This is a genomic window from Planctopirus sp. SH287 (genome assembly GCF_056500625.1).
The window spans coordinates 3,326,888-3,557,573 of sequence record NZ_CM151403.1 but is presented as its reverse complement, the minus strand read 5'-3'; the positions used below and the strand labels follow the sequence as shown (position 1 = coordinate 3,557,573).

Below are 230,686 nucleotides of genomic sequence, written 5' to 3'. Positions count from 1 at the left end.
AACGGCCGACGTGATCTGAGCGTTGGCTTCCCGCGTCAGAGCCTCGGTCAAAAAGAGACCTGAGTCGTGGTATTTTTCGAGATCAGGAACGGCATTGGGGTGAGGCTGGTTCTTTTTCTTCTTGAGCGTGTTGCCGTAATGATCTTGGGAAAGATAGCTGGCGGGATGCCCCATGCCTCCCCCGGCGATATTGATGTCGAAGCCGATGTGCTGCGGAAAACCCGCTTCTCCGGGGGCAAAGTGAGCTTTTCCCACATGAATCGTACGATACCCCTGCTGCTGAAGAAGATGGGGAAGAGTGACGTCGCCATGCTTCAACCCATGCCAGTTCCAGTCACGTGGGCCGTGTGGTGTCGCGTTGTTCTGGCCGGCATGAATCCAGTTGGTCGTATGATGGCGGGCAGCATTCTGGCCCGTCATCAATGAGATCCGCGAAGGCGAGCAGACACTCATCGCGCAGAACTGATTGAAGCGGATCCCCGTGGCGGCCAATCGCTCCATGTTCGGAGTGCGGTAGTAATCGTTTAACGGATGCCGCTGAGGCAGGCCTGTTTTGCCGGTCAGAAAAGGAACGGACGTGTCCATCACCCCCATGTCATCCACCAGAAAGACAACCACATTCGGCCGCGAAGGAGACTCGCCAGCACTGTTTTCCCCAGCGCTGATAAAAGTGACCTGATTGCCACAAGAGGCCAACACCAGCGCCAAAAACAGGAAATTTCGCACGGCAAAACCTCAGCAATACGACAGAGCTATGACAGAAAGCGGAACCAGTGAAATCATCTTCGCCATAAATAACGAAGCAGTTCCCCGTTCTACTTTTTAGCAATTTCTTTGAAGGGAGATCATACTCAAAAACGGTTGGCTCTAAAAAAAATCGCCCCTCAATGGCGATCAAGATTAGTAAACGGCAGGAATCAACTCGGGAATCAGAGCGGCGTTTGCATGAAGAAGTTCAGGCAATCGATGCGAAAACGAAGGTAGCCGATAGGGATCGTCAAAAGACAATAGAACGCCACGACAATGGGTGAACTCCCCGCGGCGAACAGACGCGGCGTGTCGAGATGGTTGTCACCCGTGTACCAGGCAACTGCCAGATAAAGACCATTACTCAGAATGCAGAAGTGAGCCACCATCCAGGCCAGCCGATGACGCAAAATAGAGGCGATCATGACAGGAATGGCAATCCCCAGGAGCGGCCCGCCCCATAACGTGACGAGTGGGTACGGATTCGGATCGAAGTGGCTTTGCGGCAGATGCCAGGGGAGCAGATCGGCAGAATGAAGATGCCCGCCACTCAGCCAACCTGCCAGCAGATGTCCTAACTCATGCGTAAAGGTCATCACCACCCAGCAAACGACAAGCACCAGCACAAATGAAAGTATCCGCAGAAGCATGGCCAAGTTTCGTTCCTCACAGGGACTCAGCGAGGCGTCAACTCCGGGAACAGTGATAGCAAAACATCAGTGACAGGACTTGGCCTGCTTAATGTGACGTAACTGTTGCTTCGACGGAAGAATGACCAGTATTCACCCCTTGAGTTTTTCCTTCGTCTTCCTCGGCTCCGAGTCTTGCAGCAAGTTGCCTGAGCGCCCCCATGGCAAATACCTGAGGATAAAGCTTCTCGAAATACCAGAGTTTCGCGAAATAGAAACCAATCGGCGATGGCTCGCGCCAGGTACCCGCTTCGACTCGCGCGATCAACCAGGCAGCCCCTCGCTCCAGAACGATGCGTGTGGCGGCAAAACGCGATAAGGCAATCAAAGCCAACGACGTTTCCTCCACACTGGTCGGCTCAATCTTCTGACGATCGAGATGAGGAACCCCCGGATCAGTATCTATCGCGGCCGTTCCCGCTCCCCATCCACCATCAGGGTGCTGATGACGAACCAGCCAATCGCACCCGCGAAGTGCCTGAGGTGATGTTTCCAGATCCGCATCGGCATAAGCCATAAGGACACGTGCGGTTCCGTAAAGCGGATTTTCATCGTCCGGATTGTGCTGGTTCCCAAACCATAAGGGGAGCCAGGAACCGTCCTCCCGCTGCATCACTCTCAGAAAATCGAACCCGCGCTGAATGGCATTTCTGAGTTGCCGCCGGGTGAACGATGTGTTTTCACCGAGCAGGCAGCGGTCATCAGCCAGAGGAGAGACGCAGGTGTCATATTTCACCAGTGCCCGAATACAGTGAGCCGTAATGTCGCAGGAACTGCGATCAAACGGGAGTGCTCCCCAACCCCGGCAAAAAGTTGGCCAGCCCCCATCACGGTTCTGTAAATCGATGAGCCATTGAGCTGCTTGATCCAGCGCCCCTTTCACTTCTGGCGTGAAAGGAGATTTTTTATCTGGCACATCGGATGATGGGAACTTTGATGCTTCCTGATGATCCTGTCTCAACTCATCCCGTTCCTGATCTTCCTCCAGTTCCATGAGTGCCAGCATTGCACCAGGGGTGTCGTCGGCATCGGGAACACCTCCTATCAGGTTCGTCCAGGCCCAGCCACCGGGAGCCGCATTCGTGTAAGGATGAATGACACGATACTGCTGTTTCAGTAGCCACTCTCGAAGTTGATGACGTTCATCAGTGGTGAATGCTTCTCGCCCCAGATGATTGACCGCGAGAGTCGTCACCCAGGTGGCGAGGTTCGTATCGATTGGCCAACTGCCATCGGGGCGCACCGAGTCACGAATGAACTGAAGCCCCGCCCGCGTTACGGGGTGTTCAATCCGGCCAACGCTGGCCAGGCACATGGTCACAAAACTTGTGAGCGGGGTCGCTTCAAGGAATCCGCCGCTTTCGGGCTGAATACTGCGGAGCTTTTCCAGTGTTCCGGGAATGGCCGCCCGCCGCACCCACCACCAGGGATTCCAGGTGCGTTGCCGCAAATGCAGTGTCTGACCAATGGCAATCAAAGCGGGCAAAGCATAGCTGACGACAGGAAGCTGAATAACCTGAAAAAAACGATGCGGCAACAAGGCCAGTTCATAAGGAAGCGCGGGGATCTCTGACCACGAGACCAATCCCGCCAGTGCGGCATGTGTCAGGATCGGGACAGAGAACGTATGGTCTTTTCCATATCGCTCATGAATGGCCGCAATGCCACCCGCTTCGTGAACATAACGGTGACTTCTCAGCAAGGCCGTTTTGACACACTCGTCTTGCGCATGAGGCATTGGCAATTGCGTGTAAGTATGCAAGGTGGCGAACGACAGCATGGTCGTACTGATATTCGAAAAGCTTTTGAGCGTATCCCCCCAGCCACCGTCTGGATTTTGGTGATCGATCAGCCACTGGACTCCACGTTCCACAAGTGAGAGGTCATCTGAGGCGGGAAAACTTCCCTTCTTTTTCCGGCAAGCGGAAACATACTGGAGCAAGGCCATGACCGCTGTGGCCGTGGAAAGAGCCGAGGTTGAGAGTTCTCCCTCCCAGTGTCCTCTGGCCTTTGTGGCTAAAGGAATCAATGATTCCGGTGAAGGCAAACTTCGCTCATGCCCCGCTTCAGCCCCACGATCTGAGACAGCGGAGCAATAATCGGGAATGATGAATGCACGCTCCCCCAGCAGCGCCTCACGCACAGCTTGCAAAGCGTGACTAATTCGGGAGATGACCTCGCTCATGGGCGATATTGTGCGATCTTGGCAGGCATTTCGACAGACTCGAAATTCAGGAACACGAAAATTCTGCAAGAAGTCGTCAGAGAAAACTGAGATTTCTTACGTATCGTAACAAGGCGGGACGCTCCCTTTGTCTCCGTCAGGTCTTCGATCGAAGAGTTTGATTGAAAACAAAATGCCAGTGGAATTTGCCAACAATTCATTAGTTAGTAGTTGCTTTGTGGAGCTATTCCTAAGAAACTCATCAACAAACGTAAATCTGATCATTGCTGAATTCTAACCAACTGACGATTTGCCCAGAATGCTTAAGAGAAATCTTACCATACGAGCGTCGTGTCGTTTCTGTTGAGCTTGGAATTCCAATGAAAAGTAATTGCAAAATCATGACTGATTGTGACAGATTTTGGATCAGTATTGTCGTGACACGCATGTTAGCTGATTGACTCTGGTATCTTTGTCGAAAACAGCGTGTTGAAACTCACCTGTGTTCGCTCCTTTGAAATTTGTAGGACAACAGACGCATGAAGTTGGATCACCTCTCTCCCTGGGGCTGCTGGCTCACCCGGTTGACTGCCACCACATTGGGAATTGGAGCCATCTGGGGCTTCGGAGTTTTACCATTTGCAGATTCCACCAGCTTCGGTGTCAGCACAGGGGCCAAAGCCCTGGCTCAAGGCCCCAGCAAGGAACTGGCACAAAAGCTCCTGGCGGTTCCTGCTCGCCCCAAACGCCCTGATCTTCCTCCCAGCCAGCTCCCGCTCGACTTCATTGAAGGCGAACGCGTGGCATTCGTGGGGAACAGTTTCGCTGAGCGAATGAACCTCTTCGGCCACTTTGAAACAATGCTGCACACCCACTTCCCTCAAAAGAAGTTGGTGGTACGCAATTTCGGTCGCCCCGCAGAAGAGGTTGCCATTCACCAGCGATCCAGCGATTACACCAATCTGGATGATCCTCAACTGGCGTTTGGAGCGGACACTTATCTCTGTTTCTTCGGATTTAACGAAGCATTTGTCGGGCTGGAAAACGTCGAGAAGTTCAAAGCCGACTACAAGAAATTCCTGAACGAGACCGCCAAACGATACCCTCGTGACGATATGAAGGCTGCTCCGCGATTCATTCTGGTCACACCAATCGCTTTTGAATCTTCCGGCAGTGCGCTGCAACCCAAGGGAGAGACGGAAAACGCCAACCTTGCCGCTTACGCGCAAGCCGTTAAAGAAGTCGCTGCCGAGCAGAAACTGGCCTGTCTGGATGTTTTTGCTCCGTCCAAGGCGCTCTTTGAAGCTCAGCCCGGTTTGCAACAGACCATCAACGGCTGTCATTTGAATGAGGAAGGCGACCTCGCGGTTGCCAGGCTCCTCTTCAGTGCGGCTTTTGGTGATACCGCATTAAATAAACTGAGTTCGATCAATCAGGAACTGCGAAAAGCCATTAACGATAAATCCTGGATTCACCTTCAGGACTACCGCATGTTGAATGGGTGGTATGTCTATGGGGGACGCCGCACCTTCGACACTGAGACGTTTCCTCGCGAATACGTGAAGATCCGCAATATGGCGGCTGTTCGCGATCAGTATGTCTGGGATCTTGCTGCGGGGAAAACCGTTCCCGAGCCGAACGACGCCGCCACGGGAGAACTGATCGTTCCTCCCACCCGCTTCGGAGAACCACGTCAGGTTTACTCTGAAGCAACTGAACTGCGTTATCTCACTCCCGAGCAATTGATCGAACAGACAAAAGTTCCCGAAGGCTTTGAGATCAAAGCGTTTGCCGATGAAACCATGTTCCCTGAGCTGGCCAAACCGGTTCAACTCAACTTCGACAACAAAGGTCGCCTGTGGGTGTCGTGCATGCCCACATATCCTCAGTGGCAGCCCGGTGACAAGAAGCCGGATGATCGGCTGATTATCCTTGAAGACTCCAACAAAGATGGCAAAGCCGACAAGTGCACGGTCTTTTACGACAAGCTGCAATGTCCCACCGGCTTTGAATTCTGGAACGGTGGCGTGCTGGTTGTCGATCAGCCGCGATTGCTTTGGTTGAAGGATACCGACGGAGATGACAAGGCCGATGTTGTCGTTCATCTCATCGATGGTTGGGCCACTGACGATACTCACCACACCTGCGGTGCGTTTGAATGGTCGAATAGCGGCCAATTGCACATGCTCGAAGGGATCGCCACCAGTACCACTCTGGAAACACCGTGGGGGCCACACCGCAGTCAAGGAGCAGGGGGCGCCTATGTACTCGATCCCCGCACTTTGAAAATTCGGCAGTTTGCTCTGCCCGGCCAATACAACATGTGGTGCTATGTCTTCGATGAATGGGGACAAGGCATCGCCGGCGACGGAACCACAGCGAATCATGCCTGGGACACACCGCTCTCCGGCGCCCAGTTCCGCGGGCGCACAGGACTCAAGTTTGTCTTCAATCAGGAAGGGATGCGTCCGGCCCTGGGTTGTGAATGGCTCGTCAGTCGCCAATTCCCTGACAATGTGCAAAAGCAGTTTACCTATGCCTGCGTGATCAACATGAACGGCCTCCCCCGCTTTACAGTCGGCGATGATGGCGGTGGTTTTGCCGGCAAGCGGATGAAACTGGCCGATGGCAAGCCTGATGATCTCATCCGGTCAACCGACAAGCACTTCCGCCCTGCCGATCCTCAAATTGGGCCAGATGGAGCATTGTGGTTTGGTGATTGGGCGAACGCTCTGATTGGCCACATGCAATACTCTCAGCGCGATCCCAGCCGTGATCATACTCGCGGCCGCATCTACCGCCTGGTGGCTAAAGATCGTCCCCTGTTGGAACCCATCACCCAGCATGGCAAGTCCATTCAGGAATTGCTTGACCAGACCAAGGTCTACGAATGGCGCACGCGTTACCGTGCCCGTAATGAACTAAACAGCCGTGCGACAGAAGATGTTGTTCCCGGTGTCAAAGCCTGGTTAGCCACACTTGACCCGAAATCCGCCGACTTCCCACGCTTGCAGTGCGAAGCGATGTGGGTGCTGGCTGGGCATCATCAGTTGGATCAGGCTCTGGTCAATTCGGTGCTGGCTTCTTCCAGCCCGGAAGCCCGATCTGCTGCTGTTCACATTGTGGCTGACCATCGTGAAGAATTGCCCGATGCGATGGGGCTGCTGGTCAAGGCCTCTCAGGACGAACACCCGCGTGTCCGAACGGAAGCTGCACGTGGCCTGAGCTTCTTTAATGATCCTGCCGCTTCGGCCGCTGTGCTGGCCATGACCGAAAAGCCTGCCGATTACTGGGCGGATTACACCATTCGTCATGCCTTGGCAGCCCATGAACCGCTGTGGCGAGGGGATTATCTCACCGGCAAGATTCCAGCTCCCGAGCGATCCAAAGGGATCGTGACCGAGATTCTCTCGGCTTCAAAATCCGGTGCCGCAGCTTTGCCTTTCATTCAGACTTTATTGAGTGCAGAACTCAAACCTGAAGAAGAACGAAACAAAGCCATGACCGGGCTGGCCGGTCTGTCAGGCGATGTGGGGCGCGGGCGGGAAGTCTTTGTCCGCAACTGCACCGCTTGTCATAAAGTCGGGAACGGTGAAGGTCGCGAATATGGCCCGAATTTGGCCGGGGTTGCCAAGCGGATGAAAGCCACGAAAATTGTGGAATCCATCATCGATCCCAACGCAGAAGTCGATCCGAAATATCGTGCGACGATGCTGATTACCTCCGATGGTGTTGCCGTCTCGGGCCTGCTGGTGAAAGAGGATGACACCACAATCGAAATCTTCGATGGCAAGATCGTTCGCAAGATTGCCAAGGCAGATGTCGAAGAACGTGCTCAACAGAAGATGAGCAGCATGCCTGAAGGGACAGCATCTTCGATCGCACCTTCAGAACTGGTGGATCTGCTCAGCTATCTGAAAGCTCAGGCGCAGGATGTTAAACCCACAACCGGCGGCTAATCGACAACCCTTCTAACGTCATGGACGCTGCGCCGTGTTCATGATTGTGACCTCAGCCAGGAGCAATTGCCCTGGCTGAGGTTTTTTATGGGCAGCCTGCAAACCATCAGTACGTGACACGCCACTTTGGGCCGAAAATTCCCGTTGTTTAGAGAATGACCGAAGAGGCGGGCGGCTTGGACGGATCGTGGTGCGTGCCCTGATCGGGATGAGCCAGAATCTCGTGCTTCGGATAACCGCTTTGTGTAATCAGGCGGGCAGAGCGGCTGAATGTCAGATAATTCCAGGCCCATTGAATCATCACCAGCAGACGGCTTTCAAAGCTGACAATCTGCATCAGATGAATGAATAGCCACATTAGCCAGGCAATGATCCCTGTAAATTTCCAGCCACTGATTTCCGCGATGGCGGCTTTGCGACCAATAGTCGCCATGCTGCCCAGATCTTTATATTGAAACGCCGGGACAGTCATGTTTTGAAAGCGGGACTGGATCGCTTTGGCCACATACTTCCCTTGTTGCATCGCTGCGGGAGCCACTCCAGGAACAGGCTGACCATTGGCTTGTTTTAGGTGAGCCATATCGCCGATCACAAAGACGTTGGAATAGCCGGCCAGTGTCAGATCACCCTGGATTTCAATTCTCCCCTGACGATCTAAAGAAGCCCCAGTGGCTTCAGAAAGAAGTTTTGCAAGAGGAGACGCACTGACACCAGCCGCCCAGAGGACATTGGCAGCCCGCAGATGTTCCACACCGGCGGCCGTGAGAATTTTTGCCCCTGTTGCATCAACCTCTTGAATCTTGGTGTTCGTTCGCACTTCCACGCCCATTTCGGTCAGTTTGCGCTGGGCAGAAAGGGCCATATCTTCGGAATAGGCCATGAGAATTCGTGGGGCGGCATCAATGAGAATAATCTTCGTTTCAGCCGGGTTAATGATCCGGAAATCGTGCCGCAATGTATGGCGAGCAATTTCCGCCAGAGTTCCCGCCAGTTCCACACCCGTTGGCCCGCCGCCAACGATGACAAACGTCAGCAGCGATTCACGCTCATGGGCCGTGGGAAGTTTGTCAGCTTCTTCAAAGGCCGTCAGGATACGACGGCGGATCTCGATGGCGTCTTCAATCGACTTCAGCCCAGGGGCATCCAAAGCCCACTGATCATTGCCGAAATATCCCGTCCGTGCGCCAGCCGCAACGATCAATGAATCGAACGTTAACTCCCCTTCTTTCAACATCACCTTACGCATCGGCAAATCGAAACCAATCGCTTCATCCATCCGGACATGGACATTTCGTTGCCGGGAAAAAATCGCGCGTAACGGGGCAGCAATGTTCCCCGGGGAAAGTCCCCCCGTGGCCACCTGATAGAGCAGTGGTTGAAACAGATGGAAATTACGGCGGTCAACAAGCGTGATATCCACGGGAGCTTTGCGCAAGGCCTTGGCCGCACAGAGGCCGCCGAAACCACCGCCAATAATCACAACCCGATGTCTGCCGGAAAGACTCATAAAGGAGCTTTCATAAAGAATGAAAGGTTGTTGAACATTGAAAATTAAGCCGTTACCACCAGCATCTGTAGAATCAGGTCGTCAGCCTGCTACATTGTCAAAGTTGAAAAGCAGGGTTAAACAGGTCGTCAAGTCCGACAATGGAGGACGTGGCTAAGCATAGAACCTCAAGGTAAAGCCGTGACACGGCACTGGTGGAGCTTCAATTCTGATTTGACAGGTTAAGCAGTGGGTGATGAGCAGGCCAGCAAGCCTGCGGACGAGTTCAACAACCTGCCAGGACAGAGTGGTCGTACCACTATCGACCCTCTTGAGAAAAGAACCGAATTTCTCAGTTTGTGGCAACCAGGAATCGCGCAGAGAGCAAATCGTTTTTACGAATGAGTTGCAAGTCATTACAGTTTAACGCCTTGTAAACACTTTTCGACTTCCTTGCGACGGGATTTTCAGCAAGTTACACTCTTCCTACTCAAATTCAGTAAAAGTGTCGCATCGTCGTGATTTCCTCCATGGGGCATATTACAGACGCGACTAAGTTGGTTGATATCTGAGCGATACGGTTCTCACCCCGAATGCCTGTGATCTGCATCTTTGTGAAAGCGGACACAGGTAGCTTTTGAAGAGTTCAAGGTTGGTTCGATGAAAAAAGACATTCACCCCGAGTATCGCGAAGTTGTCTTCCAGGATATGTCCACGGGCGAAAAATTCCTCACCCGCTCGACGATCAGGACAGAAAAGACGGTCGAGCACGAAGGGAAGACCTTCCCTCTCGTCACCGTTGATATCAGTTCCGCTTCACACCCGTTCTTCACCGGGAAGCAGAAGTTCATTGATATCGCTGGTCGTGTCGAGAAGTTCCAGAAGAAGTACAACTGGGACAAGCGCGAAAAGAAGTAGCACGTCAGGCTTCATCGAGGTCGATACCAGACTCGGTCAAAAATGAGACGTTCCGCCTCGCATGTCGACAGAGGCGAAGAATGATCATCTTTGACCGTTAGCAGTATCAGACCTCATTGGATTTGCAGTTGGTTCAAGCTGCTGACCATTGTGCCTGCTCATCGCTGCCGAACCTTGGTGCCGTCGGGTCGGCTGATCCGGCGGCACTGTTGTTTTTCAGAGGTGTGTTTTCAGAGGTTCTTTCCGAGATCGATCTTCAGCGATGCTCGATGCCTCAGTCACACGGCACCGTCTTCTGTTTTATGCTCGGATGTTGTCATGACCGAACGTTTTTTTCCTACGCTTCAGGCCAAACTGGTTCGTTTTGAAGAGCTTGAAGCCCAGCTTCAGGATCCAGAGGTTCTGGCTGATATCAGCAAAATGCTCGAAATCCAGCGAGAACATGGCGGCTTGTCAAAAATCGCCTCGACCGTTCGCGAATTTAATACGCTTCAGGATGATCTGGCCGCTGCCGAAGCAATGCTTTCCGAGGCAGATGATAACGAAACCCGCGAGATCGCTCAGACAGAGATTGATGAACTCAAGCCCCGCTATGAACCTCTGAAAACTGAGTTGGAAGACATGGTCACAGCGGGGGATTCACTCACCCGCGGCAGCTTGATCATGGAAATTCGCGCGGGAACTGGTGGTGATGAAGCCGCCTTGTTTGCCCGCGATCTGTATGAAATGTACACGCGATATGTCGATATCCAGGGCTGGAAATACGAAGTCATGGAACTGGCTGGCTCTGAACTGGGCGGGCTGAAGGAAGTCGTCATCACGATTACTGGCCCTGGTGCTTATCACCGCTTACAGTTTGAAAGTGGTGGCCATCGTGTGCAGCGCGTTCCAGAAACGGAAACTCAGGGGCGCGTGCACACCAGCGCAGCCACTGTGGCGGTGATGGCCGAAGCCAGCGAAATTGACGTGGAGATCCGCGACGAAGATCTTCGTATCGACACGATGCGGGCAGGCGGCCCCGGCGGGCAGAAAGTCAATAAAACGGAGTCAGCCGTACGAATCACTCATATCCCTTCAGGACTGGTGGTTCGTATCCAGGATGAAAAGAGCCAGCACAAGAACAAGGCCAAGGCTCTGCGTGTGCTGCGCTCCCGCTTAATGGAACTGCGGGAGTCACAGGCTCATGCCGTCCGTGCCGAACAGCGGCGAACCCTCGTGGGTTCAGGTGATCGGAGCGAACGGATCCGGACATACAACTTTCCCCAGAATCGCCTCACCGATCATCGCATTGGTCTGACGGTCTATAAGCTTGATCAGATCATGCAGGGAAATCTGGACGAATTAATCCAGCCGATTCTGGCCTTTGATCGTGAAGAACGGCTTAAGGGCAATATCACCGCAGGTGCATAGTGCCGTTTTCGGGCCAGTGTGCGCGGCGTATGTCCTTCTTTGTCCTGAACATTCTGGGTTGTTACGCACTCATCAAGTTTCCCTTTTTTGCTGCGCAGCAAAAAACGTTGAGAATGTCGGGATCGCAACAAAGAGGTGTCCGCAGGTTCACATCTCCGCCTTTTTGCCTCACCCGGCAAGGCTCATAACGGTTGTAGGAACTTGTCACCGGCGGTTTTTGCCGGGAGATTGCTATTGCTTCCGCTCTGTTCGTCTTGACGCTTCAGGCCTCCTCTGAGAGATTGCGTGAACATGCGGGTTGATGTCTCGGTTGAATCACCACGAAGGTGTCCCAATCAGACAAACTTCCAAAGATAATGAAGAGTGCGCTTTGTGGTGTACTTTTCATTGTTTTTCGGGCGTAAACCGCATTGAACAGGTTCAATACCCGGCAAGCAAAGGAGTGCCCGCGCCGTGAAAATCGCGTCCCGTCCGTTTTATCGACTCGTCTGTGCGACTCTATCTGTCGCTTTGACCGCAACCCTGTTCGTCTCGGGGAACACTGCTCAGGCACAGGCTCCGGCCGAAGCCGCTCTGCCCCACAAGGTGGCGCTGATCGATATGGCAGTGATCTTCAAGCAATACAAGAAGTTTGAAGTGCTTCGGGAAGACCTGAAGGCTGAAATCGAACAAAGCGAAGCCAAGGCCAAAGAAATGGCCGGCAACCTCCAGGGGCTTCAGCAGAAGATGAAGTCTTTCAAGGAAGGCAGCCCAGAGTTCACCGCTGCTGAAAAACAGCTGGCCACCGCTTCCGCAGAGTTTGAAGCCTACCGCCGCTCGGCACAGCGTGAGTTCCTCAAAAAGGAAAGCGAAATCTACCACACCGTCTATCTCGAAGTGACTGACGCTGTGGCCAAGTACGCCGACTATTTCAAGTACACCCTTGTCTTGCGATTTAGCAGCGAAGAACTCGACCGTGACAACCCTCAGGGCTTGATCCAGGGGATGAATCGCCAGGTCGTGTACTTCAAGGCCGAAAACGACATTACTCAGCCTGTCCTTAAGTACCTGAATGGCAAGTTCGGCGGCGCAGGTAACGCCACCCCCGCTCCTGCCAACGAGGCTTCACGTCGTACAGGTGCTCCTCGCTAATTGGAACAAAGGCTCACACGATGACCGGTCTCCAGGGCTTCATCGTGTGAACCCCGTTCTATGGCCAGATCCCTGTTTCATGACAGGACTCATCTCCTGTGAATCGACTTGTTTGAGATTTTGTTGCTGACCGACGTTCGTCTCCAGATACGGAGCAGACCATGCGCGTGCCCAGACGCCAGCGAACACTGGAACGGGCCGTTGAAATGAGCGGGATCGGCTTCTTTACGAATGCCGATGTCGACATCTCGTTTCATCCGCAGGCCGAGGGAATGGGGATTCACTTTCAGAGAACTGATCTGAAGTCGACTTCTCCAATCCCTGCACGAATCGAGCAGGTCATCAAGAAAGAGCGTCGTACGGCAATCTCCAACGGAGAGGCCACCGTCGAACTCATTGAACACGTCATGGCGGCATTGGCAGGACTTCAGATTGACAATTGCCTGGTGCGTTTGAACGCTCCCGAACCACCAGGCTGTGATGGTTCAAGCCTGGATTTTGTCCAATGCCTGCTGGACGGCGGAATTGTTGAACAAAATGCCTATCGTGATCTGGTTGTGGTCAATCAACCGCAAGCGATCTCAACAGGCAGTGATGATGTGGCTCTCTCGGCAAATCCGATCAGTCGACACGGCCTCGTAATCACTTACGAACTGGATTACGGCCCTCGTTCACCAGTCAAGCCACAGTCATTCTCGCTCGAGGTGACTCCTGAAACCTTTATCACATTAGTGGCCTTCGCAAGAACGTTTGTTCTGGAGGAAGAAGTTCAGTTTTTGAAATCACAAGGTTACGGCAAGCGCGTCACTGAAAAAGATCTGCTGATCTTCGGAGCCGATGGCCCGATCGGAAATTCGCTCCGCTCTCGCGATGAATGTGTTCGTCACAAGATTCTCGATTGTATCGGCGATTTTGCCTTAATCGGCTGTGATCTTCATGGTCATTTCCGGGCCTTTCGCACAGGACATCACCACAACCATCAGATTATTGAACGTATCCAGCGGACGCATGAAGTGATCCGTGCTCCTGAATTCACTTCACACCAGCCTCATTTTCCACGAACCGGGATGGCGCTGGATTTGGCGAGATCTCATTGATTGATTAAGGAATTCTGTCGACGAGTTAAGGAGAAACGCAACGTTTCCAAATCGCTGCCCACGGTAAATGCCGATGAATAAGGCAGACTGTTTCCTGCAAAAAAGTATTAATCCCTTCGCCCCACCACAAGAATAGACGCTGCGGCTCTTCGTGAAGAAATTGCGGAATTCATTTTCCGTCAACACCACTTCTCCATCCGCCCCGCGTCATGCGTTAGACAAGGATGTCGCCGCATGGCCTCAAGAATTTCACCACTGGCACAAATCGACCCTCACGCAAAAATTGGCGAGAACGTCGAAATTGGCCCGTTCTGCGTTATTGGCCCCCATGTCACATTGGGGTCGGGATGTCGTCTCGACAGCCATGTCACCATCACTGGCCACACCATTGTCGGCCAGCGTAACCGCATGTCGCCGTTTGTTGCCCTGGGAGGCGAACCGCAGGATCTGGGTTACTCCGGTGTTCCCACATTTCTCGACATCGGTGATGACAACACCTTCCGTGAAGGGGTCACTGTTCATCGCGGAGCCGAGAAAGAAGACTACATCACACGGATTGGCAACAACAATTACCTGATGGCGAACAGCCATGTGGGTCACAATTGCCATGTGCAAAACAACATCATGCTGGCCAATGGGTCACTCCTGGCCGGGCATGTCCATGTGCATGACAACGCGTTCATTTCGGGTAACTCGGTGGTTCACCAGTTTGCTTCGATTGGCACGCATGCGTTTCTTTCCGGTGGCTGCCGTGCTCCGACAGATATTCCCCCTTATATGATCTCGGCTGGCAGTGATGCCCCCAAGATTGTTTCGGTCAATCTGATCGGTCTGAAGCGACGCGGCTTGCCGGACTCGACCATTAATATCATTCGTCAGGCCCATCGCCTGTTGTTTCGCGATCACAAGCCATTGGATGAAGCCCGGCATTTGCTGCTGGCTGCTTGCGATGATGTGATCCCCTGGGAACTCACCAATCTGCTCGATTTTCTTGAGCAGCAACGGCAAGGTAAACAAGGTCGCGCTCGTGAAGCCGTCCGTGCTCGCCCTGCCAATCCTCACCCTATCCGGAGAGCGGCATGAGCCGTGTCAGAATGGCCGTCATTGGTGTTGGCGCATTAGGCCGGCATCATGCAAGAATCCTGAGCGAACTTCCTGAAGTCCAATTGGTGGCGGTTGTTGACAGCCATGCCGAGCGGGGACAGGAAGTCGCGGAGAAATGTCGCACCCGCTGGGTCTCGAACTATCGACATCTGCTCGATCGTGTCGATGCGGTGTCGATTGTCGTACCCACCTTTGCCCACCTCAGCGTCGCAGGAGATTTTCTGCGAGCAGGTGTTCCCGTGCTTGTGGAAAAGCCATTGGCCGGCCAGCTGGGCGATGCCCAGCAGATTGCCCAATTGGCCCGGCAGATGGGCACGTTGCTGCAAGTGGGACATGTCGAGCGGTTCAACCCCGCGATGATCGCTGCCAAGCCCTACATTGAATCCCCCAGATACATTCGCGCAGAACGCGTGAGTCCTTACGCTTTCCGGTCAACAGACATTGGTGTCGTGCATGACCTGATGATCCACGATATCGATCTGGTTCATTGGCTGGCCAACTCCAGTGATGTCGTTCGCGTGGAAGCCTTCGGCGTTTCTGTGATGGGTGAGCATGAAGACATCGCTCAGGCCCGTTTGCATTTTTCCAATGGATGTATCGCCGACATCACGGCTAACCGCGTTCACCCCGTCGCTTCCCGCAAGATTGAAGCGTTTGGGATGAATGGCAGCGTCACTGTGGATATGCACACCCGGACTGTCAGCCGCATTTCCCCCTCTTTGGAACTGCTTCAGGGAGAGTCTCCACTGGCCCGATCACGGCAGCCAGGAGCGAATATCGAACAGCTTAAGAAAGAAGTCTTCACCAGATACCTTCATCCCGAAAATCTGGTCGTTGGCGAAGGGGATGCCTTAACGGCGGAACTCAAGCAGTTCGTCCGATGTGTTCAAACAGGTCGCCAACCGCTCGTGGGTGGTGATGAAGGTGTGGCTGCCATGAAAACCGCCGATATGGTTCTTCAAAGTTTGCGTTCTCATCAATGGAATGGCGAAGCTCATGGCCCCGTCGGCCCGCTTCCCTGGCAACCCGCCCCGCGACTGCGCGTTGCTGCCTGATTTATTAATGTAAAAAGATCTCCCGTAAGAAGAACTTGCGGGTCTCTTCAGAGACCAATTAACTCCCCCGGACTCATTGCAATTTGCATGAGGTCGGGGGAGTTTTACGTTATCTTCAGTCAATCAAACACAAGCTATCAGGGAGCAGCGGCATGTTGGGAATTGCTGTGGCTTTAATTCTTGTGTTGCCTGTGGTCTGGTTCTTTTCAGAATTCCAGAACAATCGAGTTCTCAGGCTTAGTTTGGGATGTCTCGCCTTAACGAGCAGTTGGGGAGTGGCGTTCGTTGTCGGGTCACTTCAAATGCTGAGCGCGGATATGTGGTATGGCAACGCAAGTAAACAGTTAATTGATGCCACAATTATCGAATTGAAGGCCGAGCGTTCCGATCATGTCATCCAAACACTGAGAACGCTGCGAGACAATTTCACCCCCAGCTATGAAAACCACGGTCACTACAACGAACTGGTCGATAAAGCGGTCAAAGAATTGCATTCGCAGTCCGAGGAGAAGCATTGATCTCGCTGTAATTTCGCGAAACACGAATCAGACTCAGTGTGGAACCCTTATGACACATGCACGAATATCTTAGACGAAAAAAAAGGCTTGATACTCAACCCCAAAGTCTGGCTTTCGTCGAATGCTATCTGGGCATTTTCTAAAAAAACAAAGCCCCTCGCGCTGTTGGCAACGCAGGGGCTTCAGATCAGGAAAAGGGATTAAAAAAGAAAGCGGCCCGATCAAGCTGTTTCTCTCCCCCACCTGAACAGCAGGAAAAAGAGACAGCCTAAGGCAGCGGTTCATGTCTCTCACTCACAAGCTGAGTCTCTTTCTGCGAGAGAAAATCGTCGAAACGACCTCTCTCTCACAGACTTATACTCCCGCATGTTGAAGCGAGCGAGGGCCATGATGAGTTGCTCGCGAGTGGTGCTTCCGACGAAGTTTCGCCAAGGCTTGCTCCATGCGGTCAACCGCTCTTGCGAGAACCCGCTGCGCATCGGAACCGGTTTCCTCTATCAACACACGCGTGCGTTTGGAATTGCCGACTCGAAGACGGCATTTTTTGTCGGCTCCCCCTTTGGGGCCATTCACATCCTCAAGAGTGATTTCGACATCTGCCGGCGTCAGTTGAAAACGATCCAAAGCAAAGGCCAGCTTACGGTCGAGAAACTCTCGTTGATTTGTGTTCAAAACCAATCCACGCGTGATGAGATTCGTATGCATCAGACGCCTTTCTGTGACAAATCACGGATGGTTTCACCGAAGCGGAGAAATCATCACAGCGAACTGGAGGCGAACCGACCTCAACAGTGACCTGGCAAGGTTCGCACCCCAGCCGCCAACAGAAACGGAAGACATCATTTGTTTTCCCTAACGGCTAAAACGAAACGCCGTCCGGAAACATGGACATAACAACCATGCCATGCCCAAAGATGTCTGCAAAAGCAAGCACAACACAGGAGGGTGTCTTCGCGCAATCAGGTCGACATCTCTCCGGGAATCCGGTAGCTCTTGCCCCGGAGTTCTCAGTGAGAAGTGCCCGTGACCTGCCTGAGTGTGTGGCGAAAGGCAAGGTCTGGCGTTTCCTGACGTGTTGTGCCTGCTATTAAGAACAACGAGAGGTCTCTTCGACTGGATGAAGAAAGTTCGAGCTTTTCATCAGAAATTATTGATATCGTCCGAACTCCCCAACTGGCCACGATTTGTGTATTCATTACCAGAAGGAATCTGCCTCGAATGACTCGCTTTTCATGACAGGACACGACTTTTTATGAACGTCCTCATCACCGGCGGCTGCGGCTTCATCGGCTCGGCCCTTGTCCGGCACCTCCTGCGACACACCGACTGGACGGTCATCAATGTCGACTGTCTCACCTATGCAGGACACGTCGAATCTCTGGAAGACGTTCTGAACCATCCACGGCATCATTTGATTCAGAAACATATTGCCGACGGTGCCGAGATGAAGGCGGTCTTCTCGAACTTTCGTCCGGATCGCGTCATGCACCTGGCAGCCGAAAGCCATGTCGACCGCTCACTGACAGGCCCAGCCGAGTTCATTCAAACCAATATTGTAGGGACATACACCTTACTGGAAGCCGCACGCGGCCACTGGGGCACAATGACCCCTTCTGAAAAAGCAGCATTTCGGTTTCTGCATGTCTCCACCGATGAAGTGTTCGGTGCGCTGGGACGCGAGGGACATTTCACCGAACAGACCCGATATGACCCGCACTCTCCCTATTCGGCCAGTAAAGCTTCTGCCGATCATCTGGCCAGGGCCTGGTTTCATTCTTATGGTCTGCCGGTGCTGGTGACCAATTGCAGTAACAACTATGGCCCCTTTCAGTTCCCGGAAAAACTGATTCCTGTCGTCATCCGCAATGCACTGGCCGAGCAACCCATTCCGGTTTATGCCCAAGGGGAAAATATCCGTGACTGGCTCCATGTGGATGACCATGTCACGGCTTTGCTCAGCGTGCTCACTGAGGGACTGATCGGCGAGACCTATGCGATTGGCGGGCGGGCAGAAGTTCGCAATATTGATCTGGTTCATCTGATCTGCGAAACGTTGGATGAACTCCGTCCGCGCGCCTCAGGCCAGCCTCATCACGAGTTAATCACCTTTGTCACCGACCGACCGGGCCATGACTTCCGCTATGCCATCGACTGCCGCAAGATCGAGCAGGAACTCGATTGGAAACCTTCGATGACATTCCGCGACGGAATACGAGCCACGGTCGAATGGTATCTGTCCCATCAGTCCTGGGTGCAAACGGTTCTAGGAAAAGCAATCACTCAAAAATGACTTCAACTTCGGCCATTTCATAAGGACTCAGAGCGACTCGTGCTTCGTTGCCATTCACGGCCAGCCATGCGGAGAGTTCCCCACCCAGCGTGAATTTGCGAGCCGCAAGCAAAGGGGCATACCAGACAAGAGGGAACGTTTTCGGCTGTCCTTCGGTTTCCATCAGTCGAATGCGACAACTTTTCTTCAAAACAGCAGGAGCCGTGGTCTCGTTAGCTTCTGGGGGCTGGGCGATTTGATTTGCCGCCTGATCTGTCTCTTCCGTGGGGAGAGGCCAGGTCACGCTGCCGGCCTGCCAACGAGTGATGACAACCTGCCTGGCGGGGCATTGGACAAAAAACGCTGATGGCCCGGTGAGAGGAGCGCTGACTTCAGGAAGTCGGATCAGTGGCGACGTCACCTCCTGAGCCAATCTGGCCGGGTGATTGTCATCAATGGCGATCGTCCATGAAAACTGGCGGGATGTCTCGCCCCCCACGACCATCAGGCCATCAAACATGCGCGGCCCCGTTTTACGGAAAAACGGACGTCCATGCGGCACCACCGTGGTTCTTAAAGTCCCGTCACAGATCTCCACAAATTCGGGCGACTCAAAGCGTTCACGCCCTGCGGAATGGACACTTCCTAGCAGAGACTGCGAAATCGACGCCATTTCATTGCCATGAGCAAAACGGGCCGCCAGATAATTATTCCAGGGATCGCCGTCAAATGGTGATAATTCCATCAGGCGCAGATCCACATCGACCCGCAATGACCCCGCTCGGAGCGTGACATCCAGCGTGTAATAGCAAATCCGCTCTCCCTTGGCCTGATCGATGACATCTCCCAATGATCGCACCGTCACAAACTGATCGCCCTGAGCCAGGATCGACAGTTCCCCGACCCGCATTTCCGAGTAAGCGGTCTTTATCACTTCGTCGTCGGGGTCTGGCCCGAGCCGAATGCTTCGTTCCCGTGAGAATCGCCGGGCAATTTGCAGGCTTAATCGATTCTCTCGCTGCTCATGGCGTCGAATTCGAGCAATACCGCCGGTCTCGGGATGAAACACGACCTCGAGAAGATCGTTTTCAAGTACACCTTCAGAAAACCTGACAGCCGGCTTGGAACTCCGTGAACCGCGAGATGTGGCTGAACGTTTGCCCGCATGATCAGGAAGCCAGAGATAACCACAAGGCGGCACCTGCTGGCCAATGTCGGCATTGAGATCATGTGGAACGTCACGGAAGAATGGCAACGGGTTAAACAGCAGTGTTCCGAGGGCCTGAGATGAGGTTACCACCTGAGAGGGTGGCGTTATTGAGGGGGCCGAAACGGCAGCCACACCCAGACATGCTGCCAGTTCCTGGCTGGCACGTGTCAGAGATTCACGATCTGACCAACTGGCAGCATTTGTGGCCGCTTCTGTGGACGAAGTGACTGAAATATCCCCGCGAAATTGAGAAAGGATGGACTCTTCCCAAAGGGAGGAGTCATTAACAGTCTCGACTTGAACACTCTGTTCATTCCGAGAGGCGGGGCGGAGCAGTTCGACGAAGCTCTGGCACCATCGCCATCCCTCAAATGATCGCTGAAGTTGCCATCCCCGAGCATATCTGGAAATCGGGTCACGCTCCCGGGCTGCGACCGACTGCACCAGCTTCGGGGAAAAATACTCGGCCGCCGCATGACGACGTATATGATCCGGATGGACGATCCCTTCCAGAAAGGAGCGGCACGTCACGAATTTCCCCAGCACTGGGGCGAAAGTCGAAGCCCGTTTCAGGTCATGGAACCATGGGGTCTGCACTTCTGGCCAACGGGCAAAAGCGATGGCGGGTTGGCCATCAGAATCAAGCGACTCCCCTAAACGCCCTGCCAATCGCAAGAACGCGCCGGCTGACTGAGCGGGAAGCGGGATGCGCGAGAAGGCAGTGACAGCCGAACCGCCACAACCTTCCCAGCGAAAGTTGCTGAATTCTTCATCGGGATAAGTGCCGTCATCAAGCAGGACATGCAAGGCCCCGACAACCGACGTCTGGCTCAGAAGTTCCGGCAGTTGAGGCACTAAACCAAAAGCCCGGCGAGCGAACACCTTTGGCGCAATCCCCCATTTCTTTCGAGCCAATTGCTGTCCAGCCAACCAGTTCGTCACCCACACTTCTAGCGGTAGCAGACTGCTGCAAAGTTCTTCCGCATCTCCTCCCAGAACATCCACCAGCCCTGCCTGGAGGTAATCGCGGAGTGTCGATCCTGTGGTTGAATCGCAGGGCACTTCCTCAGAAGCTTCGCCCTCGATGTCTTCCGAGGGAACGATGCCCACACCGCGAGATATTGAAGCCAGTGGATCATCGACCAGCGAGAGCAGCGGGGACGATTTGAGTGACCCCGGCAGAAAATTCACTGCTGGGCGCGATCCTAACGGTTCAGCCACGGGCCAATTCAAAGCACTGACCGATTGGGCCAATTGTTCTGAAGTCAGGTCGCGCGAGACCAGGCAAAGATCCAGGAGTGAAATGTCTGTGGGATAGAACCGTTCACGGGTTTCCAGCAGATTTTCAAAGCAACTGGCGATCAGATCCCGGCATTTGGAAAAATCGGCCTGCACGATGGCGCGAGCAGCCTGAACGCTCCGCTGTTGCAGCAGGATTTCATCCAGGCTGCTGAAATGTCGCATTTGCCGGGAAAGCAATTCCAACTGCAAGACCGTGGTGCCCAGCGCCAGGAAATCTGCCACAGCCTCACCAGCAGTAGAAGCAAAGTAGGCGGCTCCCTCGAAGAGGCTGGCCTCTATTCGGGCGCTCAACGGCAACTGGCTCGCATCACCGGACGTCTCTGGTTCACCGGGCTGCTCTGGTTCAACAGGCTGAGATGGTTCAACCAAAGCAATGGTTGTCTTGGGAATGACGGATTCCGGGTTGGGTGTCGTCGAAGAGATTCCTTCCAGCAACTGCTGAAGTCGCTCCAGATTCTCTTCTCGTTTTGCGACTGTCCGTAGCAGTAAGGCTCCCGCCGTGTCGAGGCGTTCCTGCCAGTCGTATGGAAACCAGTCTTCCGACGGTTGGGGAAGAATCAGCAATTGGCCCGCCAGAGGTTCGGGAGGTGAATCCGCGCGATACCACTGGGGAATCCGCCCCGTCATGGCAACTAAAGCCGGGTGCCAGGCAATCGCAAAAGCTTCCAGCAAGCTTCCAGCGGCATCTTCTCCCAAGTCTTGAGGAAAGTCTTCAAGACTGTGCGACGGGATAAGAACATAGACTTCGGTGCAGTGTTTCATGGTGCAAATGTTAGCCGGTGTCACATGCGATGTCGCCGTTGAGCAGCGGAAGGAAGAGTGGTCACAGAACAAGTTCTTAGGAACGCACGCCTGATTCTGGCCTGCTCACCGAACAATCGTTGAAACGGTCAAATCAGAACCGAAGCGCCCTGACATTAAGAACACCCGGTGGATTATGTGGGATTTTGCGAGATCGCCGGCATTTTCGGAACTTCACCTCTCCCTGGAAAGATCTAACTGATCAGGAGACGCCAATTAATTGTGGCTGCTTATTGTGGCTGTCTTCGATGCCGTAACACGGGAAATGACTCAGGTAAAACCTCAGCCGCTGGATTTTCCGACGACACGCGAATCCTCATAACCCTTTTTGCAGCAATTGGTTATTGACTTCACCCCTGGGGCGTAATTATTCTGGAAAGAGAGCAGTTTCGCATTTTTCTCTCAGAATTTCGTAGGGAAGTTGTGGAGATCATTTCTGGATAAGTGACGAGAGAAATGCGTGGATTCGAGAGTTTTTGCCAAACAGGCAGGTCTCTGAGAAAATCATGGTTTTTCCTTTCAGCACGACCAGGATGTCATTAGTTCAAGTCCATTCTGGATAATCTTTGATATTCTCCGTAAGTTTGAACCTATCTTTGCTTTCAGTTCTCAATAATTTCGTAGTTCAAGACTCATTAAACCGAGAAGTGTCCAGGCCCGACGAATGCCGGGAGGCGTTTTTTCGAAGGAGTGAGTTTTTCCTTTCGATTCATCGACTGATCTCGGGTTTCTGGTGAAATGCCATCAGATGGCCCGTTTAAAACGTAATGCACATCACGGAATGCGTACCAACGACCCCTCACCTCACATGACGCACCAAACAAGTTCGGACAGTACGCTCCTCTCCGACCTCGACCACGGGGCGACGGCAGAGATGACAAGACTGAAGGAGACTGCACCATGGCTGAATTGAAATCTGCCTGGGGTATTGAAATTGGGCAAGCAGGATTGAAGGCCATCAAGCTGAGATACGCTGAGGCTTCCCATCAAGTCTTTGCCATGGCGTTCGATTATGTGCCACATGCCAAGCTGCTCAGCCAGCCTGACGCCGATCCCGATGAACTGATTTCGGAAGCGTTAAAGACTTTTCTGGGACGCAACCAGACTCAGAATGACCTGTTGGCGATTTCTCTTCCTGGCTCCAAGTCACTGCTGAAATTTATTCAGCTTCCACCCGTCGAAGAATCTAAAGTTGCGGAAATCGTAAAATACGAAGCCCGCCAGCAGATTCCCTTCGCTCTGGAAGATGTGATCTGGGATTACCAGCCCATGGGGTCTTCGGCAGCAGAGGGTGGCTTCCTGCTGGATGCGGAAGTTGGCCTGTTCGCCATGAAGCGGGACGATATCCAGCATCACATGTGGCCGTTCAATCAGCGAAAGCTGGAATTGGAACTGGTGCAGATTGCTCCTTTGGCGGTTTATAACTTCCTTTGGTACGACCGCCTGGGATTGCGGAAAGATCCCGCAGAAGACGCCCCTGAAGCCAACGACGAAGAATACGTCGTCGCGCTTGACATGGGGTGCGACCAGACAACCCTGATTGTCACTAACGGCAAGAAAATCTGGACACGAAACGTACCCATCGGCGGGAACCATTTTACTCGCGCGCTCACCCGAGAAATGAAGCTCACCTTTGCCAAGGCCGAGCACCTCAAATGCAACGCCACCAAGTCACCCGACCCCCGGGCTGTCTTCCAGGCCATGCGGCCTGTCTTCAATGATTACGTCAACGAAATTCAGCGGTCGATCGGCTTCTTCTCCAGTGTGAATCGCTCTGCGAAAATTACCAAACTGGTGGGGCTTGGTAACGGCTTCAAGTTGGCAGGGCTGGCAAAATTCCTGCAGCAGAACCTGAACTATGAAGTCGAAAAGATCGACACCTTCCCGAGCGCTGTCGGCGACAGTGTCCTGACCGCTCCTCTGTTTCAGGATAACATCCTGACCTTTACCGGCCCTTACGGCCTGGCGCTGCAACTGTTGGGTCAGACGCAGATCCATACCTCGCTATTACCGCCAGAAATTGTGGTTGCCCGCAAGATTCGACGGAAAAAACCGTGGGCTGTCGCCACCGCAGCGACCCTGCTCTTCGGACTGGCCACTTCGGTCGCAGGTTATGGCAATGTGCTACAATCGGTCAGTACCTCCCGGTTCGGTGGCGCTGAAAAAGAAGCGAAAGACATCGCGGACTACGCCAGTTCCCTCACAGGAAAGTACACCGCCGAAGAAGGTCGTAACGCCGAAGTGAAAGGACGTGGCGAGAAACTGGTGACGGCTCTCAGTTCCCGTGCTTACTGGCTGGAAGTCTATAAAGCCATTGATGAATGCCTGCCACGTGCTGTCACTGCGGCAGAACTTGATGAGACCCGCATCGAGTTGATGAACCGGATTTCCCTGCGGTCAGTGACGGCCAAGAAATTTGACGATCTGGCAACGTGGTACAATGATCCCAGCCAGCTCGCCAAAGTCTCTCCCCAGTATTTTTCCGCCTACGATAAGACGGAAGAACGCAAGACAGGCCCCACCGGGCCGGGCTATGTTTTCACCCTTCACGGTGTTCACTTTCACCATGCCCCGGAAGATCCCGTGCGTGGACAGGGAACAGGTTATGTCGTGAGCACTTTGCTCAAAGACCTTCAAAGCTTTGTCGTGAAGCGAACCGATCCGGTGACTGGCCAGCAGATGGAAACTCCTGTAGGCCAACTGGGGATTTCCTATGCCACGGTGAAAGCCGACCCGTTTGTTCTGATTGATTACTATCCGCTCGGGCGGCCCGATATGGCCAGTGCCAGCGGTGCGGCTAATGCAGGCCGTCCCAACCGGTTTGGCATGAATTCCGGTAACCCGGGATTTGCTCCGGGTGCCGAGTCGGGGGCATATACTCCTCCCGGCGGCATGGGGCCGACAACATCCGTGGTGGGGCCAGGCGGTGCCCGCGTGATCGATACACAGCTTCCGCCGGAAGCCGTCAATGCTCCCCGCAAGATTCATATGACCAACTTTGTGGTGCAGTTCGTCTGGAAACCGACCCCGGAGAAAGAGCGTCCGGCAACTGACCCTTCAGTCAAACCTGTCGAGCCAACGGATGGTGCTGCTCCCACAGAAACAGGTGGAGAAACCGCTGCGGGTGTTTAATCGTTGCTGATGGCTTTGAATTGATTCAGAGAATTGATCGATTATTTTGACTTATCAACCCGGCCTCAAAGCGGGTGAATTGAATATCGCAGGAATGACCATGGACAAACTGGAACCCCTCATTCGTAATCGCTTCTGGATCCTTGGCGGACTGGCGCTCATCCTGGCATTAGTCGGATGGTGGATGGCGTCGGCCTCTCTGGCCAAGACGATCTCTGATCGTAACACCGCGATTGAAACTGCGGAAAAAGGGATCCCCTCAGGGGGCGTTCCCAGTGATGACTACTCGAAAAAACTGGGAGCAATCAATACGCAGCAGGATCGTCAGGTCGAACTGGCGCGAACCTTCCTTTGGGATCAGCAACGCTCCCGGATGTCCTGGCCCCGAAACATTCAACCTTATGCAGAGGAAGCCGGCTATCGCGGAGAATTCGCACCGCTGGCACGAGACATCTATCGCACCAGTTCCCCTTCCGATATTGCGAATGTCTGGCAGAAGGTTCGTCCTTTCAATGCTCAGACCGGCGAAGGTGTGGTGGTCTTTCCGTTAACCGCCATGCCTGTGAAGTATTGGCGAGATCTTCCTCCCACTTCTCAGGAAATGTGGGACGCTCAGGAAGACCTTTGGCTTTTGGATTCGTTGCTCTCCACGATTACGCATTTGAATGGTGGCACAGAAACAACAAACCGTCTGGATGCCAGCATTCACCAGATCGTGAAGTTGCAGCTACTGGGAGGAAAACGGGGTGAACCTGTCGATGCCCCGGCTCAGGGAGTCGACGGTGGTGGCGGTGATGGTTATATGCCTCCCGGTGAGAGCGGCGGTTTTGCCTCTGCTCGTGGTGGTGCCCGTATCGCTCCTCCTGCCACTGCGGAATTCCCTGTGAAAGAAGAGTTTGGTTCAGCCGGCGCAGAGACGGGGATGCCATCTGACAGCGGATTCGGAGACATGCCCGCCGACGGTGCTCCGGCGCAAGCCACCATCCGCCGTTATATCGATGATGAAGAAGGGGCTCCTTTCAAAACCCGTGGGTTTTATATGGTTCTGCTGATGGATCACCGCCGTGTGCCTGATCTTGTGGCTGAGTTGACCAGTAATGATCGATCCGTCTGGCCTGTGGAAGTGGTGCGGGTTCAGATGCTGAGAAAGAACGAAAGTGCCGGGGTCGCTGCGGCCAGTGGCGGTGCTGGCTTCGGTGGTGGAATGAATTTCGGTGCGGAATCCGGCGGAGGTGGGTTCAACCCAAGCTTTGGCGGCAGCCCGACCGATGGTGGCGGATTTGGCGGATTGGGGAACACCACCCCTCCCGATTTCATTACCCAGTCCGGAATCAACCCTCAGGATGCCAACAATCCGATGCTGGTCAGTCGGGTGCAGGCAGCCAATGTCGCCTTACAAAACGCTTTGTCTGATCCCAACATCGCCGAAGTAGCGATCGCAGGCATCTTCACTCTTTACACGCCACCAGTTCAGCCAGCGTCACCAGATGCAGCCACTGACCCCGCGGCCACAGCCCCCGCTGATCCTGCGGCGACAGAACCAGCAGCTGATACCGCTGCCACGACGGAAGGCACACCAACCCCTGCACCCGCAGCCGATGGTGCGATGCCAGAAGCTCCCGCAGCGACCACGCCTGCTGCAACAGAACCAGCCACAGCAACACCTGAGACCGTCACACCCGCTACGGTTCCACCAGGAACAGCCCCACCAGGAACAGCAGTGCCACAGGGAACGCCAGGCACAACTCAGGAAGTGCCAGCCGCTGCACCAGGGGCGCCTTGATCTGACGCTTTGATTGATGGATTGACATGCGTTGCGGGTCATTCGCGACGGCTAACCGATAATGATCGCCGCAATTTCTGAACAATTTCCGACAGCCTGACATCGAAGGAGTACGCCATGGCGCGGCTCAAAGGTTTTAACTTCAAGTCCCTGCTCGTTGATCACGGCGAAAAAATTGCGCTGGGGACGATCGGCTTTCTCGTGCTGGGTGTTTGGGCAGCGGGGACAAGCTGGATGCCCACGCCGCGATCTCCCGACGAAATGATCCGTAAGGCGAAATCGGCTCGCAAGACCATTGACGAAGGCGTCTGGCCTGCTGAAAAAGCCACAGAATACGGCGTGGTCGCCTATCTGGAGCGGTCATCGCGGTTGCTCAAGCCGATGCCAGCCATTGCAGCTTATGAATTTTCCACGCCTCTTTATTATCCGCTCTATCGTAAGCAGGAGCAGATTAAAGACCCTGACTGGCTCCCCGTGACAGATCTTATTGCTGATGCGGGGACTGCGATCATCGCCATCAGCAAGGGACTGGATTTGACATTGGCAACCACAGAGACCGGAGATCTCACCAAGTCAATCGAAGAAGTCGACACGGAGTTCGCGCTCAGAAATGGCGCAGGGGGCGCAGCAGGAACTCCGGGTGAAGGTGCACCGGGGGCCGAGGGCTATGTCCCGCCAAACCCCTATCAGGATATGCCCATTTCTTCGGATCCTTACGGGACTGAAGGGGGCGGCGGAACGGTTTCGAGCATCGAAGCCCGTGGTGTTCGTTACGTCTCTGTTCGCGGTATTGTGCCGCTTCAGCAGCAAGTCGCCAAAATTCAAAAAGCTTTGAATCTTCAAAGCCTGACTGAAGCGGAGCAGTATCTGGAAATTCTTGATTTCAAGCTCGAACGCCAGGAAGCGATTGCTGGCGAGAACCCTTGGGCTGGAAAATGGGAGTCTGTGGACATCAAGGCCGATGCCCAGGTACTCAGCGAGTCGCCATCGTTTGATATCGATCCCTTCGATGCACGCATCGTTGATGCGGCCATTACCGCTCCATTGCCTTTGCGGCTGATGGGATATTGGGGGGATCATGCCACCCACCCCAAAATCCGCAACTTTACTTTAAGTGCAGACGAGCAGAGAAAACAGGAACGCTTTCTCGACAAAATGCTGGAAGTCGCTGCCAAGGAGCGGGATCTTCTGACTCAGAACCAGCGTCCTTCCCGTCGTGGATTTGCTGTGGTACAGCGAGACTTTCGTGCCCTGCAAACGTCCATGTTGAGTTCAGGCAGTTCGGATCAGATCCTCAGCCAGATGTCGACAGCGATGGCCGTTCCCGGAGCCAATGCGCTGTCCCAACAGCAGCTTCGCAAGATGCTGGATACTGCCGGTGGCCGGCTGTTGTTGTTCCGTTACATCGACTTTCAAGTCAAGCCGGGACGTGCTTATCGTTACCGTGTCAAGTTGATGTTTACCAACCCGAATTACAACCTTCCCATCGAACAGATTGTTGATCCTTCGGTGGCAGCTGGAGCTGAACGCGAGTCTTCCTGGAGCACGATTTCCAATCCGGCAATCGTCCCCGCAGACGTGAAATATTTCCTGACCGGCAGTGAACGTGATCCCGTTCGTGATTTGACACGATCCATCCGCAAGGCCGTGGCGAATATTTCGGTTTATCAGTGGGATGCCAAACTGGGTTCTCTTTTGAACACAACGCTGGATCTCAACTCGATTGGTCAGGTCATCAAGGACAACAAAAAGCTCAAACGGGCCGACCTTGGTGCAGGAACCTATGACGAAACTGAAATCCTCATTGGAACGACGGACATTCTGCTGGATGTTTCCTCTGATCTGGAAGTGAATGTGACGACTCAATCCAAAACTCCCGTTCATATGGCAGAACTCGGACTGACCCCCGTGAGTGGCAAAGTGAATTTTGGGCTGGTGCCTGAAGCGATCATTGTGAATGAGGCAGGCCAGATGGAGTTTATTGACACTCAAACGAACCCCAAAGATCGTGCTGAGTTAAAGCGACGTCATGAGGGAGAAACCAAAGTCTACGAGACATTCACCCCTCCTCCGACACAATCCACGCTGGATGGGCTGATTTCAGGAGGGGAAGAGGGCGGTTATTATCCTCCTGGCATGGATGACCCTTCAACACGCAAGGTCAGTGCCCGAAAAAGAGCCCGTGGAAAAGCTGGTGTTCCGCAGCCAGGAATGTCTGCTCCCTGATCCAGATGTTCTGAACGGGCAAATGACTGCTCATTAAAGGCGGAATTGCCGGTTGGCAAACTCAGCACAATTCTTCCGATCCGATGGCCAGACGCTTGTGCAGGCCATCGGATCTTTGTGTTTGGTGAAGACTTCCCGGAGTTTTGCGGCTCACAGGCTTGGAGAGTGGTTCGCTGCTCCGTTATGCTCTCCACATCCTGATGAAATCTCACCGCCAAACAGGGCGGCTGAATTGAAGGTGGCTCTGTCTCGACGATAGACAGCCTGCCGGAACATTTCAGATTGCCCTGCAGTGTCGGTTCGAGAAAATTCATCCTGTCGCAAAACTTGCCCCAGTCTGGAAAGATCTTGATATGTATGACGTCACGCTGATTCCCGGAGATGGTGTTGGGCCAGAAATCGCCGAAGCCACCCGCCGTTGTGTGGAAGCGACCGGAGTAAAGATCAACTGGGACGTCCAGGAATGTGGCATCGAAGTCATTGAAAAAGTGGGCAAAGTTCCTGAATCGGTTTTGGCATCCATCCGCAAGAACAAGGTGGCTCTCAAGGCTCCGATCACGACACCGATTGGCAAAGGCTTCCGTAGCGTTAACGTCTTCTTGCGCCAGGAACTGGGACTGTTCGCCTGCCTCCGCCCTTGCAAGAGCTATAAGGGTGTCCGCAGCTATTTCTCGAACACACCGGTTGATCTCGTCGTGGTGCGGGAAAACACCGAAGACCTTTACGCAGGCGTGGAATTCCAGGCGGGCCTGCCGGCAACGGCTGAGTTAATCGAAAAGATCAACGCCCTTGCCACGGGCAAGAAGATCTCCACCGGCCTCAAGACCACTGGCGTTTCCATCAAGCCCATGAGCTATGAAGGGACGCGAAACATTGCCAACTTTGCCTTTGATTTTGCGGTGAAGAATGGCCGTAAGTCGGTCACGAGCGTCTGCAAGGCCAACATCATGAAGTTCACTGATGGCCTGTGGTATGACGAAACCCGCGCTGTCGCTTCAGCTTATGGTGCCAGGTACGAGCAGCCAGAACTGAAGGTTGCTGCCGATCCTGAACTGGCTGGTAAGGCCGGTGATGGTTCCCAGGTTGCCTATATGGAACGTCTGATTGACAACATGTGCATGCAGCTTGTCCAGAAGCCGGAACTCTACGATGTGATCCTGCTTCCGAATCTGTACGGCGATATTCTCAGTGATCTGTGTGCTGGTCTTGTCGGTGGCCTGGGTGTGGCTCCCGGTGCAAACTACGGCCCAGACGCCGCTATTTTTGAAGCCACCCACGGAAGTGCGCCCAAGTATAAGGGCCAGAACAAAGTGAACCCGACAGCACTGATCCTTTCAGCCAAGTTGATGCTGGAACACCTGGGCGAAGATAAGGCCGCTGCCCGGCTGGATCAGGCGGTTTCCGAAATTATTGCTGAAGGGAAGGACGTCACCTACGACCTGAAGACCGACCGCAATGATCCGTCGGCCGTCGGAACTCGGGAAATGGCTGACGCGATCTGCAAACGCGTCCAGTCACTCTAATCAGCTTTGATAAAACGCTGATCATCACGCTCGCAGGGTGGGTTCTGCCTGCCCTGCGACTTGGCTCGCTCAGTGCCCGTTGTGAGAACATGGCGCAGAGCTTAGGGTCAATCCCTCACCCGTCAAGGTTGAACAAGTTCATGGATATTTCGGCTCCTTCCAGTCAGTCGTGGGTCGTCCGCTATGGCGTCACACGCTTGCTGGGCGAGTTTTCGATTCGTGCTTCACACATTCCCGTGTCTCGTGGGACACAGGTCATTGTTCGTTCTGATCGTGGGATGGAATGGGGAGAAGTCCTTTGTGCAGCGACTATCAGCACACGAGAGTGGTTGGGGATCGATAAAGAAACAGGCAAAATCCAACGCTTGCCAACATTGGAAGACGAGCGGCAGAAAGACCGTGTTGCCGAACTGGAAGTTGAAGAGTTCGCCAGTTGCAAGCAGTTGATCAGTGAGATGTCGCTCCAGATGCAGCTTGTCGATTCCGAGCGGATTTTTGGCGGTGAACGAATCGTTTATTACTATGTTGCCGAGCAACGAATCGACTTTCGCGAACTGGTCAAGGTTCTGGCGAAACGACACCAATCCCGCATTGAAATGAGACAAATCGGAATCCGTGATGAGGCCCGCCTGCTGGCCGACTACGGAGATTGCGGGAAACCCGTTTGCTGCAATACTCATCTGAAGGAGATGCCGCCCGTCTCGATGAAGATGGCCAAATTGCAGAAGGCAACGCTTGATCCTTCAAAAATTTCCGGTCGGTGCGGTCGCCTCAAATGCTGCCTCAGATACGAGTACGACACTTACGAAGAGCATCGGAAAGAACTTCCCGCACCAGGAGCTGTTGTCGTCACAAAATTGGGACAGGGGAGAGTTGTTGCTCAGGAACTGCTCGCGAAAAAACTGATGGTGGCCTATGAAGGTCAGCGAACAGTTCTGACCGACCTGAAAGACATTATCACCGTGGTCGGCAAGAAAGGCTTGCCTGCTGCTGTTGAGCGAGAGATGGAGAACGAGGAGAGCGAAAACGAACACGCCCATGAGGCCGCTTCAAAACCGCCCCGCTCACCACGCCCGCCTCGAACAAACTCATAAACAACTCGTCAGGCTTCATGCCTTTGCCCACTCAATCGCATCGGCTCCAGCCGGCAAACGGATTGGACAGTTTGGATAAGTGACAGCCTGCCACACCGCCTCCGCAACATCTTGTGAACGTGTGATCGGGCCTCCATCGCTAAACATCGCAAAGAGGTTCTTTGTGAGTTCGGCATAGGCCGGGTGATCAAGACCCTGCATCCGGTTGCGGCCATTTTCAGCAAAAGAGGTTTCGGGAGCACGCCCGGGCAATACCAGGCGTACCCGGACACCAAACGAGTCCAGTTCCACCGCCAGACTTTCGGTGAACGCATTGACTGCCGCTTTGCTTGCCGCATAAGCCCCCGTCAGAGGGATTGATTTCAACGTAATGCTCGATGAGACATTCACAATCACTCCGGCTCTCCGTTCACGGAATTGTGGGATCACCGCCTGAGTCAAAGCCATCGTGCCAAAGGTATTCGTCTCGAAGACATCGCGCACCGTTGCCATTGAACCGACTTCAAAGGGAAAAGCTGTGCCAATCCCCGCATTATTGACCAAAGCATCAATCGGGCCAGCGGCTGCGACCGCTCGAAGAATGCTGTCTGGATCAGTGACATCCAAAGCCAGCACGCGCAAATGATCCGATGGTGGCAGAACATCCTCACGCGGCGTCCGCATCGTGGCGATGACTTTCCACTCGCGTTCAAGAAAATACCGGGCGATTTCAAGACCGAATCCCGACGAACAGCCAGTAATCAGAATCACGGGTTTGTCTTGCATTGTGTTTTCCCTGTCTTGCATGCTGGGGATAATGTTGTCTGATAAAGTGAGCACCGGAATCGGAACGCTGCTCCATTTTATTCGGAACATTGTTCCGATTGTCAAGAGGTGTCATTTTGAAAAAGCCAAAAAAAAGCGTGGAAAGTGGCCAGCAGTCCCATGAGCCGGCCAGTCGCCGCGTACGCGCGGATGCCCAACGCAACTTAAATGCTTTGCTGGAAGCCGCTAAGGCCGTGTTCCTGACTTCAGGCGTCGATGCTCCCGTGAGGGAAATTGCCGAGAAGGCTGGTGTCGGACTCGGCACCGTTTATCGCCACTTTCCGCAAAGGTCAGATCTGATCGTGGCTGTGATCCGATACGAAGTTGATGCTTGTGCAGATGCCGCATCGGCCCTGGCAGAGAAGCATCAACCGTTCGAGTCCCTCTCGCGATGGATGCAGCGTTTTATGGATCTTGTGGCGGCCAAACGTGGGCTGGCGACCGCGCTACACTCCGGTGATCCTGCCTATGACGCGTTGCCGGCTTATTTTCAGGATCGCCTGTGCCCCGCTCTTCAAACTCTCCTTGATGCTGCCACAGAGTCGGGCGAGATACGATCGAACGTCGATCCCTATGACCTGCTGCTGGCGGTTGCCAGTTTGTGTTGCATGTCATCTTCTCCCGCACTTGAAGCTGGCCCTGATCATGCACGACGCATGGTCACATTGCTCATCAATGGGCTTCGCTACAAGGCTGACGAAGCAAGCCGTGAGATGATCTGAGACCACGCTCAAAATTCCTGCGATGAGCCATTCCGGTCAAAATGAGAATTTTAACCAGGGCCATCTGGCAGTAATGCCTTAGCTCCCGTGGCCTTTGCGATCTTTCGTTTGAATTTGAAAAGGATCGTTCGCGTTGTGTCGGTCGATTCAAACAGATCCGGACGAGGGGCGCCAGGGTCGAGGTGGCCGCAGATCACAAGTTGGCCCTTGTCGTCGAACTGATAGATCACGCCAGTGGTCTGGCCGCGCTGTGGGCCTTCTTCCGCCGTCAGTTCGATCTGTCGCGGTTCGCGATCGGTCAAAAGCTGATAGCGAAACTTAACCGGCGCAGGCTCTGGTGAAGGCAACTCACCTTCTTTGAGTTTACGAGCCGGCGAGGGGGGATAAAGCTTCAATTCTTCTTTTTCAAAAATCACCTTCAGCCCCGCAATGTTCTCCATCGGCACAGGCAGCCCGACAAAGATGAACTCCACCGGCACCCACTCGCCCAGAACCCGCTCCCCGTCGGGTTGAGTGGCGGCTGGAACCTCGGAGTCAGCCGCACTGGCCAGATTCATTGCAAACATCAGTACCGGCATCAGAAACGTGAGCGACAGCAGGCCTCGAAAACTCATCGGGTTCATCGTTTACCTCTCCATTCAGCGATATGGAAAATTCGCGAACAGCACAACCGCTGGAATCATTTTCTGATGAGGATCTGTCAATCAACCAACGAATCCAATCATCGAATTGTACCGTGTTCGGAGTAGTCTACTGAAACACTTCCGTTACACCTCTTGGAAAATCTCATCCTCTGAGTGATCGACCATGCGAGCTGCGCCTGTCGTAATTCCGCGAATGTTAAGTTGTGGTGAATTTGCGGGAATTACCTCGCTAACGAAGTCATCAAGTTCACGATATTCCAGCGTCAGATCAGCAGGTCATGATCTGACCGCCTCACGAAAGTCAGGTTCTCGATCTGACAGTTACTGTAACGTATTTGATATCAACAAGATGCGGCAGCTGGTTGCTTTTTCAGAGATATTTCATTCATAAGGTGCGTCAATGAAGTTTGTGCGTTCTTATCGCTCAGGAGAGCCTTGTGGCTTGCCACTTCAGGCTTTCAGGTCTGGCAATTTTTCCACCCGAAAGGGATTTACGCTGATTGAGTTACTGGTGGTGATTGCCATTATTGCCCTGTTGATCGCGCTGCTTCTGCCGGCCGTACAACAAGCGAGAGAAGCAGCGCGTCGGACACAGTGTCGGAACAATCTCAAGCAATTGGGATTGGCGATGCACAATTATCATGATGTCGCCGGGACGTTGCCCATTGGTGTGATGCGGGCGGGTGCGAATCTCACGATCACGGTGAGCGGGTACACCTGGTTCCGCCGCATTCTGCCATATATCGACCAGGCAGCGATCTATAATGCCTACGATCAGAATACGAATTACTATAGTGCCAATCCGAATCGTGCGCTGAGTCAAACTGTCATTCCCATGCTCCTGTGTCCTTCAGATACGATCGCTCGCTTTTTTAACGATATTCCACAGTACAATTATCTCGTCAATGTCGGTAATACGAACATTGGTAAAGGGAATGTCAACGGAGCCGTTTATTCTGCGGGGCCGTTTGACTTTACAGATACGAGAGAAGGTAAGGCGATTTCGTTTTCAAAGATCACGGATGGGCTATCGAACACTCTGATGATGGGCGAGATTCGAGTAGGAACAGCCTCGCCGGATTATCGGGGACTGGTGCAATACGGCATGAATGCCTCATTAACCGGAAACCTGCCGCCTAACACACCGATCTCTGATCTTGTTCCCTCGGGGCAATGTGTGAGCACTATCGATCACCCTTGTGGTTTAGGCTCGAATACCGGCTACACGTATCAACTGTCGATGCGCAGTCGTCACACGGGAGGTGCTCATGCCCTCTTTTGTGATGGTTCCGTCAAGTTCATCAGCAACAATATTGACACCGCCGCGGTCCGCTCTTTAAGCACAATTGCTGGCGGCGAAATCGTTGGCGACCAGTTTTAAGGTGATTGTCAAATTCCGTCCGACGATGTCATACCTTTTAATACCTCAGTTTCGACCTCTCTGCGATATGGTGTGAAGCTGCCGTCTGTCTTGATGAGGCCAAACGTGCGGCCTCGTATCAACTGGGAGAGTTCAATTGTCACTATCGATGCGATGGATGGTCTGCTTTGGCCTCAGCCTGCTATCGCTGGCAGGCTGTGGAGCAGGCGCATCCAGTCAGCAAGAGCGTTTTGAAGTCAACGGTATCGTACGATTGAACGGGGAGTCGCTCGAAACCGGAAATATCATTTTCTATCCCGAAGCTAACGCCACAATTGTTTCTGGAACCACGATTCAGGATGGCAAGTTCCTGCTCCCCGTTTCTCAAGGGTTGCCGGCGGGAAAATATCAAGTGGCCATCACATCACTGGTTGTGGAGGGGCCTGTGTCGACCGATCCCGATGAACTGATCGAAAACCCTCCAGATACGATCTCTTTGATTCCCAATAAATATAATGTAGAGACAGAGTTGATCTCCGAAGTCACACAAGGGGTTGATAACTTCTTTATCTACGACCTGTGGACTAAATGATTTAAATGAAGCGATGGTCGAGAGAAAACGAAAACGGGCAGGTGCCTGCTTGTGCTGCACCTGCCCGAAGTGAGAGTTGATAGAGAACTGCGAAACTCTGGATGAGTATTTACTGGGTGAGTATTTAGCTGTGATTCTCGTTGGAGAGATGAGCCGAATGCTCGTGATGAGGCTGTGGTTGGGTGCCATGTTCTGATTTCTTGTGATGGGCGAACTGTGGCCCCCAGAAACGATCGGTCAGACCACGCAGCACCACATAAAACGCGGGGGTGAGGAATAGGCCGAAGATGGTGACCCCCAGCATCCCTGCGAACACGGCAGTCCCCAGTACCTGTCGCAATTCAGCCCCCGCACCATGAGCGCGTGCCAAAGGCAGCACACCCAGGATGAATGCGAAGGAGGTCATCATGATCGGACGCAACCGAAGTCGGCAGGCTTCAACCGCGGCTTCAAACCGATCTCGTCCTTCTTCTTCCAGCTGCTTGGCGAACTCAACAATGAGCACCGCGTTCTTCGCCGCCAGACCGATCAGCACCACAAAGCCGATCTGTGTGATAATGTTATTATCCATTCCACGCAGCCAGACACCTCCGAGAGCAAAAGGAAGGCAGACGGGGGCGATTAGAATAATGGCTAAAGGGAGCGACCAGCTTTCATACTCAGCCGAGTGAACAAGGAACACGAAAAGAACGCACAATGGGAAGATGTAGAGAGCCGTATTCCCGGCGATTTTTTCCTGATAGGCAAGTTCAGTCCACTCGATGGACATCCCTTGAGGCAGCACTTCTTTAGCGAGTCGCTCGATGGCCGCAATCGATTCTCCCGAGCTATGGCCCGGCTTAGTATCTCCTTGAACTTCTGCGGCGGGAAACATGTTGTACCGCACGACCCGATCCGGCCCGCTTTTCCAGTCGACACGCATGACGGAACCCAGAGGAACCATCGCGCCGTTGGCATTGCGGGTTTTTAATCGCAGGATGTCGTCGGCATTAAGTCGAAAACTTCCATCAGCCTGCGCCCGAACCTGAAATGTTCGGCCAAAGAGGTTGAAATCGTTGACATAGGCAGACCCCAGGTTGACCTGTAAAGCCTCAAAGACGTTGGCAATGGGAACGTTCAGCATACTGGCTTTGACGCGGTCAATATCGGCGTAAAGCTGTGGCGTTCCGGCACGGAAGGTGGTGAAGACAGAGGCCAGCGAAGGTTCTTTTCTGGTGGCTGCAATCAGATCATCCGTCGCTTCCTGCAAGGCCTTCGGGCCGTAACCGCCACGATCCTGAATAAGGAACTTGAAACCACCAGACGTTCCTAAACCCTGCACCGGCGGAGGGGGGATGACGAAGATGGTCGCATCGGGAATTTTGGAGAGTTCCGCCTGGACTTCAGCAAGCAACTGCATGGCGCTGGGGTCGTCGTGATGACGTTCTTCAAACGGACGGGGAATCAGGAAGATCGCGCCGGCATTGGGACTGTTCGCGCGGGTGGCTCCCGAGAACCCCACAAAGCTGACCGCATGCTCAATGGCGTGGTGTTCGAGTGCGATTTCTGTTGCCCGTTTGACTACGGCGTCGGTACGTTCCAGTGAAGCTCCATCGGGAAGCTGCACAACGGTGATCAGGTAACCGCGATCCTGAGCAGGAATAAAGCCCGTGGGAACTTCCCGAAAGCCGTAAATAGTGACCGCTACCAGCGCGACGTAAACCGCGAGTGGGAAGAACGCATAGCGAACCATCACCGCCACTGATTTTCCATAAATAGCGGTCATGGCATCAAAGACCATGTTAAAGAGCCGGAAAAACCACCCCAGGAAAAAGTCCCAGATACGGGTGAACCAGTCTTTCTTGGCATCGTGGGGCCGAAGAAGAATGGCACAGAGGGCAGGGCTTAATGTCAATGAGTTGAAAGCCGAAAGGAGCGTTGAAACAGCAATGGTCAGGGCAAACTGTTTATAGAACTGACCAGTGATTCCTGAGATAAAAGCCGTGGGAATAAACACTGCCGATAGACCGACAGCAATCGCGATGACCGCTGCTGTCACTTCGTCCATCGCTTTATAAGAGGCTTCGCGAGGCGATAGGCCCATCGCCATGTGTCGCTCGACGTTCTCGACCACCACGATGGCATCATCCACCACGATACCAATTGCCAGCACCAGACCAAACAGCGAGAGCATGTTCAGTGAGAACCCAAAGGCGGACATGGCCGCAAATGTTCCCACCAGTGACACGGGGATAGCTGCTAAGGGAATGAGCGTTGCACGCCAGTTTTGGAGAAACACCAGAATCACAATCACCACCAGGATGACGGCTTCATACAGTGTGTGCAGCACGGCTTCGATTGACTCTTCCACAAAGACCGTCGGGTTGTAAACAATCCGGTATTCAACCCCTTTGGGGAAGCTTTCCGAAAGTTTTTTGATGGTTGCCTGCACGGCCTGCGCCGTCGCAAGGGCGTTAGCACCTGGACGCAGAGCAATCACTGTCGCCACAGCGGGCTTGTTATCGAGATAACTATTGACGGCATAATCGCGAGCACCCAGTTCGATTCGGGCAATATCTTTCACACGAACCACCCGGCCATCTTCCCCGGTGCGGATGATGATATTTTCAAACTGAACGGGATCGGCCAATCGTCCCAATGTATTCACCGGCAACTGAAAATCCGCACCGCCAGGAGTCGGCGGTTGCCCGATCACGCCGGACGCCACCTGAATGTTCTGGCCTTGCATGGCACGGATCACGTCGCCAGAGGTCAGCGCCAGATGCGATAGTTTTTCGGGATCGAGCCAGACGCGCATACTGTATTCGCGCAACCCGAAGAGATTCACGTCCCCCACACCATCGACGCGAGCAATGGCGTCCCGGATCTGTATGAGCGCGTAATTTCCGACATAGAGTTGGTCGAACGAGTCATCGGGAGAGGTGATGTGAATCACCATGAGAATATCGGGAGATGTCTTCACCGTGGTGACGCCCAGGCGGCGAACGTCTTCAGGAAGACGGGGTTGTGCGACAGCCACCCGGTTCTGCACCAGCACCTGGGCCTTGTCGAGGTCAGTCCCCAGCTTGAAAGTGATGGTCAGGGACATGGCCCCGTCAGTTGTGCACTGAGAAGACATGTAGAGCATGTCTTCGACGCCGTTGACTTCCTGTTCGATGGGAGTCGCCACGGTTTCAGCAATCACCTCTGGAGAGGCACCAGGGTAAGAGGCTCGCACCACAATCGTGGGTGGCACAACATCAGGATATTGCGCTGCAGGAAGATTGAGGTAAGAAATCCCACCGAGAATCATGATCACCACAGAAACGACTGTGGCGAAAATTGGTCGATCAATGAAGAAGTGGGCAAGTCTCATTCAACCACCTCGTCACTGCTGGAGGAAATCAAACGCAATGGCGAAGCTTTCCCGCTGATCGCCTGCTGGGGACGCTCACCGGGAAGCCGCAAGGGATTCCAGGACGTCAGCGGCTTCTTGCTGGGAGCCTTGAGCCATTTTTCCTCAGGAACGGGATCAAAAGTGTCGGGAAGACCATCATCGGTCGCGATAATCGTGTCGACTTCAGTCGTGACGGTTACTCCCGGTCGCACGCGTTGCAGGCCTTTGAGGATGATCATCTCGCTTCCATCCAGCCCCGTGCGGATGACACGCAATCGATCCACAATCGGCCCCAACGTGACGGACTGGCGAACGACTTCGTTTTTCTCATTCACTTTGAGAACAAATTTTTCGGCCTGATCTGTTCCAATCGCCTGGTCGGGGATTAAAACCGCCTGATATTTAGCACTTCCGGGAATGCGGACACGGGCAAACAGGCCGGGAGTCAGTGTTAAATCTTCATTCGCCAAAATCGCCCGAGTCCTGATCGTGCCCGTTTCTTGATCGAGGCGGTTATCAATAAAGTCGGTCTGCCCCTCATGAGGGAACACTCCATGTTCGTCAGCCAGGGCGACAAACACAGGGTTCCGGACATCAACGGAGGCGTGTGGCGTCCCCTTTTTGGCTAATTGGCGGTAACGCAGAAAAGCGGCTTCATCCGCATCAAAGACCACGTGAATCGGATTGAGAGAGACAATCGTGGTCAGCAAGGTGGATTGGGATGATCCCCCGCTGATCAGATTCCCCTCAGTGACATCGCGATTGCTGATGCGTCCTGTGATGGGGGCTGTGACCTGAGTGTAGAAGAGGTTCAACCGTGCGATTTCTCGCAGGGATTTTGCCGTTTCCACGTTAGCCAATGCAGTAATCTTGTTGGCTTCTGCAGAGGCCACGCGAGCTTCAGCGGCTTCGACATTGGCTTCAGCCTGGGCAAGTTCGGCCTCTCGGGTATCAAGGTCTTCCTGTTGTGCCGCTTGCCGCGCCACCAATGAACGCCAGCGTTCTACCGTTCGCTTGGCAAGATCCAGTCTTACCCGAGCAGAGGTGGCTTCAGCCTTTGATTGGGAGAAAGCCGCTTCCGTCTGGGCAATCGCGGCTTCAGCAGCAGCGACATCGGCGTCAGACTTGTTGACTTCTGCAATAAATGGCCGCTGATCGATGGTGGCCAGAAGATCGCCCTGCTTGACAAGCTGTCCCTCTTCAAAATGGGTTTCAGAGAGATAGCCACTGACGCGAGCGCGAACTTCGACAAATTCCACAGCTTCAAACCGGCCCACATATTCGTCCCATTCCACCACAGGCTCAATAAGTGGTTTGGCAACAGTCACGTGTGGCGTGGGAGGCGGGGCGGCCGCCACTGGCTTTTTGCACCCGGAAAGCGAGGGAAGCATTCCCAAGGCTATCAGATTGAAAAGTGTGCCATAAGTTAGCCATCGCCAACGAGTTCGGAGTGGAGGCACCAACATCCTGTTGGATTGGAAAATAAGACTCATCGTACAGCCCTGTTGAACTGAAAATTTCATTTTTAGAAAGCTGATCTCGCAGGCATTGCCATCGTCATGGGAGATTTGCATGCTCGTTAGCCGTGCAAACTGTTTTATAGGATTACGACGAGAATTGCTGGATTTCGTGGGAATACCTTAAGGGAGACGCTGCTCTCAGCATTACAGCGATGAAAGACATCTCTTTCAGGGATTGGTTCTCATTGGCAATAAAAATGATGGAACATCAATCGAAGTTGTAGGTTATGCGAGCTGGCCCAAGACCGCAGGGAACAATGGTCAGAGAAAACTCAGGGTGAGTAAGTGATTTTAGGAACACTTCTTGTTTGTCGTTGCAATACAGAGAAAAATAAGGTTCAGAAAAAATTGATTAACCCTGTTAACATGCGAAAACACTTGAAATGACTGTCGTAGTCTCGTGGAAACTCGTGTCGAATATCGGTGCAGAAAAGAAATTCATGGTCAGGTCAAGGAGAAAATCGGCAAGTTTGTTGCAGGTCAAGGCATTGACGTGATACCCTCACCTGTTGCTGCGCAATCTGCGCAGAATCTGATTCGCACAAGGAGTGTTGGGTGAGCACCGGCGAAACATCGTACGATCGCGTCAATGAGTTCTCTTCGATCAAGATCAATCTGGCCAGTCCTCACGACATCAGGAGCTGGTCTTTCGGTGAAGTAAAGAAGCCGGAAACGATCAATTACAGAACGTACCGACCCGAGCGGGACGGCTTGTTCTGTGAGCGCATCTTTGGGCCTGAAAAGGACTGGGAGTGTGCTTGCGGTAAGTACCGCGGGATGAAGTACAAGGGGATGATCTGTGATCGTTGTGGCGTAAAAGTCACGCACAGTCGCGTGCGTCGCAAGCGCATGGGTCACATTGAGTTGGCCGCTCCCGTTGTGCATATCTGGTTCTTCAAGAGTATGCCCAGCCGTCTGGGGGCGTTGCTCAATGTGAAGACCACGTCGCTGGAGAAGGTCGTTTACTTCCAGGACTATCTGGTAATCGATCCTGGCGATACGACCCTTAAGATGGGTCAGTTGCTGACAGAAGAAGAATATCGTCAGGCCAAGACCAAGTTTGGTGAAGGCAGCTTCGACGCCGATATGGGTGCCGATGCTGTCAAGAAGATGCTTCTTAATCTCAATCTGGTTGAGATTTCCCAGCAGCTTCGTATCGAGCTGAAGAAGACGAACAGTCAGCAGAAGAAAAAAGAGCTGATCAAGCGTCTGAAGATTGTGGAAGCCCTGCGCGACAGCGATAACCGTCCCGAGTGGATGGTGCTTGACTGCGTGCCGGTGATTCCTCCCGATCTGCGTCCGCTCGTTTTGCTGGATTCAGGCAACTTTGCCACCAGCGATTTGAACGACTTGTACCGGCGGATTATCAACCGTAACAACCGCCTTAAGAAGCTCGTTGATCTCAACGCTCCCGAGGTGATCGTTCGCAATGAAAAGCGAATGTTGCAACAGTCGGTTGACGCCCTTTTTGATAACAACCGCTGTAAGCGTCCTGTGCTCGGTTCATCCAACCGTCCGCTAAAGTCGCTGACCGATATGATCAAGGGCAAGCAAGGTCGTTTCCGCGAAAACCTTCTGGGGAAACGCGTTGACTACTCTGCTCGTTCGGTGATTGTTGTTGGCCCGACGCTGAAGCTGCACCAGTGCGGTCTTCCCAAGAAGATTGCCCTGGAGCTTTACCAGCCATTCATTATCCGCCGTCTCAAGGAACTCGGCCACGCCGATACCATCAAGTCGGCCAAGCGAATGCTGGAACGTCGCGATGAAGAAGTGTGGGATATTCTTGAAGAAGTCATCACGAATCATCCTGTGCTGCTGAATCGTGCTCCGACGCTGCACCGTATTGGTATCCAGGCGTTTGAACCACAACTGGTGGAAGGGAATGCGATTCGTATTCACCCGCTGGTCTGTCGTGGTTTTAATGCTGACTTCGACGGCGACCAGATGGCCGTTCACTTGCCGCTTTCCATCGAAGCTCAAGTGGAAGCTCACACGCTGATGATGTCGACGCACAACATCTTCAGTCCCTCCAACGGTGCCCCCATTATCAGTCCTTCGCAGGACATCGTGATGGGTTGCTACTACCTGACGATGAAGAAGCCGGGCCTGATTGGCGATGGCATGACTTTCTCGTCAACACAGGAAGTCTTCACCGCTTTTCAGCACGGAAAGGTGCGTCTGCACTCAACCGTCCGTGTTCGCCTGCCCAAAGACAAGCGGGTTAAGGGCGAAGGCGTTGAGACCTTCAAAAAGGGTGGTCTGGTTGAAACCAGCGTGGGGCGCGTCGTGTTCAACGACATGATCTCCAGCAAGATGGCTTTCTATAACTACACCATGAAAGGCCGTGACCTGGCTGGTGTGATTTCCGATTCCTATCTGGAAATGGGCCGCCGCGAAACGATCGCGCTGCTCGACCGGATGAAGGAAATGGGCTTCCGCGAATCGACCCGCTCGGGTCTGTCTTTTGCCGCTAGCGATCTGAAGACGCCCCCTAACAAGGATAAGGTGATTTCGGATGCTGAAGCCGCCGTTCTCAAGTTCCAGAAGAACTATGAGAAGGGGATTATTACTGCTAAAGAGCGATACGAGCAGACTCTTGACCGTTGGACTCAGGCACGCGAACTGATCACCGTGGCGATGATGGAAGAGTTCAAGAGCGACGTTCGCGATGAAGGTCGCTACGTCAATCCGATCTTCCTGATGGCCGATTCCGGTGCTCGCGGTGGTGTCGAACAGATTCGTCAGTTGGCTGGTATGCGTGGTTTGATGGCTAAGCCTAGCGGCGAAATCATCGAAACCCCGATCAAGGCGAACTTCCGTGAAGGCTTGACGGTACTCGAGTATTTCAGCTCGACACACGGTGCGCGTAAAGGTTTGGCCGATACGGCACTCAAGACCGCTGATTCGGGGTATTTGACTCGTAAGCTGGCAGACATTTGTCAGAACCTGGTCATTACCTTGAATGACTGCAAAACCACCAAGGGGATTACCCGTGGTGTGATTTATCGCGGTGAAAAGGTCGAAGTCGGTTTGGCCGATGCGATCCGTGGCCGCGTCAGTCGCACAAATATTGTGAATCCCGTGACCGACGAAGTGATCGTGCGTGAAGACGAACTCATCACGATTGAAATCGCTCGCAAGATCGAAGGGATGGGCCTGGAGAAGATCCAGGTTCGCAGCCCGATGACCTGCGAGGCCGGCCTGGGCATTTGCCAATTGTGCTACGGTATGGATCTCTCGACCGGAGCGTTGGTGGAAGAGGGTCTGGCGGTCGGTACGATTGCCGCTCAGTCGATCGGTGAACCGGGTACTCAGTTGACGATGCGTACCTTCCACGTGGGGGGGACAGCCTCTCGCGATGTGGAAGAAAGCGAAATCAAATCCCGCAAGGGCGGTCGAGTTCGCTTTGCCCGCGTTCGTAGCGTGGTCAATGCTGATGGCAAGGCGGTCGTGCTCGGTCGAAATGGTGAAGTCACCGTGGTTGACAGCAAGGATCGTGAGCTTGAGAAGTACACGATTCCTAACGGGGCGATTCTGCAGGTTGCTGAAAACGATTTGATCGAATCTGGCCAGATCCTGTGCACATGGGATCCGCACTCAGTGCCAATTCTCTGTGAAGTGGGTGGTAAGGTTCGCTTTGAAGATCTGATCGAAGGCCAGACCGTTCGCTCCGAAACTGACAAAATGGGGAACGTCCGTAAGACGATTATCGAGCACAAGGGGGATCGACATCCTCAGATCGTGCTCGAAGATCAAGCGGGCAAAATCCTGGACTTCTACTACCTGCCAGAGCGGGCCACGATCGAAGTGCTGGAAGCCCAGCAGGTCGCTGCCGGTTCGATTCTTGCCAAGAACCCTCGCGAGTCGATGGGTACGCAGGACATCACGGGTGGTCTGCCTCGCGTGACGGAATTGTTTGAAGCACGAAAGCCCAAAGATCCTGCGATTATTTCTGAAATCGATGGTGAAGTGGAACTCGTCGCCGAGAAGAAACGCGGCAAGCGGATCATCAAGGTCAAGGGTGTTGACGGAACTGAACGCGAGCACATTATTCCTCACGGCAAGCAGTTGCTCGTCCACTCGGGTGAGCAGGTGAAGGCCGGGGATGCTCTGGTTCGTGGCCCGCTGGTGCCTCACGATATTCTGGCGGTCAGTGGTGAAGAGGCAGTGCATGCTTACCTCCTCCACGAAATCCAGAACGTCTATCGTTCACAGCGCGTGGGGATTGATGACAAGCACATCGAGCTGGTTGTGGCTCAGATGTTGCGTAAGGTTCGGGTTGACGACGTGGGTGACACCACCCTGCTGCCTGGCGTGTTGATTGACCGGTTTGAATTCCGCAAGATCAACCAGAAGGTTCAGCAGTGCGGTCGCGTGACCGATCCCGGCGATACGGAATTCCACGAAGGCGATATCGTTCCATTGGAAACGATCGCTCAGGTGAATGAGGAAATCGAAGCCACTGGTGGTCAGCCCATCAAGACAACGAAGCCTCGTTCGGCATCGGCCAGCACTCAGTTGCTGGGGATCACCAAAGCCGCCGTGCAGAGCGAAAGCTTCCTGTCGGCAGCCAGTTTCCAGGAAACTACCAAGGTGCTGACAGAAGCGGCAATCGCCGGCAAGTCAGATCACCTTGTGGGATTGAAGGAAAACGTGATCCTTGGTCACCTGATTCCTGCTGGAACCGGGTTCAAACTGCACCAGAAATCGGAAGTGCGTATTCGTCCGGAAGCTCTTGCCGAGCTGACAGCCGAACGCGATCGAATTCTGGCGGCCCGAGCCAATCTTCTGAACGAACCAGAGATTTCCCCGAACAGCGGTTTGGGTCGTCTCGAGTAAGTTTGATCTCCCCAGATGATTTTCGCTTTCAACAACCGGGGAGAGAAATTTCTCTCTCCGGTTGTTGGCGAAATCCGAGTTGAAAGTGAACACATTTTTCAGCTCATGCGTCTGAAAGGCAGGCATTGAGAAGAGGCGTTAATCCCGCTTCCAACAGACGTCGTGCTGATTTTGCTAAATTCATTAATGATGATCAGTTTGCGGTTTCACCTGTGTGGAGCCACATTTCAGGCTTGGTTCAAGGCTTCCAATTGCTTGCGACACGAAGTTAACAGTCGCGATGCCTGTTTGGTTGAAGTCCTGAAGAGTGGTTGCTAAACTCTTTGGTTCGCAAGTTCAAATTGTACTGTATCTGGGCGAATGAGCATCTGGATGTCGTTGTAAGCCAAGTGTTTACAGCGGCTTGCTCAATAGCTCTTGGTTTTCGCAGCTTCGCTGCGATTCGACGGATAGACCGAATCTATGCCCACGATTAATCAGCTGGTTCGTAAGCCACGTGTCAAGCAGCCAAACCGGACGAAGTCTCCGGTGCTTGAAGCTTGCCCTCAAAAGCGAGGCGTGTGCTTGATGGTAAGGACGATGACTCCCAAGAAGCCAAACTCGGCTCTGCGGAAGATCGCTCGTGTTCGCCTGTCGAACGGTAAGGAAATCACTGCGTATATTCCCGGTGAAGGCCACAACCTTCAGGAACACTCGATTGTTCTTGTTCGCGGCGGTCGTGTTCGCGACTTGCCCGGTGTGCGTTACAAAATTATTCGCGGGGTTCTCGATACCCTGGGCGTTAACAACCGTAAGCAGGCACGTAGCCGTTACGGCACCAAGCGTCCTAAATAAGCACTTTACTGAAGAAGATCACTTCGCCATCACCACGATCCCGAGGTTTGGTGTTTGTTGGTTTCTTCGGTGGCTGCTTTACTGTTGATGTGAGTGAGCTCCGTATCGATATCGTTTTTTGTTCGAGAGAGTTATGTCAAGCAGCAAGTTCACCGCCAGTGTTGATCAATTAAAGCCCGATACCCGGTACGGCTCAAAGCTCGCCTCGAAGTTCATCAACTGCCTGATGCACGACGGTAAGAAGAGTGTTGCCGAAGGCGTGTTCTACGCTGCTCTCGACATCATTGCCGAGAAGATTCCCGATCGCAGCCCGATCGAAATTTTTACGCTGGCTGTTGATAACTGCCGACCAAACGTGGAAGTTCGCTCACGCCGCGTGGGTGGAGCCAATTATCAGGTGCCAACTCAAGTGCGGCCCAAGCGACAGCAGACTCTGGCGATTCGCTGGATTCTTGCCGCTTGCCGTGGCAAAAAGGGGCGACCTATGCACCGTAAGTTGGCCGAAGAATTCATGGCCGCTTTCCGCCGTGAAGGTGCTGCAGTCACTTACCGTGAAAACGTCCACCGTATGGCTGACGCTAACAAGGCATTCGCTCACTTTGCGAACTAATGCTTGTCGATTATCGAGGGATTGAGTTCCGCTACATTCGGGGTTCTCTTCTTCTTGTGATTCGCTAAGCCTGTTCGATATTTGCATTGCACAATAATCTAGAATGCGACGCGATCCCAAGGGTTGTGTCGCATTTTTTATTTGATATTGGCCGGATAAAGACAGGCTACGACGAGTCGATTTTCTGGCAGCGTTGGTTCTGTTGATCTGGTAGCTGTCGTGTAAATCGCTATTTGACAAGATCGCCTGCATGATGGCGGTTTTAGGCTGTGGCTGTTTCTTGAATGACCGGACTTTCTGGCTTGGCTCTCGTAGAAATATTAATGCTCTGCTGTGAAGAGAGGTGAGATAATGATTCGAGACATCACCAAGATCCGTAACATTGGAATTATTGCGCACATTGACGCCGGTAAGACGACGACGACAGAGCGAATCCTCTATTACGCTGGCGAAATCCATCGGCCGGGAAGCGTCGATGAAGGCACCACGGTGACTGACTTCGATCCAGAAGAAGCACAGCGCGGAATTACCATCTATTCAGCTGCCATCAGCTGCCACTGGCGCGATTGTTCAATCAACATCATTGACACGCCTGGTCACGTTGATTTCACCGCTGAAGTGCAACGCAGTCTCCGTGTGCTGGATGGCGGAGTTGTCGTATTCAGCGCAGTGGAGGGGGTCGAGGCCCAGAGTGAAACTGTCTGGAGGCAGGCCGATAGTTTTCACGTTCCCCGAATTTGTTTCATCAACAAGATGGATCGTATTGGTGCTGGTTTTGACCGAGTCGTGGGGCAGATCACGGAAAGGCTTCATGGGTCTCCTCTGGTGTTGTCGATTCCAATCGGCTCCGGGCCAGTCACTAATGAGGACGGTTTTGTCGGGATTATCGATCTTTTACGGATGGAGGCGGTCTACTTTAATAAGGAGTCGCAGGGGCGTGAAATTCGCCGCGAACCGATCCCGGAATCAATGGCCGATGCTGCGGGATTGCAGCGGATGCAACTGCTTGAAACGGTGGCCATGCTGGATGACGAAGTCTTCGGCATCTACGACGAAACCGACGATATTCCTCTGGAGCACCTTCTGCGGTTAATTCGCCAGGGAACAGTGGCCGGGCAGTTCCAACCGCTACTGTGCGGGTCATCGCTCGATTACATTGGTGTTCAACCTATCCTGGATGCTGTGGTTGACTATCTTCCCAGCCCGGCGGATGTCCCCCCCGTCCAGGGACTTCATCCTAAAAAAGAAACAACCGAGGTTCGCAAAGCTGAAGAAAGCGAGCCATTCGCCGGTCTGGTTTTCAAAGTGCAGGTGGATGAACATTCCGAGCTTTATTTTGTGCGAGTTTATTCTGGTGTTCTGAAAAGTCGTTCACGGATGCTCAACCCTCGGACTGGCGACAAAGAACTGATCAGTCAACTCTGGAAAATGCAGGCTGACTCGCGGGTGAAGCTTGAAGAGGCCGGTGCCGGCGATATTGTCGGGGTGGTTGGTCCAAAGAGTTCAGTGACTGGCGATACGCTTTGCGAAGCCAATCAGCCCATTCTGCTGGAGTCAATCAGTTTTCCGGAAACAGTCATCTCGATGGCCATTGAGCCTGAGACCAGTGCTGACCGAAAGAAGCTGGAGGACACTCTGAAGCTTCTGGCCAAGCAGGATCCCACATTCCGTGCCAAAATCAGCGAGGAGACTGGCCAGACCATTGTGAGTGGAATGGGAGAACTGCACCTTGAAATCATCAGCAAACGCATGGAGCGTGACTTTCATCTGAAAATGCGGGTTCACAAGCCGCGGGTCACCTACCGGGAGACGATAAAGAAGGCGATCGAAATCGAAGAGGTTTTTGATCGGCAGGCCGGTGCCACGTCCCTTTATGCTGCTATTAAATTGCGAGCAGAACCATTTGAGGGGGCGCAGCCGGTTGTTGTTGAAAACAAGATGAAGCCAGGGGCCTTCCCGCAGGAAATGACGCAGATTCTCATTCAGGCAATGAACGACGAATCGAAAAGTGGCGGCACCGTGGGGTATCCATTAATGAACTTAAAACTGACAATTTTAGGGGCCAGTTACCGTGAAGGAGAAACGACAGAAGTCGCAATCCGTGCCGCGGCAGCAGCTGCTGTTCGTCGGGTGCTCAGTGAGGCCGGAGTCTTGCTGCTCGAACCCGTCATGAAGTTGGAAGTCGTAACCCCGCCAGACTTTGTAGGCAATGTGACTGCCGATTTAAACTCCAGGCGTGCCTCAATCATGAATCAAGGGTTACAGGGAAATCTGGTCGTGATTGATGCCGAGGCACCATTGTCTCAAATGTTCGGCTACTCCACTCAGGTGCGCAGCTTGTCGCAAGGTCGCGCATCGTACTCCATGGAGCCTTTGCGATTTGCCCCGGCACCAGATTCCGTGCTCAAAACCATGCTAGGCGAGTAGTTAAAACGTCAGTGATAACGCATGCCGCACAGGGGGGCATGTGACGCTTATGTCTCACGTTGATCAAAAAAACGATCAATCGAGGTAAGGTGTTCCCGAAAGTTTCTTATGAGACAAAATCCCTGGAGTAACAGAAGTGCCTGAATTCGTGCGAAATTACTAATGCGGTACTTGTCAATGCCGGTTGATTGACATTCGGTTGGCCCCTTCTTAGAATCTTCGCTCCGCCCGAAAGTCGGAGTATTTGCCGCTGACAGGGCCGTGCATAAGTTGTTGACTGAAGGGAAGTTCGAGTGGCTGGTCAAAAGCAGGAAAAAATTCGCATTCGGATGGAAGCCTACGATCATTCCGTGCTTGATCAGTCGGCGACTGATATTGTCGATACAGCCAAGCGAACCGGTGCGATTGTGCATGGGCCAATTCCGTTGCCCACGCGAATCGAGCGATATACAGTCTTGCGTTCACCTCACATTGATCGCAAGTCACGAGAGCAATTCGAGATTCGCACTCACAAGCGATTGATCGATATTATTCAGCCAACCGGGAAAACGATTGATGCCTTGAATAAGCTCTCGTTGCCTGCTGGTGTGGATGTTAAAATCAAGGCGACCGCGGGCTAGGCTGTTGTCAGCTCTCGGTTTAGTGTTTTCTTTCTGCGAGATTATGTTGCCTGGTTGGCAGTGTTGTCTTGTTAGTGTGGTTTAAAGTTTGCGGATGATGCCCGGCTTTGTCGGTGTGCAGTCCGTCTTTCAGGTCAGGGCTTCTTATAATGCCTAGTGGTTTGCTTGGTCGCAAAGTTGGCATGACTCAGGTTTTCACTCCTCAGGGAGAGGCGATTCCTGTGACTGTCATTGAGTGTGGCCCTTGCGTCGTGATGCAGGTTCGCACCCCGGAGCGTGACGGGTACTCCGCTGTTCAGTTGGGCTTCTCGGATAAGCCGCGTCGGTTGGCATCGCGATCTGAGCGTGGTCATGTCGCTGCTCTTGATAGCAAGCGGCAAAAAGCTCTTGCTGCCGCAGGTGTCGCGGTGGTTGAGAAGGCGAATTGCGAACCCAAGAAGTATGTTCGCGAGTTTCGAGTAACTCCTGAAGAGGCCGGCAATTATTCGGTTGGGCAAGTGTTGACTGTCAATCAGGTGTTTGGTGAAACTAAGCACGTTGATGTCATCGGTACCTCCAAAGGTCGTGGTTTTGCCGGTGTTATGAAGCGTCATAACTTTCACGGAACCTGCGCAAGCCATGGTGTGAAAAAGGTTCACCGCTCCGGCGGTTCAACAGGACAAAGCACTGATCCTGGTAAGGTGTTTAAAGGCACTAAGATGCCTGGTCACTACGGTAACGCTCAAGTGACGGTTCGTCGCTTGGAAGTCGTTCGTGCTGATGACGATAATGCCGTGTTGCTGGTTCGTGGTGCAGTTCCTGGTTATAGTGGCGGTTTCCTGCGGATTCGCCAAACCAACTGCAAGTAAATCCTCCAGCTAATGTGCGGCTTTCTTCTGTATAGCAGACGAAATTGATTTTTTTCGCTATCGTTTTTTACCAGAGCGGCAGATAGATGATCACTCTTCCAATTCATACACAATCTGGCGAAGCGACCGGTCGTAATTACGAGTTCGATCCCGCTGAGTTGGCCTCTGATATCAATAAGCAGCTCCTGCACGACGCTGTTGTGATGTATCAGGCGAATCTTCGCCAGGGGACTTTTAAGTCCAAGAGCCGCGCTGAGATTGCAGGCAGCAAGCAAAAACTGTTTAAGCAAAAAGGGACTGGTCGCGCCCGTCAGGGTAATAAGCGACAGCCTGTACGTCGTGGTGGCGGTCATGCTTTTGCTAAGCGTCCTACAGATTTCAGCTATCGATTGCCCCGCAAGGCTCTCCAGTTGGCAACGCGAATGGCTTTGCTGAGCAAGTTTCAGGATGGCGAAGTGACCGTTCTTGAGTCATTGAAGCTTGATGCCCCTAAGACGAGCGTTGTTTCTTCGCTGCTCAAGAAGCTGGGTTTGGATACCAAGAGTTGTCTCTTTAGTATTGCAGACCATGATGTTAATGTCTGGAAGTCGGCACGCAATATACCAAAGGTTGGCGTTTCGCCTGCCGCGGGATTGAATGCTTACCAGTTGCTTCTTCGTAAGCAACTGGTCGTAACAACAGAGGCCTTAGATCTTCTGCGTAAACCATCTCAAGCTGAGTAGTGTTTTAGCCTTAGTAGTTTCGCATATTTAGCTTTGTATCGTGTTGACTCTCCCGTTTTTGGGAGCGAGGTGCTTAGATGGCAATTGTTCCTAAATCTGGCGTGGTTCTTGAGTCTTACCAGGTTATCCTGAAGCCGTTAATTACGGAAAAAGGGACTTACCTTTCGACCAAGCGAAATGCTTACACGTTCCAGGTTAACCCATTAGCTAATAAGCATGACATTAAAGTCGCTGTAGAAACTCTTTTCTCTGTTAAAGTAGAAAAGGTTCGTACGCAGAATCGGCTTGGTAAGCCTCGCCGTCATCGCATGAAGCTTGGTTATACCTCATCTTGGAAAAAAGCCATTGTTACTCTCAATCCCGATGATCGCATTGCGTTCTTCTAGGATTATTGACTGGCATTTATTTCTTAGTTTTAGATTTGTGATAGTTAAGTCCAGGTTATGGGCTGATTGGGATTGAATTATGGGTGTCCGCTTTTATAAGCCAACAAGTGCCGGCCGGCGAGGCGGGATGGTCAGCGATTTTGCTGAGATCACCGATCGGAAGAAGAAGCCGGAAAAGTCTTTGGTCATCCCTTACAAGAAGACTGGCGGACGAAACTTTCAGGGGAAGATCACCAGTCGTCATATTGGTGGCGGCCATAAGCGGATGTACCGCCTGATCGATTTTAAGAGAAATAAGGACGGTGTGGTTGGTTTGATCACTCATATCGAGTACGATCCCAATCGAACCTGCCGCATTGCTTTGGTGCAATATGAAGATGGCGAGAAACGATACATTCTCGCTCCTGAAGGTCTTGCCGCCGGCGCAAAAATCATGAGTGCCAAGGAAGGCTTAGAGCCTCTCGTTGGTAACTGTATGCCATTGGAAAAGATTCCAACGGGTACATCAGTGCATAACATTGAGCTTCAGCCAGGCCGCGGTGGTCAGCTCTGCCGAAGTGCAGGTGTTTCCGCAGTTGTTAACGCTCGCGAGGCGGGTTGGGCTCAAATTACCCTGCCTTCGGGTGAGGTTCGTCGCGTACCTGCAAGTTGTCGGGCAACTATTGGCGTGCTCGGTAATGGTGAGCATATCAAGATTGTGATTGGTAAAGCCGGTCGCGTCCGTTGGATGGGTAAACGACCCTACGTTCGTGGTAGCGCGATGAATCCTGTCGCTCACCCGATGGGTGGTGGTGAAGGCCGTCGCTCTGGTGGTCGTCATCCAGTTAGTCCTACAGGGAAGCTGGCTAAGGGCGGTCGTACTCGTAACCCGAAGAAGCCAAGTCGCAATGCTATTGTTCGTCGACGTAAGTCGGTTCGCTATGGCCAGTTGAAGCTTTGATCTTGAAGTTTTTGCGTCAAAAAATCTTGTGTTTTGCTTCTTTCGTATTTGTTTTTGTTTGTGTGGATAAGGTGTAGCGATGAGCCGGTCATCTAAAAAAGGCCCTTATGTTGACGAAAAGCTTCTCATTAAGATTGAGAAGCTAGAAGTCGCGGGTAAAAAAGAGCCTATTAAGACCTGGGCACGACGTTCCACGATTAGCCCTGAGTTTGTTGGTCATACGTTTCTTGTCCATAATGGCAAGCAGCACCTCTCTGTCTATGTGACAGAAGAGATGGTTGGTCATAAGCTCGGTGAGTTTTCCTTGACCCGCATTTTCCGGGGTCACGGCGGCAAGGGCGGCAAGTAGTAATTATTCATGGCATGCCTTTCGGATTATGCCATGTTTTCTTGAGTTTGCAGTGTTTCGTCGACTGATTAGGTTGATCATGCGATATCAGGCCATCCATAAATTTGCGCGTATTGCCCCTACCAAGGTGCGTCATCTTGCGGACTTGATCCGTGGGCAAGCCGCTGGCCAGGGTTTAACAACTCTCCGTTACTTGCCTCATCGTGGGGCTCGTATGCTGGAGAAGGTGTTGCTCAGTGCTATCGCGAATGCTGAAGACAGGAATGAGCGTTCTCCCGAACTTCTCAAGATTGTTGAATGCAAAGTTGACGGCGGCCCGATGTTCAAGCGGATACAGCCACACGCACGAGGCATGGGTTTTGTTATTCGTAAGCGATTTTCACATATCACGATTGCTATTGGCTCGATTGAAAGTTTTTCTTCCATCGAGTAAAGTTCCCGACCCACTGGGTTTAACTCCTGTGGCGTCCATCAGAGCCGTTCACCATCCGGTAATTTGTGTTTCTGTTTTACGTTCAGTGGCGTAAGCATCAAGTTCTTTACGCCAGAAGGATAGACCAGCAATGGGTCAAAAGGTTCGGCCAACAGGTTTCCGAGTCGGTATCGTTGAAGACTGGCGTAGCCGCTGGTATGCAACGAAGAAGGAATTCGGTGATCTGCTGATTGAAGATCAAAAGATCCGTCGCTTTGTTAAAAAGAAATACGAGTTCGCTGGCATTCCCAGAATTGAGATTGAGCGTACTCGCGATCAGGTGATTGTTCATCTGCATACGGCTCGCCCCGGTATTATCATCGGAAAAAAAGGCCAGGAGGTTGATCGGCTCAAGGCTGAGCTTGAAGACCTGACTGGTCGCCGTATGGAGCTTAAAATTGTAGAGATTCATCAGCCTCATCGCAGTGCGGTGCTGGTTGCTGAGGATATTGCCCAGCAGTTGGTTAAGCGTGGCAGTTTTCGTCGCGTAATGAAGCGTTCGCTTGACCAGGTGATGGAAGCAGGTGTCGAAGGGATTAAGATTGAAATGAATGGCCGATTGGGCGGGGCAGAAATGTCTCGAACCGAGAAAGCCATCCGCGGATCAATTCCTCTTTCGACATTGCAAAAGCATATCGATTATGGTCTTGCTGTTGCTAAGACGACGATGGGTATTATCGGCGTTAAGGTTTGGATCGACTTGGGCGAATACAGTAACGAGGAAGCTAGCTATGGCGCTGATGCCCAAGCGGGTCAAGCACCGCAAAGAGCAAAGAGGTCGCGTAAAAGGTAATGCAACACGCGGTCAGGTCGTTTCTTTCGGTGATTGGGGTCTTCAGGTTCTTGAACCTGGCCACATCCGGGGTACAACGATTGAGGCATGCCGTATTGCTGCTACGCAGTATGTTCGTGGAGAAGGTAAGCTCTACATTCGCATTTTTCCTAACAAGCCAGTGACTGCACGCCCGCTTGAAACTCGTATGGGTACAGGTAAGGGTGAACCAGATCATTGGGTTGCGGTTGTCAGGCCTGGAAAAATCTTATTTGAGCTTGCCGGAGTATCAGAAGAAGCGGCTCGCGAGTGTTTCGCACGTGTTGCCTATAAGCTTCCTTTGAGGGTTCGTCTTGTTGGCCGGACAATTAAGGTCTAGGTCTGTCTGTTTTTAGTATCTGATAGGGCTGGTGCTTTCATGGCCAAGGCGCGTGAGCTTCGTGAAATGACTTCTGAGCAACTGGAGTTCCAGTTGGTAGAAGCTCAAAAATCTTTATTTGATCTACGATGTAAAGCTGCGTCTGAAAAGCTGGAAACCCCAAGCTTATCACGTCAATCTCGTCGTGAGATTGCTCGGATTAAGACGGTTATTCGTCTTCGTGAGCTTACTAACTAATTCTGGTTTTTTGATTTTGGCTGGCAGCGGGGCAAGTAATGCGTAAGCGAGTTGTTGGTGTAGTCACGGGTGATAAAGCGAGTAAAACTCGCCGGGTTGAAGTGGAACGCATTTATCGTCACCCTAAGTACGGCAAAACTGTTCGTCGACGTACTGTTTGTCACGTTCATGATGAAAACAATGTCAGTCATGTTGGCGATACAGTAGAGATTATTGAAAGTCGCCCTTTGTCAGCCTTGAAGCGATGGGCTCTTGTGAGTGTTGTCAAGAGTGGTGCTATTTCTAGCACTGATGCTCCGGCTGTTTAGTTTTACGCACATAGTTTACTGTATTGTCTTGAGAGTGCTTTGTCATGATTCAGATGCAGACAATGCTTGATGTCGCTGATAACACCGGAGCTAAGACAGCTCGCTGTATCAAGGTGCTGGGGAGTTCTAAAAAACGTACTGCCACACTTGGTGACGTTATTGTTCTTGCTGTTCAAAAAGCTCTCCCTGGTTCATCGGTGAAATCCGGATCGGTCGTCAAGGGAGTTGTTGTTCGCGTCCGGCAACCATCTCGACGAGTTGACGGCAGCTACGTTCGTTTTGACTCGAACGCTGTTGTTATTGTTGATAACGATGGTAACCCTAAGGGGTCTCGCATCTTTGGTGCTGTTGCTCGTGAACTCCGTGAGCGCCGTTATATGAAAATTATCAGTCTTGCGTCGGAGGTTGTTTAGCATGCGTATTCGCAAGGGTGATTCAGTAGTAGTTCTTACCGGTGATGATGCATCAGCAACTCCACGCAAAGTGCTTTCTGTAGTTGCTTCTGGTGATAAACTGGTCGTTGAAGGTGTTAACCGCGTTTTCAAGCATGTCCGTCGCGGCCATCCTAAAAGTCCTCAAGGCGGTCGTCTATCACGTGAGATGCCAATTGCATCTTCTAACGTTGCCTTCTTCTGTAGTGCATGTACGAAGCCTACTCGTGTTGGTATGCGTGTGCTTGAGGATGGTCGAAAAGAGCGTTTTTGCAAGAAGTGTGATGCCAGTATTGGTGTGATCAGCCCAGCCCCTAAGCGAGCTGTTCAGCAAGGCTAATTTAACTCTCTGTTTTCAGTTTGCTTCAGAAGTAGGCGGTTCCCATGTCAAGGTTAATGGAGCGTTATCAGACTGAGATTCTTCCCAGCTTAAAAACTGAGTTGGGTCGAGATAACGTTCTTTCGTTGCCTAAGCTCACTAAAATTGTTGTTAGCATGGGTCTCGGTAAAGCCATTGGGGAGCGAAAGCGACTTGATGAAGCGGCTTCACATCTGGCTCAGATTACCGGTCAAAAGCCGCTGATCACGAAGTCTCGTAAGGCTGTTTCTGGCTTTCGTCTTCGTGAGAACATGGAGATTGGCTGTATGGTCACTCTTCGTGGTAAGCGAATGTATGAGTTTCTCGATCGTCTGATTACTCTTGCTTTACCGCGAGTTCGAGATTTTCGCGGTGTGAACCCGGGTGGTTTTGATGGTCGCGGTAATTACAGCATGGGTTTAACTGAGCAATTGGTTTTTCCCGAAGTTAACCCAGACAAAGTTAATTTTGTCCAGGGTATGAATATCACGATGGTGACGACCGCTCGCAATAACGATGAGGGGCGTTTACTTTTGCGCAGGCTTGGAATTCCTTTCCGGAAAGACTAGTCTGGATTGTGTACAATGGTTTGCTTTTGGTCTTCTAATTAAGATTTAAGTTATGGCCACAACGGCTCACGTGCAAAAAGCCAAGCGAACTCCCAAGTTCTCTACCCGTAGCGAAAATCGCTGTCAGTTATGCGGTCGGCCTCGCGCTGTTTACCGTAAGTTTAAGATTTGTCGTATTTGCTTTCGTAACCTGGCTTTAGATGGCCTGATTCCTGGTTGCAAAAAAGCTAGCTGGTAAGTTTCTGTGATCTGTGCAGTAAGGTTTTGTTCGCTATGATGACCGACCCGGTTGCCGATATGCTGACTCGGATTCGTAACGCAGTTTCATGCGAACGTCCTTTCGTAGACATCCCTTTTTCACGTGAAAAGCTGGCAATTGCTGGCGTTCTACAACGTGAAGGTTACATCTGGGAATCGGAAGTTATCGAGGCATCCCCTCGCAATGTTCTTCGTATTAGTCTCAAGTATGGGCCTAGCGGTGAACGTGTGATTCAGCAGATCAAGCGAATCAGTAAGCCAGGTCGGCGGGTCTACTCTGGTGTCCAGCAGTTGCCAAATGTGTTACAGGGTTTGGGTATTGCAATTGTTTCAACTAGCAAAGGTGTTCTCAGTAATCGGGAAGCCCGTGCTCAGAGTCTTGGCGGTGAAGTACTTTGCACTGTTTGGTAGTTGATTGTATGTCTTCCATGCATTCAGTTACACGAAGACTTTCGGTCATATCTCTCTAAGTTTTGATTGCTGCCAGGGTTTGTTATTATGTCGCGAATTGGAAAAAAGCCTATTATCATTCCTGCCGGCGTATCCGTTCAGGCAGTGGATGGTAAGGTCACCGTCAAGGGGAAAGGTGGCGAATTGTCACTTGTTCTTCACCCTCGCGTCAGTGCCAAGCTTGAAAATGGTCAATTATTGGTTGACCGTCCAGATGATCAACGGGAAAGTCGTGCGTTGCATGGTTTAACTCGTGCGCTTTTGAACAACCTTGTTGTTGGCGTTGACAAGCCTTGGGAAAAGAAGCTTGAGATCCAGGGAGTTGGTTATCAAGCAGCGTTGAGCGGGAAAGTGTTAACGTTGCAGGTTGGCTTTGCCAACCAAATTAAGTTGACAGTTCCTGCTGGTGTGATTTGCGAACTTCCTGATTCAACACATATCATTATTCGCGGCGCTGATCGTCAAGCTGTTGGCCAATTTGCAGCTGACATTCGTAGTGTTCGTCCGCCTGAGCCTTACAAAGGCAAGGGGATTCGCTACAGTGATGAACGTGTCCGACGTAAGAGCGGCAAGGCTATGAGCTAAGGCATTTATGCTTTAGATTTGTTTTCAATATTCCGTCGTTTGTTTTTGTTCTGGTTAAGTCGGGTGTATTGTCATGAAGCTGATTAAGCGAACGGCTAAGCAAAAAGAGCGACGCGAGTATCATGTACGTAATCGGGTTCGATCAGCTGGTCGGCTCCGTTTGTCTGTCTTTCGTAGTAACAAGCATATTTACGCGCAAATCATTGACGATGTTGCAGGCGCCACATTAGTTTCTGCATCTACAGTCGATAAGTCTGTATCTGCTGGTTCGTCTGGTAGTGATTGCGAAGCAGCCGCTGCTGTTGGTAAGGTTCTTGGGCAGCGGGCTGTCGAAAAAGGCATTTGCCAGGTTGCTTTTGATCGTGGTTCATATCGTTTTCACGGACGATTGGCTGCTCTCGCTGAAGCTGCACGTGAAGCAGGTCTCTCTTTCTAAATTTATCGGCTGTGAGAAGCGACTGTCGCTGTGTCATTGCTGTTTTTGATGTTCGGTATGTCATGGACATTGCGGTAGCCGGAGAATTCGAGTGAGCTCAGAAACACAGAATCAATCACCTGAGCGAGTTGTTCAAATTCGCCGTTGCGCTTGCGTGGTCAAAGGCGGCCGCCGATTCAGTTTTACAGCCTTGGTTGTTGTGGGCGATGGAAACGGTCGTATTGGGTATGGCTACGGTAAGGCGGTCGAAGTCCCTTTGGCTGTCGAAAAGGCCGTTAAGCAAGCTAATAAGAAAATGGTGCGGATTCCCTTGGTTAATGGGACAATCCCACACACCGTTATCGGGACTTATGGCACCAGCCAAGTGATGTTTATGCCTGCCAATCCTGGTACTGGTATCATTGCCGGCTCCAGCTTGAGAGCCATTGCTGAGTCGCTCGGTATGCGTGACATTCTTACAAAGGTTCGTGGGTCAAGTAATCCACTGAATGCTGTTAAGGCAGCGTTTGCGGCGTTGGAACAGCTTCGTACTCGGGAAGACGTGGCGCGGCTGCGGGGAGTCAAGATCTAATCATGATGCTTCATGATGTCCATATTGGTATCGTTAGTAATAAGACGCGGAAACGCGTTGGTCGCGGGCCTGGCTCAGGTCACGGCAAGACCTCTGGTCGCGGCCATAAAGGCGCAGGCAGTCGAAGTGGTACAAAGCGTCGTCTGGGTTTCGAAGGTGGTCAAAAGCCTTTGATGCGACGAATTGCTAAGCGCGGATTTAATAATAATTTCTTCGCCTTGTCTATCGCTGAAGTTAACTTGAGTGCTGTCGAATCAGCCTTTAATTCAGGTGATGAGATCACTGTTGAAAGTTTGTCTGCCAAGGGGTTGGCCAAGGGTCGCTTTGATCAGGTCAAGATCCTTGCAGATGGTGAACTTACAAAAGCTTTCGCAATTACTGCACATCGCTTTTCCGCTGCTGCTGAGCAAAAAATTCTCGCTGCCGGTGGTAGTGTTAACAGGATTGTCTAAAGTAGGTGTTTTGACACACGTCGCAATTCAGGCCTTTGACGCGTCCAGGGTGACCTTTTAATTGCGGTACAATGATGATGCTCTTCAAGACGCGTGATCTGGTGACAGAGCACGCGTCGCAGTTTTGTATGGGATGTCGAAGATGTTTCGTCAACTCTCGATGATTTTTCGGATTCCGGAACTGCGTCAGAAGATTCTGCTGACTCTTGTGTTGTTAGCCGTTTACCGAATGGGCGGCTTTATCCCCCTCCCATTTATTGACCAGGGGAAACTCCAAGAGACAATTCAGGCTCAAGGTAGTGACGGGATGGGTCGTGTGATGAGCATGATCTCGCTCTTCTCCGGTACCCAGATCGGCATGAGTACGATCTTCGGTTTGGGGATCATGCCCTACATTTCGGCCTCGATTATTTTTCAGTTGCTGGGCACTGTTTACCCTCCTTTAGAGAAGTTACAAAAAGAGGGTGAGGCTGGTCGCAAGAAGATCAACGAGTACACAAGAATCGCGACTGTCTTTATTGCACTCGGACAAAGCTTTTTCTGGATACGCCAGTTAGCTGTGTCCAACGGTTTGCTTGGCAATGAAGGAAGTTTGCTTCTTGGTGCGTATAGTGGCATTTATTTTCAGTTGATCTGCACTCTCACGATGACCTCTGGCACGATGTTGCTGATGTGGATTGGTGAGCAAATTGATGAATATGGTATTGGGAACGGGATCAGCTTAATTATTATGGCTGGTATTCTTGCCCGTATGCCGACCGCAGCTCAGTCTCTCGTCGGCCCCGCTTTTGAAAATGGGGTCAAGCTCGGCAGCCAGACAGGCATTGAGAAGTTTTTGCTTCTTGCGGTTTTGTTTGTTGGTGTCATTGTTTGCGTGGTAGCGATCACACAGGCACAGCGTAAAATTCCTGTGCAATCCGCCAAGCACGTCCGTGGTCGTTCTGTTGCCGGCGGGCAACGCTCCTATCTGCCGCTTCGACTGAACCAGTCAGGTGTGATGCCCATCATTTTCGCTTCCAGTCTGCTTCTGTTCCCTATGTTTTTTTTCCAGATTCTTACTCAGTTTTTTCCCACCATCGGTTTTTTCCGCATGGCGGAGGGGACTCTCCAGAACAATGGCGGGTTTGTTTATAACCTGCTGTATATCGCTCTGATCTATTTCTTCTGCTATTTCTGGACGGCCATTACCTTTAACCCGAAGGATATGGCAAATAATCTTAAGGATTATGGGAGCTTTATCCCTGGATATCGTCCCGGTGGTCGAACAGCGGCTTATCTCGAAGCGGTGATGGTTCGGGTCACGTTTGTTGGGGCTGCTTTTCTGAGTCTGATTTCAATCATTCCCACGGTGATTTCGAATGCACTAGGAATCGATCCCCTTGTTGCCAGCTTCTACGGCGGCACTGGTCTTTTGATTTGCGTGTCTGTTGCTTTGGATCTGGTGCAGAAGATCGATAGCCACTTGGTGATGAGAAATTACCGCGGCCTATTGGAATCTGATAACGCCGCGTAATTGTGATTCGCATTTGTTAAGCTGTTAATCACATCGCTGTGCCAATTATTCGACTTGACAAAACACGGTGTTGGATTGCGAGAGCAGTCTGTCGCGATTAGACTGTTGAGCTTCCTTGGAAGCTGCGAGCAAAATAGGGTGTATCATGAAGGTTCGGACAAGCGTTAAGCGCATCTGTGAGCACTGCAAAATGGTTCAGCGTAAGGGTCGCGTTTACGTGATCTGCTCGACGAACCCTCGTCATAAGCAGCGCCAGGGTTAGAGTTTGCCTGTCGGTCTGTTTCATTTTGAAATCGATTTCAGCAGTTTTCTAGAGAGTATTTCGCTATGCCTCGTATTCAAGGTGTGGATATCCCCAACGATAAGCCCACTTACATCTCGTTACAGTACTTGTACGGGGTGGGTGATTTTCGGGCATTCGAGATTTGTTTCAAGCTTGAGATTGACCCTCACCGCAAGGCGCGTGAGTTGAGCGATGATGATCTCGCTCGTATTTCTGCGATGCTGGATAAAGATTATCTGGTCGAAGGTTCTCTTCGCCGCAGTATTCAGCAGAACATCTCGCGGTTGCGTGATATTCAGTCTTACCGCGGCTTGCGTCATCGTCGTGGTTTGCCATGCCGTGGACAGCGCACACGCACTAATGCACGTACTCGTAAGGGTATCAAGAAGACTGTGGCTGGTAAGAAGGGTGTTAAGGACATGAAGCACTAAGATTTGTGCTTTGTAGCTTTTTCTGTCTGATTTGGCTGGTTTGAGCAAAGTGTTCGCCAGGGCATTGTTTTGATTATGTCAGTTGGCGGATCGTTTCGCCGAAGGATTTGAGCGTGGCAAAGACCAAGCGTCGTAAAGTTCGTCGCAATGTGAATCGTGGCATTGCTCACATTCGCGCAACTTTTAACAACACGACAGTGACCATTACCGATGCCAATGGTGATGTTCTTTGCTGGGCGACCGCAGGAACCGTTGGCTTTAAGGGGAGTCGTAAGAGTACTCCGTTTGCTGCTCAACGAGCTGCGGAAACCTGTGCCGAACGGGCAGCCAAGTTTGGCGTTCGTGAAATGGAAATTCGGGTGAAGGGGCCTGGTTCTGGTCGTGAAAGCGCCATCACTGGTCTTCAGGGGGCGGGGATTTCTATCCGTTCTATCGAAGATGTCACACCTTTGCCTCACAATGGTTGTCGTCCACCTAAGAAGCGTCGCGTTTGATTGATGATTTGATCTTCAAATTCGGCGAATCGGTATCTTACGGCAACGTGGTTTCTCTTAATTTGTCACATGCTTTACCTGTGGCAGTGTTCTGTGAGTTGGCTTGGAGAGTGACAGATGCGGATTCGCTGGCGTGGACTGGAATTGCCGAGCCGGGTGGTGCCTGAGCGTGAGACGCTGAGTTCAACTTATGGCAAGTTTACGGTTGAGCCTTTTGAGCGTGGTTTCGGCCCGACCATTGGTAATAGTCTCCGTCGTATTCTGCTTTCAAGCCTTGAAGGTAGCTCTGTTACCTCTGTCAAGATTCAAGGCGTTCAGCATGAGTTCACGACAATCCCCGGGATTGTTGAGGACGTGACTGAGATCGTTCTTAATCTGAAGGCGATTGTGGTTAAGAACCATAGTCCTTCGACGAAGACCCTTCGTATTGAGAAAACAACACGCGGGGTGGTAACCGCTGGCGATATTATTGTTGATGATCAAGTTGAGATTATCAATAAAGATCTCGTTATTGCCACCATGACCGATGATGTGCCGCTTTATCTTGAGATGACAGTCGAGAATGGCCGTGGTTATATTCCCGCCGCCGACCATCACGGACCTGAGCAGGAAGTTGGCGTAATTCCTTTGGATGCCATTTTTTCACCTGTGGTTCGTGTCCGTTATCTGATTGAAGAAACTCGCGTCGGTCAACGAACGAATTACGATCGTTTGATCCTGGAGATCTGGACTAACGGGACAGTGACTCCTGAGTCAGCACTCGTGGAGTCTGCCAAGATTCTGCGAAAGCACCTTAATCCGTTCATTACGTATCGTGAGCCTGGCCCTGAAATGTTCCCTGAGGGCGGGTTGCGTAATATGCTTGAAGCTACGGGGTATGCTCCCGTTGATCTTGAGCTTGAAGAGAAGCTGGGACAAAGCCTTGCTGAGCTTAACCTCTCTGTTCGTGCTACCAATTGTCTTGAGTCTGAAGGGATCAACTTTGTCCGTGATCTCGTGACCAAGTCAGAAGATCAGTTGTTGCAGGTTCGTAATTTTGGTGAGACAACTCTCACTGAAGTTCGCGAACGACTGGGGACAATTGGCCTTCGTTTGGGCATGAAACTTCCCGGCTCAGCTCGAGTTTAATGCTATGTGATTAAAAGCCTATGGTGTTGCTCATCATCATTTTGAAGCAGCACCTTAGGCTTTTTTGTTTTTGACATATCCAACATGCCGGGCTCTGCCCGTGAGAGACATCAGGAAGAATTATGCGTCATAAAATTGCTGGCCGCCAACTTGGCCGAAATGCGTCCCATCGTCATGCCATGTTTCGCAACATGAGTGTGAGCCTGATTTTGACTGTCCGTTCCGAAGGGAAGGATGGCGAAGCAAAGGTTCCTGGTCGTATTATTACGACTCTGGAGAAAGCGAAAGAGCTTCGTCCACAAGTTGAAAAGCTGATTACACTGGCTAAGCGTGCTGCCATCGCTGAAGCTGCAGCCGCTGAATTTGCCACAACTGCTGAGCGTAACACTGATGCCTGGCGCGAATGGCGTCAGTCTGAGCAGTGGCAACGATGGGTGAATGCGATTGCTCCCGCTGTGGCTTTGCGTCGCCGAGCTTTTTCCGCTCTTCGTGATAAGCTAGCTCTGGAAATTCTGTTTGATGATTTGGCTCCCCGATTTGCTGATCGTCAGGGTGGCTATCTGCGAATTGTCCGCCTGGCTGAGTTCCGCTTGGGTGATGCTGGTCGCCAGGCTTTGGTTGAGTTTGTCGGCGAGAATGATCGCCTGAAGCGCCAACGTCGTGCTGCACCTATTGTGAAGAGTGAACCTGAAGCTTCCTCTGAAGTTCAAGCCCCCGCAGAAACGGCCCCTGTTGCTCCAGTAGAAACTCCTGCTGCTGAGTAGTCTGGCTGACAAGTGATTTTTGAGAGACCTTGGTGCGTTTTTACGTGCCGAGGTCTTTTGCTTTTAACGGTTAGAGTGATTGGCCGAATCATTCTGCCGTTGAATCCTGTGTTTGCCGATGAAATTGAAGTGGATTGTTTCCGTTTTTCTTTGGGGTGTTTTTGATTGGATTCCGTCATTAGCTGCTTGTTGTGAGAAGCGTCATTCTGGCTTTGCTCAAGCTGCGCGGGGGGATGCTTCGGATTGATGACTCCCATGCCCATTGCTCACGGCGGCCCTGAGTGAGTATGCCGGACTTGCGTTTGGCATTGATCCTGAAAAGACCGCAGAGCATGCTTGCTCAGAGCCACAAGCATGGCACGTATTAGGGTTTTGATTCCGTCTGATTTGACGGCGGGTACAAGTAGGGATTTTCCTGCAGTGGTTCCGAGTGATTCCTCGAACATGTCGTAAAATCATGCCTGACCCGCTATTACGCACAATGATGCTGCTTGATCTCGCTGCCAGCAGCCAGTCGGTTGAGATTCTGGCTTCAGGGCTGGAAAGTCGTGTGTCGCGTATCGAGGATCTCTGCGTTCAGTCTTTGTTGCTTCGCGGGAATTTGCAGGCCCATATGGCGGTCATTGCTTCGGCCGCGCGTCCCTCACATGTTCTCGCAGAGAAAATTCGGGCAAATGCCGAAATTCTTTCTGCTGCTTTTCGGCAAATGCTGTTCCACGGATCTCCTGATCATTGTTTACTGGCATTGGATGCGATTCGTTTCTGTGAGACGTTTGAGCCTGGCCCCACAGTGGTGGAGCTGGTGGCTTCTATCACTGGGGGATCGATCGAGGAAAAAGCCGCTGCGACGTTGCGAGAAATGTCGTGGCAATTGCATGAATTGACCGAGCACGGAAGCGAAAAGCGACTGCATCCCACGTTAGCTGCACTGGCGGGACATTATCGACCAAAAATTGTGGGGGCAATTTCTGCTGCCTTAGAGTTTGAAGTCGACCATATTCGCCCTGAGAAAGAAGCCGTCCGCGAACTGCTGGTGGAGTGCATGCTGATTGTCTCCAGGGACGATTCTCCCGAAGTTCGCCGTGTTCTCTGGTCGTCAAATCCTGGTATTCGTGATGTCGTACGTCGGTTGATGCTGAATGGGACACATCCGGGAATCTTCCAGGCGGTGATCGGATCTTTAGGGCACAGTTATCCTCATCCACGCGCTTTGGATGCAGTTCAGGAACGTAGCGATCCTGAGTTTGTTGTTGCTTTGTTGAAGGCGGTCGGGAAGACCACTTCTTCAAAAATGCTCCAGAACCTGCGTCAAATTGGCCATATTTCCTGGCTGATGTGTGACCCGTTAGACCTGTCCTGGATACCGGCAGAGCATCAAACCAGTGTGATACAACTGATGAGCCATACCAGACTGTTGCGCGAACACCGCCGGCGGGTCGAGGACTGGCTCTTGCATTACGGCACATTGGAGGGGCGTGATGTTGCTGCCGCCAGTGCATCCCGGCATGATGGCGCGCGGGTTAAAGAAGTTGTCCGCAATAGTCTGGATTCTGCTGATAGCGCCGTGGCTGCCTGGGCGTGCAGTCAGTTAAAGATCCATCAATTCCCCGATTCAGCCAAACTGCTTATTGGCAAGTTACGAAGCGCCAACAAGGACGTGCGACAGGCTGCCAAGGTGGAACTGAAGGAGTGGTTTAACGTCGAACGCATGTTGGAATTGTATGAGAGTATGACGCCGGAAATTGGTCAGCATGCGGGGCGGTTATTGCTTGAAGTGGATAATGAAGCCCATCGCTCTTTTGAAAGGGAACTGCACCATCCGATCCGGCATCGTCGTCTTCGGGCTTTAGCGACAATCGACCGACTGGCACTTGAACAGGAATTGCAGCCGGCGTTGATGGCAATGCTGAGTGACAACGACCCGTTAGTTCGGCGGACGTTTGTCGATATGATTGCCAAGATCCCTCACCTTGATTCGATCATGGCACTGCAATATCTGGCACAGGATGAAAGCGTTCGCGTCCGTGAGGCTGCGTCGGCAGCGTATCGCCGTTTACGTGAAACGATGCCTGCATTAAAGAACGACGTTACCGGGGACAGCATGTTGGCGGATGCCGCTGCTTTACTGGGATGGTTTCCTCATTCGATTTCTAATGACAACATTCCGTCGGTCGAAGGTGCTTCGCATAAGAAAGTACCGCCTCAAAGGTCAGGAGTTGATTCTCAGGAGCATCAACCATGATGCTGGCCATTATTAATACTTATTGGTTCTGGGGAGCAGTCGGCGGTGTCCTACTGATGTGGCTGATGCTGTATCTGGTGGATCGTTTTCAACTGGGGGAGCGTGCGGTACGGCAGTCACCACAGGATCTTTTTGTCGAGCTTTGCCGGATGCACGAACTGACGGCCTCGGAAATGATCGACTTGCGGAAGTATGCTGACCTGACGGTGGCGGCTTCCCCCGCAGCAATTTTTCTGCGTCCTGACTTGTTGCTCGATGCTTGCCGTCAGTTGCGTGTCGATGACCAGAGAGCAAGCCGATGGGTTACTCGACTTTTTGGGGAATCGATCGCGGCTGATCTTTGCGACGAACAATTCTCCAGACCTTCAGAAGAAACCATGCCGTTAAAAATATGATTGATAAGGCAAGAATTCCCGCTATGACCGGGGCGAAGATCGCCAGCAAGGAAAGAACTGATGAAATGGCATCTTCGAGGGTCGAGATGAACGGGTTGCCCGTTCCAGCGGTCGAGGTGGTAACGACAGGGCGAAAGAGTGTGCGAGAAAGCTGCACGCCACCACCCACAAGACAACCAGCAGCGAGCAATATCACAGGGTGAACCTGCCCCAAGGCACCTGTCTGGCTGGCAAACAGGATCGCTCCAGCGATCGGCGCAATGATCATGCCCAGCGAATGGAGGCCATGATCAATCGCGGGAATCTTATCGCCAATCGCATCAATCAAACCCACAACAGCGATGGCGAGCAGGACATATTCATTTCCCAGCCAGTCATAAGGTGAAGCCAGATGTACCCAGCCCATTCGCTGAGAAACACCCAGTGTCAGTAAGGCAATATAAGAGTTGAGACCGCTGGCTGCAGAAAGACCCAACGCACTGGCAAGGCTGGCAAGATCCATGGTTTTCACCTGATGCTACGGCGAATTTCACTCGGGCCGTGTTACGGCTTTGTCTTGGGGTTGATGTCGCCGCAACGTCCTCCGTTGTCGGACTTGGCTAACTGTTTACCTCCCCCTTTCAGACGTGGAGAGAATTCACCAGGAGCCATACAAGATCCAATGGAGGCTGGCCGCATGTGATTGACTCGTCAGCCAGCGGCACTCTCTCTTTCAACGGCCGACGGATTGAACTGCACATCGACAAGAGTCGTGGTGGGATTGCCAGTTTGGGGATTCTGGCCTTTGCGAAACTGAATGCGCCAGATCATCTCGCCGTCAATGTTATCTGCTCCACTTTCATCTGATGGGAAGAACGTTTCCACCGAGTCGCCCGGTGCCAGTGCGACGTCTAATGGTTGATCGGCAATGGTCTCATGCGACAGATAATCAACGTCAAGCATCGAGATCACTCCCGTCTCTTTGGCAGGTGTGTCTTTTTGCTTAAGCCACTGATTTGAGCGGCTGTTGAATCCCCCAGTGCGTGCAAAGAGTAAGTCGCGATCCAGAGGGATAATCGTTTGATTGTCGCTGACATTGCGAAAGCGGACATGCAGCTTCAAAAGTGGTTCGCTGGTTCGTTGTCGTGCAGAAGCCTTGTCCTGCGAGTCTTTTGCCGGTTCGTTAATCGTGACGGTTCCCTGTGTGATTCGCAGCGGGGTGACTTCGATATTTCCGAAGCGTCGCGATTGTCCGAGTTTTAACAAGTGTCCTGGAGCCACACGATTGTCGGGATTGACCAGCGTCAACTTGATTCCACTGGTCGGAGGCTTAATGTCCGGGAGGCTTTCCAATTGGTGATAAGGCAGTCGCATGTATTGAAAAATGACCAGGATCAGGGCCAGTGTGACGGCACTGGAATAGCTGAGCAATAACAGGAACAGCCGAAGAGAAACAACGGGGCCTGGCGGGGGTGAAGCCGAATTGCCCTGGTCTTCCACGCTGATGAAACTTGGGGAGTGGCCATCAACTATGGGGGCCGGCTGGGACGTAAATCCGCCAAAGTTTCCTGGATTGACAGGAAGCTGGCCGGCAGTAAGTGCGGCGCTTTCGGATGCTGATCCTCCAAGGCCGTTCAGCCAGGGAAGAGTCACGTCGTTGGGAGTAACTCCCAATAGAGAAGGCTGGGTGGGTGCGGTTCCCTCCATGCCAAGCTGGTTGGGAGACTCTTTACTGGCGAACTCCCCCGTCAACGACGTGCCAGCGATCTGGTCGCTCGCGCTGGAGTCCAGTTTGATAAATGGCGGGTTGCTACCAGGTGTGTCTGGGTGAGGCGATGATAACGTGTCGTCAATGGCTTGATGGTTGACATCAGAAACCTGCTCAGGTTGTGTTTCTGAAACTGCGGGGGGGCTGATGATCGTCGTTTGTCGAATGAGTTCAGCGAGTTGCGGAGATGAATTGGAGAAGTGTTCGTGAGTGGTGGCCTCCATCGTCGAGACGTCACACGGCAATGCGGAGTCTGCTTTCGCCGACGACGAATGAGATTCGTCAGCAGTGGAGAGTGTGATGCTAGCGGCAGGGATGTTTCCCTCAGAAGTGGTGCTCACTGAAATGGCATTCAGAGGATCTTCACTCGACATCATTGATGACTGAGAGCTAACAGTCGGCAAGACCGTTTCAGTGCGGATGGCTTCAATATCAAGTGATTTGGCATCATGTGATTCAGAATGCAGTGATTCAGAAAGCGGTGATTCCGTTTGCTGAAAAACCGTTGGCAACGGGTGGTCTGCCGGTCTCTCGTCGGGCACGGGGGTTTGTGTGGCCGCTGAGGGAGTTTGAAGCGAAAACCCGGTCAATGAATGCTGTTCGTTCGTGGTGGGGCTGGCTGTTGAAAACGCGGGATTGAGGAAGTCGAAGTTAGGCCCAGGGGAAGCGGTGGGGGCTTTCGCAAAATCAAATGAAGGAAGATCCTGTGACTGGCTCGAGGGCTTGAGAGGTGAATGAGGCAAACATTGAGCCGAGCCATGTGGGGCCTCTGCCGAAGAGGCTGAACTGGCAGTCAACCTGGTGACGTCCAATGTGCCTGCTTCTGAGGAGGCGGCAGCCGGTTGTGCTGGATCATCGTCCTGGATTTCAAGATGAGCACCACATTCCGGGCACTCGACGACGACGCCAGATTCTTCCGCGAGAAAGGGCTGCTGGCAGGCTTCACAAACGATCTCGAATGGCATCCCACGCACCTATAACAGCTGGCCCACGGCCAAGTTCCTGACGGCAATGAAGTCGTATTCCCATGCTAACAAGAGAACACCTGATTTCCGCGGGAAAGTGCGGGGCGATTTTGCTGGATTATGACAGATTTCGCTCTGTAGTACGCATTTCAGTTTGAAATAGCGCTCTGTGTGCCATGCTCTCGGCTCTGTGAGCATGCCGGATGTTCGTTTGATGCCGATTTTTCATCAATTCACAGAGCATGCTTGCTCTCAAAGCCGCAAGCATGGCACGAAGGCATCTCTCAATGCGCAGTCGATCGCGCGAAGAGCATCGACCAATCAACTTCTGCCGAAAGGGATTGGTCAGGTGAAAGCGTGGTTAAAACGGGAACCCCCGAAAACTGCTGAATCAATCGTGCGTTATCAGCAGCATCGGACAAATTGAATTCTGATGCCGAAGTGAAAATGACGCCAGCGATTGGCAGTCCTCGTTGACGGATGGCGTTGATCGTGAGCAGCGTATGGTTGATCGTGCCCAGTGTCGGCCGGGCTATGATCAGCACGGGGTAGCCAAGATCGACAGCCAGATCGAGAACCAGATCGGTGTCAGAAAGAGGAGCGAAGAGACCGCCAGCCCCTTCAATCAACAGCAACTCAGTTTGTTCGGCCCACCAGGAAGCCCCGTCCAGCAGTAAAGTCGGTGAGACCGCTCGGCCTTCCTGAGCAGCAGCCAGCGGTGGAGCTAATGGCGCGAGGAACGTTTGAGGGGCGATGCGGGATCTGGGATAAAGGCCGCCAGAAGCCTTCCAGAGTTCTTCGACATCGTGCCATCTCGGTTCACGTTTTGGCTCACGTTGATCGCAATCTTCTCTCGGGGGAATCACACCCGAGCACGCTGGCTTATAAACCCCCGGCGTGTGTCCCCTGGCCCGCAATTGTTCCAGAATCTGGCAGGAGACATAGGTCTTGCCAACATCAGTATCTGTCCCGGTGACGAACAGGCCGCGGGGGTGATGAGCGGCTTTTTCAGGTGCGAGTATGCTTGCGGCTGTCATGAGGCGTGATCAACAAGAATGAAAGTGACGTCAGGAACATCAGTGTTTGATCGTATCAAAACAGAGAAAGCCAAATTGAAAAAAGAGATCAGCCCCTGCTGGATAGCCATGGGCTGATCTGACTTTGCGAGTCGGGAAAGAGACTCTTTTAGAGTCTGTCCGGAAACCCTCAAATCCTTTTCCCCGAGGGAGAAAGATTGGAGGGGATTGGTCTTGGCTTTGGAGGCTCGGCTGGTTCATCAGCCCTCACCCCGGCCCTCTCCCCTGTCGTTTATACACAACTTTTTCGCCACCTGAACCGCACCATGAAATTGGCATGGGTGGCCCATAGCACCTTGCGGCCGTTACCTCAATATCTGGCATGCAGCCGAGGGAATTCAAGGGATTGATGCTGTTCAAAAGTCATAGAGCAGGCTCCCGCCCCATACCGTTCGACTCCCCTCGATCTCTTCCGAATTCCTTCGCGCTCTTCTTTTCTTCGCGGTAAAAATTCTTTGACTCACCGCAAAGGCGCGAAGAACGCAAAGGAGTCATTCCGATGAGCAGGTTTATCCCAGGCCGGAACTCCCGTGGGTTGATCTGGTCATCACCCCTTGATGGTGTCAATGCCGTGCCGCTTGCTCAAAGGAATAAGAAATTTATGTATAAAAGACAGCCCTCTCCCGCAGGCGGGAGAGGGAGTGTTTTCGGACAGGCGCTTAGACGGTGACGTTGATTTCATAGCCCTTGCGCTGTTCACGGGAGAGCCATTGATTCAAAGCCGCATCGTTGGTGATGGTTTCACTCTGGGAGTCCCAATCGATCTTCTTGCCAGTGCGAATTGCGATGTTCGCCAGATGGCAAACGGTCATCGCCCGGTGATGTGAATAAACATCCGAGATCGGGTCAGTGCGATCCTTAATGCACTCAAAGAAGTTGCCCATATGACTGCCGGGCTTCTTCCCTTTATAGAGCTTTGTCAGAATCTCGTCGGTCAACGGATTCGTCGCGAGATCCTCGACGGGTTTCCCCTTCATGGCGCCACGGCTCACATGGAAGCGGCCTTCCGTACCTTCAAAGAGAATCCCGTTGCCGTCTTTCGACTTGCTGACGATGTGCATTTCGATATCGCCGGGGCACATGACTTTGACGTCAAAGTCGCTGGCCACGTTATAGCGGTCATCCTGCTGTGGCCAACCCTCCTTGAATTCGACCGGATGCTTGGCATATACACCTTCAACCGATGTTGGCCCGCTGGAATCCATTTCAATCGCCCAGCTGGCGATGTCCACATGGTGGGCGCCCCAGTCGGTCATCTTGCCGCCGGAGTATTCGTACCACCAGCGGAATTCATAGTGGCAGCGGCTGTTGCCCCACCTGCTGTTTTCTTTTTCTTTGAAGCGGAAATCGGTCAGCGGTGCCTGTCCAAGCCACATGTCCCAGTTCAATCCCTGGGGAACAGCCACAACAGGGACTTCTCCACTGGTCGGTGCTCCACCGATATCGCAGGTGATTTTCTGAACTTTTCCAATCCGGCCATCGCGGATCATGGCCACCGCTTTGAGGAAATTCAGCCCCATTTCACTGCGCTGTTGTGTGCCAACCTGGAAGACACGCTTGGTCTCCTTGAGCACTTTGACGATCTGCTTCCCTTCATGGATGGTCAGGGTCAGTGGTTTTTCGCAGTAGACATCTTTGCCGGCTTGCATCGCCTCAATCGCGATCTTCGAGTGCCAGTGATCCGGGGTCACAATGGTCACCACGTCGATATCTTTACGATCGAGCAGCTTGCGATAATCTTCAAAAACGGCGATCTCGCGATCAACCTTTCGTTTTTCGTGAATTTGCCTGATCTTGTCGCGGCCCTGTTCTGCGTGGGTTTTATCGACATCGCAAACAGCCACACCATCGGAATGATTGAGAGCACCTCCGATGATCTGATGCCAGCGGTCGCCAGTCCCAATGCAGCCCAAAACGGGACGTTCATTCGGGCTTTGCTGGGCACGGACGGAATTGGTCATGGCCCAGTAAGGCATCGTCGCGCCAGCGAGTGCCGCTGTTGTTTTCAGAAAATCACGGCGGTTATTATCAGTAGCAAATACATCACCTTGCGTCATTAAAGCTCGCTCCAGTCAGTCGAAGAATCACAGGAAGATCAGGTGGCGAACGGAAATTTCTCCGTGCCAGCGAGTCTACTGATCAAACCTTGTTGATGTAAGAGGGTGATATGTAAAGCTTCCAGAAAACGTACAAAGTTCATGACAGACGAGCGTTATTGCATCAAATCGTCCCTCTTAAAAACACAAAACGGGGCAGTCATCATGGATGACTGCCCCGCTACGTTGCCGATCAAAGGTGGAGGCTATTGGCTCTGGAGGATCAAACCTTTCAGAAGCCAGTCAGGCTATTCGGAAGCCAGATCAAAATCTCGGACATTATATTCGGTCGTATTTTCACGACGTTCGTGGTCGTAAGCCTTTCTCCAGTCGACGGCGTAAACGTCGTCTTCCAGTTCACCAGAGTCTTCCTGTCGTCTCTGGCAATCCACACAAACGGTGGTAAACGGGACAGCCTGCAATCGCGCCAGAGCAATGGCTTTTTCACACTTCTGGCAGATGCCGTACTGGCCCTGGTCAATCAGGACAAGCGCCTTGTTAATCTGTGCCAATTCTCGAGTTTCGAGAGCAGCCAGCTGAGTGTGAAGCTCTGATTGCTCAACCTGAGCGGCAGTTTCTCCCAGATCGTTGATACCATCATCGGGCGCAAAGGCCAGACCCATTTCCTCGGCAATCTTCGAGCGAAGGTCTTCGCGTTGTAACATCAGGTGCTTCTTGATTTTTGCCACTGCATCATTGCGAGCCATGGAGCACCTCCTGCGGTTTTTTCATTATGGATAACCCTGAGCTTAGAAATCACCCAGTCGTCAGAACCTCTCAAGCGAGCTTGCTTATTGAGGAATTGATATCAGGGCATTTTCTATGCCAGCGAACAGTATTTCCGGGGCCAACCGTGATCGTCTGCCAAATTGCTGATAGGGCGAATGATCGTCTGTTGCCAGGAACGACTGAAATTACCAGCCCAGAGCTGGTCTCTTTCAGCGATGGCATCGTACTGACACGAGATTTTACGTGTTCATGGGAATCAGCGTGGGAAAAAAGTCTCTCACGATGCATCGATTGTTGAAGATTCAACAAGCTCAGTTGATACGACCCTCTGTCCTGACGGTCTTTGACCGCGAGCGTAGTGCCGTGTCACGGCTTTGTCTTCGGGTTGATGTCGCCGCAACGTCCTCCGTTGTCGGACTTAACAACAGAAGAGACCCGAATTTTAGGCTTTGACAATGCAGTAGGCTTACTGCTCCGTTCAAACCGAGCGATTTCCCTGCCAAATCAAATTTGAAGCTTTGATAGAGGCATAAACGGCTCTCTCGGTGTCGTCAAAGTGACGCTGTTCTCACGAACTGACGACTCTTTGATATCCCGTAGAGCGAGTCACCATACATTCTTCGCAAAAAAGGCAATTGTTTGGTGCGTTTGTTCAGTTTCAGGGAGGCTGTTCTGGATTCTGAACCGGATCGATGCGGTGGGTCACTTCACGATAGATTTTGATCCAATTCTGAACCATCGTTTCGACACTCCACGATTCAGCGATCTGTTGACGCGCAGCCTGACCAAGTTGTTGCCGGGTTGAGGGATCGTCGATCAGGATCCGAAGTGCCTGCATGATGCCGATCGCATCACCGACAGGAAATAAAAGCCCTGTTTTCTCGTGGGTGATCAGTTCTTCATTGGCCGAAATTTGTGTTGCCACGCAGGGAATCCCCATCGACATTGCCTCCAACAGGCTGTTCGACATTCCCTCGAAATGGCTGGCGAGACAGAAAGCGTCGAACTGCCGATAGAGGGACTCGGGTTGAGAAACATGCCCTGCAAAACGGATATGTTCTTCACCGTGAATTGAGTGGACAAGACGTTCAAGCCGTGCGCGTTCCGGGCCATCGCCGGCAATGATCAGTCGGCACTGAGGACGGATTTGCCGTAGCGTCTCCATCGCCCAGATGATGTCTTGAACAGCTTTCTGCGGCGCAATGCGGCCAACATAGCCGACCACAAAAGCGTTTTCAGGGAAGCCCCATTCTTTCCTCCACCGGGCTTTTTCGTCTGGTGTCGCCGTCGTAGAGGCAGGAGGCTCAACACCATTCGGAATGCAGGCCAGCTTGTCGTCAGGCACTCCCAATTCGCGGTAAAATTTGACCACACTCTGTGAGTTACCAACCAGTTTATCGGTTCGCGAAATCAATCGTTGATCAAACCACTTTTGCCAGCCAGCCTTCCAGGAGTCGACGCATCGCTCTGAGACAATTACTTTCGATTGTGGGACAATGCCAGCCGCATAACGCCCATAGGTATTCGCAGCAAACAGCCAGGTGTGCACAATCTCGGGCTGGAATCTTGCGAGCGATTGCTTCAGTTGCTGATAGGCCCAGGGGTCAAATTTGAAGCGTTTTCCCAGAATCGTGACAGGAATACCTGCATCGCGGAGAGTCGCTTCATAGGGGCCGCCACGAGTCAGAGCGATCACTTCGCAGGTGAATTCATCACGGGGAAGGTGAGTGGCGAGAAGCGATAATTGCTTTTCGGCTCCCGACTGATCGAGCGTAGGAATAACGAGGGCAATCCGTTGGGGCACAGGCGTTTTCCTGAATTGTCGGGCGGTCTCTGTTGTTGCCTGGCGGCCATCTCATCAAGAACAGCCGTTTCCATGAAGATGGCTGCTGTGATCCAAAGTTGCAATCCGCTCGACATACGGCCCGCCCCCGAGATGCGAACATCATGATTGGGATTGCAGGAAACTCCCTCCTGTGGCAACGTCCGGAAAAATCATTCAGGGCACCCGGAGTTTCGTCGATTTTCCGGGAAGGGGAGTATCGATGCCATTTTGTTCAAAGAGGGTATTATGCTTGGGCAGTCGTTAAATACTCAGGGAGAACAACAAAACACGGCATGGCTTCCAGAGCCAAAAACACTGGCCATGTCGGATGGATATCAGGTTCACTACCGATTGTGGGAACCCGCCCAAAAGACCGGGCGAACATTGATTCTGCTCCACGGGATTCAAAGTCATTCGGCCTGGTATTTTCGCTCTTGCTCCTATTGGGCCCAGCGAGGCTGGACGGTGTTGGCCCCTGATCGAAGAGGTTCTGGAGAAAACTCCGCCAGCCGGGGAGACGTAACACATCCCGATCGCTGGCTCTTTGATGTCGCGGCATTCGTGCAGCAAGGTCGCCAATTAGCATGGCAGAGCGGTGTGAGCGGGCAAAAAAACTCAGCAATCTCGGCATCATCTCTGTCTCCTCAGCCGCAGGTTGTGTTGGCAGGTCTGAGTTGGGGAGGGCGGTTGGCCGCCGCCTATTTGGATCGTTGGCCTCAATCCGTTCAGGCAGCCATGCTGCTCTACCCCGGCATCTGTCCGCGAATTCAGCCAAATTTGATCCAGAAGGGCTTGTTACAACTGGCGCATCGGCTGGGAAAAGCGAATCGACTGGTGAAAATTCGCGGTCTGGAACCTCAGAATTTTACACATGATGAAGCCAGCCAAAAAATGATTGCCAATGATCAGAAGGCACTTAAAGAAGTGACCGTCCGATTTCTTCTCGGGCATGGAGATCTGGGCACGATGGCTCGTCGTGGTGTGACTGAGACGCATATGCCATTGTTTATTGCGCTGGCCGGGCAGGATCGCATTGTTGATAACAATGCCACACTGGCTCTACTAAAAGAGAGTCATGCCACGCAGGGAAATTCGCTGGAACTGCACACTTATGAAAATGCAGCCCACACGTTGGAGTTCGACCAGTGCCGGGAACTCTTTCTGACACAAAGCGGAGACTGGCTGGACAGAACCTGCCCAGCCAGCCAATAGCCTGAAATTGGCTAATTCATGTATTAGAAAAGGCTCGCCAACAAGGCGAGCCGGGGAGAGTCTCTGTGTATCTTTTGCCTGTCGACTACGAGCTCATGACTCGCTGCATTTTTGCACGGCGATCAGCGCGACGACGAGTGCGGCGCTTGGTTTCGCTCGGCTTTTCGTAGTATTCGCGGCGGCGCATTTCCTTCTTAATGCCTGCATGCTCAACCAGTTTACGGAATCGCTTGACGGCATCATTGATCGATTCATTTTCGCGCAACCGCAACTTTACCACGAAACAGCTCCTTCGGCCTTTGAACTCATCGGATTTGCTCATATTCAGAGGAAAATGACTGACGGCATGCCCGGTAATGGGCACGTCCCCTGTTGTGGATCGCTGACTGTAATCGATTGATCCGGATTCGCCAACTGACTGAGGCAGGGAAAACCGTGCAGAGATCCGAAAAGCATCCGAAAATCGGAAATTGGCCCCGATTCACCGTCGGTATCTCCTCGTTTTTATTGACCAGCGAGAGATTCATCAGGGCGGAACTATAAAGGATCGGATCGATAATGTTTCTTAACTGATTGATGCAAAGCCATTTAGAGCAATGCCTCACCTTGGGCTCTCCTTTTTAGGGAAATTACCAGCGACAGATTCAGAACCTGCTGCACAGATTTGTGTCCCTATCTCTCCTGTTGTCTCTGCCGTTAGAACCGGACATTCCTCAAACGTTCCTTCTAATCGTTATCACATGGTCGCATTCGGGAGACTTGCGATCGCATCTTCTGGCGATATACTCGCCAAGCCTTGTGCTTGATGTTCCTCACGTCGAGCCTGTCCTGATGGCAAATCGCTGGAAGGCAGATCTGTTGGAGAGCCGGTTTTCGTCGTCACAAGATGGAAACGACTGGCTCTGTATTAATCGAATGCCGTTTGATGCCCAGGTGGCGGAACTGGCAGACGCGCTAGGTTGAGGGCCTAGTGGGGTAACACCCGTGCAGGTTCGATTCCTGTCCTGGGCATTCGATGAAAAGAACCCGGCTTTCCCAATGGAGAGAGCCGGGTTCTTTGCTTTTTATTAAGGTTCTTCCAGCCGGGGCCTTTTAGTGGAATGTTTGGCAAAAAACATTGCCCTCTGAAAGCTGCCCTCGCTCATCTTTGAACGATTCTCAGGAATCTTGTGCTGCTCAGTTTCGGTTCACGAGTCAGTTCTTCAGAATCAAGGAACCACTGGCTACGGGTCACATCGCAATGCCAGAAGCCTGCCAGGCCGAATGTGCTTGTTGAAAGTCAAACGTAAAAGAATGACCTTCTGACGGCGTAAGACCCAAACGTGGATGAACTACTGACCTCCATACGCCGCCACAAACCCCGTAAGGGGAGGAGCACCGACAATGTCCGAGACTCGCATCGAAACTGACTCGATGGGCGAAGTTCATGTCCCTGCAAAAGCGTACTACAGCGCTCAGACACAGCGGGCTGTCGAAAACTTTCCGGTCTCGGGGCAAACGCTGCATCCCGAACTGATTCGAGCCATGGGTTGGGTCAAGTATGCCTGTGGTGTGGCGAATCGCGATCTCGGAAAACTGACCAATACCGGCAAGAACAAACTGACCGATGCTCAGGTGCAGTTCATGCTTGACGCTTCAAAGGAAGTGGCTGCGGGCAAATGGGACGATGAGTTCCCCATTGATGTCTTTCAGACCGGCTCGGGAACTTCGAGCAATATGAACGTCAATGAAGTGATCTCCAACCGTGCGGTGGAACTCGCTGGCGGTAACCGTTTTGAAGCAAAAAAGCCCATCCATCCCAACGATCATGTCAATATGGGGCAGTCGACGAACTGCACTTTCCCCACTGCGATCCATGTGGCGGTGGCTCATTCGATCCAGGCACAATTGATCCCCGCGCTGGAAGGACTGGCTAAGACCTTGGCCAAAAAGGCTGCTGACTGGGATAAGGTATTGAAGATTGGCCGGACACATCTGGCTGATGCCACCCCCATCCGGCTGGGACAGGAATTCAGCGGGTTTGCCCGGCAGTTGGAACTCTCTGTACAGCGTGCCCGCCAGGCATTGACCGCTGTCCTCGAATTGCCAGTGGGTGGAACAGCTGTCGGGACAGGGATCAACACCCATCCCGAATTCAGTGCCCGAGTGAGCGCAGTGCTGGCCAAAGAACTCAACATTCCGTTCATTGAAGCGGTCAATCACTTTGAAGCCAGTGCCCAGCGAGACGGCTTGGTGGAATGTCATGGTCATCTGCGAGCCATTGCAGTGACGTTGTTTAACGTGGCCAATAACATTCGTTGGCTGGGGTCGGGGCCTCGCTGTGGCTTCTATGAAGTGATTCTGGCAGATCTTCAACCGGGCAGTTCTATCATGCCGGGCAAGGTGAATCCCGTCATGTGTGAAAGCCTCATGCAAGTCGCTGCCATGGTGATTGGAAACGATCAAACTGTTGCGTTTAGTGGAGCGACCGGCGGCAATTTCCAATTGAATATCATGATGCCCGTCATGGGGCAGACCACCGTCAACAGCGTGGTGGTCATGGCTGGCGGCGTGAAGGCCTTCGACGACCTGTGCGCCAAACTCATGGAAGCGAATACAGAAGCCTGTGAAGCCTCGATTGAAAAGAGCCTGGCGATGGTCACCAGCCTCAATCCTTATATTGGCTATGAAAAAGCCGCTCAATTGGCGAAAGAAGCCTTCAAGACCGGCAAGACCATTCGTCAGCTTTGCCTTGAGCAAAAGGTGCTGTCGGAAGAGCAGCTGACCGAAGCCCTCGACCCATTCAGCATGACCGAACCCCACGCCTAACCCCCTTGCGGGGTTTGGGCCTATCGGCCGAGACGTGGGCTAAAGGCCCGCAGGCTCGTTGGCCTGCTGATCGGTTGTTGATCCACGTTTGGGGCTTACGCCCCCCAATGGATGGTTGATTTTCAACACATTCGCCCTCCCACGATAGCGTGAAACAAGGCATTAGCCCCCTCGCCTATTCCGATGGGAGAGGGCCGGGGAGAGGGCTGTTTTTAATAGATATTCACTACATAAAAAACGCCTACTATCGCCAAGAATTTACTACGTAGGGTGCATGAAGCGCAGCGCAATGCACCAACTCCGAACGACTCGTTACAAGTAGATATAAACCGTTATTAAACGGTAGGGTGGGTTAAGGCTTTGCGCAACCCACAAACCCCGCAAGTATTTAAGCACCAACTCGACATATATCCTGCAACCCACCTCAACAATCACTAAACACCATCCTTCTGGCGGCGTAAGACCCATTCGTGGATCAACGACTGGCCCCCATACGCCGCCCCAAACCCCGCAAGGGGGCCGATCAGGGCCAATCCACGAAACATCACTCAACGAAGTCACCCTCGTTGACAACATCCCGTCGGCCTGTCTGATACAGTGTTATCTGAATCAAACGTGATTGTGTTGGCATTCCCCCGTCACAAGAAGTGGCGAATGAATAAGTGCCAATAAAAAACATTCAGTCGGGCATCAGAGGTGTTCTGCGTGAGCAGTTCGCATCTGTTGTTTGACTGTTTTTCAGTCTCGAATTCGAGGGAAGCGTCCACAATCGGCGCTTCCGCCAATGGGAATGACTCCCCATTGGCAAAGGGTGGCCCTGACCGAGCCGATAGAAAGCCTTCTGTCCGGAATCACAGGCGAAAAAGACCTCAACCTGCGAGGTGCACCCAAAACGAAGCCTCTCTACCCTAACGCCCTTTGTTGCGCGAAAAGCATCCTTCTTTCCCTTCTCATTCCGGCGTCCTGGCGGCGTAAGACCCATTCATCAACAAACAACTGGCCATATACGCCGCCACAAACCCCGCAAGGGGCTGGCGGAGTAAGACCCATTCGTGAACAAACAACTGACTGCATACGCCGCCCTAAACCCCGCAAGGGGGGGCGTAATACCAAACGTGGATCAACGACCGACCAGCAGGCCAACGAGCCTGCGGGCCTTTAGCTCACGTCCCGGCCGATAGGCCCAAACCCCGCGAGGGGGCCACAAACCCCGTAAGGGGACGCAAGGGGATTCTGGTGGGAGAGGCGAGGGCGTGCCGCTGCTCAAGAAGTATTGGATTGTTATGTATTATGTAGGGAGTATGAAGCGCCAGCGCAATGCACCATTTGTACATAAATTTTCAATAAGACAACAACCACCGATAACTACGGCATTGTCAAAGTATAAAATCCGGGTCTCTTCTGTTGTTAAGTCCGACAACGGAGGACGTTGCGCCGACATCAACCCGAAGACAAAGCCGTGACACGGCACGACCCGCTATCAACCACCCAGACACGCTGCCTCTATTAAGGGTATCAACGGGTAACGTTCGCCTCTGACTTGCGTGGTTTAAGCAGCGTCGGTGAGTTCCACCGGCTTGGCTGTTTTCATACCAATCTGATTTAGCCGTGCAAGTTTCTTCTCTTGGAGTCCACGTTCCAGATCTTTGATCTGCTGCTGTAATGTTGCCAATTTCTGAGCCACTTCGATCGCTTCTTCCCGAAGTTGTGCCAAGCGCCCCTCAGAGACGGGAGACATGATCTTTTGAGTCGCTTTCATCAGTAAGAGCACGCGGAACATCCGCATCGCGACTCCCCGCAGCCGGTAGGCTCTTCCCAACTTGGAAAGCTGTTGCAATCGCAGGATGCCACCGAGTTGTGCTGCTTGAGCGAACATCGCCAGCGGCATCAGAATGATCGCCAGATCCAGCCAGTTCGTACGAATATATTTCGTCTGCCGGTCGGTCAGACTGATCATTGTGAAAAACTCGACAGTAAAGGCCAGCCAGACAAATGCTGTGCCACAACGGACAGCAGCATCCAGTCTGGCATCTGCCGAGAGCTTTTCGTGATAGATAAACTCGATCGCAATCAGCGGCAATACCGTCATGGCCACACCGAAAAGTGGAGCGGCCAAACGATTTTGCATCATCGTGAATGAAGCCGGGCCGACGGGTGTCCAACCTAAGTACGGGAACCAGACGTTCCGTCGATCCTGGCTGCGGCACGTCAGACGCAAGGGGGGCAGCAGGCAGTACAGGAGAAATCGTGGCCACTTGGGATCACGGGCCACCCAACGGGCAAACAGCTCTGCCCAATACAGAGGGTAGATGGCGAGTGAGACTGCTGCACATGTTGCAAAGAGAGGCAAAAACTCGGGCCGGTCATGCAGATGCAGCACCCCGCTTAAGAAGACCAGCGAGGTCAGTGAAGCATAGAACATGAGCGGCGCCCACTGCCGGTCAACTTCAGAGGGTTGAGCGAGATGCTGCTGTCCACAATCCGCTTCGACATCGGCAACAGTCAACATGGTGGCGACCTATCAGCGAAAATGTTCCCGCCGCACTTCGGGGGGGGGCAAAGGGGTGTATCGATCGAAACACCCATTTTTCAACACGATGCCTCGAATTTATGCCATCCCTCAAATGGAGTGAATGCGACTTATTTCAAGCCGTTTATGCCGATCGACCAGACACTGCCGTACGAGGGTTCTTCCTGAAGAAGCAAGTTCCCGATGAGGCGGAAATCACTCAGGCCATAGGCGTTATGGAATGATTGGGGGAATTGACGGTGAATTTCAGTCAATGGAATTCGGATTTTTGTAAATCCAGAGAAAGGGATGTCCTCCTTCGTCCTGGAGTAATTCCCGTGAGAGGCCCGCTTGAGAGACCGCGCTGCGCACCGCCACGCTCCAGCTGGTTTTCTTGTGTGAAGATTTCACCTTGGGCGTCACAATATCAATTCCGGCCCGGTCAATCGCAGCAAAATCAAAGTAAATGGGCACCTTTCCCTCAGTCTGGGCCTTGACCAGCACTTCCCCCAAAGGCAGGCCGTCAATCGTCATGGCTTGAATCGTAAACAGCCCTGGTGCCAGCTTTTGTGAGGCAACTTTTGTGGGCCATCCCACAGGCCAGAAATCAACCGTTTCGGCGACTGGTGCCGAGAGTTTTTCTGGTAGCGGATCAATGACCAGTTCGACATCACCGGCTGGCGTTCGCCTGGGCCGGTAGCCCAGACCCAAGTCCCGCAGTGCCAAGGCGAATGCAGTACCGATCGTGAAACGTTCCACCGCCTGCCTTACCAGACGCCGGGACTCATCCCGTTGAGAAATCGCCAGGGCGGTCTGTTCGGAAGCTCTCAGGGGGAAACGTCCTCTCGCAGGGAACGCAGCCATCACTTCAGCCAATGACTTCCCTTTCAGTTCCACTTCCAGCGGCTGACTCAGTGCGTCGAATAGAGGGTTAAACTGCACTTCGCTCAATCCCCAGAGGGGTTGCCCTTGAGGTGCTCCCTGGGCACCATAAACCCGCAATTCATCAATCCACTCCTTCAGAGCCGCCACGTCCCGTTGAGAAAACGTTTTGCGATCTGTTTTTATGGAACCATCCCGCAGGAGTTGGGCCACGATGGTGATCTTTCGCAGTGTCCCCAGCATCTGCTGATCAACGCGCGGCTTATCGTCAAGGATTGGCTTGCGGGTACTGAGCGTGACGTCCATCTCCTGAAGCGCGCCTCTCCAGGAATGAGCGTTCAATGCCGCTGAAGGATCGGCCGTGAGCAGTTCCATGCCAATCAAGGTGGTGGGCACGCTCTCGCTACGTTTGGCGTCAGCTCGCTTGCCAATTGAGGACGATCCTCCTGGTGCTTGACCAAAAACGACAGGCTTCTCCAAAGCGGCGGCCAATATCAACAGGCTTGCGATCAGAGTCCATGTCTTAAAAATACGCAGAGACATGATTCCCTCCTTACGGGCAAACAGGTGCCATCGACATTCCTGTTCAATTTCGTGTCACGGGATTTTCTGTGATCCTCTTGAAATTACGCGGGATGGCTCGTTGCAGGCAACAGCGAATCCCCTCAGAGTAAAGGGATTGGCAGAGAGAAAACCTGTCAATTGTGATAATCCCCGTGGAGATCGGCTTGAATTATCTGACTCATGCCTTGCCATATCTCGACAATCCCTGGTTTTGTGCGGGGACAGCGGTTCCTGATTGGTTGGGAACCATCGCCCGAAGAACACGTCCGCGACCAGAACGACTCTCGGACGACGCTTTAACCAAAGCCTTCCCGGATCCGTCATCAAGGGTGTGTGCAACGGCGGTTCTTCGCGGGATTGAGCAGCATCACCATGACGACCTCTGGTTTCATCGGACGGTGGCGTTTCAGGAAGTCATGGCGCAATTGACGCTGGATTTTCGAGCCGCCTGGGGGGCACAAGACGGGTTTCGCAGTGGTTTTCTGGCCCATATTGCGACGGAACTGCTGCTCGACGCCAGCCTGATGGCTCGCGCGCCCTATGCGGTGGATCGTTATTATCAAACCATGCAACAGGTTGATCCAGCGATTGTTGAGAAAGTTGTCAATCTGGCATCAAATCGCCCCACGACATCCCTGGACTGGTTCATTCCGGCTTTTATCGAAGAACGATTTCTAGTCGATTATGCCGACAATCAGTTACTCGCCTGGCGGTTGCAGCAAGTCTGGAAGCGGATTGGCCTGGAGCCATTGCCCGACTCGTTGGAACTGGCTCTGGCCCCGGCGAGAAAACTTGTCGAGCAAAGGACAGATGAACTCTTGCCCCAAGAATTGTACCCTTGGCCCATATCATCGATTCGTCATCCGTAAATGGTCATCTCTCAGACTTACGGCTGAAGTCGTTGAATAAAGTACCACTGTTTAACACCCCCATTGGCCACCATGAAGCGAGGAACGATCGATGAAGTACGGCATGAACATGCTCCTCTGGACATCCGATGTGAACGAAGAGCATTTCCCGCTGCTCGAGGAACTGAAGTCCTACGGCTACGATGGTGTTGAACTCCCCATTTTCGATATGGACGTTGCTCGCTTTGAAAAACTTGGCAAAGAGCTTTCCCGATTAGAACTGGGGCGGACGGCGGTCACGATCTGCACCGATACCGAGAATCCGATTTCTCCTGATCAGGCCATCCGGGAAGCGGCTGTGACTCGTCTCAAGAAGGCGATTGACTGCTGTGCCGCTGCGGGTGTGACCCACCTTTGCGGCCCGATTCACTCAGCCATCGGTTCGTTCAGTGGCCAGGGGGCGACAGCTGATGAGTGGAACTGGGGCAAAGAGACACTCACCAGGGCGGCTGATTATGCTCAGAAAAACAACATCACTCTCGTTTGCGAATACCTCAACCGCTTTGAGTGTTATTTCCTGAATTCAGCCGCTGATGATGCCCGGTTCTGCCGCGAGATTAATCATCCGAATCTCAAGATGATGTATGACACCTTCCATGCCAACATCGAAGAGAAAGACCTTGCCGCTGCAATGAAAGGCTGCTGGGATCAGGTGGTGCATGTTCATATTTCGGAAAACGACCGGTCAACACCGGGTGAAGGACATGTCGATTTCGACACCACTTTCAAAATGCTCAAAGAACTCAACTACGATGGCTGGCTGACCGTCGAAGCCTTTGGCCTGTCATTGCCTGCCATTGCCGCTGCCACCAAAATCTGGCGTCGCATGTTCCCGGACGAAGCTTACCTTGCGAAAAACGCTCTTGAATTCATGAAGCGCGGCATGGCGTAATTGACTCCGCACCCAGTACTAAGTGACTGTCCGGGAAGGCCCCCTCTCCCTCGTGGGAAAGGGTTGGGGTGAGGGGGGCGATAAACTTCAGTGTTTCCAAAGCGGTGTGCCATGTTTGCAGATTTGGGCAAGCATTCTTGCGATCTTCAACGTGCGATTTCAAATTGCGATTCGTCTAAGAAGTTCATTGACGCTGTGAAAACTCCCAGCTGAGAACGTCCCCTTCGGGAAGTTCCTTAACTCCCAGCCGCTTCATCATAAATAGCAACTGCGCTCGATGGTGCATGTCATGAGTGGCGAGATGAACGATGACTCCCCCCAAGGTTTTCTGCCGGGGAGGATCGTCAAGGGTGTCCCAGAAAGACTCATCGAGCCGATTTTGGTCGACCACTTCACGAGCATATTGAATGAACTCCGCTGTCGCAGTCTCGTGCCGCTCTTGCAACACCTCCAGTGAAGAGGGGCATGCTGAATGAGAGCGAACTTGCCGGCTCTTCATCAGATCAGTCCAGCACTCCACGTTCCAGATCATGTGTTCAAAGGTTCGGCGCACGGTTTTATGGCCAATCTCGAATTCTTGATCGAGTTGTCCTTCATCAAGCGCTTCGGCCAAAGTGAGCAACCGACACGTTGTCCACGAATCATGTCCCAGCAGGCGATCGAGCAGATCCATGGCGTTTCCTGAGATGCGTCAAATAGAAACGGGCGTTACCACTCCAGGAATTCAGAAAGCCGGTGGCTTCAGACGCTTTCCCATACTGATGCGATCTTCAATTTCGTACCCCAGGCTTTCATAAAACGCGACAACATTTGTATTGGTCGATCGGATCTGAAGGTTCACCTTTGAGCAGCCGATTGCTTGCAAGCGCCGCTCGGCTTCACACATGATCGCTCTTCCCAGTCCTTGCTGCTGATTGTCAGGGTGAATGGCAACCAGATTCAACCAGCCCCGGTGCCCATCGAAGCCCGCCATCACTGTTCCCACAACTCGATCATTCACCAGACCGACGAGGAAAAGTTCTGGCTGAACAGTGAGTTTTCTCCGGATGTCTTCAAGGGGTATATTCCACGGTGAAGGACTGGGGAAGACCTCTGTCCACAGACCAGCAACCTCTGCCTCATCTTCTCTCTGATAAGGACGTATCAGAAGTTTTGTTGTCTGGTCAATCTGCAAGGCCGGGTGGCTTTTTGAGTAGCAGACAACCTCAATTCCATGGTGTTGAAAAGACCGGTCGAATCCCATTCCCAACTTTTCCATGATGCGCACAGACGCCTTGTTTGCAGGCTGCGCCACAGAGATCAGACGAGAAAAACCCCATCTCCGAAAACCATAATCAATAACGGCTGTGGCTGCTTCCGTGGCAAATCCTTGCCCCCAATACTCTGGCAGCAGTCTCCAGCCAATCTCCACATCAGGGGGAAACCCATCGCCAAAACCACAAAAGCCGATCAATGCGGCATCTTCACGATGGATGATGGGCCAGAGAATCCAGCCGCGATGTTGACTCAATTCCATCCAACTGGCGATCCGGGCTTTGATGCGTTCATCGTCCCAGGGCTGGCCATCACCGATATATTTCAGCACCCGAGGATCGGTTGCTAACGGGCGAAAGCGCTTCCAGTCATCTGGCACCCACTCTCGCAGGTAGAGTCTTTCGGTCTCACAAATGATCATGTTGCCTCGGAGATTCCTGCCTGCCGATAATCAGTCGCCAAAGGCCCGTGGGCATGGTACACGGAACATTCATTAACGGAATATCTTCAAGCGACGAGACACAGCAACGAGTCTTTACGACTGATGATCACGTTGCAGTGCACGTGGTTTGGAAAGAATCTCATTGAGAAGCACAGCCGTTGCCATACCACCGGGCTTGCGTAACATCGCAACGAGGGGGTGCACACTTTCGGTCACCGCTCCGCCAGATGCATTATCAGAGAGATTCTCCGTCTGAGCACCTGCCTGATTACCGACAGAATATCCGAGCGAGCCAAATTGGGAAACATTAGCTCGCGACGTATCTGACAACTGGGACGTTTGTTGACCGGCAAGATTCCCCTGGCCAGAACCATTGGTTTGTGAGCCAGCGCCAGTGGTCGCCAACTTCGATGTCCGCAGGGAAGGATGGTCGGCGTTTTGCGTTTGCGAAGTCTCTCCCCAGCTTGATCTTTGAGCGTCGCGTGACGCCATCTCCTGCCTCAAAGTGCGATTGACTGGCGCGGCGGGAGTGGAGGCCGCAGCCTTCTCTTTTTTTCGCTGTTCTTTAGCCCGTCGCCTTTCCAGAGCCACCTGACGCTGGCGCGCCTGCTCGTTTTGTGCCATCTGCTTCTGAGAGTCAGAGGGAAGTTTCATTCCCGCTTCCCGCAAAAAGTCTTCAATCTTTGTGGCAGTCGAAGCTTGAGGGCCTGGATTGCGGTTGCCCTTCGCATTCTTCTCGGCAAAGTTTTTTTGCGCACCCTGAATAGCGCTGACAACCCAGCTTAAAACAGTAAATAACAGCACCAGCAAGCCAATGATCTGACCAGCATCAATGGCAAGGAGCGGAGCAAACCGCCAATCGGCCCATGGCATGACCAGATCCTTCTCGAAAACTCAAATGACTGCTGGCTGAGCGACACATGGGCCACGGCCATACGATAACCGCTGATTTTGTAGTCACGGCTACGTTCGCTGACTCACCGATTGGCCGGCAATCGCTGAACGCATCTGTGTATCGGCCTGCACGTTCTTTAATTCATAATAGTCAAGTAAGCCCAATGATCCATTCTGGAAGGCTTCAGCAATCGCTTTGGGAACTTCTGCTTCAGCCAGCACGACTTCTGCCCGGTTAGCCTGTACTTCAGCAATCATTTCCTGTTCACGAGCCGTAAATTCCGCTCGCCGCTGTTCGGCCTTGGCCTGAGCCACACGCATATCGGCTTCCGCCTGATCAGCCGACAGGCGGGCACCCACATTTTCTCCCACATCGATATCTGCAATATCAATGGAAACAATTTCAAAAGCGGTGTTCGCTTCTAACCCTAACTCCAGAACGGTCTGAGAAATTCGATCGGGGTTTTCGAGTACGACTTTATAACTTTTTGTCGATCCAATCGCCTTGACAATCCCCTGTCCCACGCGAGCAATAATCGTTTCTTCGGTCGCCCCGCCAATGAGTTGTTGCAGGTTGGTTCGCACCGTGACGCGTGCCCGGGCCTTCAATTGAATTCCGTCGCCGGCCACAGCATCGAGCGTCGTCGTTCCCTTACGGGGATCGGGGCAATCGATGATTTTGGGATAAACACTCGTCCGCACAGCTTCCAGCAAGTCACGCCCCGCCAGATCAATGGCTTGCGCGGTCTGCCAATTGAGGTCGATCTTGGCACGAAAAGCTGCCACCATCGCCTTAATCACATTCAGCACATTACCCCGTGCCAGATAGTGTGACTCCAGATCCCGGGTCGAGATGGGATGAACTTCTGTCAGCCCCGACTGAACGGCCATAATTTTCGCTCGCACAATCACATCGGGATCGACTTTCCGAATCGTCATGAACAGCAACTGGGTAAAGCCGATACCAATGCCGGTCAACTTGCACTGAATCCAAAGACCAAAAAACCTCATCATCAAGTAGGACATCACCAGAACAACAATCACCACCACGGCTGTAATGCCAATGATGACGGCCGTTTGATTTTGAGCCAGCATAAACATCGGTGCCAGCGGAACGTTGTGGTGCATTCGAGCCTCTTGCTGCAGGGTGTGGGAACTGACATCGACAGATGAAAGAAAGACTTCGTCGAGACAGTACTTCCAACGAGAATCCAGCTACGGTCTAACTGTCTTGAGAAGACAAATCAAGAAGTGAAGCATTCTCTTCAACAAATTCTCTTTCACGGATGCCCACGAAAGCAAACGGAGAAAGTCGATTCAGGACTTTTCCTGATCGAACCGTAATTCTTCAGTTGTCAGATCTTCGGCTGCCAATCGTGAAAACGGGTCGAGTTCGACTTTGTCGCTTTCGCCGGTCGTTTTCTCAATCAATGGCTGGGCATGAGATTCAGGGCCTAAGGGCAATCCGTTCGGTGTCGTTAAGAGTCTCTCCGGGAAGACTCCCTCTCCCTTCGCGGAAGAGGGTTGGAGTGAGGGGGCCGATGAACCAGCCGTGTTTCCAAAGCCATGACCAATCGCATCATTCGATGGTTCGGCCTTCGTCTCGACTTCGGCTCGCACCACCAGCGTGGTTCCATTGAGTCCGACCACAGTCACACGCGTGTTGACTTCAATCAGAGAACTCTCTGAAGTGGCGGAATATCGTTTCCCTTCCAGCGAAATAAATCCGCTGGGTGCAAGCATCGTCCGAGCGACAGCCAGTTGCCCAATCAAAGGCTGGAGATCGTTTGGCTGTGGTTCCTGTAGCCTCAGTCTGTCGCCATCTGGCGGTTCTAACAGCATTCGCTTGCCAGCGCGGGTTCGAGGCAAAATTCCAAGCGCCCCGAACAGGCAGACAGGGACAAGAATAATCACAGTGGCCAGATGCAACGCAAAAAGGATCGGTGCCTGCGTCCACCAGGCCATGGCAGAAAACACAAGTGACATGACAATCGAAGAGACTGTCACAAACGCCAGAATGCCTCCGCTGGGCACAAAGATTTCGAGAACCAGCGTGGCCAGTCCCCCGACGAGCAGCAAGATCGACCAAAGGGCATATCCGTTCATCAATTCTCCGAAGCATCAGCCAAGAGTCATGCAAGCAACCTTCCCGTGATGACTTGCCCCAAGTCTCAGATAGCCAGTTCTTCAGGCCAGGGGAAATGACTTCTGCAAAATCATTATTAGGGAGTCATCAGGAGATCCAGAGAGTGCTCACCCCGAATTCTATCGTAGATGAAGGGCTAAAGAACCATCAGGCTTGAACTCTGAATCGCATTCTCCAGTTCTTTATGAGAAAATGAGTTTCAGTGCCCGCTGTCAGGACATCCCATCCGGACAACAATTCGGCAGACAATTCCGCAACAAGTCTGTTCGCTGGCAAATCCTGTGGTTCTCAGCTAGAATCACCCTTCCGAGGAGTGCCCGGTCGCTTGATCAGGCGTCTCCACCTATTTAAGTCAATCCACATAACGTCAATCTGGTTCAGAAGTTATGCCTAACAGTGATGGTGCACGGCGTTCTCTCCGCAAGCAACTCAAACGACGTGCAGCGAACCGAATTCTGCGTTCAGTTCTGCGGACAACCCTGAAAAAAACACGACTGGCTTTTGTCAGCGTGGTTTCTAGTGGTACCGAAGAAACCGCCACAACGGAACTGCGAGTCGCGATCAAGAAGATTGATCAGATGGCAGCCCGCGGACTCATTCACAAGAACAAGGCGGCTCGCGATAAGTCGCGCCTGACCATTACTTTCAACAAGGCGCTTGCTGCCAAGGCCGCCTCTGCTGATAAGGCCGCTGAATAGTCTGCAAACCTGCTCATGACTTCCGCCGTTCCGGGTGAGTCATGACGGGAACTTGTCGATATCTACGATGAACAGGCCCGGCGGCACGATTTTTTTTATCGATGCCCCTCTGCCTGAACTTCGCTGCAATTTGCCAGAACTCCACTGAGAGCCAGACCTTACGGTTTGGCTCTTTTTATTGGCACTCGGCTCGATGCAGCCCAAAGCACCATGGGTGCAGGCCAGTTTTTCAACCAGGGCGGCTCTATTCTGGACATGCCAGAGCTTATCAAGAAAATCTTCCCCGCCTGACACAGAAACATGACCTAAGCTCGCAGTAAGTCTGGCGTCATTGGTGCGCCGACAACCTCATTCGTTCCTGTCGCTGATCCTCTGCGGTGGCGGAACGGCCCCCTCGAGTGAAAGGTCTTGGAAAAATGGACTGGCAGCATTTTCTCGTGCAGAACTGGGATGTTCGATTTGTCTCCCTCGTTCTGGTTATTGCCGCCTGGATTGATGGTAAAGAACTCCGTGTGCCGAACTGGATCACCTTCCCCATGGTTCTCAGCGGCCTGATTTATGGCGCTGTCATGGGTGGCTGGGCCGGATTGGGTGATTCAATGATCGGTATGGTGGTGGGACTGGCTTGCCTGTTGCCGCTTTATGCTGTGGGCGGAATGGGAGCTGGCGACGTCAAGCTGATGGCTGGCATGGGCGCCTGGTTGGGCGCTTCAATCACTTGGAACGCGTTTATCGTCTCCGTGGTTGTTGGTGCTGTCATGGCCGTCATCATGGCCTGCTACCGCCGCGATCTTTACAAGCACGTCGCTCAGGCCTTTCTGATCTGGTCAGAATGGACAACCATTCGCGATCCACGCAAACTGTCGGAAATCGCCGCGGAAAGAAAGCCACGGATGTTGCTCCTCCCTTACGGGATTCCCATTTGTATTGGTTCAATTGCCTACTTCATGTATGCCGGCCTGATCTAACAAAGTTCTGATCTGACAGCCCGGTTAAGTCAGATTAGTTCTTGAAGAAATCCCGAGCGAAATATCAGCAGGCTCTGCCACTTATGGCAGGGCCTGTTTTCGTTAGGAACTTGAGGAAATTATCTGTCTTTTGCCTGAAAAGCGAACCAAACAGGGTTAGCACGCAATCAACTTTACGCAAACGTCATCCATGATGCCCAATGAATGTGAAGAGGCAGTAACGCTGTTATTCCCGGATCAACCGTTCTGATGCCTTCATTCGTCAAAGACTGAAGAGTCCCCCATTCCTTGGCCGATGTTGAACGACAGCGTCCATTCCACCAAAGGGTGGGTGGCTGATCGTATCGAGTGCGGAATCTTTCGACCGACTGTGAAAACGTGACCTATGCTTGGGCGTAGTCTTGTTTGGCAGACGTCTTCCCGTAAAGAGATTCCACTCGGAGTGGTACCATGAAATTAAAACCCATGATCCTCATGCTCGTAGCGGTGGCCTGTGGCCTGATCGCTATGGTCGGAGTTCAGCAAGCTTTAGGAAGCCGCGCCAACGATGGCGGCGGGCCGAAGGTTAAGGTTCTGGTTGCTCGCAAAGAAGTTCAGGCTGGCACACCACTCGATGAAACTTGCGTGGGCTTCAAACTGGTTTCCAAAAGTGAAGTTCATGAAGACGTGATCACCACCAAAGAAGAGTATGAAAAGCGTGCTCCCCGCGTGAAGCTGTATGAAGGGCAATACGTTCTGAAGAAGCAACTGGGGAACAAAGGTGAGTACGGTGCTTCCATGGAAATTCCCAATGGAATGCGCGTCGTAACTGTTCCCGTAACAGCCACCATGACTCACAGTGGTTTGCTGTCGCCGGGCGACCGGGTCGATATTCAAGTTACTTATTCCTACACCAAGCCAAAAGTAGGTAAGGTGTTCAAGACCCGCACTGTTCTTCAATATATCCAGGTCTGGGCGACTGACGCCGTCCGGATGGGAGCGGAATCCGCCAAAGAAGATTCATCACAGTCCAAGAACGTTTCATTGCTGGTTTACCCCAACCAGGGTGGCCTGCTGGAACTGGCTCAGCAGCGAGGAAAGCTGCACCTGCTGCTGCGTGGTCGCAACGATAAAGAATCCGAACAGACAGGAGACCTCGACGAGTCTGCGTTAGATCGCAAGCTGGCCGAACTCTTTGATGATCCTGAAGACGCTCCGGCAGCAACGAATCCGGAAGCGGTGGCCAACGCCTTGCCCGCATCTCCATCGCCTGCACAGCCGTCATTTGCCGATTTTCTGGATAAACAGGAAACACCTCCCGTTGTTGAAACACCACCGCCACCGAAGCCCACATGGAAAGTGGAAATCTTCAATGGCGATAAAAAGCAGGTGGCCGAATTTGAACTCCCCGAAGCTCCCGAAGCACAACCATCAGCGTCGCTAGACAAGCCTTCAAAAACCATCCCTGGGTGGCTTGGCCTGCTGGGGCTGAATACAACCAGAACACCAGGGTCTGTCAGTAACGCCGGGAAGTCGACGACCTCCTCGGGAGCGTCAACTTCAGCAACCCCTTCCGCTTCTACAGAAAAAAACGCACAAGTCCCAACAGGGTCGCCTTCTGCTTCTCAAACACGTCAGTCATTGAATCGGTAAATGTTGTTCTCACAGTTCATTTGAAGAGTCTCTCCGTAAGCTAACAAATCCTTCTCACCTAGTGCATTGTCAAAGTTGAAAAGCAGGGTTGAACAGGTAGTCAAGTCCGACAACGGAGGACGTTGCGGCGACATCAACCCTAAGACAAAGCCGTGACACGGCACTGGAGAGAAGGTAGCCGAAGGCCGAATAAGGGGGGGAAGATCACCGGTGGAAACACTCGTGATTCCTTAACCCCGGCCTCTCCCACAAAGAGAGGGTGACATTGAAGAATCGCAAGTGACATCACTCCGGGAGTTCAAGCCGGGCCAGGCTTGAGTTTCTCAAGAATAAGTTTCGCTAGAAATCTCAGCGGGAACCGCCGAGCCGATGTCTGCGAGGCTCGCGGGACATGCAATTATAGGTCTTTCAGATCGTTCGATGGATTGAACGAGAGGTGCAGGGATGCTGATTCATAACGTCATACGCCGCATACGAGCCATCATCGTTGTCGGGCTGTGTTTCAGCCAGACACTGATGTTCCCGGCTGGATTCTCGATTGGCACCCGACAAGCCTGTGCCCAGCCAACACATGCGCCCATGGCAGGCGATATCGTGCAGATCAATTCGTCCCGCTCAAAGCTGGAGATTGCTGAACGATTTGCCAAAGTCGTCCAGTTCCCTCGCAAAATCACGCGGGTTGACGGCTTTGACCCGGCTGTTGTTGGCGTAACAGCTCTGTCTCACGATCAATTACGAATTCAAGGTCTGGTGGAAGGGATTACCACCCTGGTGATCACCGACGAAAACGGCACGATCAGCACCATCGATGTCATGGTGACAGGGGATGCCCGCCTCCTTCAATCCGTACTCAGGAGAGAGTATCCCAATACTGCCGTGACCGTCACCAAGCTCCGGGACAATGTCCTGTTGCGTGGCTGGGTGGTGGAACCACATCAGATCACCGAAATTGTGGATATCGCGAAGCTCTACTATCCCAACGTCCTCAATCAGATGAAGATGGGGGGGCCACAACAGGTGCAGTTGCGATGTAAAGTGATGGAAGTCCAGCGCGCCAAAATGCGGGCGTTGGGATTTAACTTCTCTTACGTCGGTCGGAATGCAGCCTTTGCCAGTACGCCCGGAGCGATTACAGCACTCGATACATTAACGCTGCCAATCGGCGGCCCCATCGCCTCCAGTCTGGCCCAGTCGTCCTTATCAAACCCCACCATGACACTTGGTCTGGTGGGCGATGACTACTCGTTTGCCGGGTTGCTGGAAGCCATGCGGCGGGAAGGTCTGCTCAAAATCCAAGCGGAACCCACCATCGTGACCCGCAGTGGCGAACCAGCCAAAATCGTCAGCGGTGGTGAATTTCCAATTCCCGTCCCGCAAGGTCTGGGAACAATCGCGATTGAATGGCGCGAATATGGTGTTCGACTGGAATCGGTTCCGATGATTCTTTCACCGAAACACCTGAAACAGACCATTATTGCCGAAGTCAGTGAAAGAGACCTGACCTCAGCAGTTGTTCTTGACGGAACAACCGTTCCCAGTTTGACCAAGCGAACAGTGGAAACTCAGGTGGAAATGAATTTCGGACAGACGCTGGCGATTGGCGGTCTGATTTCTTCTCGCAAAACCGCTCAAACATCTAAAATCCCTTTTCTTGGCGAGCTTCCGTTCATTGGAGCGGCGTTCCGCCGGGTGAACTATGATGAAGTCGAAACTGAACTTCTGGTTTTGATCACTCCCGAGTTCGTCAGTGCCATGGATCCCTCACAAGTTCCCGAAAGGCTCCCAGGAACCAGCACCGCAGTTCCTACAGATCGTGAACTCTTCATTCAAGGCGTAATTGAAGTTCCCAGCTATGGTGACCCCTGCCCGAACTGCGGCCCACAAGGAACCATCAGTTCCCCGCCGGGTGTGATGGGGTCTGGTTTGTCACCCACGCCGGCTCTCACACCCATTCCGGGAACCCCCGGGCTGATTTCTCCGGGAAGCATGCTGCCTCCGCCACCTGAAGGAGGGACGGGGCAACCGTCACTCGCCCCGATACCGGCAGCACCTTTTGATTCCACGCCAAACGCCACTGACTTCCATCCGTCCTATCCTCCCGGCAACATCCCGGCACCACCCGGCGTGACTCAGACATCCAGCAAAAATTCAGAAGCTGTTGCAAACAATTCCTCGCGATTTTCAGGGCCAAAACCCGCTTCAACTCGGGGAGAGACCAGGCCCGCAACAGCCCCTGGAATGATTCAGCCCGTTTCCGGAACTCGTCCCTGAGAAGATTCCCCCAATTGGCTGACATTAAGTTTTTAGCATGAAATTGCCACGAGATGATGCTTCCCAAACGAGATAAGCCCCCTGTATCTACAACTGACAACTGACAACTGACAACTGACAACTGACAACTGACAACTGACAACTGACAACTGACAACTGACAACTGACAACTGACAACTGACAACTGACAACTGACAACTGACAACTGACAACTGACAACTGACAACTGACAACTGACAACTGACAACTGACAACTGACAACTGACAACTGACAACTGACAACTGACAACTGACAACTGACAACTGACAACTGACAACTGACAACTGACAACTGACAACTGACAACTGACAACTGACAACTGACAACTGCTTAAAACTAATCAGAGGCAACAAATATCGAGGAACCTATTCCTCATATAGCCTCAGGACTCACTTCAAAGCTGATTGAGTTTCAACCGGATGTGATACGATTTTCTGTTGAGTCGTTGGGATCAAACTTTATTTCAGCGACAGCCGACTTTTGATGGTTGAACTATGAAAAACGTCATTCGACTCGCACTTGTCGATCCTCACGATAGCTCAAGAAACGCGTTAAAAACGCTGCTTCTCGGCATCGATATGGTCTGGCTGGAAGCAGAGTGCTCGAAATATGAGTTCTTTGCCGATGTGATTCTGCAAACACAGCCCCATATTGCGCTCATCGCTCTCGACGCGAATCCTCAAAAAGGACTGGAACTTGTTGGGCGAATTGCGTCAGAGCTTCCTACAACACAAGTTCTTGTCATCAGCAGTTCGACAGAAGGTTCGCTCATTCTCCAGGCGATGCGCAATGGCGCACGCGAGTTCCTCAGTTCACCTTTGAAGCTGGATGACTTTCTGGCGGCCATTGAACGTATTCAGGCCGGTGGTGGAGCACGCAGCAGCGATGGCACCGTCCGCAGCAGTCAGGTGATTGCGCTCGCCGGTGTCTCAGGAGGAATCGGCTGCACCTCCCTGGGAGTAAACCTCGGTTGTGCACTGGCGGTTCAGCCAGGTGCCAGTGTCTCGATCATTGATCTGGATCTTGCGTTAGGAGATGCAGACGTCTGGCTGGATATCATCCCGGATTACACGATTCAGGATGTCGCTGACAACATCAGCCGTCTCGACTATGCCCTGTTAAAACGCTCTCTGACCAAGCATGAATGCGGCGTCTTTCTCTTGCCTCGTCCCGTGCAACTGGATGACCGCGTGGCCATCTCGCCCGATGTTCTCCGCCGGGTGATTGCGCTGCTCAAAGCGACTTTTACGCATCTGGTCGTCGATATCAGTAAAAGCTACGGGCCATCGGATCTTGCGGCTCTGGAAGTGGCCGATGTCATCCTGCTCATCACTCAGTTGGATCTTCCCAGCCTGAGAAACACCGTGCGCCTGCTGCAATTCTTTAGTAACTACGAGGGGTTAAGCGAAAAGACACGTATTGTTGTCAATCGTATCGGGCTGGAAGACAGCCAGATCAGCCTGACAAAAGCATTGGAAACGTTGGGTCGAGAAGTCTATGCACAAATTCCGAATGACTATGCCGTCATGGTGGAAGCCCGGAACAATGGCGTGCCGCTTATTCTGCAGGCTCCTAAAACACGACTGACAAAAAGCTTCGTTCATCTGGCTCAGTTGCTCATGGATAAGACCCAGGTTGCCGATGAAAAGCCCGATGAAATCAAGCGACCGCGCAAAGGTCTCTTCAGCTTCCTGAGCACGGCAAAAACGCCGTGAAATCTTAGTGTTAAGAAGCAGAAGTGTCTTGAAGTAGAAGTCGACAGCAATTAACGCGATCTCTGCCAATCACAAAGAGCGTCATCAATCTGCCGTCCGGGGGGACGAATGAGTCAGGTTGGTGACGCTCTTCGCCATTTGTGCACACGCTCTTCGCCAATTGTGCAGAGAGAACCTCATTCCGATCAGAATCAGTCGAGAAGCCCAATACCCTTCTCCCTTGAGTGAGAAGGTTGCCGCAGGCCGGAAGAGGGGGAGACGCATCGCTCTCAATGAAAGGGAGCACATCGCCATCGACGAAGTGTTATCGGTATCTCTCTGAAACACAAATACCTCAATACCCCTCACCCGAAAGCCTGCGATCTGGCGGCGTAAGCCCCATGCGTGGATGAGCGACTGACCTTCATACGCCGCCCCAAACCCCGCAAGGGGGCGATCTGCCTGAAGCATCCAGCCCGTCAATATGATTGGCCCCAGGAATGGAATCAGGATCGCCGAGCAATGACGTCCTGTTCGCCGATATTCCAGCGTCGCCTAAATCAAGGTGACAGCGCTGATGACCGGAAAGAGCAAGCCAATGCCAAGCAGGAATTGACTCATCACAGAAAGTTCCAGGTCTGAAAACCCATTAACTAACGACGGACGACAGACAACGGACAAATTTCTGGTCTATAAATACAGACACGGGAATGAGAGAAAGTCTCATTCCCGCGGCTCGCAGGACATCCATGATCGCGATGAGGCCAAACTGCTGCCGGAGATGTAAAAATCTCCGGCAGCAGCGATTGATGCAATCACACTAGTGCATTGTCAAGTGCTTAAAATCAGGGTTGAACAGGTTGTCAAGTCCGACATCGGAGGACGTGACTACGCATGAAACCCCAAGATAACGCCGTGACACGGCACTAGCTTCAAATTAGAACTTGAAGATAGCGTCGATACCGAAAATGGTCTGGTCATAATCAATGCCAGGAGCCCACTGGTAGCGAATTTCAGGACGAACCACAAAGTTGTCGATGGGCTTGTAGTTCACGCCGTAGGTCATTTCGTAGTACGACACGCCATCAGGCTTGTACCATTCCCAACGAGCACCGGTCTTCCACTTGTCGTTGATCGTGTAGAACAGATAGTTCACCAGACCATTGGACTGACGGGCGGTGCCGTTAACCTGGAAGTTCACGTTGTTGTTGGTTCCCAGAACGTCGTACTGACCCACGTATTGGAGTTTGTCAGTGATGTTGTAGGAGAGAATGAAGCTGTTGATCGCTCCGTCGCCACGAGCACCGAAATCACCCAGAGCTGTGGTATAAATCAACGACAGCTTGTCGGTGGCAGCATAGCTAAGACCACCCAGGAAGTTGCTTCCACCGCCGAATTGATCGAACCCTGTATCCCAGCCAGCTGTCCAGCCGCCCCAGACGGTCAGCTTATCGCTAGCTTTCCAGGTTGCCAAACCACCGGTGTGGGTGAATGGCTCGCTGTTCCAGAACATGATCTGGCGGCTGTAGAAGAAGTTGTCAGGTGAAGTCACCACTTCGTAACCAACGATGGTGTAGAAGTGACCAACTTTCACCGACACATCGCCAACAGCGATTTCAGCATAAGCCTGAGGCATGGCCCATTCGTAGATACCATGATCGAAGCTGCCGCTGTTATCCCAACGGCCACCAGGGTTGCCGAAGGACTGGGCATCGTTACCATCGGTACCGTACAGTGCGTCGAACCGGAAACCCCAGTCCACGCCCTTGGATCCGTCAGCTTCCTTCTTGACGAAACCATAGAGCTGGCTCACGTTGACGTGGCCTGCTTCAGCGGCGTCTGTGAAAGACAGATCTGGATTGTTTTGGTAGCCAACGTCCAACCAGCCACCGAAAACGATCCCGTTATCAGAAGGCCCGCCCAGAGCACCTTGCAGTGTCCATGGGCCGACTTCTTCTTCGGCAGGAGCCGAAGTGATATAGCCAGGATCAACAAAAATCTGGTCTGGCTGGCCCACATTGGCACCAGGAACAGGAGGAGGAACCTCACCCTGCATGCTCATGGCGCTCACCTGATAAATCGGTGAAGCAGGAGCAGCAACCACTTGTCCGTTCAATCGCTGTTTGGCCTGTTCGGCAAGCGTGGTCGCGTCTTCTGCGAACACGGGCACCGCCATTGCGCCAAAAGCACCCAGCATCACGCCAGCCCGAGCCAGCGAAGTCCGCCAGGACTTTGGTAGAGAAAACTGCATCATGCGCTCCTCAATCACACATTCCCTGTGTTCGGAAAAATCCCGAAGACAAACAGTGTCCCACTGTAGTCCTCCCTGCGAGCCTTGCAGTGCCAGGGGATGATGCCGACAGGCATCCATTCCGAATATTCCACAACCTTTAGGTCTCTTGAGCGCGAGTACCTATCGATCTCTCGTGGAACGTATCGGAATCGTTAATCATCCCGGCGCATGGTGTACGGCAATGAACGTCAGGTCTGCTGATTTAGAATGATTGCTACAAACGTTACATCTTCACAGGTTTTGAACACGTGTTATGCGGGTTTTGCCGCTTGTAAGCAGTCGCAAGTCATTCTGCCAAGACGTTTTCATCTCAAGACTCGTCTCGTGGCAGTTTCTGCCGAAACAAGTCACAAATTCTTGAGTAGGATTTCACCACATGACGTGTAGCCCAGCCTGTGAACGGCTTGTAAAGGAGGCAAATTCATCAATAGCCGGCTGGCAAATCTCCAGCGGGGCCGTGACAGACTTGATAACCCATTGAACTTCTGGGCCGCTGACTCAATAGAGTTCTTATCAACATCACCATCATGGAGATCTTCCGGAGAACCCACCGACTGTTCTGAACGATCAAAGGTGGCGATAGCTTCCGCCCCTTTCTCTAAAGTCGAGAACCGGGACTCGATTTCTGAATCTCCCGACAAGTCAGCATAATGATAGAGAACACTGGCAAGCTTACATTGAATGGCCCCGGGAGCATCTTCCAGTTCTTCATTCGCTGCCGTATCGACCATCAGTTCAATAGAGACGAAAGCCCATACGCCGACCGTCGTGGGGCAACTGGCAAGTACTGCCGATGTTCCCCATTGAAACTGCTTCCAGAAAATTCCTCGGTGTCCACCGGTCGATAGATAGTTTTCGGCTGTTTCTGCCAGAGCCTGCCAGTGAGACTGAAATTCGCGGGCAGCATCCTCAACCTCTTGAGGATCGACTTTATGAGCAAGAGGAGAGGGGGACTCAGTGACAGACGGGCCGATGGGGCACTGGTTTTCTAACGGGGCTTTCCAATGGGGCATTGGCGGACTGCAATGAATAACAACTCTCCGCCACTTCCAGACAAGCAGCAACGTGGTCATCAGGAAGACAGGAAAGATCAACCACCACATGGCCCGAGTCCTCTCAAAAAACGCCCGTTCATGATGTCAACCGGCCTGAAGAGATGACCGTCTGGTGTGCGTCTCAGGCAAAACTCGGCTATTGTTCCCAGGTATTCACACATTGAAAACGGGAGGTGTCTTGTGTCAATTCTTGGTGCCCACATGTCGATTGCGGGTGGCTATTACAAAGCCATTGAAGCCGCGCACCACCTGGAAATGGATTGCGTCCAGATTTTCACGAAGAATAACAATCAATGGAAAGGAAAGCCGCTAACAGACGAAGATGCCCGCCTTTTCACCACAGCCCGTGAGTCTGCCGGTATCCAAAACACCTGCGCCCATGCGAGCTACCTGATTAATCTGGCCAGTCCGGATGATCTTCTCTGGAACAAATCCTGCGATGCTCTGCGAGACGAACTGGAGCGTGCCGAGGCGCTGCAAATTCCCGGTGTGGTGCTCCATCCGGGCAGTGCGGTGAAATCGACCCCAGAGGCAGGCATCCAGCGCGTCATCGACGCGTTGAATGATGTGCATCAATCCTGCCGGGGTTTGAGTGCGCAAATCTGGCTGGAAACAACCGCAGGCCAGGGATCCTGCCTGGGAGCAAAGTTTGAAGAACTCGCCCGGATGCTGGACGGCGTGCATGAACCGGATCGTATTGGAATCTGCGTCGATACCTGTCATTTGTTCGCCGCTGGTTACCCATTGACCACTGCCGACGAATACGCCGAGACCTTCGAGAAATTGTCGTCATTGATCGGCTTGGAGCGAATTCGGGCCTTCCATGTGAACGACAGCGCAAAACCATTCGGCAGCAGAGTCGATCGGCATGCTCATATTGGTGAAGGCCACCTGGGGCGAATTCCCTTCTCGCGGTTGCTGCATGACACTCGCTTTTCCCAAATCCCGATGTACCTTGAGACAGAAAAAGGCGAACGTGATGGGGAAGATCTGGATCTGATGAATCTCCGCACGTTGCGACAACTCGCCAGAACACCAGAGCACCGGTAATTGCTTCTGATGATTTCGGCAGGCACAAAAACGTGTGATAAGGCTCTCGATGAAAGAGTGGCCTGCCATCGGACATTACAGCGGAAGGCCAGAAAGGTAACAGGTTGGCATGAGTGACTCTTCGATTCCAGAAATGACCGTGCGACAGGCATTACGCGAAGATGTCCCTGCTCTGGCCGAATTTCTGGTGCCTTTTGTGGCCGTGGGACGGCTTCTTCCTCGAACCCATGACGAACTGGAAGTGCTCACCAGAAACGGTTTTATCGCTGAGATTTCCGGCCGCATCGTCGGCTTTGCGGCTCTGGAAATCTATTCTCCCAAGTTAGGCGAACTTCGCAGCCTCGCGGTCAGCCCGCTTTATCAGGGTCGAGGCGTCGGCAAAGCCATCGTGCAGGCCGTTGTTGACCGTGCCCGAGAGATGCACGTTTTTGAAGTCCTGGCCATCACGTCATCTGAAGAGTTCTTTCAAAAGTGCGGTTTCGATTTCACCCTTCCTGGTGAACGCAAAGCCCTTTTCTACCAGACGCGCCCCGCTTACAACGCGCCTGCTGGTGAGGTCTTGTCTGATTAATACACATTCCCATTTGAAATATCGCTCTGTCTGCCATTCCTGCTGCTTTGCGCAATCATGTTGATGCAATCGTCAACGCGCCATTTCAAGTTGCGATTCGTATCAAACCCTGATCTCGCCGCAAACGTCACCTGACGCCTCGTCCTGCTGACAATTTCTACAGCACGATTCTGAAGCCGGCCGTTTTCATGGGCGAAAGCATTCATGGACGCCCGCATTCGTTGATGAACCCGAACCCACTGCGATCTCCCAGTGTCATTGGAATCTTGGAGTCTTGGGATCCAGCGTCATTGGGAAGAAAGGTCGCACTTTCGGAAAATGAAGCCACGTGCCATCAAAAGCAGGGCGGCCAATCATTTTTCTTGCCCGTTCGACCAGAAAATGAAGTTCCGAGAAAGATGATCCACAATTGATCGGTATTCGTTCGTAGTAATGGCGGTGAACATCCTTCTAAAGCCTGCGTGGCTTTGAGTTCAGGGGACAAGTGTCAAATCGGCGTTTGACTCAACAATCAAAGTGACAGGTTTCTCAAGAATGGCCTGAGATCTGCTCTTGACGAACAAGGAACGATAATCGCCGCTTTCTGCGACGTGTGCGATTCAGTCGACTCAAAATAACACAGCAAAATCAGGTGTACTGAGGCCGAATGCTTGCGGGAGGGAAAGCACACGAACCGACGCGCAGCAGATGCAGGTGAGAACCGCAGATTTACTGAAATCGTGAAACTTCTGAAATTGTCATCGGGACATTTTTGAGCGTGGCCAGCCAATAGAGAAAGGGCCGATCATGTCGAATTACCGTCACCCGGCCTTACGTTTATTGGCCGAACAGCAAATGAGATACTCGCCTCGGGATGTGCGCCTTTTACAGGTCGATCGTGCCGAACAGTTGGCACAACGTATCGATTTGAAAGAGGAATATCCCTGGCAGAAAATCTGTCAGGAAGTGACTTCTTATCGTCCAGACTCTTACCCCAATCTTCAGATTCCGGGCGGAGACCTGGTGCACGATCTGCGAGTTTTTATTGAGGATCTGTCGGAATCCGTAGAGCTTCGACCCGAGCAGGTTGATGAAGAAGTTCTGACGGTGGATGACGTGAGCCGCCAGTACCACGTCAGCACCAAAACCGTTGACCGCTGGCGTGACCGAGGGTTGATCAGCCGTAAGTTTTTATATGGAGGACGCAAACGCGTGGCGTTTTTGCGTTCATCGGTTGATCGGTTTGTCGAAGCCAACCACGACGACATTGAGCGTGGCTCCAGCTTCCGTCAGGTCTCTGACGAAGAGCGTCGCAAGATTCTTGCTCGTGCTCGTCGGTTGGCCCGCTTTGGTGCCGGCCCGACAGAAATCAACAAGCGTCTCGCAAGGCGTTTTCGTCGATCTCCAGAAACGATTCGTCTGATGCTTAAAGAATTTGATCGGGAACAACCCGCGATTGCTCTCTTCCCCGATGCCACCGAGGTGTTGTCGCTTGAGGAACGTGAGGACATCTTTTCGGCCTACCATCGTGGTGTGGCCATAGAGGATCTTGCCGTTCGTTTCAAACGGACAAAATCCAGCTTGTACCGCACGATTGCTGAGGTTCGCGCCCGGCATCTGATGGATCTGTCCATTGAGTTCATGGACTCTCCCGAGTTCCACACAGCATCGGGCCGAACGGCGATTGAGAACGAAACATCTCCACCAACGACCAGTTATGGCATCACCAAGCCACCTCCAGGGTTGCCGCCATATCTGGCAAGCTTGTACTCAACCCCGCTTCTCTCACGGGAACAGGAGGCTCACTATTTCCGGAAGCTCAACTTCCTGAAGTCCGAAGCCGTCAGGATCAGGGGCGATTTGTCTCTCTCGCAGCCCCGGGTCAAGTTAATGGATGAAATTCAGTCGCTTTTAGAGAAGGCGACCGAAATCAAAAACTTTTTAATTCGCTGTAACTTGAGGTTGGTGGTCTCCATCGCCAAAAAACATACACACCCGTCGGTCAATTTCTTTGAAATGATCAGCGATGGAAATATGTCGCTCATCAAAGCCATCGAGAAGTTTGACTACACTCGCGGGTTCAAATTCTCCACGTACGCCTCATGGGCCATCATGAAGAACTTTGCCCGTTCCATCCCCGCAGAAAACACGCGCCTTGATCGATTCCGCACAGGAAGCGAAGAGGTCTTTACACAGTCCATGGACCCTCGAACCGATCAGTTTCGCGATGAAATCACGAATCATCGGCAACATGAGGCATTGATGGAAATCCTCTGCCAGCTCGACACGCGCGAACGAGACATCATCGTTCACCGCTACGGATTAGGCTTGCAGCAGCAACCGCAGACACTCGAACAGGTCGGACATCGCTTTGGAGTCACAAAAGAGCGCATCCGCCAGATTGAAGCACGCGCTCTCAAGAAGCTCAAAAAGATTGCCACCGACGAACATCTGGACATCCCAGGGATAGAGTAGCCTTCGACCGCAATCTGGCATGGGATAGATAGCGTCACCCACCCGAGTCGCAGCAATTCGCCAAAAGCAGGTGCACTTGAGAAATCAGTGCGAACCTGCTTTTGGTGTTTTTGTGTCTACAACCCACGGACGGCTGAACCTACAACCCACGGACGGCTGAACAGAGTGCCGCGACAAGCGGAACTGTTGTTGAGAATTCAGGGTGTGGCAAGCCGCCGAACCCAATTGACTGTACATAACAACCGGTATTACACCAGGGCAAGCCCGTCCGATGAGCCTTCTTGCTCCAAATCTTCAGCAAGCGAATACCCGCTGTTCGCATAACATGTTTCCCAGTAGCAGATTATGCCGTTTTCCTCGAAAATGCGTCTACCTTGCAGCGATCAATCTGGCTGCTATACTCTCGCTCCAGTTTTCAGAACTAATCACACGGTCAACGATGATTAATTTTGCTGAAAACTCATGCGGCGGATCTGTATCAAAACAGCCAAAGCATTTTTTGTATTGGCTGGTGTAGCTCAACGGCAGAGCTCCTGTTTTGTAAACAGGGGGTTGTGGGTTCGAATCCCTCCGCCAGCTTTGTTATTTTTTAATTCCAACCGAGCGAAATATCTCGCCTGGTTGAAAGTTCTAAGTAACTGTGTTATCGAAAGTTAAATGAGCGGCGGAATTCCCGAGCGGTCAAAGGGGCCAGACTGTAAATCTGGTGGCTCTGCCTTCGCAGGTTCGAATCCTGCTTCCGCCATTTACTGAAGAGTGTTCGCAAAAATCTGACGCGGGTGTAGCTCAATGGTAGAGCTCCAGCCTTCCAAGCTGGTGGTGAGGGTTCGATTCCCTTCACCCGCTTTCTGCTAAGAGTCTTGATCTCGTCCTTTATCAGGTCATCTGCGCGGCTTGCTGGCAATCCTTGCCACAACCACAACAGATGATTTAATGGCCGGGAAACCGTGGGAACACTGGTTCGGTTGACAACGCAGAGAATTCGGGTCATCGTCTTAAAGCTGTTCCGGCATACGGGCGGCATAAATTCCATGTTTCGCTTGCTGCCGTAGCTCAGTTGGTAGAGTGCGTCCTTGGTAAGGACGAGGTCGTGGGTTCGAATCCCACCGGTAGCTCTTGGTAAAAGTTGAGATTATAGCTGTTCTGCAAAAACCAGCAGAGCCGCCATGAACTCAACAAAGAGAAAAAAGCCTTCAGAAAGCTTTCAATCTCGATGAGACAACGCGAGTGACGTGGGGGCCGTCGTGGTTCCCATAGGTATTGTCGTCCTTAAGTTCTGTCGTCCCCAGTTTGATGCACAGGCGGAAAGTTCCGCTGGTCGACAAACGGCAACAAAGAAGGTTTCGGAGAAATGGCGAAGGAAGTTTTTCAGCGGACAAAGCCCCACGTCAACGTCGGTACAATTGGCCACATTGACCATGGCAAGACCACAACAACGGCAGCCATTCTCGCCGTGCAGACAGCCAAAGGGCTGGCTAAGTTCAAGAGCTATTCGGATATCGCCAAGGGCGGTACCGTTCGCGACGAAACCAAGACCGTGACCATCGCCGTTTCGCACGTCGAGTACGAAACCGCCACACGCCATTACGCTCACATCGATTGTCCGGGCCACGCTGACTATATCAAGAACATGATCACCGGTGCTGCCCAGATGGACGGCGCGATCCTTGTGGTCTCCGCCGCTGACGGCCCAATGCCTCAGACCCGTGAACACATCCTTCTGGCTCGCCAGGTGGACGTCCCGGCTCTGGTCGTCTTCCTCAACAAGTGCGACCTTGTCGACGATGAAGAACTGCTCGAACTCGTCGAGATGGAAGTCCGTGAACTTCTCACAAAGTACGACTTCCCAGGCGATGACATTCAAATCGTTCGTGGAAACGCCAAGGGTGCCCTCGACAACCCAGCTGACCCTAAGTTCAACAAGTGCATCGGCGACCTGATGGACGCCCTCGATGCCAACGTTCCTGAACCGGAACGTGCCGTTGACAAGCCAATGCTCATGTCGATCGAAGACGTTTTCTCGATCGAAGGTCGTGGCACTGTGGTGACTGGCCGTATCGAGCAAGGCATCCTCAAGGTTGGCGATAAGGTACAGATCATCGGTCTGAAGGACACCATTGAGTCCGTTTGCACCGGTGTTGAAATGTTCCAGAAGACTCTCGATGAAGGTCGCGCTGGCGACAACGTCGGTGTCCTCATCCGCGGTATCAAGAAGGAAGACGTGCAGCGCGGCCAGGTTCTGGCCAAGCCAGGCTCGATCCAGCCGCACACCAAGTTTGAATGTCAGGTTTACGTGCTGAGCAAAGAAGAAGGTGGCCGCCATACCCCGTTCTTCAACGGCTACAAGCCACAGTTCTACTTCCGCACAACCGACGTCACCGGCGGTTCAAAGCTCCTCGATGGTGCTGAAATGTGCATGCCTGGCGATAACGTCAAGATGGAAGTCGAACTCCTCAAGCCAATCGCGATGACCGAAAACGTCCGTTTTGCTATCCGTGAAGGTGGCAAGACTGTCGGTTCGGGTGTTGTGACCAAGATTCTTGCTTAGTCCTTTCATCAACAGATTCTGTTGATATGCAAGATCAACTGATTATGTCAGTGATGCCCCGCAGTTGAAAAACTGCGGGGTTGTTTTCACAAAATCATCTTTCATGGTAGCTGGTCTTCTGACTCAGAAGGTCACTCCCACAGTCATTTGTTTCGCAATGTGGATCGGAAGAGGCAATCATGGCTCGCGAGTTTGTGTGGCTCGAATGCACGGAAACTGGACAGCGTAACTACCGTGTTTCAAAAGAAACTCGCGGAACAGAGCGCCTCGAACTCAAAAAATACTGCCCGCTCCTCCGCAAGCACACGCTTCACAAAGAATCGCGAAAGAAGTAAAGACCCTAAACCGCAGGATTGCCAAATCACGGTTTCTCGGTGTTGACTTGCCGGATAAACATCCCGCGTTTCGCGATTAGATCCTACGGGTGTAGCTCAATTGGCAGAGCAGCGGATTCCAAATCCGCAGGTTGGGGGTTCGAGTCCCTCCGCCCGTGCTGTCTTTAGTGTCTGCCTGAAATAACGATCAGCTGTTTTCTATCATCAGTTCAGTGGCAAGAGTGACCTCAGGCAGATGTCGTCTCACAAGGGTGATGTAACCCGCGGGTTGATCTCCTGTGATGTTTTTCTGGCAATAGTTGCTTTCAATCGCTTGTTTTATGTGACTGGATCCCAATGGCGAATGCAGCCACAGCCACGGTTTGGCGCTCCATAACTTCTTCGGTACCTTACAAGCGTAATCAAGGGCGACTCGTTCGCTACTTGACGGCTTCTGCTATTATTCTGGCAGTATTGCTCGGCTGCTGGACGCTATCGATGCGCCTGCTCGGTGATTTTGACCCGGCGATTCGCCTGGGGATTCCTACCGTATTAGCCGCTATCGGCGCCTGGTGCGGTTGGCGACTCGTTCACTATCCCCAGTTTGCTGATTTCCTCATTGAAGTCGAATCAGAAATGGCCCGAGTCAGCTGGCCCGAGCGACCAGAGTTAATGAGAGCGACTGGTGTTGTTTTATTTGTGACAATTAGCTTAAGCCTCGTTTTGTTTGGTTTTGATTTGTTCTGGCAATGGATTCTCCGCCTTCTTGGCGTTTTGCAGTTTTAGGTAAATCTCACAGTATCCATTAAGTCGTGCAGTTTCATACGATTGCACCGATAATGAAGAAAGTCGATCTCCGCCAACAGTTGCAAAAACGTCCCATGGTTGTCATGATCCTTCGCTCTGCTGATGGTTAAGACGAACTTCCATGGCTTATTTTTTCTGCCACTGTTTTCGTTTGCTCGTCAGCAAGAGTCGCTTTGGTTAGTCATAAGAGGTTAGTCATGACGATGGATTCGCATTCAGCTCAGGATATCACCGAGGGAGGCACCTCGGAGTCCAGTGCTGATGCGTCACCCAAGTTGTGGTATGTGCTGAAAATCACAAGCAACCGAGAAAAATCAATTCGCGACAATCTTCTCCGTCGGATTCGTCAAGAAGGACTGGAAGAGTTCTTCGGGGAAATTCTGATTCCCACCGAGAAGGTTGTTGAGAACAAGAATGGCAAGAAAAAAGTCGTTGAATACAAGCTCTATCCGGGTTACCTGATGGTGCAAATGGTTCTCAACGATGACACCTGGTATGTAGTTCGAACAACGGGTGGTGTTGGTGATTTTACCGGATCGGCCGGCAAGCCAACCCCCATGCAAGATCACGAAATTGCTCGAATGCTGCAAAAGCAGGAGCAAAAACAGGAAACTCCTTCGCCTTCAGTAAAGATTGAATTTACTGTCGGAGAAATCGTTAAGATTAAAGAAGGAACTTTTGAAGGCTTTGAAGGCCCGATTGATTCCATTGATGAGACGAACGGGAAAGTCAACGTCCTCGTTGAAATTTTCGGCAGGTCGACTCCTGTGGAACTTGAATACTGGCAGGCAGAGCGTCCTTGATTTGATGAAAATTGTCTCGCTATTTGAACACTGTGGATCTCCGTCGCAGTGTTGTTCTGATTGACACGGCATTCGTTGAAGCTGAAGAGATATGGCCAAGAAAGAAGCAAAGATCAAGGCTCAGGTTAAGGTTCAGATTCCAGGGGGGAAGGCTACGCCTGCACCTCCTGTGGGTACTGCCCTGGGCCCTCATGGTGTCAATCTTGGTCAGTTCGTGACCCAGTTTAACGATCGTACAAAAGAGCTGAACGGGATGATCGTTCCCGTTGTTATTACAATTTATGATGACCGTACTTTTAAGTTCGAGTTGAAAAGCCCCCCTGCTTCCGTACTCCTGAAGCAGGCAGCATCAATTGCCAAGGGTGCCAGCAAGCATCGTTCTGAAAAAGTTGGTTCGGTCACCAAAGCCCAGTTGGCTGAAATTGCCAAGACCAAGATGGCCGACCTCAACGCAAGTGACCTTGATGCTGCCGTCCGCATTATCGCGGGTACTGCTCGCAGTGTCGGTCTGGAAGTTGTTGAGTAAATAAGTTTTTACCTGATTGTTTGTTATTAGTGCATTATCTCGCGATTGACTCGGTCTTCTGATTCATTCGGATTCCGGGAAGCGAAAGGCAAATCATGGCACATGTTTCCAAGCGTATGAAGTATCTTGGCGAAGTCGCGTCCAAGGTGGGTGTTCTGGATCTTCCACAGGCTGTCAATGCTCTTAAAGGGCTTGAAGCTAAGCTGCCCAAGGGAATCGCTCCTTGCAAGTTTGATCAGACTGTGACGATCTCCATTCGTCTGGGTGTTGATCCACGGCAAGCTGATCAAATCGTTCGCGGTTCGATCGTTTTCCCTCACGGTATTGGCAAATCCAAGCGAGTTTTGGTCTTTGCCCAGGGTGACAATATCCGCGTCGCTCAAGAAGCTGGCGCCGAATTCGCCGGTGGTAAAGAACTGGCTGATAAGATTAAAGAAGGCTGGGTTGATTTCGACGTCGCCATCGCTACTCCTGACATGATGGGTGTAGTGGGACCTCTTGGTCGTGTCCTTGGTCCTCGTGGTTTGATGCCATCTCCGCGAGCCGGTACTGTAACGGCTGATGTCGCTGCTGCTGTCAAAGAATACCGCGCTGGTAAAGTCGAATTCCGTGTCGACGACGGTGGAAATGTCCACTGTGTTGTTGGCAAAATGAGTTTTGGCGAACAGCAGCTGACTGAAAATATTGAAGCGTTTCTTAAATACATTCGCTCACTCAAGCCCTCGACCTCCAAGGGCCAGTACATTCGCAATGTCGTGATTGTTGGTAGTATGACTCCCGCAGTGTATGTTACTGCGATCTAGTTGCCCTCACATCAATGCCATTAAATAGACACTGTGATCCGTATCACGACTGTTTTCAGCATCTGGTGCTTATAAGAACGATTGTTTAAAAGACCGGATTTCTGAGTTAACTGAATTGTTCCAGGTTTTGCTGATTGCCGCCGTTTGAATGATTATTTTGGATGGCTTGGCTTGATCTAAGTTGAGATATTATGAGCAAGCTCGTAAAAAAAATGATGATTGAAGATATTCGCACAGCCGTGGGCGAACATCGCGATCTGCTCGTTGTTGATGCGTCTAAAGTTGACGCTGTCACAGCAAACAAGTGGCGACTGCTCATGCAGTCCAAGAAGATTTCCGTCCTGGGTGTGCGAAATTCAGTGGCCCGTGCTGCTTTGAGAGAAGCAGGCATTGATCTGGGTGACTCACTGAAGGGCCCCTCCACCATTGTTTGGGGTGGTGAGGATATCGTTGCTTTAGCTCGCGATATTGTTGCCTCTCTAAAAGATTGCAAAAATCTTGCCGTTAAGGGTGGTACGCTCAGCGGAACAATTCTTAACGCGGAAGATGTCGACAAGCTCAGCAAGAGTCCTGGCCGCAAGGAAGTCCTGGGTCAGCTCATGGGCCTGATTCTTTCTCCTGGTGCTCAAATCGCCGGTGCTCTTCTTGGGGCAGGTGGAATCGTGGCAGGGCAAGTTAAGAGCATTGCCGACAAGACGGAGTAGGTTTCTCCTGATGAGTTGCTGATCGATTCGGCTCTACTCAAAGATATTTAGCGTTTATTTGCCGCAAGGCAATTAGCAATAGTTTTTGATTTCTGTGATTCGTGAAATACGATAGGCGGAAGCTTCTGCCGACTTGAATATTTCTCGAGTAAATTTGATTTGGTAAGTGCGATCTACGAAAGGGTCGGGCAGATGGCTGATTTTGACGCTTCAACAACTGAACTGGGTGACAAGATTGTTGCCCTTACTCTTCTCCAGGCCAAAGCTCTGGCTGACTACCTCGAGCAAGTTCATGGCATTAAGCCAGCTGGTGGTGCTGTGGTGGCCATGGCTGCCGGCCCAGCAGCTCCTGCTGCTGCCGTTGAAGAGAAGACTGAATTTGATGTGATCCTCACCGGTTTTGGTGACAATAAGCTGAGCGTGATCAAGGTTGTTCGCACAGCCACGGGCCTCGGCCTTAAGGAAGCTAAGGACCTCGTCGAAGGAGCTCCTAAGCCCATCAAGACCGCTGTTTCCAAGGAAGATGCTGACAAGCTTAAGAAAGAACTCGAAGCTGCTGGTGCAACTGCTGAAGTCAAGTAATTGCCTTCAGAGAGATCTGTACGCCTTCTCGTCTGGTGGCGTTCGCCCTGTCGGGTTAATGTTTTCCGACTTGTGTCGGCGGCATAGAAGCGATCTCTCCTGTTTGTTCTAGTATTTCATGGCTCATTGAAGGTTTCACTTTTTCTGTGCCATCTAAAATGAAGTCAGTTTGCCAGGCTCGACCCTTTGGCTGACATCTTAACTTGCAGCGATGGTTTATAGACTGTCGCTGCAAGTTTCGTTTCCTGCCATCCAAGGTTTTGATCACTTGTACTTGTTGTTTTATGAATCTCCTCGATTCATATTCCTTCATGCTTTTGAGTAGCTGGCGGTTTGACTCATCAGTGTTTTCTTGTGAAGACCTCTTGACAGTTGCGGTTATTTGCTGGCGTGTTATTCTGGCAGGGTGACAAAGGTTCTTGCGCGCGCCATGCGGCCGTTTTTGTCCTTTGCCTTATGAGTCACTGCTCGATTGCTGCCAAATCCCAATGTTCGCGCAATTGATTCCGTTCATAGTCGACTGTGTTTGTTGAATTTTGGTTGACCCTGCTTTTGTCGATGGTTCTGACAAGCTTCAGCTTTGCTCATCAGAACATTGCATTTCAGTTGTTACAGGAAGCCTCGCATGCCCAATCCAGCTCAGCGTGTAATCGAGACCCGCGAAACACGTCATTTCGGTTCAATCCGAGGCGAGTTTGCCATCTCCGAGCTGACGCAGATTCAAACGGTTTCTTATCATCGTTTTCTCCAGTTGGAGAGCGAGCCACGAGAGCGGGCTGATGACGGTATCGAAGCCATCCTTCGCGAAGTCTTCCCGATCGAAAGTTATGACGAAAAGTATCGCCTTGAGTACATTAAGTATGAACTCGGCAAGCCGCGATACACACCCTTGGAATGCCGTCAGCTTCGCCTGACCTATGGTCGTCCCTTCCGTGTTTGGCTGCGTCTGATGAAAGAGCAGCCACTCGAAGAAGAGGTCTATCTGGGTGACCTTCCAATTATGATCGGCGGTGGTGAGTTCATCATCAACGGTTCCGAGCGAGTGGTTGTCAGCCAGTTGCACCGCTCTCCTGGTGTTGACTTTGTGATGTCCGCTGAGCCAGGTGAAAAGAAGACCTTTTCCTGCCGTGTGATTCCGGAACGTGGCAGCTGGATCGAACTGAACATCGGTAAGCGCGATACGTTAAATGTTCGTATCGATCAGTCTGGCAAATTTAGCGCTATGACTTTTCTGCGGGCGATGGATCCCGCTTACGGTCGCACCAGTGATCTGGTGAAGCTGTTTCATAACGTGGTGACGCTCAACGTTGCTGATGCTCAGTTTATCGAGCACGCCTCTGGTAAGCATGCTGCTGATGACATTGTCTACCCGGGCGGACACGAGCGGGTTGGCGAGATTATCTGTGAAGCCTGCCATGTGATCACCAAGAGCCTTGCCGAAGAAATTTCCGGCTCAGGTATCAAATCCATCTCGATCGCCGAGAAGTCTGATGACCCGATGATCATGGATAGTCTGGTCGAAGATTCGACTTACAGCCATGAAGATGCGCTGCTCCGAATTTACCAGCGTTTACGTCCCGGCAACCCGCCACAATTGGAAAAAGCCATTGAACTTTTCAAAGAGAAGTTCTTTGACGTCAATCGCTACCGAATTGGTCGCGTGGGTCGTTTCCGTGTTAACCGCAAATTTGATCAGGACGTCCCCGACACCGAGATGACCCTCCGTCCCGAGGACATCATCAACTCGATCCGTTACATGATGAAGCTTCGCTCCGGTGATGCGACAGCACATGTGGATGATATCGATAACCTGGGGAACCGCCGTCTTCGTACCATTGAGGAACTGGCTCAGGAAGAACTCCGCAAGGGTTTCCTGAAACTGCGCCGAACAGTTCAGGAGCGGATGAGCCTCAAGGATGTGGAGGAAATGTCACCACGTTCTTTGATTAACCCCAAGAGTGTTTCCGCAGCGATTGATTTCTTTTTCGGCCGCGGCGAACTCTCCCAGGTGGTTGATCAGACCAATCCTCTGGCAACGTTGACTCATGAACGCCGTTTGAGTGCGCTCGGGCCTGGTGGTCTGAACCGCAAGCGAGCTGGCTTTGAAGTTCGCGACGTTCATATTTCGCACTACGGACGCATCTGCCCGATTGAGACCCCCGAAGGTACCAACATCGGTCTGATTTCGAGTTTAAGTATTTTCGCAAAGGTCGACGATTACGGCTTCCTGATCACCCCTTATCGCAAGGTGGTTGATAAGAAAGTGACAGAGGAAATTGTCTGGCTGCGTGCTGATGAAGAATCCCACGTTTACATTGCACCAGCCGATACGCCAGTGGCTGATGACAGAATGCGCGATGAGCGCGTGATGTGCCGTCACCATAACGACTTCCTCTGGCTCCCCGCTTCTCAGGTCAATTACATCGATGTCGCACCCTGCCAGATGGTGGGTGTCTCAGCCGGTTTGATTCCCTTCCTTGAGCACGACGATGCCAACCGCGCGCTCATGGGATCTAACATGCAACGACAGGGTGTGCCTCTGCTGATTGCAGAACCACCTCTTGTTGGTACCGGCCTGGAAGGGCCTGTTGCTGAAAACAGCGGCATGGTGCTCCGCGCCGAGAAATCCGGCAAAGTGACCTATGTCGATGGTGACTGGATCGAAATTGACGGCAAACGAACAGCCCTTCGCAAATACACCGGACTTAACGAACGAACCTGCCTCAATCAGACTCCAGTCGTTTCGGTCGGCCAGAAGGTCAAAGAAGGCGAAATCCTTGTCGACAGTGCCGCTGTCGCCGATGGTGAACTGGCTCTCGGACGTAACGTGCTTGTCGCGTTCATGTCGTGGGAAGGCTTCAACTTTGAAGATGCGATCATCCTCTCTGAGCGATTGGTCAAAGAAGACGTTTACACGTCGATCCACATTGACGAGTTTGATGTCGAAGTTCGTGAAACCAAGCTGGGGCGCGAAGAGTTTACTCGCGATATCCCTAACGTCAGCGACAAAGCCCTGCGTCACCTTGATGATGATGGCGTGATTCATGTGGGCACTCGCGTTGAGCCTGGCGACATTCTCGTCGGCAAGGTTTCACCAAAGGCCAAGACGGAACTGACACCAGAAGAAAAACTGCTCCACGCGATTTTTGGTCGTGCGGGGGAAGACGTGAAAAACGAATCGCTGGAAGTTCCCAGCGGTGTCGAAGGGATCGTCATTCATACCGAGAAGTTCTCTCGCCGGATGAGCCTGTCGGAGTCAGACCGTAAGAAGTTTGAAACCGACCTGAAGCGCGTAGAAGAGACCGGTAACGATCTGATTGCAGCCGCGTTCAAGACATTCCTGACTCACTTTGAAGTTCCTCTCGAGAAGAAACTTCAGGATGACGACGGACGTGACCTGGGGCGTCTGGACGATGCCAAGTTCTTGGCGGGTTATGCTGAAACATTCATGCACCGCTTCGAGACTATTGATCTCCGCAGCCCACAGAAGAAGGCTGATTGCAAGAAAGTCATCAAGGAGCACTGGGGCCCGGTCGAAGAAGCGATCGACGATCGTGACCGCAAGCTGAACACCATGAAGCGTGGCGATGAGTTGCCAAGCGGCGTGCTGCAGATGGTGAAGGTTTACGTGGCCCAGAAACGTCAGATTTCGGTCGGTGATAAAATGGCCGGCCGCCACGGAAACAAAGGGGTGATCTCCAAGGTGCTGCCGATCGAGGACATGCCGTTCCTCGCCGATGGGACACCCGTTGATATCATCCTGAACCCACTGGGCGTTCCGAGCCGTATGAACGTGGGCCAGATTCTGGAAACTCACCTGGGTTGGGCAGCGGCCAAGCTTGGCTTCCGTGCCAAATGCCCCGTGTTTGACGGCCCGCTCGAAGAGACCATCCGCGATCTGCTGATTCAGGCTGGCTTGCCAGAAGATGGTAAGGCTCAGTTGCATGATGGTCGTACGGGAGAACCGTTCGAGCAGAAGACCACAGTCGGCTACATCTACATGTTGAAGCTGCATCACCTGGTTGAAGACAAGGTGCATGCACGAGCCACTGGCCCATACTCGCTGATTACACAGCAACCATTGGGCGGTAAGGCCCGTTTCGGTGGCCAGCGATTTGGTGAGATGGAAGTGTGGGCTTTGGAAGCTTACGGTGCTGCTTACATTCTTCAGGAACTTCTCACCGTGAAGAGCGATGATGTGGAAGGCCGGACGAAGATTTACGAATCGATGGTCAAGGGTGAGAACACTCTCGAGGCCGGCACACCTGCCAGCTTTGAAGTGTTGAACAATGAAATCCGCGGCCTTTGCCTCAACATGCAATTGGAAAAGAGCCTGACCTAAGGCCTTTCAGCGCAGTGTCACTGCATGTCGGTGACCTGATGAAAACTCGAAAGCTGAGGGAGAGATGTGACATGTCTCTCCCTCAACTTTTTTATCGCGCTAAATGCGTGTTATACGGATTTCAATTTGAAGTAACGCTCTGTGTGCGATGCCTGCAACTTCGCACACAGCATGTTTTGAGGTCATCAACGCGCAAGCGGAAGAAGGATTTGAGAGTTTCCGGACAGGCTCTTAATGCGAAGCTTCTGCGGTGGATGTGTTAGCCATCTCAATCCGTGGGCTGCTTTTCAAAACAAATCGTGTGATTTCAGGCGGACAGCCAAACCTGATCCGATCTTTTCCTGAAATGCCTCGTGAGACATGCAGATACATCTGCTGCAACTGATAGAGGCCGCCCGCATACCGAACACCATAAACGCTCGGGGCAAAGACCGGGCCAAGAATGGGCAATCGCACCTGGCCTCCATGCGTATGTCCCGCCAGCATGAGTCCCACCTGATTCTTTTGTGCCCAGGGCCAGACATCGGGAGAATGAGATGCCAGAATCCGAAATCGGCCTTCGGGAATGGCCGCCAAAGGTGGCAATGTCCCCATCCACGGAAACTCTGTTCCAGAAATGACAATCTCGCCGCTAGGGTCGCGCAGTGGGAGCACGCGACTGGCAAGGTCAATCCACCCGGCATCTTCCAATACGATACGGGCTTGTACGGTATCAGCATACCAATCGTGATTGCCAAGGATGAAATAGCAACCCAGAGGCGCATGCAGCGCTCCGAATAATTCCGGAACCCACTTCAAACACTCGGGATCATCATGCAAGTCACCGGTGAAGACAAAAACGTCTGGACGCAGACGAGCAAGTTCTTCAAAGACCCCTCGAAAGTAATCCAGCGGCATTCCTCCGCGGAAATGGACGTCCGAAAAATGGACAATCGATAGCCCACTGGCAGCTGCCGGCAAACCTTCACATCGCAACGAACGCTGAGCCACCTCCAGCATCAGTGACTCATTTCCTGGCAATCGCAGCCAGCGAGAGGCCTCGGGGTGTCCCTGCAACGCCTCTTTCCATGAGACGCGACTGAAATATCTTTCTTCGTCAAAATCCTGCCGACTGATGATCTGCCATTGGATGGCATCACTGAGCCACCAGCCGCAAAGAAGCAGGCCCAGGGAAAGATAGCCAATTTCCAGAATAGAGGGAGTCACAGGTTCCAGTGCCAGACAGCGAATTGCGAAAGCCGCACATCCCACCAGCACAATGATTCCCGCGCAGGCAAATAGCGTCAGATGGATGAAACGGGTCAATCGCTGGGAAAAAGGTTTGGCCGAGAGATGATTAATCGAAGCCACGATCGGCCTCTGCCAACCCAAAGTGGCGAAGACCCATCCCATGAGCAACAGAGTGTGCATACGTTGCCCGATCCAATACTTTCAACGAGCCTGCCAGCTCCGTGCAGGTGAACTCGCTATCGATAGCTGTCCAGCATTTCGTGATAAACGCCATGAATCAAGTGGAAATCAGACCGCTCGAAGGAATTTCGAGCGGGAATCGCCTCTTTCCATTATGTCGCTGATGACTATTTACAATCACCAGCTATATCAACATATCCGAAAGTGCTAACTATTTTTTAGCGAGTTCAGCCTCAATAGCGGCAACCAGTTCTTTGGAGTCAGGTTTGACTCCTGATTTGTAGCGACCAATGACTTTCCCCTCACGGGAGACAAGAAACTTCTCAAAATTCCAGCCAATGTCCCCTGTCCCGTTAGGACTTTGGGCCTTCAGGTCAACGTACAGCGGCGAGGCTTTCGGGCCATTGACATCGGTTTTGGCCAGCAAATCGAAGGTCACACCATACTTGTTGGAACAGAAGGTCTGGATTTCATCAGCCGAACCGGGTTCCTGCCCACCGAACTGGTTGCAGGGGACACCCACGACTTCCAGCCCCTGATCTTTGTACTTCTCAGAGATGGCCTGAAGTGGCTTGTACTGGCCTGTATAACCACAGGCACTCGCCACGTTCACGAACAACACCACCTTGCCCTGATACTTGGAGAGTTCGACCGGGTCGCCGGTAATGGTATTCACTTTGTGCTTATAAATAGAACTTGCCTGATCGGCAGCAAATGTGGACATCGCGCCCTCCTTCTCACTCAGTCCTGCCACGAGAGCAGTCATCACAAAGAAAAAACCCAAGCCGGTATTGACCAGACGTTTGAAAAAATTGTCAGACTTCATCGTTGACCTTCACCTTTTGAAATTGTGTCACCTGTCAGCTGAAAGATCTCTCAGGGATTTTACATCGCTGAGCAATAATGCCTACGGGGAACAATCGTTAACTTCCCACTTTTTTCAATGTCTGGAGGAAGTCGACCAAGTCCACGAGTTCCTGTGAAGTCAACAGTTTCTGAAGATCGGCGGGCATGAGTGAAATTTTCTGCTTGGTCAACTCTTCAATATCGCTGCGTTTGACTGTTTTCACCAAGCCATCCGCTCCCTTCAGTGAAACGTCCTGATCCGTCTGGTTGACAAGCAGACCGATCACTGAAGTTCCGTCTGCGAGTTCTGCCACGAAGCTTTCATAGTTGTGGCTGATCCCGGCATTGGGATAGAGGATGGCCTCAAACATCCCTTCACGGCTGAGCTTTGAACCAATTTCCGTCAAGGCCGGCCCGACATCCTTTCCTTCAGAGCCGACTTGATGGCACTTGGAACAGGTTCCCACGCCGAAATAGACCTCACGGCCTTTCGTGGAATTCCCCTTGCTCTTAACGAGTTGGGCCATGGGCGGAAGCGGGCTGTCATTGCGGGAAGGGAGAGGCGGAAAGACCGCATCCACCAGAGATTTCAGCTTGGGATGATTCGCCGTCTGAACGGCAAACCCCGCCACAGCAAAGGCATCCGCACTCAGCTTTTTATCACGGGCCAGGTTGAGGAGTTGCTCAGCTCCCTGCGGCGACTTGGCTAACCCTCGAATGGCCTCCATCCGGACGTCTTGAGACTGCTTATCCTCCAGAGCAAGCCTGCCGAGCAATTTGACAGCCTCACCACCACCAGCATTTCCAATCGCCCGTAAAATGGCGACTCCACGTGTCTCACCGGGAACCTGAGGGATGAGCACTGACTCAATGAGCGGGATCTGATTTTTTGCCAGCAACACACGAGCCGCATCGACTCCCAACTGGGTGTCGGCCTGTTGGGTCGCCAACGCAATGAGTTCTGGATATTCGTTCTGCATGCTAAAACGATCAACCAGAATCACATAGGCTGGCGTTCCACGAGTCGTTTCAACCACCTTCGCCAAAGCCGCTTTTCGGGAAGGGTTTTGTTCAGGATTAAACGTTTTGAGCCGCCCCAACGCTTCTGCCAAGATCAGCTTGTCCCGGCCATCAGGCGCGGGCTGAGTCGCAAAGGCCAGTTGAGCAATCGCCTCATCTTTAGTTGGCGAAGTCAGGAAGTCAAAAGCCCGGAAATATCTGGGGAGTTCATCAGCAGGCGTCTTGGGATCGCTGATGATCCGGGCCAGAAGTTCGGGGGTTTGCGTGGCCCGAGATCGCCAGACGATATCGCGGCCTGTGGGTGTCCCCGCAGCCTCAGGATTGGCCTTCAGATAAGCCGCGAGGCAAGCGTCCCAGTCACCTTCAGCACCAACACCTAGAGCTTCGAGATACCAGCGATCATTTCCCTGATACTGAAGTGCCAGATTGGCCCAGAGCAATGGCTTCTGCGGGATGACATGCATCCCTTTGCCAAGTGTTTCGCTGGCAGAAGCGCGTGCGGTAGCCAAGGCGACCAGGCACTCGCGCCGGACGGCAGGACTCGGGTCATTGCCGAGAGTACCGAGGGCCGATGTCAAAGCGGTTGTGTTGTGTGAACCCGCAACCGGCTGATAGGTCTGACGGAACAGGCGAAGGGCGGCAATACGAATATTGGGATCACGGTCAATGAGTGCTTTGTTCAGAACATCGGTGTTCTTTTTGAGCAGTCCCAAAGCCCGTGCCCTCAGACGTGGCTCCTGCGAGGTTTCAAACAGGGAAATGAGTGCTGGCCGGGCTTTCTCACCCATCTTTTCGAGAACCAGATAAGCCTGCGAGCGAGCGGACAAGTTGGGACTGGCAAGCTGTGCCATCGCCCCTTCAATCGTACTGAAATCAGGTTTGGGAAATTTGTAAGGACTGTTGGGAGGAGCCACACGGAAGAGGCGGCCTTTTTCCACATCGCCCGCACGGTGACCACCGACGCCGGGATCGTACCAGTCGGCAATGATCAACGATCCATCCGGAGCCACGCAAACATCACTGGGACGGAACCACTGGTCACGTTTGCCTTCCAGAACCGTCTCCATTTCAGCCGTGTACCCAGCGCCGTCTGGTTTAGCGACATAAGCCCTGACAATGTTCGGGCCGGCATCGCAATGAATGATTTGATTGCGGAAGATTTCTGGCAACAGCTGGCCTTCATACACCAGAATTCCCGTGGGTGAGCCGGCTCCCGTCTGAATGAGATTGGGCATGACGCCGGGATCGTTCAGATGCCAATGCCGCAAGGGAATTTCCGCTTCCATGTTGGTGCGGGGTTGTTGCCACCCGGCACCTGTGAATTCATCCCGGTAACCATAGTTACCAAACTCCATCACATAATTAATCCGCACACCCCGGTTGCCGTCATCGTCGTTATCGGACTGCCACATCGATCCAAACGAATCGACACAGACTTCCCAGTTGTTACGGAAATTCCAACCCAGTGTCTCTACGTTGGAGCCATCGAGATTGCAGCGAAAAACCATCCCTTCCTGATAAGGTTTGCGATGGTCGTGAACCTCGCGGCCGGAAAGGTCGATCACAACTTTGCCGTCCTTGTCCTTCAGCCGCCGCCCCGAATTTCCAAAGTTGAAATAGAGTTTGCCATCAGGGCCTAAAACGACCGCATGCACGCCGTGATCGTGCTGCTTCCCTTCAATTCCCGTGAAAAGCAACTCTTTGCTGTTGGGATCAGCCTTGAGGTCGCCATCGCGGTCAGAGAGCGAGAAGATGCTGTCACCGGCCGAGATAATCACACGATCTCCCAGCACGCAAATGCCATGGGCCGAGTCGATGTCGCGTCCCTGATAGAAAACGGTGGACTTGTCGGCCACACCGTCGCCATTGGTATCTTCCAGAATCAGAATACGATCCCCTTCGGGACGTTCGCCGTTGTGTCCGCGATAGTTGACAACCTCGCAGACCCAGACGCGACCAAAAGGATCGATATCGATATTTGTCGGGTTGAGCATCATCGGCTCGCCCGCGAAGAGCTTCGCTTCCAACCCCTCGCCAGCATCAAGTTGGCTGACGGCATTATCCAATTCCCGACTGCCAGCACCCGCTCCCGTCGGTTGAGTGACTTTCAGGGGAGGAGCCTGGGTGTAGACAGCGAATTTCATGGTGCTGCCACAGCCTTGCCTGGCCCCGCCATCGTCGATGGCTCCTTTGGCTTGAAAGCGGAGGGCACCTTCGGGCAGTTGATACGAGACGACCGAATTGGCATGTGTTCCTACGCCAAATGCGACCGGCTGTCCCGCGACCGACATGGCCTGTCCACTACTATTCCGATTAACCCGCACCTCTCCAAAACCCGCCTCGGCTTTCGTCCATTTGAGGTCAGTGAGTTTCATCGTCCCTGTGGCTGTTGTGAGCGTAGGTTCAACCCAGTTGGCCCAGTCACAGCCGAATCCATCTCCACCATCGCTCACGACCAGATAAAGTTCCTTGGCGCCTTTCAAAGGAACGTCAATGGAAACACTTTGGCCCGGCGTGGCCACTGAAACCAGCGGGCTTTCATAGACGGGCTTCGCGTCCGCCGCCAGCAGGGTTCCAGCAATGAGAAAGGCAGGCATGGCAGTGAGACCTGCCATCGCAAGGGAGATCAATTCAGACCGCGTAGTGAGCGAAGAACAGAACATGCGGTAGGCCTTTTGCGGGAGACAAAGAGTCCGATTCGGTAGGAGAGGTGAGAGATTAACGCAGATCGCATCAAAAGTCGCGAGTGTTTTGATGCAACAGAAATTTCCCTGAAAACTTCACCTGATGATCGGTGCTTTGATGACCAGTCACGAAAATTTTCAGTCGAGTCATCCACTGGCGTTATCCAGTTTTCAGCAAGAAGCATTAAGAAGGCTTGCCCAGTTCTTTGGCACGCGCTGTTGCTGCAACAACCGCGTTCATCAGAGCCGCACGAACTCCCCCGGCTTCCATCGCATGCAAGCCAGCAATCGTCGTTCCCCCCGGACTGGTGACGGCGTCCTTAAGAGCACCGGGATGATCACCGGTCTTCAGCACCATTTGAGCAGCCCCCAGTACCGTCTGTGCAGCCAGACGAGTGGCAGTGGCACGAGGCAACCCCACACGGACGCCGCCATCACTCAACGCTTCAATGATCTGGTAGACATAAGCAGGCCCGCTGCCAGAAAGTCCTGTGACGGCATCCATTAACGTTTCTGGAACCTCTTCCGCCACTCCCACAGTCTCCAGCAGTTCACGAACAATGGCGGCATCGCCAGGGCCATGGGGGGAAGTGGGGCGTGTTCCCGCAGAAAGAGTAAATGCCGATGCCCCCGATCCCACGAGCGCAGGCGTGTTGGGCATCACTCGCACAATCCGACCCGTGCCACCCAACCCGGCTTCCAACGTGCCCAGCGTAATCCCGGCGGCAATCGAGATCACAAGCTTCTCACGAGCCGCAGGAAGACTCGACAGCTCTTTGAGCACCACTGGCATGGCTTGCGGCTTGACGGACAGGAAAATCACATCAGCAGCGTTCACCAGATCAGAAATACTGGCGACCAGTCGACCACCCGTGGATTGGACAAACCGTTCTGCAGAAGCAGCGTAAACGTCGTAGGCGACAATCTCTTCCGGCTTCACCAATCCACTGGAAACAAAACCATGGCTGAGCGCGGTCGCCATTTGCCCCGAGCCAATAAAGCCGATAATTTTTGAAGACATGCTGCGATACCTTGCTCGATCATACAGAGAGACGTTCTGCCTCGCGGCATAAACGTGGTGAAGAAAAACTCATTTCTCGCCGCGGGCAGGATAAAACCTGCTGAAAGTGCACCCCTTGGCCGTATCATGGCCTGTGACGCGCGACATTGTTTCAGCCTATCACAGCCGTGGTGGAATTGTCGCTGATTCCCCATTGAGCTTCCCGGGTTCATGAGCTTCCCGAGTTCAAATGGCCGGGAAACTCGAATTGCGGTGTGGGCAAGTGCAAGTTACCGTCAATATTGGGGATTTTTTGTAGAGAAAAACGATCGGCTCACGGGAATGCCCAGATGAGTGGTCGGAGGTGCCTGATGAAGTTGTCTTTTAAAGAGGGTCGTCTCATTCACTGGGAATCGATTCTGTTGATCGCGGTTGGCATGGTGTTCGTTGCCGGGAACGAGGCCCGCGCGGATAAAAAAGATCCACAGGTGCGGCTGACTGCCCTGAAAGGATTGGATTTTCTGGCTTCCGAACAGCACCGCCAGGGTTATTGGGAAGCCAACGGCGGGCAGTATCGTGTCGCGATGACCGCTCTCTCCGGGAACGCCATGCTGTGCGAGGGAAGCACGACGACGCGCGGGAAATATGCCAAAAACATCAGTCTGGCAGTGGACTATCTGCTGGATATGTCTCAGCCCAACGGCCTGATCGGCTACAAGAACGATTATCATTATACCTATGGCCATGGCTTCTCGATGCTCTTTCTTTCGCAGGTTTTTGGCGAAGAAGAAGATGCCCGTCGCCGGGATCGGCTCAAGGAAGTGCTGATCAAGGCGGTTCAGTTTTGTGGAGAAGCCCAGACCACTGCCGGAGGGTGGGGCTATGTTTCCGCGAAAGATGGGAACGACTTCGATGAAGGTTCCACCTGTGTGACTCAGGTTCAGGGACTGCGGGCTTGCCGCAACTCGGGGATTCCTGTTCCGAAAGAAGTCGTTGACCGAGCGGTTGAATACATCAATAAATGCACGACAGCCGATGGCGGGGTGCAGTACAGCATCAAAGGGGGCGGTGCCCGTCCGCCGATTACCGCAGCGGCGATTGCCTGCCTGTTTAATTCCGGTGAAGCCAACGACGATGCACTCGCACAAAAGCTGCTTAAGTATTGCGAGAAGAACATTGTCGGGTCAGGCAATCAGTCACAGTTCTTTGGTCATTGGCATTATACGCACTATTATTATGCTCAGGTGCAATACCGACTGGGCGATGAAAAGTGGGCCAAGTATTTCACCGAGATTTCTCGAGAAATCATGCGGAAGCAGTCTGCAAACGGAGCCTGGAAAGAGGGGCATGTCGGCCCGGTCTATACCACGGCAATGAACTGCACCATTCTCTTGATTGAAAATGGCTATCTGCCGATCTATCAACGGTAAACGAACACCGAAGACCGTTATCCTGTTCCTCTGATCCTGTTCCACTGATCCTGCAGCGTTTCAGAAAGATCGACTGATGGATGATCGTGCGCAATTTGCTGTAGGCTGGGGAACTCTCTCGTTGATTAATGCGGGCCTGGCGCGGGCCTATGATCGCAGCGGCATCATCTGGTGGCTCCTGTCGTTACTTCTTGGCCCCGTCGCCACGTTCCTGCTGGTGATTCTGGGCAAGGCACGCCCTTCGATCTAACGAGCAGTTTTCATGCGTCAGTCACAACGGCAGCCTCATATTTTGAGCTGGAAGATCGCTTCCACTTCCACGGGAATATTACTGGGAAGTGATCCCATGCCGACGGCACTGCGCGCTCCTTTGCCCGCCACTTCACCAAACACCTCAACCATCAGGTTGCTGAACCCGTTGATCACCTGAGGATGATTGGTGAATTCCGGAACGCAGTTGACCATCCCCAGCGTCTTGATCAACCGTTCAATCCGATTGAGCGAACCCAGTTGCTGCTTAAGTGTGGCGAGCATGGTCAGCCCCACAGCACGGGCGGCGATATAAGCTTCCGTCTCAACAATATCAGCCCCCACGCGACCGACAATCAGTTCACCGCTGGTCAAGCGCGGCCCTTGCCCTGAAACATAGACAAGCTGATCAACAATCACGATCGGCTCATACACACCACCCGGTTGTGGAGGGGGAGGAAGCTCCAGACCCAACTCCTGGATGCGACGGTCGATTCCGGTCAGTTGAGTCATCCCTGAACCTTTGTGTAAGGAAATTGCAGTCAAAAACGCTGGTCGATGAATGGCAGGAAGTGATTTTTGAAGTATTCATTCCTCCAGAGAAAACTGCAATTCCTGATCTGCCGGGAAAAGTGCGTTGACTCAGGGAAAATACCACATCGCCGGCACAGAGCGATCAAATCGCTCAAACGTTTCCCCGGCAATCCCCAAAGATCAAAAGTGGGCTAAACGCTGAAACTTGTCCACCTGAAACAAGGTGCCAGATGTGAACGGCCCGGCGAAGAACTTGATCAACGATGACGGCTATTACAATGATTTTGAAACCGTTTCAGAAGCCTGTCGGGTCGTCCCCCTGTTGTGCGAAGAAGCCGCTTGAATCTGTGGGACTCCGGGAGATTGCGTTTTAAGAACTGCCTCAAAGATAGCCAGCTCGACCGGGCGATTGGAATCGTTTGACCGCGATGCGTCACTGAGACCATTTCGCGTGTTGTCCAAGCCCTCCGACGAATCGTCCAGCAGGACACTCTGTTGTCGTTCGACCCACTCTTTTAACCGCCGATGAGCCTGTTGCCAGCGGGCACGGAGAAGTTCAGGAAAATCAAAATCGACAGGCTTGCGGACTGACCAGGGTGTTAAACGTTCAGCCACCAGTTGCGCGGTTGCCGGGCGATCGTTGGGGTTCTTGGCCAGCATTTCCATTAAGGTCTCTTGCAGTTGCCGGGGAAGATGAGGCAACTGTTCCGCCAAAGTTGGCAACGTATCCTGTCGATGAGCTTTGACTTTTTCAGAAACTGTCGCCCGGTTGAAAAGAGGCTGGCCAGTCAGCAGATAATAGAAAACGCAACCCAAACTATAGATATCGGCTCGCCCGTCAATGTGGACACTGTCGCGTGTTTGCTCTGGGGAAATGTAGTCGGCAGTCCCCAGAATCTGACTCTTCCCGTCAACACGCTCGTGAGAAAGGTCTTCCCCCTGCAAGAGAGCCAGACCGAAGTCGATGATCTTGAGATTGCCGTCATAAGCAACCAGAAGATTCCCCGGCTTCAAATCACGATGCACAATCCCCGCAGAGTGCAGATAATGAGCACCTAAAGCGGCCTGCCGCACAAAATGGCAAGCCAGTTGCCACGGCATTGGCCCATGCAGGCTGACAAGTTCTGCCAGACTGGCTCCTTCAAATAACTCCAGCACAATGAACCAGTGTTGTTTCCAGGAAACAATCCGTTCCGTGCGAATGATCTGCGGATGAACCAGCCCAATTCCGACCTTTGCTTCCCGCTGAAAATGATCGAACATCCGTTGAGAGTACCGGCTGGGGAGCAGCTTGAGAGCACGCTTTTGTCCTGTGGCCGTATGGCGAGCGCCAAACAGCCAGCTCATTCCTCCCGATCCCAGTAATTCAACCAGACGATAGTGTTCGAGTTGCCAGACTGTGGGAGAACAGTCCAAAAGATTTGACTCGACTTTAAGCTCAAACGATCCCACTTGAATCTGGTCTCCATCCTGGAGCCACATTTCCCGGACGGAGTGACCATTCAGGCGTGTTCCGGCAGCACTTCCCAGGTCTCGTAAAACCAAACCCCGTTGATCCCGGGAGATGAGACAATGCTGCGGAGCCACATCTGTGGCACGCAGGCGCAAGTCGCAACCGTGGGCCGAGCCGACCAGCAGTGAACCGCGCAGCAGGTCACGTTGTAAACGGACTCCACTGGCATCTGTGAAGGTAACTCGACCGTAAGGTTCACCTTCGATGGAAGGTTCCCGACGAATTGAAGAAGGGGGTGCTTCAGGGTGACGTGACATGAGACAGCGAGAGATCTAAACCATCAGGTAGAAAATGACCAAAGTGATTGCTGACATCCCTGTCGACCACCATCAGGAATAACACGTTCTTTGTGAAGCCGCCAGACGATGAAAATTCATGAACTTAACAGTTGGTGCCAGCCAGCCTCATGGCCAGCCTGTGCGATGTTGATACAAAAAAGCGGAGCAGGTCTTTCAGACCACTTCAAAAACGAGGAAAAACGTGCTTGCCTTGACCCTGCCGAATTGCGACTCTGTCGCCTCACATTCGATGGACATCCAGCAGGCGGGGCGGCATGGCGGAAGGCGATGACATTGACGGAGGTTGGGCCGGTCGGTTGGGACTCTGGCTCGGGCCACTTCTTGCTTTGATCATATTAATCGTTCCCGGCCCGGAAGGATTGCCTCATGCGGCCCAGCGTTTGGCTGCTGTTGTGGCGCTGATGGCCGTATGGTGGGGGACTCAATCAGTGCCCATGGCGGTGACAAGTTTGCTGCCCATGGTGCTGTTTCCATTGCTCGCTATCGATTCGTCGAAGAATGTCTGCGCGACCTATCTCAATGACAGCTCGATGCTCTACTTCGGCGGCTTTATTATTGCACTGGCAATCGAGCGGTGGGGGCTTCACCGGCGGGTAGCTCTGCATGTTGTCAAAGCCACTGGAACCAGTTCTCACGGGATTGTCTGGGGATTCATGCTGGCCACATTTCTGATTTCCATGTGGATCAGCAACACCGCAACGACGCTGATGATGCTCCCCATTGCGATGGCGTTGATCAATTCGCTGGAAAATCTGGTTGCTCCCGGTGAGGTTCCAACTTGCGAAGGGAATTCCGCGAATTCGTTTGAACAGTTGGCGTGTCGGACATATCTGGGGATTGCCTATGCCGCCAGTATCGGAGGTGTCGCCACGCTGGTCGGCACACCGACCAATATTGCGTTTGTGAGTATCTGGCAGAAGCAGTTCCCCGACGCCCCGCCGATTTCAGCCGGGCAGTGGATGGCGACATGGTTGCCGTTTGGCCTGGTTTATCTTGTGCTGGCATGGTTCATTCTGACGAGAAAGCTGGCTGTCCCCTCGACTCTTTCGCAACTCAAGCGGGCGTTTTTCCGGGAGAAGCTTCAGGAGTTGGGGCCAATGCGGCCTTCCGAGTGGCGCGTGCTGATCATCTTTTCGTTGACGGCCTTCCTCTGGTTTACTCGAACAGATCTGCCTCTTTCCCAAGAACTGGTCATTCCCGGCTGGGGCCGTCTGGCGGAAAAAGCCTTGGGCTGGATGTCGGCGGGTTCGCATAAAGATTGGATCAATGATTCGACGGTCGGGCTGTTTTTTACCATCGTGCTGTTCATTACGCCCTCAGGCGAAAAAACGGGACATGGGGCGGGCCAGCGATTAATGGACTGGCCGACAGCCAACCGTCTGCCCTGGGGCATTCTCCTGCTGTTTGGCGGTGGGTTTGCCATTGCTGAAGGGTTTCGAGTGACGGGCTTATCCATCTGGAGTGGTGATCTGTTTGCCCGCATCTTTATTGGTCAGCCGCTCGTGATCACGGTTCTGGGAATTTGCGCGTTAATGATCTTCCTGACAGAATTCACCAGTAACGTCGCGACGGTCAACGCCGTTCTGCCCGTCTTTGCCGGAGCTTCAGTCGCGCTGGGGATTGATCCTCGTGTGGTGATGATCCCTGCCACGATTGCCACAAGCTGCGGCTTCATGCTGCCTGCGGGAACCCCTCCCAATGCCATTGCCTTTGGTACAGGCCGAATTCCCATTGGCCAGATGATCCGGTATGGGTTCTGGCTGAATGTCTCGGGAATTTTCCTTTGCACTGCGGCAACATGGTTGCTGCTGATTCCTCAGTTTGGAATCAAGATTGGCGAGCTTCCTGAATGGGCGCAATCGATCGAGACCAAAGAGACATCAAAGGAAATGGTGATTCCCCGAACTTTAGAGAAAGCCACCCCTCCTTTGTTGCCAGCTTCTCCTCAATCACCACCCCTTTAATCATCACGGCCATGGCCAACTTTTCGGCTCCGGGGTGCCGTTCCCTATGGATCAGAAGAGAACGGGGATCGAGTGATCTGTGAGAGAATGGTGAAAAGAGTTCATCAACTTGTTATTTTCGTCCGCATGACGCACTGACCGTGAGATGCTCCTCATTCACCTCTGCCTACTGCCTGGGTGACGGCTCAGATGCAAGATGTCGTCTCTGATGATCGCCAAGGTGTCTCGCTTATGCCTGTCAAAGTCCGCTGCAAGGCTTGTGGAACGACAATCACCGCACCAGATGCCGCTCGTGGAAAAGCGATTCGGTGCCCTGATTGCGAGACAAAAATCCCTGTTCCCGCAGGTAACGCGGTGGCAGGGAAGAGTGCTAAAAAAGTGAAAGCTCCCGAGAGCGAAGACGGGTTGGCTAATCTGGATTTGAGCGACCTGGAAGATTCCGGGGCGAGCATTTGCCGCAAATGCGGTACTGAAGTTGATGCCGATGCCATTGAGTGCCCTCAATGTGGCATTAATCTGGTGACGGGCGGCATCGGGGAAACCGCACGCAAAAAGCAGATGAAAGGGCCGGATCCTGACAAATTCTATCCGGGTCTGTGGGCCGAAAGCTGGCAGTTTGCACTGAAATACAAGCTGTTTGCCTTCCGTTCGATGATGTACCTGCTGATTTCTTCGCTGATCGTGTTTGGCAGCACTTTCATGATGCTGTGGGTGTCATCACCGCCACCAAAGTATTTCTGGGCTTTGATTGCTGTGGTTTCAGTAATGTCGATCCCCGGATGGTTCTGGTTTCTGGATACTGAAATCATCAAGGTGACGATGGAGCGGAAGGACAAACTTCCGCGTATTAACTTCGACTTCTTTCTGTGCAGCTCGCTGGGCCTTCAAGCCATGGCCTGGCAGCTTGTTTTTGCACTCCCTTTATTGACGATCCCTTATCTTCTGGGATGGTTTCTGATTGTCCCCAATGAAGGGATCCCTCTGTACGGCAAGATACTCTACTTTCTTGTCTGGCAACTCCCGATCATTTCGCTGCTACCCGCCGTCATGTCGCATATGTCGATGCCCGTCCCTTACCCCGGATGGATGTTCTGGAAGTTATTGCCTGTTTATTTCCAGACGTTGAGAGCGTCATGGACATGGACAGGGATGTTTTTATCAACAAATCTGCTCCCCCTGATCTGCGTCGTCGTGATTGTGGTTTTCTCTGCTGAACCTCTCGTTGAGCTGACAAAAACCATGGATAACAACGGTCAGGTGACTTACGCCAAGTGGCAAATGGCTAACAATCCTCCAAAGGCTGAAAAGGGGAAGGCTCTTGCTGCAAAAAGCCCGTTTGAAGAGAAGTCGAAAGAGGAACTAAAGCAGCCGAATTACTTCTCGTTGATCCTGCCGGGAATCCTTTGGGTTGTGGCCTGTTTGAGCGCGAGTTGGACTGCCGTTTTCAACATGCGGACCAACGGCCAGTTTGCGTATTACCACAAGAACCGGCTGGGACTGATCGGCCGAGTGAAAGAATACAAATACGTTGCCAAGGAAAAAGTTGACGAAGACGACGTGGTGGAAAAGCCGAAAGGTGTCGTGGATGCGGCTGCCGTCGTACTGGTCTGCGGGATTCTGGGCGGCGTGGCCGGGTTGGTGACCGGAACGTTCAGCAGTGATGGGTCGACATTGCCGTCCATCCTTCTCTTTAGTGCCTTTGGTTTTGGATTGGCCAGCTTTATCGGGTGGATGGCCCTGCTGAAACCAGCCTTTGAAATGGGCGTGGGGATGGGCCTATTGACCATTTTCCTTCCCTTAATTGGCGGAATCCTGGTCTTTGTCAAAAATAAAGACGAAGCCAAGTTCGGATTATTAGCCATGTTGAGTGGCGCGTTTCTGGAAACCGTCATGCTGGTGATCTGGCTGGCAACTGCCGTTCAGCAGGTGATCGAGGCCTTGCCTGACGCGCAGCCAGACCCGGCAGCGGGAGTCGCACCGCCGGCCCTTTGGTTAGGGCCGTTGCTCGGATTTCTGGGGTTTTAAGCAGTATTCCTGATTTTTGATGAGCGAAGGCGTTTGAAATCCATGACCCCAAAGTTCGATATGAACGCCTCAACAGACACCAATCTGGGGGGGAGCAGTTTGACCTTATCAACGAATCGCCCTAGATTTGAAGAGTGATCCCTGTGTAGCGACTCAATCATGGACAGAGGTGAAATTGGTCGGGTTTCCCCCTTGCTTCGGCCCTGTCTGATGAAATTTGCGATTATGATTATCCAGTCGCCTGCCGACTGCCTGGAAAGTTGACATGACGGACGCCGAGACATCGAATTCCAAGGAATCGCCATCATTGAATAAGCCAGAGGGGGCAAAGCCGGAGCTTAAAAAGCCCGTGCCTCCCAAACGAAAATCAGAAAAGAACACGTCTGGAAATCTCGTTTGGTATCTGGTGATCGCGATTGTGGTGTCGATCGGATTGTTCGCACTGGGCGGAACCGGCAAACGGACAACGATGGAATTCAGCGACTTCAAACAACGTCTCAAGCAAGGGGCGTTGAATGGCAGCAATGTCTTTGAAGTAGAAATTGGGCCGGCTTCCATCCGCTTTCAGGATCGCGCTGGCCCTCAGGGGAAAGAAGCCACGTCAGGCAAGAAGATTGCGACCCAGTATTTCATTGTCCCTGTCGTGGGAATGCGTGACGGTGCCCAGACCAGTGTGCTGGAACTGCTCGACAAGAACGGTATTCAGTATGGGTTTGGCTCGGAGCCGCCTGAATGGCAGTTGATGCTTTATTACCTGGGTGTTCCGCTCATTCTGCTGGCGATTTTTCTTTATCTCTTCCGCAAGATGGCCGGGCCGGGAGCTGCGATGTCTTTTGGCCGCAGTCGTGGAAAGCTCTATGCTCAGGAAGAGCTGGGGATCACATTCCAGGATGTGGCGGGGATTGATGAGGCCGTTGAAGAGCTGAGAGAAGTTGTCGAATTTCTGAGAACTCCCGAGAAGTATCAGGCATTAGGAGGCCGGATTCCACGAGGCGTCCTGTTGGTTGGGCCTCCGGGAACGGGAAAAACATTACTGGCCAAGGCTGTCGCCGGTGAGGCGGGTGTGCCATTTTTCGGCCTTTCAGGTTCCGACTTTGTTGAAATGTTCGTGGGCGTGGGGGCGGCTCGTGTCCGGGATATGTTCCAGCAAGCCGGTGAGCGATCACCTGCGATTATTTTTATCGATGAACTGGACGCGCTCGGGAAAGTTCGTGGCAGCGGGATGCCAGGTGGACATGACGAACGAGAGCAGACATTAAACGCGCTACTGGTGGAGATGGATGGCTTTTCCTCCGATCAAAGCGTGATTGTCATGGCCGCTACCAATCGGCCGGAAACACTCGATCCTGCGCTCATGCGACCAGGTCGTTTTGACCGCCATGTGCTGGTTGACCGACCTGATGTGAAGGGCCGTGAAGCCATTCTGAAAGTGCATTCCAGCAAAGTTAAGATGGAAGACAACGTCAATCTAAAATATCTGGCTCGCCTCACACCCGGATTTGTCGGAGCCGATCTGGCCAATCTGGTCAACGAAGCAGCTCTTTTGGCAGCTCGTGCCAATAAGTCGCTGGTCACGCATGTCGAGTTTGAAGAAGCGATTGAGCGAATTGTTGCCGGCCTGGAAAAATCCACACGCATCATGCCCGAAGAAGAAAAACAACGGGTGGCGTGGCATGAAATTGGGCATGCCCTGGTGGCCTGTTCGTTGCCGCATGTTGACCCGGTACACAAAGTTTCGATCATCCCCCGTGGGCTTGGCGCGTTGGGCTACACCCTGCAACGCCCCGAAGAAGATCGCCAGTTGATCACGCGAACGGAACTTCAGAATCGCATCTGCGTACTGCTGGGAGGAATCGCGGCGGAGGACATCGTTTACAATGAGAATTCAACGGGAGGCTCGAATGATCTTCAGCGGGCGACTGATCTCGCCCGCCGGATGGTCACTGAGTTTGGCATGAGTCCGAAACTGGGACGGGTGCATTACAGCGACACATCGCGGTCAGCTTTTCTGTCGAACTCAGCTACAGCCTCGGAGAGTTCTCACAGCGAAGAAACGATCCGCGAAATTGATTTAGAAGTCCGGCGGATCATTGATGCTGCTTACGAGACAGCACATGAAATTCTGGTCTCTCGCCGGGCTGCCATGGATCACCTGACACGTGATCTTCTGGAGCACGAAATCATGGGGGCCGAGAAGCTGCAGCTGATTCTGTCTCAGCATCAGACTGGCCCTCAGATTAAGCCAGGGACATCTGCTCAAGTCCCTTCACCAGGGGGAGCATTGAACTTGAAGCTGCCACCAAACGAGGGAGCGAGTGAAGCTGGGAACCCTGTGAGTGCAGGGTAAACTGCCCTGTTCAACATTCTCTGCAGTCAGAAGCTCATTCAGCCCTGTTGGTTTGACCCTCTTCAAGACGGGGGCTAACTTCATGAGCCATAAGTGATTGGCATTGCCGGGAATTGTCCGGATGTCTGTTGGCTTATTACTTTTTGAGTCCACTACCGCGTAGTCAACGAGACCGGCGATATGTTTCAAAGTCTCGGAATCTGGATCGCCCGCAGATGGCTCTTTGTCATCGTGGGTTGGTTCGCGCTTGTGGCAACCATGGCCGCTGTGGCCCCGCCCCTTGATGAAGTGATCACCACGGGCGAATTTGCGTTCCTGCCAAATTATTTCCCGAGTCGAGTCGCGGAAGATCTCTTCGCCAAAGCGTTTCCAAAAGATACTCAGCGCAGCCAGATCGTGCTGGTGATCCGCCGGGTCGGTGAGAATCGCGAACTGACCGAGCGCGACCTGCAATTTGTCGATGATGGGGTCGATATTGATGACCCGGAACAAGAGAACGAACTTCGGGAACTGCTTCTGAAGATCGCTGATCGTCACGGGGGGCTGGTTGGCAACCCGGATGATGAACCTGCGGAAAGTGGAGCAACGACAGAGACTCAGGAACCCGTAGCCAGTCCCGAAAAATCATCACATGTGATGGCCGACCTGAGGCGTGCTCCGTTGGGTCTGGGGAATTCGCAGATCACAGCCATCCGTACTTATCGTGATCCAAAAATCGGGCGGCTGCTGCGAAGTACCGATCAACAGGCCACTTTGGTGATGGTTGACCTCACTAAAGATTTCATGGATGCCTCGAATAAGAAGGTGGTCGGTGAAGTTGAAGCGTTGCTGACCAGCCGGGACTTTTTGAAGATTGTTCCCCCAGGACTGGATATCTCGCTCAGCGGCAATGCTGTTGTCGGACGCGACATGCTGGAAGCCGCGGACTCCAGTGCCAAAGCCACTGAACTGCTCACCGTGGTGCTGGTGGTTTTTCTGTTGATTGCGATTTATCGCGCCCCATTGCTGGCCATTATTCCACTGGTGACGGTGTTTGTCTCGGTGGAGCTTTCGTTGTGCGTACTGCGTCTGCTGGCTGACTATCGGTTTGTTGTTCTGTTCCAGGAAGTGAAGCCCTATGTCACGGTGCTGGTGTATGGAGCGGGCGTCGATTATTGCCTGTTCCTGATTGCCCGTTACAAGGAAGAACTGGATGCGGGTGTCAACTACGAAGACGCCATTTCCAATTCACTGGGCAAGGTGGGTGCTGCGATTACCGCCAGTGCGGGAACCGTCATCTGCGGCATCGCCATGATGATTTTCGCTCAGTTCGTCAAATTTCACCAGGCGGGGATCGCGATCTCCACGGGGCTGGTGATTGTTCTGATTGCGTCGTTGACACTGACACCGGCCTTGTTGCGAGCGGCGGGCGAGTGGGCGTTCTGGCCTCAAATGAAACGCGAACGTCCCTCTTCCAGTGCGGGTTGGCTACCGGCTGCCAGCCCCTTCAAGGCCATAACCGAAGCGATTGGCGTTAACCGCATCTGGACAAGATTGGGCCAGCTGATTCTTGATCGCCCTCTCACCATTCTGTTGGTCAGTGTGGCAGCGATGACGCCGTTTGCTGTCATTGGCGTGATCTTTTTCTCTCATCTGAGTTATGGCTTATTGTCAGATCTTCCGGCTCAATCTCCCAGTGTTCTTGGAACCAAAGCGGTTCAGGATCATTTTCCCGCAGGTGCCACCGGGCCTGTCACGATTCTGCTGAGAAATGACAACATTGATTTTACCCAGCGATCTTCAGAAAAGCCGGGAGGGATCGACCTGATCAAGGCGCTGACCATCGAACTGCGAAAGCATCTGGAAGTGGCCCAGTTGGCCGATATCCGTAGCCTTTCGCATCCGTTTGGTGGTGAGGAAAACCTGGATACGATCACGTCGGTGGCTCGTCGCAAGATTACGACGGATCGAGCTGTCAAATTTTATGTCAGCCAGGAGCCTGGCTTTGCAGGACATCTCACCCGGCTCGATATTACCACGACGAACGACCCCTTCGCCCGCGACAGCATTGATCAGCTGGGCCGTGTGGAGCAATTGATTCTCGACAACCTTCCTGCCGAACTGCGAGAAGGCACCAGAATTTACATTTCCGGTTCAACAGCCAGCATCCGCGATTTGAAGACCATTACCGACAGTGACCAGATTCGTATTGATCTGCTGGTCATTTCTGGTGTGTTTCTCATTTTGGTGGTCTTGCTGAGACAACCCGCGATTTGCCTTTATCTTGTGCTGACTGTGCTGTTCAGCTACCTGGCGACACTTGGCTTTACTTATGCCTTCTTCTGGGTGATTGAGCCGAACTTTTCGGGCCTGGATTGGAAGGTGCCCATGTTCCTCTTCACGATTTTGATAGCCGTTGGTGAGGACTACAACATCTTCCTGATGACACGCATTGAAGAAGAACAACGTGAATTCGGCCCAGTGCAGGGGGTTATTCAGGCGCTGTCTCGAACTGGCCGGATTATCTCCAGTTGCGGGATCATCATGGCGGGAACGTTCGCTTCGTTGATGGCGGGTTCGCTCAAAGGGATGACTCAACTGGGCTTTGCCCTGGCGTGCGGCGTGCTTCTGGACACCTTCGTGGTGCGCACCATTCTGGTTCCTGCTTATCTGGTGATGCTCAACAGCGGTCGCTTCGGTCGGCTGGGGCCATGGCTGGGAGCCAAGCAAGTGAGTTCAACTCATCTACCTGAAACACCGAACGCGACGATGCCAAACTGAAAGTGACAAGCTTACAGAGCTTCATTCCGAGTTGAGAAGTTCAGCAATGGGCAGTCAGCAGGCTGACATTCCAGCGAAAAACTTTAGCGATCTGACATGGCAAAGTGGGCGTTCCGCCAGCAGATGGCCCATTGAGCACTCTTGCTCAAATGCTGGCTACGTTTTTGAATCATGCTGATCTATACAACCTCAATTTCTTCCCCATTCATTAGTCGACGGAACATCGAGTATGGCGACAGATAAGCAGAATCGACCTGCACAGAATCGACCGGCCCAGCGGAGAAGCAAGCTTCTGACGAGTATCAAAAAGTTGGGGCTTCAGGGGCTGATGGTCACGAACCCCAAAAACGTGAGTTATCTGACAGGCTTTTCCGGTGAAGACAGCTACCTTGTCGTCACGCCTCAAAAGTGTGTGTTGCTGACCGACAGTCGATTTACCACCCAGATTCAGCAGGAGTGTCCAGACCTCGAATTTGAAACTCGCACGGCTCGCCTGCCGATGGCCGACCTGATCTCCAAAATTCTCATGGCCCAGGGAATGAGTTCCATTGGCTTTGAGATGAATCATGTGACGTTTGCGCAGCATCAAGACTGGTCATCCCGCTTGAAGACCATCACGTTCGTGCCAGTGACAGATCTGGTGGAACAATTGCGGGCGATTAAAGATGCCAGCGAAATCGAAGAAACCCGCCAGGCCATTCAAATGGCACAGCGGGGATTTGAAGTCATCAATTCGCTCTTTGTTCCTGAAATGTCGGAAGCAGAAATCGCTGCCGAACTGGAACACGCCATGCGGCGTTTTGGTGCGTATAAAGTGGCCTTTGATCCCATTGTGGCTGTTGGGCCGCGAGCGGCGCTGCCTCATGCCCGGGCAGGCCAAAGCTTATTGAATGAGGCGGGGTTCGTGCTGATTGACTGGGGTGCATCAACTCCCAAGGGATATAAAAGTGACCTGACGCGAGTCGTTGCCACTGGAAAAATTCCGGCCCAGATCGAGAAAGCCTATCGCGTGGTTCTTGAGGCACAGTTAGCTGCCATTGCACAGATACGTCCCGGACAAAGCTGTCTGGCTGTTGATACAGCCGCTCGCCAGGTCATTGAAAACGCAGGCTATGGGAAATACTTCGGACATGGTCTCGGGCATGGCCTGGGCCTGGATGTCCACGAAAATCCCCGCTTCAGCCCGATCTCTCAGGATGAGCTGAAAGTGGGGCACATTGTGACTGTGGAACCGGGCATTTACTTTCCAGATCTGGGCGGCATTCGGATCGAAGACGATGTCCTGGTCACCAGGGATGGCTGTGAAGTTTTATCAAACCTGCCCAAATCGTTTGAGGAATTCATGGCCCGACGTTAATTCATTCGCCAGAGATCTCGTTAATCGAAGATTACGAGGGCGCCAGTAGTCCCCTCTCCGGGAAAGCCGGAAAGCTTCTGAGAAATGTGCTCACAAGAACACGGCTTTTCAGAGGATGTGTTGACAGCCACTTGCTGATCGGCTTTTACTGCTGATGCAGAAAGCAGACTTGACGTCAACGTTTAGCGACGTAACTATCTGCCACTAAAACAATTAAGGAAGCCTGGCTCATTTGTGCCCCGCCGCAGGTTGGCTTGTGCAGAATTGATCTTTCCCATCGTTCAAGACGTTAAAAACGATTGTTTCACCCTCTATTCAAAGCCGGTTTGTGCTGGTGTACTGATCAGATAAGTGCGCGAGGCGGCTGTTCGATTGTGTTTCGACAGCCTGTCAGTTGCGAAGTTTGCTGCGATTGACGAAGGTAGGTGCACTTGGTCACTGTAATTTTTACCGATTCAATTCTCAGGCACGACGCCTGTTATCACTGAGTTTTCTCAACGAGGAACATTCGGGATGTCCGAAGCATCGCCAACGAGCGGAGAGCCGTTCGATTTACAAAAACTCCAGCAGCTGTTTGAGCTGATGGAAAAGCATGATCTCAGCGAAGTGAACCTGAAGAACGGGCCGGAGCATATCCGTCTGCGCCGCGGGTCTTCGGTTGTCACAATGGCTGCCCCAGCCCCGGTGTACGCTCCTGCAGCGGCGCCCGCAGCCCCGGTGGCTTCTGCACCCGCAGCAACGAGTCCCGCAGCAGTTCCTGCCGCAGAGGCTGGGCTGATTGAGATCAAAAGCCCAACCGTCGGAACCTTCTATACTTCGCCGACACCAGAAGATCCCACGTTCGTCAATGTGGGGTCAACAGTAGGCCCTCAGACGATCGTTTGCATCATTGAAGCCATGAAGGTCTTCAATCAGATTCCAGCGGAAGTCTCGGGAACCATTGCCGCCATTCTGGTAAAGAATGGTGAACCGGTCGAATTCGGTCAGCCTCTCTTCCGGGTACGCCCATAGTTGGGAGGAGAAGAGGGATCATCCCTCTTTGCTCCCACTCGTCAATTCAGGCGGTACTTTGAAAATGCTGAACCTCGTTGCCCCGTGAACATGAGTTCGCGGGGAGAAATCGTTCGTGGATGCCGATGTCACGCAAGTTCGCCGACATGCGTGAGGCCACAAATCGATGATGGGAAGTCGGCCAGTTGTTCGCTCCGTGGGATGTTCGCTCCTTAGGATCTTCCCTCAATGACCTGTGCCTGGTGACACCCGTGTCAACCAGCCCCTGCAAGTGGATTCGATCTGCCATGTTTCAACGGATATTGGTGGCCAACCGCGGTGAAATTGCCCTGCGGATCATCCGCGCCTGTCGCGAAATGGGTATCCAGACCGTGGCCGTTTTCAGTGAAGCTGATCGCCATGCTGACTATATCCGCCTGGCTGATGAGGCTTACTGCATCGGGCCGGCTCAATCGGCCAACAGCTATCTGCTGATCAACCGCATTATCAGCGCAGCAGAAGTTGGCAATGTCCAGGCCATACACCCCGGTTATGGTTTTCTTTCCGAGAACGAGCACTTCGCCAAAGTGTGCCGCAGCTGTAACATCGAGTTCATTGGCCCGCCTCACGAAGCCATGGCCAAGTTGGGTGATAAAGTCACCGCGAAGGAAATTGCCAAAGCCGCCAAGGTCAATCTGGTTCCCGGCAGCGACGGATTGGTCGAATCTGAAGAAGTCGCGATCAGCATTGCCAATAAGATTGGCTATCCCGTCTTGATCAAAGCGACAGCCGGCGGTGGTGGCAAGGGAATGCGCGTGGCCCGGAATGACATCACGCTGAAAGCTGGCTTGAAGCAAGCCGCGATGGAAGCGGAAAAGGCATTCAATAACGCTGGTGTCTATCTCGAAAAATACATCGAAAATCCCCGCCATGTGGAAGTTCAGATTCTGGCTGATCAGCACGGCGAAGTGCTCCACTTGTGGGAACGTGACTGTTCGACACAGCGTCGTCACCAGAAGATGATTGAAGAGTCACCCGCTCCAAACCTGCCACAAAATGTGCGGGAAGAACTCTGTAAGGCTGCCGTGCGACTGGTAAAAACCGCCGGCTATACCAACGCGGGGACGTGCGAGTTCATCGTCGACAAAGATAACAACTTCTACTTCATTGAAGTGAATGCCCGTATTCAGGTGGAACACCCCGTGACCGAACAGGTGACGGGATTGGATCTCATCAAACAGCAGATTCGCGTGGCGGCGAATGAACCATTAGGGATCAAGCAGAAACAGATTTCCTGCAACGGTCATGCGATTGAAGTGCGCATTAACGCCGAAGATCCAGACAATGACTTCCGTGGTTCACCGGGAAAGATCACCAAGCTTCGCATTCCGGGAGGCCATGGTGTCCGCTGGGATTCACACGTCCACGAAGGCTATGTGATTCCCCCTTACTATGATTCCATGATCGGCAAGCTGATTGTCCATAAACCCACACGCACCGAAGCGATTGCCTGCATGAAGCGCTGCCTGGATGAACTGGTGCTCGAAGGGGTCAAGACAACGATTCCGCTGCTCAAGCGAATCTTTAATCACTCCGCCTTCGTCGAAGGCAAGATGTACACGACGTTTGTTGAGCAGGAATTGATCGGACGCTAAAGACTCTCTTGGTGACCGATTTCTTGCTGATGTTAAGGCCCTGGCGATGACGATTTTTCTTCAGTCACCACGACCTGAGCGAGACTGAGACTTGCGGGAACAACGAGACAGTCTGTTTCCCAACTCATCCCCATGACACCCACCCATTGAACAACTCCAGAAGAGACAGGCCAGACCATGAAAGTTGGAATCCTTACCGGCGGCGGTGACTGCCCAGGTTTGAATGCCGTGATTCGTGGAGCGGTGCGTGTGATTGGCAACGCGGGCGGTGAAGTCGTGGGCCTCCTTCGCGGATGGCGTGGCGCCATTGATGGAAATGCGACGCCACTCACACTCGAAAACACCGAAGACATTCTCTGGAAAGGGGGGACGGTTCTCGGTTCTTCCCGAACCAACCCTTACAAAAATCCAGACGACATCAAAAAGCTGCTCGCCAGCTTCGAGCGTCTGGGGCTTGACGCACTCATCGCGATTGGCGGCGATGACACGCTGGGCGTGGCCAACAAGCTTTATAATGATTACAAACTTAACACGATTGGCTGCCCCAAGACCATCGACAACGATCTCTCCTGCACCGATGTGACCTTTGGATTTGATACGTCGATCAACATCTGCATGGAAGCCATCGACCGATTACGAACCACCGCAGAATCGCATCAGCGAATTGTGGTTGTCGAGACAATGGGGCGGCATGCGGGCTGGATTGCCTGTGAAGCGGGGATGGCTGGTTCCGCAGACTACATCCTTGTTCCCGAGGTCAAGGTCGATGTCGAAGCCATGTGCCATGTCCTCAAGAAGCGTCGTGAAGCTGGCAAAATGTGGGGCATTGTGGTGGCCAGCGAAGGGGCTGTGATCGCTCCCGAAGAAGGCTATGTGACTTCCAACGCAAAAGTCGATGATTTCGGCCACGTCAGCCTGGGAGGCGTCGGCGAACTGGTCTCTTCCATCATTGAAAAGCGTACCGGGATTGAAACCCGCCATGTGGTGCTCGGGCATCTTCAACGTGGGGGCACACCGACGGCTTACGACCGTGTTCTGGGAACGCGATTAGGGATTGGTGCCGGTCGGCTGGTGCTCTCGAAGAAGTTTGGCCGGATGGTCGCGCTGCAAGGGACATCCGTGGTCGATGTCGCCCTGCAGGATGCCGTGGGTAAGCTGAAGACGCTTGACCCGGCTTTCTATCAGGATGCGACGGAGTTCTTCACGGTTTAAATTGCAAACGGTTTGTCGCCGGCCAAGCTGAATCATGTGTTGGTGCATGACGTTCACTTGATGCACCCGACCGCATACCGAGGGTCAACAAAGCCGTCGTGTACCGAAAGAGCCTGTGTGATTCATGTCGACCGATCGTCCAGAAGCCGCCTCCGAAGGATCGTTGAATACTTCAAGCGTCTGGCAACTTCTGTTGGACTGGCGCACGGGGCAGGTTTCTGACCATCAATTGTCCAGCCAGCTTCCATTGCTGGAGCAACTGGCGGTGCAACCGGGTGGCGAACTCAAATTGGATCTGGGACGTGCCGCGCGATGCGGCGTCCCCGAAGTGGTCTATGGCCCCGGCAAACGCCCTGATCATCTGATTTCTGCGTTTGAAACTCTGGCGGATCATGGTCAACCAGCTTTCGCCACGCGGCTGACTCCCGATCAGGCCGAAGCGTTAGTGATGGCATTTCCTTCCTGTCAGGTGAACAGCGTTGCGCGGACGGCCGCTTTGGGATCGTTGCCGCGACACGGGCGGACGGTCTGTGTGATTACCGCAGGAACGAGTGACCGAACGGTGGCTGAAGAAGCGGCTGAGACGGCTCGCTGGCTGGGCGCTGAAGTCGATTTACTGCTGGATGTGGGCGTCGCTGGCCCGCAACGATTGCTGGCAGAAGTGGCCCGCATTCAGAAAGCGGCAGCGATTGTTGTTGTCGCAGGGATGGAAGCGGCCTTGCCGTCAGTCGTTGCAGGCTGGTGTGCGGTGCCCGTGGTTTCCGTTCCCGTCAGTGTGGGTTATGGAGCCAACTTTGGCGGATTGGCCGCCTTGCTGTCGATGCTCAACAGTTGTGCGGCCAACGTGACGGTGGTCAACATTGATGCCGGCTTTAAGGGTGGCTATATCGCAGGCTTGATTGCCCGCGGGCCAGCTTCTCTTGAGGTAACAGCCTGATGGATGACCGTGCGCCAGAACCCGTTCGTCCCGTTCTCACCACTGGCGACTGGTTAATCTGTTTGTTTTGCCAGCTGGGTGGAATCCTGATTGGCGCATCCCGTTGTGCGGTGGGAAGATGGCGATCGGGAATCGCCATGATCGTGATCAGTCTGGGAATGGCCCTGGCGTGGAATGTGATCTTCGTGCTGATTCAAAGCTGGAGTCGTTAAATCGACTTCCCCATCTTTGACGAGTTGGTAGGGCAGGCCCCCGCCTGCCTTCCTGAATTGTGTCTGGAAAGGCAGGCGGGAGCCTGCCCTACTGGCTACTCCAGTTCAATGGAAATCTCATTGCTTCCGTCTTTGATTGTCTGTCGCAAAGGGGATTTGAGCGGAGACGCATACTTCTGCGGGAGGAGCGATTTTGAAAGATCTTTTCCCAGCATCCGCGTCGTGTAGGCATCGGGTGCTTCGCCAGGTTTCTGCTGAAAGGCAGGGTCGGCTTTGGTGACAATCACAACATGCTCGCCCACAACGGCACCATCGTTGGGGTTGAATGTTGTCAGAGTGAATTTTCCCTGCGCATCGGTAACACCGGATGCTGCTCGTGGTGCCCCTGGAGCCATAAAGCTCACGGATGCCCCTTCGACAGGCTGACCCTTCAGCTTCAGAACCCCGCTCACAGGAGTTGTTTTCGGACGCCCTTCAGTTCCTGAGGAGCAGCCGACAGCGGAAAGGGAGATCAAGGTCGCAGCCAACGTTCCTCGTAATAATACGCGAGAACAGGAGGTATGAAATGGCATGGGGAGGCTTATCCAGCAGCGAGAAATCAGCTTCATATCCAGTCAACAGGCAGGCCCGAGTTTCACTCCAGTGAATTAGAATTCACCGACCGGTTGGCCATCACGGCGATCACCCAGTCGTTGATAATTCGTGTAGTCGATGTTTTCACTGATGAAACGCACGGCACCGTCAGCCAACAAAAAGTGGGCGCCCCCCGTGTGTTGAGATTTGAAAGCGATAGCAGTGGCGCGATCATTCAGGCCATCACAGCCTGGGCCTAAACCATCCCCTGGCGCATCACAAGTTTTGTAGTTAATGGGGCCTGTGGTCGCCGCCCATAGAGCGGATGTATCCCACCATCCGCGATTCGTATGGTCAGAGCACATGGGACGAATTTCGCCCATAGCAATCGTGTTGCTGGTTCCGTCAGTGATATCACGAATTGAGGCAGCCCAGGCTTCCATAGCAAATAAGCCTGAGACACCGTTACCGGTGTTTGTGAAAGGCTCTGAGCCTGCCCAGCCGAACGGATTCCCGGGATATGCATCGCAGTTTATCATTCGCTGTGCTCCCACACTTGGCGAATAACAGCTCAGTGCGGTTCCATCGCTAGGTTTGCGCCCACCAGTTGATTCCGAAGGGCACACATAGGCGGGCATCATTGTCCTTTGTACAAGAGCCAGATTGGCACCAGTATGAAGGTCGACATTAAAGTCAATCTTTCCATAAAGTGGCCCTTGATCAATAAACGGAAGAAGCTTGACCAACACGCTTCCCTTGCGGTGATCACCCGCCACCCACGCTCGCGCGATGTTGGCGGGCGTGGTTGTGGAAATGCCGCCACTGATGGGGAACTGGTTGTAATTGTCGTGGTAGTTGTGAAGCGCAAGACCAAGCTGCTTCAGGTTGTTGCGGCATTGTGTCCGGCGGGCCGCTTCTCGGGCCTGTTGAACAGCGGGAAGCAACAAGGCGATCAAAATAGCAATAATGGCAATGACCACCAGCAGTTCAATCAACGTGAAAGCGGAACGACAACGCAACGAATTCCGGCAGCCAAGCATAAGTAGAATTCCCTAGGGAAGCACGTCAAGAGGACGAATAATGAGGAGAATCACCATCAGGATATGCCTTGATATTGATGTTGGCAAGTCGATCCACTCTGTTAAAACAAGATTTACTCCCATTTTGCACCACGGTATTCCTCATAAAACGGCAACGTGACAGTCAAGCCGAATGCGGTGAATTTGTCTGGAACGCATGGCATGATTTACCAAAGTGAAATTTACCGCTGGAGCGTCCTGCAGATGCCTGCACCAAAAAGCGAAGACCTTCGCGGTGAGGTGGATGCCGGGCTGACATCACTTTTGCCAAACGTCAGAAACGCGATTCGAGACCATCTCTTTGGATAAGGTCAAGCCCCCCTTATTGACCGATAGTGTCATTCTGTTTTGCAGTCTGATTCTGCTGGCCAGTGTGCCATTTCTTCGGGTGGGTGAAGTTGCGTCATGGGACGGCCATCCTCATCCGGACGCAGGGCGTGTGTTGGTGGTACTCCCGGCCGGGATCTGGCCTGCTAATCGTGCTAACCAGCAGGCTTCAGAAAAAAACGCAGAGTGGCTGGTGCCGCATTTGTGCCTGTCGCGCGGGCTGTTCAATGTCGATTGCCCCGGTTGTGGACTGACAAGAAGCACATTGCAGACATTACAGGGAAATTGGACAGCGGGGCTTGAGCATCACCGGTGGGGGTGGCTGGTCGCCCTGATCCTGATTTTGCAGATCCCTTATCGCAGCTTGAAACTCGCTGGAAATCCCTTTCTCCGACAGGAAGCGACTCACCAATTCCTGGCCCATGCCTGGAATTACGGATTACCACTGGTCGCATTTCTGACCATTCTGGAGTGGATCATCCGCACAGCCTGGCACCAGTCCTGAGACTCTTTCCAGAAATCCACGGCGCGTTGAGGGATGCATAAGGCATGCTTGCTCTGAGCCGCATGGCACACCAAGCACCGTTAAATCCTGCGATCCATATTAAGCCCCACGTCACTGATCAAACGCGATATTTCAAATATCGACAGGGGTGGTCTTACAGTTCATCAGTGACCATCCACTTCTTCATCTGAGGTTCCACAGGAAGGGTCAGCAGAGTCATGAGTTCTTCCGGATGAGAGGCCACACGAAGCAATTGGCGATGCTCGGCCCTGATAAATCCTTCGGTCATGAGTAACTCGATCTGTGCGATCAGCGGGTTGAAAAAGCCACGTGTGTTCAGCAACGTCACGGGTTTGTCATGCAGACCCAGTTGCGTCCAGGTGACCGCTTCCATGAGTTCTTCAAATGTTCCATAACCACCGGGGAGAGCCGCAAATGCGTCGGACAATTCCACCATTTTCTGCTTACGGGAGTGCATGGAATCGGTCACGAATATCTGGCTGCAATCGGCCTTAAGAATCTCTCGCGTGGCGAGAAACTCCGGGATAACCCCAGTCACTTCTCCACCAGCAGCCAGTACCGCACCAGCCAGAATTCCCATCATTCCGACCGAACCGCCACCATATACGAGACTCCAGCCCTGCTGCACCATGCATCGTGATAAGTCACGGGCAGCCGAGGCATAATCGGGATGAAAACCGGGATTCGACCCGCAATAAACACACAATCGGGGCATGCAGACATTCCTGAGGCTTTGTCATTCTCTCGTACAGGTGACCAGTCGCAAACTGATCGCATTGTCAAGAATGAGGTCTTTTACCGAGAGATTTGAGGGGCCATTTGACCAGACTTGCAGGAAGTATGGCTGACGTGAGATTGTGGGACATTATCAATCCGGCGACCAGATCGATTAACTCGCTTCATTCTTCACGGTGATGGCCCAGATGTCTCGGAAGCATTCTCCACTCTCGATAAAACCTGTGGCTCCCTCGCCGGTATCGCCAATGAATTCCAATGATCCCCAGTCCCATGGATTGTGGAACAACCGAGGCTGGCTGACGCTGGTCTGGGTGGTGCTGGCAACCATGGTGTTTTATCTCGGCGGGCTGGCCAACAACGGGAGCGTCTCACGACTTGACTACTGGACACTGCTGCCGTTTCAACTATTGGATCTGGTCGACCCGCCCCAGTCTTCCCGCCTGCCACACGGAATGTATTACCTTCTGGAGCGGTTCTATTATTCCCTGCTGTCCGCTTTTCTGATCGTGGGATCAGCCGGCTGGGGGTGGTTGGCGATGCTGGTTTCGGCTCGAAAACTCCGAGAGTCAACCTTGTCTGAAGAAGCCACAGTTCCTTCAGAGTCGTCCGAACAACTTGGCACCGAGCTATTCTTTGCCATCTCGCTGGGGTTGGCATTCACATCAACATTCACGCTGCTGGTGGGACTGGCGGGATGGCTCTCAACGGGAGTTATCACAGGCTGGCTACTCCCCGGCTGTGTTCTGGCTTTTATCGGACTAAAATCAGGCAAAACGATCCTGATCAGTAGAGCGGGCCACACGATCAAAGAGGCCTGGCAGACACGTGATGGCTGGACGCTAGCTGCCTGGTTGGCAATGGGTTTGTTCCTCTGTTCCCTCTGGCTGGGCGGGATTTCTCCTTCGACCGATTTCGATGTCAAAGAATATCATCTGGGTGGCCCCAAGGAGTATTTCCTTGCAGGGCGGATCGAGTTCCTGCCGCACAATGTCTATACAAGCTTCCCGTTCTTGACCGAGATGCTGTCACTGGCGGCGATGACACTTGTGGGTGACTGGCTGACAGGAAGTTATGTCGCCACGCTGACCTTGTCATTCTTTGGGCCACTGACAGCGCTGGGACTCTGGAGTCTCTGCCAGAGATGGTCAGTTCCTGCTGCCAACTGGGCGGCTTTCCTCTGGTTGACGTTGCCATGGACATATCGCCTCTCGACAATTGCCTATGTCGAAGAGGCCTTTTCCTGCTTCTTATTGGCAACCTTCTTTGCCGCCATGCGAGCGACAGAGCCACGTCATGAAAGTGACGCGGTGGTACTTCCCCGCTGGAGCCTGCCGATTGATGGTACAAATGGCTGGTGGTGGTTGGCAGGTCTTGCTGCGGGTGCTGCCTTTGGCTGCAAATACCCGGCTCTCCTCTTTGTGGTGGCACCGGTGGGTCTGTTTTCCCTTTCAGGACTCATCGTTCGCCAAGAGTCTTCTCTAATGTCGAAACCATGGCGACAACGATTAGTACCGGCGATCTTCTTTTCGGCAGGAGTTCTGCTGCTGGCTGGGCCATGGCTGGCTAAGAATCTCTGGCAGACGGGTAACCCGGTCTATCCGCTGCTCTATTCGATTTTTGGAGGAGTCGATTGGAACGCCCAACTCAACGAAAAGTGGAGACGAGGGCACGCGCCGCCGCATTTCTCTCCGATTGCCATCATAACCGACGTTTATGAGATTCTTGTCCGGAGCGACTGGCAAAGCGGATTGATCCTGCTCGGCCTCCCTTTGGCATGGCTGGTGCCTGTCCAGGACAAGACCAGCGGGGCTTCGTCCGGCATCAATCGGCTTTTCAAAATCACATTGTTATATCTCGGGTGGTTTTATCTCGGATGGTGGCTGCTGACTCATCGAATTGATCGTTTCTGGGCGCCGATGCTTCCCCTATTGACCATCCTTGCCAGCGTGGGACTTGCCCGGTTGCAGATGAGCCTGCGGCCGTCGTTTCGCTACGCCCTTTACAGTCTGGTGGCTGCGTCAATTCTCTTTAATTTTTCGATCAACACAGGCCCTGTGGGGAACTACAACGCCGGGCTAACTCAACTGCGTGCTGCGAGTGAATTCACCGCCCGGTTGACATGTCCGGAAATCGCCGCGATCAATCAGGCGATCGATGAGGGTTCATTACCCAACGACATTCGCGTGTTGATGGTGGGGGAAGCGGAGATTTTCGATGCGCGGTTCGCGTTGAAATACAACACGGTCTTCGACCTCTCCCTCATTGAAGAGTGGTGCACCAATCCCGACGGTGCCTGGAAAAGCGAAGCCGAGATTCGCGAGAAGCTGACTCAGGAAGGAATCACGCACCTGTTCGTCAACTGGCGGGAAATCCTGCGTTACCGAACCAGCTATGGCTACACCGATTTCGTCAATCCCGAGTTATTTCAGAAGCTGCAACAGATGAAGCTGATCGGCGAATCTCTCCCTTGGCCGGAAGGGCTGGGAATGGTTGATGCGTCTCAACTACAGCCTCACGATCGAAACATCATCCAGAAGTGGGCGCCCGAACTGCTTCAGACACGGGACAAAAAAGAAGTGCTCATTACGTCAGAACTCTTCCAGATTTTGCCGCCTCAAGTCATGTCAAACTGAAACCAAAGTCAGGGATCACTCTGGCCTTCTGTGACATGGCACACAGTGAACATGATACACATGCAGGCCAGATTAACAGACAGATCGCCATTTCAAGTCGTGAGGCACGTTACTTGAAGAAATCGCCGATCATCTCCACGATCCCGCCGCTGTAAACCGCCGTCTGACCCTGTGACCAGATGACGCGCATCAAGTCGGCAGCCACCATAGCGCCGATCACCAGCGTCAGTGTGGAGCAGGCCAAGAGCGAAAAGGTTCCCGCTCCCCACTCTTTTTCCTGAGGGGAAAAATGCCGCACTCCTGTCGCAGACATTCCAACGGCGCTGGCTCCTTCAACAAATGAGCCTTCCATTTCATCTTCATCAGCATCGGCGAAGATGTCATCACTGTCATCGTCAGCATCACTGAAGGTGACGGCATCGTCATCGTCATCGAGTTCTGCCACAGAGCCGTCGCTCAATGACGCGAACTCATCATCGTCGTCCTCAAATGACGCCGCCTTGCCACGGATCATCGTTGGCTGAACACCATCGAGATCTTCGTCATCGTCAAAGAGCAGGACGTCGGCCTCGGTCTGGTCGTGCTTGCGTGATCCGCTTCCACTTTTCAGCCCCGGCACATCGTCATCATCCGGCAGCGAAAGCTCGAAGGCGGTGCTTGAGACCGTCTCTTCGGCGTCATCGTCCAGGATCATCATGGGGGCCGTCAGATCGAGATCATCGCTTCCTTTTTGAGAAGGCCCTTTGCTTTTTGATGAAGAATCCCCTGCCAGCTTTGGCGTGGAATCCATGGCCAGAGTGAACTGTTCAGCTTCTGTCTGTTGTTCGAGTTTTCGTGAGCCACGACTTCCCGGCTTGGGCTTTTCGAGAAGAATCCCACTGTCTGCAGGTCGGCCCAGTTCAATGCCGCTGTTGCCTCCCAATCGCAGAGCGCTATCGCCGGCAAGAAACAGGCTATCTCCTTCGTCATCGTCGAGAATGGCCGAACCGCCAAAGTCTGTTGACTCGCCAAAATCCCCGACCAGCGCCACATCACTGTCGCTGCCCGGGCGAAGCGTATCGGCACCGCCGACCAGACGCACATCACTGTCTGTTCCTGGCGAACGAGTCAGCTTGACATCGCTGTCAGAAAGTGACAGGCGGACATCGCTATCCGAGTCTGGGCGTCCCACCAGTTTGACATCACTGTCAGAACCGGGCTTTGATGCCAGACGGACGTCGCTATCAGAAGGAGGAGCCAACCGAATGTCCGGATCTGTTTTCGCTTCGTCGGCACCGCGACCGAACGCCGGCCCGATCAACCGGACATCGCTATCCGAGTTTGAGCCTCCTTTGCGAGTCGACGGCTTGTCTTCGTCAAAGACATGATCATCGTCGTCTGGCAGCAGGTTGACATCCGGATCGGAGTCAATCTGCCGTCGGCGCAAGGCTTCTTCGATATCCTCTGACCGGAATTTCCAGTTGCCTCGGTCGGCAAATCCGCGCAAATCGCCCTTCTCACGCATCCGGCCGACATCTTCCGGACGCATGCCGAGCATTTGAGCTGCTTCTTCGAGGCTGAGATATTTCTTCGCCATTACGGTTTCACCCTGGTCGCCGATTGATCGTCACGAACCATTTCAATAATTCGCAACAACCCCTACATCTTGCCCCACACATCTTGCCTTAGATCGGCCAGCGCAGCACTAAAACCACTGCCTGCACCAACGAATCTTGTGTAAAGATCGTGGGCGATCCTGCCCTGACCCTTACACCCGGCACATGCCATGCAACCCCTCATTCACAACATGGAGACATCATATGGCTCTTGAGGCGGCATTCTTTCCCCAATCAATTTTCTCCATCCTGAGGGGCTAATAACAAGGAGAATTTCGGAGCCATTGATGAAAACGGAGCAATCACTTTCCAGATACCGGCCTGAAAACGTTTCATTTGAGTGACTTCGCCATTGGCCGTTTTTTCCGAAAAACTGGAAGTGAGTCAAAATATTCGTGTTTTTTCTACAAAAAACGAACATAACTTCAGGGTTTGGACTTAGGTTTGCTCGATTCCGTCTTTCACTTAAAGAAGATTTCTGGTATTTCCTTCATCCAGCGCGGGAGTTTGGCCCAGTAGTGCCGGCTCGCAGTGCACGATGCACTTCGCGGTTGAGGAATGGAATCCATGCCAGCCGGACTCTGGAAAATCGCTGCCCTGACGGTTGTCGTGGGGACTTGCTCACTGGTTGTTGTGAATGTCTATGGACAGCTCACCCAGCTTCACCACTTGAAACAGCCTCTTTCAGTGGATGAAAACCTCTCAGAAGCCGCCTTGGCCGAATTGTCTGAGGAAAACTTGGCCCCGTCTTCAAGTCTTGGCTCAAGTCTTGAATCAGCAGTGGTGGGCTTACCTGCCACAAATTCTCCCTTGGCTAATAGTCTGCCTGCAGTCGCTGGTTCACCAACGTCGCCAAAAGGGCTTGATTTCCGGCTTGTTGCCACCGACTTGCCGCAACTGGCAGATGATCAATCTGCAAGTCAGCCCAACGAAACTTCCGAATTTTCCCGGCTGGCACTCAATGACGCGCAGCCAATTGTGCGCAGTCAGTCCCCCACTCTGGCGACAGATTCATCTGATACCAACGAATCCACTCCACCTTTGAGCCTGCCGCTTCCCGACAATTCTGAGCCAAAAGTGCGGGAGAATCAGTCACTTTGGTCTCAGCCCCTGCCACAAGACTCCGCCTCACATGAGTCCTCGTTGCCCACACCTCCTGCGTTACCTGATTTGAGTAGTCTCGCCGGGCAGGAACCTGCTCGACTGGAGACTCCAACGGCCAAGCCCGTCGCTAAAAAGACGACCACCAAAGGGACGATCCAGCAGACCGCTGCCACGCAAAACGATGACCCTTTTGCGGATGCGTTTCCTGCGGATCTTCCAGCCGTTGGTGCCCCCGCAGCGAATCCAACCAATGTGAATCCAACCAATGTGAATCCAACCAATGTTCCCAAGCCCGACATGACGCCTTATCGCCGGCCTGCACCGGCAGCAACATCAACCCCTGCGTCAACCACGAACGATGATCCCTTCGGTCTTGACCTGCCGGCCCAACAACCTGCACCTGCCCAGCAACCTGTACCAGTTCAGCGACCCACACCGCCGAGCCGTTCAGATTTCGAGATGGCGCCGCGGTCTCCCGTTGCTGATACACCCGTGACAGATTCCGGCAGTCTGGAAATTCAACTGGGGCTGCCCTCTCGACTGGACAACCAGGAAACGCCACGTCCTTCGTCAGCGCCGCCCAGACGAGCTTTGCCTCCGGTTGATCGTGAGGAGCCAGCGTTTGGCAATCTTCCAACTCTTCCGGCAACTGGTGACTCCAGAAACGTCCCGTCCCGAGACTTCCCGGCCAATGAATTTCCCGGATCAGAGGCCATGCCTCGCGATTCTCAACGTCCACCTGTCAATAGCCCGTCAGGCAACAACGCCCCGTCTCGACGACTGGAAATTGATCCACTACAGAATGACCCACAGCAGAATGATCCGTTTGGGGAAATTCCCGCTCGAAATCAGCCACCAGTTCGAGATCGCCAGCCAATGGCTGAACCCGAGATCCGTTCACGAAATGGGCAGCCGGAACCAGATGCTCCCTGGGGAACACCAGAGAATCCCCTCGCCCGTCCCGCCAATCCTGTGGTTGGAAACACTCCGCTTCCTTCACCTTCAGTAACGCCTCCCGTAGCCGAACTTCCGGCTCGTGCCGTCGAACAGCCACGAGTGACGATTGAAAAGCAGGCTCCCGCCAGCGCCCTGCTGGGGCAGTCGCTCATTTATACTGTTGTGGTGAAAAATGAAGGAACCGTCGCGGCTCGACAAGTCGTTGTCGAAGACCGTATCCCTAAGGGGACTCAATTGACGGGGACATCTCCTCGTGCAGAAATCAATGAGAAACGCTTGATCTGGAAGCTGGGGACATTAGCTCCCGGTGAGTCCCGCACCATTCAGATTCGCGTGACACCGGTCGAAGAAGGGCCGATTGGCAGCGTGGCTCGCGTCAGTTTTGTCGCTGAAGTGGCGGCGGAAATCGTGGTCGCTGCGGCAGAACTGGATGTGCAGAGTGATATCCCTTCGGAAGCTTCAATGGGTCAGCCTTTCAACATGGTTTTCCATGTCAGAAACATTGGAAAAACCCTTGCGAAAGATGTGATCGTTCGTGACTTACTTCCTGAATCGATTCAACACCCTGCTGGTCGCGATGTGGAATACCTGGTTGGTGATCTCCAGCCGGGCGAATCGCATGATGTGACCCTGAATGTGGTTCCTGTGAGTGTCGGACGGGCCACCAATGCTTTAACAGTGCTGGCTCAAGGCATGCGGCCTGTTGAACAGAAGCGGGATGTTATGATTGCAGGATCGGGCCTGGCTGTCACACAGCAGGTTCCGACCCGTGCGATTGTCGGTCGGCCCGCTCGCTTTGATAACGTCGTACAGAACCAGGGGGCATCTCCATTACGGCGCGTTCGCGTCAGTGAAGTGGTTCCCGCTGGTTTCGAGTTCACTGAAGCCACTGATGGGGGAACTTATGATCCTGCCACCCGGACTGTGCATTGGGAAATTAACGAACTTCTTCCCGGTCGATCGCAGACGGTCAGTTCACGACTCACTCCCCGGCAAGCGGGTGACTCACCGGGTTCAGTGATGGTGGCCAGTGCAGAAGGAGCCAAAGCCACTGTTGAGACCGTCGCTCGTGCCGAAGGCCTTCCGGGTCTGACGATCGTGCCGATGGATGACCAGAAGCTGATTGCCGTCGGTGAGCGGGTGCTGTCGCGCATGGTGGTGAAAAATCGCGGTTCCGCAGCGGCGACCGGTGTCGCGCTGGCGATTGATATTCCCCCAGGTTTGAAGCTGATCAACGTTGATGGCCCGGTCAAGCATACCGTGCAAGGCTCACGCCTGATTTTTGAGGTTCCCGGTGCCATTGCCCCTGGTACTGAACTGGCCTTTGAAGTGGAAATTGAGGCTTCTCGTGAGGGAGCCAATCCGATTGGAGTTCAGGTGGTAGCCGAGCACATGCTTCGCCCGCTGCATCGCGATGATGTGATTCAAGTGATTACAGACGCTGCCCCGACGACCAGTTCTGCCAGTTCGATCCGGCGATAATCTCTGTAGGTATGTTCAATCGGCATGAATGCTCTTAATGGTGTTTTCTGGTCTGATGTGATGTCTTACGGCATGCAATGAGTCCCGTTTATGGGTAGACTACACGCCTGCTGGCAAGTCTCCCTGGCTTCACGGCTGCGCATCATCGAGATGTTGTTGCCCAGCTTGAGGACACATGCAGAGCAATCACACTCGACGAATCCCAGGGAAACCACACGATGCAGCACATCACACAGACATTCAACGCCTTTACCCGGCTGGTTCTCCCCGCCGTTTTAGTGGCTCTCTCGCTGACGGGAAGCGCCTTTGCCGGCTTTGCATGGAAGACCAATGTCGCTGACACGGAAACCGATCTCACGTTTGATGGTCAGCCCGTGCTCCGCTACATGCATGCTTATGATCCCTCGACTCCTGAAAAAAATGCTGAGACCTATAAAGTCTTTCATCATGTCTTTGGCCCAGGGACTGGCGACCTGATCACAAAAGGGGCGGGCGGGACATTCCCCCATCATCGGGGTCTGTATGTTGCCTGGAACAAAACGCAGACGGAAAATGGTTCCTATGATTTCTGGCACTGCACCAAAGGGGCACACCAGCGGCATATCAAGTTTCTCAAGCAGGAAGCCGATGACAATCACGCCACTGCCACAGTTGAAATTCATTGGGAAGACGAGAAGAACAATCCTGTGGTTCGCGAAGAACGCACCGTCACAGTGACCAAGCTTCCCCTGGATGGCGGTAAATTTGGCTGGCAGATCGACTGGTCAACCGTCTTGAATTCGGAACGTGGCAAGATTCGCCTGACGGGTGACCGTCAGCATGCTGGTTTTCAGTTTCGTGCTCCGCAATCGGTCGCTGATGCGAACTCGGCCCGCTACATCCGTCCTGCAGGTTTTCCTCAGCAGTCAGAAGCTGTCCAGGAAAGTGACGGCCCCGCAGAACCCAAGCACGCCAATCTCAACTGGTGTGCAATGACGTTCCCCGTAGGAGAAAACAAGTACACCGTCACCTACTTTGAAGATCCCAACCTGCCCAAGCCCAGCCGATTTTCAGAACGTCCTTACGGCCGGTTTGGTGCGTTTTTTGAAACAGATCTTTTGCCAGAACAGCCTCTAAAAATGACCTACCGCGTTCTGGTCTTTCCCAATGCGGATCAGACGTCTGAGTCATTGCAGAAGGCTTATGATCAGTTTGTGACTTCGCTCAAGAAGTAATCACTGACCCAAAGTTTTTCCGGATTGAGATCATCTCGATCACAAATCTCATGCGGCGGTTCTGGTCACCAAGGTGTTAAAAACCTCGAGTGACCGGGTCTGCCGCATGTGCTTTTAGAGGTGAATATCGTGGAACACGATTCAACCATCATGTCTTTACGACGGGTTTCATGACCAGAAGGTCAATTCCATTTAATCCGTGCTGTCGTCGTAAACACCCCTGTTTATCTGGTCTCAGCTAATTCAGAAATCAAACTTCGCGACAACTGGTCGACATTTTGATAGACTGAAGTGGCTCTGCTGGTAGACTTTTCTCTGGCGGAGCAAACTTCGTTTCTATCCGCTGGACTTTTGTCTTCCGGATTTTTTTATTTGTTGGTGTTGTCGAAAATGCAGCTGAGGAATGGTCACATGGTTTTTGAAAAGGGGATGCTTGATCTTTCACAGAACGCGCCCCGGCTCCTCCCCTCGACGGAACTCCCTGCCTACACATACATTCCGGGAACGGATGCACCGCATCCTTATCGTGATCCTCGCGGCCACAGTTACCAGAAGCGTCATCCCCCTTCCCGTCCATTAGTTGCTGCCTCATGGGCTGAAAACCGCAACTATCTGCTGGCCATGGATTATTTTAATTATGGCTACTACTGGGAATCTCATGAGGAATGGGAACGCCTGTGGCGTGTCTCAACGCCTGATTCTCTCGTTGGTCGCTTCCTAAAGGGCTTGGTGAAGCTGGCAGCGGCCGGAGTGAAAGTTCGCGAGAACAGCATTCACGGTGTCCGCCGGCATTCTGCCTCTGCCGGTGAAATTTTTGCTGACGTGGCGGCTGAAGTCGACGCAGAGTTCTTCTGCGGACTGGAGTTTACCGTGCTGCAGTTCGCTTCTGACCGAGCGGCGCAGTTGGGTTTCCGCGAGAAGGTGGTCGGTTCAGTCCCCATGCGGATTTTCCCGTTTGTGCTGATTCCTGAACCAATGCCGCTGGCTGGATAGTGCCGTGTCTCGGCTTTATCTTGGGGTTTCATGCGTCGTCACGTCCTCCGATGTCGGACTTGACTACATGTTCAACCCCGCTTTTAAGCTTTGACAATACGCTAGATCGGTTTCCGGGTTTAACCGGTCAGCTCTCGAAAGATCTTTCGGTATTCTCCGGGGGTGGTTCCTGTTGCTTCACGGAATTGCCGGCTGAATGACGCTTGATCATAGAAGCCGCAGTCGACGGCAATCTCTTTAAGAGAATGCTTTGTATCTCTTAAAGCCGTTGCCGCCGACTCGATGCGATTTTTTGTCAGAAGTTGCCGCGGGCTTAGGCCTGTCAGGTCGCGAATGCGGCGTTCAAACTGACTGACAGACAAATTCGCCAGCCCGGCAAGCTGCATCACTTTCACGGGATCAGCAAAGTCTCGCTGTAGAATCTCCAGCGTCTTGGCCAGCGGGTCAAGTTTGGCGCCCTGCTCGGCAGGAGTCGAGAGATCCCGCGAGATCCCCGCCAGCGCAATGATTTTGCCACTGGCGTCTCTGACTGCCATCTTCTGTGACATGAACCAACCGATGGCTCCATCCGGGCGTGTCACCATTTCCATGCGATTCTGCACCGCGATTCCAGAGGATAGAACCGCGTCATCCTGTTGTTCATAGCCCGCAGCCAGGGCCGCTGGAAACAACCCCGAGGCGCTTCTTCCAATGAGATCACCCCGAGACTTCAGGCCAGTGGCCCGGACAAAAGCCGTATTGGCGGCAATGTAATGCCGTTCGCGATCTTTGACACAAAACAGGACATCATTGATGGCATCAAAGAGCGCTTCAGCCACATCCAGCCCCGGCGCTGCCTTAAAGATTTCTTTGCGGGAGCGTTGAACTTCTCGTGGCGGAGGCATCGCAACATCCCGAAATTTGATGTTCCATCATTGTATAAACTCAGCATTTGGCTGAAGGAATTCTGACACGACCAGCTTGCGATGTCGAGATAAGATTTCCGCATGCAAACACTCCCCCCCAGCACACTTTCACCCGCTCCTTCACGCTCTGCGATCACTCCTGAAAAAGTGATTCATCGAGCCAAAACACTGCTGATGCAGGCTCAGGCCGTGCAGACAGCCGAAGAACGAAAATCGGCTGAGAACGTCGCTGGCATGGTGAATGACGCTCCCGGAAAAGCGTTCACGCTGGCCATGGTTGATCATGTGTTTCGTAGTCAAGATCCGCGTCAGCAGGCACGCCGCTGGCGTCAGGTGATTCAGACTTATGGGATCCCCGCCTATCTTCCCTGGTTTGATCGTATGTTGCTGCGATTGGGAAGTTATGCCAGCGGAATTGCTCCTGGCTTCGTCATGCCACAGGTGGCGGCTCGTCTGAGAAAAGACAGTTCATCCGTCATTCTCAATGCAGAATGGCAGCCTCTGGTCAATCATCTGGAGACCCGGCGCAGGCAGGGTTTTCGCTGCAATTTGAACCACCTGGGGGAAGCCGTTCTTGGCGAAGAAGAGGCTCGGCACCGTTTTCAATTCCTGCTTGAGTGCCTGAAGAATCCTCAGATCAATTATGTTTCGGTCAAAATCAGTGCAATTTTCAGCCAGATCCATGTGCCGGCCTGGGAGCAGACCACACAAGAAATCATTGATCGTCTGCGGGTGATCTATCGAACCGCAATGTCCGGTGGAAAGTTTGTCAATCTCGATATGGAAGAGTATCGAGACTTGGCGCTCACGCTCAATGCGTTTCAACGAGTGCTGGACGAACCTGAGTTTCAGCATTTGACGGCAGGGATTGTTCTTCAAGCCTATTTGCCTGACTCATGGGCTGCCCAGCAAACATTGACCGACTGGGCACGAAAACGAGTGGCCAATGGCGGGGCAGAAATCAAAATCCGGCTGGTGAAAGGGGCCAATCTGGCCATGGAGCAGGTGGAAGCCGAACAGCATGGGTGGCCTGTGGCTCCTTATCCTACCAAGGCTGATACTGACGCCAATTACCGCCGAATGCTGGAATTTGGCTGTCGTCCGGAAAATGCCGTCGCCGTTCGGTTGGGAGTTGCGACCCATAATATCTTCGATGTGGCGCTGGCTCTGGAACTCAGGGAGTTCTTTGGAACAGAGCAGCGTGTCGAACTGGAGATGCTGGAAGGGATGGCCAATCATCAGGCACGAGCCGTTCGTGACGCCGCGAACGGTGTGCTGCTCTATTCCCCAGCGGTTCACAAAGAGAACTTCTTCGGTGCCATGTCGTATCTGGTACGGCGGTTAGATGAGAACACGGCTCCCGAGAATTTCCTGCGGGTGGCTTTTGCTCTGAAACCTGGCACACCCGATTGGAACGAGCAATGCCGCCGGTTTGAAGAAGGCTGGGAAAATCGGACAACAGTCAGCAGCCAGTCGCGACGGGGAACCCCTCTCCAACAGACGGGCAACACTCCTGCTTTCGATAACGAGCCTGACACCGACTGGACACAGCTTTCTGCAAGAACAGCATTGTACAACGCAATCAGCAGTTGGGTTCCCGCAGCACTACCTCCGCTCGCTTCATTGAATGAAGTCTTAGAAACAGCCCGCACGGCACAAGTGAGTTGGAGCCGTACAAGTCTTGAACAGCGTAAAGCGGTCTTGCGCTCTGTTGCCGATGTCATGTCACGTGACCGTTATCAGACCGTGGCATGCCTGCAAGCTGACGGCAACAAAGCCGTGGTGGATGGCGACGCAGAAGTCTCGGAAGCGATTGACTTTGCCCGGTACTATGCCGAGGAATATCACGTCCCGAATTCGTTGTTGGCTGAACCGTTGGGAGTGGTTGTGGTGACTCCTCCCTGGAACTTCCCGTATGCGATTCCTGCGGGGGGCGTTCTGGCGGCGTTGCTGACCGGCAACAGTGTCATTTTGAAGCCTGCCCCTGAAACTATCGCCACGGCTTATCTGCTGGCCCGCCAACTCTGGGAAGCCGGTGTTCCTCAAGACGTTCTCCAATTTTATCCTTGCCAGGATGGAGAAACGGGCAAGGCGCTGATCACCGATCCTCGCGTGAATGTTGTTGTGCTGACCGGCGGTTGGGATACTGCGGCAATGTTCCGGAAGTGGCGTCCGTCATTGCAGTTATTCGCTGAGACCAGCGGCAAAAACGCGATGATCATTACGGCACAGTCCGATCGTGAACTGGCGATCAAGGATCTTGTGAAATCGGCTTTTGGACATGCGGGCCAGAAGTGTTCCGCAGCGAGCCTTGCGATTGTTGAAGCGGAAGTCTACGACTCTCCCGATTTCCGCCGTCAATTACATGATGCCGCCGCCAGCCTGAGGGTGGGATCATCCATGGATCTGCAAAGTTTTGTGACGCCGTTGATTCGCCCGGCAGGCCAGGCACTTTCCAAAGCTCTGACCACGCTGGATCCCGGTGAAGAATGGCTCCTAAAGCCTCAGCAGAATGAAACCGAGCCTTGCCAATGGTCGCCCGGCATCAAGCTGGGAGTTCGCCATGGGTCGTGGTTCCATCAGACCGAATGTTTTGGCCCGGTTCTGGGGATCATGCGATATGAAACTTTGCAAGAAGCGGTCGAATGGCAAAACGCCACCCCCTATGGGCTGACCGCTGGGCTGCATTCACTGGAGCAGGAGGAACAAAACTGGTGGCGCGAGCATGTTCAGGCGGGGAATCTTTATATTAATCGCCCGACGACGGGCGCCATTGTTCGTCGGCAGCCTTTTGGCGGCTGGAAACGTTCCAGTATTGGGCCAGGCTCCAAGGCCGGCGGCCCCAACTATCCTCGAATGTTCACGCGGCTCACTGATCGTCAAACGGGAGTCAGCCTCGAAGAGGTGAAGCAAAGCTATCTGGCCGCCTGGAACAATCACTTTAATCTGGAACATGACCCGAGTGCATTAATCAGTGAGTCTAATGTCTTTCGCTATCGCCCCAGCCGTGGTGTCATTCTGCGGATCCCCGCAGGATTTGAAGAAGCCGCTGCTCGAGCCAACATTGCCGCAGAAATCGTGGGAGTTCCTCTGGTCATCAGTCGTGCTGATCAGGAGACCGAGGCACAACTCATTCAGCGATTGCCGGAACTGGCGGGACGGGCTGAGTTTCTGAGAACGCTGGCTCCTGTGACTGACGATTTGCTGAAAGCCGCCACGAACCTGGGTCTGAACTGGATCGACGCTCCTGTCACCGCTGAAGGACGGACAGAACTCGGCTTCTGGCTCCGCGAGCAAAGCGTCACTCAGACAAAGCATCGTTATGGATTGGTCTCTGTTGATCAGCGATGACTTTGTTGGGAGTTGTGGGTTGGCAGTTGATAGTTGGCTTAAGATTTTTGCTTTTGGTGGATAGCTCCCCATTGAAAGTGAAGTCCACTTCATCTCATGGATCGTGGCGTTTGGCGGCAGTTTTATTCCGGGCGGGGTTGTGCCAGTTGAGTCGCGCAGGGCGTGGGACTTTTCATTCTCACAGCCCTTTTCGCTCGACAGCAGAGACCACATCTTGCATCATCGTGACTTGATGGGTTGTCCAAAGGGAAACTGACACTTTGGACAGCCATCAAATTCAAGCATCCACGAGTCCACCCGCATTGGTTAAGGCTGTTGTCATGGCGGAGCATTGTTATCTGGCAATTGACTTGGGGGCTGAGAGCGGCCGAGTGATTGCTGGCCTTTTGGACGGTCGGAAAATCCGGCTGGATGAACTCCACCGCTTCGCCAACGGGCCGGTGCATCTGGGCGAAACGATGCGCTGGGATGTCGTTCGCCTCTGGTCGGAAATTCAAACGGGATTGGCCAAAGCTGCCCAGAAGTATGGCGACGCGATTGTTTCCGTCGGTGTCGATACCTGGGGAGTCGATCATGTGCTGCTTTCCAAGAAAGATGAACTTCTTGTTCAGCCTTATCACTACCGTGACCCTCGTACGAGGGGATTGATGGATGCCGCGATCAGCCAGCTTTCCCGCAGTGAAATCTTCGAGAATACCGGCCTCCAGTTCATGGAGATCAATTCGCTCTATCAACTGCTGGCATTAAGAAAATCCAGCCCCGAAATCTTTGATGTCGCTGACCGCTTTCTCATGATGCCCGATTTCTTCCACTGGCTCCTGTGCGGCAGCCGGGTAGTGGAGTTTACGAACGCGACGACTTCGCAGTGTTTTCATCCCACTCAAAAGAACTGGGCGTTTGACATGCTGCGAAAGCTGGACATCCCCACGCATATCTTTCCCGAAGTGATCGCACCGGGGACATCGCTGGGCCGGTTGCGGGAGAACGTGGCCCGCCGGGCAGGTTTGCCACGTTTGAATGTTGTTGCGCCAGCCACACATGATACCGGGGCAGCGATTGCCGCCGTCCCCACGGCATTTACAGGGAATGCGAACTGGGCTTATATCAGTTCAGGAACCTGGTCGTTGATGGGGATTGAATCCCCACAAGCGATCCTTACCCCCAAGGCGTTGGAACTCAACATTACCAACGAAGGAGGGATCGACGGCACTTACCGCGTTCTCAAGAACATCATGGGAATGTGGCTGGTGCAGCAGTGCCGCAAGTCGTTCGAGCGTCATGGCGCCAGTTATGATTATGGCCTGTTGACACAAATTGCCCGTGATGCCAAATCGTTCCGGGCGTTCATCAATCCTGACTCGCCGATCTTCGTCGCACCGGAAGACATGCCTGCGGCCATTCGCACTTATTGCCAAAAGACGAACCAGGAAGTGCCTGATGACGAAGGAGCCGTCATCCGCTGTGCGCTAGAATCGTTAGCACTCAAGTATCGTCAGGTGCTTGAGCGGCTTGAAGGATTATCGGGACATAAGACCGAGGTCATCCACATCGTGGGAGGTGGCTCGCAGAACGAGTTGCTGAATCAGTTTGCTGCCGATGCGTGTCACCGACCGGTCGTCGCTGGCCCGATTGAAGCGACGGCACTGGGGAATGTGCTAGTGCAGGCCCGTACGTCAGGCGAGATCGGCTCGCTTGCCGATCTGCGGTCGATTGTGCGAGAGTCAGCGAGTGTCCGACATTATGAGCCACAGAATGCGACAGCCTGGGACGACGCCTACGCCCGGTTTATCACGCTCCCCGCCATTGCCTGAGTTTTCTTCTGAGGAGGCCCGTTCATGAGTCACACAACTTTGTGGAGCATTGTCTGCGGGGCTTTGATATGCCTGACAACCAGCCTCTTTGCGTCGGAAGATCCTAAGCCGGCTCAGCCGAACATTCTGTTTATCTTCAGTGATGATCTGGCTTATCAGGCGATTAGCGCTTACGGAGATACTCGTCAACTCCTCCAGACCCCGAACATTGATCGTGTCGCGAGCGAGGGGATTCGTTTTGATCGTTGTCTGGTCACCAATTCCATTTGCGGGCCGTGCCGAGCGACGATTCTCACGGGAAAGTATTCGCATAAAAACGGGTTCTATAACAACACAAACTCCACATTTGATGGTTCTCAGACCACGTTCCCCAAGTTGCTGCAAGCCAATGGCTACTCGACGGCTCTCATTGGCAAGTGGCATCTCATGAGTGATCCGACGGGGTTCGACCACTGGGAAATTCTTCCAGGGCAAGGGCGGTACTATAATCCGCCCATGATTGCCAATGGCAAGAAGGTTCAGCACGAAGGTTATGTGACCGATGTGATTACGGATCTTTCCATCGACTGGCTGAAGAATCGCGATAAATCGAAACCGTTTCTGCTGATGGCTCAGCATAAAGCCCCGCATCGTGAATGGTCGCCAGCCTTGCGGCATCTTGGCTTCAATGCTGACAAACCATTCGCCGAACCGCCGACGTTGTTTGATCTTTATAAAGACCGCTCCAACGCAGTCGTGGAACACGACATGGGGATCGATCGAACATTCACCAAGCTGGATGCCAAGCTGGTTCCCCCTCCCGGAATCAATGCGGCACAGTTGGCCAAATGGAACAAGTATTACGAACCCCGTAACCAGGAATTTGAAGCGGCCAACCTGTCTGGGCAGGAACTCGTTCGCTGGCGATATCAACGCTACATGCACGATTATCTGGCTTGTGTGAAGGCCGTGGATGAAAGTGTGGGACGCCTGCTTAAAACCCTTGATGACGAAGGCTTGGCTAAAAACACCTTAGTCGTAGTAAGCTCAGATCAGGGGTTTTATCTGGGAGAACACGGCTGGTTTGACAAACGCTGGATCTTTGAAGAATCCGTTCGCACGCCACTGGTCGCTCGTTGGCCAGGGACAATTCCTGCGGGACAGACCAATGACCAGTTGGTCTCATTACTGGACATGGCACAGACATTTCTGGGCACAGCCGGTGTGGCGGCACCGACCGAGATGCAGGGCGCAAACATGTTTCCGTTAATGCAGGGAAAGAACGTCCCCGACTGGCGAAAAAGCCTCTACTACCGCTATTACGAGTATCCTTCACCGCATCACGTCCGGCCACATTACGGTGTGGTGACCGATCGCTATAAACTGGTTCATTATGAAGGGCAAGAAGGAGGCGAGTGGGAACTGCTCGACCGAAAGGCTGACCCTCTGGAAGTGAAAAGCTTTCATAAAGATCCGGCTTATGAATCGACGATGACCGAACTCAAAACGGAGATCCGCCGTTTGCAGACGGTTGTTGACGACAGAGAACCGCCACCGACAAAAGCCTATGGCAACAAGGCTCTCGACTGGAAACCATTTGGGCAGTTGAAGTGAAGTCTCAGGTGTTGGGTATTTGAAGTAACTGGAGCATCACCCTTCCCCTTTCTGTCGCTTCTTCTGTCTTCTTCCCTTTATCGGCTTTTTTGCTTCACTGCTTCCTCGCCTCCCCCCATAAGAGATTGATTCCCGCGAAATGGCTGATTACGCACACGAGCTTTCCATCGCCCTGGCTGCTGTCCGAAAAGCGGCAGAACTTTGCCAATCTGTCCAGCGACAGATGGGGGCGTCCTCAATTTCCAAGTCTGACAAAAGCCCGGTGACGATTGCCGATTTCGCGAGCCAGGCGGTGATTCTTGAAGCAATTACCAGTGCCTTTCCCGATGATTGTCTGATCGCCGAAGAAGCCTCGGCTGTTTTGAAAGCTGAGCCAGAACATCTGGAGCAGGTGCTGACATTGGTTCAGCGGTTTCACCCTCAGGCCACCAGTGAGCAACTTTGCGAATGGGTTGATCATGGGCAAGGTGCAGGGTCGACATCCCGATATTGGACGCTCGACCCGATTGATGGAACCAAAGGTTTTTTGCGCAAAGAACAGTATGCCATCGCTCTCGCTCTCTACGAAGGCGGTCAGCTTGTTTTGGGAGTGCTGGGCTGCCCGAACCTGCCGGCTGACCCCACCTTGCCGTTGATTAACCCGACAACTCCATCGGCTGGTGGGAGTTCTCCCGGCGGACTGTTTTATGCCGTTCGTGGGGAAGGGGCGTTTGTGACTTCTCTGGATGGCCGGACGTTGCCAAGACCAATTCAAGTATCATCAGCAACCGAGATTTCCGCCTACCGGATGTGCGAATCTGCGGAAGCGGCCCACAGCCGACACGACACCTCTGCGAGCATTGCGGCATCGCTGGGAATTGCGGGTGCTCCCGTGCGGATGGACAGCCAGGCCAAGTATGCCTGTGTGGCCAGTGGCCGGGCCGAAGTTTACTTGCGGTTGCCCACCAAGCCCGGCTATGTCGAGTGCATCTGGGATCATGCGGCTGGTGTGATGGTGATTGAAGAAGCCGGCGGCACAGTCACCGACACATTGGGAAATCCTCTGGATTTTTCTTTGGGCCGGCATCTGCATGCTAACAAAGGAGTGGTGGCGACCAATGGCCCGTACCACGCACAGATTCTGAAAGCGATTGAAGCACAGCGACAGCAGACGCTGGCCAGCCAGCAATGATCTGCTCCCCTTCGTCATCATTCGCCAAAAGGTGATTCCCGTGTCGACATCCCGTGCCGAGATTCTCAAGGCTGTCCGTAAGCATCTTCCTGAGTCGTCTCCCTTGCCGCCTCTGGATGGCCCGTGGATTCAATATCCTGATCCCATTGCTCAGTTTGGTCAGGTGCTGACAATGGTGGGGGGCCGGATGGTGAGGGTTGCCAGCCTGGAAGAGATGTTTAATGATCTGAAAACGACAGAGGTTTTCCAGAAATCCCGGAAGATCATTTGCGAAGTTCCTGGGCTTTCTTTTCCAGCGGAAGCACCAGTTCAGCCGATTGATGTCACTGCTGCCGGGGCAGCCAGCGAACTGGCCGACGTTGACCTGGCCATTCTGCCGGGAGAGTTTGCCGTCGCAGAAAATTCGGCTGTCTGGTGCCTGGGATCGAGGGTTCGTCACCGAGCCGAATACTTCATTTGCGAGCATTTAGCGCTGGTCGTGAAATCCTCGGAAGTGATGAGCAACATGTATGAAGCTTACCAGCGGCTATCGTTTAGCACTCCAGGTTTTGGTGCCTTTATTGCAGGGCCTTCCAAGACGGCAGACATTGAGCAGTCGCTGGTCATCGGTGCCCACGGCCCAAGGTCGCACACCGTCTATTTCGTCGATTCGCTGGAGTTGTCCTGATTCCCCCAAAGAGCGACGCTTGTGGTTTGGGATGGACTTCGGCAGGGAACATGAGAAAGTCATGTAGGGCAGGCTCCCGCCTGCCGGTTCGATGTACTTCACAGATAATGATGGCTGCTAGAAACATCGGCAGGTGGGAGCCTGCCCTACCGCTACTAACTCGGAAGTGCGTTTTTCATGAAAGTCAATCGTAGCCGCAAAGAAATCTCAATTTATTGTCTTGTGAAGTCGTAGAATGAATGATACTAGTTTTGTATGCATACTAGATCATAAAGGCACTTTGATGACCAAAAATCCTCCCAGCCAAAACATTTCCAAGAAATGGAAGCCGAAAAGCGTCTCCAAGGTCGCTTTCGTAAAAGCCCTCATAAGTAAACGATTGCCCATGAGAGAAATCCAGCGTAAGGTGATGCGGGATAATTACGAGTTATTCAAGCAGTTAGCCAAATAAGCCTTTATGGTGAAAAACTATTCTTTTTTGAGCCTTCGACAGGTTCTCGGATTTCACAAAAACCAGATCCAGGCTCATGGTGGTGATTCTGCCATCCTTGACAAAACAATGTTAAAGTCAGCGATTGCCCAACCACAAGCCACTTATGATGGCCAGTATCTTCACAAAGATCTGGCACATATGGCAGCAGCTTATTTGTATCACATTGTGCAGAACCATCCGTTTGCCGATGGAAACAAAAGAACCGGAGCAAATGCCGCCATTGTTTTTCTCACACAAAACAATGTCTCACTTCAATTCCCCAGCATGGAGATAAAAGAACTCGTCTTACGAGTCGCCAATGGAGAAGCTGGAAAGGACACAGTTGCTGATTACATTAGAAATCTAATGAAAACCCAACTGGGATCATCAGATTTCTGATCAACTCGGTTTAAGCAGTACCGTCAGGAAGAAGCCAGTCAAGCAGCAATGCTCGATGTGACGCATTAATCAACTCTACACCTTGAGTTCTTCCGCCGCGAGACCGAGTGTGCTTTGATATCTTTCGCGGATGGGGGTGATGACCTCGCTGATGAACTGATCGACCTGTTCGGGAGCGCGGCCCACAAATCGCCGGGCATCGAGAGCAGCACCGAGATCGACCTTCGCAAAAGCCGTATCACCTTTCAGGCGTTCGATCAGATCGTTGGGCAAGCCGTGTTCTTTCACTTGCCGTGCTGCTTCCTGGCTATGCACGCGAACGCGCTCATGGAGATCCTGTCGGTCGCCACCGGCTCTCACACCGGCCATCAGAATTTCTTCTGTCGCCATAAACGGCAACTCGGCGGCGAGCCTTTGAGCAATCACTTTGGGATAGACCACCAGGCCGTCCACCACGTTACGATACAGAATCAGAATCGCGTCCGTTGCCAGGAACGCTTGAGGAATCGACAACCGGCGGACAGCGCTGTCGTCGAGCGTACGTTCCATCCATTGAGTGGCTACCGTCTGGCCAATCGATGCCGTCACGCTGGACACATAGCGCGCCAAACTGCACATCCGCTCCGAACGCATGGGATTCCGCTTATAAGCCATCGCTGATGAACCGATTTGCTGTTTCTCAAATGGCTCCTCAATCTCTTTATTACTCTGGAGAATTCGCAGATCGGTTCCCGTTTTGTGTGAACTTTGAGCAATCCCATCCAGCACATCGAGAATCTGCACATCGAGTTTGCGGGTATAGGTCTGACCGGTGACGGCGCAGCGGCTGGCAAAGCCCATCTTATCGGCGACGCGTCGATCCAGTTCTTCGACCTTGGCGTGATCGCCATCGAACAACGTGAGGAAGGTGGCCTGGGTGCCAGTGGTTCCCTTGGCACCGCGGAACCGCAAGTTTTCGATGCGATGTTCCAGGTCTTCCAGATCAATCACCAGGTCATAGCACCAGAGCGTGGCCCGTTTGCCGACGGTTGTTGGCTGAGCCGGTTGGAGGTGCGTATAGCCCAGGCAAGGGAGGTCTTTGTACTCAGCCGCAAATTTTGAAAGCCGGTCGATGGTGGCGACCAGCTTATCGCGGAGGAGTTCCATTCCCTGCCGCATGAGAATGAGGTCGGCGTTGTCGGTCACATAGCAACTCGTCGCCCCCAGGTGAATGATCGGACGAGCGGCAGGACACTGATCGCCCCAGGCGTGAACGTGCGCCATGACATCGTGCCGCAATTCTTTTTCATACCGGGCGGCGGAGGCGAAATCGATATCGTCGACATGGGCTTTGAGTTCGTTGATTTGCTCTTTCGTTACTGGCAAACCCAGCTCATGCTCTGCTTCCGCCAAGGCGATCCAAAGCTTACGCCAAGTGGCATGGCGAACTTGCGGCGACCAGAGGGCGCTCATGGATTTCGAGGCATAACGGGAAATGAGCGGATTGTCGTAAAGTTCGTGAGACACGGAAAACTCCGGGAGAAAGGCCACATTCGGGCTACGGGAACCCGAACAAACCGAATGTCAGAATCACCTGGTCAAGGAAAAACCGCGCCAGAACGTGGCACGGGCGTATTCATGCGGTACGATGGAAGCCACTTTAGCAGGTCGGCGAGAGGTTGCCGACTCAACCGTTCTGGTCACGTACTTCTTCGGAAACAGGCCCCGCTCATGCCGACACCTCTTGAAACTCTCGTTGCTTGCGGCACCAAAGTCTGGCTCGACAGTATCGATCCCGATCTTGTATTGGAAAATCGAAAGTTTGGCGCCACCGGGGCCACATCGAACCCGATCATCATTGCCGACTTGCTCAAAACCGGTCGCTTCGATGACCAGATTCGTGCGCTTGTTGCTGACGGTCATTCGGACGAAGACATTGCCTGGGCGATGACCGACCGTCTTGTTCGCCAGGCACAGGAAGTTTTTGCGGGCGTCTATACTGAAACATCCGGCAACGATGGCTACGTCAGCTTCGAACTGGATCCTCTGCTCGAGGACACTGCTAACACCCTGAGCGTTGCCGAGAAGGCGAAGAAGTACATTGAACTTGGTCAGCAGTGGGCCGCAGGGCATTCCAATCGCATGATCAAGGTGCCAGCAACGCCCGGCGGTTTAGCGGCATTGGAAGAACTGGCTGCTTCGGGCATCACTCTGAACGTCACACTGATCTTTTCGGAACGGCAATATGAAGCGGCTCGTGAGGCCGTCTGGAAGGGCGCCCAGCGTCACGGCAAGCTCGACCGATTCAAATCGGTTTACAGCATTTTTGTCAGCCGAATTGACGTCTACACCAAGAAGCAGGTTCCAGAATTGATTCCTGGTGCTCAGGGGCAGGTGGGGATTGTGAATGCTCAGCGGTTGTGGGCAGAAAACCAGAAGTTCTGGGCCGACAAGAAGCTGCCGCTCCAGCAGGAAATCATTTTTGCCAGCACGGGAACAAAAGACCCGGCAGAAGCTCCAGACCGCTATGTGAGCGCGCTGGCTGGTTCAGATATCCAGACCAACCCTCCCGCAACCAATGCGGCTGTCCAGAAGCTCGAAGGCAAAGTCTATACCCGAAAGGTCGACCAGTTGCCTATGCCGGAAATTCTGGCTGATATCGATGCCAAGGTCGATTTCGCCAAGATGGAACAAGTGCTGATGGAAGAAGGGTTGGCCAAGTTCGCTGACCCATTCAAATCATTGCTCCAGGTGATCGCTTCCAAGCGATAGAGCCTAAGGGGGAATCACCCCCAAGGGTCGAGAAAACAAAGACTATCGCAATTGAAATCATCGCCGCATTTCCGCTTTCCGGTGATACCATCGGGTAAGTGGAAATGCGGCTTTTTGTATTTACTCATCGACTGATTGCAAAGACCGCGAGCAACTCTGACGCGATACAGTTGTCAGCCATCCTGGGCCATCTGAAGTCCGCAGCGGCTTGGCCCGGAAATGCAAAAACCCCTGAAAAACAGGGGTTATGTGAACTTCTGACAGTTTCTGAAGAGTCAAAGAGTTGCCCGACGAGGGTTCGAACCTCGACCAAGTGATTCAGAGTCACTCGTGCTACCATTACACCATCAGGCAAAAAAACGAACAACGGGCAATAATCCCATTGAATCTGCGAGACGCCAACAACTCAGCGAGACGCCTTCCAAGAGGCGTCCGGGCAAAAGTCGTGTTCACGTCAACTGCTTAACGCGACGACAGTATAACCAGACTCGTCAAACTGCCAAAGCCTACCGGATGATTTTCCTTGTCGGGAAGAATCGCAGGCGTTTTTTCCTCTTCTTTGCTCTGATCAAATTGCCAGAATTACAATTCGCTGTCAGACAAGAGGTGATTGGAATGCTGTTTCCTTCACTTTTTCTAACCAAAACGCACCAGCCACGAATCATTGCTGGCCAGCTCACGACCAATTCGGCACTCAGGCTTTTCAAATTAAGCCATTTCTCAACCGTGCCAGGCTTCTGGTCAGCTTCTTCCCGTTCCTGAACAACGGCCGTTTTTGAAAAATGTACACACTTTTTCGGCAAGCTTTGCAAGTAATTCAATCGCTATCGTGAGTCTAGGCAACCTGGGTTGCGTTTGTTGTTATGTTTTCAACAGAAAAAGTTTTGGCACGCCATCTGCTTTATCACTTCCTTCGCTGCGGGCTGTGGGGACGGCTTGCAACACGAACGGTAGAGACAGGTTATCAGCAGATTGAGGCAATCGCCCAATCCTGGCAGCTGCGGCTGTGCTGATTGCTCATGGGGAAGAGGGACGATCGCGGGCTTCATCGCTCCGATCGGAATCAACAAGGCCGTCGTCAGCCAGGGGGGCTCACGACGGCCTTGATGTTTTTATCCCTTATTCATTTCCCATAAACTCACGCAACTTAACCAGTGCGGCAAATCCATCAGGCACATTCAGGATGTTCAGCTTCTGATGAGAACACGAGTGTCATTGATGTCTTTGAAAATGACTCGACGGCAAGCACTCATAGTTCGGGCAGCCCTGCTATTATGGATTTCGTTACCAAATAAAAGAAGCACTGACCAGAGAGTGCTCCTTCAGAACAAACCGTGATCAGTGCGTGGTGAGACATTGCCAGCCTGCTACCAAAGTTGAAGCAGTACGACTTCCGGGTAGAGTGACTCCAGGTGGGATTCCGCGTGAATAATGGCCGCCAGAGCAATGAACCAGAAGGCATCTTGAAGATTTCTTCGGATGATTCTTGGAAACAAGACATGAGTTTCTGGTTCATAAAAACATGTTGTTTGCGGCCAAAACGCAGGTGTTTGTGAGCAATATTGCCGGAAGCTGAGGCCATGGATTTGTATCAAACGAAATTCTTCATAGCGGATAATCATGGGATAATAGGCCAGAAAAAAAGTGGCCATCAGCAATGGAATCGCTAGGGTAGCCGTGGTCAGTCCGATCCCCACCATGCCGACGGCACTAAAGAAATAGAGCGGATTGCGGCACAAAGAATAGGGGCCAGACATGATCAGACTGGCAGTCTTGTGCCCAGAGATGTAGACACTGGCCCAGATGCGTCCCAAGGCTCCTAAACAAGCCAGAGAGATCCCGACAAGGAAAAAGCATTCAGGGGCGATTCCTATTGCTGACCATTGACTACCGGTCAGCATCACGATCGCAAAAAGTAATGCCGCAAACACAATCGTCAGACCACGTCGCCTGCGCTCAGGAGCAAATTGTGCATATTCCAACTTGCTGTCGTCCAAATCAGTTCCAACATGTGCTTCTCTTTCTGACATGTCCGAAAAAGATTGATCGTCTTTTTCAGTAGTACAGAGATATGGGAACTCAGAAACTACGGATGACATGAGAGTGTTCACGAGGAAGCCTCCTTACTGAAAATGACCGACGATCATGGCGACATCGTTGGCAACACCAACTCTATCCGCCCAGAGGTTATCGGTGATAACTTACGCTCGTGAGGGAAATCTCGTCAAGAGATTTTTGAACGGTTTGCGATACCATCAATCAACAATTGCGCGTGAATTTTGATCAGTTTTTCCCGGTCTTCCCAAGGAAAATTGGTTCGCGTAATCACCAGTGAAACCAGACCGTGCATGCCTGCCCAAAGGCATTGAGAAACAACGGTTGCTGAACCCAGATCGCTCCGGATTTCCCCGTCTTCCATTCCTCTGAGCACTTGGGCTTGTAGCTTAAAAAATGAGGTTCTTCTGAAAGTCTGGATTTCTTGCCGGTGATCGGGCGGCGCATTGTGTGGCGGTTGATAGGGGCGCCACATGATCACGGCAAGCCGGTATTCGTTGGAATGCTCAAAACCAAATTGAAGGTACTCTTCGATGGCCAATTGCACCCAGTGGATACCAGTGGCATTGATCGCTTCGAGAATGACGATCAATTTGCTGAACATCTGATTGACCAGCTGATCCAGAATTTCCTGCTTCGTCGAAAAGTGCTTATAGAGAGCAGGTTGAGAGATCCCAATTTCCTGGGCAATCATCCGGGTGGAGACATTCTCAACGCCATGCTCAAGAAACAGACGTTGTGAAACATCCAGAATTTCCTGAATGCGTTCGCCCCCTTTGGCTCGTGATTTAGGGGCAGGCTTTGAGAGCGATGCCAAAGGCTGCTGTGGCGCTTCAGAAACGCTGGGCTTATTGACGCTTCGACCCTTCACGACGGCCTCAGAAGTGCGAGGTGAGAACTCCAGCTAAGAGGTCTCCATTGTAACCGTCTTTTTCCGTTCAGTGGAGTCGCTATGGCGAACCAGCCTCATTTGTCAGGAAATGTCATTTTAACTCTCGGAATGTCCATCAATGTCATGTTTTTCAACGAACCGCAATGATTAACAGTGGGAGTCTGGCGAGAAACCTTTCCACCAAATGCGGAAGTTCGTTCCTCCCTGGGTTTGTCGTTTCAGACCGAAACCAAGCGCTGAGAGTGCTTTAACTGCGAGGAAAATTTGGCGTGGAAGAGAGGGCTGAGCCTGAAAGGGGCGGCAGGGTTTCGGTATGTGACCGTTTTTCTTCAATCGGTTGTGCGGATTGATTCTCCAGATCAATGAAAACATCCATCTGCTGTCCGACATAAATCTCCACAGGCTCATCAACGGGAATTGTGGCTACTTTTCCGGTCGCTGGCACAGAAGCTGTCGCGGAGTTGTCGGAAAGAGCGTTTGTGGTTTGCGTTCTCCAGTTGGCGTTAATGGCATAGATGACCTGTAACACCCGCGTGTCGACTCGCTCCTTCCCTTCGCCGGTCAGCGAACGCTTGGGCTGCGTGTAAGGTTCCACACGAACAAATGTCATGTTGAGCGGATATTTCGCGTCCCCTCGAAGGTACCCTTTCCCCGGCAATCCCGGACGAAACCTCGGGATATCCTGCTCATCGATATCAACCCGCACATGCAGAGTGCTGAGATCACCCATGATGATCAATGGCTGGCCAGGAGGTGTTCCTACAAACTCACCAGGGCGGACATCAATTTTCAGAATGGTGCCATGGATGGGCGAGCGAATCGCCAGTCGATCAATTTCTGTTTGAGCCTGTATCACTTGTTGTTCGGCCCGTTGCACAGCCGCTTTCTGGATCTCCAGCTCATACGACCACGCACCCGCTCTGAGCTTTTGATCCTGAGCTTCGGCATTCTCCATCCGAGCGCGGGCCATGGTATAGGCCTGTTTCCTTTGAATCAGTTCTTCAGCCTGAATGACTTTTTTTGCCAGGAGTTCTTCTGCGCGGCTTAGTTGGTCACGTTGCAATTCCAGGTCTTCACGAGCCTCAGCCAGTTTAGCCGCACTGGGGGGAAGATCTTCTGGCCGGGGGAGTGCTTTGAGTCGCTCAAGTTCTGCCTTGGCAGAGACCAGTGCGGCCTGTTGCACTCCCAGTTCGGATCGTTGCTTACGATCATCGAGTTTGAAGAGAACTTGTCCTTTTTCGACAACCTGCCCCACCCGAACAAAGATTTCATTCACCACACCCGCCGTTTCAGCCGCGACTGAAATGTTCTCGGATTTGGCTTCTATGATTCCCGCGCCAGCCACGGTCTGGAGGTAAGGAGACCGTGCAGGCTCAATCGGAGGATATTGAGCCGCAGGGCGAACGTTCTCGCGAGCCATGTGCATCAGCGAAAACAACAGGGCGACACAAGCCAGTGCCGGCAGAATCCAGCGACGCATTACTGAGTTTCCTTAACGGCTAATTGACGCATGACCTGGGAATCTGACTTCATGGATTGAGGAGAGTTATTAACGTTGACGACCCGTCCATCAGCCATTTCGATCATTCGATCGCCATACGAATATACGCGTGAGTCGTGAGTCACGACGATCACGACGCGACCTGGCTGCACCGAGACTTGTCGAATCAATTGCATGACCGTGCGACCCGAATGCCCATCCAGAGCGGCTGTTGGTTCATCACAGACCAGCAACCGTGGGCCATGAACGAGAGCTCTGGCAATGGCCACGCGTTGCTGTTGCCCACCAGATAACTGCCGTGGTAACGCATCAGCCCGGCTGCCTAAACCGACCTGTTCCAGCATTTCACGGGCTTTCACAAGTGCTTTTGAGCGGGGCATTCCTTGAATGAGTAACGGGACACTCACATTTTCTGTTGCGGTTAACGCGGGGAGCAGGTTGTACTGCTGAAACACGAACCCGACATTTTCCGCTCGAAAACGTACTAACTTTCCCCCACGAAGCTGTGACTGGGGTGTCCCAAAAAGGTCGATATCGCCACTTGTCGGGAACAGCAGCCCGGCCACAATCGAGATCAGCGTTGTTTTGCCACAGCCACTGGGGCCTACGAGTAATGTCAGTTGGTTGGAATAAAAATCGACATCAATTTCATGGAGGACACGATTTTTGATCGCCCCATCGCCAAATTCCTTGACGAGTCGACGGCAGCCCACTCCCACGCTTAATACAGGTTCAATCACTGGAGGGCGTGATACTTCTGGCAGCATGACATTCGCCATCTCATCCTCGATTCGACCATCGCGTGATATTACTTGTGAGAATTAATCGCCAATCAGAACTTCTATTCAACAATCCACATATTCAACACTATTTAATAGAACCTGTCATATCACCGGAAGACAACCGCAGGTTCCAATGTTAATACTTTTCGTAAGCTCAAAGCGCTCGCGAGAACAATAATCAGCGAGACTGCCAGGCATGTCCCGCCCGCAATTTCCCACATCAGGTGCAGGCCCCGCAAATCAGGTAAAAGTTGTGATGTGGCCACAAAGAATAAAGCCGTCAGCCCTAATCCAATCGACAGGCCAATCACTCCGACAACCGAAGCCTGTAGCATAATCATTCCAATCAACCCCCAGTTGGTAACGCCCATAGCCTTCAAGGCGCCAAACTGTTTAAGATTTTCAATTGTAAATAAATAGAAGGTCTGGCCGGCAATCGCTGTACCGACGATAAACCCTAACGTGATCGTGATACCGAAGTTCACCGGGATGCCAGTGTTTTCCAGATAGTATTTAATATTGATCCAGATGAATTCCTGATAGGGCATGGCGACCAGTCCTGTCTTTTCTCCGATAGAGCGGGTCTGTTGATTGATCCGCTTGCAAACGTCATTCACGTCGTAGCCATTTCGAGGGGCAGCGGCGACAAAAGAGAGTTGTTGCCGCTCGCTGGCCACAAACTGGACAGCTTGCGAGTACCGCGTAAAAACCACCGGAAACGACTGAAACGGTGCGGAAACATCGCAGATACCAACGATAACGGCACGCCGGTCGTTCATCTCGACCTCACGCCCCAGGGTTAACGGCTGGCCAGGCCATAAAAACTGATACCCATGAATATCTATTAAAATCGCATCGGGACGCTTTAAGTCATGGATATTCCCCAGAACCATTTTGGGAGGGGCGCCAATCAGTGATTGATCATCGACCCCCATGAGAATCACCTGGCGAAAGTTTCCTGTTTCAATTTTCGCTCGGGCCAGTCCTTTATAGAGACGAACCGCCCAATCCACTCCTTCCACCCCCCGAATTCGATAGAGATCACTATCGGAAAGTGGCTTAATTTCATCGGCATTTTGTAAATAAGGATCCATCACCCAGATCTGGGCTTCACGGACATCGGCTATCGGGTTGGCAGTCCGGAGGATAATCCCCACAAAAATAGAGCATTGCTGAGCAATCAGCAGAACTCCGAAACCCACGCCAAAAACGGTTCCCAGGTATTTCACCGGGTCGCCGTTTAACATTTTCCATGCGACCCAGTTCATATCGAATTTCCTGTGGAGTCAGTCGCCTCTGTTGACAACACCGCGTTCGTTAATTCTTGTGACTCACAGGAGAGGTTCTGTGGTATTAACGTTGAGGTCGTTATGCAATGAGCGATCTTTTGGTCTGGAAACGATGATTTTGAGACCGCATTTAATCCGGCCATTGAGAACTCGTAGATATGTTCAACAATCTGGTCGATGGTCAGTCGTTCATAGAGTTCTTCGCCAGCGAGTTGCCGGGCGATTGCCTGGTGGACGTGATAGAACAGCACTTGTCCAACAACGCTGAAGCCGATTTTCCAGACGGTTTCCTCGGGAACTTCTGGCGGCACCAGATTCTGTAGAATTCCTCGTAGCAACGTGGCCATTGGACGCAGCTGAAGTTCAATCACCTCACGGCCTTCAGGCGTCTGTCGTGTCATCTCCCAGAGCATGATTTCCAGATGCCATGCAGGCTTTGCACTTGCCAGATGCTCACGCACCATCTCCTGGATATAGAACCGGAGTTGCGCCTGGGGTGGTTGCGATGACCATTCCGTCCCCTCCATCAGTGCTGCCAGATTATCTTTGCAGGCATGCACATGCTGAAGAACCGCTTTGTAGAGCTTTCTTTTATCGCCAAAGTGGTACTTCACCGCAGCGACGTTCGCTTTCGCTTCCTGACAGATTTCGCGAACACCGGCGGCATTAAAGCCTTTGTCCGCGAAGATCATTCCGGCTGCTTCAATCAAGCGCGTTCTGGTGTCGTCCTGTACCGTTTTCATTCCATCTCACCCGGATTAAAACAAACGTTTGCTTGATTCTACTAAAACCAGCCATTTCAGTCAAACGTTTGTTTTAATTATTAAGAGGCCAAGATCATGGATGCGGGGATTGTGATTGGCTTGCTCGATCCCGGCAGACAGAAAGTGTTTTACCAATCAGTCCCACATTTTCGTTAAGGAAATAGTGGAAGAGAAACAGCGCAACAGACTCAGAAAAAATGGAATGCGACAAAAGACGTCATATCGCCTAAACGGATTTAACCACTGACGATAAAGATTCTTCGCAACCCCAGTGGGTAGTGGTGACACCGGTTCAAAGTGGTGCTTTATCCGAGTGACAAGACTCGTGCTCCAAATAAAACAACCTGAGGGATTGCGACATCTTGGCAATATTTTCCGAATGATTGCATTCTTCGGGTCTTTAGGGCTGGGAAAGTGATTGCCCACGAAGCAGAATTTAGGCGGCAGATTTCCCCGGACGTTTTAACGAACCGGGACGATAGCCTTCACACAGCGGGTCATGCTGGTATTAGCAATCCCTCACAATTATTGCGCTGTCTCAGCCTGTGCGAATATGTTGGCAATCGTGAGGTTCGCTTGGCTGCCAGCGACCGGGTTTACTTTTCTTTAGTTGGTCTCGTGGGAGTCATTTGACAATGGCCATGCTCATTACTGGTATGGGGACAGCCACCCCTGCTTCACACATTCCGCAAATGGATGCCTTTTCGGCCATGCAGCAAACCTGCTGCGAATCCGAAGAACAACGCCGCGTGATGGAGATGATCTATCAAGGTTCTGGCGTGAAACATCGGGGTTCGGTGCTTGTTGGAGCAGACCCTGACGAGTTTACCAAATCGGAAGATCGCAACGAATTCTTCTTCCATGAGCGTGGCAGCTTTGAAGATCGTGGGCCATCCACCCACGAACGCATGCAGCAGTATGAAACTCATTCGCTGCCGCTGGCTCTGCGGTCTGCGACACAGGCCATGAAAGATTCCGGGCAGGATCCTGCCGAGATCACCCACGTGGTGACGGTCTCTTGCAGCGGCTTTAACTCTCCCGGCTTCGACATGGGTTTGATCGAAGAACTGGGCATGAACCGTAACACTTCGCGAACTCATGTCGGCTTCATGGGCTGCCATGGTTCGTTCAACGGCCTGCGAGTCGCACATGCCTACACAGCGGCTGATCCCGATGCTGTCGTGCTGATGTGCTCCGTTGAATTGTGCAGCATTCACCACCACTACGGCTGGACGACCGACAAGGTCATCGCCAACGCGCTGTTCGCTGATGGCTCAGGCTCGGTGATCTGCCGCTCCACGCCTAACGCTGGCAAGCAGCCCTCTTACCGTATGGTGCGAAGCGGTTCCTACCTGATGCCAGATACTCAGTTTGCCATGAGCTGGCGCATTGGTGATCACGGCTTTGAAATGACCCTCTCGCAGAAGGTTCCCGCTCTCATCGAGCAGCACCTGCTGACGTGGTTGCGTCCTTTCCTTGCCAAGCAAGGGCTTAAGGTCGAAGACATCGCAGGGTGGGCGATCCATCCCGGTGGCCCTCGCATTCTCGACTCTTGCGTCGCAGCTCTCTCGCTGGATAGCCGCGATGTGGCGCCTGCTCGTGAGATCCTGGAAAAGCATGGCAACATGTCTTCATCCACGATCCTCTTCCTGCTCGACCGCCTCCGCCAGGAAAACCTGAACGGCCCGGTTGTCGCGCTGGGATTCGGGCCTGGCCTCACCATCGAAGCCATGCTCCTCGAAGCGGGTGATCTCTAATTGATCAGGCAAAATCCCTGATCGGTTAACATGTCGGGCAATGGTTCTGACAGCCAATGCTTAAAAATCTTCAGGCGGCCTGAGTGACGGTTCTTTTGAACTGAGCAACTCAGGCCGCCTGCTTTTATTAGAGATCGCAAGGGAAGCCGTCTGGAGTAACGCTTCTGGCTGTCGAATCGATTATGACAGTCGTAGGTTCCCTGTCGTTTGGATTGCCAGATTGCGGAAACCAACCTCTGGCGCCATGGTGTTGTCGATACTCCCGGCATGAGGACGAAACCTGCTTTAGAATTGATCGAACTGTTGGGGATGCCATCTCAGCTTCTGGAAATCCATCCGGATTGCCGGAAAGTTTTGGAGGCTTATCAACAGCGACGTTCAGAGTCTTCAAACTCTGAAAGCTGGACTCCGCGACTTCAAGAATTAGAGGGGCTTAGTGCTCCCTCATTATCAGCAGCCCATGGAAAACTGATTGCCTGGGGGCTGTTGCGGTTCGAGTTAGCAGAGGCTCAGTTGGGTTTGCGTTACCAGATGACGCCCGAAGGCCGGGCCGCCCTTGGTCACGGTTTTTCCGTCATCTCGGAAGATCCTGCCTCTGGTGAAGATGCCGCCGCTGACGAGTTTTCTGATAATGCCGTCGAAGTGGTGGGTGAAGCTGTTGCAGCTGGCTGATCGATAGCTGCTCGGGCATCCAGCAGGCTTGTGAGATAGTCGAGAGCACCCTCTTTCTCAATGAATTCTCGGAAGCGGACGATCTCTGCTGGCGGCAGAAAAAGTGACAGCGTCGGCTCCAGAAAAATCATCAGCTGTGCGGTGATCCCGACCAGTGGCTGGCACGACTCCACCACCATCATCGCCGGGACATCCAGTTTTCTTGCGCGCAATTCCCGAGCGACCCATTGCGCCAAAGCCCGGTCTTCAGGTGTCAACGGCGGTTTTTGCGGGATCGCAAAAGCATTTCTCAGAAACTCTCCCCACAAACTCATCGTGCGGTTCCCGTCTTGATCTCTGGACGATCCATTTCGGAGGATTGGCCAATGTTTGACAGGGCGGGACTGACGGACGTCTCGTGTCCGCTTTCCTTTGAACCGGATAATACTTGAGGCAGGCCGATTCCCAGTTTCTGGAGAGATTCAATCGTTCCCCGGAGCGGCGCTGGCACGACTTCCGTTTGATGTCGCGGCACAATATGCAGGGTTCCCGACCAGGGACTGGGCACACTGGGAATGAAGATGACCAGTTGATCCTCTGCCGTCTTTCCCCCTGCGTCAGGAATCTCATCCATCACGATGCCCACTTGTCGGCGGTCGGCAAACTGAACAATGACGGCTTTACGACTGGAGGACGACTCCATTCCCACCATGCCTTCGCCCATGGCCTTGACGAGTGAATAGCCCGGCAAATTGGAAAGAATCGCCGATTCAATTTTTGCCACCAGCCATTGAGCCAGCCGGGTTTTGGCCATCAGTCCCGCTAGAAAGCAAACCGCAATCACCACTGTGATCGCAACGAGAAATGCCAGAGAATTCCCGCGGACTGTGGTGAAGGGGAGGTGATGAATCAGTGGCCGGATGATGCGGTAGACTAATCCCAAGGCTTCGCCGACAAGATAAACGACCAGCATGATCGGGACGAGGATAAAGACCCCGCCAATCAGCGTTGACTTGGTAAATCCCCAAAGTCCTCTACCGATTAACATTCCTCGTGATAACCAGGTCATGCTCAGCCAGCCCTCTTGGGAAACTTCAGTGAAAATCCTATTGTCCGCACAATCGGATGATGGACACGGGTCAATTCGATAAACTGTTCAGAAGCGGAATATTCTGACAGGTGCGTTGGCCCTGCCAAGCCCTATAATGACCGCCACCTCAAACTCGACGTGTCTTTCCTGACCGGACATCTTGGTGTCTGGTTTGGCATTTGGCTGCGATTTCTCGCTTTCAACTGACAAGTGGAACACATTGAAGTGCGAGGCTCCCGTGTATTGAAACTTGCATGTAAAGCGATGGCAGGATGCCATGTGCTCGGCTGTCACGGTAGACAAACCTGTTGTTGATCTTTCCAGCTCCCGAATTCAGGTGGCATTTGCCATCCCTGGCGGGACTCCAACGGACACGTGCAGCATGGCCACTGTAACGACTTCGGTGACTGGTTCGCAGGCTCACCATTCGCAGCAGCTTTCTCCGGCAGCATCGAACGAGACGGCTCAGGTGCGAAAGCTTCTTTCCCGTCTGGCCATTCCCCTGGCGGTGACCGCAGATGGCGGAAGCCACGGGACACCACATTCCAACTATCGGGTCGAGCCATGGACGGGCAAAGCGTCTGGCCATCTGGTGGGGATCGTTCCTGCCGTGTTGCCACAAGCTCTGGGATCAGCGGCCTTTTGCCGCGATCACGGAACCAAGTACGCTTATATGTCAGGTGCTATGGCCGCAGGGATTGGCTCTGAGGCAATTGTGGAAGAGATGGCTCATGCGGGTATGGTCGGGATGTTCGGCGCTGCCGGCCTTTCACCTGAGCGCGTGGAACAGGCGTTGATTCGACTGGAAAAAAATTGCCAGGGGAAAGCCTGGGGGGCCAACCTGATTCACAGCCCCAGTGAGGCCCGTACTGAAGTTGCCGTCACGGATCTATATATCAGGCGACAAGTGCGACTGGTCGAAGCGTCGGCATTTCTTGATCTGACGCCAAACATCATTCGCTATCGTCTTGCCGGGATTCATCAGCGCGGCAATGAAATCATCACGCCCAATCGGGTTGTGGCCAAGGTCTCGCGGGTCGAAGTTGCGACCAAATTCATGTCCCCCCCTCCCGAAAAGCTGGTGGCTCATCTGGTCACAACGGGCGAACTGACCGAAGAACAGGGCCGGCTCGCCGCGTTCATCCCCATGGCTCAGGATGTCACTGCCGAGGCCGATTCTGGCGGGCATACCGACAATCGGCCACTGGTGGCTCTTGTGCCATCCCTATTGGCTTTACGAGATCGCCTGCAGCAACAATACCGGTTTGCCGAACCTGTCCGGGTGGGTGCCGCCGGGGGGATTGCCACGCCACAATCGACTGCCGCCGCTTATTTAATGGGGGCGGCTTATGTTGTGGTTGGCTCCGTTCACCAGGCCTGCGTGGAATCAGGAACCAGCGATGTTGTTCGTCAGTTGCTGGCGGAAGCTCAGCAGGCTGACTGTATCATGGCACCGGCAGCCGACATGTTTGAAATGGGTGTCAAGTTGCAGGTGCTGCGCCGGGGGACAATGTTCGCCATGCGTGCGGCCAAGCTGTACGAACTTTACCGTGCTTATTCCTCCATGGAAGAAATCCCCGCAGCGGATCGGCAGCAGATCGAAAAGACCATGTTCCACGCACCGCTTGATCAGGTGTGGCAGCAGACTCAGGAATTCTTCGCCCGCCGTGATCCTCGGCAGTTGGAACGAGCCGCAAAAGATAACAAGCACAAAATGGCGTTGGTCTTCCGGTGGTATCTGGGACAATCATCACGCTGGGCCAGCCAGGGATTGCCAGAACGCCGTCTCGATTACCAGATCTGGTGCGGGCCAGCGATGGGAGCTTTCAATGAATGGACATCGGGAACGTTCCTGGCCCAGCCTGCAGAACGCAAGGTGGTCACTGTAGCCATGAACCTGCTGTATGGGGCCGCCTATTTGCAACGGGCCAATTCGCTCCAGTTGACAGGCTTCCCGGCTCACTTGAATTGGCAACAGATTGCTCCGCAGGAGAGACAAACGATCGCCGACCTGCTCAACTAATGTGGCTGGAATGGGTCTCTTCCATTGTCAGTCCAGTTGTCCTCAGGATCTGCATCGCCTATGTCTGCCTTGCCTCGTTCGCATTCCTCTGCGAAACCCATCACTCCGGTTGAGCCGATTGCCGTTGTCGGATTGTCGTGCCTGTTCCCCGAAGCAGCTCATGCTGAGGAGTTCTGGTCGAACATCCGTCGCGGTGTGGACTGCATCCGCGAAATTCCGTCAACACACTGGAATGTTGACGACTACTTCAACAGTGACCCCAAGTCGCCGGACATGACCTATGCCCGGCGGGGGGGATTTTTGAAGTCTGTGGCGTTTGATCCGCTGGAATTCGGGATATCGCCTAACAATCTGGAAGCGATTGATACCTCGCAATTGCTGGGTCTCGTGGCTGCCAAGCGGGCCATGGAACACGCAGGCTATGGCAGTGACCGCCAGTTTGACCGCAACCGCGTCTCGTGCATTCTGGGTGTGACCGGCACGCTGGAAATGGTGATTCCGCTCGGCGCACGACTGGGTCATCCTCATTGGCGACGCGCCCTGGAAGAAGCGGGCGTGGCTGCCGATGTGGCGGACGATGTGGTTCGTCGGATCAGTGCATCTTATGTTCCCTGGCAGGAGAATTCTTTCCCCGGACTACTGGGAAATGTGGTCGCAGGACGAATCGCGAACAAGCTGGATCTGTGGGGCACGAACTGCGTCGTCGATGCCGCATGTGCCAGCTCGTTGAGTGCCCTGCATCTGTCGGTGATGGAACTTCAAGCCGGTCGCAGTGATATGGTGCTGACAGGTGGCGTTGACACCTTCAACGACATCTTTATGTACATGTGCTTCAGCAAGACGCCGGCGCTCTCACCCAGTGGCGACGCACGTCCCTTCAGTCAGCAATCGGATGGAACGATGCTGGGCGAAGGAGTCGGGCTGGTTGTTTTGAAGCGTTTGTCTGATGCCCAGCGCGATGGCGACAAGATTTTTGGCGTCATTCGTAGTGTCGGAACAGCCAGCGACGGCAAAGGAACTGCAGTCTATGCTCCCAAGGCGGAAGGGCAGATTCGCTGCCTGGAAGATGCTTATCGCAACGCGGGAATTTCGCCCACAGATCTGGATCTGGTAGAAGCTCATGGGACTGGCACCAAAGTGGGCGATGCGACCGAGATCAAAGGTCTGACACAGGTTTTTGAAGGCGCAAGAGCTAATCCGTCTCCCCTGCCCGCTTCATTGCAAAGAACATCAGGCCCCTGGTGTGCGGTGGGGTCTGTGAAGTCCCAGATTGGTCACACGAAAGCTGCTGCGGGCATTGCCAGTTTGATTAAGGCCATTCTGGCGCTGCATCACGAAGTGCTGCCTCCGACGATTAAAGTCAATGAGCCAGCCGATCCATTCCGGCAATCAACCGGCCCCTTTTATGTGAATGTGCAGAGCCGCCCCTGGGTGACCCCCGCTGGTCGTGTTCGACGGGCCGGTGTCAGCGCGTTCGGGTTTGGTGGGAGCAACTTCCACTGCGTGCTGGAAGAAGCTCCCGTTGCCTCACGTCCTCCACGAGTTCCTGCGTGGGATGGGCAAATTCAACTGCTCCCCTTCAGTGCTCCCGATGTGACGTCTTTGGTTGAGCAGGTTGAGAGTTTTATCCAGCGGCTATCCTCACCTGCGCAGCGACTACGAACAGAAGCCGCTGTACTCCGACAGCAGTTTCGCCCTGACCATGCCTGCCGCCTGGCGATTGTTGCACAAGCCGGCGACACTCACTGGATCTCTTTGGCACAGCGGGCTGTCGAACATCTGAAGCGTCAACCGACGCAAACTCAGTGGACGCTGCCTGAAGGTGCCACTTTTTCGCAAGGAAAGACTGCCGGATCGATTGGATTACTGTTCCCGGGTCAAGGCTCTCAAGTTCCCGGCATGTTGCGGGATCTCGCCTGCATCTTCCCGGAAATGCGGGATGTGTTGACCGATGCGAATACGGCGTTCGTGGATTTCCAGAGCGACGACGCCCGTCGGAAAACAGGTTCATTAACAGATTTTATCTATCCGCTGGCTCAATGGACAGAAGCCGACCGTCAGGACAACATTGCCCGGCTTCGCGCCACTGATGTGGCTCAGCCCGCGTTAGGTGCTGTGAGCCTGGGAGGATGGAGAATTCTTCAGCGGTTTGGTGTCAAAGTCGCCGCCGCCGCCGGTCATAGCTATGGTGAACTGACGGCTCTCTGCGCTGCGGGCCGCTTCTCCCCGAAAGATTTATATCGGCTGAGCCTTTTGCGAGGTCAGTTGATGGCACAAAGCGATTCACAGCCGGGCGGAATGCTGGCGATCAACGCCTCCAGTCAGGTGGTTGAGCAGGCTTTGCGTGAACTGCAACTGGATCTGGTGATTGCGAATCATAACAGCCCGACACAAGTCGTGATTTCGGGACGGCTGGATCAGATTTCTCGTGCCGGTGAATTACTGGGTCAGAGAAATCTGCGTGGGAAGCAACTGGCGGTTGCCGCGGCGTTTCATAGTCCGTTGATTGCTCAGGCGACTCAGAAATTCCGGCCCGCACTGGAAGGTGTCGCCTTCCATGGGGGAACCTTGCCGGTCTATGCGAATTCGTCGGCTGGTCTTTATCCGCAAGATCCCTCAGCGGCCCGTGATGTTCTGGCGAAGCAACTGGCGCAGCCCGTTTATTTCGTCAGTGAAATCGAAGCGATGTACCGGTCGGGCATCCGTACATTTGTGGAAGTCGGGCCGGGGCAGGTTCTGACCGGTCTGGTGTCGTCCATTCTGGGGAACCAGCCGCACGTGGCCTGTGCATTGGATAGCTCCCAGGGACGCCGACGGGGCGAGTGGGATCTTGCCTGGCTTCTGGGTCAACTGGCGGTGGCAGGGCATGATATTCAACTGAATCAGTGGGATGCTCCGACCGTCTGGAGTGACCATCATCAATCGCCGCCCAGAGGGCCAGTCATCCCGATCTGTGGCGCGAATTATGTGAAACCCAAGCCTGCGATTCCTCCACGGGCAACCCAACCCGTACAACCGAAACTTGCTGAGCCAGATCTCTCATCGAAGGTTGCTGACGTTTCCACGTCCGTTGCCGCACACTCAACTATCGCTCAAACAGCCAACGTTCAAACAATTCAAACAACCAGTGCACCAACAGTCCGTGGAGCATTGCTTAATGTTCCAACTGTCAAAACGCCATTGGTTCCCGCTCCTTTGTCATCAACATTGATTTCTTCATCACCCGCAGGAGAATCAGTCCCCTCGATTCTCCCAACGTCCGGTTCTTTCTCTGAATCGCCTGTGCCGATCATTGAAGATCAGATCAAGGATTCCTCGCCCGTGGCTTCTTATCTCGAAACACTTCAGGCTATTCAGCTGCAAACGGCTTCTGCTCATCAGGCATTTTTGGCTCAGCAGCAGTTGGCGCTGAATCTTCTGGCTCAACTGGCTCAAGGCGCGATTCAACGTCCCCCGGTCGTTGCTCCTGTTCCTGCTACGCCATTGCCGTTGGCATTGCCGGCTTGTTCCTCACCGGAATTGGCATCCGTCCTGCCTGCCGTCACTGCAGCTCCGGTGGCTCAATCAGTTTCTGCTCCCATCACAGCCGCAGCCACAATCGCACCCGCAATCGCCCAGCGGCCTGCTGTTCCGGCGCCGCCATTATCTCCCCCTGTGGCGACAGTTTCTGCGGCTGCCCCGGTGACTCCGGCTCCCTCCAGTGCAGCACCCAGCGGTTTAGAAACTACGCTGCTGCAAGTGGTGTCGGAAAAAACGGGTTATCCCGTCGAGATGCTGGCGCTGCGGATGAGCCTCGACCACGATCTGGGGATCGATTCGATCAAACGCGTCGAAATTCTCAGCGCGATGCAGGAACGCTTCCCGAACTTGCCGGTCGTTTCCCCCGAACAACTGGGCGCCTTGCAGACGCTGGCTGATGTTGTGGCCGCTTTCCCTTCCACAAGTGAAGCCGCGACTCCTCAGAGTCTGGGACAAGCTGTCATCGCGACGTCAACGCCACCGGTTGCCATGCAGCCATCCGCTTCTTCACTAACGACTTCAGCACCAGCGGCTTCTGCGAAGTCTGCTGCTTCGGAATTAGAAGCCGGACTGCTGCAAGTCGTTTCGGAAAAAACGGGCTATCCCGCCGAGATGCTGGCGCTGCGCATGAGCCTTGATCACGATCTGGGGATTGACTCAATCAAACGCGTCGAAATTCTCAGCGCGATGCAGGAACGTTTTCCGAACCTGCCGGTCGTTTCCCCCGAACAATTGGGCGCCTTGCAGACGCTGGCCGATGTCGTCGCTGCCTTTCCCGCTTCGTCATCTCCAGCTTCTCAGCCCGTTGTTTCTCAGGCTGCTGCTTCTCATTCGCAGAATGTTGTCTCGGCTCCAGCAGTAGTTCAAACACCTGCGGCAGTGGCTTCTCATCAACCGAACTCCGATCTCGAAACGGCACTGCTGGAAGTTGTTGCAGAAAAGACCGGCTATCCCGCCCAGATGCTGGCGCTGCGGATGAGCCTCGATCACGATCTGGGGATCGACTCGATCAAGCGCGTCGAAATTCTCAGTGCGATGCAGGAACGCTTTCCGAACTTGCCGGTTGTTTCGCCCGAACAATTGGGAGCCTTGCAGACGCTGGCCGATGTCGTGGCCGCTTTCCCGGTGGCTCTCGATGGCAGCGCTGTAAAAAAAAAGTCCTCGTCTGATCACCAGATAGACCTGCCACCAGTTCCAGTACCGGCAGCGACACCAGAAAATGGCCATCGCTCCATTGCACCGACCGGAAAAACTCATCAGGTCAACTTTCCTGCTACCCATCATTTGAAGCGGGGAGTGCTGGCAGCACGGCCTTTGAACTCTGTCCAGCAACGTGTGTCGTCTTCGACTTTCCGGCATGACCTGCTCATTACCGACGACGGTGCCGGCCCGGCGGGACTCTCCACGCAGTTGGTCAATGAACTGTCACGCCGAGGGATTGCGGCCTGTCTGGTTCCGGCACCCTCATCACAGGCTGGCCCCCTTCCTTCACCGATCGGAGGGTTGATTCTTGTTCCCTCATTCCAGAAAGAAGTCTCTCTGGACGACCATTGGGAGAACCTGGCGTGGCTGCAAGCGGCTTCGGCTCCTCTGCGCGATTCGATCGTTCCCGGTGAACGCCGGTTATTGACGGGAATCGTCCAGCTGGATGGTCTCTTTGGAACATCGACCGATCACGGGGCTTCCCCACGAATTTGTCAGCCACACTCGGGTGGGGTTGCGGGATTGATCAAAACGGCCAGCCATGAATGGCCGGAAGTCGTGGCTCGCGTCTTTGATATCGGGGCGGGCGGCATCACAACCATCGCCAGAATCATCATCGATGAGATACTGGCTGATGGGCCTCTGGAAACCGGTCTGGGTCAATCGACAACTCCTGCTACCGTGGGGTTGGAAGTCGACTGGGTTCCCCTGAATGTCCCAGTCGCCGCTGAAGCATCTGCTTCCCATTTGAATGCGGGCGATGTTGTGCTGGTCTCTGGTGGTGCCCGCGGCGTGACCATGGAAGCCGCTCTGGCATTGGGAAAAGCTGTCGGCACGACCATGATTCTGGTGGGACGGACGCCGGTTCCTGCAAATTTATCAAGCCGATCGGCACCAGCCGTTCCTGTCACTGATGCCGAATTTCGCAGCCGGATTCTGGCCGAGAATCGACCGGGGATCACTCCGCGAGCGATTGCCGATGAAGTGAAAAGCTTGCTGGCTGAACAGGAGCTTCTGATCAGTCTGTCGCGATTCTCGGCAGCAGGCGTGACTGCGATCTATCACCAGGCCGACATCACGCAGGCTGATAGCGTGCGGCAACTGATTCAGGAAGTCACGGCAACATGGGGGCCGATACGCGGAATCATTCATGGCGCGGGCGTCATTGCTGATGCACGGATCGAAAAGAAAACACGCCGCCAGTTCGATGATGTGACTCGTGTCAAAGTGGGTGGATTCAGAAATCTCTTAACGGCTGTTGATTCCCAACAGCTGAAAATGATTGGCCTCTTCTCGTCATTCACTGGTCGTTACGGGCGTGTGGGGCAAGCGGATTATGCCATCGCCAATGAGATCCTCAATAAGTGGGCACGAGCCTGGGCGGTTGAGCATCCTCATTGTCATGTCGGGTCATTTAATTGGGGCCCCTGGGATGGCGGGATGGTCAATGATCAACTCCGACAAATCTTTGCCCGGGAAAATGTGGGACTGATTCCTCTGGAAGAAGGGGCCGCTCTGTTTGCCAGTGAGTTTGTGCAATCGCAACAACGCCCGGTGGAAGTGGTGGTACTGGCTGAAAGCGGCCCGGTCGCGCCGATCACGCCGGTCAACGCGATCCCGACTCCAGCCAGCACAATTATCACGCCCACACCTCCTGTCACTGTCACGCCTCCTGCACCAGCAATTCCAGAGAGACAACCCACGCGAAACAGCCTTGGTCAGGCAGCCGAACGCCTGGGGATGGAATGGTCGCTTCAATTGGAAGGACACCCTTTTCTGGAAGATCACGTCATTGGAGGTAAGGCTGTTCTCCCGCTGGCGATGATGCTGGAATGGATGGCTCATGGAACCACTCATCTGGTGCCGGGGATGGTGCTGCAAGGCTTTGAAGAGATCAAAGTTTTGAAGGGGGTGCGTCTGGGACACGACGAGTCCGTTGACCTTCAGGTGCGAGTGGCTCCGATGGTCGGCGGGCCTGGCGCGGAGAACGGCAGTCAGTCCAGTCATCGCTGGTTGGCACGGATTTCCAGTGAGCACGCCGGCAAGTCCATGCTGCATGCGACGGGCGTCGTCTTGCTGGGAGACTCTCTCGCAACGGCGTCTGCTTTGCCCAATGGATCCAGTCTTCTCCAGACTCTGCGGGAAGGAGCAACGTCACAGCCAGTTCTTCCAGCGACATCAACGCTGAATCGTTCTGTGGAAGAACTGTATTCCCGGGAATTGTTTCATGGCCCACTCCTTCAGGGGATCAAGCAGGTTCTGCATGCCTCTGCACAGGGCATCTCCATTAAGACTTGTGGAGCCGATGCACCGCGTCGATGGATGAAGGAACCTCACCGTCATGCGTGGCTGATTGACCCGCTGGTCATGGACGTTGTTTTCCAGGCATCCATTCTCTGGGCCTGGCAACAGCGTGGCATGCCATCTCTCCCCACGGGGATTCGCAAGGTGCAACTTTTCACCCGGCGATTTCCTGCGGAAGGTGTCATCGTGACGGCCATGGTGCGGAAAGCGACGTCTCATGTCATCTCGATGGATGTCGAACTCCGTGATTCTCAGGGATTGCTGCTAGGCATGATCGAGGGCTTTGAGTCACTCATGGACGCTTCATTGAAAGAGGCTTTTGTTGCTCGTCGTCTGCGACAGAAACAACTGACGCGATGACGCCTTTCCATGACATGACGGATTCTCATGCTCAGCAAGTCATGGCGTCTGGCAAGAAACTGAAGAAGGTTTCATTGTCTCGACTTTTTTTCGACTTGTGAGATAACCCGACTCACCGGCTCTTGACATGTTACGACATCAATCATTTGGAGATGGCTGGAGCAGGAAGTCATCATCTTTTCAAGATGAAAAACATCTCATTTTTCAGGTAGTTTCTCTCAGAAAAAGCCCGAGACTTCTTGACCTGAAAAAGGTTTATTGAACTGATGAAAGGGTGGGTTTTTCCGGCTTGTTTCCCTTTCCATCTGCCGGCAGAATGTCCCCTCACTGAACCGTCTCTGAAAAGAGCCGCTAGCCCAACGTGCCAGCACCTCTCCAGATTCATGAGACAAATCGCCCGCTTCTTCGACGAGGTTTTCGATGCTTGAGTTCTCACGCGGCGTGAATGAATGTCTCATTGTGGGCGAAGACACTGTGATTCGAGTGATCGAGATTCAGCCGGCCTTTGTGAAGCTTGAAATCGTCAGCATGAGTGACCCCAGAACCCGCCGTATTGAGACACTCTGGTTGGAAGATCATTGCGAGGATCTTGTTGGCCCCTGCTCAGAACGAAGCCGGTTCATTGATGAGTCGGAACTGAATGACGAAGCCGATGATGGGTTTCTTGACTTCAGCGATCTGATCAACTGGAAGCCTTCCAATAGACATCAAGAGGACGACTCACGTTTCGACCTGGAAACAGATCTGCTCCCTCTGCGATAGCGCGCTGACAGCCGTATCACTTCTTGCCCTGTGGTTCACAATACTGCTGTTCAAACTGTGCCGATCATGAGGCTCAATCCCTCAGAGCCTGACCAGTCACCCCTGATTCTTCTCCCTGTGAGGGAGAAGATGGCCGCAGGCTGAATTAGCGATTGAGTCTTGGCACTGCAAACATTTCTGGAGTACCGGGCGGGCACTCCACAGCCATCTCTCCCAGTCGTCTTATCCCAGTTATCACATCTGGCGACTCTCCGACGAAGGAAGCAGATGTCACCTCGAAACCTGAATCGGCTCGTTGACAACACTTGTTTGAACAAGTAACCTCAGGGCTATCGGTGGCCCGTTTGATTTCACCGTGTTTTGATCATGGCCTCGTCGTCAATTCTACGGATCTGGTCATGTCCCAGGATCTCTTGGCTCTGGCTCCCACTGTCGATGCGCCGCCCAGGCTGGGGTCATGGCGGTTCTGGTTGATTTACTTTTCAGCCATCATTGGTGCAATTGCGATTGTCGTTCTGGTCTGCCTGGGGGGTGAGAAGTTCTTTGCCGCTGGCTCAATGGCGGCCATCGCTCAAGAAACGGCCACGACTTCAAATGCCAGGTCACAGGCGTCTTCGGTGCATCTGGTGGCCCAACTGATGTTCGCACTGGCCAGCGTGCTGATGGTCGGGCGACTGTTCGGAGCAATCTGTGATCGCTTCCATCAGCCGACTGTCATTGGCGAAGTTCTTGCGGGTATTGCGCTCGGGCCATCGCTCCTGGGAGTCATGCTGCCCCAGGCAACGGAATCACTCTTTCCCGAGACCATCATGCCGGCCCTGGGCGTTATTGCCCAGTTGGGAGTGATTCTCTACATGCTGAGCGTGGGCCTGGAGTTTGACATCAGCATACTGGCATCCAAAGGACACCAATCACTGGCCATCTCGCACGGAAGTATTATTCTTCCCTTTGTATTGGGGTGTGTAGCCGCAATTGGCCTTTATCCTTCACTGGCTGGTGAACAGGCGAGATTCACCCCATTTGTGCTGTTTGTGGGCGTCAGTCTGTCGATCACAGCCTTTCCAGTGCTGGCTCGAATTCTTGCTGACCGCGGCATGTCGCGGACACCGCTGGGAGCCATGGCACTCACCTGTGCGGCTGCCGATGATGTGACGGCCTGGTGCCTGCTGGCGATTGTTGTCGGGATCGTCCAGTCCTCATCGGCGGATGCTCTGTGGGTTGTTGCAGGAGCGGCGCTGTTTTCAACGCTCATGCTGCTGGTGGGCCAGCCTCTTCTGAAACAATGGCTCTTTTCTCCATCAGAAGAGTCTCCAGAAGCAATTGCCATGCCCGCTGCTTCCCACGAACGAGTCACTCATCAGGTGATCCTGCTGCTGGCATTGGGTCTGATCTATGCCGGCATCACGGATCTGATTGGCATCCATGCCCTGTTTGGCGCGTTCCTATTTGGTGCCATTCTTCCGCATCAATCCGTTGCTGGAAAGACACTCACGCGGCTGTTGAGTGCCTTTGCCCCCGTGATGCTTCCCGCATTCTTTGCAGTGACCGGCCTGCGAACGCAGATTGGTCTGGTGTCGTCGCCATATGACCTGGCGATTTGCCTGTTGTTGATCGTCCTGGCTGTCGTTGGCAAGTTTGGCGGGAGCTATCTATCCGCCCGCTGGACAGGAATTTCACATGCCGATTCCCTGCGGCTGGGTTCTTTAATGAATACCCGTGGCCTCATGGAACTGATCGTCTTGAACATGGGACTGGAACTTGGTGTTCTGTCTCCCAAGCTCTTTACGATGCTGGTGCTGATGGCCATTTTCACCACAATGATGACGGGGCCGCTTCTCACCAGAATCGATCAGCGCGAGCGACATCGGCAGCTTGCGTGAAGGGACAAATGTCTCGACGGATCAAGCCCGAGGCAGATATAAGTCTTGTTAAATGTCTTCGTCATCTTGCAACAGGCTGCCATCTGTCAGCACTTCCAGGCCAGCCGCACGAAGAGCCTGAGCTGCCCGGTCGTTATCGTCGACAAACAAGGCCACCGCCCCCATCCCATTTTTTCGGAAAAGCAGCGGGTAAGCGTGGTGAATGTTGATTTCGGCTTTCACCAATTGGGTGCAGACGTTTGTAAAAGGCTTTTCTCCCTCAGGGAGCAGCACGCCAATCACATCGCTTTCGCTGAAGGGAAATCCCGATAACTCCAGTTTTTCTCTGGCTCGATCGGCATTGCTGAACATCAGGCGGGCGATGGCAAAATCAACCGAATCAACCAAAGAGACGGCAATGACTCGGGTGTCGCTCGACTCGACCAAACGCATCAGGTCGTTGAGCCTTCCAACCCGGTTTTCGAGAAAAACGCAAAACTGCCGCAGGCATGGCCAATCCAGCCCGTGCATGGTTTCTGCCGAGACCGTGTCCTGATCATCAAAACCCATCGACATGGCCCAAGTTCCCTCTACGATGTTGGAAAGTCGTCGTGACTATTCTCACCACGTGTTTTACCGTAAGACATATTTCTCATTGTTTGACGTTAAGAAGCTATGTTGAGACAGGGCCGGCGTCAATTCTGACGTGCCTTGCTAATTGATGATCATTGAACCGTGGTTGAACTGACGCCCTCCACCAGCATCGAATTTCTGCGGACAGTTGGCCCTCAACGTGCGGCCTGCCTGTCGCGTTTGGGCATCTTCACGGTCGAAGATCTGCTGCTTTTTATGCCTCGGGATGTGCTGGATCTCACGAAAACCACACGTATTGAAAGCCTGATTGAGGGAGCCGTGCAAACGGTTCGTGGCGTTGTGGTTGACCGGGACACGCGGGTTTCGCGCGGACGAAGCATGGTGGGCGTTCTGCTCAAAGCCGACGGTGGCTACCTCCGCTGTGTCTGGTTTAACCAGCCTTATGTGTTCAAAAAGTACGAACCCGACGCAGTACTGCTTGTCACAGGCCAGCCCAAATTGCGCGATGGACGCTGGGAAATGACTCATCCACAGATTCAACGACTGGAACAGGATGATCAGCAGGCCGGGCCGGGAGTGTTGCCGAGATATCCCCTTACAGAGGGAATTTCCATGCACGAGATGCGGCGGATGACGCGTGCTGCGGCTGAAGACTGCGCCGAATTGATGTCGGATCCTGTCCCCCTCAGCTTTCGGGCGATCCATCAATGGCCTTCCCGGGCGGAAGCCTGTCGTGGGCTTCATCTGGCGGCTTCGGTCGATGAATACGAACGCTCGCGAAGGCGATTACTTCTGGATGATCTGCTGGAATTCCAATTAGGACTGGCTCATCGTCGTCGATTGCGTCATGAGCAGCAGACGTCGATTGCTCTTACCGCTGACGCCCGGATCCGTGCGAGAATTTCCCGGTTGTTCCCCTTTGAATGGACAGCAGGTCAAACTCAGGGTTTATCAGAAATTCTGCAGGATATGGCTCAATCCCGCCCGATGCACCGCCTCTTGCAAGCGGATGTTGGTGCAGGAAAAACGGCTGTGGCGATTGCCGCCATGCTGGTAGCCATTGCCAATAAAAAACAGGCGGTGCTGATGGCCCCGACGGAAGTCCTGGCCCGGCAGCACTTCGAGACACTGGATCGGCTGCTCGTTGAAAGCAGCGTGGAACGTCGATTGCTGACAGGCTCACTGACACCCGCCATGCGGAAGACGACGCTCGCCGAGATGGAGTCTGGACAGGCCCAGATCATTGTCGGAACCCAGGCACTGATTCAGGAAAGTGTCAAATTTCAGGATTTAGGGCTGGTAGTTATTGATGAGCAGCACAAGTTCGGGGTCGAGCAACGTGCCCGTTTTACCCAGGGCAATCTTGTTCCTCACCTGCTGGTCATGACAGCCACGCCGATTCCGCGAACACTCTGCCTGACCGCGTTTGGCGATCTCGACATTACCATCATCCGCGATATGCCTCCGGGACGCCTGCCCGTTTCGACGCATGTCGTAACGGAGGCGAATAGCGCGAAGAATGCGTGGGATTTTGTACGTGGAAAGTTGAGCGAACAGCGTCAACTCTATGTGATTTGCCCTCGTGTGGAAGCTGTCACAGCAGATAGCACCGCAAGCCAAACTGGACAAACGGCACCTCCTAACAGCAAGGTCTGGGGAAGCGCGGAGGCACTCTATGAACGTCTCAGTACGCGTGAACTGAAGGACTTCCGCGTGGCTCTGTTACACGGACGGATGTCGACCGAGTCCCGCAACGAGGTGATGGAGCGGTTCCGACAGCAGGAAATTGATGTGCTGGTGGCCACAAGTGTCATCGAAGTGGGGGTCGATGTACCGACCGCCACGCAGATGATTGTGTACCATGCCGAACAGTTTGGACTTTCGCAGTTGCATCAGTTTCGCGGCCGCGTAGGACGGGGAAAAGTGCAGGGATTTTGCTTCCTGTTCACGAAGTCTCCCGATGGCGATGCTCTCTCGCGATTGAAAGCTCTTGAGCAAACGACCGATGGCTTTGCCGTGGCGGAAACCGACTTCCAATTCCGCGGGCATGGCGACATTCTCGGCACCCGGCAGCACGGGCAGACATCACTCAAGCGGGCCGATCTGATCCGCGATGCCGAACTGGTGGAAACAGCGCGCGCCCTCGCCAACTCCATTATCGAATCCGGCCAATTCGATACCCCCGAGTTCCTCACACTCCGCAGACTGGTTCATGAGCGGTTCCATAAACTGGAAGAGACCACTCAGGCTGGATAAGACGAATCAGGCCCGGTCTCTTAATAGAAACCGGGCCTGATTTCTGCAAATTCTATCTACAGGACACGGTGACGCTTAGCGACCAAACCCGCCCTGGAAAACAGGTGCGGCGACAGCCCGTGTCAGTTCGACATCCACGCTGCGATTGGGATTGCCGCGAGTGATCACAGGGATGGGTGTTGGCGTTGACCACTGCAACCGGCCTTGCGTCCAGATCTGTGCGTCGATCCCATAAATCCGGCGTTGATCAATTTCGTTGCCGTCAAAGTTCAGGCGGAACGAAACCGGGACATTGCGGGGATTCTCAATGACTTCATCCACCATCACTCGAGGAAACCGAGGGTTGTCGGTGATATCTACGAGGCGAATTTCCACCACAGAGTTAGCTGGCAAAGCCACTCGTTCACGATAGTTGACCGTTCCCACGAGTGTGGACAATCGCGCGGGAGGTGTGGGAGCCAACGAACGCTCCAACCGGACGGTTCGGTTGGCCAAAGTCCGATCCCGGTGATTCCAGATCAGAAAATTGACGTATCCACGTGAGTCGGCTCGTTTCTGGATTTCATCGCCAACGTCAAACAACTGACCATTCACAATCCCCACCTGGAAGCCATTGATGGTGAGAATAATGTCATCGACTTCCAGGCCGGCCCGACTGGCTGGCGTGGGACGATAGACCTCGGTAATCCGCACACCGACATCAAAATCTTCCCCTTCAATTCCCAGTTTCCAACGGGGAACATTGGGTTGTGGAAACTGCGGAGTCGGCGGATACAACTGAGGCTGAACGAGTCGCGGGTCAACTCCCAGATCGCCGCGCGTCCGATTGTCCGGCTGAAAAGTTCCCAGTTGAGCAAAGACCTCGCTCACCGGCGCCAGACACAACATGGCCCAAAGGCCTGCCAAACCCACTGACCGGCCGATACCTCGGCTCAACATCCTTGCCATACGAAACTCCTGAGTTGTACTGCTGAAGGGACAATTTGCAGCCCGCACCGACTGCTACGACCAGAGCAGGTCGGCAACGGTTTCATCCTATTTTTCGCATGATCGGTAGTATTTTGTCCATCGGGAAACCATGAAATCTTTGCCAGCACCATAATCTTGTCGTTAAACAGACGAACGCCTGTGCGTTGCCCGTGTCCTCTGATCGTGTCAGACTTTGGCTTTTGTTCTATTAAATCACCCCTCTGCCCTCTGATCATGTCCACGAAGAGGCCACAAGCACTTTGAGGAAATCATCCTGACGGTTGACTTTTCTGGATTGGAAAATCGCCAGCAGGAAGAATAATCTTCAGAGTCCCGTTTTAAAAAAGCAGTTCTCTGGGGATATCGCAGGCCAAAGTTCCCTCAGCCTTCTTTTTGCCTTCAATCCCCGATTGCCACATGGGAAGACAACGCGACCAGCCCTCTTTTTGATTTTTCCGGGCCATCAAGGCGGCTTCCCTGTTGTCTTCACTTCTCCAACTGATTGGTCAGACGATTGTCCTCTGCCTCAAGTCATCCTGCCCCCGTATCCCCTGTTGAAATCAAGCAGACAGAAATCAAGCCGACATCACGAACTCTTGTCTGGCGTCTGCTGGGTCTGGCGTGGCGCTATCGTGCCATGTGCTTTAGTGTGGTCGTTCTGAACGGTTTGGTGGCAGCCTTTGGAGTGGCTGGTTTTCAACTGACGGGACTGGGCATTGATGTCGTGCGGGGGGCCGTTGATTCAACCGCCCCGGCACCTCAATGGCCGCTGGGCTGGAACCCACCCAGTGACTTCACGCTGACACATCGGCTGGTGGTGGTCGGAAGTTTGATGGCTTTGCTGGCGGTGTTTTCACTGGCCACCAAGTTCTATGCGGCCATTATGTCCTCAAGGCTCAGTCAGCAGATTGTGATTCAGCTTCGGACAGATGTTTACGACAAGATGCAGCGGCTCTCCTTCCGCTATTTCGATGATCACGACAGCAGTTCACTGATCAATCGCGTTGCAGGAGACGTCCAGGCGGTTCGTCAATTTGTTGATGGCGTTGTCATCAAGTTTGTGGTGGTCATCATCACACTGATCGTGTGCATCAGTTACATGCTTCGTTTGCATGTGGGGCTTACGGTGGCCTGCCTGGCGACAACGCCGCTGTTGTGGTGGGGAGCCGTCTGGTTCGCCCGGATTTCCCGTAATCAGTACCAGAAAGCGAGCAAGCTGGGTGATGAAATGGTGCGGGTGCTCTCTGAAAATATTCAGGGAATCCAGGTCATCAAAGGCTTTGCCGCAGAAGACCAGCAGATCCAGCGATTTGCCGAGGCCAACAAACAGATCGTTGATCAGAAGTACCAGATTTTCTGGAACCTCAGCCTCTACCAACCAATCATGGGGATCCTGACTCAGGTGAACATGCTTGTGCTGATTGGCTACGGCAGCTATCTCACAATTCGCGGAGAACTCCCACTGGGGACAGGCTTGTTTGTGTTTGCCAACCTGCTCCATGAGTTCGCCAATCAGGTCGGACATGTCACCAATATCGCCAACAGCATTCAAAGCAGTCTGACGGCTTCAGAGCGGGTGTTTGAAATTCTTGACGCACCACTGGAAGTCAAATCTCCCGAGCATCCCCAGCAGCCATCACTCATTCGGGGTGAGTACCAACTGGAGGATGTTCGCTTTGGATACCTTCCGGAAAAGCCTGTGCTTCAAGGGATCAGCCTGAAAATCCCTGCGGGCCAGATGATCGGGATCACAGGAGAAACAGGTTCGGGCAAGACAACTCTGTTGTCGCTACTGGCTCGGTTCCACGACCCGACGTCTGGACGTATTTTGCTGGATGGAGTCGATTTACGAGACTGGGATCTAGGCAACCTGCGCCGGCAGATTGGCATGGTTTTTCAGGAGAGTTTTCTTTTTAGCAATACCGTGGCAAATAACATTGCCTTCGGGAAACCAGAGGCCACAGCCGTGGAGATTGCCCATGCCGCCCGGCTCGCTGCTGCTGATGAATTCGTGTCGGAAATGCCCAACCAGTATCAGAATATTGTCGGTGAATATGGCACGAATCTTTCCGGCGGCCAGAAACAGCGGCTCGCTCTGGCACGGGCAATTCTTCTTCAACCCAGTGTTTTGATTCTGGATGATGCGACCGCCGCCGTCGATGCGGAAACCGAGCACGCAATTCAAACCACGCTCAGTTCATTCCGGGGGCTTCACACGATCATTCTCGTTTCCAGCAGAGTCAGCACGTTGCGACATGCCGACAATATTTTCGTCCTTCATGCGGGGTTGATCGCTGAAGAAGGGGATCATCACCAGTTGATGCAGCGACGTGCTCACTACTTCAAAATGGCACAGCTTCAGGCATGGGAACAAACATTGTCCGAAGGTGAAGTGTCTCAGCCAGACGACGTTCCCCCCTCTGGCCCCCTGATTCAGAATCATTCTGGTTCAGAAGCGAAAAAAACGGGCGTGGTCAAAGGAGGACGATCATGAGTCGAACACCCCTCCAGGAGACCATTGGCCAAGTGGAAGGACTGACGAAGGTTGTCCGCAAAGAGGAGGCGGATGCCCAGACGCGACCGCTCGATTTTCGTCTGATCTCGCGGATCCTTGCCTACATGCAGCCCTACACGGCCAAGCGGAATGCACTGCTGGTCGCGGTCGTGCTACGGGCCATTCAGCTTCCGGCACTCACGTGGGCCATTGCGCTCACAATTAACGGCCCCGTCGCTTCCAACGATATTCCGGGAGTGTGGTTTGCTGCCGGAGGATTTTTTCTGCTGGCTGCCTCTACTCAGTTCGTCATGCATTTCCGCCAGCGTTATGCGTTGGAATTGGGCGAAGTGGTGGTCAAGGACTTGCGCAACGAATTGTTTGCCCATCTCCAGCAAATGCCGCTCAGCTTTTATAACCGCACGAAAGTTGGCCGTATCATCAGTCGCATGATTTCGGATGTCGAAGATGTGCGGGTCGGTGTTCAGGAAGTGCTGTTCGTCAGTCTGGTGGCATTTGGCCAGCTCATCGTCGCCGCTCTTTGCATGCTCTATTACGATGTCGAGCTGTTTCTGCTGGTGCTGTGTATGGCGCCTGTGCTCTGGTTGATCAACCGCTATTTTCACACATGGATGAGCGAACTCCTGCGACAACTGCGAGAGTCTTTCAGTCGGGTGACAGCGACGCTGGCTGAATCGGTGCTGGGTGTCCGGGTGACACAAGGGTTCAGCCGGCAGGATGAAAACGCCCGCCTGTTCAAAGCACTGGTTCAGGATCACTCGCGTTACAACACTCGCGTGATGCAAGCTCAGGGGCTGTTCCTGCCATTGCTGGAATTCAATAGCCAGTTTTTCGCGGTGCTGCTGCTGGGAGTGGGAAGCTATCGAGTCCTTCAACCGGATTCGACACTGACGATCGGGGAACTGGTCGGCTTCTTTTTTATGGCGAACATGTTTTTCTCTCCCATTCAGATTCTGGGAAATCAGTATCACCAGGCCCTGACGGCGATGGCTGGTGCAGAACGGCTTTTCGCCCTGCTGGATACTCCACCGGAATGGACAGATCTTCCCGACGCAACGACTTTGCCAACCGTCAGAGGCCATGTGCAATTCGACAATGTCTATTTCAGTTACGAAGCTGATCGTCCGGTCTTAAAAGGTATCAACTTTCAGGCACAACCGGGCCAGACCATTGCCCTGGTCGGGCATACGGGAAGTGGAAAAACATCGATTATCAATCTCGTCGCCAGATTCTGGCTTCCGGATTCTGGCGAAGTGCGTGTGGATGGCATCAATCTGCGAAATGTCACCGGCCACTCGCTGCATCAGCAGATCGGAATTGTCCTCCAGACCAACTTCCTATTCGCCGGCACAGTGCTGGATAACATCCGCCTGCCGAAGCCTCACGCCACAATCGAAGAAGTGCAATCGGTCTGCCAGCAGTTGGGGTGTTGGGAAGAATTCCAATCGCTCTCGCATGGGCTGGAAACCAATGTGGGTGAGCGTGGCACGCAACTTTCGCTGGGACAGCGGCAGATGGTTTGCTTTGCCAGGGCACTGCTGGCTGACCCGCGCATTCTCATTCTGGATGAAGCCACCAGCAGCATCGATATTGTGACGGAAATTCGGCTGCAACAGGCACTCAAGATTGTCCTTCAGGGACGTACCTGCTTTGTCGTTGCCCACCGCCTGAGTACCATTCGTGAAGCCGACATGATTCTGGTGCTGGAACATGGCGAAATTGTCGAACGAGGAACCCACTCGCAACTGCTAGCCCAGAATGGAGCCTATTCCCGGCTGCATGATCGTTTCGTCCATGCCGTCACACTGGCTTCGCATGAGTAAGGAGATCTCGTCAAAATCGGAATAATCGCTCAAGTCGTGCATTTGGGTCTGACGATAACGAGCGATAGCGGCCCATCCGGGCCGACTTTTTTCACCGCCACGCCCTTGTTTGGGAGTCATTACGATGTCCCTGTTGCCCACAATTGCAACGATTGGCGTCCGCGGCGTGGTGGCATTGCTCTTCTGTGGCAGCCTGATCCTGGGGGCTGCCTGGATGGTTGCCCCTGAGCGTTTCTCTTCACTGATCTGGTCGGAACCATCAGCTACCGGCGAAGCGAGTCAGGTGGATGAACTGCTGGCAGAACTGGAGACCACTCCGTTTCATGCTGCCCAGCCTCCCAAGGCTCTCTCAGTGACAGGTTCAACAACCGACTCGTCTCCTCCGAATCCTCTCCCAGGTGAAACGATAGGCCCGCTGACATCTCCGAAGGGCATTTTGCTTGTCTCCGGGGAGGAAGTTTTGGCTCCTGAAACTCTCACTTTCACCGATGATCAAATCACGTCCTCTGAGACCTCAAAACTTCAAACGTCCCCTGACGAATCGGGAGTCTGGTTGCTGGGAACGATTGAAATCTCATCACCACCAGTTCACTCCATTGAAATTACGCCGGGAGAATCCACCCACATCACGGGAAAAACGGATTCAATACCGCCACTCCGCTAATAAAAACGTTCACAGATAAAAACGTTCACAGTGGTTTGAGACATTTTTCCCGAACCACTGAAATTTGCAGGTAAAAGAAACATGTACGAAGCTTATTGGAACCTGGATCGTGCCCCATTCGGTGGTGAACTTCCCGCACAGGGATTTCTGGAAAGCCGATCGCATCAAGCCGCTGTGCTGAAACTTCGATATCTCGTGGAAACCTCGAAAGGGGCCGGCCTGCTGGCTGGACAACCTGGCTTAGGCAAAACCACGGTTCTGGAAGTTCTGGCCCGCGACTTCAAAGAAAGCCATCGGAAGAATAAAAGCAGCGCTCGTGTCCGATTTGTCCCGATCCTCTTTCCGCAACTCACCTCCTCTGAACTCTTGGGCTACATCGCTTCAAAGCTTTCTCCCGAAGGTGTCGACCATGCGGAAACCAACGCCATGGACACTAATCTGCAAACCATCGAACGACGCCTTGAAGCCTTAACGACCCAGGGAGTCAAAACGGTTCTACTGTTTGATGATGCCCAGTTGATTGAAGACCGAAAAGTCTTTGGCACCATTCAATCGCTGATGAATCTCTCGCAACCCGGCAAGATGGAACTGGTCACCATCTTCTCTGGTCAGTTGGAACTGGTCAGTGCCTTGCGACGACAGAAACCACTCGATGAACGACTGGCATTCAAATGCCTGCTGGTGCCTCTTACGCAGGAAGAAACCACACAGTATGTCATCTGCCGGTTGAAAGCCGCTGGGGGAAAAGCGGAGATTTTCACCCCTGATGCTCTGCAAGCCATCCACCTGCTGGCAGCTGGTGTGCCACGCCGCATCAATCGGCTGTGCGACTTTGCCCTGCTGGTCGGATACTCAGAGAACCTGCAGCGTCTGTCTGCGGAACATATTCATGCGGTGGCGGAAGAAATGCTATCAGCCATGGCGGCTTGATGTTTGTCATTTGTCCGTCGTCAGTTGTTTGAAGACATGGAACGACTATTTCAGCAGTAAGCCGATAAAGAAAACCCCCGGCTGCTTTGAAACTCCCCAGGCGATAGAGAAATCAATCACCAGCCTTACGACAAACACCGCCCAAACCCTACGAGAGCGAAAAAGATTTTCCCCCTCGCCCATTCCGATGGGAGTGGGCGGACCACAGCTCAAAAGTCACAAGGCGCCACCACGAGATAAACACCACCACTGTCTATCTACCTGCAAGCAGATCTTATGTATCTATGTGGTCTTAAGAGGCTGGTAAAAAAACTCATTAATAGATGGTTTCAGCTAGTGCAACGAACAAGAACTGCATAGCACAAGGCGGTTAGGGCCAGGTGGTTTCAGGCAGAGATGATCACCGGATGCCGGTCGTAGCGGATCCGGAATCTTCGTAACCCTCCCAGCCAACTATTCGTTCTCTCGACGACCCAGCGGATTTTCCCTAACCCACTCCCATGTTCCGTCTTTCTGCGGCGGATGTAGGGAATAATGCCCCGATTTCTCAGTTCAATTCGAGTCGGTTCGCTATCGTAACCCGCAACAGCATACAGGCGTTTGGGGCGTTTCCTGGGACGACCAGGAATGCCCGCCACATTAGGAAATTGCTCCACTGTTGGCAGCAGGCACTTCTGGTCGCTCCTGTTTCCCGCCGTGGCCAGCATCGCCAGTGGTGTTCCTTTTCCGTCGGTCATGGTTATGTGTTTTGTGCCTGGTTTTCTGCGGTTTACGGGACTGGGGCCACTCTCTGCCCCTCTGCCAAAAGCCCTGACATGCTTCAAATCGACGACCACAACCTCTAGATCCAGTGCCTGATGTTTTTGCAGCTTGTTCAAAATGGCCTGGTGCAATTTCTGCCAGAGGCCCCGTTCCTCCAGGTCGTTCAAGCGAACCAGTAAGCCAGTCGCAGGCGAGCGGTTTCTCCCGAGGAACATCTCTCCAGCGGCAACCGACTGTGAGCACAAACCAAATGACCTTCAATACCGTCTTATTGGCAATTTGCGGCCTGCCACCCCAACGTCCGGGAGGAGATTGCGGCGGTAGTAGTTCCATGGCAAACTGACAGATGGTATCAGGCAAGTGAGCCTGCATGATTTGGTTCCCCAGAGGTCAGATTGATATCTCACTTCTGGGTGGCGCAAATCTCGTGCCAATTGCCGGGCGCTTATTAAATTAGTTTTTTGTCTGTCTTTAAGCTATTCTTTAATAAAATTGCTGAAACCGGAACCCACAATACTAATTAAGGTAAAACACTGCGAAGTAGGTAGTCATCGACATCTTTCTATCGCGAACCACGCTAGCTCCTTCATCCAGACTGCGGTCTCTTCTCACTAATCATTGGCCAGGGGATGGCGATGTGATTCATTCGAGGCGTTGCTTTCACCTTGTGTCGCATTTTCTGTGGCGGATGGGATCTGCCCTGCTGTGGGTAGGGAGTGATCATCCAGTGAAATCGAGGCGCCGGCTTCTTCATAGCCGACTTGCACGATGCCTGGTGATTGTTCATCAGGGAGCAGATCATGGCTCGAAATTGACTTCGTACGAATGCGGGAAGAGGCCGGTTGACTTGTCGGTGCTTCTGTCATTCTCGCGGGGTTTAGTGACTGGTTGCCCCTGGGGGCAAGGTCGCTCGCCGCTAATGGATGGACTGCGGATGCGGGATTCATCGCAGCCTGACCAGCAGCCATCATCTCGGAGTAAGCCGCCAATTCCGATGCCTGACTCCCACGTGCCGCTGGATTTGAGTCGATCGCAATGGTGGTTGTTCTGACCGCCTTCTTTGCCGTCTCAGGAGCATTCGCAGTCCCGTCTGACTTCATTGCAAGCTGCGCCTTGCCATTGGTAGTCGAGGCGGGGCCGACAAACCGCTGGAGATCCATTGCAGCAGAGGCACTGGCTGGCTGATTCCCTTCAAAGCGAACAGAGATCATGTCGGAAAAGAGAGGGGTCTTGCGATCTTCAGGAATGAAGCGAATTCTCAAGCTACAGACCGCCGCATGGCTCCCTTTTCTCATGTAAGGGATAAAGACGTTGTAGGCCGGCCCCAGCGTATTCGATTTTCTATGAGCGTCCCAGATCTGGGAATCAAAATCGAACTGATGAACCGGCTTGGCCTGTTCTTCAATGGTTCCGATGTTATCAAAGACATAGGCACGAACGTCCCCTTTAACCGCCATCGGTACCCCCGAGCGGGCAGACATAAACATCACCTGGCCAGCGAACCCGCGACAAGGTTTGCCATCGGGATCACGGCCCTCAGCCGGATTCCACAGGCAGACAATTTGTCCGACGGGATTTTGCGCATTAGCGTATTGAACTTTCTCAGTCGTTTTTGGCCACCCTGCTGTCATTAACGAGGTGCAACCCGAGAAGGGCATGGTCGCCAAAATCAGCAATCCCAGACCCAAAGATCGGCCAAGCTGGCTTCGTGTCAATGGCAGCATTTCTGAAACCTGCCTCAGTCCGCACCACCACGCTGAAAGCTGCTTCGAAGAAACGTTCAGGGCAAGTTTCATCGTGGTTTCCATGTTAAAAACTGAAATGGCAGTGAGATGGGAAGCGGGCTGCGAAGAATCGAACTCTGAAGCGTCTTTTATCTGCACTGATTAAAGTGACAGGCAAAAGACCGTGTTTGCTGGATTATCTGCGGAACGGATTCCATTTTTTGCCGGGGTTTTTGGCCTCAGCACTTTTGGTTTCCGCTCCTGAAGAGCCTGCCTTGGGGGAATACTGTGATGTTGTACCGGAGGCTGATGCCTGCGAAGGCTTCATGCGAGTTGTGTCGTTTGGCAAATCGCCATAGGGATCTTCCATTCCTTCGGTCGCACTTGCCTGGATGATCGCAGGATCACGCCGAACATTTTTTGCCTGTCCCGGGACTTGAGGAACTGGTGGTTGTGGCAATAGCTCTGGGGCCACTGGTGTGGGTTGAGCTTTCATTCCCGGTGTTGCTGGAATGGAATCCGCCGGCAGAGCCGAAGGAGGAAGCTCGTTAATCCAATCGGGTTCACCCATCACAGGAGCATTGATGGCACGCAAGGGGCCGTGCATTTCTTCGGCTTCACATTCGATAAAGTGGAGCCGGCCCATTTCCACGTCCTTGATGAATTCCGAGTCAGCATCCGAAGAGATGACTCGTGGCGTGAGGAAGATCAGCAGTTCGGTACGAATATGGCTCTTGCTGTCATAGCGGAAGATGTGCCCGATAATGGGGATATCCCCGATGAAAGGGACTTTCCGTTCGCTGGTTTCATCAGCCGAGGTGATCATACCGCCCATGACGATTGTCTGGCCGTTAGGCACACTCAACGCCGTACGAGCGGCACTGATATCCTTGATGGGGGACTCAATCACGTTTCCGTTGGTGGCATCGGTGAAGATGGGGACTCCACCGCCACGGAACTGGCTGTTTTCCGCAATCACTTCCATCACGATAGTATTGTCGGGCGAAATTCGTGGCGTGACTGTGAGAATGATACCGGCATTATCCTGACGAATCTGAGGATTCGCCAAGCCGGTGGCTCCAATCTGCACCCCATCCACAATCGGAACCTGCTGGCCGACCTGAATCTGGGCCTGCTGATTATCCAGCGTGCGGATTTGTGGTCGCGAGAGCACCTGCAAGCGGCGGCGTGAGGCAAGAGCGCGAATCAGCACGTTGACCGATTCTGACCCTGCTGACAGCACCAGACCGCCATAACCCAGGTCGCTGTTGACGCGTCCCAGCGAGAAGCTCGACAAACCTTGTGATCCCACGGCACCGGGTTTCACGGTGGTGTTGTTACCCAGTGGCTGATTCGGATTGAGGAAGTTGAAACCAGGGGCAGCCGTCTGGGAGATCACGCGTTGAGTCGTTGTCTGCGTGCCGTTGGGAGACGTGGTGGTCTCGGTCAATGTCACCAGATCATCGACCACGCTGCGATCAAACAGAACAGAATCCTGGAGGCCCAATTCGACTCCAAACTCATCCACGTTATCCAATGTTACCTGGACGATCAGAGCCTGAATAATGACTTGTTTCGGAGCTTCATCCAGACTTTGAACCAGTCGGATGATCTCTTCAAAATAGCGAGGTGTCGCACTGATCAGCAGGCTGTTGGTGCCTGTTTCTGGCACCACGACAATTTCCTTTTCCAACTGCTCAATCGTGCTGATCAGGTTGGGATTTTGCTGTGACAATTGAAGCTGGGAATTCACAAACTGCGTAATGGCCTGCGAGACAGCGAGAGCCGGGCTGTTCTTGAGTTTGAACACCACGTTTTTGCGTTCCCGCAAGTCGGATTCATCCAATCGCAACAGGATCGCTTCGACCACGCGCAGGGCTTCTGCCCCGCCGATGGCTGTGATGCTGTTCGTTCGCGAATCGACGCTGAAGCGGAGTGGAATCAGGTTGCTTGAGGCATCATCAGCCCCTGCGACTGCCAATCCCAATTGCTGACGCAGGGCGTTGTTGCCGCCCCCCTGTTGAGAACCGGGAGCAAATAACTGCTGCAATTGCGTCACCAGTTGTGTGGCGTCGGCATTGGTCAGTGTGAAAACCTTGATTTCTGCCACAGCAGCTGTGGGGAGATCCAACTGACGCACCAACTCTTCCAGCAATGGCATGCTCTGTTCAGGAGCGGCGATCACCAGGCTGTTCATTCGTGTGTCAGGAGTGATGCGGATATCTGACAACATGCCAGAACGCAGGGCTTTTCTTGCGTTACCATCTGTTGCGAGGAACTGAAGAATCGCCGGGCGAACCTGACGGAACTCTTCTGCCACCTGATTTCCGCCCAGACCTGTCGCGGCCCCTCCCTGGTTGGCCGCTTGATTGGAAGGCGGGGAAAGTACGCTTTGAATGGCCGCATTGATCACGGCGGAAAGCTCGACCGCGACGGCGTTCTTCAACGGGATAATCTTGACCTGATTCACGGCGGCCATTTCGTCGCTATCAACCTTGGCAATCAACGCTTTCACTTGATCCAGGTCACGAGGACGTGCCCGCACAATGACTGAGTTTGATCGAGGATCGGCAATCGCGAGAACACGAGCACCCAAGCCCACTCGTGTGGCATAGAAAGCGGTGATGTTCGTCACCACTTGCGTGGCGACGGCGGTCTTCAGGCTGAACACTTCAAACTCTGACTCGGGATCTGTCGGCTGATCCAGTTCTTCAGCCAATTCCAATATTGCATCAAGGTCACTTTTAGGTGCCACAATGATCAGGGCGTTTGGCGTGTCCACTGGAATCAGCGCGACGTTCTGGCGAGGCTGTGTCGCCCGGCCAGGAAATTTCGCGAGGCTGTCAAAGACCAGCGTCAGCAACTCACTCATGGCTGGGGAATCGGTGTGTCGCAGATAGAGGACATGCAACTGGGGCGCTGTGGCTTCGCTGAGCTTTTCCAACTCGCGAACGACACGCATCACTTGTTCCACATCGGCTTCGTTGCCGCGAAGAATCAGGACACCCAGATCACCAATGGCTTCGATGTTCACGTCGCCTTTGAGGTTGGTGACGACATCGGCAATGGGGGATTGCGGGCCAATCGCGTTGGCCCCATCTCTGGCTCCATCTCTGGCCCGTGGCGGCGTCTGTGCTGCGGGTGCCTCATCGAAAGGATTGTTCGCAGGGGGTTGACGACCAGGAGTTTCTGCCTGGGCAACAACCATTCGTTTCTGCCGCGTCATCTTTTCCATGTCGGGGCGGAATTGAGCCAGCAGGATTGTGGCATTGGGTGTGGTGGTTACGATTCGTGCGTCGCTTGGCCAATCACCTTTGGTATCCAATGATGTCAACAGGTCGACCACCCCTTGGGCCACGACGTCGTTGCCATCGATATAAAGCTGATCGCGGTCATCATCGATGCTGACCATGAATTCAATGGCTGGCTGTGTCTTAGACGGTATGCGAGAGACGCTAAACGCGGGCTTTCCAGAACGCCCGGCATCAATCAGTCGAGCACTTTCTTTATGCGAACGATACAGAACCTTGGCCAGTTCTGTGGCCTTGTGCTGTCGTGGTTTGAAGGCGATGGCGACGTTCGGCCGTGCCTCGTTCTTGACTGCGGGCTTGATCTCGCTGGCGAGCATGGGATGTGTGGCCGGTGGAGCGACCGGCTGCATGAGCGGATGATTGGCGTGGGATGTTCCCGCTGGTGCAGGGATCTGTCCGGGAGCGATTCCCTGAGCCTCGTGATTGGCCTGAATGATTCCGCCCGAAGGAGCGCCAAAGGGCGATGCTCCCGCGTTGGACATTCCTGCCATCGGCTGACCGCCAACCTGCTGAATCGTGCCAGGCTGCATCATGGGCGGAGCAGGTTGCCCCTGAGCCTGGGCAAAAGGGTGTTGCCCATATGGCTGTTGCGCATATGGCTGTTGCCCATAAGGTGGCTGCCCGTAAGGTGGCTGGCCATAGGGCTGTTGACCATACGGTTGTTGGGCATACGGCTGCTGACCGTAGGGCTGCTGGGCTTGTGGAGGACGTGAGGTTGAGGCGATCTCGGCGGGTTGATACCGGGGACGAATGCTGGGGAGATCCATCAGAATCAGGAATCGCCCTTTTTCCACCAGACGGAAGCCCAGTGGCTCGATTTCCTTATTAAGAATTCGCACCGCTTCTGGTCGCGAGTATTCCTGTTTATCAATACGGGTGAAGCGGCCCGTGGGAACGCGCTCCATAATTAATTCCGATTCGGTCTCTTCCGCCAGTTGATCAAACACCTTCTGCCAGGGGGAACCCCAGTGCTGGAGTTTGACCCTGGGGCCTGATCCCTGCTGATCACCGACGGCAGGAGCATTCACTCCATAGCCCGAATTGGTATGGTGAGGTGACACTTGTTTCGGCCCGTTATTCAGTGGAATAATCGGGTCGCGAGCGAGGATCTCTCCCTCGATCAGAAGCTCTCCCTGGCAAAGGCACATCGCCGTCAACATCCGAGTCAGCCAGACTCGGTAACGTGACTGTGCAGGCAGGGAGTTTGCATCCAGCTGTCGAGACGGGATCGATGTCAGCATGTTGAAACCATTGAAATTGAGAGGCTGGCAAGAACTGCCGAAAGGACGGGCGCGAGGTGGGAAACGGAAGCACCCACTCGTCTATTCGGAATAAGAAACCATCAGGTATGAAGGAAAGGTCGCATTGTCTTGCCAGAATTCAGGTTCAAGTGGCCCCCATGGACACGTTTCTGGCACTCTCTGGCAGATCCTGCCGTTCCCTTGCCAGATGCCGGCTATTGACTCCAGAATTTCGACTGACCTTCGTCCGAACTCATCATGTTTCCCGGAAGTCATCCCTCAGTGGGATGTGGGATCGATGAGACAGCCGCGCACTCGCACGTTATTCTGTTCATAGAGAGTGATCATCTGGCCTTAATGTGCCCTTCCGGAGACTGCTATGACTGTTGCTGCCACCGACAATCCCCTGCTTGCCACCAGCGGGCTGCCTGATTTTGCCCGGATCGATGCGACTCATGTCGTCCCTGCGGTGCGGGCCACTTTGGAGCAGGCGTTACGCCAGCTGGATGCCATTGAATCGCATCTTCAGCCCACCTGGGAAGGACTGATGACCCCGATTGAAGCGATGGAACGGCCCTTTGCCTGGAGCTGGGGGCCTGTGGGACATCTGCTCGGCGTTCGCAATAGTCCCGAGCTGCGCACAGCCTATGAAGAAGTGAATCCTGAAGTCGTTCGCTACAGCCTGCGGGTTCGGCAAAGTGAGCCGATCTTCAAGGCGCTCTCCACCATCGCTCATGGGCATGAGTGGGAAAAACTTTCCTCGGCACAAAAACGGATCGTGAAAGACCGACTCAAAGATGCCGAGTTGGCAGGGATTGGCTTGCGCGGCGACGAGCGAAAACGATTTGGTGAAATCGAAGAACGTCTCTCTCAGCTCAGCACTCAGTTCATGAACAATTGCCTTGATGAAGTCAAAGCGTTTGGACTGGATCTGACCAGTGAAGACGAGATTGCCGGCTTCACCCCCACGCTCCGCTATTTAACCGCTCAATCGTGGAATCGTGCCAATCCCGAGAGCACGACCAAAGCCACGGCAGAAACTGGCCCCTGGCGCGTCACGCTCGACTTCCCCGTCTACGGCCCATTCATGGAGCATGCCAAACGTCGTGATCTCCGCGAGCAGGTCTATCGTGCGTTCATGACGTTGGCCTCAACCGGGGAACGTGATAACAAACCGCTGATGCGGGAATTGCTGAAACTTCGCAAAGAAAAAGCCCTCTTGCTCGGTAAGGATTCGTTCGCAGAAATTAGCCTGATGCGCAAGATGGCTCCCAGTGTCGACGCCATCCGGCAGATGCTCAATGAACTTCGCGACACCAGTTGGGAAGCGGGGCAAAAAGATCTCGCTGAACTGAGGGCCTTTAAGGTCTCACAAGGGGAATCCGATGAAGTGAAGCCTTGGGATGTCCCCTTTTGGGCCGAACGTTTGCGTGAAAATCGCTATTCATTCACCGATGAGCAAGTCCGGCCTTACTTCCCCTTTGAACGAGTGCTCGAAGGCCTCTTCGGCCTCATTCACCGGCTATTCGGTGTCACCATCGAACAGGCCCGGGAACCCGTCTCCTTATGGTGTGACGACGTGCGGTTCTATCACGTCCTGGATGAGCGTGGGCAGAAAATTGCCGCTTTCTATCTCGATCCCTACTCGCGTCCGGAAAACAAGCGGGCAGGTGCCTGGATGGACACCTGCATGCTGCGTCAGCGGGTGGGAAGTGAATTACAATTGCCTGTGGCATATCTGGTCTGCAATCAGACTCCTCCCGTGGGTTCACGTCCTGCGCTGATGACCTTTCGTGAAGTGGAAACGCTGTTTCATGAGTTTGGTCACGGCTTACAGCACATGCTGACCATCATCGATCATCCTGATGCCTCGGGGATCAATGGTGTCGAGTGGGACGCGGTCGAACTCCCCAGTCAGTTCATGGAAAACTGGTGCTATCACAAGCCGGTACTCATGGGGATGACACGGCATTTTGAAACTGGTGAACCACTCCCCGAAGATCTCTTCAATAAAATCGTGGCAGCTCGCACTTACCGCGCAGGATCTATGATGCTGCGTCAATTGCTGTTCAGCCTGACTGACCTGGAACTCCATCACGAGTATGACCCTTCCGGAGACGAAACGCCCTTCGATGTGCAAAGGCGGATCAGCGAGCGATGTGCCGTGATTCCTTTGATTCCGGAAGATCGTTCACTCTGCTCGTTCCAGCACATTTTTTCCGGGGGATATGCCGCCGGATATTACAGTTATAAATGGGCAGAAGTCCTCTCGGCTGATGCCTTCGGCGCCTTTGAAGATGCTGGCCTGGATGACGAAGCCGCGATTGGGCAGGTGGGGCGAAAATTCCGCAACACGATCCTTGCCCAGGGTGGCAGCCGACATCCGATGGAAATCTTCCGTGATTTCCGTGGCCGTGAACCCAGCCCCGAAGCCCTGCTGCGACACATGGGGCTGGTCAAGGCTTAAACCTACGACTCAGAATTGTTGCACACGCGAGGCTGAAACTCTCCAATCCTTCTCCCTGAGGGAGAAGGTGGCCGAAGGCCGGATGAGGGGGAATGTGTGGCTCTCTGTGGAACGGGAGCATGTTGTCATCGACGAGGGCTTATCGATGGCTATCTGAAACATGGATAGTTAAATGCCCCTCACCCCGGCCCTCTCCCGCAAGCGGGAGAGGGTGATTTGGGCAGGATCTCAGAGGGGTTCTGCACAAGATTTCCAGCGGTCAGGCTGTCGTGATAGAGACGTTATCCGGACGCTATTTGCGAATCATGTCCGGGCCATCGCCGCAGGTCTTTTCGTAGCCACCTTTTCCTTTGACGTACTTGGTGAAGCCCATTTTTTCAAGGTTCTTATCGGCCAGCTTGGTGGTATCGGAACGCTGGCTCCAGGGGCGTGCGATGCTCGCTGATGTCAGGCAACGCCTGACTGGCACTCCCGTTTCAGGATGAACGCTCAGTGCCTCGGCTGAGATGGATTGAAGAATCTCAAACCGTGCTCCGCCACTTCCATCGGGCAGCACTTCTTCATACACGTACATCGGCATCTCGCACCTCGATCCCGTGGTTTTTAGACCCGTTTCCGGGTCAATGTGGCGGCGTATGGACGTCATTTGTCCTGAAAAGCAGGGTTCTTACGCCGCCAGAACCCTGCAGTTAAAAGGGAAACCGCATGAGCGGTTAGGCCAAGTCGCGATCTTCAAACAGAATGAATGCCAACAAAATGCTCGCGGCGATGTAACAGAACGCATACAGCGTCGCCATGGCCAGATAGAGCGGTGGAACCATTGTTCCCGTCGAAATGGCAGTACTCATATTAAACCATTCGAGTCCCGGCAGGATGGTCGAAATCAGTTTCGCCATAAAAGCCACGAACTCAAAGCCAATCGCCCCCGACTGCACCAGCTGAGGTGTCAGGTTACCAATCACATAGATGGGGAAGCAGATCGACATATTGACCACAAAGGGGAGGCGAGTCGAGATTGCGACGCTCACTGCGCCCAGAATCGCCACTTCAAGGAATGTCAGCACCAGACCAGGGATCATTTGCAGGACGTCGGGAATACGTTGGGCAATCTCAGGGATTTCCTTGCTCGACTCGCGGGCGTCGTAGCCGATCTTGTAGAGGATCAGTAATCCAAAAATGATCGAAACCGGGATCATGTAAAGGAGGACGGTCTGAAGAATCCCGATGTACTTCCCGAGAATGAACTGGCGGCGGTTGATCGGCTTGGAAAGAAGTGTCATCGCCGTCTTGCCGTCAATTTCGTCGGCAATGCTGGTGCTGGCTGTCCAGGTTGCGATCAGAAGTCCACAGATCAGGATCGTGGTCAGTCCGCACTCTTTGAGCATCTTTACGTCTTCACCCAGCGAATAAAACGGCAGCCAGGTATTGATCAGCAGGAATGCCACCGTGGCGGCAATCGAGAGCCAGAAGACGGGTTGTCTAACCGCTTCCTTCGTCGTCGCCCGGGCAATAATCCCCCCCTTGGTTCCATAGGTGTACGCCATCAGGCCCGCAAACATCAGAAGCGCCCCGATGCCAAATGCCACCCAATTGGAGGTACTATTCGCCAGCTCGATACTGGAAGCAGCCAATAAAAACATGTCAGCCCTCAAGGATGAAAACGTTGCAATAAAAGGAGCAAACATTCGATCAACAGCCACTGGAATCCCGGGCGGAGATATCTCCGTGCCAAGTTCCCACTCTGGCGATGATACGACAGCCGGGAGCCGAATGCTGGTCTCCCGTGAGAAAAGACCTTAACAAATGAAAACCCGGCCCGTCGATTCAGTCACGAACCGCATTTCTTCCCAATTTCAAAGAGAAACTGGCCAGTGGAAAGTGTTGTTTTGTTCACACCTTGGCTTGGAAAGAGCGGCCTTGGGGAAAGAGTGGGGCGCAATCGCCATCGATCGCGCCTCAGCCTGAGGATTGCCAACTTCTCTCACCAACTCGGCAATCACTGATGTTCCAGCCAACAAGAATCATCACCCTGGGCGGCGTAAGACCCCATCGTCAATGAACAAAACAACTCATAACAACTGACTCCCTACGCCGCCCGATGCTTCGCGAAGGAGTGTGGCTTGCCGGCTGTTTTTCAGCTTGTTTTCCTTAAGGCATCACATGCACGACCATAACGTCGTGATATTCCTGTTCCCAATCGGAGTTACCGACAAGGACGAGCTTACTGCCCGATGACAACAATCCATGCTGCTTGCCGTATTTGGAAACGAAATCGAGCAATTCGCTGGGTGGATATTTCACGGCTTCTGTCGCCAGAGGCGTCACACCCCAGTACAGCTTCATGCGGCGGGCAATCTCGGGGCGATCAGTGAGCGCCAGAATCGGCACGCTGCCACGCTGACGAGACAGCGCCATCGCCGTTTTTCCGCCTCGTGTCGCGACAACGATGAGGTTCGCCCCCAGTTGTTCAGCGGCGTTCCCTGCACCATGCACGACTGCCTCGGTGATCGCTGTCGCCCGGTTACGAGGAAGTGCCAGCTTGTCGACAAACTGACGCGGGTCAAGCAAGCGCTCAGCATGCCCGGCAATTCGTCCCATCATTGCCACAGCCGCTACGGGATGATCACCCACAGCGGTTTCTCCGGACAACATGACTGCATCAGTTCCGTCCAGCACCGCGTTAGCAACATCAGTCGCTTCAGCCCGTGTCGGCAGCTCGTTCTTCTGCATACTATCCAGCATTTGGGTCGCGGTGATCACCGGAATGCGGTGTTCGTTGCACATGCGGATGATTCGCTTCTGCAGCACAGGCACGCGATCAACATCGGCCTCCACACCCAGATCACCGCGTGCCACCATCACGGCATCAGTTTCACCGATGATTGCTTCCAGATCATTGATCGCCTCCACCTTTTCAATTTTCGCAACAATCCAGGGCGGGGTTGTTGTGGGATGCTCAGCAATGACTTTCCGCAGATCTCGCAAGTCCTGTGATGACCTGACGAATGACAGCCCGATATAGTCAAGCTGATGATCAAGTGCCCACTGAAGATCCTGACGATCCTTGACTGTCAACGAAGGAGTGCTCAAAGCCACTCCGGGAAGGTTCACTCCCTGTTTGGAGCGAATCACACCCGCCTGTGTCACCTCACAAGTCACTTTTCCCAGATGAGCATCCTGATCCACTACCTTCATGGAGACGGTTCCGTCAGCCAGAAGAACGCGATCTCCTGGCCTTAAGTCGTCAATCAGTTGCTCATACGTACAAGTCAGCTGGTTTTCTGCACCGGTTGTGATCTGGCGCACAAATTCAAAGGTCGCCCCGTACCGGCAACGAATGCCCTCTTCAGGGAGTATCCCCAGGCGAATTTTCGGGCCAGACAAATCACCCAGCACCCCCAGAGGAACGCCAAGTTCTTCGGAAATTTTGTAGATCGAGCTAAGCACTTCTTCCAGAACGTCATACTTGGCGTGAGCGAAGTTCAGCCGAAAAATGTCGACACCAGCAATCGCCAGTTCCCGGAGCTTTTCCAGCGATGAACAGGCCGGCCCCACGGTGGCAATAATCTTGGTTTTGGCAAAAGGCGTTTCTGCACGGGTTGCAATGGACATGTGAGAACTTCCTGAAGGGGGCGAGGGAAAACACAACAGTCTCACTGTCGCCACCCCATGAGTAATCGATCACGCGGAGGATATCACATCTTGCCAATCTGTCGCAGTGTATCTGGTGGCCTTCTTCAAGAATTGATCCGTCTTGACCGAGAGGAGGTGGCCACCTGGCGAGTTTATTGCCGGAATCGCTTTCCGAAATTTTCTCCACACAATTGTGCACTGCATTGCCAACCCGCTGATTTTCCGCGGGAGTGACGGTTTGTTACGCTATGCCATGAGAGCCTTCTCAGTCTGATGCGGGAGCCATCAATGCCGGCCATGAAGCGACGTATTTCTTCGATCAACCTTGTGTTGGTGATTATTCTCCTGGCCGTGAATGGTTTTGTCTCTTCGGTGAACATTGGTCGTTTGTTTGACGCACAGCGTGATGTTTCCCATACCTTTGAAGTGCTTCGACTTTTAGGAAGCCTGCAGCAGGAATTGGTCACTTTTGAATCCAGCGCCCGCGGGTTTGTGATCACACAGGAATCCAGCTATTTAGTCAGTGGCATTCAAGCTTTGGAAGATCTCCCGGGCACCTATCGTGCTCTTTTTGCCGTCATTTCTGATAACACGGAGCAATCACAACGACTGACCGAACTGGGACCGTTGATTGCCGAACGCTTGAATATCGCCACCGCTGCTCTCGTTGCCTTACGCACAGAAGGTGATCGCTCGCTGTTGGAAATTGCGCGCACCGGTCGGGCCAAACAACAGATGGATCATATTCATTTTATTGTGAATCAGATGCTGGAAGTGGAACGTGATCTCCTGGCCAAGCGAACCGCAGGAGTCGAGTTCAGTTACTTTGCGGCTTTGATGACCAGCATGCTGGCCGTGTTTATCTCCATTGGCGTGGCCATCGGTGCCTGGCGATCGGTCGACAGAGAATTGGCGGCCCGGATCTCGGCAGAACATTCCGCTCGACTGACCAGCGAAAATTTTCGGGTCACGATTCACAGCGTGGCAGATGGATTAATCACCACCGATTCCCGCGGACGTGTCACTCTGCTCAATGATGTGGCCAAAAGTCTTCTACAGGTCGGAGATGAAGTCATTGGCCGACCGGTCGAACAGGTCTTTCAAACCTCGAACGATGGTTCTAGTACTCCCGGAGAGCATCCTGTCCATCGCGTTTTGCGCACGGGCCAGAAAATTGTCGAGTCGGAAACATCCTGGCTGATCAGGTTGGATGGCTCCAAAGTGGCCATTGATGACAGAGCCTCCCCCATCCGGAGTTCCTCGGGTCGTCTTCAGGGAACCGTGCTTGTCTTCCGGGACATTTCGCAAAAGCATTCGGCAGAGCAGGCACTAAGGCGGCGTGATGAGCGTTTTCGACGTGCCTTTGACAGCAGCCTGGTCGGAATGGCCCTCTGTAACAGAGATGGGCTTATTATTGATGCTAATGACACCTATCTGGAAACCATCGGTTACTCGCGTGAAATTTTTCAGGATGCCGACCTGAGCTGGGGGGACATCACCCCACCCCAATTTTCCGGCTTGGACACGGGCGCCTGGCAAGAATTGCGGACAACCGGTCGTTGCCGTCCGTTTGAAAAAGAAATCATCACTCCCGATGGGCTTCGCGTGCCGATTCTGGTCGCAGCGACAAGGCTGCTGGATGACGAAGACAGCGAAGTCGCCATCTACACAATCAATCTCACGCAATTGCGTGCTGCTGAGCAGCGTTATCGCATGCTCACAAATGCGTCGCCACAAATTGTCTGGATTGCCCGCCCCGGTGAAGGAAATCTCTACTGCAACGACCGCTGGTATGAGTACACAGGGCTGACCTCGGAAGAAACCCGCGGGATGGGTTGGATCCGTGCCGTCCCGCCCGATCACCTGGAACGAGTCGCCAAAGAATGGTCTGCCGCTTCAATTCAACCTGAAACGTGTGAAATTGAATTGCCTCTACTCAATCGGGACAAAGTTCCCCGATGGCATCTGTTACGAGGTGTGCCTCAGGTCAATAACGCGGGAGAAGTCGTCGAAATGATCGGCACCATGACCGATATTGACGACCTTCGTAAGGCACAGCAGGAACTTCAGATTGCCGATCGTCGCAAAGATCTGTTCCTTGCCACGCTCTCGCATGAACTTCGCAATCCCATGACTCCGATTTCCAACGCTATTGAAGCCTGGCGGGCCTCCTCTCTTTCACACGATGAACTCAACGAACTCCGCGATATGCTCGGCCGACAGATCGAGCAGATGGTGCGTTTGATTGACGATCTGCTGGATGTCTCTCGCATCACAGGGGGCAAAATTCGGTTGCGTCTCGCAGTTCTTGACGCCAGAGATTGTATCAAATCCGCACTGGAAGCAGCGGCTCCCATCATCCAGAACGCAGGGCACCAACTGGCCATTCATCTTCCTGATGAACCCGTGTGGGTGAACGCTGATGTCACACGCCTGGTGCAGATTGTCGGCAACCTCTTGAACAACGCTGCGAAATACACCGACGCCGGAGGACAGATTCAACTCAGTATGTCAGCGCGTGGTCATTTGGTCGAAATTCAGATAATAGATAACGGCGCAGGCATACCTCCCCATATGCTAGAGCGTGTCTTTGGCATGTTTGAACAGGTTGGCAGTTCTCTTGACCGTGCTCAAGGGGGGCTTGGGATTGGCCTCACGCTGGTTCGGTCGTTGGCCGAACTTCACGGAGGAACCGTCACCGCCCAGAGCGAAGGAATGGGCAAAGGCAGCATTTTCACCGTTATTCTCCCCCGCTCGGCCGCTCCACCAGACCCCACTCCATCTTCTCCAGTCGACGCAGCTGATTCGGGCAATCACGCGATCTCTGCTCCATCATCCGTAAACATGAACTTTGCAGAAAATCAGCCCGCCGGGGGACAAGCACCTGAGACTGCCACTCCTCTCAAGGTCTTGATTGTTGACGATGTGGCAGCCAGTGCCAGAACTCTGGCCATGATGCTCAGAGCCATTGGCCAGCCGGCTGATGTCTGCTTTGATGGCCATGAGGCCATCGAGCAAATCGTGGTTGGTGCCTACGATCTTGTCTTTCTTGATATCGCCATGCCGAATCTGGATGGGTACGAAGTCGCACGAAGAATTCGCGCGAAATGTTCTCGTAATCCCACTTTGGTTGCGCTCACTGGTTTTGGACAACCGGAAGACCGGCGGCAAAGTCACGAGTCCGGCTTTGATCTCCATCTGACAAAACCCACGAACCTGAAAACCTTGCAAGCACTCCTCACGAAAACCCGGCGGGAAAACAACCGCGCCACCACCGTGGGAATGGAAGAGACGACCGAAGAAATCCACTTTCTTCCCGGCTTGATGAAACCGGAATTACTGAACGACGAGAGCGGGTCGCTTGGGACTTCTTCTCCACCAGACGAAAATGCTCAGGAACCACGCTCGCCGTCCACACAGCCCAAGGAACCCCGCGAGTGAACGGTTCCCCTTTGACCGACTTCCCCGCCCGGATCCCGTTTGGTGAACGAGCGGCTGCGTTCCTGCGGCATTCGCCCGCCACAGCAGCCGTCATGCTGTTGATTGTGGTGCTGTTCGGGCTGGCTCACTTCCCCGATATTCAGGAACCACAGGAGGGGCTACGCCACTGGGGAGCCATCACCACGCTCAGTTTTTATCGGCAGGTGGATCAAGTCTGGCGGAATGTCACCCCCGAACTCTATGGCCCATTTGAACTCTGGCAAGGGGAGTGGTGGCGATTACTCATCACCGGTTTTCATCATGGCAATCTCATTCATCTGGCATTCAATCTCTGGGCACTGATACTGCTGGGGCCACTGGTTGAACAAGTTCTGGGGAAAGGGCGATACCTGCTATTTCTCGGCTCAGCCACCATTTTTTCCATCTGTACCGAACAGCTTTGGGGCCAAAGCGTTGTGGGAATCTCTGGAGGTTTATATGCCCTGCTGGGATTTTTGATCATCGCCAGACGCTTTCATCCGGAACTGGTGAAAGCCCTTCCCGATTCTCAATGGATCTTTCTGTTATTGCTGATGGGAGTCATCGCAGGACTCTCCGCTCTGGACATACTCAACATCGCCAACACCGCTCATGTGAGTGGCCTGGTGTGGGGACTCGCCCTGGGATTGCTTTATGGGGCACCCCGTTGGTTATCGATAACGGCCATCCCCGTCGTTATCGGTTTATCAATCACGACAGGTTATTTTGCCATCCACCCTGTCTGGCTGGGACGCTACCACTGGTACATGTCGCGTCGTGAAGGAATTTCTCCGGCAGAATCGATGAATCGGTTGCGTCTGGCCGTCGACCGCGATCCTCTCCTCCCGGGGGCATGGCTGGAGCTTTCACGAGAATTACGGGCCGAAGGACGCCCCATTGATGCCTGGAGTGCCCTTCTCCAGGCCGTCAACTACAACCGTTATAGCCTTGAGCTTCAGCAGGCAGCGGGCGAACACTGGCGGCGACTGATTCGGGAAAATCTGGAACCATTGGCAACGGAAGTCGCCAACTCCATTCTGGGGGAGCATTACGAGCAATCTCTCCGGCAATTTGAACAAGCCGATCTACAAGCCCGAGGAACGGCATCGCCCCTTGTCGATAAGGAGGAAAGAGAATGGCTGCGTGAGTCATTATTTTTGCCGGGTCAGATAAAGATCGAACCAGTCCCCCCTTCGCCGCCAGCAAAAAATCAACCCAGCGGACTTCCTGAAAACACCGTCGATTCAGCCAGTGAAGGAATTCCACTTTAGAAGTCCGCCTGAGAACTCGGCCTCTTCGTAAGCAAAAGTTATATAGTAATAGAGACATGTTATCCTTGAGCACCACCTGGTCATATGGATTCCGATTTCATACGAATCGCAACTTGAAATAGCGAGTTGACGATCTCGTAAACATGTTTTTCCAAAGCTGCAAGCATGGCACTGTGGATGAAAAGCTCACTGATTTATTACTGCGTGGTACTGTTGTGGGTTACGGGAGCAACACCTCTTGCTGCTGAGACTTTTCCACACGCAGATGAAAACGCCGGCAAGAATGACAGTTCTCGCGTCTCTCCTCTCCCGGTGACCTGGTCGCTGACTCCGCCGGCTTACGCGTCTTTGGAAAAGATCCTCACCGAGAAACTGCAACAGGCTATTGAACAGGGCGAAATTCCCGGCGCCGTGGTGATGGCCGGGACGATTGACCAGACGTTGCTGCTGGGCGCCGTCGGACATCGTCAACTCGTACCGAAAGCGGAGCCTCTCACCACAGAGCATGTTTTTGATCTGGCGTCGCTGACCAAACCTCTGGCGACCACATTGGCGGTGATGCGATTGGTCGATCAGGGAAAACTCGATCTGGAAACTCCCATTGCCAAGGTCTGGAGTGAATTCGCTGTTGAAGACAAGGGTATGATCACGCCCGTTGACCTGCTGTTGCATCGCTCCGGTTTAATTGCCGACAACTCCCTGGCTGACTACACGCAAGGGCCGGAAGTTGCCTGGCAGAAGATCGCGAGCCTTCGGTTACGTCAACCTCCCGGCACGCGCTTCGTTTACTCCGACGTGGGACTGCTGGTGATGGGAAAGGTGGTGGAAAAGGTCAGTGGCCAGACTCTGGATCGTTTCTGTTCCAAAGAGATCTACCAGCCACTGAGGCTTCGCCACACCACTTTTCTGCCACCTGCTGAGTGGAGTGACATTCTGGTTCCTACAGAAGGCCCGCGGGGAATTGTGCATGATCCGCGCGCAGCCAAACTGGGTGGCGTGGCCGGCCATGCCGGACTTTTTTCCGATGTGGCAGGTGTCGCCGCCCTGGCTAGAGCGATCCTCATCTCGATGCAGCCAGATAATGTTGTTCTCAATCAGCCCAGGCTTTTTTCGCAGAAAACAGCCCGGCTCATGCTGGCTCCGCACACTGTTCCCGTTTTGACAGAAGGAAAAGTCACCCAAGCCACACGAGCCATCGGCTGGGACATGCAATCCCCCTATTCGAGTAACCGCCCCAGGCTCTTTTCAAAAGGCTCGATTGGACATGGAGGTTTCACGGGCACATCCCTGTGGATCGATCCCGAACGGGAGCTATTTGTCTGTGTACTCTCCAGCCGCCTGCATCCCGACGGTCGGGGAAAGATCAATTCTCTGGCCAGTGAAATCGGAGATCTCATCACCGAAACGTTTGATAAAACACGTGCGACGCATCCTTCATCCCGTTGAGGTGATGCCTGGTTCGTTACGTCTTGCCGGGGCTTTCGAGATCTTTCTTAGATACCGCTCGATTCCTCTGGGGAAGCTCTGGAATGGGATCCGTTTTTACCAAAATCCATGGCAAGTCTTTTGAATCCCAGCTTGCCCTCATCCCGGCCTTCTCCCGTCAGAACGGGAGAAGGGGCAAGAAAACCTCGCGCGTACTTTCGCAGCAAAGAGTAGCACGCGGTGCCAGATGAGAAAATTCCGCTCTATATAAAGAGCGAGGGGTTGAAGACCTTGCGATCTTCAACCCCGAGGCTCGTGCGAAGTCACTATTGAGTATTCTCTATGGAATTCGGATTCACGAAGAATTGAATTCGCAGAACATCACTCAATGGACGTGGCCGCTACGAGACGGTGGCTCTAAGCCAGTCCGTCGACTGTCACTAGGATTTGCCACCTCGCTGGCGACTAGAACTAAGACAATTCAAACGACCACCTCCTTTCTACAACTATTTTTTAGTCTGCCAGATTCGATCGGGGTCACCTCCGATCACGTCTCCAGCCGGACTGCCGTCGCACTACGTTTGTGCGAACTAAAAGAATTATTCAATGAGATCAGCCAAACGACAAGACCGTTTTTGCCAAGGAACCGCGAAATTTTGGTTCAAATTTTCAGGAGACCCTCACCGAACAGCCGTTTTCAATCAGATTTCACTGAAATCAACCCGGTTTTTCTCAGGAGGCGCTGAGTTCCTGAATTTTTTCCACCACCGCCTCGGCGTGCCCCGCCACCTTGACCTTGGGCCAGACGGCGGCAATCTTCCCAGCCGGATCAATCAGAAATGTTGCCCGCTGCAAACCCATACTCTTCTTGCCGTAATTGTTTTTCTCAACCCACAAGCCGTACTTCTCGGCAATCGCGTGGTCTTCATCCGCCAGCAAAGGAAATGGAAGCTCGTATTTATCAATAAACTTCTGATGCGACTCTACAGAATCTGTACTCACTCCCAGCACAACGGTATTAGCGTCTGTGATTGTCTCGTAGCGATCGCGAAAGTCGCAGGCTTCCGTCGTGCAGCCGGGCGTGTTATCGCGAGGATAGAAGTAGAGCACGACATACTTCCCCTTAAGACCACTGAGCTTATAGCGGCCTTGAGGATAAGCGGGCAGATCGAATGCAGGAGCTTTGCTCCCCACTTCAGGAACAGCGGACATCAAATCCCTTTCGAGTCATCAACGTGTCAAGCCTTGGACGATTACACTCTTTGTACCATCCCCGGTACATGCCGGGTACAATGACCGATCCATTTAATGAGGCGGAGAATTCAACGAGGGAGAGTCATCATCCCGGGCTGCCACCTGATCAAGAATCATGATCTTCTGCCAGACATTCCGGGACAGATCATTGGTCAGCCCCGAAAGTTGATCAGCTGCCGCCAGGGCAACCGAATCTGGAAAATGCTGCACATAGATCGCACCGATCTTGCTGATCAGAGAGAGTAATTCGCTGCAATAATCGAGATAGCGCCCCAGCTTGAATCGGTCGAGAATTCGATCCGGAGAAGAAAGCGTCTTATCTCCCCCGCGAATGACGGCTTCCGGATCTTTGGTCAACTGGTGCATGTCCACAATGTGTGCCAGCGACCGAAGCTCCCGAATCGCGGTGAGCAGTTTTTGTCGCTTGAGCCGGCTTTCCAGGCTGAACAGGAATGCTCCCGCCAGACTGAGAAAAATCAGGCTTTGCGAAGCCGAATCAAAGATCTGGAGAACTTCCGTGAACTCCAACCCATCCATGTGATATCTCGACGACTGCAACAGGCGAACCACAGGGAAGGCAATCGCACCGAGTGTGATCCAAAGCAAAATCCGCAGGAGCAGATTGGGCCGGGCAATGCGTTCCGCAGTGGCCATCGCTTCCCGGCTGAGCAACGTCACCTCCCGGGCCACTTGTCGCAAGCCAGCTTCACTAAAACGCTCTGCAATACGACGCTCCAGGCGTTCAGCCGTTTCCACAATCCGGTCAGCAGCCAGTGCCCGGTAAGTGGGGTCGGAAACACTGGAAACATCGGCCTCAGAAGACGAATGTTTGTGTGGGCTGATGCTGACATCTTTAACGGAGAACGCATCGACTGACGTGACACGTTCTGTTTGAGAAGTCGGCAATGAACTGGCCGTTGCTGCCTCGCCGCGTGAAGGGTTGTGATTAGGGGATGACTCAGGAACAGGCGTGGCATCGCTCACAAAAGACTTTCCAAGTTTCGTGCGAACCCTGAGGCAACGTCTCAATCAGCGAACTCATCATAGCAAAGCCTGACGCAAAGATCAGACCAATTTCACCATCTGATCAATCTTGTCGCGTGCATCAATCGCCGGCCCAACAACCCCTTGCTCACGCAGAAGGGACAAGGCGGCACGCAGTACCAAGTAGGGGGCAATCGACGTTCCCAATAAGAACTCAACCGATTATGCCTGCCAAAAAACGTCCAAGGCATAACCAAATCTTGTTGGATCAGACGTTTTGCCACAGTTTTCAGGTTTTCCTTCGGCAGAAATTGCGGCTTCTCCCTCAGTTTATGGCCAATGTCCGGGAAAGTCTCATTGTCGATTCTGGCCGGTTTGCGTCATACTGGCGGTTTTGAAGCTTTGTCCCCCGAGATCCAGGGAAGTGGAGATCTCCGAAGGGATTGAGCCGCCGTTGTGATTGAAAGACGGCCACAACGGATCGTCATCGCGTTTTTTTTCGGGAAAGGATTCCCACATGAGTGCTCCAGAAACCTCGTCCTCCTCTGATGGAATTTTTGCATCGGAGTCGCAGCGAGTGGGGACACGCACTGTCGATGGGCAACTCACTCAGCGGTTTGACGGGCCGCATTTCGCCATGCGGGGAACGCGGGCTGCCTTCGCGCCTTCCGATGAACTGATGGCGCCGGCAAAGCCCGAACCTGCACCTCGCCCCGAAGCGGCTCAACGCCCGGACTCCCAGATTCTCTGGCAGGCGGGCCAACTCGTCGAAACGCTCCAATCCCAGATTGGTGATATCGCCCGGCGAGAAGAACTGGTGGCGATCCAGATTCAGCAGTTTGAAGAAGATCAACGACACTTTCGGTTACTCATGGCCCAGCAGCAATCGGGCTTGCATGAACGTGACCTGGAGCTGCGGGAACGCGAACGTGAAGTCGCCATTCGCTGGGGAAGCTTTGAATCTCAGGTCGGCCAATTGGAAAAACGTCGCCGGGAGCTTGAAGCCGCCGCTGGCGAAGTCGAGCGGCAGCGCTCGCAATTGCGGCAACAAGCCGAAGCCGAACTCGCCAACCGTAAAGCCGAACTAGCCAAAGGTGAGGAGAAACTGCTTCGCGGCCAACAGCAACTCAGCCAGTTAATCGAGATTCAGGAGCGGCAGTTCGCCGACCGCTCCGAAAAGCAGGAGCGGGAATTCCGGGCCGAGCGAGAATCACTCTGGAAAAATCTGGCCGACGAATGGGAACAGCAACGCCTCAAATTTGAACAGCAACAGACCGACTGGGTTGTTGAACGCGATGCCGAGCGTGAACGCCTGGATCGACAGAAGCAGATTTATGATCGCGCTCTGGGTGAAATCGATAATGAACTCAGTGCAGCACGGCAGGCACAGCTCCAGGAATTCGGTGCCCTCCGAGAAGAACACGCCGCACGCTTACGAGAAGATCAACTCGCCTGGGAGCAAGAGCGCTCACTGGAGCAGCAGAACTTCCATCGCGAACGAGCCATTCTCGATAACCGTCTCAAGTTCCAGCAGGATCATCTGGAAAAGGTGAAGCAAGAGCTTGAGACGGCACAGAATCAGTTCCGGCAAGCCCGCCAACTGGAGCGCCAGCGTCTCGAAGAAGACACCATGCAACTGGAGCGGCGAGCACGCCAGCTTTCGGCTTATCGTGAAGCTCTGGATGAAAAAGAACGCTCACTGACGCGCGAGCGGGATCTGCTCGCGCAGCAACGCGGTGCGATTGAAAACACCGTTCATAAGGATCGCCAGAGCTTCTTGATGGAGCAGCAGGCGTGGGATCAGGAACGCTCGCTCCAGCAGGCCGAGATTCGACGTCAGCAGGAACTTCTCACGCTGCATGCGGAAAGTCTGGAAACTCGCCGCGTGCGATTGGAAGCCTTGCGGGCAGAACTGGAAATGACCCATCGCTCGACATTGGAACTGCGTCTGGCTTTGGAAGAAACCTGGATGCAGCTTTCGTCAGGACAAGGCGAACAACGGACAAGAGAACGCGTGGAACGGGCACGGATCTCATTGGCTCAGCATTATGAGACACTGCAGGATTCCATCGAAGAACAGCGCCAGGAAATGCGGGCGGCCTTTGAACGATTTGAACAGCAACGCCTCGAGTTCCAGCAGGAACGCCAGCAGATGACACGCTGGATTACCGAGCGGGACGAGACACTTCGTGGTCGAGAAACAGAACTTGCCACGCGGGCGATCGCGCAGGCGGAGGCCGACGCCATCCGTGAAGGAGAGCGTCAGCGCTGGTTGCAGGAGAAACTTTCCAGCGAATTGAAGATTCGCCAACTGGTAGAACAACTCAACAAACCACCGGCTGAACGTCCCATGTTCGATTTATAGCCCACAATTTATAGCCCACGTTGCGTTGCGCAGATCAACTAAAAAGCCCCAGCATGCCACGCTGAAACGCTACGAGCCGGAAGCGTCAGCGACGGGCATGACTTACAGCGACGGGCATGACTTATTAATCACTCCACCGCCACAAGTTCCTCTTCAGCACCCCTCCGAACCAAAACATTTTTCTTGAATCGATCTCGCTGCCGATTGTGAAATTGCTAATGCGAGTGTCCGTCGCTTACGCTTCCGGCTCGTTGGTAGGGGACGCGGGGTGAAAGTGGCACATTTCATGGGTAAGTCCAATTCAACATCGTCAGTATGTTGTACATCTGGTACAAACAACGCTGGGCGTCACTTGTTGCGCGGCAAGATTGCGAACGTCCAGCAGTGGAAATTAGAGATTAGAGGGAACAACCGATGCGAGTCTTCACGTTGTTGATGCTTACTGTGTGTGGATTGTCTTATGCGAACCTCTTGTTCGCTGCGGATGGGGGTAAGGATTTTGAAGGGACATGGACATTGGTCAGCGGCGAGGCCGATGGGAAAGCACTCACGGAAAAACAACTCAAGGGGGGAAAGTTAGTCATTGAAGACGGCCACTACACCGTCACGTTCCCCGATAAAGAGAAGATCACAGGTACGCAAAAGGTCGATCCGTCGAAGACCCCGAAGACAATCGACATCAGTGACGACAGCGGACCAAATAAGGGTAAAAGCTGCCTTGGAATTTACGATTTCAAAGGGGAAGAGTTCCGCTGCGTGTTTGCTGCGCACGGTAAGGATCGACCGTCCACATTTTCTACTGCGCCAGACAGTGGCCAATGGCTCCATGTGTGGAAGAAAACCAAATAGCAGTAGGGCAGACTCCCGCCTGCCGATTCGGCTGAAGGTTTTTAACGCCCTGGCCACAAGTCGAGCAACAACACGAGCCGGAAGCATTACGAGCCGGAAGCGATAGCGACGGACATGACCTATTAATCACTCCGCCGCCACGAGTTCATCTTCAACACCTCTCCGAACCGAAACATTTTTCTTGAATTCCTCTCGCTGCCGATTGCGAAATTGCTAATGCGAGTGTCCGTCGCTGACGCTTCCGGCTCGTTGGTAGGGGACGCAGGGATACCCCAAACTTCTCAGTTATGATCGGCTCCTGTCAGTAGCTTTTCGATCGCGTCGGCCTGATAGCCGACTTCCAGCACGCTACGGCGGATTTCTTCCGGGTCGATTGTTGAACGAGGATAAGTGTCGAGCATGACAAACACGCTCACACCGTCGATTTCCCGAATCGCTAAGCCACCATGCAGAATTTCCGCATTGAGCCGGAGCGCGGTTTCATAGTAGGTCGGGGTCGCCTCACAACAGATACTGGAGATCGTGACTAAACGGTCAACCGCTGCGTGCTCGCTTGGCTCAATAAAGGCGGCTTGCTTTCGTCCACCGGGAAGATCGATATCCACCCGGAATCCTTCTGTTCCATGCCGTGACCAGCGAACGTTCGCATGGTGCTGGAACGCTTCTGCAACCAAAGAATCCAGATCAACTTCCTGCCCGAGAATCGCCTCCAGCAAGCGAGCTGCTTCAATCCCTGATTGAGGACGATTGCCGGAAGCACGGTCCATGAGTTGATGAAGGGCTTCGGCCATCTCCAGCGTGATCCGGGGGTTCAGGCTACGAACGGCAGGACATTTCCCCTGAGAGATTTGCAGAATCAGCTCTGTGATATTCTCTGCCGGGAATGGGAGCCGCTGAGTGAGCAGTTGATAATAAAGAACGCCGAGTGAATAGACATCGCTGGCAGGGGTCGCCGGGTCTCCCCGAAATAACTCGGGTGCCATATATTGGGGCGTGCCAACAATTTCTCGCTTGCCAGTGGCATAACCTTCCAGCGTTGTGCGTCGCGCCAGGCCGAAGTCGCCAATTTTGGGAACCCCCTGATGGGTCAGCAGCACATTGTCTGGTTTCAGATCCCGATGAAGAATCCCCTGACGATGAGCACTTCCCAGCCCTTCGGCAATACGTAGCAGCATCGAAGTGGCGCGTGTGGCGGCAAACGCCCCTTCATCATCCAGACGACTGCGGATCGACATTCCGGGGACAAATTCCATCTCGAGATAATGCAGCCCGTCAATTTCTCCCAACGCATGAATGGCGACGATATTCGGATGATTCAGCGCGCCAGCCGCCTGACCTTCATTATGAAATCGATCGACAAATTCCCGATCCTGAGCCACGAGTGCCGGAGGAAGAATCTTGATGGCACAGAATCGTTTCAATACACGGTGCCGGGCCAGATAAACCCGTCCCATCGCCCCCGCACCGAGCAATGCCTCGCATTGGTAGGGGCCAAATTCTTTGCCGATCAGTTGATGGTCAATGCCCACTTCGTTTGAAGCTTTCGTCAGCGGACGCGGTGCAACCCGCTGATTCATGGCAGGCGGCTCACCTTCGAGATGCAGGTGAGTGCTGCAATTGGGCGAATGGGTATGCCCCACTTCTAACCCGCAGCGGGGGCATTGAATCACATTTGAGGCCAGGGAGGATGCCTGCCGGGAATTCCCGTCGTCAGGGGTGAAGTGATTTTCCCCCGCAACGGGAAGCTCAAAAGTAAAGCGGCAATCAGGACAGAAGATAGCCGCCAGCATTCGTGCATTTTCCGAAGGCGACATGCCCTGTGCAGGTGATGCTGGCTGTTCCATCAATAGCTTCCTCTCAGGCACTGAAAGCCGGGAGTTGATGAATGTCCCGACCTGTGTGATCCCCGTGACCGCAATTTCCCAAGCATTAAGAATAGCAGGAACCATGCCGCGCAAGGTACTTTCTTCGTGACGGGAAATCTTCCACGTCAAAAACGTCGCTCATCTCAGCGGCGCCAATCATTTAATCAGAACGGATCAGAGGGGAGTTCTCACTCAATGACAGACGATTTAAGCGGTGAAAATTCTCTTCTCCCGCCTCAGCCTCCCCAGTTCAGTGCTGCTTCTCACTCAACCAACATCAGTGCTGGCGAATTGGCCGTGCCCATTGAGAAAAATCTTCCGAGTGAAGTCGTCGATTTTCTTACCGATCTGCCACCAGAACATCCTCATGCCAATCCGTTGGCCAATGAACTCCCGCGCGATGCCAGGCCTCGCGGGCCAGCCTTGTGGGAGGCCATCGTCTGGACAATTGGTGTCTTTTTCAGCCACTTCGTCTTAGGGATTCTCTTTGCCATCGCTGTGGTGATGGGGTCGCTTGCCTGGGGCGTGACCGTTTTGGAAATCCGTGATCCAAAACTGCTTCAGGAATATACGACTCTAGGGCCGACAGGTCAGGCCATTCTTTTAGGCGGCGAACAATGGGCCATGGTGCTGGTTACTATTTTTGCCGTTCGCCTTCGCATGGGCGGGAGCATGTTCCGGCAACTCAATGTTGAACGACCCAACCGCTATCAATGGTTACTTGTCACGTGCCTGATTCTTCCATTAGGTGTCGTTTCCGACTTCACCTATCAGCTCGGCTCGATCCCCTGGAAGTTATTAAGCGAGAGATACGAATGGATTCAGTTCATTGATCAAATGAATGCCGTTGCCATGCTTCAGCAGATTTCACAGATGTTGAGTTTTCCCTTGATGCTACTTGTGATTGCTGTGGCTCCAGCAATCAGTGAAGAGTTGGTTTTTCGTGGACTGCTGACGAGAGGGCTACTACCTCGCCTGGGCGTTGTGGGAGCCATGGTGGTGACAGCGTTTCTGTTTGCCATCGTGCATATGCACCCCTTGCATGTCCTGGCTGTTTTCCCGATAGGAATGGCCCTCTTCTGGATCTATTACACAACCCGTAACTTCTGGCTACCGGTCTGGTTACACTTTGTTAATAACGCCATCTCGGTCACAATGACGAAGCTGCTGGCTGGCCAGGAAGAAATGCTGGAAACCACACAAACGGGAATGAATTTCCTGCAATTGCTGCTGGCGTTGATGGGCGGCGGACTGGCACTCTGGCTGCTCAATAAAAACCGGACGAGCTATCAGAATGAACGGGGACAATTATGGAACCCGGTCGACGCTCCCATGTCTTCGCCTCCTGCCAACCTGGGCATGAAACGGAAGATCCCGGGATATGGCGTCCCTTATGCGGTCATCTGCTGTCTGTCCACCATCGGCCTGATTGCGATGTCGTGTATTGATTGGTGAGATCCCTCACTAATCAACCTTCAGGCAGTAGAATCCCAGTCTCGCATAGCAGGCTTACCATGCTGCCTAGTGACAGCACTAACAGCCAGTGCGTCAATGCACTGAAATCCATTAAAAACGCAGCTCTCTGGTGAAGAAGGTCGTTGACATATCAAAAGCGGCTTACTTAAATTCGATCGGCAGTAACTGGGGATGATACGCTTGAAACTCAGCTCATCAACTAAGTCAACCTGTCTGCGTTGGATATAGCTATCACCTCTTTCTATTCGTGCCTTTCTGTTTTTAATTTTCATTAAGGGACTACTATGAAAAACACTCCGCACCACCCATCAAAACAAGGGTTTACCCTGATAGAGTTGCTGGTTGTTATTGCAATCATTGCCATTCTGATTGCACTGCTTCTTCCGGCAGTCCAGCAAGCCCGTGAAGCAGCCCGTCGGACTCAATGCCGTAATAATTTAAAGCAAATTGGAATTGCGCTGCATAACTATCACGACACGCTGAACCGGTTGCCTCCAGGATTCATCCAGATCAAAGGGCCAACTGATGCTGACGTTCGTCCAGCGGTTTCATGGTCATGTATGATCCTTCCCTATATTGATCAGTCACCACTCTATAACAGCATCAACTTCCCGGCAGCATTCAACTTAACTGTCAGTTTTACAGGGACAAACAAGCCGGCGTTAGACGCATTACTGCCTAGCCTCCAGTGTCCTTCCTCGCCAGACAGCGCACGCGTTTCGGTCACAGAAATGGTAGACACAACATCCACGACCTGGAATCAGTCACGAATCAGCTACGGGGGGAATTCATCGGGAACAGTAGGTTCAACAGCCACGGGCGGCGCTTCAACAGAGCATAATTCACATTTAGACGATAACTGCTGTGTCGACGGGAGATACAACGGCGTCTTGTCATTCATGAGTTCGGTACGACTCAGCGACATCACGGATGGCACCAGCAACACGGTTCTTGTCGCGGAATGGGTGCGGGGAGGAGCCGGCACGGACACCACACACACCTATGATCACTTAGCCATCGGTCGCCACACCAAAGCCAACGAAGCGGGACTTTTTGTGGGATCGTTTGGAATGCCACTGAATTTCCAACCGATCACGGGGACAACCATGGATTCAGCGGCCACCAGAGTCACATTTTCCAGTTACCACACGGGGGGTGTTCATGGGGTGTTGTGCGATGGATCTGTCAAATTCTTTTCGGAAAACATCTCCAGAGACATTCAGAAAGCCCTGGGAACTCGCAATGGGGGGGAAACGGTTGGCGAATACTAACGATGCGCCCAACCTGGAAAGAGATTAAGCATTGACAAACTCAGTGGAGGGCGGGACGTTGAATTGCAAGTGAGAGCCTTGCCGGGAAGGCTCTCAACGGGATCCTGAGCCGTTGTTGACACAGGCTGACCTCTCCTCT

The 230,686-nt window shown here is 53.2% G+C and carries 171 protein-coding genes and 7 tRNA genes (1 of these 178 only partly in view); 119 read left to right on the top strand and 59 right to left on the bottom strand.

Annotation, left to right across the window (positions count from 1 at the left end):
- From SH287x_RS13220 to SH287x_RS13210, 3 genes are all read right to left on the bottom strand, one after another.
- Positions 1 to 726, bottom strand: partial view of a sulfatase gene (locus SH287x_RS13220; RefSeq protein WP_479514784.1) — the 5' portion only. Its footprint begins 828 nt before the window's first position; the window shows 726 of its 1,554 coding nt (coding positions 1–726); the start codon lies at positions 724 to 726; its stop codon lies off the left edge, out of view.
- 203 nt (positions 727 to 929) lie between these two features.
- Positions 930 to 1,397 carry a hypothetical protein gene (locus tag SH287x_RS13215; RefSeq protein WP_479518709.1) on the bottom strand — a complete coding sequence of 156 codons (468 nt, stop codon included), beginning with the start codon at positions 1,395 to 1,397 and terminating at the stop codon, positions 930 to 932.
- 88 nt (positions 1,398 to 1,485) lie between these two features.
- Positions 1,486 to 3,621, bottom strand: a complete 2,136-nt coding sequence (locus SH287x_RS13210) for a prenyltransferase/squalene oxidase repeat-containing protein (protein ID WP_479514783.1) — start codon at positions 3,619 to 3,621, stop codon at positions 1,486 to 1,488.
- A 518-nt stretch (positions 3,622 to 4,139) separates the two neighbouring features.
- Here SH287x_RS13210 and SH287x_RS13205 point away from each other — a divergent pair.
- Positions 4,140 to 7,559 carry a PVC-type heme-binding CxxCH protein gene (locus SH287x_RS13205; RefSeq protein ID WP_479514781.1) on the top strand — a complete coding sequence of 1,140 codons (3,420 nt, stop codon included), beginning with the start codon at positions 4,140 to 4,142 and terminating at the stop codon, positions 7,557 to 7,559.
- A 148-nt stretch (positions 7,560 to 7,707) separates the two neighbouring features.
- On the opposite strand, the gene SH287x_RS13200 is transcribed toward SH287x_RS13205, so the two are convergent.
- Positions 7,708 to 9,066, bottom strand: a complete 1,359-nt coding sequence (locus SH287x_RS13200) for an NAD(P)/FAD-dependent oxidoreductase (RefSeq protein ID WP_479514780.1) — start codon at positions 9,064 to 9,066, stop codon at positions 7,708 to 7,710.
- A gap of 639 nt (positions 9,067 to 9,705) precedes the next feature.
- On the opposite strand from SH287x_RS13200, the gene SH287x_RS13195 reads away from it, so the two are divergent.
- The 7 genes from SH287x_RS13195 (at position 9,706) to SH287x_RS13165 (ending at position 16,278) form a co-directional block, all read left to right on the top strand.
- Complete coding sequence (locus SH287x_RS13195; protein WP_479514778.1) at positions 9,706 to 9,963, top strand: type B 50S ribosomal protein L31; 258 nt, start codon at positions 9,706 to 9,708, stop codon at positions 9,961 to 9,963.
- Positions 9,964 to 10,281: 318 nt separating this feature from the next.
- Positions 10,282 to 11,373: a peptide chain release factor 1 gene (gene prfA / locus SH287x_RS13190; RefSeq protein WP_479514777.1), complete on the top strand. Its 1,092-nt coding sequence runs from the start codon at positions 10,282 to 10,284 to the stop codon at positions 11,371 to 11,373.
- Positions 11,374 to 11,826: 453 nt separating this feature from the next.
- Positions 11,827 to 12,504: an OmpH/Skp family outer membrane protein gene (locus SH287x_RS13185; RefSeq protein WP_479514776.1), complete on the top strand. Its 678-nt coding sequence runs from the start codon at positions 11,827 to 11,829 to the stop codon at positions 12,502 to 12,504.
- Between the two features lie 161 nt (positions 12,505 to 12,665).
- A complete protein-coding gene (locus SH287x_RS13180; RefSeq protein ID WP_479514775.1) occupies positions 12,666 to 13,601 on the top strand; it encodes a UDP-3-O-acyl-N-acetylglucosamine deacetylase in 936 nt (311 codons plus the stop codon).
- 234 nt (positions 13,602 to 13,835) lie between these two features.
- A complete protein-coding gene (gene lpxA / locus SH287x_RS13175) occupies positions 13,836 to 14,684 on the top strand; it encodes an acyl-ACP--UDP-N-acetylglucosamine O-acyltransferase (RefSeq protein WP_479514774.1) in 849 nt (282 codons plus the stop codon).
- On the top strand, positions 14,681 to 15,760 hold the full coding sequence (locus SH287x_RS13170; RefSeq protein ID WP_479514773.1) for a Gfo/Idh/MocA family oxidoreductase: 1,080 nt from the start codon (positions 14,681 to 14,683) through the stop codon (positions 15,758 to 15,760). Before lpxA ends, SH287x_RS13170 begins: the two co-directional genes overlap by 4 nt.
- Before the next feature lie 152 nt (positions 15,761 to 15,912).
- Positions 15,913 to 16,278 carry a porin family protein gene (locus SH287x_RS13165; protein ID WP_479514772.1) on the top strand — a complete coding sequence of 122 codons (366 nt, stop codon included), beginning with the start codon at positions 15,913 to 15,915 and terminating at the stop codon, positions 16,276 to 16,278.
- Positions 16,279 to 16,632: 354 nt separating this feature from the next.
- Here the strand turns inward: SH287x_RS13165 and SH287x_RS13160 are convergent, their stop codons facing one another.
- Positions 16,633 to 16,983 (bottom strand): HPF/RaiA family ribosome-associated protein, encoded by a 351-nt coding sequence (locus tag SH287x_RS13160; protein ID WP_479514771.1) that lies wholly within the window; start codon positions 16,981 to 16,983, stop codon positions 16,633 to 16,635.
- Positions 16,984 to 17,530: 547 nt separating this feature from the next.
- Between SH287x_RS13160 and rfbB the strand changes: the two genes are divergently transcribed.
- Positions 17,531 to 18,568, top strand: a complete 1,038-nt coding sequence (gene rfbB / locus SH287x_RS13155) for a dTDP-glucose 4,6-dehydratase (protein WP_479514770.1) — start codon at positions 17,531 to 17,533, stop codon at positions 18,566 to 18,568.
- Here the strand turns inward: rfbB and SH287x_RS13150 are convergent.
- A complete protein-coding gene (locus tag SH287x_RS13150; RefSeq protein WP_479514769.1) occupies positions 18,555 to 21,821 on the bottom strand; it encodes a hypothetical protein in 3,267 nt (1,088 codons plus the stop codon). The two genes, rfbB and SH287x_RS13150, sit on opposite strands and share 14 nt — an antisense overlap.
- Positions 21,822 to 22,760: 939 nt before the next feature.
- Between SH287x_RS13150 and pilM the strand changes: the two genes are divergently transcribed.
- The 5 genes from pilM to SH287x_RS13125 all read left to right on the top strand — a co-directional run bounded on the left by pilM (position 22,761) and on the right by SH287x_RS13125 (position 31,618).
- On the top strand, positions 22,761 to 24,992 hold the full coding sequence (gene pilM, locus SH287x_RS13145; RefSeq protein WP_479514768.1) for a type IV pilus assembly protein PilM: 2,232 nt from the start codon (positions 22,761 to 22,763) through the stop codon (positions 24,990 to 24,992).
- A gap of 46 nt (positions 24,993 to 25,038) precedes the next feature.
- Complete coding sequence (locus tag SH287x_RS13140) at positions 25,039 to 26,775, top strand: hypothetical protein (protein WP_479514767.1); 1,737 nt, start codon at positions 25,039 to 25,041, stop codon at positions 26,773 to 26,775.
- A 117-nt stretch (positions 26,776 to 26,892) separates the two neighbouring features.
- Positions 26,893 to 29,001, top strand: a complete 2,109-nt coding sequence (locus SH287x_RS13135) for a hypothetical protein (RefSeq protein ID WP_479514766.1) — start codon at positions 26,893 to 26,895, stop codon at positions 28,999 to 29,001.
- A gap of 353 nt (positions 29,002 to 29,354) precedes the next feature.
- The gene (locus SH287x_RS13130; protein WP_479514765.1) at positions 29,355 to 30,524 is read left to right on the top strand and encodes an isocitrate/isopropylmalate dehydrogenase family protein; all 1,170 of its coding nucleotides are present in this window, start codon (positions 29,355 to 29,357) and stop codon (positions 30,522 to 30,524) included.
- A gap of 140 nt (positions 30,525 to 30,664) precedes the next feature.
- Positions 30,665 to 31,618 (top strand): PSP1 domain-containing protein, encoded by a 954-nt coding sequence (locus tag SH287x_RS13125; protein ID WP_479514764.1) that lies wholly within the window; start codon positions 30,665 to 30,667, stop codon positions 31,616 to 31,618.
- A 15-nt stretch (positions 31,619 to 31,633) separates the two neighbouring features.
- Here SH287x_RS13125 and SH287x_RS13120 read toward each other — a convergent pair whose 3' ends face one another.
- The gene (locus SH287x_RS13120; protein ID WP_479514763.1) at positions 31,634 to 32,383 is read right to left on the bottom strand and encodes an SDR family oxidoreductase; all 750 of its coding nucleotides are present in this window, start codon (positions 32,381 to 32,383) and stop codon (positions 31,634 to 31,636) included.
- Between the two features lie 113 nt (positions 32,384 to 32,496).
- On the opposite strand from SH287x_RS13120, the gene SH287x_RS13115 reads away from it, so the two are divergent.
- Positions 32,497 to 33,144 carry a TetR/AcrR family transcriptional regulator gene (locus SH287x_RS13115; RefSeq protein ID WP_479518708.1) on the top strand — a complete coding sequence of 216 codons (648 nt, stop codon included), beginning with the start codon at positions 32,497 to 32,499 and terminating at the stop codon, positions 33,142 to 33,144.
- Positions 33,145 to 33,194: 50 nt separating this feature from the next.
- Here the strand turns inward: SH287x_RS13115 and SH287x_RS13110 are convergent, their stop codons facing one another.
- The gene (locus SH287x_RS13110) at positions 33,195 to 33,767 is read right to left on the bottom strand and encodes a TIGR03067 domain-containing protein (RefSeq protein WP_479514762.1); all 573 of its coding nucleotides are present in this window, start codon (positions 33,765 to 33,767) and stop codon (positions 33,195 to 33,197) included.
- Positions 33,768 to 34,188: 421 nt separating this feature from the next.
- Here SH287x_RS13110 and SH287x_RS13105 point away from each other — a divergent pair, with 421 nt between their 5' ends.
- Positions 34,189 to 35,169 (top strand): DUF1559 domain-containing protein, encoded by a 981-nt coding sequence (locus SH287x_RS13105; protein WP_479514761.1) that lies wholly within the window; start codon positions 34,189 to 34,191, stop codon positions 35,167 to 35,169.
- Between the two features lie 136 nt (positions 35,170 to 35,305).
- Positions 35,306 to 35,740 carry a hypothetical protein gene (locus SH287x_RS13100; RefSeq protein WP_479514760.1) on the top strand — a complete coding sequence of 145 codons (435 nt, stop codon included), beginning with the start codon at positions 35,306 to 35,308 and terminating at the stop codon, positions 35,738 to 35,740.
- Positions 35,741 to 35,864: 124 nt separating this feature from the next.
- Here the strand turns inward: SH287x_RS13100 and SH287x_RS13095 are convergent, their stop codons facing one another.
- Positions 35,865 to 39,095, bottom strand: coding sequence for an efflux RND transporter permease subunit (locus SH287x_RS13095; RefSeq protein ID WP_479514759.1), 3,231 nt, complete (start codon positions 39,093 to 39,095; stop codon positions 35,865 to 35,867).
- Positions 39,092 to 40,576 (bottom strand): efflux RND transporter periplasmic adaptor subunit, encoded by a 1,485-nt coding sequence (locus SH287x_RS13090; RefSeq protein ID WP_479514758.1) that lies wholly within the window; start codon positions 40,574 to 40,576, stop codon positions 39,092 to 39,094. Before SH287x_RS13090 ends, SH287x_RS13095 begins: the two co-directional genes overlap by 4 nt.
- A 615-nt stretch (positions 40,577 to 41,191) precedes the next feature.
- Here SH287x_RS13090 and rpoC point away from each other — a divergent pair.
- The 32 genes from rpoC to SH287x_RS12930 all read left to right on the top strand — a co-directional run bounded on the left by rpoC (position 41,192) and on the right by SH287x_RS12930 (position 66,739).
- Complete coding sequence (gene rpoC / locus SH287x_RS13085) at positions 41,192 to 45,475, top strand: DNA-directed RNA polymerase subunit beta' (RefSeq protein ID WP_479514757.1); 4,284 nt, start codon at positions 41,192 to 41,194, stop codon at positions 45,473 to 45,475.
- A 462-nt stretch (positions 45,476 to 45,937) separates the two neighbouring features.
- The gene (rpsL, locus tag SH287x_RS13080) at positions 45,938 to 46,309 is read left to right on the top strand and encodes a 30S ribosomal protein S12 (protein ID WP_479514756.1); all 372 of its coding nucleotides are present in this window, start codon (positions 45,938 to 45,940) and stop codon (positions 46,307 to 46,309) included.
- Positions 46,310 to 46,442: 133 nt separating this feature from the next.
- A complete protein-coding gene (gene rpsG / locus SH287x_RS13075; RefSeq protein ID WP_479514755.1) occupies positions 46,443 to 46,919 on the top strand; it encodes a 30S ribosomal protein S7 in 477 nt (158 codons plus the stop codon).
- 351 nt (positions 46,920 to 47,270) lie between these two features.
- Complete coding sequence (gene fusA / locus SH287x_RS13070) at positions 47,271 to 49,346, top strand: elongation factor G (RefSeq protein WP_479514754.1); 2,076 nt, start codon at positions 47,271 to 47,273, stop codon at positions 49,344 to 49,346.
- 293 nt (positions 49,347 to 49,639) lie between these two features.
- Positions 49,640 to 49,966 carry a 30S ribosomal protein S10 gene (gene rpsJ, locus SH287x_RS13065; protein WP_479514753.1) on the top strand — a complete coding sequence of 109 codons (327 nt, stop codon included), beginning with the start codon at positions 49,640 to 49,642 and terminating at the stop codon, positions 49,964 to 49,966.
- Positions 49,967 to 50,115: 149 nt separating this feature from the next.
- A complete protein-coding gene (rplC, locus tag SH287x_RS13060; RefSeq protein ID WP_479514752.1) occupies positions 50,116 to 50,814 on the top strand; it encodes a 50S ribosomal protein L3 in 699 nt (232 codons plus the stop codon).
- An 86-nt stretch (positions 50,815 to 50,900) separates the two neighbouring features.
- Positions 50,901 to 51,536, top strand: coding sequence for a 50S ribosomal protein L4 (gene rplD, locus SH287x_RS13055; protein ID WP_479514751.1), 636 nt, complete (start codon positions 50,901 to 50,903; stop codon positions 51,534 to 51,536).
- Positions 51,537 to 51,613: 77 nt separating this feature from the next.
- Positions 51,614 to 51,922 carry a 50S ribosomal protein L23 gene (gene rplW, locus SH287x_RS13050; RefSeq protein WP_479514750.1) on the top strand — a complete coding sequence of 103 codons (309 nt, stop codon included), beginning with the start codon at positions 51,614 to 51,616 and terminating at the stop codon, positions 51,920 to 51,922.
- Between the two features lie 79 nt (positions 51,923 to 52,001).
- A complete protein-coding gene (gene rplB / locus SH287x_RS13045; RefSeq protein WP_479514749.1) occupies positions 52,002 to 52,862 on the top strand; it encodes a 50S ribosomal protein L2 in 861 nt (286 codons plus the stop codon).
- A gap of 79 nt (positions 52,863 to 52,941) precedes the next feature.
- The gene (gene rpsS, locus SH287x_RS13040) at positions 52,942 to 53,211 is read left to right on the top strand and encodes a 30S ribosomal protein S19 (RefSeq protein ID WP_479514748.1); all 270 of its coding nucleotides are present in this window, start codon (positions 52,942 to 52,944) and stop codon (positions 53,209 to 53,211) included.
- Positions 53,212 to 53,290: 79 nt separating this feature from the next.
- Positions 53,291 to 53,644 carry a 50S ribosomal protein L22 gene (rplV, locus tag SH287x_RS13035; protein WP_479514746.1) on the top strand — a complete coding sequence of 118 codons (354 nt, stop codon included), beginning with the start codon at positions 53,291 to 53,293 and terminating at the stop codon, positions 53,642 to 53,644.
- Positions 53,645 to 53,774: 130 nt separating this feature from the next.
- The gene (rpsC, locus tag SH287x_RS13030; RefSeq protein ID WP_479514745.1) at positions 53,775 to 54,476 is read left to right on the top strand and encodes a 30S ribosomal protein S3; all 702 of its coding nucleotides are present in this window, start codon (positions 53,775 to 53,777) and stop codon (positions 54,474 to 54,476) included.
- On the top strand, positions 54,415 to 54,834 hold the full coding sequence (gene rplP, locus SH287x_RS13025) for a 50S ribosomal protein L16 (protein ID WP_479514744.1): 420 nt from the start codon (positions 54,415 to 54,417) through the stop codon (positions 54,832 to 54,834). The genes rpsC and rplP overlap by 62 nt, the downstream gene beginning before the upstream one ends.
- Positions 54,835 to 54,873: 39 nt before the next feature.
- Positions 54,874 to 55,071 (top strand): 50S ribosomal protein L29, encoded by a 198-nt coding sequence (rpmC, locus tag SH287x_RS13020; protein WP_479514743.1) that lies wholly within the window; start codon positions 54,874 to 54,876, stop codon positions 55,069 to 55,071.
- Positions 55,072 to 55,109: 38 nt separating this feature from the next.
- Positions 55,110 to 55,379 carry a 30S ribosomal protein S17 gene (gene rpsQ, locus SH287x_RS13015; protein WP_479514742.1) on the top strand — a complete coding sequence of 90 codons (270 nt, stop codon included), beginning with the start codon at positions 55,110 to 55,112 and terminating at the stop codon, positions 55,377 to 55,379.
- Between the two features lie 44 nt (positions 55,380 to 55,423).
- Positions 55,424 to 55,792, top strand: coding sequence for a 50S ribosomal protein L14 (rplN, locus tag SH287x_RS13010; protein ID WP_479514741.1), 369 nt, complete (start codon positions 55,424 to 55,426; stop codon positions 55,790 to 55,792).
- 1 nt (position 55,793) lies between these two features.
- Positions 55,794 to 56,150 (top strand): 50S ribosomal protein L24, encoded by a 357-nt coding sequence (gene rplX / locus SH287x_RS13005; RefSeq protein ID WP_479514740.1) that lies wholly within the window; start codon positions 55,794 to 55,796, stop codon positions 56,148 to 56,150.
- A gap of 44 nt (positions 56,151 to 56,194) precedes the next feature.
- A complete protein-coding gene (gene rplE, locus SH287x_RS13000; RefSeq protein ID WP_479514739.1) occupies positions 56,195 to 56,737 on the top strand; it encodes a 50S ribosomal protein L5 in 543 nt (180 codons plus the stop codon).
- Positions 56,738 to 56,789: 52 nt separating this feature from the next.
- Entirely contained in the window at positions 56,790 to 56,975 is a 186-nt protein-coding gene (locus SH287x_RS12995; protein WP_479514738.1) for a type Z 30S ribosomal protein S14, read from the top strand.
- A 35-nt stretch (positions 56,976 to 57,010) separates the two neighbouring features.
- The gene (rpsH, locus tag SH287x_RS12990) at positions 57,011 to 57,406 is read left to right on the top strand and encodes a 30S ribosomal protein S8 (protein ID WP_479514737.1); all 396 of its coding nucleotides are present in this window, start codon (positions 57,011 to 57,013) and stop codon (positions 57,404 to 57,406) included.
- 87 nt (positions 57,407 to 57,493) lie between these two features.
- Positions 57,494 to 58,030, top strand: a complete 537-nt coding sequence (gene rplF, locus SH287x_RS12985) for a 50S ribosomal protein L6 (protein ID WP_479514736.1) — start codon at positions 57,494 to 57,496, stop codon at positions 58,028 to 58,030.
- A gap of 79 nt (positions 58,031 to 58,109) precedes the next feature.
- The gene (gene rplR / locus SH287x_RS12980) at positions 58,110 to 58,466 is read left to right on the top strand and encodes a 50S ribosomal protein L18 (RefSeq protein WP_479518707.1); all 357 of its coding nucleotides are present in this window, start codon (positions 58,110 to 58,112) and stop codon (positions 58,464 to 58,466) included.
- Between the two features lie 91 nt (positions 58,467 to 58,557).
- Positions 58,558 to 59,037, top strand: coding sequence for a 30S ribosomal protein S5 (rpsE, locus tag SH287x_RS12975; RefSeq protein ID WP_479514735.1), 480 nt, complete (start codon positions 58,558 to 58,560; stop codon positions 59,035 to 59,037).
- Between the two features lie 2 nt (positions 59,038 to 59,039).
- Entirely contained in the window at positions 59,040 to 59,489 is a 450-nt protein-coding gene (rplO, locus tag SH287x_RS12970; RefSeq protein ID WP_479514734.1) for a 50S ribosomal protein L15, read from the top strand.
- A gap of 142 nt (positions 59,490 to 59,631) precedes the next feature.
- Positions 59,632 to 61,002: a preprotein translocase subunit SecY gene (gene secY, locus SH287x_RS12965; RefSeq protein ID WP_479514733.1), complete on the top strand. Its 1,371-nt coding sequence runs from the start codon at positions 59,632 to 59,634 to the stop codon at positions 61,000 to 61,002.
- 145 nt (positions 61,003 to 61,147) lie between these two features.
- Positions 61,148 to 61,264, top strand: coding sequence for a 50S ribosomal protein L36 (gene rpmJ, locus SH287x_RS12960; protein ID WP_479514732.1), 117 nt, complete (start codon positions 61,148 to 61,150; stop codon positions 61,262 to 61,264).
- Positions 61,265 to 61,329: 65 nt separating this feature from the next.
- Positions 61,330 to 61,716, top strand: a complete 387-nt coding sequence (gene rpsM / locus SH287x_RS12955; protein WP_479514731.1) for a 30S ribosomal protein S13 — start codon at positions 61,330 to 61,332, stop codon at positions 61,714 to 61,716.
- 113 nt (positions 61,717 to 61,829) lie between these two features.
- Positions 61,830 to 62,210, top strand: coding sequence for a 30S ribosomal protein S11 (gene rpsK, locus SH287x_RS12950; protein WP_479514730.1), 381 nt, complete (start codon positions 61,830 to 61,832; stop codon positions 62,208 to 62,210).
- 117 nt (positions 62,211 to 62,327) lie between these two features.
- Positions 62,328 to 63,338, top strand: a complete 1,011-nt coding sequence (locus tag SH287x_RS12945; protein ID WP_479514729.1) for a DNA-directed RNA polymerase subunit alpha — start codon at positions 62,328 to 62,330, stop codon at positions 63,336 to 63,338.
- 122 nt (positions 63,339 to 63,460) lie between these two features.
- Positions 63,461 to 64,102, top strand: coding sequence for a bL17 family ribosomal protein (locus tag SH287x_RS12940; protein WP_479514728.1), 642 nt, complete (start codon positions 63,461 to 63,463; stop codon positions 64,100 to 64,102).
- A gap of 457 nt (positions 64,103 to 64,559) precedes the next feature.
- A complete protein-coding gene (locus SH287x_RS12935; RefSeq protein ID WP_479514727.1) occupies positions 64,560 to 66,344 on the top strand; it encodes a HEAT repeat domain-containing protein in 1,785 nt (594 codons plus the stop codon).
- Entirely contained in the window at positions 66,341 to 66,739 is a 399-nt protein-coding gene (locus SH287x_RS12930; protein ID WP_479514726.1) for a hypothetical protein, read from the top strand. The genes SH287x_RS12935 and SH287x_RS12930 overlap by 4 nt, the downstream gene beginning before the upstream one ends.
- Here the strand turns inward: SH287x_RS12930 and SH287x_RS12925 are convergent.
- From SH287x_RS12925 to SH287x_RS12900, 6 genes are all read right to left on the bottom strand, one after another.
- Entirely contained in the window at positions 66,648 to 67,241 is a 594-nt protein-coding gene (locus SH287x_RS12925) for a DUF4126 domain-containing protein (RefSeq protein WP_479514725.1), read from the bottom strand. The genes SH287x_RS12930 and SH287x_RS12925 overlap by 92 nt on opposite strands.
- A 188-nt stretch (positions 67,242 to 67,429) precedes the next feature.
- Complete coding sequence (locus SH287x_RS12920; protein ID WP_479514724.1) at positions 67,430 to 69,451, bottom strand: hypothetical protein; 2,022 nt, start codon at positions 69,449 to 69,451, stop codon at positions 67,430 to 67,432.
- A gap of 284 nt (positions 69,452 to 69,735) precedes the next feature.
- The gene (gene bioD, locus SH287x_RS12915; protein WP_479514723.1) at positions 69,736 to 70,488 is read right to left on the bottom strand and encodes a dethiobiotin synthase; all 753 of its coding nucleotides are present in this window, start codon (positions 70,486 to 70,488) and stop codon (positions 69,736 to 69,738) included.
- Positions 70,489 to 71,186: 698 nt separating this feature from the next.
- Positions 71,187 to 72,584 carry a Gfo/Idh/MocA family oxidoreductase gene (locus tag SH287x_RS12910; protein WP_479514722.1) on the bottom strand — a complete coding sequence of 466 codons (1,398 nt, stop codon included), beginning with the start codon at positions 72,582 to 72,584 and terminating at the stop codon, positions 71,187 to 71,189.
- 287 nt (positions 72,585 to 72,871) lie between these two features.
- On the bottom strand, positions 72,872 to 73,330 hold the full coding sequence (locus SH287x_RS12905; protein ID WP_479514721.1) for a TraR/DksA family transcriptional regulator: 459 nt from the start codon (positions 73,328 to 73,330) through the stop codon (positions 72,872 to 72,874).
- 680 nt (positions 73,331 to 74,010) lie between these two features.
- Positions 74,011 to 75,156, bottom strand: a complete 1,146-nt coding sequence (locus SH287x_RS12900) for a glycosyltransferase (RefSeq protein ID WP_479514720.1) — start codon at positions 75,154 to 75,156, stop codon at positions 74,011 to 74,013.
- A gap of 267 nt (positions 75,157 to 75,423) precedes the next feature.
- Here SH287x_RS12900 and SH287x_RS12895 point away from each other — a divergent pair, with 267 nt between their 5' ends.
- Positions 75,424 to 76,389: an alpha/beta hydrolase gene (locus tag SH287x_RS12895; protein ID WP_479514719.1), complete on the top strand. Its 966-nt coding sequence runs from the start codon at positions 75,424 to 75,426 to the stop codon at positions 76,387 to 76,389.
- Positions 76,390 to 76,474: 85 nt separating this feature from the next.
- On the opposite strand, the gene rpsU is transcribed toward SH287x_RS12895, so the two are convergent.
- Positions 76,475 to 76,669: a 30S ribosomal protein S21 gene (gene rpsU, locus SH287x_RS12890; RefSeq protein ID WP_479514718.1), complete on the bottom strand. Its 195-nt coding sequence runs from the start codon at positions 76,667 to 76,669 to the stop codon at positions 76,475 to 76,477.
- 647 nt (positions 76,670 to 77,316) lie between these two features.
- Here rpsU and SH287x_RS12885 point away from each other — a divergent pair.
- Positions 77,317 to 77,400 (top strand) — tRNA-Leu (locus SH287x_RS12885).
- Positions 77,401 to 77,772: 372 nt separating this feature from the next.
- Positions 77,773 to 79,197, top strand: coding sequence for a class II fumarate hydratase (locus SH287x_RS12880; RefSeq protein ID WP_479514717.1), 1,425 nt, complete (start codon positions 77,773 to 77,775; stop codon positions 79,195 to 79,197).
- 1,549 nt (positions 79,198 to 80,746) lie between these two features.
- Here SH287x_RS12880 and SH287x_RS12875 read toward each other — a convergent pair.
- Positions 80,747 to 81,706, bottom strand: a complete 960-nt coding sequence (locus SH287x_RS12875) for a hypothetical protein (protein WP_479514716.1) — start codon at positions 81,704 to 81,706, stop codon at positions 80,747 to 80,749.
- Between the two features lie 267 nt (positions 81,707 to 81,973).
- The gene (locus SH287x_RS12870) at positions 81,974 to 83,131 is read right to left on the bottom strand and encodes a hypothetical protein (RefSeq protein ID WP_479514715.1); all 1,158 of its coding nucleotides are present in this window, start codon (positions 83,129 to 83,131) and stop codon (positions 81,974 to 81,976) included.
- 185 nt (positions 83,132 to 83,316) lie between these two features.
- On the opposite strand from SH287x_RS12870, the gene SH287x_RS12865 reads away from it, so the two are divergent.
- Both SH287x_RS12865 and SH287x_RS12860 read left to right on the top strand, forming a co-directional pair.
- The gene (locus SH287x_RS12865) at positions 83,317 to 84,021 is read left to right on the top strand and encodes a hypothetical protein (RefSeq protein WP_479514714.1); all 705 of its coding nucleotides are present in this window, start codon (positions 83,317 to 83,319) and stop codon (positions 84,019 to 84,021) included.
- Positions 84,022 to 84,112: 91 nt separating this feature from the next.
- Positions 84,113 to 84,952 carry a sugar phosphate isomerase/epimerase family protein gene (locus SH287x_RS12860; RefSeq protein ID WP_479514713.1) on the top strand — a complete coding sequence of 280 codons (840 nt, stop codon included), beginning with the start codon at positions 84,113 to 84,115 and terminating at the stop codon, positions 84,950 to 84,952.
- A 184-nt stretch (positions 84,953 to 85,136) separates the two neighbouring features.
- Here the strand turns inward: SH287x_RS12860 and SH287x_RS12855 are convergent, their stop codons facing one another.
- The 5 genes from SH287x_RS12855 to SH287x_RS12835 all read right to left on the bottom strand — a co-directional run bounded on the left by SH287x_RS12855 (position 85,137) and on the right by SH287x_RS12835 (position 89,648).
- Positions 85,137 to 85,625, bottom strand: coding sequence for a DinB family protein (locus SH287x_RS12855; RefSeq protein ID WP_479514712.1), 489 nt, complete (start codon positions 85,623 to 85,625; stop codon positions 85,137 to 85,139).
- A gap of 51 nt (positions 85,626 to 85,676) precedes the next feature.
- The gene (locus tag SH287x_RS12850; protein WP_479514711.1) at positions 85,677 to 86,627 is read right to left on the bottom strand and encodes a GNAT family acetyltransferase; all 951 of its coding nucleotides are present in this window, start codon (positions 86,625 to 86,627) and stop codon (positions 85,677 to 85,679) included.
- Between the two features lie 114 nt (positions 86,628 to 86,741).
- On the bottom strand, positions 86,742 to 87,521 hold the full coding sequence (locus SH287x_RS12845) for a hypothetical protein (protein ID WP_479514710.1): 780 nt from the start codon (positions 87,519 to 87,521) through the stop codon (positions 86,742 to 86,744).
- Positions 87,522 to 87,611: 90 nt separating this feature from the next.
- Positions 87,612 to 88,670 (bottom strand): flotillin-like protein FloA, encoded by a 1,059-nt coding sequence (gene floA, locus SH287x_RS12840; RefSeq protein ID WP_479514709.1) that lies wholly within the window; start codon positions 88,668 to 88,670, stop codon positions 87,612 to 87,614.
- A gap of 189 nt (positions 88,671 to 88,859) precedes the next feature.
- A complete protein-coding gene (locus SH287x_RS12835) occupies positions 88,860 to 89,648 on the bottom strand; it encodes an NfeD family protein (RefSeq protein ID WP_479514708.1) in 789 nt (262 codons plus the stop codon).
- 426 nt (positions 89,649 to 90,074) lie between these two features.
- Here SH287x_RS12835 and rpsT point away from each other — a divergent pair, with 426 nt between their 5' ends.
- The 5 genes from rpsT to SH287x_RS12810 all read left to right on the top strand — a co-directional run bounded on the left by rpsT (position 90,075) and on the right by SH287x_RS12810 (position 97,012).
- Entirely contained in the window at positions 90,075 to 90,386 is a 312-nt protein-coding gene (gene rpsT, locus SH287x_RS12830; protein WP_479514707.1) for a 30S ribosomal protein S20, read from the top strand.
- Positions 90,387 to 90,802: 416 nt separating this feature from the next.
- Complete coding sequence (locus SH287x_RS12825) at positions 90,803 to 91,354, top strand: A24 family peptidase (protein WP_479514706.1); 552 nt, start codon at positions 90,803 to 90,805, stop codon at positions 91,352 to 91,354.
- Positions 91,355 to 91,804: 450 nt separating this feature from the next.
- Positions 91,805 to 92,986, top strand: coding sequence for a Flp pilus assembly protein CpaB (cpaB, locus tag SH287x_RS12820; protein ID WP_479514705.1), 1,182 nt, complete (start codon positions 91,805 to 91,807; stop codon positions 92,984 to 92,986).
- Positions 92,987 to 93,430: 444 nt separating this feature from the next.
- The gene (locus SH287x_RS12815) at positions 93,431 to 95,257 is read left to right on the top strand and encodes a type II and III secretion system protein family protein (protein ID WP_479514704.1); all 1,827 of its coding nucleotides are present in this window, start codon (positions 93,431 to 93,433) and stop codon (positions 95,255 to 95,257) included.
- Between the two features lie 534 nt (positions 95,258 to 95,791).
- Complete coding sequence (locus SH287x_RS12810) at positions 95,792 to 97,012, top strand: CpaE/TadZ family protein (RefSeq protein WP_479514703.1); 1,221 nt, start codon at positions 95,792 to 95,794, stop codon at positions 97,010 to 97,012.
- 916 nt (positions 97,013 to 97,928) lie between these two features.
- Here the strand turns inward: SH287x_RS12810 and SH287x_RS12805 are convergent.
- Positions 97,929 to 99,245 (bottom strand): porin, encoded by a 1,317-nt coding sequence (locus SH287x_RS12805; protein WP_479514702.1) that lies wholly within the window; start codon positions 99,243 to 99,245, stop codon positions 97,929 to 97,931.
- A 386-nt stretch (positions 99,246 to 99,631) separates the two neighbouring features.
- The gene (locus SH287x_RS12800; protein WP_479514701.1) at positions 99,632 to 100,387 is read right to left on the bottom strand and encodes a hypothetical protein; all 756 of its coding nucleotides are present in this window, start codon (positions 100,385 to 100,387) and stop codon (positions 99,632 to 99,634) included.
- A gap of 132 nt (positions 100,388 to 100,519) precedes the next feature.
- On the opposite strand from SH287x_RS12800, the gene SH287x_RS12795 reads away from it, so the two are divergent.
- The 17 genes from SH287x_RS12795 to rpoB all read left to right on the top strand — a co-directional run bounded on the left by SH287x_RS12795 (position 100,520) and on the right by rpoB (position 115,843).
- Positions 100,520 to 101,389 (top strand): deoxyribonuclease IV, encoded by an 870-nt coding sequence (locus SH287x_RS12795; protein WP_479514700.1) that lies wholly within the window; start codon positions 100,520 to 100,522, stop codon positions 101,387 to 101,389.
- A gap of 109 nt (positions 101,390 to 101,498) precedes the next feature.
- Complete coding sequence (locus SH287x_RS12790) at positions 101,499 to 101,960, top strand: GNAT family N-acetyltransferase (protein WP_479514699.1); 462 nt, start codon at positions 101,499 to 101,501, stop codon at positions 101,958 to 101,960.
- A gap of 786 nt (positions 101,961 to 102,746) precedes the next feature.
- Positions 102,747 to 104,414 (top strand): sigma-70 family RNA polymerase sigma factor, encoded by a 1,668-nt coding sequence (locus SH287x_RS12785; protein WP_479514698.1) that lies wholly within the window; start codon positions 102,747 to 102,749, stop codon positions 104,412 to 104,414.
- A gap of 507 nt (positions 104,415 to 104,921) precedes the next feature.
- A tRNA-Thr gene (locus SH287x_RS12780) sits at positions 104,922 to 104,993 on the top strand.
- 84 nt (positions 104,994 to 105,077) lie between these two features.
- A tRNA-Tyr gene (locus SH287x_RS12775) sits at positions 105,078 to 105,159 on the top strand.
- Between the two features lie 30 nt (positions 105,160 to 105,189).
- Positions 105,190 to 105,260 (top strand) — tRNA-Gly (locus SH287x_RS12770).
- Between the two features lie 196 nt (positions 105,261 to 105,456).
- Positions 105,457 to 105,529 (top strand) — tRNA-Thr (locus tag SH287x_RS12765).
- Between the two features lie 236 nt (positions 105,530 to 105,765).
- Positions 105,766 to 106,962, top strand: coding sequence for an elongation factor Tu (gene tuf, locus SH287x_RS12760; RefSeq protein ID WP_479514697.1), 1,197 nt, complete (start codon positions 105,766 to 105,768; stop codon positions 106,960 to 106,962).
- Between the two features lie 179 nt (positions 106,963 to 107,141).
- Positions 107,142 to 107,297: a 50S ribosomal protein L33 gene (rpmG, locus tag SH287x_RS12755; RefSeq protein ID WP_479514696.1), complete on the top strand. Its 156-nt coding sequence runs from the start codon at positions 107,142 to 107,144 to the stop codon at positions 107,295 to 107,297.
- An 85-nt stretch (positions 107,298 to 107,382) separates the two neighbouring features.
- Positions 107,383 to 107,455, top strand: a tRNA-Trp gene (locus tag SH287x_RS12750).
- Between the two features lie 178 nt (positions 107,456 to 107,633).
- Positions 107,634 to 108,062: a preprotein translocase subunit SecE gene (secE, locus tag SH287x_RS12745; protein ID WP_479514695.1), complete on the top strand. Its 429-nt coding sequence runs from the start codon at positions 107,634 to 107,636 to the stop codon at positions 108,060 to 108,062.
- Positions 108,063 to 108,280: 218 nt separating this feature from the next.
- The gene (nusG, locus tag SH287x_RS12740) at positions 108,281 to 108,886 is read left to right on the top strand and encodes a transcription termination/antitermination protein NusG (protein ID WP_479514694.1); all 606 of its coding nucleotides are present in this window, start codon (positions 108,281 to 108,283) and stop codon (positions 108,884 to 108,886) included.
- A 91-nt stretch (positions 108,887 to 108,977) separates the two neighbouring features.
- Entirely contained in the window at positions 108,978 to 109,412 is a 435-nt protein-coding gene (gene rplK, locus SH287x_RS12735; protein ID WP_479514693.1) for a 50S ribosomal protein L11, read from the top strand.
- A 95-nt stretch (positions 109,413 to 109,507) separates the two neighbouring features.
- Complete coding sequence (gene rplA / locus SH287x_RS12730) at positions 109,508 to 110,215, top strand: 50S ribosomal protein L1 (protein ID WP_479514692.1); 708 nt, start codon at positions 109,508 to 109,510, stop codon at positions 110,213 to 110,215.
- Positions 110,216 to 110,406: 191 nt separating this feature from the next.
- Positions 110,407 to 110,919 (top strand): 50S ribosomal protein L10, encoded by a 513-nt coding sequence (gene rplJ / locus SH287x_RS12725; protein WP_479514691.1) that lies wholly within the window; start codon positions 110,407 to 110,409, stop codon positions 110,917 to 110,919.
- Between the two features lie 192 nt (positions 110,920 to 111,111).
- Positions 111,112 to 111,501 carry a 50S ribosomal protein L7/L12 gene (rplL, locus tag SH287x_RS12720; RefSeq protein ID WP_479514690.1) on the top strand — a complete coding sequence of 130 codons (390 nt, stop codon included), beginning with the start codon at positions 111,112 to 111,114 and terminating at the stop codon, positions 111,499 to 111,501.
- 625 nt (positions 111,502 to 112,126) lie between these two features.
- The gene (gene rpoB, locus SH287x_RS12715) at positions 112,127 to 115,843 is read left to right on the top strand and encodes a DNA-directed RNA polymerase subunit beta (RefSeq protein ID WP_479514689.1); all 3,717 of its coding nucleotides are present in this window, start codon (positions 112,127 to 112,129) and stop codon (positions 115,841 to 115,843) included.
- Positions 115,844 to 116,074: 231 nt separating this feature from the next.
- Here rpoB and SH287x_RS12710 read toward each other — a convergent pair whose 3' ends face one another.
- The 4 genes from SH287x_RS12710 to proC form a co-directional block, all read right to left on the bottom strand.
- Positions 116,075 to 117,253 (bottom strand): metallophosphoesterase, encoded by a 1,179-nt coding sequence (locus SH287x_RS12710; protein ID WP_479514688.1) that lies wholly within the window; start codon positions 117,251 to 117,253, stop codon positions 116,075 to 116,077.
- A 211-nt stretch (positions 117,254 to 117,464) separates the two neighbouring features.
- Positions 117,465 to 117,977: a glutathione peroxidase gene (locus tag SH287x_RS12705; protein WP_479518706.1), complete on the bottom strand. Its 513-nt coding sequence runs from the start codon at positions 117,975 to 117,977 to the stop codon at positions 117,465 to 117,467.
- Positions 117,978 to 118,176: 199 nt separating this feature from the next.
- Entirely contained in the window at positions 118,177 to 121,716 is a 3,540-nt protein-coding gene (locus SH287x_RS12700; protein ID WP_479514687.1) for a PVC-type heme-binding CxxCH protein, read from the bottom strand.
- A 271-nt stretch (positions 121,717 to 121,987) separates the two neighbouring features.
- Positions 121,988 to 122,824, bottom strand: coding sequence for a pyrroline-5-carboxylate reductase (gene proC, locus SH287x_RS12695; protein ID WP_479514686.1), 837 nt, complete (start codon positions 122,822 to 122,824; stop codon positions 121,988 to 121,990).
- 350 nt (positions 122,825 to 123,174) lie between these two features.
- On the opposite strand from proC, the gene SH287x_RS12690 reads away from it, so the two are divergent.
- Together SH287x_RS12690 and SH287x_RS12685 are read left to right on the top strand one after the other, a co-directional pair.
- Positions 123,175 to 124,233 carry a prenyltransferase/squalene oxidase repeat-containing protein gene (locus tag SH287x_RS12690; RefSeq protein WP_479514685.1) on the top strand — a complete coding sequence of 353 codons (1,059 nt, stop codon included), beginning with the start codon at positions 123,175 to 123,177 and terminating at the stop codon, positions 124,231 to 124,233.
- 76 nt (positions 124,234 to 124,309) lie between these two features.
- The gene (locus tag SH287x_RS12685) at positions 124,310 to 124,483 is read left to right on the top strand and encodes a hypothetical protein (RefSeq protein WP_479514684.1); all 174 of its coding nucleotides are present in this window, start codon (positions 124,310 to 124,312) and stop codon (positions 124,481 to 124,483) included.
- Between the two features lie 35 nt (positions 124,484 to 124,518).
- On the opposite strand, the gene SH287x_RS12680 is transcribed toward SH287x_RS12685, so the two are convergent.
- Together SH287x_RS12680 and SH287x_RS12675 are read right to left on the bottom strand one after the other, a co-directional pair.
- Entirely contained in the window at positions 124,519 to 124,995 is a 477-nt protein-coding gene (locus SH287x_RS12680; protein WP_479514683.1) for a RidA family protein, read from the bottom strand.
- Between the two features lie 294 nt (positions 124,996 to 125,289).
- Positions 125,290 to 126,786: a protein kinase domain-containing protein gene (locus SH287x_RS12675; RefSeq protein WP_479514682.1), complete on the bottom strand. Its 1,497-nt coding sequence runs from the start codon at positions 126,784 to 126,786 to the stop codon at positions 125,290 to 125,292.
- Positions 126,787 to 127,082: 296 nt separating this feature from the next.
- On the opposite strand from SH287x_RS12675, the gene SH287x_RS12670 reads away from it, so the two are divergent.
- The 7 genes from SH287x_RS12670 to accC all read left to right on the top strand — a co-directional run bounded on the left by SH287x_RS12670 (position 127,083) and on the right by accC (position 139,926).
- A complete protein-coding gene (locus tag SH287x_RS12670) occupies positions 127,083 to 128,792 on the top strand; it encodes an SLC13 family permease (RefSeq protein ID WP_479514681.1) in 1,710 nt (569 codons plus the stop codon).
- Between the two features lie 231 nt (positions 128,793 to 129,023).
- On the top strand, positions 129,024 to 130,817 hold the full coding sequence (locus SH287x_RS12665) for a zinc ribbon domain-containing protein (protein ID WP_479514680.1): 1,794 nt from the start codon (positions 129,024 to 129,026) through the stop codon (positions 130,815 to 130,817).
- Positions 130,818 to 131,082: 265 nt separating this feature from the next.
- Positions 131,083 to 133,164 (top strand): ATP-dependent zinc metalloprotease FtsH, encoded by a 2,082-nt coding sequence (gene ftsH / locus SH287x_RS12660; protein WP_479514679.1) that lies wholly within the window; start codon positions 131,083 to 131,085, stop codon positions 133,162 to 133,164.
- 180 nt (positions 133,165 to 133,344) lie between these two features.
- On the top strand, positions 133,345 to 135,924 hold the full coding sequence (locus SH287x_RS12655) for an MMPL family transporter (RefSeq protein ID WP_479514678.1): 2,580 nt from the start codon (positions 133,345 to 133,347) through the stop codon (positions 135,922 to 135,924).
- A 229-nt stretch (positions 135,925 to 136,153) separates the two neighbouring features.
- Entirely contained in the window at positions 136,154 to 137,281 is a 1,128-nt protein-coding gene (locus tag SH287x_RS12650) for a M24 family metallopeptidase (protein WP_479514677.1), read from the top strand.
- Positions 137,282 to 137,794: 513 nt separating this feature from the next.
- Entirely contained in the window at positions 137,795 to 138,292 is a 498-nt protein-coding gene (gene accB, locus SH287x_RS12645; RefSeq protein ID WP_479514676.1) for an acetyl-CoA carboxylase biotin carboxyl carrier protein, read from the top strand.
- Between the two features lie 287 nt (positions 138,293 to 138,579).
- Complete coding sequence (accC, locus tag SH287x_RS12640) at positions 138,580 to 139,926, top strand: acetyl-CoA carboxylase biotin carboxylase subunit (protein ID WP_479514675.1); 1,347 nt, start codon at positions 138,580 to 138,582, stop codon at positions 139,924 to 139,926.
- A 32-nt stretch (positions 139,927 to 139,958) separates the two neighbouring features.
- On the opposite strand, the gene SH287x_RS12635 is transcribed toward accC, so the two are convergent.
- Positions 139,959 to 140,105: a hypothetical protein gene (locus SH287x_RS12635; RefSeq protein ID WP_479514674.1), complete on the bottom strand. Its 147-nt coding sequence runs from the start codon at positions 140,103 to 140,105 to the stop codon at positions 139,959 to 139,961.
- On the opposite strand from SH287x_RS12635, the gene SH287x_RS12630 reads away from it, so the two are divergent.
- From SH287x_RS12630 to SH287x_RS12620, 3 genes are all read left to right on the top strand, one after another.
- Complete coding sequence (locus tag SH287x_RS12630) at positions 140,104 to 141,138, top strand: 6-phosphofructokinase (RefSeq protein ID WP_479514673.1); 1,035 nt, start codon at positions 140,104 to 140,106, stop codon at positions 141,136 to 141,138. The two genes, SH287x_RS12635 and SH287x_RS12630, sit on opposite strands and share 2 nt — an antisense overlap.
- Before the next feature lie 124 nt (positions 141,139 to 141,262).
- Positions 141,263 to 142,075 carry a nickel pincer cofactor biosynthesis protein LarB gene (gene larB / locus SH287x_RS12625; RefSeq protein ID WP_479514672.1) on the top strand — a complete coding sequence of 271 codons (813 nt, stop codon included), beginning with the start codon at positions 141,263 to 141,265 and terminating at the stop codon, positions 142,073 to 142,075.
- Entirely contained in the window at positions 142,075 to 142,287 is a 213-nt protein-coding gene (locus SH287x_RS12620) for a hypothetical protein (protein WP_479514671.1), read from the top strand. The genes larB and SH287x_RS12620 overlap by 1 nt, the downstream gene beginning before the upstream one ends.
- A 95-nt stretch (positions 142,288 to 142,382) precedes the next feature.
- Here SH287x_RS12620 and SH287x_RS12615 read toward each other — a convergent pair whose 3' ends face one another.
- Positions 142,383 to 142,859 carry a hypothetical protein gene (locus SH287x_RS12615; RefSeq protein ID WP_479514670.1) on the bottom strand — a complete coding sequence of 159 codons (477 nt, stop codon included), beginning with the start codon at positions 142,857 to 142,859 and terminating at the stop codon, positions 142,383 to 142,385.
- Between the two features lie 75 nt (positions 142,860 to 142,934).
- Positions 142,935 to 143,900 (bottom strand): DUF1559 domain-containing protein, encoded by a 966-nt coding sequence (locus SH287x_RS12610; RefSeq protein WP_479514669.1) that lies wholly within the window; start codon positions 143,898 to 143,900, stop codon positions 142,935 to 142,937.
- Positions 143,901 to 144,101: 201 nt separating this feature from the next.
- Between SH287x_RS12610 and SH287x_RS12605 the strand changes: the two genes are divergently transcribed.
- Complete coding sequence (locus SH287x_RS12605) at positions 144,102 to 144,248, top strand: hypothetical protein (RefSeq protein ID WP_479514668.1); 147 nt, start codon at positions 144,102 to 144,104, stop codon at positions 144,246 to 144,248.
- Entirely contained in the window at positions 144,241 to 144,771 is a 531-nt protein-coding gene (locus SH287x_RS12600; protein ID WP_479514667.1) for a DUF2752 domain-containing protein, read from the top strand. Before SH287x_RS12605 ends, SH287x_RS12600 begins: the two co-directional genes overlap by 8 nt.
- A 154-nt stretch (positions 144,772 to 144,925) precedes the next feature.
- Here the strand turns inward: SH287x_RS12600 and SH287x_RS12595 are convergent, their stop codons facing one another.
- Complete coding sequence (locus SH287x_RS12595) at positions 144,926 to 145,507, bottom strand: LOG family protein (RefSeq protein ID WP_479514666.1); 582 nt, start codon at positions 145,505 to 145,507, stop codon at positions 144,926 to 144,928.
- Between the two features lie 208 nt (positions 145,508 to 145,715).
- Here SH287x_RS12595 and SH287x_RS12590 point away from each other — a divergent pair, with 208 nt between their 5' ends.
- Positions 145,716 to 148,163 (top strand): hypothetical protein, encoded by a 2,448-nt coding sequence (locus SH287x_RS12590; protein WP_479514665.1) that lies wholly within the window; start codon positions 145,716 to 145,718, stop codon positions 148,161 to 148,163.
- A gap of 109 nt (positions 148,164 to 148,272) precedes the next feature.
- Here SH287x_RS12590 and SH287x_RS12585 read toward each other — a convergent pair whose 3' ends face one another.
- A complete protein-coding gene (locus SH287x_RS12585; RefSeq protein ID WP_479514664.1) occupies positions 148,273 to 149,739 on the bottom strand; it encodes a helix-turn-helix domain-containing protein in 1,467 nt (488 codons plus the stop codon).
- Positions 149,740 to 150,325: 586 nt separating this feature from the next.
- Between SH287x_RS12585 and SH287x_RS12580 the strand changes: the two genes are divergently transcribed.
- From SH287x_RS12580 to SH287x_RS12570, 3 genes are all read left to right on the top strand, one after another.
- Positions 150,326 to 153,301 carry a hypothetical protein gene (locus SH287x_RS12580; RefSeq protein ID WP_479514663.1) on the top strand — a complete coding sequence of 992 codons (2,976 nt, stop codon included), beginning with the start codon at positions 150,326 to 150,328 and terminating at the stop codon, positions 153,299 to 153,301.
- A 218-nt stretch (positions 153,302 to 153,519) separates the two neighbouring features.
- Positions 153,520 to 154,515 carry a DUF6807 domain-containing protein gene (locus tag SH287x_RS12575; protein WP_479514662.1) on the top strand — a complete coding sequence of 332 codons (996 nt, stop codon included), beginning with the start codon at positions 153,520 to 153,522 and terminating at the stop codon, positions 154,513 to 154,515.
- Positions 154,516 to 154,926: 411 nt separating this feature from the next.
- A complete protein-coding gene (locus tag SH287x_RS12570) occupies positions 154,927 to 155,508 on the top strand; it encodes a DUF309 domain-containing protein (RefSeq protein WP_479514661.1) in 582 nt (193 codons plus the stop codon).
- A gap of 119 nt (positions 155,509 to 155,627) precedes the next feature.
- On the opposite strand, the gene SH287x_RS12565 is transcribed toward SH287x_RS12570, so the two are convergent.
- Positions 155,628 to 156,392: an AraC family transcriptional regulator gene (locus SH287x_RS12565; protein WP_479514660.1), complete on the bottom strand. Its 765-nt coding sequence runs from the start codon at positions 156,390 to 156,392 to the stop codon at positions 155,628 to 155,630.
- A 102-nt stretch (positions 156,393 to 156,494) separates the two neighbouring features.
- On the opposite strand from SH287x_RS12565, the gene SH287x_RS12560 reads away from it, so the two are divergent.
- The 6 genes from SH287x_RS12560 (at position 156,495) to SH287x_RS12535 (ending at position 165,877) form a co-directional block, all read left to right on the top strand.
- Entirely contained in the window at positions 156,495 to 159,764 is a 3,270-nt protein-coding gene (locus tag SH287x_RS12560; RefSeq protein ID WP_479514659.1) for a bifunctional proline dehydrogenase/L-glutamate gamma-semialdehyde dehydrogenase, read from the top strand.
- 320 nt (positions 159,765 to 160,084) lie between these two features.
- Positions 160,085 to 161,575, top strand: coding sequence for a rhamnulokinase (locus SH287x_RS12555; protein WP_479514658.1), 1,491 nt, complete (start codon positions 160,085 to 160,087; stop codon positions 161,573 to 161,575).
- A 24-nt stretch (positions 161,576 to 161,599) separates the two neighbouring features.
- A complete protein-coding gene (locus SH287x_RS12550) occupies positions 161,600 to 163,168 on the top strand; it encodes a sulfatase family protein (protein WP_479514657.1) in 1,569 nt (522 codons plus the stop codon).
- A 139-nt stretch (positions 163,169 to 163,307) separates the two neighbouring features.
- On the top strand, positions 163,308 to 164,339 hold the full coding sequence (locus SH287x_RS12545) for a 3'(2'),5'-bisphosphate nucleotidase (protein ID WP_479514656.1): 1,032 nt from the start codon (positions 163,308 to 163,310) through the stop codon (positions 164,337 to 164,339).
- Between the two features lie 40 nt (positions 164,340 to 164,379).
- Complete coding sequence (locus SH287x_RS12540) at positions 164,380 to 165,006, top strand: LutC/YkgG family protein (RefSeq protein ID WP_479514655.1); 627 nt, start codon at positions 164,380 to 164,382, stop codon at positions 165,004 to 165,006.
- Positions 165,007 to 165,463: 457 nt separating this feature from the next.
- Entirely contained in the window at positions 165,464 to 165,877 is a 414-nt protein-coding gene (locus SH287x_RS12535) for a type II toxin-antitoxin system death-on-curing family toxin (protein WP_479514654.1), read from the top strand.
- A 75-nt stretch (positions 165,878 to 165,952) separates the two neighbouring features.
- On the opposite strand, the gene purB is transcribed toward SH287x_RS12535, so the two are convergent.
- Positions 165,953 to 167,383: an adenylosuccinate lyase gene (gene purB / locus SH287x_RS12530; protein ID WP_479514653.1), complete on the bottom strand. Its 1,431-nt coding sequence runs from the start codon at positions 167,381 to 167,383 to the stop codon at positions 165,953 to 165,955.
- 204 nt (positions 167,384 to 167,587) lie between these two features.
- On the opposite strand from purB, the gene SH287x_RS12525 reads away from it, so the two are divergent.
- Positions 167,588 to 168,628 carry a transaldolase family protein gene (locus SH287x_RS12525; RefSeq protein ID WP_479514652.1) on the top strand — a complete coding sequence of 347 codons (1,041 nt, stop codon included), beginning with the start codon at positions 167,588 to 167,590 and terminating at the stop codon, positions 168,626 to 168,628.
- A gap of 283 nt (positions 168,629 to 168,911) precedes the next feature.
- Here the strand turns inward: SH287x_RS12525 and SH287x_RS12520 are convergent.
- The 7 genes from SH287x_RS12520 to SH287x_RS12490 all read right to left on the bottom strand — a co-directional run bounded on the left by SH287x_RS12520 (position 168,912) and on the right by SH287x_RS12490 (position 175,890).
- Positions 168,912 to 168,982 (bottom strand) — tRNA-Gln (locus tag SH287x_RS12520).
- A 1,013-nt stretch (positions 168,983 to 169,995) separates the two neighbouring features.
- Positions 169,996 to 170,625: a methyltransferase family protein gene (locus SH287x_RS12515; RefSeq protein WP_479514651.1), complete on the bottom strand. Its 630-nt coding sequence runs from the start codon at positions 170,623 to 170,625 to the stop codon at positions 169,996 to 169,998.
- 227 nt (positions 170,626 to 170,852) lie between these two features.
- A complete protein-coding gene (locus SH287x_RS12510) occupies positions 170,853 to 171,554 on the bottom strand; it encodes a TetR/AcrR family transcriptional regulator (protein WP_479514650.1) in 702 nt (233 codons plus the stop codon).
- Between the two features lie 268 nt (positions 171,555 to 171,822).
- On the bottom strand, positions 171,823 to 173,055 hold the full coding sequence (locus SH287x_RS12505) for an HlyD family secretion protein (protein ID WP_479514649.1): 1,233 nt from the start codon (positions 173,053 to 173,055) through the stop codon (positions 171,823 to 171,825).
- On the bottom strand, positions 173,055 to 173,843 hold the full coding sequence (locus tag SH287x_RS12500; protein WP_479514648.1) for an ABC transporter ATP-binding protein: 789 nt from the start codon (positions 173,841 to 173,843) through the stop codon (positions 173,055 to 173,057). Before SH287x_RS12500 ends, SH287x_RS12505 begins: the two co-directional genes overlap by 1 nt.
- Positions 173,844 to 173,965: 122 nt before the next feature.
- On the bottom strand, positions 173,966 to 175,126 hold the full coding sequence (locus SH287x_RS12495; protein ID WP_479514647.1) for an ABC transporter permease: 1,161 nt from the start codon (positions 175,124 to 175,126) through the stop codon (positions 173,966 to 173,968).
- Positions 175,123 to 175,890, bottom strand: coding sequence for a TetR/AcrR family transcriptional regulator (locus SH287x_RS12490; protein ID WP_479514646.1), 768 nt, complete (start codon positions 175,888 to 175,890; stop codon positions 175,123 to 175,125). Before SH287x_RS12490 ends, SH287x_RS12495 begins: the two co-directional genes overlap by 4 nt.
- A gap of 656 nt (positions 175,891 to 176,546) precedes the next feature.
- Here SH287x_RS12490 and SH287x_RS12485 point away from each other — a divergent pair.
- Positions 176,547 to 177,668 carry a type III polyketide synthase gene (locus tag SH287x_RS12485; protein ID WP_479514645.1) on the top strand — a complete coding sequence of 374 codons (1,122 nt, stop codon included), beginning with the start codon at positions 176,547 to 176,549 and terminating at the stop codon, positions 177,666 to 177,668.
- Positions 177,669 to 178,228: 560 nt separating this feature from the next.
- Here the strand turns inward: SH287x_RS12485 and SH287x_RS12480 are convergent.
- The gene (locus SH287x_RS12480; protein ID WP_479514644.1) at positions 178,229 to 178,654 is read right to left on the bottom strand and encodes a hypothetical protein; all 426 of its coding nucleotides are present in this window, start codon (positions 178,652 to 178,654) and stop codon (positions 178,229 to 178,231) included.
- Positions 178,651 to 179,388: a DUF502 domain-containing protein gene (locus SH287x_RS12475; RefSeq protein ID WP_479514643.1), complete on the bottom strand. Its 738-nt coding sequence runs from the start codon at positions 179,386 to 179,388 to the stop codon at positions 178,651 to 178,653. The genes SH287x_RS12480 and SH287x_RS12475 overlap by 4 nt, the downstream gene beginning before the upstream one ends.
- Positions 179,389 to 179,791: 403 nt before the next feature.
- Between SH287x_RS12475 and SH287x_RS12470 the strand changes: the two genes are divergently transcribed.
- The 4 genes from SH287x_RS12470 to SH287x_RS12455 all read left to right on the top strand — a co-directional run bounded on the left by SH287x_RS12470 (position 179,792) and on the right by SH287x_RS12455 (position 191,460).
- Positions 179,792 to 181,432 carry a PfaD family polyunsaturated fatty acid/polyketide biosynthesis protein gene (locus SH287x_RS12470; RefSeq protein ID WP_479514642.1) on the top strand — a complete coding sequence of 547 codons (1,641 nt, stop codon included), beginning with the start codon at positions 179,792 to 179,794 and terminating at the stop codon, positions 181,430 to 181,432.
- 60 nt (positions 181,433 to 181,492) lie between these two features.
- Positions 181,493 to 188,818 (top strand): SDR family NAD(P)-dependent oxidoreductase, encoded by a 7,326-nt coding sequence (locus tag SH287x_RS12465; protein ID WP_479514641.1) that lies wholly within the window; start codon positions 181,493 to 181,495, stop codon positions 188,816 to 188,818.
- 420 nt (positions 188,819 to 189,238) lie between these two features.
- Positions 189,239 to 189,580, top strand: coding sequence for a hypothetical protein (locus SH287x_RS12460; RefSeq protein ID WP_479514640.1), 342 nt, complete (start codon positions 189,239 to 189,241; stop codon positions 189,578 to 189,580).
- A 398-nt stretch (positions 189,581 to 189,978) separates the two neighbouring features.
- Positions 189,979 to 191,460, top strand: coding sequence for a cation:proton antiporter domain-containing protein (locus SH287x_RS12455; RefSeq protein ID WP_479514639.1), 1,482 nt, complete (start codon positions 189,979 to 189,981; stop codon positions 191,458 to 191,460).
- Between the two features lie 48 nt (positions 191,461 to 191,508).
- On the opposite strand, the gene SH287x_RS12450 is transcribed toward SH287x_RS12455, so the two are convergent.
- Positions 191,509 to 192,015: an acetolactate synthase gene (locus SH287x_RS12450; protein ID WP_479514638.1), complete on the bottom strand. Its 507-nt coding sequence runs from the start codon at positions 192,013 to 192,015 to the stop codon at positions 191,509 to 191,511.
- A 159-nt stretch (positions 192,016 to 192,174) separates the two neighbouring features.
- Here SH287x_RS12450 and recG point away from each other — a divergent pair, with 159 nt between their 5' ends.
- Complete coding sequence (gene recG, locus SH287x_RS12445; protein ID WP_479514637.1) at positions 192,175 to 194,289, top strand: ATP-dependent DNA helicase RecG; 2,115 nt, start codon at positions 192,175 to 192,177, stop codon at positions 194,287 to 194,289.
- 75 nt (positions 194,290 to 194,364) lie between these two features.
- Here recG and SH287x_RS12440 read toward each other — a convergent pair whose 3' ends face one another.
- Positions 194,365 to 195,237, bottom strand: a complete 873-nt coding sequence (locus SH287x_RS12440; protein ID WP_479514636.1) for a YbaY family lipoprotein — start codon at positions 195,235 to 195,237, stop codon at positions 194,365 to 194,367.
- A gap of 535 nt (positions 195,238 to 195,772) precedes the next feature.
- Between SH287x_RS12440 and SH287x_RS12435 the strand changes: the two genes are divergently transcribed.
- The 4 genes from SH287x_RS12435 (at position 195,773) to SH287x_RS12420 (ending at position 201,190) form a co-directional block, all read left to right on the top strand.
- Positions 195,773 to 197,752, top strand: a complete 1,980-nt coding sequence (locus SH287x_RS12435; protein WP_479514635.1) for an ABC transporter ATP-binding protein — start codon at positions 195,773 to 195,775, stop codon at positions 197,750 to 197,752.
- A complete protein-coding gene (locus tag SH287x_RS12430) occupies positions 197,749 to 199,596 on the top strand; it encodes an ABC transporter ATP-binding protein (protein ID WP_479514634.1) in 1,848 nt (615 codons plus the stop codon). Before SH287x_RS12435 ends, SH287x_RS12430 begins: the two co-directional genes overlap by 4 nt.
- A 124-nt stretch (positions 199,597 to 199,720) precedes the next feature.
- Positions 199,721 to 200,260, top strand: coding sequence for a hypothetical protein (locus tag SH287x_RS12425; RefSeq protein WP_479514633.1), 540 nt, complete (start codon positions 199,721 to 199,723; stop codon positions 200,258 to 200,260).
- An 81-nt stretch (positions 200,261 to 200,341) separates the two neighbouring features.
- Positions 200,342 to 201,190, top strand: coding sequence for an ExeA family protein (locus tag SH287x_RS12420; RefSeq protein ID WP_479514632.1), 849 nt, complete (start codon positions 200,342 to 200,344; stop codon positions 201,188 to 201,190).
- Positions 201,191 to 201,576: 386 nt separating this feature from the next.
- On the opposite strand, the gene SH287x_RS12415 is transcribed toward SH287x_RS12420, so the two are convergent.
- The 3 genes from SH287x_RS12415 to SH287x_RS12405 all read right to left on the bottom strand — a co-directional run bounded on the left by SH287x_RS12415 (position 201,577) and on the right by SH287x_RS12405 (position 208,228).
- Positions 201,577 to 202,197 (bottom strand): transposase, encoded by a 621-nt coding sequence (locus SH287x_RS12415; RefSeq protein ID WP_479514631.1) that lies wholly within the window; start codon positions 202,195 to 202,197, stop codon positions 201,577 to 201,579.
- A gap of 366 nt (positions 202,198 to 202,563) precedes the next feature.
- Positions 202,564 to 203,748, bottom strand: a complete 1,185-nt coding sequence (locus SH287x_RS12410; RefSeq protein ID WP_479514630.1) for a hypothetical protein — start codon at positions 203,746 to 203,748, stop codon at positions 202,564 to 202,566.
- A gap of 124 nt (positions 203,749 to 203,872) precedes the next feature.
- Positions 203,873 to 208,228 carry a secretin N-terminal domain-containing protein gene (locus SH287x_RS12405; RefSeq protein ID WP_479514629.1) on the bottom strand — a complete coding sequence of 1,452 codons (4,356 nt, stop codon included), beginning with the start codon at positions 208,226 to 208,228 and terminating at the stop codon, positions 203,873 to 203,875.
- A 379-nt stretch (positions 208,229 to 208,607) separates the two neighbouring features.
- Between SH287x_RS12405 and SH287x_RS12400 the strand changes: the two genes are divergently transcribed.
- Positions 208,608 to 210,695, top strand: a complete 2,088-nt coding sequence (locus SH287x_RS12400) for a M3 family metallopeptidase (RefSeq protein ID WP_479514628.1) — start codon at positions 208,608 to 208,610, stop codon at positions 210,693 to 210,695.
- A 292-nt stretch (positions 210,696 to 210,987) separates the two neighbouring features.
- Here SH287x_RS12400 and SH287x_RS12395 read toward each other — a convergent pair whose 3' ends face one another.
- The 3 genes from SH287x_RS12395 to pyk form a co-directional block, all read right to left on the bottom strand.
- The gene (locus SH287x_RS12395; RefSeq protein WP_479514627.1) at positions 210,988 to 211,275 is read right to left on the bottom strand and encodes an FmdB family zinc ribbon protein; all 288 of its coding nucleotides are present in this window, start codon (positions 211,273 to 211,275) and stop codon (positions 210,988 to 210,990) included.
- A 133-nt stretch (positions 211,276 to 211,408) separates the two neighbouring features.
- Positions 211,409 to 212,335 (bottom strand): ABC transporter permease, encoded by a 927-nt coding sequence (locus SH287x_RS12390; RefSeq protein ID WP_479514626.1) that lies wholly within the window; start codon positions 212,333 to 212,335, stop codon positions 211,409 to 211,411.
- Positions 212,336 to 212,843: 508 nt separating this feature from the next.
- Positions 212,844 to 214,307 (bottom strand): pyruvate kinase, encoded by a 1,464-nt coding sequence (pyk, locus tag SH287x_RS12385; RefSeq protein ID WP_479514625.1) that lies wholly within the window; start codon positions 214,305 to 214,307, stop codon positions 212,844 to 212,846.
- A 309-nt stretch (positions 214,308 to 214,616) separates the two neighbouring features.
- Between pyk and SH287x_RS12380 the strand changes: the two genes are divergently transcribed.
- The 3 genes from SH287x_RS12380 to SH287x_RS12370 all read left to right on the top strand — a co-directional run bounded on the left by SH287x_RS12380 (position 214,617) and on the right by SH287x_RS12370 (position 220,504).
- Complete coding sequence (locus SH287x_RS12380) at positions 214,617 to 217,769, top strand: PAS domain S-box protein (protein WP_479514624.1); 3,153 nt, start codon at positions 214,617 to 214,619, stop codon at positions 217,767 to 217,769.
- Complete coding sequence (locus tag SH287x_RS12375) at positions 217,766 to 219,058, top strand: rhomboid family intramembrane serine protease (protein WP_479514623.1); 1,293 nt, start codon at positions 217,766 to 217,768, stop codon at positions 219,056 to 219,058. The genes SH287x_RS12380 and SH287x_RS12375 overlap by 4 nt, the downstream gene beginning before the upstream one ends.
- Before the next feature lie 165 nt (positions 219,059 to 219,223).
- Complete coding sequence (locus SH287x_RS12370) at positions 219,224 to 220,504, top strand: serine hydrolase domain-containing protein (protein WP_479514622.1); 1,281 nt, start codon at positions 219,224 to 219,226, stop codon at positions 220,502 to 220,504.
- 711 nt (positions 220,505 to 221,215) lie between these two features.
- Here the strand turns inward: SH287x_RS12370 and bcp are convergent.
- On the bottom strand, positions 221,216 to 221,695 hold the full coding sequence (gene bcp / locus SH287x_RS12365; protein ID WP_479514621.1) for a thioredoxin-dependent thiol peroxidase: 480 nt from the start codon (positions 221,693 to 221,695) through the stop codon (positions 221,216 to 221,218).
- A 93-nt stretch (positions 221,696 to 221,788) separates the two neighbouring features.
- Positions 221,789 to 222,721 carry a hypothetical protein gene (locus SH287x_RS12360; RefSeq protein WP_479514620.1) on the bottom strand — a complete coding sequence of 311 codons (933 nt, stop codon included), beginning with the start codon at positions 222,719 to 222,721 and terminating at the stop codon, positions 221,789 to 221,791.
- A gap of 517 nt (positions 222,722 to 223,238) precedes the next feature.
- On the opposite strand from SH287x_RS12360, the gene SH287x_RS12355 reads away from it, so the two are divergent.
- Together SH287x_RS12355 and SH287x_RS12350 are read left to right on the top strand one after the other, a co-directional pair.
- Positions 223,239 to 225,086 carry a coiled-coil domain-containing protein gene (locus SH287x_RS12355; RefSeq protein ID WP_479514619.1) on the top strand — a complete coding sequence of 616 codons (1,848 nt, stop codon included), beginning with the start codon at positions 223,239 to 223,241 and terminating at the stop codon, positions 225,084 to 225,086.
- A 414-nt stretch (positions 225,087 to 225,500) separates the two neighbouring features.
- Positions 225,501 to 225,935 carry a TIGR03067 domain-containing protein gene (locus tag SH287x_RS12350; protein WP_479514618.1) on the top strand — a complete coding sequence of 145 codons (435 nt, stop codon included), beginning with the start codon at positions 225,501 to 225,503 and terminating at the stop codon, positions 225,933 to 225,935.
- A gap of 281 nt (positions 225,936 to 226,216) precedes the next feature.
- Here SH287x_RS12350 and SH287x_RS12345 read toward each other — a convergent pair whose 3' ends face one another.
- Positions 226,217 to 227,929 (bottom strand): serine/threonine-protein kinase, encoded by a 1,713-nt coding sequence (locus tag SH287x_RS12345; protein ID WP_479514617.1) that lies wholly within the window; start codon positions 227,927 to 227,929, stop codon positions 226,217 to 226,219.
- A gap of 66 nt (positions 227,930 to 227,995) precedes the next feature.
- Here SH287x_RS12345 and SH287x_RS12340 point away from each other — a divergent pair, with 66 nt between their 5' ends.
- Positions 227,996 to 229,255: a CPBP family intramembrane glutamic endopeptidase gene (locus tag SH287x_RS12340; RefSeq protein ID WP_479514616.1), complete on the top strand. Its 1,260-nt coding sequence runs from the start codon at positions 227,996 to 227,998 to the stop codon at positions 229,253 to 229,255.
- A gap of 305 nt (positions 229,256 to 229,560) precedes the next feature.
- The gene (locus tag SH287x_RS12335) at positions 229,561 to 230,547 is read left to right on the top strand and encodes a DUF1559 domain-containing protein (RefSeq protein WP_479514615.1); all 987 of its coding nucleotides are present in this window, start codon (positions 229,561 to 229,563) and stop codon (positions 230,545 to 230,547) included.
- Positions 230,548 to 230,686 lie beyond the last annotated feature (139 nt).

What these genes read in the sequence shown, in the direction of transcription:
- rpmJ (WP_479514732.1), top strand. Translation starts at nt 61,148, where the DNA reads ATGAAGGTTCGGACAAGCGTTAAGCGCATCTGTGAGCACTGCAAAATG.
- SH287x_RS12705 (WP_479518706.1), bottom strand. Translation starts at nt 117,977, where the DNA reads ATGTCCACATTTGCTGCCGATCAGGCAAGTTCTATTTATAAGCACAAA.
- SH287x_RS13120 (WP_479514763.1), bottom strand. Translation starts at nt 32,383, where the DNA reads ATGCAAGACAAACCCGTGATTCTGATTACTGGCTGTTCGTCGGGATTC.
- SH287x_RS12815 (WP_479514704.1), top strand. Translation starts at nt 93,431, where the DNA reads ATGCTGATTCATAACGTCATACGCCGCATACGAGCCATCATCGTTGTC.
- rplP (WP_479514744.1), top strand. Translation starts at nt 54,415, where the DNA reads ATGGCGCTGATGCCCAAGCGGGTCAAGCACCGCAAAGAGCAAAGAGGT.
- rplA (WP_479514692.1), top strand. Translation starts at nt 109,508, where the DNA reads ATGGCACATGTTTCCAAGCGTATGAAGTATCTTGGCGAAGTCGCGTCC.
- SH287x_RS12560 (WP_479514659.1), top strand. Translation starts at nt 156,495, where the DNA reads ATGCAAACACTCCCCCCCAGCACACTTTCACCCGCTCCTTCACGCTCT.
- SH287x_RS13195 (WP_479514778.1), top strand. Translation starts at nt 9,706, where the DNA reads ATGAAAAAAGACATTCACCCCGAGTATCGCGAAGTTGTCTTCCAGGAT.
- SH287x_RS13150 (WP_479514769.1), bottom strand. Translation starts at nt 21,821, where the DNA reads ATGAAACACTGCACCGAAGTCTATGTTCTTATCCCGTCGCACAGTCTT.
- SH287x_RS12845 (WP_479514710.1), bottom strand. Translation starts at nt 87,521, where the DNA reads ATGCCATGGGCCGATTGGCGGTTTGCTCCGCTCCTTGCCATTGATGCT.
- rplC (WP_479514752.1), top strand. Translation starts at nt 50,116, where the DNA reads ATGCCTAGTGGTTTGCTTGGTCGCAAAGTTGGCATGACTCAGGTTTTC.
- SH287x_RS12430 (WP_479514634.1), top strand. Translation starts at nt 197,749, where the DNA reads ATGAGTCGAACACCCCTCCAGGAGACCATTGGCCAAGTGGAAGGACTG.
- SH287x_RS12485 (WP_479514645.1), top strand. Translation starts at nt 176,547, where the DNA reads ATGGCCATGCTCATTACTGGTATGGGGACAGCCACCCCTGCTTCACAC.
- SH287x_RS12400 (WP_479514628.1), top strand. Translation starts at nt 208,608, where the DNA reads ATGACTGTTGCTGCCACCGACAATCCCCTGCTTGCCACCAGCGGGCTG.
- SH287x_RS12635 (WP_479514674.1), bottom strand. Translation starts at nt 140,105, where the DNA reads ATGGTCTGGCCTGTCTCTTCTGGAGTTGTTCAATGGGTGGGTGTCATG.
- bioD (WP_479514723.1), bottom strand. Translation starts at nt 70,488, where the DNA reads ATGACAGCCGCAAGCATACTCGCACCTGAAAAAGCCGCTCATCACCCC.
- SH287x_RS12460 (WP_479514640.1), top strand. Translation starts at nt 189,239, where the DNA reads ATGCTTGAGTTCTCACGCGGCGTGAATGAATGTCTCATTGTGGGCGAA.
- SH287x_RS12455 (WP_479514639.1), top strand. Translation starts at nt 189,979, where the DNA reads ATGTCCCAGGATCTCTTGGCTCTGGCTCCCACTGTCGATGCGCCGCCC.
- SH287x_RS13105 (WP_479514761.1), top strand. Translation starts at nt 34,189, where the DNA reads ATGAAGTTTGTGCGTTCTTATCGCTCAGGAGAGCCTTGTGGCTTGCCA.
- secE (WP_479514695.1), top strand. Translation starts at nt 107,634, where the DNA reads ATGGCGAATGCAGCCACAGCCACGGTTTGGCGCTCCATAACTTCTTCG.
- SH287x_RS12350 (WP_479514618.1), top strand. Translation starts at nt 225,501, where the DNA reads ATGCGAGTCTTCACGTTGTTGATGCTTACTGTGTGTGGATTGTCTTAT.
- SH287x_RS12905 (WP_479514721.1), bottom strand. Translation starts at nt 73,330, where the DNA reads ATGGCTCGCAATGATGCAGTGGCAAAAATCAAGAAGCACCTGATGTTA.
- SH287x_RS12675 (WP_479514682.1), bottom strand. Translation starts at nt 126,786, where the DNA reads ATGTCACGTCACCCTGAAGCACCCCCTTCTTCAATTCGTCGGGAACCT.
- SH287x_RS13125 (WP_479514764.1), top strand. Translation starts at nt 30,665, where the DNA reads ATGGATATTTCGGCTCCTTCCAGTCAGTCGTGGGTCGTCCGCTATGGC.
- nusG (WP_479514694.1), top strand. Translation starts at nt 108,281, where the DNA reads ATGACGATGGATTCGCATTCAGCTCAGGATATCACCGAGGGAGGCACC.
- floA (WP_479514709.1), bottom strand. Translation starts at nt 88,670, where the DNA reads ATGCACCACAACGTTCCGCTGGCACCGATGTTTATGCTGGCTCAAAAT.
- pilM (WP_479514768.1), top strand. Translation starts at nt 22,761, where the DNA reads ATGGCTGAATTGAAATCTGCCTGGGGTATTGAAATTGGGCAAGCAGGA.
- SH287x_RS12650 (WP_479514677.1), top strand. Translation starts at nt 136,154, where the DNA reads ATGGCGACAGATAAGCAGAATCGACCTGCACAGAATCGACCGGCCCAG.
- SH287x_RS12810 (WP_479514703.1), top strand. Translation starts at nt 95,792, where the DNA reads ATGAAAAACGTCATTCGACTCGCACTTGTCGATCCTCACGATAGCTCA.
- rplX (WP_479514740.1), top strand. Translation starts at nt 55,794, where the DNA reads ATGCGTATTCGCAAGGGTGATTCAGTAGTAGTTCTTACCGGTGATGAT.
- SH287x_RS12535 (WP_479514654.1), top strand. Translation starts at nt 165,464, where the DNA reads ATGGTGAAAAACTATTCTTTTTTGAGCCTTCGACAGGTTCTCGGATTT.
- cpaB (WP_479514705.1), top strand. Translation starts at nt 91,805, where the DNA reads ATGAAATTAAAACCCATGATCCTCATGCTCGTAGCGGTGGCCTGTGGC.
- SH287x_RS13165 (WP_479514772.1), top strand. Translation starts at nt 15,913, where the DNA reads ATGTTGGGAATTGCTGTGGCTTTAATTCTTGTGTTGCCTGTGGTCTGG.
- SH287x_RS12665 (WP_479514680.1), top strand. Translation starts at nt 129,024, where the DNA reads ATGCCTGTCAAAGTCCGCTGCAAGGCTTGTGGAACGACAATCACCGCA.
- SH287x_RS12585 (WP_479514664.1), bottom strand. Translation starts at nt 149,739, where the DNA reads ATGGCGAAGAAATATCTCAGCCTCGAAGAAGCAGCTCAAATGCTCGGC.
- SH287x_RS12410 (WP_479514630.1), bottom strand. Translation starts at nt 203,748, where the DNA reads ATGAAACTTGCCCTGAACGTTTCTTCGAAGCAGCTTTCAGCGTGGTGG.
- lpxA (WP_479514774.1), top strand. Translation starts at nt 13,836, where the DNA reads ATGGCCTCAAGAATTTCACCACTGGCACAAATCGACCCTCACGCAAAA.
- SH287x_RS12500 (WP_479514648.1), bottom strand. Translation starts at nt 173,843, where the DNA reads ATGCTGCCAGAAGTATCACGCCCTCCAGTGATTGAACCTGTATTAAGC.
- rplN (WP_479514741.1), top strand. Translation starts at nt 55,424, where the DNA reads ATGATTCAGATGCAGACAATGCTTGATGTCGCTGATAACACCGGAGCT.
- rpsS (WP_479514748.1), top strand. Translation starts at nt 52,942, where the DNA reads ATGAGCCGGTCATCTAAAAAAGGCCCTTATGTTGACGAAAAGCTTCTC.
- SH287x_RS12595 (WP_479514666.1), bottom strand. Translation starts at nt 145,507, where the DNA reads ATGCCCCGATTGTGTGTTTATTGCGGGTCGAATCCCGGTTTTCATCCC.
- SH287x_RS12995 (WP_479514738.1), top strand. Translation starts at nt 56,790, where the DNA reads ATGGCCACAACGGCTCACGTGCAAAAAGCCAAGCGAACTCCCAAGTTC.
- rpsH (WP_479514737.1), top strand. Translation starts at nt 57,011, where the DNA reads ATGATGACCGACCCGGTTGCCGATATGCTGACTCGGATTCGTAACGCA.
- fusA (WP_479514754.1), top strand. Translation starts at nt 47,271, where the DNA reads ATGATTCGAGACATCACCAAGATCCGTAACATTGGAATTATTGCGCAC.
- larB (WP_479514672.1), top strand. Translation starts at nt 141,263, where the DNA reads ATGTCGACCGATCGTCCAGAAGCCGCCTCCGAAGGATCGTTGAATACT.
- SH287x_RS12475 (WP_479514643.1), bottom strand. Translation starts at nt 179,388, where the DNA reads ATGACCTGGTTATCACGAGGAATGTTAATCGGTAGAGGACTTTGGGGA.
- SH287x_RS12380 (WP_479514624.1), top strand. Translation starts at nt 214,617, where the DNA reads ATGCCGGCCATGAAGCGACGTATTTCTTCGATCAACCTTGTGTTGGTG.
- SH287x_RS12450 (WP_479514638.1), bottom strand. Translation starts at nt 192,015, where the DNA reads ATGTCGATGGGTTTTGATGATCAGGACACGGTCTCGGCAGAAACCATG.
- bcp (WP_479514621.1), bottom strand. Translation starts at nt 221,695, where the DNA reads ATGTCCGCTGTTCCTGAAGTGGGGAGCAAAGCTCCTGCATTCGATCTG.
- SH287x_RS12825 (WP_479514706.1), top strand. Translation starts at nt 90,803, where the DNA reads ATGGACTGGCAGCATTTTCTCGTGCAGAACTGGGATGTTCGATTTGTC.
- SH287x_RS12420 (WP_479514632.1), top strand. Translation starts at nt 200,342, where the DNA reads ATGTACGAAGCTTATTGGAACCTGGATCGTGCCCCATTCGGTGGTGAA.
- SH287x_RS12395 (WP_479514627.1), bottom strand. Translation starts at nt 211,275, where the DNA reads ATGCCGATGTACGTGTATGAAGAAGTGCTGCCCGATGGAAGTGGCGGA.
- SH287x_RS12685 (WP_479514684.1), top strand. Translation starts at nt 124,310, where the DNA reads ATGGATGATCGTGCGCAATTTGCTGTAGGCTGGGGAACTCTCTCGTTG.
- rpsL (WP_479514756.1), top strand. Translation starts at nt 45,938, where the DNA reads ATGCCCACGATTAATCAGCTGGTTCGTAAGCCACGTGTCAAGCAGCCA.
- SH287x_RS12655 (WP_479514678.1), top strand. Translation starts at nt 133,345, where the DNA reads ATGTTTCAAAGTCTCGGAATCTGGATCGCCCGCAGATGGCTCTTTGTC.
- rplL (WP_479514690.1), top strand. Translation starts at nt 111,112, where the DNA reads ATGGCTGATTTTGACGCTTCAACAACTGAACTGGGTGACAAGATTGTT.
- SH287x_RS12335 (WP_479514615.1), top strand. Translation starts at nt 229,561, where the DNA reads ATGAAAAACACTCCGCACCACCCATCAAAACAAGGGTTTACCCTGATA.
- SH287x_RS12550 (WP_479514657.1), top strand. Translation starts at nt 161,600, where the DNA reads ATGAGTCACACAACTTTGTGGAGCATTGTCTGCGGGGCTTTGATATGC.
- rpsC (WP_479514745.1), top strand. Translation starts at nt 53,775, where the DNA reads ATGGGTCAAAAGGTTCGGCCAACAGGTTTCCGAGTCGGTATCGTTGAA.
- SH287x_RS12835 (WP_479514708.1), bottom strand. Translation starts at nt 89,648, where the DNA reads ATGAACGGATATGCCCTTTGGTCGATCTTGCTGCTCGTCGGGGGACTG.
- SH287x_RS12880 (WP_479514717.1), top strand. Translation starts at nt 77,773, where the DNA reads ATGTCCGAGACTCGCATCGAAACTGACTCGATGGGCGAAGTTCATGTC.
- SH287x_RS12620 (WP_479514671.1), top strand. Translation starts at nt 142,075, where the DNA reads ATGGATGACCGTGCGCCAGAACCCGTTCGTCCCGTTCTCACCACTGGC.
- SH287x_RS12495 (WP_479514647.1), bottom strand. Translation starts at nt 175,126, where the DNA reads ATGAACTGGGTCGCATGGAAAATGTTAAACGGCGACCCGGTGAAATAC.
- SH287x_RS12525 (WP_479514652.1), top strand. Translation starts at nt 167,588, where the DNA reads ATGCCGACACCTCTTGAAACTCTCGTTGCTTGCGGCACCAAAGTCTGG.
- SH287x_RS13160 (WP_479514771.1), bottom strand. Translation starts at nt 16,983, where the DNA reads ATGCATACGAATCTCATCACGCGTGGATTGGTTTTGAACACAAATCAA.
- SH287x_RS12425 (WP_479514633.1), top strand. Translation starts at nt 199,721, where the DNA reads ATGTCCCTGTTGCCCACAATTGCAACGATTGGCGTCCGCGGCGTGGTG.
- SH287x_RS13110 (WP_479514762.1), bottom strand. Translation starts at nt 33,767, where the DNA reads ATGAACCCGATGAGTTTTCGAGGCCTGCTGTCGCTCACGTTTCTGATG.
- SH287x_RS12605 (WP_479514668.1), top strand. Translation starts at nt 144,102, where the DNA reads ATGATTTACCAAAGTGAAATTTACCGCTGGAGCGTCCTGCAGATGCCT.
- SH287x_RS12555 (WP_479514658.1), top strand. Translation starts at nt 160,085, where the DNA reads ATGGCGGAGCATTGTTATCTGGCAATTGACTTGGGGGCTGAGAGCGGC.
- SH287x_RS12490 (WP_479514646.1), bottom strand. Translation starts at nt 175,890, where the DNA reads ATGAAAACGGTACAGGACGACACCAGAACGCGCTTGATTGAAGCAGCC.
- SH287x_RS12920 (WP_479514724.1), bottom strand. Translation starts at nt 69,451, where the DNA reads ATGCCATTCGAGATCGTTTGTGAAGCCTGCCAGCAGCCCTTTCTCGCG.
- rpsG (WP_479514755.1), top strand. Translation starts at nt 46,443, where the DNA reads ATGTCAAGCAGCAAGTTCACCGCCAGTGTTGATCAATTAAAGCCCGAT.
- SH287x_RS12465 (WP_479514641.1), top strand. Translation starts at nt 181,493, where the DNA reads ATGTCTGCCTTGCCTCGTTCGCATTCCTCTGCGAAACCCATCACTCCG.
- SH287x_RS12710 (WP_479514688.1), bottom strand. Translation starts at nt 117,253, where the DNA reads ATGCACACTCTGTTGCTCATGGGATGGGTCTTCGCCACTTTGGGTTGG.
- SH287x_RS12440 (WP_479514636.1), bottom strand. Translation starts at nt 195,237, where the DNA reads ATGGCAAGGATGTTGAGCCGAGGTATCGGCCGGTCAGTGGGTTTGGCA.
- tuf (WP_479514697.1), top strand. Translation starts at nt 105,766, where the DNA reads ATGGCGAAGGAAGTTTTTCAGCGGACAAAGCCCCACGTCAACGTCGGT.
- pyk (WP_479514625.1), bottom strand. Translation starts at nt 214,307, where the DNA reads ATGTCCATTGCAACCCGTGCAGAAACGCCTTTTGCCAAAACCAAGATT.
- SH287x_RS12785 (WP_479514698.1), top strand. Translation starts at nt 102,747, where the DNA reads ATGTCGAATTACCGTCACCCGGCCTTACGTTTATTGGCCGAACAGCAA.
- SH287x_RS13200 (WP_479514780.1), bottom strand. Translation starts at nt 9,066, where the DNA reads ATGAGTCTTTCCGGCAGACATCGGGTTGTGATTATTGGCGGTGGTTTC.
- rplF (WP_479514736.1), top strand. Translation starts at nt 57,494, where the DNA reads ATGTCGCGAATTGGAAAAAAGCCTATTATCATTCCTGCCGGCGTATCC.
- SH287x_RS12945 (WP_479514729.1), top strand. Translation starts at nt 62,328, where the DNA reads ATGCGGATTCGCTGGCGTGGACTGGAATTGCCGAGCCGGGTGGTGCCT.
- proC (WP_479514686.1), bottom strand. Translation starts at nt 122,824, where the DNA reads ATGTCTTCAAAAATTATCGGCTTTATTGGCTCGGGGCAAATGGCGACC.
- rplD (WP_479514751.1), top strand. Translation starts at nt 50,901, where the DNA reads ATGATCACTCTTCCAATTCATACACAATCTGGCGAAGCGACCGGTCGT.
- SH287x_RS12565 (WP_479514660.1), bottom strand. Translation starts at nt 156,392, where the DNA reads ATGCCTCCGCCACGAGAAGTTCAACGCTCCCGCAAAGAAATCTTTAAG.
- SH287x_RS12870 (WP_479514715.1), bottom strand. Translation starts at nt 83,131, where the DNA reads ATGTCTCTGCGTATTTTTAAGACATGGACTCTGATCGCAAGCCTGTTG.
- SH287x_RS12590 (WP_479514665.1), top strand. Translation starts at nt 145,716, where the DNA reads ATGTCTCGGAAGCATTCTCCACTCTCGATAAAACCTGTGGCTCCCTCG.
- SH287x_RS12390 (WP_479514626.1), bottom strand. Translation starts at nt 212,335, where the DNA reads ATGTTTTTATTGGCTGCTTCCAGTATCGAGCTGGCGAATAGTACCTCC.
- rpmG (WP_479514696.1), top strand. Translation starts at nt 107,142, where the DNA reads ATGGCTCGCGAGTTTGTGTGGCTCGAATGCACGGAAACTGGACAGCGT.
- rplJ (WP_479514691.1), top strand. Translation starts at nt 110,407, where the DNA reads ATGAGCAAGCTCGTAAAAAAAATGATGATTGAAGATATTCGCACAGCC.
- SH287x_RS12930 (WP_479514726.1), top strand. Translation starts at nt 66,341, where the DNA reads ATGATGCTGGCCATTATTAATACTTATTGGTTCTGGGGAGCAGTCGGC.
- SH287x_RS12480 (WP_479514644.1), bottom strand. Translation starts at nt 178,654, where the DNA reads ATGAGTTTGTGGGGAGAGTTTCTGAGAAATGCTTTTGCGATCCCGCAA.
- SH287x_RS12895 (WP_479514719.1), top strand. Translation starts at nt 75,424, where the DNA reads ATGCTTGGGCAGTCGTTAAATACTCAGGGAGAACAACAAAACACGGCA.
- SH287x_RS12690 (WP_479514685.1), top strand. Translation starts at nt 123,175, where the DNA reads ATGAAGTTGTCTTTTAAAGAGGGTCGTCTCATTCACTGGGAATCGATT.
- SH287x_RS12940 (WP_479514728.1), top strand. Translation starts at nt 63,461, where the DNA reads ATGCGTCATAAAATTGCTGGCCGCCAACTTGGCCGAAATGCGTCCCAT.
- SH287x_RS13130 (WP_479514765.1), top strand. Translation starts at nt 29,355, where the DNA reads ATGTATGACGTCACGCTGATTCCCGGAGATGGTGTTGGGCCAGAAATC.
- rplW (WP_479514750.1), top strand. Translation starts at nt 51,614, where the DNA reads ATGGCAATTGTTCCTAAATCTGGCGTGGTTCTTGAGTCTTACCAGGTT.
- SH287x_RS12925 (WP_479514725.1), bottom strand. Translation starts at nt 67,241, where the DNA reads ATGGATCTTGCCAGCCTTGCCAGTGCGTTGGGTCTTTCTGCAGCCAGC.
- SH287x_RS13210 (WP_479514783.1), bottom strand. Translation starts at nt 3,621, where the DNA reads ATGAGCGAGGTCATCTCCCGAATTAGTCACGCTTTGCAAGCTGTGCGT.
- rpsT (WP_479514707.1), top strand. Translation starts at nt 90,075, where the DNA reads ATGCCTAACAGTGATGGTGCACGGCGTTCTCTCCGCAAGCAACTCAAA.
- rpmC (WP_479514743.1), top strand. Translation starts at nt 54,874, where the DNA reads ATGGCCAAGGCGCGTGAGCTTCGTGAAATGACTTCTGAGCAACTGGAG.
- rplB (WP_479514749.1), top strand. Translation starts at nt 52,002, where the DNA reads ATGGGTGTCCGCTTTTATAAGCCAACAAGTGCCGGCCGGCGAGGCGGG.
- SH287x_RS12580 (WP_479514663.1), top strand. Translation starts at nt 150,326, where the DNA reads ATGCCAGCCGGACTCTGGAAAATCGCTGCCCTGACGGTTGTCGTGGGG.
- SH287x_RS12850 (WP_479514711.1), bottom strand. Translation starts at nt 86,627, where the DNA reads ATGATCATTTGTGAGACCGAAAGACTCTACCTGCGAGAGTGGGTGCCA.
- SH287x_RS12545 (WP_479514656.1), top strand. Translation starts at nt 163,308, where the DNA reads ATGGCTGATTACGCACACGAGCTTTCCATCGCCCTGGCTGCTGTCCGA.
- SH287x_RS12805 (WP_479514702.1), bottom strand. Translation starts at nt 99,245, where the DNA reads ATGATGCAGTTTTCTCTACCAAAGTCCTGGCGGACTTCGCTGGCTCGG.
- rplO (WP_479514734.1), top strand. Translation starts at nt 59,040, where the DNA reads ATGATGCTTCATGATGTCCATATTGGTATCGTTAGTAATAAGACGCGG.
- SH287x_RS12505 (WP_479514649.1), bottom strand. Translation starts at nt 173,055, where the DNA reads ATGCGTCGCTGGATTCTGCCGGCACTGGCTTGTGTCGCCCTGTTGTTT.
- SH287x_RS12700 (WP_479514687.1), bottom strand. Translation starts at nt 121,716, where the DNA reads ATGCCTGCCTTTCTCATTGCTGGAACCCTGCTGGCGGCGGACGCGAAG.
- rplE (WP_479514739.1), top strand. Translation starts at nt 56,195, where the DNA reads ATGTCAAGGTTAATGGAGCGTTATCAGACTGAGATTCTTCCCAGCTTA.
- SH287x_RS12340 (WP_479514616.1), top strand. Translation starts at nt 227,996, where the DNA reads ATGACAGACGATTTAAGCGGTGAAAATTCTCTTCTCCCGCCTCAGCCT.
- secY (WP_479514733.1), top strand. Translation starts at nt 59,632, where the DNA reads ATGTTTCGTCAACTCTCGATGATTTTTCGGATTCCGGAACTGCGTCAG.
- SH287x_RS12875 (WP_479514716.1), bottom strand. Translation starts at nt 81,706, where the DNA reads ATGTTGACTGTTGCCGATGTCGAAGCGGATTGTGGACAGCAGCATCTC.
- rpoB (WP_479514689.1), top strand. Translation starts at nt 112,127, where the DNA reads ATGCCCAATCCAGCTCAGCGTGTAATCGAGACCCGCGAAACACGTCAT.
- SH287x_RS12855 (WP_479514712.1), bottom strand. Translation starts at nt 85,625, where the DNA reads ATGGATCTGCTCGATCGCCTGCTGGGACATGATTCGTGGACAACGTGT.
- SH287x_RS12680 (WP_479514683.1), bottom strand. Translation starts at nt 124,995, where the DNA reads ATGACTCAACTGACCGGAATCGACCGTCGCATCCAGGAGTTGGGTCTG.
- SH287x_RS12570 (WP_479514661.1), top strand. Translation starts at nt 154,927, where the DNA reads ATGGTTTTTGAAAAGGGGATGCTTGATCTTTCACAGAACGCGCCCCGG.
- SH287x_RS13205 (WP_479514781.1), top strand. Translation starts at nt 4,140, where the DNA reads ATGAAGTTGGATCACCTCTCTCCCTGGGGCTGCTGGCTCACCCGGTTG.
- rfbB (WP_479514770.1), top strand. Translation starts at nt 17,531, where the DNA reads ATGAACGTCCTCATCACCGGCGGCTGCGGCTTCATCGGCTCGGCCCTT.
- SH287x_RS12630 (WP_479514673.1), top strand. Translation starts at nt 140,104, where the DNA reads ATGAAAGTTGGAATCCTTACCGGCGGCGGTGACTGCCCAGGTTTGAAT.
- SH287x_RS12610 (WP_479514669.1), bottom strand. Translation starts at nt 143,900, where the DNA reads ATGCTTGGCTGCCGGAATTCGTTGCGTTGTCGTTCCGCTTTCACGTTG.
- SH287x_RS12910 (WP_479514722.1), bottom strand. Translation starts at nt 72,584, where the DNA reads ATGACGCAAGGTGATGTATTTGCTACTGATAATAACCGCCGTGATTTT.
- SH287x_RS13170 (WP_479514773.1), top strand. Translation starts at nt 14,681, where the DNA reads ATGAGCCGTGTCAGAATGGCCGTCATTGGTGTTGGCGCATTAGGCCGG.
- SH287x_RS12670 (WP_479514681.1), top strand. Translation starts at nt 127,083, where the DNA reads ATGGCGGAAGGCGATGACATTGACGGAGGTTGGGCCGGTCGGTTGGGA.
- SH287x_RS12800 (WP_479514701.1), bottom strand. Translation starts at nt 100,387, where the DNA reads ATGTGGTGGTTGATCTTTCCTGTCTTCCTGATGACCACGTTGCTGCTT.
- SH287x_RS12935 (WP_479514727.1), top strand. Translation starts at nt 64,560, where the DNA reads ATGCCTGACCCGCTATTACGCACAATGATGCTGCTTGATCTCGCTGCC.
- SH287x_RS12790 (WP_479514699.1), top strand. Translation starts at nt 101,499, where the DNA reads ATGAGTGACTCTTCGATTCCAGAAATGACCGTGCGACAGGCATTACGC.
- SH287x_RS12575 (WP_479514662.1), top strand. Translation starts at nt 153,520, where the DNA reads ATGCAGCACATCACACAGACATTCAACGCCTTTACCCGGCTGGTTCTC.
- SH287x_RS12370 (WP_479514622.1), top strand. Translation starts at nt 219,224, where the DNA reads ATGGCACTGTGGATGAAAAGCTCACTGATTTATTACTGCGTGGTACTG.
- SH287x_RS12355 (WP_479514619.1), top strand. Translation starts at nt 223,239, where the DNA reads ATGAGTGCTCCAGAAACCTCGTCCTCCTCTGATGGAATTTTTGCATCG.
- rpsQ (WP_479514742.1), top strand. Translation starts at nt 55,110, where the DNA reads ATGCGTAAGCGAGTTGTTGGTGTAGTCACGGGTGATAAAGCGAGTAAA.
- rplV (WP_479514746.1), top strand. Translation starts at nt 53,291, where the DNA reads ATGCGATATCAGGCCATCCATAAATTTGCGCGTATTGCCCCTACCAAG.
- SH287x_RS12405 (WP_479514629.1), bottom strand. Translation starts at nt 208,228, where the DNA reads ATGCTGACATCGATCCCGTCTCGACAGCTGGATGCAAACTCCCTGCCT.
- ftsH (WP_479514679.1), top strand. Translation starts at nt 131,083, where the DNA reads ATGACGGACGCCGAGACATCGAATTCCAAGGAATCGCCATCATTGAAT.
- accC (WP_479514675.1), top strand. Translation starts at nt 138,580, where the DNA reads ATGTTTCAACGGATATTGGTGGCCAACCGCGGTGAAATTGCCCTGCGG.
- accB (WP_479514676.1), top strand. Translation starts at nt 137,795, where the DNA reads ATGTCCGAAGCATCGCCAACGAGCGGAGAGCCGTTCGATTTACAAAAA.
- SH287x_RS12860 (WP_479514713.1), top strand. Translation starts at nt 84,113, where the DNA reads ATGAAGTACGGCATGAACATGCTCCTCTGGACATCCGATGTGAACGAA.
- SH287x_RS13095 (WP_479514759.1), bottom strand. Translation starts at nt 39,095, where the DNA reads ATGAGACTTGCCCACTTCTTCATTGATCGACCAATTTTCGCCACAGTC.
- SH287x_RS13180 (WP_479514775.1), top strand. Translation starts at nt 12,666, where the DNA reads ATGCGCGTGCCCAGACGCCAGCGAACACTGGAACGGGCCGTTGAAATG.
- SH287x_RS13135 (WP_479514766.1), top strand. Translation starts at nt 26,893, where the DNA reads ATGGCGCGGCTCAAAGGTTTTAACTTCAAGTCCCTGCTCGTTGATCAC.
- rpsM (WP_479514731.1), top strand. Translation starts at nt 61,330, where the DNA reads ATGCCTCGTATTCAAGGTGTGGATATCCCCAACGATAAGCCCACTTAC.
- SH287x_RS12615 (WP_479514670.1), bottom strand. Translation starts at nt 142,859, where the DNA reads ATGCCATTTCATACCTCCTGTTCTCGCGTATTATTACGAGGAACGTTG.
- SH287x_RS13215 (WP_479518709.1), bottom strand. Translation starts at nt 1,397, where the DNA reads ATGCTTCTGCGGATACTTTCATTTGTGCTGGTGCTTGTCGTTTGCTGG.
- prfA (WP_479514777.1), top strand. Translation starts at nt 10,282, where the DNA reads ATGACCGAACGTTTTTTTCCTACGCTTCAGGCCAAACTGGTTCGTTTT.
- SH287x_RS12470 (WP_479514642.1), top strand. Translation starts at nt 179,792, where the DNA reads ATGGCCACTGTAACGACTTCGGTGACTGGTTCGCAGGCTCACCATTCG.
- rplK (WP_479514693.1), top strand. Translation starts at nt 108,978, where the DNA reads ATGGCCAAGAAAGAAGCAAAGATCAAGGCTCAGGTTAAGGTTCAGATT.